Raw genomic sequence first — 230,686 nt, 5'->3', positions numbered from 1 at the left:
TCGAGCGCCTCGTGCGCGGGGTGAAGGTCCATCGCCCCGAGAGCGCTCGCGAAGCGCTGCGCGAAGCAGGCGTGAGCGAGGCGCGGGTGGACGGCGATTGGTGCGACGACCCCGTCGTTCGTGACCTGCCCGAGCCGGACCGAGAACGGGCGCGCGCCCTGCGGGACGACGTCGCCAAACCGCTTCAAGCGCGTTTTCCGCAGTTGGGCATCGGTTACGATCTCACGCGGCTGCAGGGGCTGAACTATTACCGCGGTCCATTTCTTCAAATTTACTTTCGCCATGAAAACGGAATGGACCTTCCCATGGGCGATGGCGGAGCCGTTTCGTGGATGCAGGAATTGCTCTCCGATTGGCGCCAGCGTTTCACGATTTCGGGCATTGGCTCCGAGCTGCTCGTCAAATTGTTCTCCTCGAAGGAAAAGAGATGATCCTCCGACTCCCCCAATCAACGCTTCGCCCGTGGTCGGCCGCCGACGTGGATGCGGTGGCGCGTCACGCCAACGATCGCGATATTTGGCTCAACCTGCGCGACCGATTTCCACATCCCTATACGCGCGCCGATGCCGAAATGTGGATTGCCCATGCTTCGAAAAACGAGGCATCGTGTTTCGCCATCGAGGTGGATGGCGAGGCCGCCGGTGGCCTATCGTTCCAGCCGATGGGCGACGTCGAACGCCACACCGCCGAAATCGGCTATTGGCTGGGCAAGCCCTATTGGGGACGAGGCATCGCGACGATTGCGGTGGTCGCCGCCACGGCGTACGCGTTCGAGCACCTCGGGCTCGAGCGCATCGAGGCAGGTGTCTACGAGTGGAACGCGGCGTCCACGCGCGTCTTGGTCAAAGCGGGCTACAGCTTCGAGGGGCGCCTCCGCCGGCGGATCGTAAAGGATCAACGCATCGGTGACGTCTTGATGTATGCGCGGCTCCGCGGCGACGTGAGCTGAACGCCGTCGATGCGTCAGCCCCGCGCGAGGTACGCTCGGTTCGCGCCAGGCGGAAAGCGGCGGTCGGCGAAGATCGTGACCAGGCCGTCGGCGGTCGTCACGTCCTTGATGCTGCCGGTGCTCTTGCGCCAGCGGAATTTGATCGGCGAGCGCACCAGAAGGATGGGTTCATCCTTCATGTTCAGTGCTCGTTTCCAGCGTTCGCCATCCTCGCGTGTCGCGAAGACGTACTCGTTGACCGGCATGGGGCGGCTTCGCCATACAACGTAGCCGACGTCCCAGTCCGAGTCGTCACCCTCCAACCCGTCGCAAAAATCGCAGACGAGGGAGATGAAAAGCGGTCTCATGGGTCGTGCGCAACGGGGGCAATTCATGGCTGACGGTGTCTTGGATGATGTGCGCACCAAAAACTTTCTCGGTCGGCGAAACCTCGTGCTCAATCGAGTCGTATGCGAGAGGAATCCTCTTTCCAAAGGAAACCTCGCCATGTCCCAGATCGAAAAAGTACTGTACACCGGCAAAACCAACACGACCGGCGGCCGCGACGGCAAGACCCGCAGCGAAGATGGCCGGCTCGACGTTCAGCTCTCGTCGCCGGGTTCTGCCGGCCCCGGCACGAACCCCGAACAGTTGTTCGCGGCGGGATGGTCGGCTTGTTTCATCGGAGCCATGGGGTTGGCGGCGAAGAAGTTGAAGGTGGAGCTTCCCGCCGGCGTAGCGGTAGACGCCGAGGTGGATCTCGGCACGGGTGGCGGCGCGTATTTTCTGCAGGCCCGCCTCAACGTTCACCTGCCGGGCTTGGAGCGCCAAGTGGCCGAGGCGCTGGCGGAAGCGGCACACCAGACTTGCCCCTACTCGAAGGCCACCCGGGGCAACATCGATGTGGAGATCAAAGTCGTCTAGCGGACCTATTGACGCCGTTCGCGAGATGCGCGAAACGGGCGGGGCATGCTTTCCACGGATCACGTGTCCCCTGAACTCGCCGAGATGCGGAGCCCTGCCGAGCTCGCAGAGATCGCCGACCCCGCGGCCCTTCGCACCGCCGTCTCGGATTACATCCGCGCGAAGCATTGGGCCCACGGCTACGAGTTGCTCACGCCGTTCGAGCACACGTTGAGGCTCGCATTCGAATGTGCGCGCCACGAGAGCCGCGGGACGCTCTTGGAAGAAGCCCTTCGTGGGCGCGAGCGCTGTTGGGAGCTGGTTGCCGCCCTCGAAGCCATCGGGGCGCGCAGCTCGGCAAACGCGCTGCGCCGCGCCCACGAGCTTTGCGCCGCGGTGCCCGCCGAAGATGCAGCCAAGGCCCGCTCCACCGACGATTGGTGCATCCTTCTCGGTCAGGAGCAATTCGCGGAGCTCGAAGCGGCACTCATCGAGAACGAAGTCGCCGATCGCCTCGCCGCCTTCGTGAGCGACAACAAGCACCGGCTGCAGCCCGACTAAGGACAGCCGGCAGCCGGCCGCGACTTCAACCTTCTGTATCCGAGATTAACGAAGCCTAAACAATTGGGCCCCATGTTGACATGTGTCATGAATCGGAAACCGTCCAGCGCCCCGACCGCCCAACCGCCGCTCGCCCCCGAAACGGAGCCCGCGCGGTTCGGCCTCGAACCGCGCGCGCGGAAAAGCCGCGATCGCGGTGAAGCGATGCCCGTGCCTCTGTTCCTGGCGGCGGCGGCGTCGACCCAAGGGCTCGAGTGGCGTTACGGGTGAACGAGGCCTCTGGCGAAGAAATAGGTCACGGTCGATAGAAAGATCACCGCGAGCATGACGAGAGCCTTGAGCCACCACGGCCCCGGGTTGAGTGCAATCTGACGATTGATCACGAGGGTGAAGGCGCCGAATGGAACGCCGAACATTCCCTGCCGCAGGAAGAAGACGAACGGGACTAGGATGAGGATCGCGTAGCCCCAGCCGTCCCATGCCCCACCCTTTCCGTACTTGCGACCGTTCACGCTGACGCGCGGGATGCGACGGGTCAAACTGAATACGAGCCGGAGTTTGGCCTTGCTGCCATCGCGCATGGGCAATTCGAAGCCACCCCCATTGGATGGACGCGCGGGTTGTCCATCGAGGAACAGTCGCGGACTGCTCCACCAACCGGGCGCCAACATGAACGACACGCGCGCGGCCGCGTCATCGATGGGAACGAGGTATTCCGTTTCTCCCTCGCCAACAGGTGCACGAGGCGGCTGATAAGGATTGTTCATCGACCTTGCCGCTCATCGCACGCCGGTCGAGGACGTTCAATGGGATTTTGCGAAGAAGGCTATCCCTCGCCATGCGATCCGGGCAAGCGGCTTCTTTTCCGTGAGTTCCCTTTCGCTCTGCCGGCGAAGCGAACCACGTCGACCCGTGAAGTCGCGACGTCGCGACTCCGCCAAGACTAACCGACGATTCGGAAAGGGAGTCTTTCTCCTCGGGGGCCTTTTCTCGCTTGCCGACGCACGCTAAGTGAATGTCGATGCTGGACATTCAAGCGCGGGCGCGTGTCACGCTGGTCGGCTTTCTTTGCAGCATGGCGCTCGGCGCCTGCGTTTCGCCGTCACCGGCGGCGGCTCGCCCACCGGTGGCCGTGGCGCCCAAGGCCGTGGCGGTGGATGGCGAGCAGAGAATCGCCGAGCTTGGAAAGTGCACCCTCGACAGCGGTGAGACCCTTGCGCCTTGTCGCATCGGGTATCGCACGTTCGGCAAGCTCGATGCGGGGAAGTCGAATGCGGTGCTCTTTCCGACGTGGTTCACGGGTACGTCGGGAAAGCTCGTCGACGTGGTGCCGGACAAGCTCGTCGACACGAAACGGTTTTACCTGATCCTCGTCGATGCCATCGGGAACGGCGTTTCGTCGTCGCCGTCGAATAGCCCTACCCAGGCGCACCTCCGTTTTCCGAAGTTCACCATTCGCGACATGGTCGCGTCGCAGGAGAGGTTGCTTCGCGAAGTGTTGCACATCGAGCGATTGCACACCGTGATGGGGATGTCGATGGGCGGTATGCAGGCACTCGAATGGGCGGTGAGCCGCCCCGGCATGGCGGCGCACGTCGTGTCCATCGTGGGGACGCCGCAGCTCACTGCGCAAGACTTGCTCCTCTGGAATGCGGAAATGCATGCCCTCGAAGCCGATACGGCCTATGCGCATGGCGAATACCAGGGGCATCCCAAGATTCGCGCGGTCCAGGATATTCACAATATGATGCTCATGACCGCAGGGCATCGAGCGGCCAATATCCCGCGCAATGAATTTCCCGCATGGCTCGAGAAGATTGAATCGGACACCAGCTTCGATTGGAACGATTGGCACCGCCAACTCGAAGCGATGATCGCCCACGATGTTGCCGCGCCCTGGGGCGGCAATCTGGAAGAGGCTGCGCGCCGGCTTCGAGCGAAGGTGCTCTTCGTCGTCGCCGAGCATGATCAAATGGTGAATCCGGGACCGTCCAAGGTCCTAGCCAAAGCCGCCCACGCGCGTCTGGAGGTGCTCGACGGACCGTGCGGCCACCTCGCCCCCGGGTGCGAACAGCCTGCGCTTGCGCGGTACGTCCGCGCCTTCATGGAGGAGTGAGCGTCATTGCCGCTCGGTGGGGAATGTCGTTCGCGCGTCGTACGAGCGCACGGGGACATGCACGCGAACACTGAATTGATGGGACGAGAGCCACCCGGGTCGGCCCCCGCCATCGATGGGGAATTGGTACGAATAGCCGAGGTCCACGAAAAGGGCGCTCCAAAAGACGCCAAGCGCCGCAGAGGGCCTCGTTTCTCCATGCGCGGTGCCGGCGCCGAGCGCCGCTTCGAACGCGATGCCACCCGCGTCACCCATCGTCGAAAGACGGCCGGTGGCGTACGTGAGTATGCCGTCGACACGGTCGTGGCTCATGGTGAGCAGGCGAACGTCGGCGCCGTAGCCAAGCCACATGGTCATGCCAAGGCCTCCCTTGGATTGGGTGGACTCGTGCACGTGAAGATAGCCGAGTCCATAGTCCGTGCCTCGCGCACCGGTATCGACGCGGAGACCGAGAACGTGGCGCTTCTGTTCGTCCTCGCGCGCTCCTTCTTGGCGTGGAGGCTCCCTTGGAGCCTCGGCCGCCATCGCCCGGAGAGGGACCATCGAAAGAAGGAGAGCCATAAGCAAAGACCGAGCATGCATTTCGAGGCAACGCCCCGGGCTGGCGAACCTTACAGCTCAGCGATCGGCTGCGAGCCGCAGGTCCGGCGGTGCCTGAATGTCGTCGGGCGTTCCGTGCTTGCGATCGGGCCCCGCGCTGGAGACGCGAATTTCACCGGCTTCCTCACAGACGATGAGGAAGGACTGGTCCCACGCATCCGTGGTCTTCGACGCGGCATCGATAATCGAGAACTGCCGCAACGTTTCGACCGAGGGACACGCATCGGGACCCGTAAGTCGATATGCGACGACAAGGTTCCGCAGAGCTTTTGCATTTTGCTCGGTCGCGACAATCTGGGCTCGTATGTATTCGTTCAACACGTGAAAGCCGACGATCCCCGATATGAGCGAAAGAATGGCAAGAACAACGAGAATCTCGATGAGCGTGACACCTCGCGCTCCACGGCGAATCGAATGAACACGGCAACGAGACGAGATGATTCGATGCATGGTGCTCCCCTCTCGAATGCCGTGCAGAGCAAGCCATGCGCCAACCCGAGATAACTCCGTTTTCAGCCTTCCTTCGCGTGACCGATGTCCGCCCCGGGAACGAATGGCAGTCTCCCCGTCGATCCCTCGCCAATCTGGCACCCGCCAGTTGACCCCACGGCGGATCGTCCATCGGGAGGCCGCTCCGATGGCCGAAGTCGGTCGCTCGCCTCCCTCGTCCCGGGCGACCGGCGCCCTTCGGCCAGCGCCTGCCTCGCCGCGACAAACTAGCTCCCAGCCCGACGTTTCCGGCGCCCCCACCTTTGCCCCTTCGCATCGGGCACAGCTTGCGCTAAAGGTAGACGACAAGTGAGCGCGCATAGCTCAGCTGGATAGAGCGCCGGCCTTCGAAGCCGGATGTCGTAGGTTCGAATCCTTCTGCGCGCGCCATGGTCGACGGTGGTGGGAGAAAGTTCGGGCGCTTGTAAGCGCCCGTCTTTTCTAGGGTTTCCGCCTCACTGGGGGAAGGGTTCGCGGGGAACGATTCGAATTTCGTTCTCCCTCACCTCGATCCGGGCGATCAGGTGCTGCACGTAGTTGCGGCTGACTGTACCGCCGCCGGTCACGAGAGCGCGCCAGGCTTCTTGGAGCGTCTGCGGGTCGAGATGCTGGCTGGAAGCGGAGTCTGCGGGTGGCGCGGTGGGTTCGAGAAGACGCAAGAGGTGTCGCACTTGAGTCTGTAGCTCGCGGATCGACTTCTCGCCCAGCGCACGATGGCGATCGTCGCGTTCAACCACCGTGGTCCAGCGAGTCATGTGGTCGCGAACGTCTTCGAGATCACCTTGCAGTTGGGCAACCTTTCTCGCTCGCCGCTCCTCACGTGCGCTGTTGCTCGTTAAGTGAACGAGCAGGTTCTCGCATCGCGGGCGAGTGCAAATGGAATCCGCGATGAAGTCGAGTACCGCCTCGTCGAGGCGGGCGCACGGAATGCGAGCGCCAATGCAGCCCTCCTTGCCGACGCGACAAGCTGTACGACAATTGTAATAGCGGTACGTGTACAGGCCTCGTCGTCGGCTTCGCTTTGTGGACGTTTCCAATTGATAGTTCGCGTCACACTTCGGACATCGAACGAGCTTTGCGAGAAGATTCACTGTTTCTACCTGATGTCCCGGAGCCCGTTCGAGGTCACGGTCTTTTCGGAGTTGGTCGACAAGGTCACAAAGAGCAGGTTCGACAATCGCCTTGACGGGGAGCTCGAGCCATTCCGCCGGATCGTTCCGCTTGCACCTACGCGCGCTTACTTTGCCCCAAACATAGGTGCCACGCACTGCAGATTCCTGGAGCACATCGAGCACGCGGTCCCGGCTCCAAGGTGCTCCCTGCCGATAGAAGAGTCGACGTTGATTCAGCGTGCGAGCAACGGCTTTCGCGCCGCTGCTGGCAATGTAGAGTTGAAAAATAAGCCGAACGAGCTCCGCTTCGTGCTCATCGTGAATCAACACCGACCTCGCAACGCCTGGTCTGACTTCCACCTTCATGCACCGAAACCCGTAGGGTGGCCGCGGTGCGGGATAGTATCCCTGCCGAATGGCCTCACGCATAGCGGCCGAAACGCGCAACCCATTTACTTCAGACTCGTATTGGTCGATGCATTCGTAGATGCCCTGAATGAGTTCCCCCATAGGGTCATTCGGTGTTTCCTGACAGATCGAGATAACGCGAACGCCAAGTTTTCGAAGTTTTTCCTTAACTACACGCGCCTCCGTCGCGTTCCGCGTGAACCGCGACGTGTGGTAGACGACGATCGTTCCGATATCGCTACCCGGCATGAAGACATCGGCAAGCATCTCACGAAATACCTTCCGGTTTGCGTTCATCCCGGAGGCGCCGGCCTCGATGTAATGCTTCGCGATAGTCTGCCCGTGTTTAGCAGCATATTCATCGGCCGCCCTTTGCTGGGCAAAGATCGAGAGCTCTCGCTCTGCCTGCTCAGTGGTGCTCACTCGCAAGTAGCTGACCCACTCAGCCCGAATGCTAGTTGGGCGCATGGTCATCCTCGCTGGTGGCAAGGAGGCTCGCGTCCCCATCGACGGATGCCGCGAGATGCGAGAGCGCTTCTTGAACGAGCTCAAGCTCCCATGCGGGAATGGCCGTCGGAACCCGAAGGACTCCCGCGACAATGTACGGGCCGCGTTTCCGACGGACGTTTGTGTTCACGCGTTTCTTCTTCGGGACCATGGTCTTTCCTCGCTTTTGCCGTTCGCCCGAAGGGTTCGGGCTACGTGGACAGGCAAAGCGTCCCGAAGTTCAACAATGGGGACAAGAGAGAGCGTGGACGGACGAGGCCCCACATACAGCGAGCTGATTCTCTGAAGCTCTATCCTTACAGTGGCGTCTAGCAACATTGAGCTCAGCCGCTCGCGCGGCTGAGTGCCATCGACGGCGGCTGCCGCGAGATCTTCGTCTACCACCTCGGACGTCGTGATTAAATCGTTGCCGACGCGGAGGTGCCGCAATACTGGCACTCGCGTGGGGCTCCGGTCTCGTTCCGGGCGCCCATTCGGGAAGACGCAGATCGAGCGGATGATGCACGGAGTTATGGGATTGACGCGCGACTCAACGTCCCGGTAGGAACTCAAAGAGGATTACCCTACCGGCAAACCGTTACTCCCTCTGATCTCACGTATAACCGCTGACTGCTCGTCTTCATCACCTTCAATATCGGGAGGAATTTGCTCGTTCTCGTAGCGCTCGTACTCTCGCCATCGCCGAAGAACACGCGGATCCGTGATTTTATATTGAGCGAGCACCTCACGCACCTTGCCCGCATCGGCAACCGAGAATCGCTCTTGACCACGAATGAAGGAGCCCTTCTCGTCCAACCCCTTAAGTGCGTTTGTTTGCTTTTGGAATTCCTGAGACCAGCCAGCAAACTCACCGGCAAGCTGGATAATCCGATTCACCAAGTCGAAGCGGCAGGTTCTATCAAGTAGAATTGCGGCCTTGTCAATCTCTTCCTGGCCACACCCCGCGCTGGCAAGCGTGCTCGCAACATCGTTGCGAATGCTCATTTGATCGGAGATTGACAGACTCGCAAGCCGACCGGCCATTGCTACCGAATCCAGTGCCAGTCGGCCCAACGTTGAAGCGACGGTACGAAGCTGGTCTGCGCTTGCCAACGCATGTGCAACAGCAGTTTCAGCCTCCTCCTTCGCTTTCACCACTTGCTCGAATTCCAGGCCGAACGCCTTAAGCTTTGAGATTCCCGGGAATCGTACGAGCACTAGCATGGCCATGCCGAAGGTGAGGACCTCGGCGAGAATGACTGCGTCCTTCGCTATGGCACCGAAATAAACGATCGCCCCTATGCACCCGAAGATAGACAGCCTTTGGGGGCCGAAAATCGCTTTTGCCCAGCGTACCAGAGTGCAGGACTTCGGCGGCCCATGCGATTCAGGTATCTTTTCGGTAGACGTGGTCTCCATGGCTCCTCGGACGTCCGTCTAAAGGGCGTTGTTGAGGTCGACAGAGGCGAAGACCGACTTCAGCTCCCTCGCGAGCTGCAGCCTCCAATCGCCTTCGATGGCAACATACACAACGCCCGAGAAGTCAGATGGTATCTCGGTGCCGACCTTGTACAAGGCACAAACGTGCTTTCGCCCCAGCGCCCCGACGAAGTATCCAAGCTCGAAGATGACATTCTGCCTTGCGCGCAGGTTCTGTTGCTCGAAGGTTGCGGACACGGGCCCACCGCGATCATCGGGAGTCATTAGGACGACCGCATATGGGGCTCGTCCAGCGTGTTCCTCGAACTTCTCGATGACGGTCTGCCCGCGACTCGCCTGCTCGCTGAGGACGATCGGAGTAAGCCCCACAAGCTGTAAGAATCGCGCTGTCTCGTGAAGCGCGGAGGTATCATGCCCATGGACCAGAAAGACGTGATCCGGATCCTTCGTGCTGAGCGCGGGCTTCACCGCAGCCGATGGTTGCGCGTCCGCGATGGATTCCAAATGCGAGATATACGCGTTCAGTGTAGAAATCTTCGCAAGCAGTTCCTCGAGACGCGCCGCTGCAAGCTCTCGAGCGGATGCTTTTCGAAAAAGGTCCAGATATTCCCCCGCATTCGCGAAATAACTAACTTCGTCGGAGTTCGCTCCGAACGCAGCTTGGACCATCATTCTCGCCTTGGTCACCCACCCGTCCAGAGACGTCTCACTTACCTCGGACATTGATGCAAGGGTGTTGCCTTCCTCCGAAAGCTTGTGAAGCCTCTCAATAGCCTGCGTTGCACTGATCGTTGGCGCGCCCACTTCTGGAGCCCGGGGAGTCGACTTTCGGCCTGCCATGAACTTCTAATTCTCCTCGCGCTGCCGAACAAAGGGAAGCCGCAACGACCAACGTTCATAAGGCCCCACGCTACCGGAGCCGTTGCCGGCGCTGCGGCTTGCTGCGTCGACGCCACTGCTTGCGGCGGCTCGCTAGGCGCGCGAGCCTGATTTGTATGGAGCTACTGCTTGTCATACTCGCGGGCGGTGTCGTATGGTTTTTGGTCTCAGCGAGCCGGGGGCGAGCTAAGGTTGTCGAGCAGATGCAGGTGAACGAGCGGGACCGGCTCGCCCATCTTCTTCTGGCCGAGATGAAACGTTGGGAAGCCGGGGACCCTGAGCACGTCGGCGTTCCGCAGTGCCTCGACTGGGGAACCCGCTGGGTCCTCGAGCGTGCCGTCGGGGTTGCCCCACTTCTCGCGAATATGATCGCGAAATCCGCCTACCGACAGCTCCTGCGAGATAAGATCGAGCAGAAGCTCGGTCTCTTCGAGCTAGGGCATTTTCTGAAGACCATGTCCGACGACGCCCGCCGGTTGGACAAGCAGATGGGGATGAAAGAAGGGCTCGACAAGTGGTGGGACGACGTCGACTACGAGTACGAAAAGCTCTTCAAGAAGGCTTGGGACAGCGGGGCCCTGGACATTGATGTCGCCCTGAAGTTGTATCAGCGGAAACCGAAGCCAAAGTCGAAAGCGAAGGCTACTCCGCTCACGGAAGCACCGCCCACGCCAGATGCCACCACATCTGAGGCTCCGTCAGCTGAAGCCATATTTCGCCCGCCGGTTCCCGCGTGTCCCGGCTGCTCAATGCCGAATGACCCCGATGCCGTCTTCTGCAAGCGATGTCGTTATCGGCTGGATGGCAGACGCTCCTGCCATGGTTGCGAAACGATCAACGACTCCGACGCTTCCTTCTGCAAGAAATGCGGCGCCGACCTGACATCCGCATAGTGACCTCGCCTGGTTGCATCGCTCGCACGCGTGCACGAGCTCATCGGGCACGCCGACGACAACGCAGGGTCTTCTCGAAGGCCCGGTTGCCGGGCTACTCGAAGGCTTCTTGGCGCGAAACTGGCGGTCAGCATGCACGTGACAAAGATCTGAACCAGCAAAATTGCGCGAGCTCAGATCCGCACCGATCGTCCCGCCGAGGCGGAAAAAGGGTTTACCTCGCGCGTCGCACGCGAGGGTTGAGCAGGACGATGGCAGCGATGTCGCGGTTCGTGCGGATGCCTCGCCCATTTCTTGCTTGAGGAGCAGGATCGCCTTGGGATGACGCAGCTCGAGAACCACTTCGGGTTCTTCGCTCGCAGCCGCAGTGTGACCGGGTCGTCCGCGGTCCGCGGAGCCAAATGGAAGTTTGTCAATCACGAGGCCGGCGAGCCAGGGACCTGAAAAATCGAGTCCCCTCCAAAAGCTGCCAGTGCCGAAGAGCACGGACCCGCTCCGGCCGTGCACGTCCGAACTCTTGACACCCCTCCCACGACCCACACTCACGCGCGCAGCGTTTATCCGGCCCAATAGCTTGGCGCTGATGGGCGTCGAGCGTGCGGTACGTGAAAGCATCTCTGCGACCCCTCAGAGATGGGCGCCTTCCCGTTCTCCATCTCGACGCCGATCACGAACCTGCGATTTTCTCGGTGTTCTCCATGTTTTTCTTAAGAATTTTCTCCATATTTTTGGTTCCCATCAACATGGAGAATGGAGAAAAAGCCGTAGTAATTCTCCCCTCTCTGCAGGCGCCCAATGCTACTGAAGTGAGAACTCTGTCGATACCGGCTTCGGTCGACAGAGTTTCTCGTTGCATCGGGAAAATTCGGCTCGTTCGCGATTTCTGGCTCTCCCGATGGAGCATGCGAATGTGTGCGTTACGCACGCAAATCAGCGGGCGCGGCCATGCTCCATGGGGGTCTGGAACATGGAGCAAGATGGAGCATATTTCACACGACTTCGGTGTTTGGACTCCGGCTTCGGTCGCATGTCACACGGCTTCGGTGAAATTTCACACGGCTTCGGTCGCGCAGGCTCCCCGCGCCTGCACACGGCTTCGGGCGCGGGCTTACATGGCAATGGCAGAGCTAGCTCTGTTGCCGGCCCCGAGGCACTCGTCGAATGCTCTCCATTCAGTGGCACGATCGTCCGTTGGGCCGTGTTGAGCCGCTCGCATCGCTGCATCGGGGTCCGAACGTCATCACGCGTGCGTTGCGTAAGGATCGCCAGCCCGCTCGGTGATCCGTAAGCGATGGGTGGTGCTCGAGGTACCGCTTCCGAGGCTACCTGCGACGAGGCGCAGCATTCAGGCCGGTCTGGCTAGAAACGCAACAGTCCCTCCGGACTTCCCCAAGCTTTCAGGGCGCGCGTCGCGTCACGCGCGCAAGCGCCTCCAGGGTCACTCCGTCCCCGTCTTCTCCGAACTCCACACAACGCAGGCTTCCACAGTGAGCCGCCCAGACCGAGCGAGCCAACTCGCCGTGCACTTCGCCGGGCAACCACACCCGGCACGACGACCAGCGCGTGCCCGTGAGGATGGCCGGGGATCGTCTTGCGGTTTGGTCGGCCGCGCGCCGGTTGACGGCGAACCATCTCTACCGACGCGGCCACCGGCGGCGGTATCGTCGTCACCGTGAGACGCGCCGTCATCGCGGTGGAGCTGTTGCAGGACGACTTCGACCCGACGTGCGACGTCTACGGGCGGACCTGCGATGTGTTCTTCGACAATGTGATCTTCCGCGCGGAGTAGCGCCTTCACTCGAACTTCAGCGGACGATTCGAGCGCGGCGGCGGGTGCGGATTCGGGACGAGTGTGCTCGCGAGCGCAGCGATCACCTTGGCAACATAGGTATCGAGGGCACGGGGAGAAGTCGCGCCGCTCGACGCCCAGGCCTCGGCGGCTCCATAGATCGCCGCGCTTGCCATCGCGGCGGCCAGCTCGGGTTTGCCGACTGCAACGACCAGCTTCTCGGACAGACCGTACTCGATCACCCGGAGAAGCAGCGTGCGCACGCGAGCCTCGGCAATCGGCCGGAGTAGGCGATCCTCTTGCCGGCCGAGCGAACCGACCCACTGCAGGCACTGACAGGCCGCACGGATCACGGCGGCGAGCTTCGTCGCCCCCGCCCACTCGCCTCCCGACGTGGCGGCGAAGAGGCGTGTCTGCAGCTCGTCGGAAACGAGCGCATCGAGGAGCGCGAATTTGTCGGGATGATGCTTGTAGATGGTGGCGCGATTGAGTCCCGACGCTTTTGCGATGTCGTTGAGCGTCAGCTCCTCGAAGCTGCGATCTCGGAGCAAGGTCTCGAGTCCTTCACGCAGCGCTGTGCGCGTTCGGACGATGCGGGGGTCGATACGAGCCGGCTTCATCGGAGTGGGCGGCCGTGGCCGCGACAAAGCGAAGAATCGCACGTTCGAGGGACTCCTGCCAGCCATCGTTGACATCTGCAACTTAAACGACCAATGTCGTTTAGTAGACAAATGTTGTTGTGACCAAGGAGCTGCCATGAGAGCCATCGTGACCGATCCCACCTCGACGCCTCGCCTCGCCCTTCGCGAGGCACCCGTGCCGACCGCCGCGCCCAACGAAGCGTTGGTGAAGGTGAACGCCATCTCGCTCAACGCAGGCGAAACCAGGACGGCCCTCGAGGCGACCACCCGCTACGTGCCAGGGTGGGACTTTGCCGGTGTCGTCGAGAAGGCGGCGACTGACGGCAGCTCACCCGTTGCGGGTACCCGCGTGTTCGGCGTCGTCCCGCAAGGATCGTGGGCGGAGCGCGTCGCGGTGCGGGCGGGACTCATCGCCGAGATACCTCCCGGCATCACGGACGCGCAGGCCGCGTCGATCCCCGTGGCTGGCGCGACGGCGCTCCTCTGTCTCGAGCGCGCAGGCGCGCTGCTCGGGCGCAGGGTTTTGATCACTGGAGCTGCAGGAGGTGTTGGTCGCTTCGCGTGCCAGCTCGCACGCCTGGCGGGTGCTCACGTCTTCGCAGTAAGTCGTCGTGCCGAGCTGTCCCAACAGTTGAGTGCCGACGGCGTATCGCCTGCCACCGTCTTCCGGACCATGGCCGATGCCAAGGCGGCGGGCTCGTATGACGTGATCGTCGACTCGGTGGGAGGGGAGACGCTCGCCCTCGCGCTCACGGCGCTCAGCATCGACGGCATCTGCGTCGCCTGCGGCAACTCCAGTGGGGCGCTCACGAGTTTCGACGTTCGCGATCTCTACCGGCGCGCTGCACCGCCCCGCCTTCACGTCCTTTGGCTCGGCACCGCGCTGACGGCCAACTGCACGCCCATCTTGGCTCGACTCGCCGCGCTCGTGGCGCACGGACAGCTGAAGACGCCCATCGACGCCGAGCTGCCATGGACCGAGGTAGCTACGGCTGCCGAACGGCTCGTAGCGCAGAACGTGCACGGGAAGATCGTGCTGAATGTTTCCTGAACCGAGTCGCGCTCAGTCGACACAAAGACTGTGCGGTACCTCGCTCTGCCTGACGACGCCCATGCCACCTGGCGTAAAGCCGATGCGCGGGTGGCGGCCGAAGGTGGTCTCGAGCCGCGAGCACTTTCCGTCGAGCCGTACGTTTCCGTTCTCTAAATGCCGCGGTGATGGCATACGCACGAGAGTTCGGCGTTGGATACGTGTTCCGGTTTGACGTGAAGACGGGTCCAGGTCCGATTGCGCTCGACGCGCTGCACATCGACTCGCTTTCTCGCGATCGCGCCCTCGCGTCGGCCATTATGGAGGAGACCCAGTATCGAGGCCGCATGGACGACGACGAGATCGCACGCGCAGAGGCCGCGATGGGGCGCCGCTTCCCTGCGGTATGACGCGCGTACATTCAGAGACAGTCGTGGTTCCCCGGCATCGAGAGCATCAAGCTCTTGCCAGAACCATCCAGTACCATCCGGCGATGCCTTGATGAACGCCACGAGATAATCTTCGTGCGGCGAATCGACCCACGCGATCGCCTTTGGTACTTTGGTAAGAGTGGCACGACCAGGTCGAGCGAGCCTTTCGCGAGCGTCGCCCGTACGCGCCGCGCACGCGCCCGCACGTTTGCAGCCGATCGAGACGAGCGAGGATGTGACGACGCCCCCACTCGTGGTTCGTTATTTTGGGCGCGGCCTTTTGCACCGGCGTGCTCTTTTGAGTCGGCATCAAAACTCGCCATCGAGCTCGGCGCAAGCCAGCGTATCTTTGAGATCGCAAGCTCTTTTCAAGTACTGGCGGGCGCGTACCGGATCCTTCGGAAGTACCCTGTGTTCAGGAATCGGCCGAGAGCGGCGCACGCCAATGTATTGCCGCCATCGCATGAGCGTTGCAGAAGACGTTCGCCGCCCGATTTGTCCATGGGAATGAGATCGCCGAGGATCATCTGCTCGCCTAACGTGCCGCACGCGGTCATATCGCGTCGCTCGCACGCATCCTTCTGCTTTGCGGCTGCCTGAGCGGCCCGGGCAATGTCGCGTCTTTGCTGTTCGGCTCGCGGCACATCCTCCGGCCAAACCTTCCTGCGAATTTTGCACGCCGCCGCGACCCCTTTCTCGCAGGCGAGCGTATACAGATCCATGGCTGTCACGTCGTCTTGTACAAAACCGTCCGAGCCATCGGCATATCGTTCTCCCAGTTTGATGCATGTAATGCCCATGCCGAATTCGCAGGCGGCCCGAAAGAACCCGACAGCCTTCGCGGAGTCTTTGGCGACGCCGTTTCCCTCCCAGTAGCGCGCACCAAGTTCCTGACAGGCATCGGCCGATTCTCGTTCACAAGCGAGAGCCAAGAGTTTCATCGCCCGCGTAGGGTCACGGGCTACCACCGTCCCGCCTTCGTACTGGAGGTCCCCCGTTTCAGTGGACAGTCCCGTTAACTCGAAGTAACGCGAGGAGTGTCCCATGGCGAAACGGAAACGACGGGTGTTTACGCCCGAGTTCAAGGCAGATGCAGTTCGGCTTTGCAAGAGCGGAGATCGAACCATCGCGCAGGTCGCGAACGACCTCGATCTAACGGAAACGGCGCTGCGAGCTTGGGTCAAGCGCGCCGACGCGCAAGCGCCGAAGAGTGCCATATCGAACGAGCTGACGACGCCGGAGCGTGAGGAACTCGCGGAGCTTCGCCGAAAGGTGAAACGCCTCGAGATGGAGCGCGAGATCTTAAAAAAAGCAGCAACATTCTTCGCGAAGGAGAACACGTGAAGTTCGCGTTCATCGACGTGGAGAAGACGTTCTGGCCCATTCAGGTTCTCTGCTTCGTACTCGGCGTCTCGCGAAGCGGCTACTACGCCTGGAAAGCACGGCCGAAGTCGAAAGCCAGGACGAGTGACGAGAAGCTCGCGACGCAGATTGAAGCGTCGCACAAGCGCAGTCGTGGCACCTACGGAAGCCCGCGTGTGCATCGGGAACTGCGGGCTCGGGGCATCCGCGTGGCTCGGAAACGCGTCGAACGCTTGATGCGCCAGCACGGGATTGCCGCGAAACGAAAACGACGCTTTCGTCGCACCACGGACTCGAAGCATGCGCACCCCGTTGCCGCGAATCTGCTCGAGCGACGGTTCGACGTCGATCTTCCGAATACGGCATGGGTGACCGACGTGACGTACGTCTGGACCCTTGAAGGCTGGCTTTACCTCGCCGCGATCCTTGATCTCTATTCGCGACGAGTCGTCGGCTGGGCGACCAGCGAAACCAACGACCGGGAGCTCGCGTTGCAGGCCCTTCGCAGCGCCGTGAACAGCCGAAAACCGCCAACGGGGCTGCTTCATCACTCGGACCGCGGCAGCCCGTACGCGAGCGCCGACTACCGTGCCGGACTCGAACGACATGGCTTCGTGGCTAGTATGAGCCGCAAGGGCGACTGCTGGGACAACGCCGTCGCCGAGAGCTTCTTCGCCACAATCAAGGGCGAGTTGATCGATCATGAAAACTACGTGACGAGGGCTTGCGCGATCGCGTCGATCGCCGACTACATCGACAATTTCTACAACCCCGTTAGACGGCATTCGTCGATTGGCTACGTTAGCCCAATTGAGTTTGAATTAATTTTGTTGCAATCAAACAAGCTGTCCGCATAGTGACGGTGTCCACTGCAGCGGGGGAGGATCATACTGCAGTGCCAACCCGTAGCAAGCGTTGCCCGAACCGCGATCACATGCCGATTGATAGAGGCCGTGCGCGCGCTTGGGATCGGCGGAAACGTGCTCCCCATGCTCGATCATGTATGCGACGGAGGTGCAGCCTTCGACGTTCCCAAGATCGCAGGCGCGGGAATGCAGCTGCCACGAGAGTCCCAGATCGGGCGTTTCACGGTTCGCGGCATCCGCCCCCAATTTCTGACACGAGAAGGAGTCCCCCTTCGGCGCCCAGCAGGCTCGCATGCGCAGCGCGATAACCTGGGTGGGATCGGCGCTCAATCCACCGCGTTCGCCCTCGATGAGGACCGCGAGTCGACCGCAACCTGGCCCGCTCCCTGCTCGACAGGCCCGTTCAAGCAAGCGAGCAGCGTCTGCGTCCTCGCGGCGCTTGGCAAAAGCCAGCCCGGCATCGGCGCATGCAGTAGCGTCCCCGCGCTCGCAGCTTCGCAACTGTTCTCGACCGGGAGGGGCAGCTAGCCGTTCACAGCTCGCTTTATTGCCGCGATTGCATTCTCGCAGCCATTGCCGATTTACGACTTCGGGGGAAGTGCTCTTTTCGGTCGCGCCGGCATCCGTGGAGACGGCCGTTGAGATAGGCGCCTCTGCCTTCCGGCCGGGGTTCGCACACGACACAAGCGCGAGTAGGCAGATTTGAGCAAACACTGATAGTTTGGGCGTCAATACCTTCAGAGTATCGTCCTTCCCACTTGTCGCCTCAATCCCCTTTTCTTCTCGCCAGCTTCTCAGGTATTCGCTCTTCTTTTGCACCACAGGCTCCTTGGTCGCGCGTTGGGGTGACGCGCCCGTCTGCCGGCCGTAGCGAGCCACGTGCCATCACTAGGGACGAGATTAGGCGCGGCTTCCCCCGGTCTCAGCCCCCGGACAGCAGGAACGCAGGATCCAGGATGATCTCGCGCCGCATCCCACGACGATCCCTACGCGCATTCTGCAAGAGCCTCCACGTCATTGCCCTGCCCGGCGTGATCCCGATCGGCATTACGGTGCACGCGAGCCACTCACGGTCGACGCCCGCGATCCCAAATCTGTCCCCGACGGTCCATCGAGTCCTCACGGCATCGCTCGGTGCGCGTCGTCCCGAAAGCGCCCCCTCGCGGAACCTCGTCGAGCGCGTCTGCTGAAGCAGGTCCCCATGCCCGAAGGAGCAAATCGAGGTTTCGGAGCTTGCCGAGAAATCCACGGGCGGGCGTGGCCGCAACAGCAGAAACGATACGATTATGCCGTAGGTGCCGGGTGGACCCTCGGTTCCGAGGAGGGCCGTCAAGTAGCCTAGCGTTTGTGCCATAAGGGCGAGGTCGTGCTCATCTCGCAACTCGGTAGCGGATGTGGGTGGCGTCAGCCGTACCGATGACTCGCGCGATCGACAGTTCGATGCGCTTTGGAAGGATCTCGAAGAGCTTCCGGCCGTCGCCGAGGAGCACGGGGATCTGATGAATTTGCAGCTCGTCGAGGACCCCTGCTTCGAGCGCCCGTTGCGCGGTGTACGCACCGAGCACCAGAACGTTGCGGTCTCCGGCAGCGGCTCTGGCTTGCGTCATGGCGCTCGCGATGCCGTCGGAGACATAGGTCACGAGCGGATAGTTGGCGACCGAAGGTCCAGGCTTTCGGTGACTCGGCACAAAGATCCGCGCCCCCTGGTTGTCGCCACCCCAGTGGTCGACCTGCTCGACCGTGCGGCGGCCGGCCAAAATCGCACCCGGAGAATTCCATTCGTCCCAAAGCTCGCCCATCTCCCCCGGCGGCCGCGAGAAATCGCCATACCACTCGTGGAGACGGCCGAATCCATCGCCGCCCGGGTTTCCGACCTCGTCGTTGGGACCGGCAATGTAGCCATCGAGAGACATTGACATGAAGAGAATCGAGGTGGGCATGGGAGCCTCCTGAAGGAACAGACGTAAGCGAGCCACTTTCGCTCGCCTTCAACCCCTGTACGAACCGCAGGCCGTGGGATCGACAGGCCACTCGAGAAAATCGTCGGCCCTCATAAAACACAGAGGCAGGTGTCGGAATTTTACCGGCCTATCGATGACGCCTCCGCCACGGAGCACACCCTGGCTGAAGGCCCCGTGGAGGTCCCCCGTTTCAGTGGACAGTCCCGTTAACTCGAAGTAACGCGAGGAGTGTCCCATGGCGAAACGGAAACGACGGGTGTTTACGCCCGAGTTCAAGGCAGATGCAGTTCGGCTTTGCAAGAGCGGAGATCGAACCATCGCGCAGGTCGCGAACGACCTCGATCTAACGGAAACGGCGCTGCGAGCTTGGGTCAAGCGCGCCGACGCGCAAGCGCCGAAGAGTGCCATATCGAACGAGCTGACGACGCCGGAGCGTGAGGAACTCGCGGAGCTTCGCCGAAAGGTGAAACGCCTCGAGATGGAGCGCGAGATCTTAAAAAAAGCAGCAACATTCTTCGCGAAGGAGAACACGTGAAGTTCGCGTTCATCGACGTGGAGAAGACGTTCTGGCCCATTCAGGTTCTCTGCTTCGTACTCGGCGTCTCGCGAAGCGGCTACTACGCCTGGAAAGCACGGCCGAAGTCGAAAGCCAGGACGAGTGACGAGAAGCTCGCGACGCAGATTGAAGCGTCGCACAAGCGCAGTCGTGGCACCTACGGAAGCCCGCGTGTGCATCGGGAACTGCGGGCTCGGGGCATCCGCGTGGCTCGGAAACGCGTCGAACGCTTGATGCGCCAGCACGGGATTGCCGCGAAACGAAAACGACGCTTTCGTCGCACCACGGACTCGAAGCATGCGCACCCCGTTGCCGCGAATCTGCTCGAGCGACGGTTCGACGTCGATCTTCCGAATACGGCATGGGTGACCGACGTGACGTACGTCTGGACCCTTGAAGGCTGGCTTTACCTCGCCGCGATCCTTGATCTCTATTCGCGACGAGTCGTCGGCTGGGCGACCAGCGAAACCAACGACCGGGAGCTCGCGTTGCAGGCCCTTCGCAGCGCCGTGAACAGCCGAAAACCGCCAACGGGGCTGCTTCATCACTCGGACCGCGGCAGCCCGTACGCGAGCGCCGACTACCGTGCCGGACTCGAACGACATGGCTTCGTGGCTAGTATGAGCCGCAAGGGCGACTGCTGGGACAACGCCGTCGCCGAGAGCTTCTTCGCCACAATCAAGGGCGAGTTGATCGATCATGAAAACTACGTGACGAGGGCTTGCGCGATCGCGTCGATCGCCGACTACATCGACAATTTCTACAACCCCGTTAGACGGCATTCGTCGATTGGCTACGTTAGCCCAATTGAGTTTGAATTAATTTTGTTGCAATCAAACAAGCTGTCCGCATAGTGACGGTGTCCACTGCAGCGGGGGAGGATCACCGGTCTGGTCCGAGACACCTTACCATCGCGGGTGGCTTCTAGATACGCAGCGTCGAATCCGGTGGCCCGCCCTGGTTCGGTGAGTACACGCCACGACTCGGCTGGACCGCCCAGCCGCGCTGTGTGGCGATGTGGCAGCGCCCACGACGGCCGTCACATCGAAGAGCGTCCGCGCCTTGGCGGCTAGACGACATCATCGTCGTCCGTTCCCCGCATCGAGCACACTACCCGTTGAATTCGAGCATGCACGCGGGCGTCCCATCTGTCTGCCTCCTTCTCCTCACCTAGACAATTCGCCGCACGAAGGTTATCTGCTGGCGTTGATCGAGCGGCCCCTTCGCGAGCGGCCGGCCGTATGCGCCACGCAGCTCGTAGGTGCGTGGGTTCGACTTCACCGTCAGGATGTACGGCAAACGGCCATAGGGGTATTCGCCTTTTCGACTTAGCCGAAGGTTGCTCGGGCGTCTCGGCGTACCGTCACCTTTCGCAGACTGAAATACAAGTAACTGTTCACTCGTCGCGCGCCACGGTCTTTCGCGACGTCGCGACGTTTACAGCGAAACCGCGCCTCCCCTGCGCGGCTCCGTGGTCGTCGACTCGATCGTTCAGACACGACGTTGTACTTTAGTCGGATGAGGCTCCGCTTGCTTATCCAGATTAACGTTGCCTATGTGCTGGCGGTTGGGATCTACGGCATCGTAATCGACGAGCCATACTGGAGGGACGTCGGACACGGGCCGGAAGTCTATGACGGCCTCTTTTGGCTCGGCCTATTGCTGAATGGCCCATCGGGTCTCTTGGCTGACTGGCTCTCGTGGTTGTTCGTGGGCAGAAGCGAGGCCCACTTCGTTTTCCAATACCTCTTTTGGAGTGTGCTCGTCTGGGTTCAATGGCGGCTCTATTTTCTCGCAGCGAGCTGGAGCTCGAACCGAGCCGGACGCCCGCAGCTTTTGAACCTCTTCGCCGTGGCACTCGCGATGCTCGGCGCAGTGGCGGCCCGTAAGGCTTGGCTATTCGGACATCGACCATCCGGCGATTTCTTCATCGACCGCTATTTCTGGTTCGTGCGGGTGGTCGGAGTGGCTTGCAGCGGTCTCGTGCTCGTCGCTTGCCGATACCTCACCTCTGCGGCCCCCGATTGTCAAAGCCACAAAAGAAGAATTACGTAAGGAACTCTCATCGCGTGCCAGTTTGCAAGGTCATGGGGCCACCAAACCGGTGATTTTTGCAGGGTCATGGGGCCACCCGATTTGCAGCATCATGGGGCCACCCGCGTAGAGAGCATGATGAGTTTTTTGCAGCGACATGGCGCCACTCCTGACCATTTTTGCAGGGAGGGGTAGCGCAGCGCGAGCAAGCGCGCCCGCTGCCCGACATCACCAACGAGCGGGCGGAGGTTGCACAATACAAGGAGCGCATCGAGACGTGGCTATCGCAGAAGCGTCCGCTGCGCCCTGAGTAAGATTCACGTGCTGCTCGCGCGCGAAGGGCTCTCGGCAAGCTACGCGACGCTGCGTCGCTTCGCAATCGAGGAGCTGTCGTGGAGCAAGAAGCCGCCCACCATCCGTCTCGTGGATCCGCCGGCGCGGACAAGAAGCCCAAATTGATTTCGGCAAGATGGGGATGATCGTCGATGTCGAGACGGACCAGCGCCGCGCGCTCTGGGCGCTCATCATCACGCTATCGTTCAGCAGATTCGCCTTCGTGTGGTCGACATTCGTCCAAACGACAGCGGCCGTCTGCGAGGGGCTCGATCGTGCCTGGAAGTTCTTTGGCGCGATGGCCAAGACGCTCGTGCCCGACACAGTGCAGACCGCGAGCTCCGCTGCGACCGAACGTTGGCGTAGTACCTGAAGCCTCTCTGCGCGCGTTTAGAGATGAGAACAGGTACTTTGCCGACCGGTGGCCTATTCGCACCGATAGACGAGCTTGCCAAGAAGTAGTGCCGAGCGAGAGACGTTACCAGTCGGAGACGGCCAAGATGCGGCGCCCCGGCGTTACATGGAATTCGAGCGTCACTCGCCTTCCTTCTCGGACCTTCAGCTCAGCCTTACCTGACGAACGTACACGTCGACGTCTCGGCGAAAATGTTGTGTGGGCGTTTATTTTTGTCGCCTTCGGCCCGGGAGCCGTTGGTAAGAGCGGCGAACGTGGGGCGACTTCGGCTTCGACGAGCTTTCGAGCCCCGGTCTCGATCTCCGTCCGAGCATAGGCCCCAGGTTAAGCCCTCGTTTGATCTCCTGAAGGACGAAACATGCCGTACGCCCACAAGAAATGCTCTCAACGAGTCCCCGCACCAACGCAACGCGTCTCGCAGGTTCAGATCGTCGCGTTGCAGCATCACTCCTGCGCGATCCATACCGACAGCGTAATAGCTTTTAGTTTTCAACTCGAGGCATTTAGCGAATATTTCGCAGTAATTCCTCACCAACTACGAACCCCAAGTACGCCCAAAAACGGAACGCGCCGAGCTAAAGTCGGCAACAGGCATCGAGCGAAGAAATCGCGCCCGAGGACGACAAAATGAGCTTTCGACTGACGTTTTCCCGTCCTCTGTTGGAGGCTATGCGCGAAGCGGGTCTTACGGATGTCGAGGAGCTCGCTCGTTCGGTGGGGATTGATCCATCGATGCCCGAGCACGCGAACGAGGAACAAATCGACGCATTGTTCTCGCTTGCGATCGAAAGGTCACCGCCATGGTACGGCTTGCTCGTAGCGACTCACATTCGTTCGGCGTTATTCGACATTGTCGGTCATGCCGCGAACAGCGCCACGCTTGGAGAAGCCCTGCACAAACTTGCTCATTACAAATACGAAGAGACCGGTGACTGGGTCGTCGTCGAGCGTGGACCGCAACAGACCACGATACGTTTCAACTTGGACGGAAAGAAGCACGCCAGGCAAAGGTTGGAATTCGAGCAGGCGTTCTTCGTAATTTTTGCCCGAGAGCTCGTCGGAGATAACCTGTCGCCCGTCCTCGTGGTCAACGAATTCAGTGAGCCCGAGGGAGAGTGTCACAGATATATTTCACTATTCAAATGCCCAATAATTTTCAGTGGCCGTGAGAACGAGCTCGTTTTCACCAACGTAGATTGGGCGCGACCACTGTCGTCCGCCAGTCGTAATTTTTCACCAAGCATCATGGAGCAAGGAGGTCGACTTGACAAGAATTGGAAGAAGCTGGACATCTCGAGCCACGTCCAGGAACTACTTCGATTCAAGCCGTCGCTGACCATGGTACATGTTGCCGATCGACTCAAAGTAATTCCAAGGGATTTGCAGCGAAAGCTCAGGATCAAAAAGACCTCATTCAAATTTTTGTCCGAGGAAAACAAGATCCAATACGCCTGCCGATATTTACGAAAAGGTGGACATGACCCACGAAAACTGCAACGAGATCTCGGATTTGCGACGATAAAAGATTTTGCCCGAGCCCTCGAGCAGTGGTCCAAAACGGAGCAGTGGTCTGATGCTGCGCCCGAGCTTCGTGCGATCCGTATTCAGGTCGAGGACTACTTGCGAAAGGGCTGAACTAGCCGTTTCTATATCGGGCGTCGCATGGATCGCGACGCCCGATGAGACGGACCGGCGATGCCGCCGCCCTCATTTGCTTCGTGGACGCCGAGGCGGGGGCATCGTCATGTGCAGATAGATGCCGAGCTCGGGGCGCGCGTCGAGGGTCGGAACGACGTTCTCGGATGCCTGACGTGTCCTTGATGAACTGGGGATTCGTCGGCTTGGCGATACTAATGTAGGTTAGGAGCGCTCTCGAGGTTATCGATCCGGAACAGTTATCGATATTTCCGATTCGGTCGTGGAGGCCTGGGTGAACGTTTGGGGGGCGGTCCCGTATTCGTTTTCGCGAATGCGTGAGCGGGAGGGACCGGTCATGTCGTCGACGGAGACGAAAGGCCGACGCGTGATGAGCGACAGCTTCATGACGGAGCTGACGTACGGCATGCGGACGCCCAGATCGCTCAAGCGGGAAAGGCTCACGCGGTTCGAGTTGCTGTCGATGACCGAATCCCAGGTTCTCGGGCGCAGCCGATAGAGCGCCGGCCCACCCTCCGTGGACCACGTCAGCACACCGGCGGCAACGCTCACGGGTTCACCGGGAGCCGGAGATTGGATGTGTTCTCCGCGCTCGAAGGGAATCGGTGATGCGCTCGCATCGAGTGAAACGGAGTCGATCACGCCTCGGATCTCTCGATCTTTCGGCCCGTCGTCGTTGGCCGTGTTCGAGAGGTGGGTGCTCGCCCCCATCGTTGCACCGACGAGATTCGGCACCTCCACGGTGAGCGGCAAGGGCGTTCTCTCGGGCGACCCGAGATAAACCGAGCCCTCGCCGTTGGGAAGATTCAGCCATGCGATAACTCGCTCTTGCCTCCATCCCTGGGGAACGTCCATCCCGGACGGGAGCGAGACGGTCCATGCGCCTGCACGCGGCACCATCGTGACCTCGGGCCACACGAACGTGGTGCGACCTTCATCGTCGAGGATCATCGTCCCCGCGGAATGATAAAATGGCCCACCCCTGTCGGGTTGAACCAAGAGATGGGCCTTGACGGTGAGTCGTTTCGCGGACGTCGTCCAAAGATAACGCACCGAAAGCCTCGCTCCGGGTTGTACGTACTCGTAATAGTCGTGATGGTGCACCTCCCCCTCGGGGGAGGACATGCCCACCTGAATCACGCAGTATTTGGGACTCGAAGGGTCATTCGGGCACCCCGGAATCGGAGGGATCTCGTACGAGACATCCGCGTAACGCGACAAGGGATAAGACCGCCCCGTTTTGGTACTAAATAGATCGACCTGCGGATCCGTTCGCGTCAATCCAAGGTGGGCGTGCACGGTGCCGGATTCCGTCACGGAAAGGTCATAGGGCAGCGCGATGCCCGATATGGAAAAGATGCCGTCTTTGCCCGCCGATGCCTCCTGCTTCTTCCCCACGGCATCGACGACGATCGCACGCGCCTCGGGTACACCCTCGCCGACTTGGTTCACCGCTTTCCCGGTGACCGTCACCGTCGGGTAGGTTGCACCATCGCCAGCATCCGTTTCGGGCGTGCGCGCGTCGGGCATGCCGGCATCGCCGATAGGGATGGCTCCGTCGCTGCCACTGCAGGCCCATACGGCACCAAACGAGAGAAGAAAAGGAAACGCGCAAATGGCGCCGCGCAGATGGCGTGAAAAGATCGTCGGCGAGGTCATTCTTGGGCATCCCGAAGCAGCAAGGTATGTGCCGAAACCTTACTTCCTTCAAACTATGGTGACTCTCGATTTCGCGTGCCCGGACGGCGCTCCGGTGTCATCGCGCGATCGCGTGGCAGCATCGGCACACAGACCTGCCGGATTCCAACAACCGCGCCAGGCCGCTCAATCTGCGCTCCAACGCAGGGCGCCTATCAGAGCGCGTAGGGCCGGGGTGATCTGCCGGTTGGGATAGTAGAGATGGCAGCCGGGAAAGCGTGGACTCCATTCGTCGAGCACCTGGACCAGCCGTCCATCGGCGATCTCCTCCGCGACATCGTGCTCCATCAGATAGCCGAGTGCCGCTCCGGCTCGTATCGCGGCTGCTGCGAGCGTCCCATCGTTGACGATCAGTTGTCCTGAGGCGCGGATGGTCACCTGAGCGTCCTCGCGCTGAAACGTCCACGGTAGAAGCCCTCCGCCGCCCACCAGGCGAAAGTTCACGCAGACGTGTGCCTCGACATCTCGAGGCGTCTCGGGTTTGCCATGGCGCTCGAAATACTCCGGCGTGGCGACCACGACGCCGCGCAATTCCGGGCCCACGCGGACCGCCACCATGTCGGCATGAATCGCTTCTCCCAGACGTATGCCGGCATCGAACCCGCTCGCGACGAGATCCACGGGCCGGTCGTCCACGATCACTTCGACGGATACGTCGGGATGCTCCAGCAGGAAACGTGGCAGCCGTGGCGCGAGGATCGTACGCGCAGCGTAGGCAAAGGTCGTCAACCGCACGATGCCGGAGGGGCTACCGCGCCAGTCTGCCAATGCCGCCAGCCCGTCCGCGACTTCTGCGAGAGCGGGTTCGAGCGAACGAAGAAGCCGTTCGCCGGCGGCTGTCGGCGCGACCGAGCGCGTGGTGCGGGCCAGCAGCTGCACGCCCAGCCGCTCCTCGAGGCTCCGTATCACGTGGCTGAGTGCGGATGGGGACAGGCCGAGCTCCGCCGCCGCCCTGGTGAAGCTGCGGGCCTTCGCCACCGTGGCAAAAGCTGCAAGGTCGTCGAGATCACCTCGTTTCATTGTTGTAATCCATTCACAAGCCCGTTCGACAAAGGCGCTCTAATCCTCGGGGTCACCGTTGATTATCTTCTGCCTCATTGTTCCAGGAGATACAGCAATGAACCTTGCCAGTTATCGCACGCTTGGCCGCTCGGGGCTCGTCGTTAGCCCACTCGCGCTCGGCACCATGACGTTTGGGGCCGGCCGCTGGGGCACGGACGAGGCGGGATCGCGAGCGATCTTCGACGCCTACGTCGCGGCCGGCGGCAATTTCGTAGATACCGCAGACGTCTACTCCGCGGGTGAGAGCGAAAAGATGTTGGGCCGCTTTCTCGCCTCGAACGGCCATCGCGAGCGGATGGTGATCGCGACCAAGTCCGGCTTTCCGCGGCGCCAGGACACGCCGCTGGCGGGAGGCAACTCCGCGCGGAATATTCGAGACGGTATTCACGGATCGCTAAAGCGGCTCGGCACCGACCATATCGACCTCTATTGGACGCACGTCTGGGACCAGACAACGCCGCCCGAGGAGGTGCTGCGGGCCCTCACCGATGCTGTGCGTCGCGGAGACATCCTGTACTACGGCTTCTCCAACGCACCCGCGTGGTACACCGCGCAGATCGCCACTCTCGCTCGCGTTCATGGTCTCCCGCAACCTGTCGGCCTGCAGTTCTCCTACTCGCTCATCGATCGAGGCGTGGAGCTGGATATCGTGCCTGCTGGGCAAGCACTGGGCATGGGGCTCGTCGCCTGGAGCCCCCTCGGCGCAGGCCTGCTCACCGGAAAATACGGAAGGGAGAAGATGGCCAAGGCTGGCCCCCAAGGGAGCCTGCCCAACCGCGCAGGAGCGTCCCGCGATGGCGGCAGCGACGGGCGGCTCCATGGCGACAATCCCGTCGGGGGAATGCTCTTTACGGAGGAGAACTTTCGCATCGTCGATGAACTCCGCGCCGTCGCGCTGGAGATCGGACGACCGATGGCCCAGGTCGCATTGGCGTGGCTGGTGAACCGGGCGGGCGTGTCGTCGGTGCTGATCGGCGCGAGTCGGGCGGAGCAACTTCTGCAGAACATCGCCTCACTCGACGTCGAATTTTCGCCCGAACAGCAAATGCGGCTCGATGCGGCGGGGAAGCCGCCCGTGCTGAATCCCTACTTCATCTTTGGCCTGCCGCGCGAGCGCATCTTCGGCGGGCATGCGGTCGAGGCATGGCCAGGCGTACAAATGCCCACGTCTTTGTGCGCCATCCCGCGCGGGGTGGCGTCTACTCGACGATGAAGCGAACGCCGAGGCCGACCAGAAGAGACGTGCTGCGGTTTGCATGGCTGACCGCAGGGGCCGCTGTTCTTGACGTAGGCTGCGCGGCAAGCACGGCGCAGGGGCATTCTTCCGAGAAACGACGCGATACACTGATTCTCGGCGCCGGGATGGCGGGGCTTGCGGCCGCCTACGAGCTACGACGCGCGGGATTCGACGTGACCCTTCTGGAGGCACGTTCGCGCATCGGTGGGCGTCTTTGGACCGATCACTCGTGGGGCGGTATCCCGATCGATTTGGGGGGTTCGTGGATTCACGGAACCGAGGGAAACCCACTTACCGACTTATGCAAGCAATTTGGCATTCAAACCATGGCGTTCGATCCGTCGGCGCCGGCCATCTATTCTGGCTCGCGTCGTCTAAACCCTGCCGAGCGCGAGCAAGTGGAGCACGATCTGCGTCGGCTCGAGGCACGCGTCAGTGACCTGGGGGCCGAGGCCGATCCCAAGATGTCCGCGGAACAAGGCATCGACCTCGCCCTTCGCGAGCTAAACATGAGCGGGACACGCGCGCGCCATGCGAAGGAGGCCATGCGCGCCGACATCCTGCAGGACGTTGCGGGCGACCCTCACGAGGTCGTGCTCGGGTCGCTGGAGCAGGCGCCCGACGGCGGCGGCGAGGAAGCCGTCTTCCCCGGCGGCTACAATCAGCTCACGGATCGCCTGGCCGAAGGTCTCGACATCCATCTCGGCTGTGTGGTCACTCGAGTCGAGCATTCCGACTCGGGCGTTCGCGTGGTCACCAATCGAGGAATTTTCACGGCCAACCGCGCGCTGGTCACGTTTCCGCTTGGCGTGCTCCAGCGCGGCAGCATCACCTTTGCGCCCGAGCTGCCCGTTCGCAAGCAGCAAGCGATCGCGCGGCTCGGCATGGGCGTGCTCGACAAAGTCTACCTGCGATTCGATCGCGCATTCTGGGACAATGCCGATAGCATTCGCCAAATAGAGGCTATCGATGAGGCTTGGTCGGACTGGGCCGACATGCGTCCCGTGACCAAGGCTCCCGTGCTACTCGCCTTCATCGGTGGCGCCGTCGCCCGACGGATCGAGACCATGACGGATGCTGCCGTCGTCGCCGGGGCCATGGCCTCTCTGCGCACGATGTACGGCTCGCGCGTGCCCGAGCCCACCGCAAACCGGATCACGCGGTGGGCGAGCGATCCCTTCGCATGCGGATCGTACTCGTTCGAGAAGGTCGGCTCGAGCGCGGATGATTTCCACGCGCTCGCCGAGCCGGTGGGACGTCGCCTCCTGTTTGCCGGTGAGGCGACCGAGGCCGAGAATTATCAAACCGTTCATGGTGCGCTCATGTCGGGTCGTCGCGAAGCGCAGCGCATTTTGGCGGAGTTGACCTAGCCAGAGAGGACGCGGTCCTCGTGACGCGTGAAGCCGCGATTCCCTAGCGCGCAACCGGGGAAGATTCGCCAATATTGCGGCACGTCGGTCAGGACATTGGACGATGCGGCCGCGCAGATGCAAGCCTTGCGCGAATTTCACACGCTGCTGCAAGCCTCGAGTCCCGGGCGGCAGCAGCACCTCCTGACCGCGGGGTATTTCCCCAGCCATTGGCAGGTGCTCGTCGAAGCGGGCCTGCAGTGCATGCCGCTTCTCAAAGACGGTGAAGCGGATGACGTGGCGCTCGCTGCCTCGCATCGCCTCGATGCCATTGCCGGCCGCCTGCGACTGCACTCCAGCGAACCGGCGGCCGCTCGCGCGGTGGCGGATTTCGATGCGCGCAACCATCGATTTCGGCGGGCCGAGCGCAATCTGTTGGTGATCTCACTCGCCGTATTGGCGGCCGTGGTGGGACTGGTGGCATGGGGGATCCTCGCATATCTGAAACGTGGCTAGGGAGAATCGAACCCTACGACTCGAGACATCAAGGAGCGTTCGATGTGGATCGGTCTTGGAATCGTCGCGGCATTGGTCATTGGCTTTTTCGTGCTTCGAAGTGTGATGTCGAGCAAGATGGACTCGGACTACGAAAAGAACAAGTACGTACCATTGCGGCGTTGGGCGTGGGAAATGCAATTGTCCGACGCGGAAGAAGCCGCGCTGATGCAAGGCCTCCAGGCTTACGAGGGCGCGGGCAACTCGCTCTACATCAACCACGAGGACGCGTTGCTCAAGACGTACGAGCGGCCGATGGTCGTATCGCTCTTTCTGCTCGGCGCCCGGTTTCGTGCTCTTGGCCCGAATGCCCTGGCCAATCCCGCAGAGGCCGTGAAGCACCTTCTCGAGGGCTTTCGAGCTCGAGAGGAGTCCGGCGTCGTCCACTTGCAGAGCCCCTGGTTTTCCGAGGAGGTCGACGGCATGAACAACGACCAATTCACGACCGAGGCGCGCAAGGTGCTCGAATCGGGCCAGATGGCGGGCCTGGACGGCTTCGACGGCTGGTCTTCCGACGAGATTACCGGCGAGATTCGCATGCGTGTTCTCGCTCACGCCCCTCCGGCCGTGAACGCAGTCCAAGGCGCGACTCCATATGACCAGGAACAATATGCAAAAAGCTACGCCATCAATACGCTGGTGCTCGATCTTGGTCGCTTGCTCGTTCAATACCGTGCACTGCGTGCAAGTCGGCACGACCTAGCGCCTCCCGCGGCGCTTCGCATCGTGTTGGTCGAAACGCTATCGCGCTCGGCCCCCGGCATCGGATGGTCGCAAGTGACGGCGAGCCCGTTGCAACAGGCCATCGTCCTCGCCTCGGTCGAGGGCCGCGCCACGTTGCAGGGATAGTCTCGCGGTCCAGCAAGCTTCATCTTCTACAGCCGAGCGAAGAAGCAAAAGACGCCACCGCCGGGAAGCCCAGGGAAGGATCTGGCGCGCCCTGCGTAGATATGAGATGGACCGGTGCCATGCGGGCGCGCCCGCGGGAAAGGCTCTCGTACGTATGTCTTCCTTCGTCCACCATCGACTCTTTGCGCTCGGGGCTTTCGGCCTTTTGGGCATCGCCCTTGGAAGCGGAGCCTGCTCCTCCGACCCGGACGGCAACGGCGACAAGGATTTTTCGGGCCGAAATGTCTCGAGCGGCGGGTACCAAGCGAACGACCAATGCCCGGTGAACCCCCCGTCGGCGTTACCGGGAACGAGGTCCGCCAGCAGTTCGTGCACCTCGTACATGGATTGCGCCCCGTCATGCTGTGCCTGCGCGAGCAGCAGCGCATCCTATTTGGCCGCCGCATGCATCGATGGTGTGTGCGCCGACAAGGCCGACACGTGCTACGTCGGTAAGAAACCGACCTACTGCCCCGCCGATTCGGATCCCGGGCCGTCTCCGAAGGACGGCGGCACCTCGGGGAAAGACGTGAACCCTCCCCCGAGCGGCGGTACGCTTTGCGTCGACGGCACCTCGGGCTCCTGCATCGGTACGGGCTTCGATTGGACGGGCAGCCAATGCTGCGTCAAGAACGTCAGTCAGTGCGTCGACGGCACCTCGGGCTCCTGCGTCGGCACGGGTTACAAATGGACGGGCAAACAATGTTGCATCGAGAAGGATGCCGTCTGCACCGCCGGCACCTCGGGCTCTTGCATCGGCACGGGCTACATGTGGACAGGCAGCCAATGCTGCGTCCAGAACGTCAGCCAGTGCGTCGACGGCACCTCGGGTTCTTGCATTGGCACGGGTTACAAGTGGACGGGCAGCCAATGCTGCATCGAGAAGGATGCCATCTGCACCTCCGGTACCTCGGGTTCCTGCATCGGCACGAACTTCATGTGGACGGGCAGCCAATGCTGCGTCCAGAACGTCAGCCAGTGCGTCGACGGCACCTCGGGCTCTTGCACCGGGACTGGCAAATATTGGACGGGCACCAAATGCTGCATCTAAGCCTGCCCGGCCGCTAATTAGCCCTTGCGCACGGCGTAGCGCAGATGCGTGACGCGCGGCGACGGGATCGCTTCGATGATCTCGAGCGACAGCTTGCGATCGATCTCCTCGAACAAGCGCCTGCCGCCGCCGAACATCACGGGCGACACGGCGACGTTGATCTCGTCGACGAGGCCGGCGTTCACGTACTGCTGGATCGCATGCGCGCCGCCCGCAATGCGAATGTCCTTGCCGCCGGCCGCGGCGCGCGCCTGGTGCAACGCGCTCTCGATGCCGTCGTTGACGAAGTAGAACGTCGTCCCGCCGGGGCGCACCCACGACGCGCGCACGGTCTTGGTGAGCACGTAGACCGGCGAGTGGAACGGAGCCTCCTCGGGCCACATCCGCTCGCCAAGGTCGAACATGCGCTTGCCCATGATGCTGACGCCGGTGCGCCGAAACGTCCCCTCGGCGACCTCGTTGTCCCTGCCGGTCTCGCCGCCTTCGCCGAGCTTGAGCATCTCCCGGAAGAACTTTTGCGGCAGGATCCAGCTCTGGAGCTTTCCCCACTGCGCGCCCCAGTCGAGGTAGCTCGGATCGCCGGCATGGGCCATATCCATGCCCACAGGAACGAGGTACCCGTCGAGGGACATGCTGACGTTGAAGAACACCTTGCTCATTTGTATTCGCCTTTCGCGGTGTAGTCTGGCGATGAAACGACAGCCGCCCGCGGCACTCATCGGTCATGAGCGAAGAAAAAATCGACACGCTGCTCGCCGCTGCCCGAGGCGGTGACGAAGCTGCTTTTCGTGGCCTGGTCGAGCCCCTCGGCCGCGAGCTGCACGCGTATGCCTACCGCATGCTCGGCGGCTTCCACGATGCCGATGACGCCCTGCAGGAGGCGCGGCTCAAGGCGTGGCGCGGGCTCGGCGGCTATGAGCCACGCGCGAGCTTTCGCGCGTGGATGTACCGCATCGTGACGAACACGTGCCTCGATATGCTGAAGGCGCGGACGCGCCGCGTGCTGCCGCAAGACGTCGGACCGCCCGTCGAGCCTGGACCACCGTTGGACGACGCGCGCACCGACATCCTGTGGCTCGAGCCGTATCCCGACGCGTATCTGCCGCTCGCGCGCAGCCCCCAGGACGCCGTCCGACTGCGCCAGAGTATCCGCCTCGCGCTCGTACGCATCGTCCAGGGACTGCCCGCGCGCCAACGCGCCGCGCTGATCCTGCACGACGTCCTCGACTGGAACGTGGCAGAGGTCGCCGCGATCCTCGAGACCACCGAGGCCGCGGTCAACAGCGCCCTACAGCGGGCGCGCTCGACGATCGCGAGGCCGCACAGCCGCGAGCCGAGCCCCGACCTGGCGCGGCGCCAAGCCGAGGTCGTCGATCGCTACGTGCGCGCGTGGGAGACCGGCAACTTCGACGGCTTCGTCGCGATGCTGACGGAGGATGCGATCATGAACATGCCACCGTGGCCATACTGGCTCGACGGCCGGGATGCGGTGATCGCGGTGCATCACTCGCCGGGCACCTGGGACGGGCCACCGCGCCCGGGCCGCTACCGCTTCGTGCGCAGCACGATGAATGGCCAGCCCGCCGCGATGGCCTACGTGCGCGCATCCGATGGCCGCTACATCGCGATGTGCCTCACGGTGCTTACCCTCGACGACGACGCGCGCATCTCCGAGTTCACGGTGTTCGTGCTGCCCGAGCTGTTCGCGCAGTGGGGTTTCCCCGCGGTGCTCGAGGCCAGTTGACCCTGGCCGAATGAGCGTCGCCGCGGAGAGGCCGGAAAAGGACCCCCTCCTCGAAGTTGGGCCTCCGGACCTTCGTATAGATGCGTAGTAGCAAAAGAAGCGGGTCAGCTCATCACCGTGCCAAAGCACGAAGCATGATCGCTTAATTCCAATCATCGAATTGACGGGAGAATCAATGAAACTCAAGGCATTCGGCAGTCTGGTCGGAGCGGTAGGACTTTCTGTCGTTTTGGCGGGATGTGCGACGGAAACGACGAACGACGACGGGACGTCGTCCAAAGCCCAGACCATCCAGGCAAGCCTGCAATCGGATGGTGTAACCCGTGAGGTACTCGCCGACGGGACGGAGCAGAGCTCGTCGGAGGTCGACGTTCAAGTGGTGGATTGGCCCTCCTTCTGGAGCACGTGCCCCGACGGGAAGTCCTGGAAGAAGGACAGCACCGGCCGGGCGTTCATCCGTGCCGCCGCCGAGCATTGCCGCCGTCGAGACGGCAGCCTGGGCGGCCAGCAGGAATGGTCCGGGTGGTGCGAGTCCGACATTGTGAATTGCGACGGCTCATTGAGGTGTGGAACGGGCTGCTAACGAGACAGGCAGGGGCGGTCAACACATACCGCCCCTAGCTTTGTTCACGTGACGAACCCTTGCTTGCGCTCGCAGAGCCCCGGCGAATCGAGTTCGACCAGGCGCGGACCTATTCCACCGACTCTAGATTGCCCCTGATGACCCCATTTTGGAGATCCGCCGTATAGGTTTTCCCAAGGATGGTCGTCACCAGCCCCTCGCAGTGGAACGAAATATCGATACGGTCACCGACTTTCGGTACCGCCGGGGCATTGGTGGTGCTGGCGGCACACCTTCCAATCATTTTGTCGCCGCCCTCCGCCCAAAAGACGACGGAGCCCGAGGGATTGCCGACGATGAAACGGGCGTCGGAATGGTCTTTGTCAACGACGAACTCGCGAAGCTCGCCGAAACGTTCGAAGTCGAACCCCGGCGACAGGCCACCTTGCTGGGAGCCGGGCGGATCGCGCATGCAAAGTACGGATAGTGTGAGCTCGCCCAGAGGTGAGCGTTTGACGGCGAGGTGGGCGTTCAGGTCGACGGTGCCGGTCGTGTCGCCCGAGATGGTGTAGGAGCATGGGTTCGTGCTTCCGGGCCCGGGCTCGGCGTTTCTGCCTGCGGAGGATTCCGAGCCGCATGAAATCGACATGGCACCAAGAAGGACCACCCCGAGACACCGTAGGGCGTCGCGCGCCAGAACGTCGTCATTGATCCACATGCTATCCCTCTTATACGAACCACCCCGTCGAGATCCATTGAAGCCATTCGGATCGTGAACGTCCAACCCGAGATATACTCGCCCAAACGCGGCCGGGACTCACGGAGATCGTGGATGGAATCCTTTGGAAGGTATCTGGCTCGAGCAGCCCTCGCGGGCGGGTTGGTCGTGCTGTTCGTTCGGTGTGGAGGTAGCGACGGGGTGGGAGGCGGAGGTCCTTCCGGGGACGCAGGAGAGGACGGGGGCCCGTTGGACGGGGGATCGCTGCAGCCGGCGGTAGGATTCGACGTGCTCGACGTGAATCCGCGCAAGGCCACGTCCGTCCATTTGTCGGCGCGCAGTCTTCCATGGGGGGCCACGCTGCAGGGCAAGGTCTATTTCGCCGGTTCCAATCATGACCATGGCGTCGAGCTGTGGGTGACGGACGGAACTCCGGCGGGCACCAAGCTGGCCGTCGATCTCGCGTCGGGAACCCAAAGCTCTTGGCCCAGTGCGCTCTTTGCGCACGGGAACGCGCTCTACTTTGCGGCCTACGACGGGACGACATGGGCCTTCTACCGTAGCGATGGCACGCCGGCAGGCACTCGCTCACTCGGCGCGCTTCCCACGGGCAATCCGAATATCACGAGCTATGTCGATATCGCGCAGACCTTCGACGCGGGAGATCGAGTTTGCGTCTGGGCCAACGCATCCCCCTCCCTGTGGTGCACCGATACGGCCCAGAGCTCGATCGCCCCGGTGTCGATGGCCGGCTCGACGCCGCTCGACGCCGACGTCGTCTCGACAGGCAACTACGCGTTGCTTCGAACCCAGAGCCAGACGGTGCGGACCGACGGAACGAACGCGGGCACGACGACCTTGCCTCTGTCCGGCGCGGGTGTGCGGGGCGCGGTCGCCGTGGGGAATCGCATTCTATTGACGGCGCATCCCGATAGTGACGGTCGGACGGTGTGGGTGACCGACGGAACGACCGAGGGCACCCGAAAGGTGGATGCCATTCCCAAGCAACTCGACAACAGCCCCAATCCGGCAGGCGGCCAGGTGCGGCTCGGAAACTCCGTCATCGTTCACTTCGACGGAAAATTGTATACCGTCGATCCAGCGACCCTCGCGGTGACGTCGATCGCGGGGGCTCCAACGCCACATTCGAGCACGGAGCTCGTACCCGTCACCGAATCGCGTGTCCTTCTTCTTCAAGAGAAGGACGTGTGGGTCATCGAGGGCACGCCAGCGACGGCGACCAAGATTGCAACCGTCGACAATGGCCCATACGACCAACTTCAAGGGTGGGCCACGGGGGCAGGTGCCGCGTTTTTCTGGGATGGGGAACGCAACAAGGGACGAATTTGGCGAAGTGACGGTACGCCGGCGGGTACGCGTGCACTCGGGACGATGCAGACGCTCGGCCCGGCCGTCTATCCTCCGGAAAGCTTCTCCACTCCGCCGCGGCGGGTCATTGCCGCGGATTGGCTCTTTTTCAGCTGCGAGGACGAGGGCTCTTGGCCCACGGCGTGCGCCATGAAGTTCGCCGATGGCAAATTGAGCGTCATTCCGGTCGAAGATCGCACGGCGTCTTCGAATCCCGGTGGCTTCTATCCTTTGGAAGGAGGCGGTGCCGTCTTTGCGGCCAACGGTTCGTACTCGTCCCGGTATCCACAAACATGGTTCACCGATGGGACGCAAGGTGGAACGCGCCGCGTTTCGGAAACCACATTGGTGGGCCCGCCCGTCAAACTGGGAGATCGGTATTTCATCCTGCGGCAATCGAAGGAGCGCTCGGGGTGCGAGCTCGCGGCGTGGCGCGACGACCCCGCGAGCATGGCCACCGTGCAATACCTCGAGGACTTCGCCTGCGATCCGAGCGGCGGAACCTTCGATTTGCCCATGGTCGCCGTCGGGAATCGCATCTTCTTCGCCGATGCCAACGAGTCGGTCCTGGCGACGGATGGTACGGCCACGGGCGCATCCAAGCAGGGAAATCTCCCGCGCGTCACCGAAGGCGCGCGATGGTTGGTGCGCGACGGCGCCCTCTACCTGCCGACGTCGAATGGGCTTCAGAAAGCCGATGCGACCGGGCAAGTCCTCGCGACACTTGGAAGTGGAAAGGTGCGGGCGGCCGGTGAAGCGGGCGGCTCTTTCGTTTTTGGCGGCGAGCGCCTCTTCGTCAGCGACGGCACGCCGGCGGGCACCACGCAGGTTCCTTCCGTGAGCGACGTCACCTACGTGCACGTGGCAGCGCCCCATCGTGCCTTCGTTCTTGCCCGCAAGATTGTCTACCGCGTCGAGGGTGAATCCGCGGTGCAAATCGCATCGGACGTCGAGGCCATCGTGCCCTTTCGCGACGGTGTCGCCATCGACACGTTCAACGCGGGACTCCAGGTGGTATTCGGTAATTCGAATTCCCCCACCCGCGTGGCCAACCGCGCCGAAGCGCTCTATGTCCATGGCGATCGGTTGTATTTTGCACCGGATAGCACCTTCATTCAGCCCGGGGACAAGATCTCCGGCGAACCATGGGTGAGCGACGGTACACCGGCCGGCACCCGAGCCCTCGGGGAGTTGCTTCCCGAGGGCTCACCGCGGCTGCGATGGCTCGGCACCATGGGAGATGCGGCCTTTCTTGCGGCGGACACCGAACGCCACGGGCGAGAGCTTCTCCGTTTCAAATGAAAATATCGGGTGACACGCAGGAATTCCGCCGCACAGTCGCCGACTTGTGCGCGCGGTTCGCGGGCCGGCTATCGGACGACATGCTCGATTCGGTGCGCCGCTCATCGACTCCGTACCGCCCCTGACATACCGTTTCAGCGCAAACAGCCTGATGGCCCCGGCCCCGCTCTGCGCGGACCGCGTGCTTTCCGCGGAGGCCCAACGTCATGGCGGCCGTCGGCTGTGCCGAGCGTGGAGGGAGCCCCTGGACGGGGCCCGCGACGGAGCGACATGGCTATACGTACTGCAACCGACCGATGCCAAGGACGAACTACCGATTTACTCGGGCCTGAGCTCGCGGCTGTGGGTGACCCTGCATGAGAAGTGGCCGCTGGAGGTCATCGTCGAAGACCGCCCGCTCTTGCCCTACCAGGCCGCCGCCGCCGCCGTCGCTCGACAAGTCTGGCCGTAGAGCAACGGGCTCTCCGTCTCTCTCAGAAGTTTGCTGACGGCTTCATCGACCAAGTATGTCACACGGCTGCGAGCGCGCGTCACAGCATCGAAATGGTCGAACGCGCTACCCTCGACCAGCCCACGCCTCCTCGCCCGGTCGATTCGAATCGTTCATGCGCGAATTCACATTATCGATCTCTGGCATTTCCCTCGCTCGCGGTACTTGTGAATGGTGTGGTGCGTCGGATGCACCTGCGAACGTCGAACGGGGACACCTGATCATCGCGGTGGGCTGGTGTCCGAGAGACAGCGCGCCATTCGAGACCACAACCGGTTTCGGAAGCTCGAAAGCGTGAGCGCGGCTTCATCTGAATGCAGAATAGGGGGAAATCGAATGAAGCATACATTTCGACATCAGCTCATCCTGTGGGTTAGGTGTGCCACTGTAGCTCCAGTCCTTCTAAGCTTCGCAGGATGCGCATCCGAAGCGTCGGACACCGACGATTCAGTTGCTATGGCAACCGATGACCTCGTTGCCGATTCGAGTCAGGTGTCGGTCAAATTGACGACGAGCAAGTCGTTCTTCGCGAAGCAAGATGGGTTGTCGCTCACCGTCACGTTGACCAATGGCGCAAACCATGCCGTGCGCCTTCTCAGGTGGGAGACCCCCGTGGATGGCATCGACGCCCCGCTGTTCGTCGTAACCCGCAACGGCATGCCGGTGGATTACATCGGCCGAATCTACAAGCGCGCGGCTCCGCGCGCTGAAGACTATGTCGTGCTCGCGCCCGGCGAAAGCCTCGAGCGCAGGGTCGACTTGGCCGAGGCGTACGATGTTCGAGAAACGGGCAACTACGTCGTGCAGTATGCATCCGGCGTGGATTCCCTCGTGTCGAACGAAGTCCACCTCTCCATCGAAGGGCGCCTCTCTCAGCGCGAGGCCCCGGCCCCTGGGGCGAATTTCGTGGGGTGCAGCGCATCGCAGCAGAGCGACATCAATAGGGCCGCGCAGAATGCCCACGCGCTCGCGCACAATGCGCTCGCCTATTTGAACTCGCACACGGCGGGATCACCGCGCTACACCACGTGGTTCGGTGCCTTTCAAACGACGCGGCACACCACGGCACGGGATCATTTCAACAAGATCAACGGCAACAGCCTAAGCAGGTTTGCCTACGATTGCACCACCTGTACACAAGATAACGTCTACGCGTACGTATACCCAGATAGATTCGGCCAGATATACTTGTGCCCTGCATTCTGGAAGGCACCGATGAACGGAACCGACTCGAAGAGCGGGACGATCGTCCATGAGGCGAGCCACTTCAACGCCAATGGCGGGACCCGGGACCAGGCCTACGGCCAAACCGCTTGCAGGAACCTCGCCCAGAACCATCCCAATCAGACGACCAACAACGCGGACAGCCACGAGTACTTCGCCGAGAACAACCCTTGGCTAAACTAAGCCGCCAAAGGGGCCCTGCTCGATAGCGTGTCGAGCGGGGCGCCCCGCGCAAGGTCCTCGTTTCATACCGCAAGATCGATCACGGGTGGGGCCCGTGGGATAGAAGCCATTCGATGAGCTCGCGCGCAAAGGCTTCGTGCTGGAATCGCTCGGGATCGAGGGTGTTCGTTCCAAGGATGACGCGCGTATTGGCTTCGGGGCAATCCCATACGATGCCGCCAAGACCGTAGTCGCCTCCCCCGCCGGCACCGTAAACTACCTTGCCTTGGTAATCGTAGGCGCCCGTCGAGAGGTACTGCGTCCGATAGGCGTCGAATGCGGCGGGAGAAAGGACGCCCCCGCCCCAGGTGGCCGTGAGCCAGCGTTCGAGATCGGTGACGGTGGTCACGAGCCCGCCGTTGCCGACGAGGGCCCAGCTGTAGGGCCATTCGGCGGGATCATTGCCTCCGAAGGTCTCCGCGCCGTATCCAATGGCGGTGGCGATGCTTTTCCACAAGGGATCGCCGTAAAAGCCGCTCTGTTGCATATGGGCCGGCTCGAGGAGCTGCTCGCGGATGCCATCCGAATACGCTCGCCCCGATACCGTCTCGATGATATCGGCGAGCAGCGTGTATCCGGAGTTGGAATATGCCTTTTGCGTGCCCGGTTCGAATTTCAGAGGCTGTGCAAGGATCCGCCGGCGGGCCTCGAGCCGGGTGATGGGTTCGAAGTCACCCTCCGTATCGTGGTATTCGTCGAATCCGGCACGATGCAGGACGACCTGCAGAACGGTAATCTTTGCTTTGTCCGCCGACACGTTCGGGAAGAACGTCGCGAGCGAATCGGTCACTGCCAGCTTCCCCTCCCCTGCAAGCTTGAAAATGGCGGCCGCGGTCAACTCCTTCAGCACCGAGCCGAAGTCGTACGCCGTATCGACCGCGTTGGGGACATTTTTCGCCCGATCGGCCAAGCCATAGCCCTTGGCAAGAATCCGATTCCCGAAGGCGGTGATCAACACCGTTCCCGAGAACCCTTTCGCAACCGCCGCGCTCATGCGGCCCTCGAGCTCCTCGCGGAAGGAGTCTGCCGATGCGTCATGAACGGCGGCATCGGGCGGGTGATGTTGAGCACTCGGCTGCGACGAGCAGGCCATGCCAAAGCAGGTACCGACGAGCAAAATGAGATAAGCGCGCATATTGCGGGTATGGGGGGCCACGGCGGAAAATCGGGTGGAAGCAAATTCAATCCCCGGGAGACATCGTCAACGCTCCGCCATGGACTCGAGCCGCTTGCGAAGGGACGATGTGAGAGAACCGTCGGGAAACCGCCGGAGGAATGCTTCGATCGCTGCGCGCTCGTCCGCCGTACGCCCGAGCGCGCGCAAGGCTCGGATGCGTCCGAAGCTCGCCTCTTGCTCGAGCGGCCCGCCCCGCACCAAGTAGCGATCGAAGGCAGAAAGGGCCTCGCGCGGATCGGAGAGCGGCGAAAGCTGCAGCTCACCCCACGGCACGAGCGCGGTGTGGGCTTCCGCGCTGCCGCCATGTCGATCGAACAGCTCGCGATAGGCGCCCATCGCGGCAGGCAGATCACCGCGGTCCCTTCGCACCCTTGCCGCGGCGAGCAGTTCGGCGGCACTCTTGGCGTTCGCCGCATGCTCGACGTGCACCGCGGCATCCGAGAATGGGGCGGGAGCTGGCGCGAGCGCGAAGCGTCGAAGGACCGGCTCGGTCCCAACGTGCAACGTCTCGCGCATCGTGCCGTGAGAAGGTGTTGCGATGGCCACCGAATGCTCGCCTCGGGTGAGAAGCAGCTCGATCGGCGCGACGCCGACGACGCGCTCGTCGATGCGGACGGTCGCCTCGGGCACGTCGCTGTCGACGTGCACGCGTTCCATGTCCCCGCCGTACCGCGGAGCGACGAGCAGCGCCCGATCGAGCTCTTCGTCGAGAGGAGGCAGGGCCGAAGGCGTGGCATCCCGCATCGAGGTCTTTTCGTGCGCCGCGACACGTTGCTCGGCACCGTTCGATGCGCGGACCAGGACCTGCCCCTGAAGGACGCGCGTGATCACCGGAGCATCGTCGGGAGGCATCTCGACCGAGAACGCAGTCCCCACGGCAATCGCCGAACCCGCCCGCGTCGAGATGCCGAAACTGCGGCCCGCCGGCAAAGGATCGAGCTCGACGGCCACCTTTCCGCCGAGCAGCTCGAGGCGGGCGTGCGCTCCTAGATCGGCCAGGCGAAGCACCGTGCCCCGAACCACGCAGGCGCGCACCGTCGGCGGAACGACGATGCACGCGGAACCTTCGCGGGCGACCATCACGGCCCCGCGTTCGAGCTTTTGCCCAACGGCACCGGGCTGGCCATCGATCTCGACGGCACCACCACCCGCAACCACCACGATCGCCGTGGCATCCTTCGGCACCGCCGCCACGACAGGTGCGCCCTGCTCATCGTGGGCGCGCCAGGCTACGAAACAAGCCGCGATGGCCGCCGCCGCGACGGACAACCCCAGAGTGCGTGCCCCGGTGAGCCAGGGCCGGCGCGCACGGCGATGCGCCGCAACGGGCTCGTCGAGGAGCGACGGCATCTTCTCCCAGACCTCGGCCTCGGCACGGCATTCGAGGCAGGACGCGACATGTTCGCGCACGAAGGCCTTCTCGTCGGCACTCAGCGGATCGCCCACGGCTTCTCGGTCGGAGAGCTCGATCCAGCGCACGCACGCGTCGGCGTTCATGGCGCCCTCCGGAACGTCGCGAGATCGCGGCGCACCATTCGCCGCACCTGTTCGCGCGCCGCGAGCAACCGATCCTTCACGGTATTCACGGACACGGCCGTCACCTCCGCGATCTCCTGTACGGTGCAACCCATCACATGATGAAGCACGAGCACGGTGCGACGCGCCTCGGGCAGCTCGTCGAGGTACGCCAAGATCGACCGCGGGATGCCGTCGGCCCCCTTGTTCGACGGCCCCGGTGCCGTGAGATCGTCAGGCTCGATCGCGCCCTGGGATCGCACGGAAGCAAGCCGCCTTTGGCGCGCAACGCGGATGGCGGTGCGGACCGCGATCCGATCGGCCCAGGCTTCGAGGGTGCACTCTCCGCGAAACCCGGGTGCCGATTGCACGATGTCGAGCAATGCCAGCTGCGCGGCATCGTCGGAATCGTCCGCGTTCGGAATGAGCGACCTGCAAAGCCTGCGAACGCGCGCACCGAGCCGACGCGCGATGGCGTCGCGCGCCGTCGCATCGGTTGCCGCTTGGCGAGCAAGCCGCGCGTCTGCCTCCTCATCGGCCATGGCGCGATCCATCTACGGATCTCGGGCGAATCTCTCCATGAGGCGTACGTGGATCCCAAGGCCCGATTCGGGCGGAAGAAAATGGAGGCGCTTCAAAACAAATCGAATGTGACCCCCACGTCCAATCGAAAGCGCGCCACCGCCGGGACGCTGCGCGTGGCGGTATCTTTGCTCTCGACGAAGAGAGCCTCCTGCCCCAGCGCGAGCTCGATCGTGGGAGCAACGTCGATGGCCGCGCCACGCCCGTATGGAAGGCGCCACCGGCCGTGCAGCCGCATCGCAAAAAGCGGAACGATCCGGGCCCCGCCCCCCTTCAATACGCTCGACGCGCGCGTGACGTGTTCGATCCCCGCCGAGGCATCCGCGCCAAACGCCCCTACGAGCCCGTTGCTCTCGACGCCCGCGAAGACGGCCCCCGCACTTCGGGTGACCCGCACCGATGCTGCCTCGGTCGGCATCTCGACGTTGGGATGATAGGCATACGTCACTCCGCCATACCAACCTGGAACGAAGGAGTATGAACCTTCGAGTCGCGCTCCACTGTGCCAAGGGAGCTCCGCTGCGTACGTCGCGCCCGTGTAGAAGGCCGCGAGCCTCCCGCGCCACGGATGGCGCGACCGGGCGGGCGCGCCTGCTCGTTCGGCACGCGGTGCTCGGTCCGTGAACTCGGAGGCGCACGCCGGCGGTGGAGCGAAAGGTGGCGCGTCCGATGGCTCTGGGTGCGGCGTAGGTGCGAGCGCGCCGGGAGCCGGATTCTCCGCTTCGTTCTCCTTCTCCACCGCCGCAGTCACGAACGCGCGAACCATCGCCGCCCCTTCGCTTGCGCCTATCTCACCACCTCGCGTGACCAGGCGTGGCGCACCGGCATCGCCGCCCATACCGTCGATGAAGCGAAGGACGATGCCCGACTCGGTGCGGTCGACGTCGACGATACACGCCAGCGATAATGCCCCCGGATCGAGTTCGATCGCGGCCATTCCGCGGAGTTGCGCGCGGATGGCCGAGACGAGCCGCGCCGCATCGGACCGTGCGACCTGCGGCGTGAAACGTACGAGCACGCGAGGCTCCCCGGCATGGGCATCCCTCGATCCGAACGCGAGAATGACCGCGGCAAGTACCCAGCGGCGTACCATCCCACCATGGTAGCGCAATGGTCTCCCGGGGCCGCCCATGTGTTCTAGTCGGGCCGTAGCCTATCGCGATGGTGATTGATGTACGCGCGGAGGCATCCATCCACCTCGTCGTCGACGAGGGTCGCGCGGACGGCTTCGAGCTTGCTCTCGCCCGCAAGCTCGATCCAATCCCCCTGCGTGCACGCTGTCGCGGCTTGCTCAGGTGGGATGGCGGCGTAAAGAGCAAACGTTTGGCGGAGGGCCTCCGCCGCATGGTGTGCGCCGATCTCGTCAAGAACGGCGACGAGATCGGTGCACCGCTCTTCTCCGTCCAGCGCCTCCTCGAGCAGCATCCACTGAGCTTCCCGAAAGGCACAATCGCTTCCGTGCCAAACGAGACGCTCGAACGCGGTCAGAGCTTCCCAGCCGTACCTCTGATATTTTATGTGCACATTGCAGATGACGGCGCCTGCGAATTGCCAAGGCTCCTCAATCGCGAGAAGCTCGGCAGGAGTCTTCACGGCATCGATGGGCGTTTCATCTCCCGGCGGCTGCGAGATCATCCCGCCCATTTTCGAGCACCGTCACCGGCGTCGGTCAAGTGGTATCGCCGTCAAGGCGTTTCCTCGCACTCCCGTCCAGTCCGACATGCGGCCGTTTCAGCTCCGCGCGCATCAATCTCGAAAGCGCGGTGAGCGGATGGACGGCAACGAAAGATCGTCCACCGACGCGTCGAAGGCCGCGCTGCCCCAATCCGCCGCGCAGTGCGTGTTCCTTGGCGGTGTGACGAGTGTGGTCAAATATTGCTCTACGTGCTCGGTGACGCAGGGGCGACCGTACTGGCGGTGGCCGATGCCATCGTGGTGGAGCAGTACGGAGGTCTCGAGCTGCCGATGCGCCGTAATGTTCCAATCGTAGGGTGTAGCGATGTCGTGGCGTGCGGTGAGCATCAGAATGGGCGGTGCATCCGGGGCCGAGAGGCGACGCTGCGGATTATTGGCCTTCACCGGAAACCCGTAGCAGCCAGGGATGTCGCCCCAGAGGAGCGTCATCTGCGCGTGGGGGTACATGACCTCGAGCGCATGACGATAGGCATCGAGCTCACGGAAGCTGCGTGTGGGAAACTTCCAATCCTGGCAAAGGATGGTTTGGTACGCGTAGGGGGTAACCGCCTCCTCTTCAGGCGGTAGCGGCGGTGGGGACGGTAGCGTACCCGGCGTGCCGGTATCGAGGCTCCAGAGACGCTCGGCCGCCTTGAGCAATCGGCCGCCAAGATTGTACATGCCGTTGTGCAGGACCCCCCGCAGTCCTTCTACGCTGACGAGCTCTCCGGTCGTCGGGTTGATCAATGTGCCCGCAAGGGCCTTTTGGTACAAACTGTCCCATACCGAAACGACATCCCTTCCGTAGAGTTTGCACGCGGGCGCGCGTTCGCACCAATCCGCGAATGCACGGAAAGAGGTTTCCAAATCGTTCGTGTTCGTCTGCAGATACCGGAAGTCCGACGTGATGCTGTGGTCGATATTCGAATCGAGAACCATCGCGCGGATACGCTCGGGAAACTCCTCGGCGTACTGCTGGCCAATTTGCGTTCCATACGATACGCCGTAGTAGGAGAGCTGCTCCTCCCCCAACCCCGCGCGAATGGCATCCATGTCGCGGACGGTGCTCAAGGTGTCGACATGGTCGAACACGGGGCCGCTGCGTGCGCGACAATCCTCTCCGAGCTTGCGGTTGAGTGCGACCAATTCGTCATACTCGGCTTGCGTCCTCGGATAGGACCACGGAACCTGCTTTACCAATTCCGTACTGCATACGATGGCCTGGCTGCGACCCACGCCGCGTGGATCCCAGCTCACGAGGTCGAATCGCTTTCGCAAGGCGCTGTTCGCAAAAATCTTGTTATTTAGAATGAAGCTGTCGATTCCCGATCCACCGGGGCCGCCCGGGTTGAGAAACAGCGTACCAATACGGTTCTCGGGGTCGAGGGCAAGCAAGCGGCCGATCGCGAGTTCGAACGTCTCACCCTGGGGGTGCGCCCAATCCACCGGGACCCGAATCGTCGCGCACTCTCCCCCGATCGTGCCGCACGGCGTCCACGCAATGTCCGATGCCGGGCGTAGCGCCGAACGAACATCCCCGCGGACGGCAAGCCGTGCTTCGTCGCCACCTGCGGCGCCACCGTCCGCGGCCACGCATGCCGACAGCAAGACCATCGTGGCCAACGATGCCAAAGACAATATGGGAGTGTTGGTTTTCAAGGCAAAGCTCCTTGCGGCCATGCCGCCATCGAGAGATGCCAAAGAGCTTTGCAGTGGGCATGCCGACGAAACGGGAAACATTCAACACAACGAGCGCGTTCCATCACACGCGAAGCAGATTTGCGCAGCGTGAAGCCGGTCCGCCGGCGATCCACCATGACCTCGCCCCGCATACCATGATGCGCGATGAAAGCGTTCTTCGTCCGCTGCGAGGATGCCGGCTCATGGAATCGACGGCGGGAGCTGGCTCACGACGGAGCCCGCGGCATCCAAGAACTGGATGACCGGAGAGCCGTCGGCGTTCACCTAGATGACCATGCGATCCCGTCCTTGCATATCCTTGAGAACGAGCGACGCCGATGGGATCCCCTATGACCAACCCGAGCGTCTTGCGTCGCTCGTGCGAGCCTTCTTGAGTGCGTTGCGCGATAGGGACCACCCCAATAGGTGAAAGAAACACTCGTCGACATTGATTGATGACGCTTACCCGCCCCCACTTCGGTGCGGATTGTCTCCGCGGTCATGTCGACTCATGCGCAGCTTCGATCGCCAATGGTGACGTGCCTGAAGCTCACGACAATGGGCAAACCACGGTCGCGTCCATGATTTGTCTTTGCGCCATTGACACCGGTGTCAATTGGAACCATTTAATTCGGCAAGACTCTTTCCAAACTCACCCATCGGCGTCGCTAGACATTCGAGGAGTCAAAAACATGTACATTCGACGTTTTCGTTCCATCATTTCGTTCGGACTCGTAGGCGTCCTTTCCGCGATCACGGGAGTGGCCGAATCCGGGAGCGCACCGGCGGCGAGAATCATTGACGTCAGTACGGCGAGTCAGCTCACCGCGGCATTGCAGAATGCGATGCCGGGTGACGAAATTCGGATGGCCAATGGTACCTATGCAGGCCATTTCACCATCACTCGAAGCGGAACGGAGAGTGCCCCCATCGTGCTCTCCGGCTCCCGCGCCGCGGTGATCGATGGGCAAGGGACATCCAACGGCCGGGCCGTGCAGCTTCAAGCCGACTACTGGAAGTTGGTCGGCTTCACGGTGACCAATGGTCAGAAGGGGATCATGGCTCTCGGCGCCCACCACACGATCGTCGATGGGGTGCGGGTACATCAGATAGGCGACGAAGCCATCCATTTTCGAGACAACAGCAGCGACAATGTCGTTCAGAATTCGGAAATCAGCGATACGGGATTGCGCGAACCCGGCTTCGGCGAGGGAATTTACTTCGGACAGGCCGTCAGCAACTGGCCCGACGGGCAGCCCGACCGCAGCGACCGTAACAAGGCGATCGGGAACCGGCTCGGTCCCAACGTTCGAGCCGAATGCCTCGATCTCAAGGAGGGCACCACGGGCGGCGAGGTCCGCGACAATGTCTTCAACGGGACCGGTATGAGCGGGGAAAACTTCGCCGACAGTTGGATCGACGCCAAGGGCAACGGCTACCGCATCACGGGCAACCGAGGCACGAGTGCATTGCTGGACGGATTTCAGACCCACATCCAGGTCGCCGGGTGGGGTCGCGACAATGTTTTCAGCGGCAATACAGCCAACGTCGGTGCCGCTGGATTTGGCTTCAAGATCGCGAAAGATGGCAATACCAGCGCCGGCAACGTAGTCTGTACGGACAACGTCGTCACCAATGCCACGTCGGGCGTCGCCAACATTCCGCTCACCGATTGCGGAGGAGGAGGGGGCGGCGGGGGTGATGCCGGCGGGGGTGGCGGAGGCGATGGCGGCGGAGGGGGCGGCGGTCGCGTCGAGGTCACGCCCGCGGCCTCCGGCGTAAGCGCGAGCGCCGACGACGGCAATGCACCCGCGAACACCGTCGACAACGATGTGGCCACACGATGGTCGGCGAGCGGCGACGGCCAATGGATCGCGTACGATCTCGGTACGACCTTCGTCGTCCGCGAGGTAGCCATCGCCGTGTACAAAGGCGACAGCCGCCGCGCGGCCTTCGATCTTCAGGCCTCGAGCGATGGTACCAACTGGCAAACGATTTGGAGTGGCCGGAGCAGCGGCGCCTCCACGGCGCAAGAGAACTACGACTTCCCCGACGTCAACGCGCGATTCATTCGCTATGTCGGTCACGGCAACGACGTGAACGCGTGGAACAGTCTCACCGAGGTCGATATCTTCGCTGCACAGCCATAACGAATGTCCTATTTCGTGAAGAGCATCGCGGCGAGACACACTACCGCGATGCCTCCAACGATGGGCACTACCACACTGCGGCCAAGCTTCGATCCGAAATGGGGCGACTCAGGAAGGGGTCCTCCGGCCACCCGCGGGGCTTTTTTCATGGGAGTTCCGGAATCCAATCTTGAGCGGGCGCGCGGGTGGATGGCAGCAAGAGAGCGTCTCCGGGCGTGTCGAGCGGTGCGCTCGGCCAGTCCGCGGCGCAGTGCGTGTTCTTTGGCGGCATGACGAGTGTGGTCAAATACCGATCGACATACTCGGTGACGCAGGGGCGACCATACTGGATGTGGCCGATTCCATCTTGCTGGAGCAGCACGGAGGTCTCGAGCTGCCGATGCACCGCGAGATTCCCATCGTGGGGTGCGGAACTGTCATGGCGTGCGGTGAGCATCAGAATGGGCGGAGCGTCCGGAGCCGATAGGCGGTGCTGCGGATTGTTGACCTTCACCGGAAAACCGTAGCAGCCAGGGCCGTCGCCCCAGAGGAACGTCAGCCCGGAGTGGGGGTACATGGCCTCGAGGACACGACGATAAGCATCGAGCTCACGGAAGCTGTGTGTGGGAAACTTCCAATCCTGGCAAACGACGGTTTGGTACCCGTAAGCGGTAACCTCGCCTTCTTCGGGCGGCGGGGGAGGAGGCATCCCCGGCGTACCGGCATCGAGACGCCAGAGACGGTCGGCAAACAGGAGCGATCGGCCCCTGAGATTGTACATGCCGGCGTACATGTTCCCCCGCAGCCCGACCACGCCGACGCGCCTTCCGGTCGTCGGATCGATCAATGTCCCCGCAAGGGCCTTTTGGTACAAACGGTCCCATACCGCGACGACGTCCCTTCCGTAGAGTTTGCACACGGGCGCGTGCTCGCACCACTCGGCGAATGCAAGGAACGACTTTTCGAAAGCCTCCGTATGCCTCCGTAGATGCTCGAAGTACGACGTCAGGCTGTGATCGACATTGGAATCGAGGACCATCGCGCGGATCCGCTTGGGGAACTCCTCGGCGTATTGTTGGCCAATCTGCGTTCCATAAGATCCGCCATAGTAGGAGAGCTTCTCCTCCCCCAGGGACGCGCGGATGGCATCCATATCGCGGACCGTGCTCAAGGTGTCGACGTGATCGAACACGGGGCCGCTGCGTGCACGGCAGTCTTCTCCGAGCTTGCGGTTGTATGCGACCAATTCGTCATACTCGGCCTGCGTCTTCGGATAGGACCACGGAAACTCGTTCATCACTTCCGTGCTGCACACGACGGCCTGACTGCGTTTTACGCCACGTGGATCCCAGCTCACCAGATCGAATCGCTTCCGCAAGGCGCCGTCCGAAAGACGGTCGTCCCTTAGAATGAAAGCGTCGATTCCCGAGTCACCGGGGCCGCCCGGATTGAGAAACAGCGTGCCAATGCGATTCTCGGGTTCGAGGGCGGGCAAGCGGCCGATCGCGAGTTCGAACGTCTCGCCCTCGAGGTGCGCCCAATCCACCGGGACCCGAATCGTCGCGCACTCTCCCCCGATTGTACCGCATGGTGCCCACGCGATGTCCGATGCGGGACGAGATGCGCCCGAACGAACGGTGACCGGATGCTCGTCCATTTGGATATCACGGTCCGCAGCAACACATCCCGACAGCAGGGCTGTCGTGGCCAAAGACGTCAAAGCGAATATGCGAGTATGGGTTTTCAAGGAAAAGCTCCTTGCGGCCATGCCGCCCTCGAGAGAAACGCAAGGACCTTTGCAGCGGACATGCCCTCCCCGCCAAGAGGAAGCATTCAACGCAAGGGCGTTGAAATCCCGCGCAAAGCGGATTTTTGCTCCATGAAGCGGGTGCTCCGGCGATCCACCATGACCTCGCCCCGCATACCACGATGCGCGGCGAAAGCAGGGCGTGGCGCGCCATCCTGCGGTACGAAAGGAAGGCCTATTTCCCATTGAGCAATATCCGCCCATCCACCTCACCCTGGTTGGGCAGAACTCGCTCAACACCCGAAGGCCGAACCGAAACGCAATATGGGAGCTTCGTGGGGGAAGAAAGGATTCGGCGGTTGCGTAGAATGCCTGGCTCGGTTCTCAGCCTCGATTTACTGCAGAATAAGAGCGCTCGACTCCGCAAACAGCGACGTTTTCGACACAGCCGGAGCGTCGATTTCGAGTCCACTCATATCGAAATTAATCATTTCGGAGAACGCGATCCCATGAACGATCTTTTCGAACGCGCGCTCGCATTGGCTTTCGACCACCTCGCGTCCGGGGAAGAGATGCTTCCGTTCGTGCTCATCGTCGGGCAGCGAGGCGCGACAGAATGCATCGCCATCGTCACCGACCGCGGCGACAAGGCGGCCTACCTTGGTCGTCGCCTCGTGCGCGAGAGGGCCGAGGGCGCCCTCGGATATGCCATCGTGACGGATGCCTACGTGCGTCGCGGTCGTCAGCGCCTCGACGCCATCGTCGTCGAGGCGAGTAAGCGCGGAAAAGACTCGGCCTCTGTCCTCGCCCAACCGTATGAGATCATCGGTGGCGCCGCTCAGCGCCTGGGCGAATCGCTGCATTTTGGTTCCCGCCCATCCGAGCTCGACGCCTGGGATCCTCACTCCCTCGATTGGGGCCCCATCACGCCCGATATGTACGTGAAGGAGCAGGCGCTCGCCGTTCACGCGGTGAATCATAACCTTGAGTCGGACGAGAATTTCGAACGTACCCTTCGCTTTCTTCGTGCACGTATTAGGCACCATGCACCGCACCTGCCGCACGGTAGCTCACAGCTCGTTTACTACAATGACCACGGTCAGTTGCTCACGGTCGACAAGCGTCTTGCGCTGAGGGCACGGCTTGGTGAAAACGTACAGGTTCGATTCACGAGTGAAGGAACACGAGGATGTCCTACAACCTGATGGCCGAGGGTGACCTCGACTTGTTCGAGCTGGCGGAAGCCGCCACGCAATACAATCCTCTGGAGCTCTTTCCCATTCCTGCGGGCGCCTCCTCGTCGGAGGTCGGAGCGAACCATCGTGTCAAATTCGAGCTCGACGGGTTGGGTATCGCCATTCCATCGAGCCGAATCGGCCCCGAAGCGGTCGCCGCTCTCCATGCTCTCGTCAAGTTGATGTGGAGCAAGGATGCGTCGGTCTTCGACCTGCAGACTGGTAAGCCAATCGCCACCCTCAAAGAATTGGCCCAAGTCGAAGAGTACCTCGAGCGCTAAAGGCGCTCGAAGGCCGTTTCCGTCAGCGCCGCAGATAGACGTCGAAATCTTCGATCGTCCGGTCGAGGGCATAATGCTCGCTCAAGAATCGAGAGAGCTCGGTGAAATTTGCCAACTCGGCCGCGGAGTCGACCTTCGTTCCCGACACCAACGGGAACACATCGGTGTGCTCCACCAGCAAGGCGCAGGGCTCGTTGTGCTCCAATTCCTGCATCATCACGGCGCGCAATGCGTCCCGCGTGCGAGGAATTCGTTGGCCCAAATTGTAGATGTACCGGGAGGCCGGCTGTCGTTGGGCAAGGTCGTAAATCACCGGCTCGAACCCCCATACGAACATCGAGCACGTTGCAGGCGTGTGCTCTCTCACGTACTGGGCCACCGCCCGGTTGGCCAGCGCGTTCACGTCGACCACCGACGAGAGCCGGTCGGCGTTCTCGGTATCGCGGAAGCCGTTGAATATCCACTCCATGCGCTTCGCGGTGCGCGCGAAGAAGGTGGTGCGCGTGTCCACCGTGGCCGACGAGATGGACGTGATCGCGCAGAAGGCACCGAAGTACGCGGCCATCACCAGGGGTTTCCGAGTCGGGATCGAATCCCATAGCTTGACGTAGCCAATGGCGGCCAAGAGCGCGACCAAGGGGAACGTTGCGCCATAATGATAGGGGAAGAACTTGGCCTGCAACGCAATCCCCAAGACGTGAAAGCCAATCAAGCCGAGCACCATGAATAGGCCACGGTAGGCGCGCGAAGAAGGCACGGCCAGGAGCAAGACGATGCCCACGGCGAATGAACTCGAGTAGCCGACGAACGCGTCCAGCACGGCCTTGTAGACCATGTCCATCGGGGGTTGTCCGCGCCAGCCGAGGGCCGTGTAGTGCGGCGTGAACAGGAAAAGAACCTCCCACAGATCGCTCAATGCGCCTCGCACGAAGAACCACGCGGCGCACACGACGAGCGGAACGACAGTTCCCACCCATACGAGGATGACGGGCTTCATCGCGCGCCGTGCGATTTGAAATGGAGGATCCGACCGATGAACCGACCATGCATCGTACGAGAGCGCCAGGGAGAACACGGCGCTCCCTGCGATCAGCGGTGGTTTCAAGAGCCCTGCAAATCCAAACATCGCGCCGCCCACGAAGATCGCGAGGTAGCGCTCGCGAAGCGATCGGCGCTCGGCCCTTGCCCACAACCACAGCGCCCCAATGGTGAGCATGCCGCCGAAGGATTCGGGCTGCGCGGTATGCCAGAAATCGAGCTGCGCGTGGACCATCATGGTCAAAGCCGCGGCGACATACCCAATGCGCACATCGTTCCACCAATGGTGCGCGAGCTTTACCATCCAATAGGCAGATACGCCGAGCCCCACGACCTCCACGGCGCGAATTCCAATCGGATTGGAGCCGAACACGAGCCGGGCCAGGGTGAAAAACAGAAAGATGCCCGGTGGTTTGAAATCCCAGGCGTCACGGTAGGGCATGCGACCGTGCAGGATCGCGTCGGCCACCATGACGAAAATACCTTGGTCTCGGCCGTATCGAAACGTCAGAACCTGCGCAATGAAGAAGACGATGGCCACGAGGGAAACGGCGACGAGTACTTTGTCACGTTGGTGCACCCCACTCGGCCCGGAACCATACTTCGTATTCTCGTCGGGTATCATCGGGTGTCGCAGGTATACCCGCTCGATTGTCCATTCCGATGACTTTTTGCAAGTACACGCATCATTGGAGAATCGGTTCGGCTTCGTCGTCGTCGTTTCGTCATCACCAACGAGACGACATGGCGCCCGGCATCCAATGGGGGATTGTTTCACCGTCGTTTCGTGGGTTCTCGAGTATTCCAGTGAAGGGAATACCCTTACGAACCGCTCGATGCGTGGTCGATGGTGGTATTTAGCCGACGAACAAGCTCCTCACTTCGTTCTCGTCCCCCAGGGCGGGTTCGAGCGACGCCGAGCCATATGCCAGCGCGGCCTCCCGTTCGGCGATGACTTCCTGCAGATGCTGTGCTCCCAACGAGATGCTCGTGAATACGCGATCGAATCCTCGAAGGAACAGCCACGCTGGGCTATACCAGCGGTCGACGCCGCGTCGGATCATGGCCTCCATCATCGTGACGAGCGAGCGTCGCATCGTGAGCGCAAAGCCGCCGGTCGCATCGTCCGTCTTGAAACGCCCGAACTCGCGGGCCAACAGCACCTTGAACGTGCGAACCGTCATGCCCTCCAGGACCGCGGTCCCGAGAACCAGGCAACGTTGGCCCCCGTGTCCGAACCATCCCGTACCTCGATCGAGAATCGCCAATGTCGTCCCGTCCGTGAGAAATACGCGTTCTACGGGACGGGCCCCCATTCGATGGGCCACCTCTTCGAGGAGTGCATACAACTTCGGCTCGGTGGCGAAGTCCAATCCCTCCCCCGGATCTTCTGCACGTGGCGGAAAGGCCATGACCAACATGGCTCTCCCCATCGCCAGCAACGTAAAGAACATGACCGAACCAATGGTCAGCAGCAGCTCCCAGGAGTCGGCGCCGATCAGGACGTAGACGAGTACACCCGCCGATCCGCAGATGCCCAAAAGGATGGGCAAGGACACGTAGAAGTATACGCTCGAAAGCCAAATCACCGCGTGATACCCCCGAAGCAAAGACGAAGGCATCTTGGTGGCGACGCGCAAGATGACCTGGCTCGAGATCCATCCCACCAGGAAGAGCGCCGCAAAGCCGGCGAGCCATCCGCCGACGAGGCACGCGAAGCGCACGAGCCACGGCCAAGCCGGAGATGCTCCTTCGATGGCCCGACGAATCGACGATACTTCGATATCAGGGAGTCCATCTTCCTTGGCCTGCTCGAGGGCCTCCGAGGCACCCGAGGTATCGCCATCCAGCACGCGAACACGGGCAAGCAGACCGTGGGTCTGCGGATCGTGGGGCGCAACCTCTTCGAGATGGCCAACGTAGGCCTTCGCGCGTTCGACGTCTTTGCGCGCCAGCTGCACGCGAACCATGGCGTTGAGCGCGTGCGGATCCTCGGGCTTGGCCGCGAGCGCCTGGGTCGCGTGCTCGAGGGCCTCTTGGAGGCCCTCCGGCGGCGGATTTTCGGGCGCCACGAGCGCACGGGCGAGCATCAGGTGATTCTCGGGCGCATCGCGCAGCGCCAGCGCGCGCCGGCAATCGGGGACGGCCTCGGCATACCAAAATTGGAACACGAGCTCGAGCCGGCAAAGGCGGCGGTAGGCGTGGTCGCTCTTGGGGGCGAGCTCGGTGACGCGCCGAAAGAGGGCGCGCGCCCCGTCGGTATCCGCGTGGTCGAGCGCCGCAACCGCCTGCTGGTAGACGGCCGCGGCGTCCGCATTTTCCGCGCGAAGGTCGTCGAGGACCTTTCTCTCGATGGTCTCACTGGCCTGGGCCGACGGGAGCGCGATCAGTGAGAACGAAACGATCACGAGCCAAACTAAGACGCATCGCGTGACGATCACGTCCGCAGTACGCCATACGCGCCACCAATCTTCCTAGGTATTTCTAATCCGCGGACCTCGCACCGCGACGCCGCACCAGAAGAAATCCCAGCAGCATCACGCTGGCGCACACGGCGAAGGTGGCCGAGCGTTCATCCGTTGGCGACAGCTGGCACCCGTCGCTCGATCCACGACTTCCCTTGTCGGCAAGTGCCGCGAGCGCGTCGACCTTCCCACGCCCCCACAACGTATTCGGCACACTCGTGACGCCGTCGGGTTTCACCGCCGTGCGATCGAAAACGGCGCGAACGTCGTCGACGGTGACGGAGCGATTCTTCTGCAGCATGAGCGCAACGACGCCGGTCACCATCGGAGACGCCATGCTGGTCCCCTCGGCCATCAAGAAACCATTGGGGCCGCTCTTGGCGACACGTTCCGCCGCCGGGCTCGCGCCCGAGTTCAACGCGGAGGCGAGGATTTCACCAGGGGCCGCGATATCCGGCTTCATGGCCGCATTGGGGTTGCGCGATGGGCCATGGCTGGAAAACGAACTGAGCGCCCCAATCGTGACCGGCGGCGATTCCGGTCCGGCCGTTCTTTGCACTTGCTCGGAGCCGTCGGCCGCCTTCCAGCTATTGCGCGATACGAAGGATGCCACCGCGAGGACTTTCGACGCGATAGCGGGAAATCCAATGGTCATATTGCTATCCGTCGTTACCCCTGCAGCTTGGTCGGTCGCGAGAAAGCCGCCCCCGCTCGTGGTGTCGATGAAGGCATCGAAGCGGCCATTTCCGGTAACTTCGAGAAACCACGACTGATGATCTTCCAAACCGTCCTTGTTGCTATCCTGGACGGCGATTTGGATCCCACGCGCACCCGACGGGATCGAACCACCGGCTCCGATCACATTGCCCACGGACACGGAGCCGTTGGAGAGGGTGCTCGGCGCGAGGGGACGCTCTACGGTAATGGGCGCCGAGTACGTCGGCGTGCCCACCGATGGGGATGCGAAGCCAACGCGAACGGAAAGCGCGACGTTGCTGTCGCTCCAGAGGTACAGTTCGCCCTTGGTGGTCCCATCTTCCCCCTTGCCTGGAAGCCATTTGAGCACGACGGGTTGCTCGGAAGCCGTTGCCGTCGCATGCACCACCACCGGGAGCTCCTGGGTCGCGTGAACGGAGCCTTTGCCCTCGTTGCCCGCGGCAGCGACGAGGATCTTGCCGGGGCCGGTCAAGTTGTCGAGGCACTTGTCGCCGAGCGCGGTCCCATCGTGAGGGCCCGAGTGCTCACCGATGCTCATGTTGATGACCGCCGGCATGTTCGCCGCCGCAGCCAGCTTGAAGATGTAGGACGCCGCATCGCAAACGGCCGTGGATAGAGCTTCGTCGGACGTGTCGGCCGGGTTGCCGAGGTTCACGAAGACGATATCGGCCTCCGGCGCCACTCCGACGTACGGCGCGCCGGTAACGGGTGAACCGGCGGCAATCCCCGTTACGTGCGTTCCGTGATCCTGGGTGGAGCGATGCGCGCAGGTGTCGCCGTCGATTTGCGCGGCGGTGCACTCCGAGCCATAGCTGAATCCAGCGGGAGGCGTGCCAGTGGCCCCTTGGTCCCACAATGCGCGAACGCGCGTCTTGCCATCCGGCTTCTTGAACGCCGCATGCTGAAAATCGAGCCCGATGTCGAGCACCCCGACCACGACGCCTGCCCCCTTGTAAGGAGCGGAAAGCGGCGACGTCCCCGCATGAACCTTGTCGACCTTGATGGCGGCCGCGGCCTTGTCGAGCTTCGAGCGCACGATCCTTGCGCCTTCGAGGCGAACCACGGAAGGGGCGCTGGCAACGGTATTCACGGCATTGCGCGGGACGCGTGCGGTCAAAATGTCACCGGCCACGGTGCCGACATACCCTCCGGCCGCCTCAATGAGTTTGCGCGTGCTTTCCGGATTGCTCGATTGCACGAACATGGAGACCGTCTGCACGTTCGGTACGGCGAGAGAGCGCGTCCGCAATGACGAATCGAGCTTGGTCCACGCCCCCGCGCTCATCGCGGATTGCGCAAACGTGGACTTCTCCTCCCCGAGCCCGCCACCTGGCGAGGCCATGGCGGAATCGCCATAGGCAACGAGCCCCGCGGCGGTCATGCTGACAAACGCGCAAAAACGGGAAACGGATGTATTCAAGATAGACTCCTTCGAACAAGGGGTGCCAATTCAGCAACGGGCAAGCAAGGGAAGGCAACGCTTCACAATCCGCATCGACGAAAACCGAAGTGTCCGTAACCGTCACTCGACGAGAGGACACAAGGACGTAAATGCCGATGCAGTTTCCTTTGCGAGCGTAGTGCCCTCGTTTTGAGACTCCGTTCAATATTTCGCTGGATACCGCGATACTTCGACCTGTCAGTTGGTTTGGCGAGTGCGAATGGCCCATGCCAACATGCATTGGCGCGTTCTGCCGGGTAGCACCGACCTCGGCCGGGTGCCTGGTATGGGAAAGCCTGGATCGAGTCAACGACCGGTTGACACGCCGCCGCCACGGCACGTGCGCTTTTTTCGTGGGGATCGCTCGGCTTGCTCCTTGCAAATCCCAGGTCCAAGGACGTCCCGCAACGTCGCTTGAATCAACTCAAGACAATAGCGCGTAAGAGGAAATCATGAACGAATGTATTTCGTCGTATGCTTCGCGATCGCTGAAGACCGCATTGGCCTTGTTGGTTACTGTGGTGTCGGGCTGCGCGGCCAGTCCAGAGGATTCGCCGACCGCCGATCCAATCCATGCAAACCTGGAGCAAACGGAGTCCGAGGTTGCTACCGATGACACGGAGGCCAGCGCTTCCGACGTGGAGGTGGAGTCCGATGAATCCTCCGCCATGGCGGAGGATTCATCCGATATCGAGACGCAGTCCGAGGAAAATCTCGCCGCGACGCAGGAGGAAGCATCCGATATCGAGGCGCAGGCCGACGACGGTTCGGTCGACGCATTGGCGGTCACCCCAGCAAGCGCCATCGCGAGGGGCAAGAAGTGGCTACATGCTTATCATGGTGGACCGGTTCCCTATAGTCAGGGCAGCTATTTCGAAGGCTGGCGGCAAGATTGTTCCGGATATGTGTCGATGGCCTGGAACGTGCGCGATCGCAAGAACCGACGGGTCAACCACAACACCGACAGCATGCTGAACGGCGGCTATGGGACGCCCGGCAAGATCGTGCACCCAATTCGATGGCAGAACCTGCGGAAGGGCGACGTCATCGGTTTCTTGGGTACGGGCAGCCTCGGCGACGCCGGGCATGTCATGATTTTCGAGAAGTGGGCGAACAAGAAGCACACGGCCTATTGGGTGTACGAGCAAGCAGGCGGCGGCGGCACGAAGCACCGCACGCACCCCAAGTCGTATGGCGGAAGCCACTACAAGCCTTATCGATACGACAAAATCACGTGTCGTCCGAACGGAGCGACCACGGGGGGCGGAGACGAATGCTGCAGCGGTCGCGCGCACTACAGCGGAAGCAGCCTCGTCTGCTACTGATCCATCGGCGAGTCATACGGGCACGGTCGCTTTGGCGATCGCGCTGGCGTCGGGTAGCTTCTCGAGATTCCAGCAAAGATCGATCAGGGCGCGGATTTGATTCGGAGGGAGAATCTCTTTGGCGAGATCGATGAATTTGGCTTCGATATCCGAATCCGTCATGGGCGACTCCAAGCTGCCCTTGGCGTGCTGAATGGACTTCTCCAGCTTCCGGCCGTCCTTGAGAAGCATCGTCATCTCCACCTGCGATGGCTTGACGGTCGTGTCGACGACCGGCACGACGCAGCTGCGCAGATGGACGATGGTTGGATCTTGGACGGCCCGGTCGCTGAACTGTCTTTCGCCGGCAGCGCCTTCGACGATGGCGACGGCAACCGCATGGTAGATGCTAAATTTGCCTTCCAAACCCGTCGTTGGCGCCTTTTTTCCGGTTAGCTCCAAGACCAACGGGTTTACGCGGAGATGGATGCTTTCGATTCGAGTCGCGTCGAGGTGATACTGCTCGCGCAATTGAATGGCCGCGTCGATCGCCGGGTGCATCACGATGCCGCAAGCAAAAGGCTTGTAGGTATTCAAAGCCGACTCATAGCGGCTCCCCAGACCATCGACGATCTCTTTGTAATCCTGCTTGGTGGAAATGGTGTTGGCCCAGCCGCGTTTGGCTTCGATCATTTGGTCCGAGCTGGTGAAGTTTTTGGAAGCGAGGAATGCAGCGAACAATCCGTTGCTGGCTGCTCGCCCGGGATTGAAGCTCTTGTTCATCGAGCCAAACGATTCTCTGAAGCCGACAGGTTGTGACGCGGCCAACCCAAGAGCCCAAATCATTCGTTGCTCGGACAATCCCAGGAGCTTACCGGCGCTGGCCGCAGCTCCGAAGACACCTGCGGTCCCCGTGATGTGCCAACCTCGGTCGTAATGATCGGGATAAACCGCGTTGCCGATTCGGCATTCGGTTTCCACTCCGACCACCAGAGCATTCAAAAAATTCCGACCATCGATCGGTCGGAATTCGGCCAATGCCAAGATAGCCGCCACCACCGGCCCGGCCGGGTGGATGATGGTCTTCAGGTGCGTGTCGTCGTAGTCGAAGATATGCGACGATACGCCGTTGATGAACGCGGCATTCATGACATCGAACCGTTCTCGGCGGCCGAGAATCGAGGCTTGCGGCGGCCCAGAGAATGGGGCGAGCGCCTCGGCGGCAATGCTCACCGTTTCGTGACGAGATCCTCCCACGGCCACCCCGATCCAATTCAGCAACGTTCGCAGTCCTTCCTTGCGCACAGTTGCCGACAGATCCTCGTACCGGGCCGAGACGATGTAGCGGGCAAGTATTTTCGTCACTTCCGGTGTGGCCTGGACCGGTGTCGTCATGAGTCCTTTGTCGCTATCCACGGAGTCCACAGCCAAGTCCGGTGTCACGGCCCCCGCAGCAACCGCCGTGGTGGCGACGCGCAGAAATGACCGTCGATCGATGCTTGCCATGGGGATGCTCCTCCTGATCGTGATCTAGGGCGCCAGGGGCCCCAGGACAGCGAGCTTGGCGTGGGTGAGCCTGTCATGGCGAGTCGTTCTCGCGGGCGAGTAGCCTCGCGACCAGCTTTCGGGCGTACGCTTACGAGCATTTGAAATGCGAAAAGACGCTCATGGAGTTCACCGAAGCCACCGGCGGTCAGGCGCATTGCCATACGGGTTCGGCACGATTTGCATTGGGCCGAATCCTCGATTGGCTGACCGCAACCTTGGCGCGCCCTTGACGGCAAAGACCTCAAGCATTCGCTTCATTGAATCGCGCGCCCGCTCGGGCCCGTTGCGAAGCGTCCCGATGCAACGTGTCACGATTAAGGAACTTGACGGTTCCTTGGAAGCTTGTATTTAGACACCGGCTGGTTCCCAAAGGGGCGTGACAATTCCGGACCGGCCCAGGCAGTATCTAAAATAAGTGGGATAGCTGTTGGTCGTCGTTGCAGTTCTCCTCGATGCGCCACGAACCCCGGTGTCGTGTCGATGAACCATCACGGAGGTAGACGCTATGCATGTACTCAAAGCTGTCGTTGCGACCTCGCTGCTGGCACTGAGCATCACTGGCTGCGCCGATACGGATTCCGCGGACGTGGATCCCGCGAACGTCGAGCCGGCAGGCCTGGAGCCCGCCGCCATCGATGCCACCTTTCGTTTGACCCCCGCTTCGACGAATTTCACGGCTTCCGGCTCGATGACCCTGAAAAAAGGGCTCGTTACCCTCAATTGCACGGCCACGTTCACGGGGGCGACCGACGCGGCCGGCGCAGGCAAAGTGACGGCGGCGACCTTTAGCGGCGGTTCGCTCTGCAGTGGCCTGAAGAGCGCGGGCTTCCCCTGGGCGGTCGTGCCATCGTCCACCACGCAAGCGACGGTTCAGAATGTCACGGTGAATACGTCGCTCGGTGCCTGTGGGCCCAGCAACCTCGCCGCGGCGTACAACAATACCAACGGGTCATTGACCTTTACCAACGCCGCACTCTCGGGGGGATGTTCGGTGTCGGGGACGCTGACCACGTCACCACGTATTACCGTCGTCGCACAGTGACGCATCGTACGGATATTTGAAGCAAGCGGAGGCGCGCCCGTGCGCAAACGTGTACGGGCGTTCTCCGTTGCAAACGATGTCGAATTACTCGAGAAATCCCGTTGCAAATGTGAGCGAGTCGCCTTTGGACGCGAAGATGGCGCCAGTTCGCGTCACACCATGGTCGGTCACCGGGTAGGTCGCCATCGAGCACCCCGCACGCGCCACGGTGAGAGCCAACGGCTGCGCCGTTGCGACGTTGTACACGAGCGCGGAGGTCTCCTCGCCCGCCTGCACGTCGGTGGAGCCACGTGCCGGGAGCCCATTGCGGAAGTACGCGATCTTCGACGAGCCCGCAGGGCTGACGCTCACGGTGGCGCCGGCTTCGGTGGGGCACGAGCCACGCGGGAGCACGCGCACGGCCACGGCCCCGAGGCTCGGATCGTAGTCACCGAGGAAGCTCCTCAGCTGCGCCTGAATGGAGAGGGACAGCATCGGCAGCGTTCCGAGATCTGCATCCCCCGTCGCGGAGACCGTTTCGAAGAGGCGCTGCGCGTACCCCACGCGCGTGATCGAGGGGCGGGCGGCAATTCCCGTGGGAACGACGAACGAGAAGCGCCCCGCCGAATCGGTCTGCGCGGTGATGCCCTCCACCATCACGGTGGCGCCGACCACCGCCGTCCGCTGAATGGCGTCGACCACCTTGCCCGTGACCGTCGCCGCCGCGTTCCTAGGCGCGCCACCGCCCTGGAGCGGAGCCGCCATGTCTTTTTCGTCCGCACCGACATCGGCGCCTGTGCACGCGGCGAGGGGAAAGACGAGAGCCAGCAGCGAGAAAATGGACCACCGCATTCTTGGATGACCGACGCGAAGCAAGGACATGAAAGTGCCTCCTGGAAACCAGAAAAACGACGACGACCCGCGCGCGGATCGCTACGCGCCGGCCGAGGAACGCAGATGGATATCAGCCCGTCCCCACTGCAACGGGTTGGCGCACGGCGCACACATATGTCACGCGCCGTCGCCTCTTGCTGTCTATTTGGGGCCCGGCTCCGCTTTCCGTCACTGCGCCGGACGCCAAGTGATGGTCTCGACAACCGCCCAGCAGGTGTCGGCGTGATCATCCGCTTTTGACGTCATCGTCTTCTTGCGCCGCTGAAGCTCATTCCTTGTCTTTTTTGCAATAGAGCTCCGAGAGAGTCGAGTGTTCGGTGACCTCGAGTGTGCCGGAGAGCGGCTTGCCCGCGACCGGGGTAATGGTCATCGTCATCTCGAGATCGCCGCCGCATTCGGAAGGCGTGAATGTCTCGTCGCACTTGATCTTCAGTCGTCGAACTTCGAGAGCCCCGTCCAACGAGTCGCACTTGGCGAGCGGATCATGCGGGGAGACGGTTCCCCGATAGCCGGGATCCACCGCCGAGCAGCCGCCGGAGGTGGGGTAAGGCCGCTCGTTGGGACAGTAGCAATACGTGACGCTCGTCAACGGAAAGGTGCCCTCGCCGGGAAGCTCGGGAAAGAAGATCACCGTGCCATCCATGCCGGTGAAGCTCGGATCCTGGGCGCGGAACGAGATCTCCAGCGACTTGGAGCCTTGCGTGGGGTGGTAGCCCCACCCCGTGCTGAGCGGCCCGCTCTGTTCGAATTTCATCTCGGGATCGATGGTGCGGTTCGAATTGAATTCGCCCGTACGGCCCGCACCGTTGCTGGCGGTGAACGTCACCTTGCCGGCCACACGGTGCTCCTTCTCCGTTTCCACGTAGCGACAGAGGAAGCACTCGTCCGACGGACCGTTGCAGGTGGAAGACTCGGACTCGGAGCAGGCTCCCTGCGCGAGGGCCATCGGGACAAGAACGAAAAGAAAAGACCATGTCGGGCGCGTGTTCATTTCAAGGTTTCATCTAGAGCGACGCCTCGAGGTCGACAAATGACAGATGATGACACCGTCCGAACGATCGAGACGAGTCGCCGGTTTGCGGAACCAACGCTCCGTGCTAGGGTGGCGATTGGGTGCTGCAGGGGCGCCCTCCCCGCCGGAAAGAAGATTTCACCCTGCAGGTGACGGATCGTCTTCGCGAAGTGCGCATTCATTGCAGTGTCCTCGGGCCGAAGGAGCGGGTAGCGGCCAAAACCGGAGGAGACCTACGATGAGCGAACGCAGCCAGCAGAAGACCCCCGCCGAAGTGGCTATTTCCGAACTTTACGACCTCGTGTGGAGTCGGGGTGACTACGACGCCATCGATGCGCTCGTTGCGCCTCGTTACACCATTCATTCGGACCCCGGCGATCCGTGGGAGCGGAAGTCCCTCGATCGTGAGGCGTACCGTGCGCGTGTCCAGTATTCACGAACAGCGTTTCCCGATCTCGCATTCGTCATCCACGACATCGTCGCGGCCGGGAATCGTGTCGCCGTGCGCTGGAGTGCCGAGGGAACGCATGCCGGTGACCTTCGCGACCTTCCAGCGACGGGCAAACGACTGAGTTTCACGGGGCAGACGTTCTACGAAATTCAAGGTGACCGCGCCGCAGGCCACTGGCAGATCATCGATCGACTCGACTTCGTGCAGCAGCTCCCGCGCAACGGGCATCGGCCCAACGGGGAGGTCCCGTGATGCGCAGGGACGCCCTGGCGGGGGTCCACGCGATGGACCCGATTCACGAGCTCAAGGTCCGCGCGGACATTCTGCACGCCCGCCTCGAGTCGAACGACGGAGGTGCGCTTGCGCGCTTGCGCGTACTCCCCGAGCTGCACCGCGCCGACGATGCGACCCTAAGGACCAAGGCGGCCGACGTTCGTCGAAAGCATTGTCTCAGCGTCGTCGCGCGCGAGTGCGGATTCGCGAGCTGGGAGCATGCACGTCATGTCCTCGGCGGGCATACCGACGTGGACGACTTCGGGACGCTGCTCCACGCGAAGAACGCCGGCGGCATCCTGAATCAATGGTTCGCATCCTACGCGGAGGCCTTCGCCGCCCAGAGGAGCCTCCCGGATCGTCCCCGGCATTACCTACTGGCCTACAAGCGCCACTTGCTGATCACGGGCCCGTCGTTCGTGGAAGCGCTCGGCATGGATCCGGATGATCCGGATTGGGAGGCCATTGGCTGGGACTGGGTGCATCCGATCGATGCGGCCGCTCGAAGTCGGCTCTACTACAAGCGACTCGTTGCGATGCGTCGTTAAATCGCCTGCCCCACCTCGAGGCGGGCGATGCGACCGGCCGGTGAAATGCGGAAGTAAAAATAGGTTCGGGAGCAGCCCCAAAGCTCGGAATAAATCTCGCCCACGACATCGAGCCCGTCGTTCTTGACGTGGGCGATGGACAGCAGTCGCTCGTATCCGACCGCATGGTTCGTGAATTCTTCGAGGTTCCAGGGGCTGCTGGCGTCGAAAACTTCGGCGTGCGGCTCGAAGAGCGCATACCAGGCCGCGCGATCACCATTTCCGAGCGCCTCCATGGCCGCCCGGACGATTGGATTCGTTAGCTTGCACTTGCTCATCGGAGTCTCCACATAGGTGACGCTTCCAATATGGGCTTGGTGCACGTTCATCGGCGCAAAATCCCCTCGCTTCACAACGTTTCACACTCCTTAACGCGCGTACGACCGAGAAACGGTCAATCATTTACGCATCTCGAGGGCATCCGTCGTCGAATCCGAAAAAGGAATCTGCCCCATGCCTCCCAAAGGCCCACAGGAACGCGAGCTGCCGCAGCCCGTCGCAGCCTTCATCCGCGCGGTGAATGCGGGCGATCTCGGCGCGCTGGTCGACACCTTCGCCGAGCACGCCTTGGTCAACGACCAGCTTCACGAGTATTGGGACAAACCCGCCATCGCGGCGTGGGCAGACCGCGACGTCATCACGCAGCACCTCGTCATGAACGTGGCAAAGGTCGTCCGCAACCACGACCACACGGTCGTTGCGGCCAATGTCGACGGAAGTTTCGACAAGCGCGGGCTGCCCGATCCCTTGGTCGTCACGTTCTATTTTTCATGTCAAGGCGACCGGCTCGCCCAGCTGCTCATCCTGCGCAACGAGCCCGATGAATGAGTCACAGCTCCGAAAGAAGCGCCTTTGCCGCGAGGAGATCGGCGGTTTGAAACCCCTGCGAGAATCGCCCGTACACGGATCCGAGGAGCTCTCGGGCTTCGGTCACACGCCCGCGAGCCGCCCAAAAGCGCGCCAGCGTCATCGCCGTCCGGAGCTCCCAACCAAGCGCCTTTTGGCGCCTCGCCGACTGCAGCGCTTCGAGCAGATAGCGCTCGCCTTCGGCGTCGTCCGGCGTGGGCTTCGACACGAGCAAGTGGCCCTTCACCCGCAGGATCTCCGGCAGATCGTACGATGCGCGACCATTTCGATCGGTCATCGCGAGCGCCAGGTCGATCGTCGTCAGCGCATTTTCGAACTGGCCGACACCCGCGAGGCCTTCGGCGAGCGCCGTGGAAAACACCGTTTGCAAAAGCTCGTGGCGTTCCGCGCGGAGGCGGCCCATCTCGCGCTGCAGCTCCTCCACGACGGTGAAGTCGCCGCGTTTGATCGCGAGCTCCGCGCGCAGGGCCAATGCCGTCGGGCGATACGGGCCCAGGGAGTGCTTCTCGGCATACGTGGCGAGCCGCTCCAGGACGTCCGCCGCCACGTCGAAGTCGCCTCGCCACACGAATACGGACGACATCCAGATCAAGGCAATGGCCATCGTCGTGGGCTGCCCGAGCTCCTCCGCCTCGCGGATCGTGCGGGTCGCCACGTGCAGGGCATCGTCGGGATAGCCCAGCAGCCAACGCGTGCGCGCGATGACCACGAGGGTCCGGATGCGATGGTCGAATCCGAAATGAAACACCGACGCGCTTCTCGAGCTGGCGGAGGGATCGACCGTCGACCGGCAATACCGGTCCGCGTCTTCGTGCGCGCCGAGAAGGTGCAAGGTCGTTCCCATCATCCAACTGGACACGATGGTCGCCGCGGGGGTCGTCAGCCGCTTCGAGACCTCGATGGTCCGCTCTGCCACGACCAGCGCTTCACGCAGTTCCGCCGTCCGCGTGCAAAGGATGTGGAGCGCGCCAAGCAAGCGCAGTTGCTCGTGCGCATCGTCCACGGCCTCGGCCAGCTCGAGGGCACGGGTCAACCCCGCGCGAACCTCGGGGCTGTTGCCGTGCGAGAACATCGCCGCGACGGCCAGCGCCGCCCGCAGGTTCATCTCGCGGCGCGTTCCGCGGTCGGCCTCGTGCAGCGCATTCAATGCGATTTCGCCCCACTGACGGCATTCGGTCAGAAGAGACAACTCCATGAACATCGTCGTCGCCGCCGCCGCGAGCCTCGTCCCCGTGTCGGCGCAGCCGGTCTCCGAGAAACTCCAATTCAGCGCCACGCGCACGTTGCCCACGTATTGCGCGAGCGTATTCGCGCGACCACCGAACATGGCACGCGTTTCACGCTCCAAGGTCGTGCACATGTAGATGGCGTGGACCTTTGCCGCCGCATCGTATTCGTTCGCTTCGTGAAGTTTGGCGAGCGCATAATCTCGAACGGTATCGAGGAGCCGGTAGCGCGCACCATCCTCGCCCCCGGCATCCGTGGAGACGAGGGACTTTTCCACGAGGCTGCTCAAGATGTGAACCGCCTGCTCGCCGTCGGCGTCTTCCGCGAGGGCGGCAACGCCATCGAGCGAGAAGTACCCCACGAACACCGAGAGCCGCCGCAGCACGCGTCGCTCGGAGTCGGTCAGAAGGTCGTAGCTCCAATCGAGGAGGGAGCGCAGCGTGCGATGCCGCGGAAGCGCCGTTCGCCGTCCATGCCAAAGAAGCTTGAACCGATTCTCGAGTAGCGAGGCCGTTCCGCGGATGCCAAAGGCAGCAACACGCCCTGCCGCAAATTCGATGGCGAGCGCAATGCCGTCCAGCCGCCGGCAGATGTCTGCCACCACCGGCGCATCGTCATCGGAAAGCGAAATGCGCACACCGCCCGCGATCGCACGCTCGACGAAAAGCTGCACGGCGGGGAATTGCAGCGCCTCCGCCGCGGTGACGCCGCCCGGACCATCGCCCTCGGGGCGCTCGGGCGGTGTCTCCAGTGCCGTGAGCCGGTGAACGTGTTCCCCCTCCACGCGGAGTGCCTCGCGGCTGGTGGCCAAAATATGAATACCGGCAGCGTCACCACCGAGTCGTTCCGCGAGGGGCGCAATGGCGTCCATCACGTGCTCGCAGCTGTCGAGAACGAGCAGCGCGCGGCGGTCGCCGAGGAACACGACGAGGCGTGCGGCGACATCGTCGCCTTGAACCGTGAGCCCGAGGGCCGATGCGACCCCGAGCAGGACGTGACGAGGATCGGAAAGCGACCCCAGGTCGACGAAGCACACGTCACCGTCGAACTCGGGCACCATTTCGTGCGCGACCGCGACGGCGACGGTGGTCTTTCCCATGCCGCCGGGCCCGACGATGCTGACGAATCGCTGTGAAATGAGCTGCTCGGAGATCTCGCGGATGGCGGCGTCTCTACCGACGATCCGGTCGAACCGTGCAGGGAGACCCGGTCGGGTCACCACGCGCGGAGCGGCATTCACGGGCGGCGCGGACGTGGTGGCGGTGTCGGCGATGGCGGGCGCTTCGATGCGGGAGATCGGCGCGATGAAGGTGTATCCGCGTCCGGGAATATTGGCCACGTACCGGGCGCCCATTTGCCCATCGGCGAGCACCTTGCGAAGCCCGGCGACGTGCACGCGCAGTCCGCTTTCTTCGACGGCGACGTCCGGCCAGACGTAGGCGATGAGCTCGTCCCGCGTGAGGACATCGCCTGCCCGCGCGGTCAGCGCAATGAGGATATCGAGCGCGCGGCTGCCGATTCGGACGACCTGACCATCGCGTTCGAGGCGACGTTCTCGCGCATACAGTCGGAAGGGACCAAACGAGAGCACGCCCGCCCCGAGTTCGCTCTCCATGGACAGGAATGTATTGCGGACGCCAACACGGTTGGGCAACCCGTGATCGAGTCCCGCGGAGTTTTCCTGGACGTCAGGGCGACCAGCCGTCGCCCCTTTCCTTCACGCGCATTACGGAACTCGACGCGTTGGAGGGGGTTCGACCGGCACCGTCGAACCGGCAACCGGAACGTCACCTTCCAGTAAAGCGGCTATCGTTGGCTCCGGTAAGGGGATATTCGGGCAGTTCTTTCGAAATGCCGCCACCGCTTCCCGGCGCGCCTCGTAGGGCATCGTTTGGAGCGACGCCAAGAGAAGTCCCACCGAGCCACCATATTCTGCCGGAGGTGATCGTGTTGGCTCCTTTCGCCGGAAGAAGCTGCCAACGATGCCCTTTATCATGACGATTCCTCCATCTAGGGGCTTGGCCCAAGCAACGCGCGTACGAGCACCGGCCCCCTGCCCGGCGCGCCAAATAGCCTTCACGGCGGCAACGAGACCGCTGCAGTCACGCCACGCGCGTGGCGGCAGGCCTCGGCCTTTCGTTCTACCTATTCACATTCATCGTTGCTGGGCCGACACCTTCGTCAACCAGGATTGTACGACCGCACCGTGTCGAGCCTGGGCGCGGCCAGCGTGCTGGTAGTTGTCGGCAGCTTCGTTGGCCAAGCGTCGGGCGCGCTCACGGTCACCCCCCGTTCGCCATAGAACGCGTGCGAGGGCGAAGTGGATGGGCGCGCGAAACTCCAACCGCGGCGGAGTCGCTTCGACCTCGAGAAGCCTCTCGGCTCGTTCCAGTGCTGCAAGCGCCTCGGGGAGCTGGCCGAGCTGCTCGTATCCCTCGCCGACACACGAGAGGACCAAGGCGATGAAGACACCATGTGGACCGAGCTTGCGCTCGCCGGCGTCGAGAAGCTGCGTGCAGAGCTGCAATGCCTCCCGCTCACGATGCAGCGTGCGCAGCAGGTGTGCCAGCCAGACGCCTGATAGGAGCGTTTGCGGATGCCCAGGCCCCACCAATCGCCTATTGGCGGATACGGCCTCCTCGAAGGTGGTGCGCGCGATCTCCAGATGCCCGAGCGCCTCTTCGGCGCGAGCGCTCATTGCGAGCGAAACGGCCGCATTCGTGGGAGACGTGCCCGAAATGCCGTACGCGCGACGAAACAGAGGTAACGCGGCCGCCGGTTGGGCATCCCGCAAATAGGCCATCCCCAATTGATGGAGTGCATTCGACAGATTGGGAACATCCGAAGCCGACACCTGTTCGACGATATGCAAAGCGCGAGGAGCTACTGTTTCCGTGCCGGCAGCGTCGCCTTGGTCGCTCAGCATGTGAGCCAGGAGCGCCAGCGTAAATACGAGTTTAGGGTGGTCGAGACCGAACAGTGCTTCGGTCTCGCGCAGGGCAGATTGCGTGTGCACTATCCCCTTGTCGAGCTGATTGAAAAGCCTCTCCGTGTTGGCGAGGTGCAGGTAGATCCGGACACGGCGTGCGTCATTCTCACCGAATACGCGTTGCGCCACGTCCAGGGCCGCGCTGAAGCGCTCGATCGCTCGATCGTAGCGACCGCGCCCATGCTCGAGGAGACCAAGGACGACGAGAAATTCATAGTGAGCCGGCCCTCGAGGATCGAAACGCTTCACCATCGCTTCGGTGAACGGAACGAGATGTTCGACCTCGTTCGGGTGCCCTCTTTCATGGCCCACCACCATGAGCAATTGGGTCCAAACGAGCGGCAACAGCCGCTCGTGGCCACTCGATTCCGCATCGGCGACGGCCTGAACGACGTTCGTTTCCGACTCGTCCAATTTTCCCGTGCCAACTTGCGCGATGCTGAGTCGATAGAGCGCTTCCGCCGCGAGGCCTCGATCGTTCTGCTTGCGTGCCAGCTCGAGCGCTTGCTGCGCGGCTTCCTCACTTGGCGCGTCCTTGCCTGCGTCGTTGAGCGCACGACTCCGTGCAAGAAGCTCGCGAATACGCTCGACGGCGATGGATGTCGCGCTATCGTAAGCCGGTAGCGGGGAATGCGCGAGCGCCGCCGTGTTCGTGCACGTCGATAGCGAATCGAGTTGTATGAGCATATCGGGCGCGCGTAGGCTCACATCCCGATCGCCGGCCCCGAGCACGTCGGTCACTGCGCGCAATGCGCGGCGGCGATCATCGAGGCAAAAGGATAATCGCTTTTGCATCGCGTCACCTTCGCCATGCCACCACTCCGTGCTTCGGCAGAGTTCTACGCTCGTGCGCGTCCATTGCTCCGCGTAGCCATCGAGCGCAGCCGAGACTCGAACCCAGACGTCATGACCGAAGGCGTTGCCATCGCCGGCGAGCACCTTCTCGACCTTGGCGCGTCTCGGCCCGTCCCAGATACCGTCAAGTGCTTGCGATGCTGCCATGTCGCAGCGTTGCGCGCGATATTTCTGAATGGCCGGCACTCCAATGAATCCCGTCGCCGCACACACGACCGCAGCTATCGCGAGGGCGCGCCGTCGCCTTCGTCGTGGAACGTGGACCAATTCATCGAGCAGGTGCTCGAGCGACGGATACCGATCCGCAGGGTCGGGCGAGAGGCCACGACCGAGCACGCGTAGGTAGCCGGAATCCAACCTCCGGCTAGGCACTTCGATTTTCCCCGCGCAGAGAGCCGCCATGGAGATGATGCCATGTTCGTTCAAGAAGGGGTGCCGCCCAAACAGAGCTTCGTACGCCACGATGGAAAAGCTGAATTGATCGCTGCGCGCGTCCGTGTTCCGCCCCATGTACTGTTCGGGCGCCATGTAGGCTGGCGTCCCGACGAATGCGCCTTCGGCCTCGTGCGCATCCACGGCCCGCGCCAGTCCGAAGTCGACCACCTTGACGCGCTGTTTGCCGTCGATCAGTACGTTTTCGGGCTTGAAGTCGCGATGGACGAGCCCCGCACCGTGCGCGGCCGCGAGCCCGCGACCCGCCTGATCGAGCAAGTGCAGCAACGTGCGATGGTCGGAATCCGCGCGGCGGAACAGGTCGCGCATGGTACTGCCCTCGATGAGCTCCATCGCAAAAAATACCCGCTCACGAAACTCGCCGACGTCGAATACGCCGACGACGTGCGGGTGATGCATTTGTGCGAGCGCCTGCGCCTCCCGCAAGAGCCGTGGGCGCGACGACGTTTCACCGGCCGTGTGGCTCTCGACTCGAATGAGTTTGACCGCAACATCGCGATTGAGCTTTGGATCGTAGGCACGATAGACGCTGCCCATTCCTCCCGTGCCGATCAAGTCGAGCACGAGGTAGCGGCCGACATAGGTCCCCGGCTGAACGACGACCGCGGGGAAGCGGCCATCCTTCGCCGCACGATCCGCCCGAGCTCGGGCGTGCGACGTGAGCGTTTGGCTGGCAATGCTTTCCTTGGCCACGTGGATCCGCCTCTCCTCCATCAACTCTTACAATATTGTACCCTCACCGGTGCGTGCGTAGCGCCCCGGAGGCTGATCGTCGTCATGAATACTTCACCGCCACTTTCACCGATTGCGTGGGGGGCGCGGCGGCGAACGGGCGGCAACCGCCCTGGGCTGCGTCGACCCAGTCCGCGAGATGATCGACCACGGACTCCACGTCATATCCGAGTACGTGCTCCGCCATATCTTGGGTCAATGGGTTCGTGTTCGTCGTGACGACGGCCTGATACCCTTTCTCTTTCGCGATTTCCAGGAGTGCTCGCTCCAAGAAGAGCATCATCGCCACGCGCTGCGACGGATTCGTCACGTGGCTTCGATCCACCGCCACGGCAAACCCGTGGAGAATCGTTCGGATCCCGCGCGCGCGCAGCCGCGCCATGGCCGGCCCCTCGGCCTCGGCCAGAAAGTTCACGATCATGCCGACGAGCCGTAGCTCGGGCATCTCCGCCGGCAGATGCTCGTCGTCGAGGTTGAGGCAGAGTCCGACCAATTGGCCATTTCGTTCAATTCCGAACGATAGACTCTCGTGCATCGCGTACGGCCAAATGTCGGTGAACAGCCTTTCCGTATCGAGCCAGCAAATCGCTTTGCGCTCCGGATCGCCGCCGTGCAGCAACACCATCAGCGACTCCTCCTCGACGAAGCTGGTCGTCAGAAGATGGACCGCCGATTTCATGTCCAAGTCGTGCCCCGCAACCATCGACAGGCCTTCGCTGCGGGGTTGGCTCGGCTCGCGCAACATCGTGGAGGCCGTGCCGCGCGGGCGCATGGCGGCGACCACGTCCTCCAGCTTCGTAGCCCGCAAGAACGAATCGACGGAGACGTCGAAGGAGTGGCGCCGCAACTTGCTAATCGTCGAAATGACGTTGAGCGAGGTCCCGCCAAGGGAGAAGAAATCGCTGTGCAATGCGCCGTCGATCGAGCCGATGTCGATCCCCGCCTCGACCAGGGCCTCCATCAGGGCATGGATCTCGAGCAGGCGTCGTCGGTCCGCCTTTCCGGAGCCGGCCAACCGTGGCAGCATTCCGAGCCGAACCACGCGCGGAATGGCGTGCGAAGGAAGCCACCTCGCCAGGCTGTCGGGATCGAGATGAGGCTCGTCGTCGGCCAGAAACGCCACGACCTTCTCTCCGTCGAATAGAACCACTGGGTCCTTGCATGCACAACGGTTTCTCAAGACGGCTTCCACCTCGCCCAGCTCGAGGCGGCTGCCGGCAATCTTGACCTGCCCGTCCGCGCGGCCCCAATACACCAGAACCCCTTTGCCAACGACCTTGGCTCGGTCGCCGGTTCGGAAAGACTCGCCGGATGCGACGCTCGGTCCGGAAAAGGTCATTTCTCCGATGCCATGCTCGTCGATGTTTTCGAGAATCAGGGTCGTGTTGTCGATGGGCCGCCCGATGGCGACGCGCTCACCGTCGCCGTATCGATCGACGTCACTCATGCTGCGAAAGGATTGGGTGACGACGTCCCCCATGACCTCGCTGGTGCCGTAATAATTGCTCAGGATGCAACCACCGTCACCGAAGACGCGGAAAAAGTCGTGGCATAGATCACGCGGCAAAACTTCGCCGCTGGCGACGACATGCCTCAAGGTCGTCGGCCTTTCGCCCGATACGGCGATATGGTCGATCAAGCGACGAAGCAACGACGGAATCAACACCGCGGTCGTCATTCGGAATCGATTCAGCGCTTCCACCATCCTTCCGGGGTCCAGCAGGATGTGTTTCGGAATGGCGACCAACGGAACCCCCTTCAACAAGGGTGCCCACAGCTCGGCGATGGAGTCGACGAAGCCGAGCGAGGTTTTCAGGCTGCCGACGTCGGCGCGCGGATGCAGGGGAAAGTCCGCCCACTGCCAGTGAAGCCGATTCAACACCGCACGGTGCGGAATCGGCACGCTCTTCGGCGTTCCCGAGCTACCCGACGTGTACAAGATGCAGAATACATCTTCCTCGCGAACGTCGTTTCGCCCCTCCCATGGTGCGTCGGGCGCGTGGGCGATCGCCGCGAACGATCGAAAAGGTACGGCTCCGTCCGGGAAGGTCGTGCGGCCGTCCCCAATGACCACGTCGACACCGCTATCGCGAACGATGTGCGCGAGGCGCTCCGGCGGGAGATTCGGATCCAGGGCAACGTACGGAATGCCGCGTCGCACGACCCCGACGAGCGTAACCATCAACTCGATCGATGGATGCATGCAGATGCCAACCCGCGTGTTTTCGCGAAGATGGGAGGCCATCGTGGCGCTCGTGCGCTTCAACTCACCAAAGGTGAGTCGAATGGCGGAATCGGCATCGATGGCGCAATCTCGATGTTCGAGCTCCACGTCGGCGAAGAGCGCGTCGAGAAGATCGCGAACGCTTCGAATTCCCGGCGGCAACGAGCGCGAGGGACCTTTGAGGATAAGCACCGGCGCATATTAAGCCTGCGCTTCCCGCTCGGCAAAGTGCATCCGCAGGACGACGCATGCACAGGCAAACGCTAGGCCTGCGATGGTCAGCCCGAAGGCACGGACATCGATGCCCAACTTGGTCACGAGGTAGCCGGAGAGCGAGCCCGCCGTCATCTCGAGAAACCCGAGCGTGGCCGCCGCCGTGCCTGCGATCTCGGGGACCGGCCCCATCGCGAGGGCGGTCGCACTCGGTCCCACGAGGCCGATTCCCAGAAAGCAGACGAGCATCGGACCGAGGAGCGCGAAGACACCAAACCGGGGCACATGCACCAGAATGGCGACGAGCACGCCACCGGCGAGGAGCACGGCCGCCCCGAGGCGGACCACCCGCTGCGGGGAAAGCCCGCGCGCAAGAAGTCGCTCTCCGGAAACGGAGCCAAACATGAGCGCCATCGCGGTGGCGCCGAAATAGAAGCCAAAATGGGAGGGCTCGATCCCGTAGCCCTCGAGGAGGAGGAACGGCGAGGCCGAAATGAACGCGAATTGAGACGCGAACGACAGGGCGACGACCGAGGCGGGCAACCGTGTGCCCGTCGTTCGAAAGAACCGCGCGAAGGCCGCGACCATCGCTCCAGGCGACGATGGCTGGCGTTTCGCAAGCGTCTCCCCCAATGTCAGTGCCGTCATCGCCACGAGCACCACACCGCAAACACCAAGTGTGGCGAAGATGGCCCGCCATCCGACGTGGACCAAGAGCCATGCGCCGATGAGCGGCGCCACCATGGGTGCCAGCGCCAAAACGGCGATGAGGGTCGCAAACACGCGCGCGGACTCGGCCTCCGAATACGCATCGCGAACCATGGCTTGCGCCACCACGGTGCCGGAAGCCGCCCCCACGCCCTGCACGAAGCGCAACCCCGTCAAGACGCTCAGCCCCGTCGACACGGCGCACGCGAACCCGGCGCATGCGAAGAGGCCCATGCCCACCAACAGAACCACGCGCCGTCCGCAGGCATCGGCAAGGTAGCCCACCAGGAGCTGCCCAACGGCATAGCCAAACAGAAACGCGCTGAGGGTGAGCTGCGCGCGATCGGCGGCGACACCGAAATCGCGCACGAGGGCCGGCTGCGCAGGAAGGCTCATGTCGACGGCCAACGCCGTAATGGCGATGAGCGCCGACATGGACACCATCCAGCGCCGCGAGCCCACCGGCGAAGGAAAACGTGGCACGAACGACGACTATAGCGAAATCAGCGACAACAGAACAGGTCCGCCGATCTCCTGGACGCCCGTCGGCGTCGAACACGCAAGTGGATTCAGGGTCGTCAGCGCGCCGGGCGATGCCACGAGGGAACCCGCGAATTTACCTTCGGTCACCGTGCCCGTGACGACCGCCACCGCCTCACCGGCGGGTTGCACGATGACGCCGAACGAGTATTCGACGGTGCTCTTCTCGCCGGTGTTCCACGTGATCTTCTCGACCGTGGAGCCATCCGAGGTGAGGCAATTCAGTTTCCCCCTGCCCACAATCGTGGAACGACCCGAGGTGATGTGCGGATCGGTCGCCACGCACCCAGTGTAAAGCCCTTGGCCCGTGATTCGCGTGTCCTGCACGGCATAGGTAAGCCCCGGGTCGAATTGCACCACATTGGTGCCCAGCGCGCAGGTGATCGTGCCCAGCGCGGCCGCGGCATGGGGCGCGGCAAGGATGGTCCCGCTCAGAACGACGCCCAACGCAACCAAGGCGGAGACGGCGGGTGCTCGCGTTTTCATGAGGTGGTCCTTTCGTCGAATGAGCCATCGCTCGGTTCACGGCATCAACGGCACGCGACGACGAAGCTTCGCGCATTCGCGTTCACGAGCACACGAAATCGTCCTTCTATTTGCTTTATTCTCGAGACGAAACGTCCAAACGTTTGGTGCCCAACGGGCGATATCGGATCTCGCAATGGCCAAAACGCGCCATCTGTTTCCAAAAGGGATATCGTCTCGACATCGAGCTATTGGCACGCCGAGCAGCATGGCGGCATAAAGCGCCGCGCAGAGCGCGCCAGTTGCTAACGACCGGAAGAATCCGGTATTTGCCACCGGTCAGACCGGTTGGAAAACATCGACGAACATTCCCCTCGATCTGGAATCCCATTCTTGGCGATGCGCGAACTTCTGCTACAGCATCGCCTGACGCTGTGACATAAGCCGGACGCGTTGCGCGCGAGCCCCGGACGCATTCGTGTTCTGGACATCGAGGACAGGACGTAAACGATATATGGGAAATCTTTGCTTGGAGAGGGACGAACGCTCGTACGGTTCACGAGTCGTCGTCGCAAAATCGACCTGTCGGCAGGTGGGCGCCACGTATTTCGATGCGCGTATTTGCTTTACGCCCGCGCTCGCTCGACGCGTGGAACGCGCATGATTCGTTTCCTTCGCGACAATCCTGCGTTCGCGCGCCTTTGGGCAGGCCAGTTGCTCTGCCAATCGTCGACGCGCATGTTCCAAATCGCCATCATGTGGTGGGTCGTCGGGCACGCAGGATCGCGGCCTGGGCTCACGGGTGGTCTGCTCTTGCTCGCGGGCGTCGTTCCGTCGATCGTACTCGTCAATCGAATCGGGCGCACGGTCGAGAAGGCGCCGTTTCGATCTCTCTTGCTCCGATGCGATTTCTTCGCGGTCGCCGTCTCGGGGGTATTTGGAGTCCTCGCGCTCATCGGGCAGGCGAACATCCCGCTGCTCTTCGTCGTTGCCCTGCTACTGGCGACCTTCCAGGCATTTTACGATCCGGCGCTCAACCGCGCCACGCCCTTGTTGGTCGACGCGCGGTCGCTCGAGCAGGCGGTGGCGTTTCGAGCAAGCACCCAATCCGTGGCGAATTTCACGGGCGCGGTGGTGGGCGCGATCGTCATCGGAGAACTCGGCCTGGGCGGCATGGCGCTCCTCAACGCGGCGGGCTACGCGGCGTCGTTTGCGTTCAATCGCATGCTGCCCCGCGCAGAGCCCGAGCAACCCGCGGCGGGCGAACCACCTGCCGAGGGCGGGCAACCCGTGGTGGCGACGGACGCTCCGAAAGAAGAAGGCGCCTGGCGGAGCCTCCGGCACTTTCCCGACATTCGGCAGCTTTTGTTCGCGTTTGCGGTTCTCAATTTCTTTGGAATGCCCACGCTCATCGTACTTCCGACCTACGTAAAGTGGACCCTCGGTGGAACGGCGAACACCCTGGCCATGGTGGAAGCGTGCCTTTGGCTTGGGTTGATCGCGGGCACTTTTGGGGCCAACAAGATTCCGGTCGCGGGCAAAAAGGCCGTGGGCCTCTCGGCGCTGTGCATGGCGCTCATGGGGGTGTCGATCCTCGTCGCCGGAATCGCGATCAACACGGTCATTTATTGCGCGGTACTGATTGTGTATTCCGCCGCGCTCGGCATCAGCAACGTCAAGATGGTGGCGTGGTTCCAAACCAACGTACCGGACTCGCACAAAGGCCGGTTTTTCGCGGCCATGCAGGCCGTCTGCACCGCCGCCGCCCCGCTGGCGTATGCCGTCTTCGGCCAGGGCCTCGATACCATCGGCCCGCCGCGCGCCTGCATCGTGCAAGCCATTGGCATTCTCCTCGTTAGCATCTGGATTTACTCGATCTCGCGACGCGCCAGCCTACGGCCGACCGAGACGCAGCTCGCCTAAAACTCAATCATCCCGGTATGCCGCTTTCGACCTTCCAGTCGTCGCGGTGATTCTTAGTGGAGACTCATCATGTCGACGAATGGACGAAGCCTTTCCTATTGGCTGGAATCGCTGACCAAGCGGCCCCCGGCTCTCGAGCTTCCGTGCGACCAGCCGCGCCCGCTGATCCGCAATCCATCGTACGCACGAATCCTCAACCCCGTCTCCTCCGAGCTGGCGCAGTGTTTGGCCGCCCACGCACGGGCGAGCTCGACGTCGCCCTTCACCGTGTACTTGGCGGCGTTCTCGATTTTCCTTGGCAAGGTTGCCGGCACGAAAGACTTCCTGCTCGGGGTCGGGTTGAACGGCGACGTTGCACCGCTCGCGATCCATCTCGACGCGAACGAGAGCTTCCTCGCGCTGGTGACCCGCCTCGATGCACTCGTGCAGCAGGGCGCGGGGCATCGACCCGTTGCCATGAGCGAGTTGCTCGGCGCCCTCGATCTTCAGCTCGATCCCGCGCGCGCGCCCCTGTTCGATGTCAGCTTTGGCGAGGGGGACCCGCGCGGAGATCTCCATGTCCGCTCCTCGGATGCGGGGTTCGAGCTGACGTACGACACGACGCTCTTTTCCGCGCCAATGGCAGAGCGAATGGCGCGCACGTTCCATCAAGTCCTGCGCGCCGTGGCGGGGAATGGCGGGATCGAAGTGGCACGCGTCCCGCTGCTCAGCGAGAGCGACGCGGCCTCGCTCCTCGCCGAATATTCGTTGCCCGCGTTCAACTGGCCAAAGCATCTTCTCATCCACCAGCTCTTCGAAGCAAAAGCCGATCAGACGCCCGACGCCATTGCCCTCGCGTTCGCGGGCAAGACCATGTCGTATGCGGAGCTCGAAGCGCGCTCCAATACCGTGGCGCAGCGGTTGATTGCGAGCGGTGTCGGCCCCGACGCCGTCGTGATGCTGGTGCACGAGCCGTCCTTCGAGATGATCGTGGCCACTCTCGCGGTGCTCAAGGCCGGGGGCGCGTGTTTGCCCGTGGACCCCGAGGTCCCCGCGGAACGCGTTCAGTACGTGCGGAACGACAGCGGGGCCCGAGTCGTGCTCACCGTGTCGCGCCTCAAGCCGCGTCTCGAACGAAGCGCGCACGGGTGTGAGATCCTCTGCGTCGACGAGATTCTCGAGAGGCCGCGCCAAGAGCCCGCCCGCAGACCCGTGGGCCGCACGGAGCCCGACGGACTCGCGTACGTCGTTTATACGTCGGGGTCCACGAGGGCGCAGCAGGGCGTTCTGATCGAGCATCGCAACGTCGTTCACGTCCTGATTGCGTTGAAGGAAGACTTTGGTGTGCGCAGCAGCGATGCGCTCATCTTGCTTTTGTCGTACACGTTCGACGCGTCCATTCAGTCGATCTGGCTCGCGTTGATGAGCGGTGCGAAGCTCGTGCTCGTCGATCGAAAAACCGTGCTCGATGCCGGCGGTTTGACCCGCGTGCTCCAAAACGAGCGCGTCACGCACCTCGATGCGACACCCTCGGTCCTTGCGGGGCTTTCCGCCACGGTTCTTCCGGCGCTCAAACGCGTAGTGGTCGGCGGCGAAACGTGCCCCGTCGCCACCGCCCGCGAGTGGAGCCAATACGTACGCTTCTACAACGAGTACGGCCCCACCGAAGCCACCGTTGGCGCGCTCCGTCATCTCGTGAATCCCGTCGAGCGGCGAGACAACAGCACCGCGCGACTCAGCACGACGAATCTCAGCTCTCCAAGCCTAAGCACGCCCCGTCTCAGTTCTACGAATCTCAGCTCTCCAAATATCAGCTCCCCGAGCCTCAGTTCCCCCAGCCTCGGTCGGGTCAGTAGCTCACGGGTTAGCACCGCCTCGCTCGTCGATCTCGACGAAGCCGGCGCGTTCGAGATGACGGACCGCGTCCCCATCGGGCGGCCCATCGGCATGACGCGTGTGTACGTCCTCGATTGGGGAGGGTGTCCGGTCCCCATCGGCGTCCGTGGCGAATTGTATCTCGGAGGTCCCGGTCTTGCCCGCGGATATCTGCATAACGAGAACCTCACGCGCGAGAGGTTCATCCCCGATCCGCATACGGCCGATGCCGAGAATATGTATCGGACGAGCGAATTCGTGCCGGGGCGCCCCAGCCTCGCGGACGTCGATTCGACCGAGCAGCGGATGTACCGAACGGGTGACATCGTCGCCTGGCTTCCCGATGGAAGCATCGAGTTTTTCGGCTCCGCCGAGAGTCAGGTCACGATTCGCGGTTTTCGCATCGAGTTGGGTGAAGTCGAAGCCGCGCTGTTGGCCCATCCGAGTGTGATCGAAGTCGCCGCGAGCGTGCGGAACGATGCCGGCACGCAGCGTCTCTATGGCCATTTGGCGGCGAGCCGTTCGCTCGCGCCCGAGGAGCTCCAAGCCTTCCTCGCGGAGACGCTGCCGGTTCATATGATTCCGGACGTCTTCGTGCAGCTTCCTGCGCTCCCGCGGGGCGTCGCCGGAAAAATCGAGCGCCGCGCCCTTCCCGCTCCCAGCTTCGAAGTCGGCGTCGTCGATCCGCCGGCCAATCGCATCGAGCTCGAACTGCGCGCCCTATGGGCCGAGATCTTCGGCATCGCGCCCAACAAAATCAGCGTCACGCAAAGCTTCTTCGAGCTCGGCGGCGATTCCAAGCTCCAAACGGACTTGGTCGCGCGCGTGCAGAAGAAGCTTGGCATCGTCCTGCGCTTCACGAACCTTGCGACTGCGCCGACGATCCGCAGCATCGCCGCCGAAATCGCAGCGGCCGCACCGGACCAGGGTGCGCTCGGACCGCGCACCGACGCCGCACTCGCCATGCCCGCCACCTCCGTGCAGCGGCGCATGTACGTCATTCAGCAAGGCAACCCGCGGAGTACCTCGTACAACATTCCGCAACTCTGGGAGATCCACGGCGAAAGTGCGGAGCTCTCGGAGCCGCGCATCGCCGATGCGTGCAGGACCCTGGTCGAACGCCACGAGTCGCTCCGCACGGCGTTCTTCTTTCAAGAGGGGCAGATCCTGGCGAAGGTCGCGACCAATCCGCGGGTCGAGCTCGAACGCTACGAGCTCGGTGAAGGAGGCGTCGAGGCGGCGTCCGCCGCGTTCGTGCGGCCGTTCCGACTCGAAAACCCGCCGCTCTTCCGCGCGGCGGTGTTCGTGGAGGGGGCGCGGCTGCGATTCATCGCGGTGGACGTGCACCACATCGTGACCGACCTGACGTCCGTGCAAGTGATCATGGACGAGCTCGTGGACTTGCTCCAAGGGCGCACCCTGCCGGACCTCGAGCTGCGCTATTTCGATTATGCGGCATGGCTCACGAGCGATGCGGGGCGCGAGCGCCTTGCCCAGTCGCGCGCGCATTGGGCGACCTTGCTGCACGACGAGCCTCCCGTTCTCGATCTGCCTCAGGACTTCCGCCGTCCGTTGTCGCGCCAGCAGACCGCGGACGAATTGGAGATTTTCCTGCCGCGGGACGTGTCCGATGACATCGTAGCCTTTGCGAGGCAGAACGAGTCGACGCCGTTTGCGTTTTTCTCCTCGGCGTACTCCATCTTCCTCTCGTGCATGACGGGAAGCCCGGACGTGGTGTTTGGATACCCCACGGCGGGGCGTCGCCCGCATCCAGGCTTCGAGCGCGTCATCGGCATGTTCGTGAACACCCTGGTATTTCGCGCGCGCATCGAGCGTGACCAGAGCTTCGCCCAGCTTCTCCGTTCGAGCATGAAGCTGATTCGCGAATCTCTCCGCAATGGCGAGTACCCGTTCGAAGACTTGGTCGAGGATTTGCGCCTTTCTCCGGCACCCGGGCGCAATCCCATCTTCGACACGATGATCGCGTACGAGAAGTGGGCACTCGACGAGTACACCGTCGGAACCTCCACGCTGCGTGAGCGGTACATCCGTGAGCAGGTGGTGCCCATGGATCTCTTGCTCGTCGTCCGCGATACGCCGAGCGGCTACGCCTTGCGCTTCGAGTACTCGGCCGATTTGTTCAAACGCGCCTCGATCGAGCGATTCGCCGAGTCCCTGACCAGCATCATTTCCCACGTTCTCCGAGACGGAAATGTCGGACTGGGCGAGCTTCACACGCTCAGCGCGCAGGAACGAGAGCGGCTGCTCTACGGGTTCAATGACACCGAGCACGCCCTCCCCCCCGTGCGCGCGGTGCACGAGCTCTTCGAGCAGCAGGTGCGGGAGCGTCCGAACGCGCCCGCCGTCGTCATGAACGACGTGTCCTGGAGCTATGCGGAGGTCGACGCGAAGGCCAACGCGCTTGCGAACCTTCTCCGTGAGCACGGGGTGGGGCGCGACACGATCGTGGGTATTTTGCTCGAGCCCTGCCCGGAAATGTTGGTCAGTTTGCTCGGCGTTCTCAAGGCCGGCGGGGCCTTCATGCCCATCGATCCGGACTATCCCGCGGCGCGCCAACAGTACATGATCAAGGACAGCCAAGCGCGTGTCCTCGTAACCAGTACAAATCGTGCCGACGGTCTGCGTGAGGTCTACTCGGGGCCGATCCTCGACATTGCCGACTTGGGTGCGGCACGCGAGCTTCGATCGCAAGGAAATAGCGAGCCGGGCGACCTGGCGTACGTCATTTACACGTCGGGCTCGACGGGCCAGCCCAAGGGCGTTCTCGTCGAACACGGCAATCTGCTCAATTTCTCGTCCTGGCAAGTCGGCTACTTCACGATGACGCCGGACGACATCGTCGCAAAGTATGCCGCTTTCGGATTCGACGCGTCGATTTGCGAGATGGTGCCGGCGATGATCTCCGGCGCCTGCCTGGCAATCGTCCCCGGCTCGATTCGACTCTCGCTCGACGAGCTGGACGACTATTTGGCGCGCTGCCGGGCAACGATTGCCTTTTTCCCCACGGCCTTCGGGGAAATGTTCCTCAAGCAGGCGACGAAACACGTGCTGCGGGCGGCGATACTCGGCGGCGAAAAGCTTCGCAACATTCCGCTCGACCGCTGCACGATCCTCAACATCTATGGCCCGACGGAATGCACCGTTTGCGCGACGACCTTCGAGCTCGATCGGCCGTATGACAACATTCCCATAGGAAAGCCACTATGGAATACCTCCATCTTCATCTTGGACAAACTTGGTCGCGTTTGTCCGGTTGGGGTTCCCGGAGAGATCCATATTTCCGGCAAGAACGTTGCGCGCGGCTACCTCAACCAGCCGCACTTGACCAGCGAGAAGTTCGTCGCCGACCCCTACGTCCCCGGCCGTCGCATGTATCGAACCGGCGATTTGGCACGCTGGTTGGAAGACGGGAATATCGAATTCGTCGGGCGCATCGATACCCAAGTCAAGGTGCGCGGGTTCCGCATCGAACTCGGTGAGATCGAGCAAGCGCTCATGACGCTTCCGGGTATTCGAGAGGCCACGGTCATCGCGCGCGCGAATCCGGACGTCTCCGGTGACGTGACCTTGGTGGCGTTCGTCACGGGGCCCTCGGGCGAGGCGGAAGACGCTTGGAAAACGGCCCTCCGGCAAACGTTGCCGACGTACATGGTTCCAAATCGGATCGTGCGCCTCGACGAGATCCCTCTGACCGCGAATGGGAAAGTCGACAAGCGACGTTTGCCCGCGATCGAGCTCGATGTCGCCGCAGTCGTCGCGCCCCGCAACGAAACGGAATCCGATGTGCGTCGCATTTACGCGGACGTGCTGGGGCTCCCCGAAGCATCGATCAGCGTCGACGCAAGCTTTCTGGACCTCGGCGGGCACTCGCTGAAGGCGGCCGGTCTCCTTTCGGTCATCTATCGGGAGAAGGGGCTGCAATTGCGCTTTGCGCAGTTCCTGCAAGCCTCGTCGGTCGCCGATGTCGCGCGGCAGGTGGAGGCCGATGCTCCGGAATCGCGGCGTACGGAGGCGGCTTGGGAACGCGCCCCGGAGGGCACCCCGCTGCCCTTGACGTCGTCGCAGGGTCGCATCTTCGCGGTGCACCAATTGGCCACGTGGAGTACCACGTACAACATTCCGTCGGCATGGACGCTCGATCCGAAGGTCGATCTCGATCGGCTCGAGCGCGCGCTGGGCGAATTGGTATCCCGTCACCACGCCCTGCGTGCGTCGTTTTCGACCGTCGATGGAATGCCGATGCAGCATTTCGCATCCGAGGCGCGGCTGGCCGTCGAGCGACGGGATGTCGATGATGCCAACCTCGGCGTCACACTCGAGAGCTTCGTTTCGCCGTTCGATTTGTCGCGCGCCCCCCTGATGCGCGCCCTGCTGCTGCGCACCGAAACGCAGAACGTATTGGCCATCGATATCCATCATATCGTGGCGGACGGACTCTCGATTCGGCTGCTCATCGAGGATCTCGAAGCGCTCTACCACGGTCGCGCCACGGCCGCGCCGGCGCCGACGTTCGCCGATTACGTCTGGTGGGAGCGGAGCGCGGCAGGTCAAAGCCTGCGCGAAGAGCAGAAAGCGTGGTGGCTCGGCCGCTTCGCGGATCGGCCGGAGCCGCTGGAGCTCCCCTACGACTTCTCGCGCCCGCCGCGTTTCTCGTTCGAGGGGGACGAGGTCGCGATGGCCCTGCCGGCGGAGACCAGCGCACCGCTGCTCGAGCGTGCCAAGGCGCGGGCGCTTACCCCGCTCGGAGTCTTTCTCGGAGCCTGGGCGCTCGTCCTGTCGCGGCTGGGCAACACGCCCGACGTGGTCATCGGTGTTCCGGCCTCGGGGCGGCACTCCTTCGAGATGGAGAAGCTCGTCGGAATGTTCGTCAACACCGTCCCCGTGCGGCTTCAACTGCAGGCGGACGAGGAGTTCTTCGACTTTTGCGTCCGAGTAGGCACCGAGGCGCTGGAGGCCTTCGAGCGGCAGTCGTACCAACTCAATGACCTGGTCGCCGACTTGGCCGTGAGGCGCGACCCCGCGCGCAATCCGATCTTCGACGTCGTCTTTGCGTGGGACGACGAGGGAATCGTCGACGTGACCGCGTCGAGCCTCGTGCGCGAGGAAATCCCCGCAACGGCGCTCACGGCCAAATTCGATCTATCGATACGCGTTCAAAATACGAAGAAGGGCCAAAAGGTCTCTCTTCAATTCGCGAAGAAGCTCTTCAAGCGCGCCACGGCGGAGCGATTCCTCGCACACCTCCGAAGCATTCTCGAACAAGCGGCCCGCGAGCCTCAAGCCAAGATCCGTGACTTTCGCATGTTGCCCGCGTGGGAGCGCGAGATGCTCCTCGAGGAGCTCAATCGCACGGCGAAGCCATTCCCCACGGACAAGACCCTCGTCGACTTCTTCTTGACCCATGTTCGCGAGCGACCGAACGCCATTGCCGTGGCCGACCGCGAAGAGGAGTGGAGCTATCAGGAGGTCGACCGGCGCGCGTCCATACTTGCCGCCAGGCTGGCTTCGACGGGCGTTCGCACAGGCGATGTCGTCGCCCTGTCGATGCCGCGTTCGCGGCACATGATGATCGGCATTCTCGGGATCATGAAGGCGGGCGCCGGATATCTGCCCATCGATCCCGAAGCGCCTCGAGAACGCGTCGCGCTCATGGTGGCCGACAGCAACGCGCGCTTCTTGGTCGCGGAGAGCGAGACCTTCGGGCTCGAGCCGGAGCTCGTGATTCGCTGGGACTCCATCGATTGGACGGCGTCCGTTGCCTTCGAATCGCGTGCGGAGCCCACGAGCATCGCGTACGTCATCTATACGTCGGGTTCGACGGGTCGGCCGAAGGGCGTCGTCCTCGAGCATCGAGGCCTCGTCAACGTGCTTCTGTCCACGAAGGAGGCGTTCGGGCTCACCCACGAAGACCGATGCCTTCTGTTCTCGTCGTACACCTTCGACTATTCGGTGGACCAGTACGGCGTCGGACTCATCTCGGGTGGACGCGTGGTCATCGCCACGAAAGAGACGCTCCTCGACCACGATGCGCTCGAACGCTTCGTCGTGGCGATGGGCGTGACGTACTTCGCGACCGTTCCGCTCTTTCTCTTCGGCTGGCATCCAAAGGGGCCATTGCCCATCAAGTCCATCTCCGTCGGCGGCGACATTCTCCCCGTGGCGGTGGCGGAACGGTGGTCTCGAGGGAGGACTCTTTACAATATTTACGGCCCCACGGAGACCACGATTCATTCGATCCGCCATCGGGTCACCAGCGACGATTACGGGCGGCAACGATTGCCTATCGGGCGCCCCATTGCCAATACGCGAATCTACATCGGCGATTGGACGAAGAACCTCGCCCCGCTCGGCGTCCCTGGCGAGGTGTACATCGGTGGCGCGGGCGTGGCGCGGGGCTATTTGAACAATCCGGAGCTCACCGCCGAACGCTTCGGCGCGAATCCATTCGTCGAGGGCGATCGCCTCTACAAGACGGGCGATATCGCCCGATGGACCCCCGAAGGGACCATCGATTTCCTGGGGCGCATCGACCATCAAGTCAAAATTCGCGGCTTCCGGATCGAGCTCGGGGAGATCGAGGCCACGCTCCTCAAGCACCCCGCGGTCGTCGAGTCGGCCGTCACCGCGCTGGCATACGGTGAAGACAAGCGTCTATGTGCCTACGTCGTCATCCGAGAAGGACGCGATCACTCGGATATTCGCAACTTCGTCGCGCGCTCACTCCCGTCGTACATGGTGCCCGACGCCGTCGTCGTTCTGCCAGAATTGCCGCTTACGGTTTCGGGCAAGGTCGATCGAAAGCGACTTCCGGAGCCGGTCTTCGAGGCGATGGGCGACGAAGATGTGCCGCAATCCGATGCCGAAGAGAAACTCGTCCAGATCTGGGCGGCGTTGCTCAAGCTCGAACCGGCGCACACCCCGCTCACGCGAAGCTTCTTCGAGCTGGGCGGCCATTCACTTTTGCTGATGCCGCTCATCATCCGAATGCACGAAGCATTCGGTGTGCGGCTAAACCCCGTGGACGTCTTCGAGCACACCACGATACGGGACCTGGCGTCCCTCGTCGGCAGTCGCAAGCAAGAGGGCATCGTTCCCATTCCTCGCGTGGCCGCGCGGGCTCACTATCCCATGTCGTCCGTTCAGCGGCGGCTCTTTGCGATCCAACAGGCCAATCCCGAGAGCATTTTCTACAACGTCCCCACGGTCTTCTCGGTCGAAGGCCGGGTCACCCGCGAGCGCTTGGAGGAAGTCGTCCGAGCGCTCTTCCAGCGGCACGCAGCGTTTCGCACGGAGTTCGCGATCGAGTCGGGCGAGCCCGTGCAGCGTGTCGTGCCAAGCGTTCCCTTTTCGCTTCAAGTCATCGAGAGCGACGAACACGTCAACGATCTGGCGGCTCGCCTCATGCAGCGCTTCGATCTGGCCGTAGCGCCTTTGGCACGCATGTGGCTGGTGCAGCGTACGAACGGCGACGAGCTGCTCGTGATCGACATGCACCACATCATCGTCGATGGGTACTCGAACTCGATTCTCTGGCGTGAAGTCGCCGATATCATTCGCGCCGCGCCTCTCGCACCGCTGCGGATCAACTACACCGACTTCGCGGTATGGCAGCAGACTCCGGAACACCGCCAAAGGCTCTTGGAGCAACGGCAATTCTGGATGGATCAGTACGCAACGTTGCCGCCACTCCTCGAGCTTCCCTGCGATTTCCGACGGCCCGCCGTGCGCAACAACGAGGGCGACGTGGTCGTCGTTCGCCTCTCGAAAGAGGAGCACAGCGCGCTCTCGCGCGTCGCGAGCAGCCAGGATGCGACGCTCTTCGTGACCCTGCTCTCGTGCTATTTCGTCTTTCTGTCGCGCATCAGTGGGTCCGACGACATGGTCGTGGGCGTGCCGTCTTCGGGCCGCGTTCACCCCGACATTCAGAACTTGGTGGGAATGTTCGTGAACACGATCCCCTGGCGCGCGCGCGTTCCGCACCAGGGTACGTTCGTCGACTTTCTTTCCGAGGTGAAGAAGACGTCGATCGACTTCCTGTCGCGTGAGGAGTACCAGCTCGAGGATTTGATCAACGACCTGGGAGCCCACGCCCCCGCCGGGCGCAATCCGCTCTTCGACGTGATGTTCGCCTTTGCAACGCGCGATACGGGGGTCATCGACGCGGGGAACGTGAAGCTTCACGTTCTCAATTTCGCGCATCGAACGGCGAAGATGGACTTGACGCTGACCGCTACGGAGTTGGGCGCCGGGGTCGAGTTCATGTTCGAGTATCCGACGGAGCTCTTCGAACGGGCCACCGTGGAACGCCTGGCCAGGCATTTTGCGACGCTGGTTCGTAGTGTACTGCGCGATCCAGCGCAGCCCCTTGCATCGCTGGATATCTTGACGGCCGACGAGAAGAAGCAGCTTCTCGTCGACTTCAACGCCACCGAGCATGCGTTGCCCGAGTTCGCGACGGCGCATCAGATGTTCGAGTCTTGGGTGGATCGGACGCCAAATGCGACGGCCGTCATCTTCGGCGAGCTTCGCTGGAGCTATGCCGAGCTAAATCACCGCGCCAACGCCGTTGCCTCGTGGTTGCTCGGACTCGGCATCGGAAAGGGCGATATCGTCGCCATTGTGCTCGATGCGTGTGCGGAGCAGGCCGCCGCCATCCTCGGCGTGCTCAAGAGCGGCGCGGCATTCCTTCCCATCGACGCAGATCTTCCTCCCGCGCGAAAAAGCTACATGCTCGCCGACAGCCAAGCGCGGGCACTGCTGACTCGAAACAACCTGGCTGAGGACATCGAATTCTCAGGAGAGCGCCTCAAGCTCGAGCGGCTCTCCGCGTGCTCGGATGCTGCTCGCCCCCCCGTCGTGCCGCCCGCGGCCGAAGATGCCGCCTACGTCATTTACACCTCCGGATCGAGTGGGAAGCCGAAAGGCGTGGTGATTGAACACCGCAGCCTTCAGAATCTCTCACATTGGTATGTCGATTACTTCGAAATGGCGGCGACTGACGGCATTTCACGATATGCAGGTTTCAGCTTCGACGCGTCGATCTCCGAGTTGTTCCCAACATTCGTGGCCGGGGCGACGCTCGTGGTCGTGCCCGCCGAACTACGTCTGTCTCCGAAAGGGTTGAGCGCGTATTTCGAGAACAACAATGTTCGAGTGGCGTTTTTGCCCACTCAATTCGGTGAGCACTTCATCCGCATGACGGACAACCGCTCACTGCGGGTCTTGACGCTCGGAGGTGAAAAACTTCGCAGCTATCGGCCTACCCCCTGGAGAATCGTCAACGCGTACGGTCCCACGGAGTACACGGTCTATACGGCAGCGTTCGAGGTCACTCGGCCTTACGAGAATATTCCGATCGGTAAGCCCGTTTGGAACACACAGATCCTGGTGCTCGACAAACACGACCGACTCTGCCCGATTGGCGTCACCGGTGAGCTTTGTGTCGCCGGAAAAAACATGGCTAGGGGCTATCTTCATCGTCCCGAGCTGACGAGCGAAAAGTTCGTATCGCACCCCTTCCAGCCTGGCGAGCGGATGTATCGCACGGGAGACAATGCGCGCTGGCTACCCGACGGGAATCTCGAGTACCTAGGAAGGAGCGATACGCAGATCAAGGTACGTGGATTCCGAATCGAATTGGGTGAGATCGAGCAAGCGCTCCTCGCAATCGAGGGAATCAAGGACGTCGTCGTGATCGGTGCCACGGACGAAGTGGGGACGACGTACCTCGTGGCGTACGTGGTTTCTGCAACCATGATGGACGAGCCCCTCGTCCGTGACGAGCTCGAAAAAAGCCTCCCGAGCTACATGGTCCCAGCGCATTTCTGTCAGCTGGATGCTCTTCCGGTCAATGCGAACGGCAAAGTCGACCGAAAGGCGTTGCCCGCGGTCGAGCAAAGCGGATCGCAGGAGATCGTGGCCGCCACGACCGGGGCCGAGCACAAGTTGGTATCCATCTGGTCGAACGTGCTCGGGGTAGGCGCGGAGAAAATAGGCGTCACCGCGAATTTCTTCGATTTAGGCGGTCATTCACTGCGGGCCATTGCACTGGCCGGCGAAGTCTACCGCGAATTCCAAATGGACCTCCGAGTGAGCGACATCTTCCGACATCCAACCATTCGCGCCATGGCAAAGCGAATCACGGGGGGAGAAAAGGAGCTTTCGCTCGGCGTGATCGCAAGGCGGTCGCCGGCCGAATCGTATCCGGCGTCGTCGGTGCAAAAGCGGATGTTCCTTCTCCAGCAGATGGACCGCGAAAGCATTGCGTACAACGTTCCGACGCTCTTTTCGGTTTCACCGACCGTGGGAAAGGAGAATGTGGCCCTTGCGTTGGCCCATCTGGCCAACCGCCACGATGCATTCCGCTGCTCGTTCTTCCTCGATGGCGCCGAGGTTCGCGTTCGCGTCGCGCCGTCTGCCACGCTTCACTTCGACGAACGGAAGACGACGGAGGCGTTGCGCGATGAAATGCTGCTCGCGCTCGTGAAGCCTTTCGACTTGTCGGCACCGGCGGTCCGCGTGGCGTGGATCGAGACGGAGCGCTCATCGTATCTATTCTTCGATATGCACCACATCGTGACGGATGGCGCGTCGCTGGGCATTCTACTCCAAGAGCTGACCACACTTCTTCGTGGCGGCGCGCTCGGTGAACTGACGTGCGATCTCATCGACTGCGCACTCTGGGAGAGAAACGAAGCCGCCGTATCTCGCCTTTCGGAGCAGCAAGAGTACTGGCATCGCGCCTTCGTCGAAGGTGTGCCCGCGCTCGATCTGTTGACGGACTATCCACGCCCGAGCGTCCTCACCTCAGAGGGCGAGGCGCTGGAGGTTGATCTTTCGCCCCAGATACTGCGCGAATTGCGCGTGCTTGCCCAAGAGCACGGTTTTTCGCTCTACTCGCTGCTTCTGGCGGCGTTCAACGTGCTCTTGTCGCGACTTACCCGGCAGGAGGAGATTGCCGTTGGGACGCCCGTCTCGGGGCGCTGGCACCCCGACATGCACGGCGTGCTGGGCATGTTCGTCAATACCCTGGTGTTCTCGAATCGGCCATTTGCACAACGCTCGTTCATTGAATTCGCGCTGGAAGTGTCGGAGCGGACAATCGAAGGATTGGACCATCAGGCCTTTCCCTTTGCCGATCTGGTGGAGCTCGTCTGTAACGGCCGGCGCGCAGGGCACGACCCGCTATACGACGTCTTCTTCGCGCTGCAGAGTACCGATTCGCGGCGAGACGGCTCTGAGGAGCTTCTGTCGCCCTGCTCGATGCCACACCGTATTGCCAAGAGCGATCTATCTTTGATCGCCGACGAGAGCCCCGACGGGTTGCGACTCGTGATGGAGTATCGGACGTGCCTTTTCCGCCGCTCGACGGTCGAACGATTCTTGCGCTGCTTCACGACTTTGCTCGAGAACATCGTGGTAAACCCCAAGAGTCCCCTGCACGCTCTGTCGATTCTGACGGCAGATGATCGCCAGTTGGTGCAAATCGACTTCAATCGAACAGAGGTCGACTTTCCTTGCGAGGACGCGGTTCACCACATGTTCGAGAGAATGGCTGCGCGCTTTCCGGACCATCGCGTGCTGGTGCATGGCAACGAATCGTATACGTATGCAGAGGCCGACGCGCTCGCGAACGCATTGGCGCAACGTCTCACGAATCTGGGGGTGCAGCGCGAATCGATCGTGGCCATCCTGACGCCCCCGTCGCGCGAGTTGATCCTCGCCGAGCTGGCCGTGTTGAAGGCCGGCGCGGCATTTCTTCCGCTGGATCATCGTTATCCACGCGAACGCCTCGAGTACATGTTGCGCGATAGCGGGGCGCTGGTTCTGCTCACCGTGCGCGGCCTTGATGCCGATTTGGACTGGCCGGGCGCACGCCTCGTCCTCGGACGCAATTTGTTCGACGGTCCGGTAAGTGGCCCGCCCACTCTCAACGTCAAACCGAGCGATCTCGCCTATGTCATCTACACGTCGGGCTCCACGGGACGTCCGAAGGGAGTCTGCATCGAGCATGGGTCCCTGCTCAACACCATCCACTACGCGATCACCGAGTACGGCCTTAGTGAAACGGACCGCCTCTCGAAGTACATGGGCGTCGGTTTCGATGCGTCTATCATCGAGACATTTCCGGCACTGTGCTCGGGTGCGGAGCTTCACATCGTGCCGGAGGAGATTCGGCTCTCGCCTCCCGGGCTCGCGCGATGGATCCAACAATCCGGCGTGACCGGCGCGGTTCTCCCGACACCGATCGGTGAAGAGTTCATACGCGTCTTCGAGCGCGACGACGCATCGAGCAGCGAGACGACCTTGCGCCGGCTCGTCCTAGGAGGCGACCGGTTGCGCCGGGTTTCGAAGACACCGTTTCGCGTCATAAACGAATACGGCCCCACCGAGTTCACCGTGTCTGCGACGAACTTCACCGTCGATGCTCACTACGATAACATTCCCATCGGCAAGCCCAACGCGAATGTCAAGGTATTCATTCTGGATGCCTTCGGACAGCTCTGTCCACCCAGTGTCCCCGGCGAAATATGTCTCGCGGGTAAGGGTGTCGCACGCGGGTATCTCGGAAATCCGGAGATGACCGCAAAGAAGTTCGTCTCGAGCTTGCTTGCAAGCGGCGATCGGCTCTATCACACGGGCGATCTTGGACGTTGGTTGGACGACGGAAACATCGAATTTCTTGGACGCATCGATGGTCAGGTCAAGATCCGCGGATATCGGATCGAGCTTGGAGAGATCGAGCAGGCGATCCTAGAAGTTCCAGGCGTACGAGGGTGCGTCGTGGTGGACCGAGAGGACGCGGCTGGAGATAAGATACTGTGCGGGTATTACGTCGCATCCGAGGACGTGACCGACGGAGTAATTTGCGAAGCCATTGGGCGCAAGCTGCCGGATTATATGATTCCATCCGCGATCATTCAGCTCCAAGAGCTGCCGTTCACGACAAGTGGCAAAGTGGATAAGCGACGCCTTCCCGAACCGGAGGTGCAGCCACGAGAACGCGTCGTGGTGCCGCCCGGGAACGCAGCCGAGGCCCTACTGGTCGCGGCCTTCGCGCAATCTCTCGGAAGCTCGGACCTCGGCATCGACGACGACTTCTTCGCCTTTGGTGGAAACTCGATGAAGGCCGTGGCCGTGGTCGCCGCGCTCGCGAGCGACTTCCGAATCACGGCAAACGATCTCTTTCGCCTCCGAACGGCACGTGCGCTCGCGCGTGAGCTCCCGATGCAGCGGGGCGATTTGCAACGGCGACTAACAGCCCGCATCGAATCGACTCGCAATGGAGATGAGGGAGTACCTTTCGACGGTCCGGAGCTGGAGGCGGATCTATCGCGTTACCGCGAACGTTCGCGACTCTACGAAACGGTGGCGCTCGGAAGCGAGGAATCCTATCGAAATATTCTCCTCACGGGAGCGACGGGCTTCCTCGGCTGCTATCTTCTGCGCGATCTGTTGCTCAACACCGATGCGAAGATCCACCTCACGGTGCGCGCTAAGCACCTTCAGGAGGCGTGGGACCGAATAACGTCCCGCGGCGCGCACTACTTTGGGCCGGGAACGTTCGAAGCGTTCCAGCGCCGAATCATCCTCTTGCTCTCCGACTTGTCGCAACCGATGCTCGGACTCGATCGCGGGACGTTCGAAGCGCGCGGACGAACCATCGATTGCGTACTCCACTGCGCAGCGCTGACGAAGCACTACGGAGACCCATCGACTTTTTATGCTGCCAATGTGGAGGCGACGAAGAACGTCATCGCGCTGGCTCGCCGAGCATCCGCCCACTTCAGCATGGTCTCGACGACCTCCGTGGGCGCTGGTGAAATCCCGAACAGGACCCATGCTCTTTTCACCGAGTTCGATTGCGACATCGGACAGGTGACGCCGCACCACTACGTTCGTACGAAGCTCGAAGCGGAAAAGGCTGTGATTGAACTAAGGCAGCACGGCCTCGTAAGCAACATCTTCCGCGTCGGCTTTCTCGCTCCCGATTCGCAGTCGCACAAGTTCCAGGAGAACGCGGACGACAGCGGGTTCGTGCAGAGATTGAGGAGTTATTCGGCGCTGGGCCGCATTCGAAGCGGAGCGTTGAATCAATCATTCTGTCCAGTCGACGAAGTGAGCAAGGCGATCTTGTCGCTGCTGCCTTTGAGCTCACTCTCCAATGAAACGCACCACATCGACCGGTCCATCGAGCCTCGTGAGGTGGAGCGTATTTCGCGGGCCAACGCTCAATGCGAATTGATGGATGACGCATCGTTCTATCAGTGGCTCGCGGACCACCTCGGTGAGGCGGGGGTCGCTCAGGCCGCGACGTCCGTGCTTCTCCACGAGGGGTTGCTCGATGAGGGCAGCAAAACCCACGTCGTCACGGTCAATGAAAAGACCGAGCGACTCCTTGCCCGCGTCGGATTCTCCTGGGGCAACATTTCACCCGCGCAGGTGTGGAGCCTGGTCAAAGGGTAAAGCCATGCCTCGGTGTCGATGAAATCGGAACTACGGTGTCTTGCAGCCGAGGGCGCGACTGCGCCGCTTCGCTTCCTCGGCGCTGACCGAGCGTGGCTTCGCGTTACCCCAGCGCTGAAGAACGACGCCGTAGGCATCGCACGCTGCTTGTTTGTCTGCCGTCCCCTCTTTGGCCTCGCCGAGCCAGAGAAACGCACGCGTGCTGACGAAGGGCTGCTCGAGGTTGTCGCAACTTTTGGTTGCACTCTCGAGCGCCGCGCTTGCTTGCGCGTACTCGCCGGCGACGACGGCGATCCGTCCCTCGAATGCTTTGGCCAAGGCAGGAATCAACGTCGTCTGCTCGATGACCCCAGCCGAACCGGCCGTAGAGGCATCGGTAGGGCGTTGAGTCCAGGCGTCGATGGCCAGATTTCGGGTGGCGCCAGCGGGGCCCCAACGAAATGCCCACGCCTGACGACGGGTCAATACCGAAAGGGCAGCATGCTCCCATTGCGTGCTCGACGCATCCCATTGCTCGCGCGAAGTCGCCCCCTCGTGGAGAAGCACGCCGAGCAGGATGGGCTCGTAGTCCAATGGGACTGCCCAGCCCTCCGTCCATGCCCCCCTCTGGTGAAAGAATTGCTCGGCAGACTTGGCGGCACGGTCTCCCCTTCCGATTTCATTTAGTAACTCGACGGAGAGCGCCAGAGCGCGTGCATGACCGACGATCGCACTCGCTTCTTTCAACTGTTCCAGTGTTCGTTGAATACGTTTTCCAGCTTCTTCGAAGTCACCATTCAGCACTGAGAGTGACGCCTGGTAGTATAAATATGTCGACTCACGGTCCTCCGATGGGTCGTTATTTCGTGCTTGTCTGAGCGCCACATCGACGGTTCCTGCGAAAGAGCCGTCGGCGGCGAGGGAACTTGCCAACTCGAAATATGCGCGCTTGCTTGCCGGTGCGTTGGCGACCCAACGGCGTGCATCCGTCGCAGCGGCGGAGCATTGCCCGAGCAAACGATGAATGTGAATACGGTCGTATAGACAATCCGTGGAGCCACGTGCGATTTCCAAGCACGTATCGAGCGCCACCATTGCCTCGTCATATCGCTCGAGCGACATGAGCGCTTTGGCTTTCACTTCCCACGCATTCGCGTCCTGCGGATCGATATCGATAGCCTGTCGGGTGAGAGCAAGGCAGTACTCGACGGCGCGAGGGTCGGGTGTGATGACCAATCGCGCTAACCCTGCCAAGAAGAGAATTTCGACGTCGCGCGGAAAACGACTGGCTGCTACCTCGAAGCGCCTTGCTGCTTCCTCGTAATCCGCTGGTTCCGAGGCCACGACAGGGGCATACGCGTCGAGCAGGGCGCGATCCCTCTCGCTCATGGCATCACGCAGAGAGAGGGCGTGGTGAAATTCTTCGCGCCATTGGCTCACTGAAAGAACAGGCGTGCCGGTCATCATGCGCTGCAACTGCACCTCAGGACACATGGGATCGGCCGCAGCTGCTTTCTCGAAGGCCGCATGTGCGAGCTCCCATGTTGCCTGTCGAATGGCGATGAGCCCTTGGCGGAAATGAATCTGCGCCTCCTTGCTGCACGTTGGCGAAATGGGAAGCGCGAGCACGGGCGTACCAACCGGTTCTGCCGCATCTGCCTGCGAAGTAGGTTTCGGCGCACGATGGTATCTAGCGGCAAGCACCGCGCCCGCCAAGACGACGACTCCGACTCCAGCGAGCAGGGCGTCCCGCGTGCGGCCCCTCTTTCGTACGGTATCCTTCGGCGTTCCGGAGGCGATCATCGCTTTCGACGCGTCGCCGGTGTCCCAAGAACGATGGCGCTCTGCAGGCTGCGTCGCCTCGGTCGCGATGTCCTCACGGTTCTGGGTTAGACCCGCCACAATCTCTGCACGAACCCGGGCCGCCCCTTGAGTCACCGATTCGCCGACGACCTCTTCGAAAATCGCGAGCAACGCGTCGTGCATTTCCCGCGCGGAGCGCCATCGCTTCTCCGGGTCGAATTCGAGTGCCTTATCTACGAATTGCACGAAGGACGGCGGTACGTCCGGCGCCACTTCCGCGAGCGAGCGCGCTTTTCTCGTTGCAGAAGCAATAATTTGTAGCCCCATGGCGCCGCCCGCGGGATGGACATGTTGCCCACTGAGCGCCGTAAAAAACGTCGCCCCGACGGCCCAGCAGTCGCTATGTGGGCCGATGGCCTCCCGCTCGCCACGCGCTTGCTCGGGCGGCATGAAGGCCGGCGTTCCAAAGATGGGCACGGTCGACGTCGCACTCGCGCCGTGCTCCAATTTTCGCGCAATTCCGAAATCGAGCACGCGGACGTTCCCGGCGTCGGTGACGAACAGATTGTCCGGCTTGATATCGCGGTGCACGATGCCCTTGGCGTGCGCGCTGGCCAGGACGTCGAGCACGTCGAGCACCAGCACGCACACCTCTGCAAGGGGAAGGCGCCCCTTCGCACGCGCGCAGCGCACTCGCAGGGTCTCCCCCTCGAGCAGCGGCATGATCAGAAAAGGGCACCCCTCCTCATCCACGTCGTCGTCGAGCACCGGAACCGCCCCCGCGTGGCCCACCTCGTTGGCCACGTACGCCTCACGGCTGAAGAGCCGGGCAACATCCGGTTCGTGGACCAGGTGGTCGAGCAAGTACTTGATGGCAACCCGATGCCCATTGCGATGCGTGGCGGCATAAACCACCGCCATGCCGCCCGTCCCCAGGAGCCGTTTGATCCGGTACTTCTGCTGAACCAGCGTCCCGATACGCGCCAGCGCCCGCATTTGATGCGATGGATGCGTAGACGAAGGCATTTTCCGCGACTTCCCAGTAGGGGCGGCGATCATGCGTTCCCGCTTCCCTCCGTGTCAAGGACGGGCGCGGAGCATGCCAGTCGAAGCCGAGTTATGGGCTATGGCATTTGAAGCCATCCCGTTCCGTCTGCTTCATAGCGTCCTCGACCATGTTGAACGCCACTGCTGCGTACCGCTCGGCTTCGCCCATCCCCTTCCGCTTCGAGCCCGTGGCGGACAATCTACGAAAAAGCGAGGGGGGTGCTCCTATGAGCGCGAGACAACGCCCCGAAGCGCCACCCTGGCGGACTCTCGTTGAAGTCGAGCTCACGCGCACGAATCCGTGGATTTGTCATGCACGACCTCGCATTTGAGCCCCTTTGGCGATCGCCGACTACCGGGGATCAGCCTGAGTCATTGTCTGGCTTTGTTGGCGAGGGGCGCCGTCGACCGGTTGCGTGCCTGGACTAGCGCCTCACCATCGCCCAGCCACCTATCGGGCGCCCCTTGGGAAAGCGTCCTGAGATTCCCAAAGAGCCGGGCACACTGTCATTCGTAGACACGCGCTGCAGCAAGCATCTCGCCGAGCGTCTTCCACGTTGGTCTCTGCGGAACTTCCCGCCCCTGATTCCGGTAGTAGCCGTCCATATCCTCCGTCCAACTCGCCAGCGCACCGAGAAAAGACTCCAGTGTCAGGTTCTCCCAGTGCTTCGAGTTCGTCTTGAGGTCAGCGCGGAGGGCCTCGATGAACGCAACGAGGTCGGCCCTGGTCTCGATCTCCGCGACGTGTTCGTGCAATTCTTTCATGGTTTCACCCTAATAAACCATCCGCCTGCCTGCTCTGGTGTTGCCGTGAATTTCCAACCTTGCGCCGCCACTTCTGCTGGCGTCGCCGAAATGACGGGCACCTGCCGCCCGGCGGCCGCGAAGGCCAGCAATCGACGATTGTCCAGCGTGAAGAGCTGCCCGTTCTGCGGGAACACGCGGATTGGCGGTATCTGGCTAGCAATGGCATCGCCTTCCGCCCCGCTCAATGCATCGATGGTCGACTGCAACGTGCGGCCATCAGAAAAGGTCCCCTTCACGCTGCTCTGTGTGAAGCGAATCGCCGATGTATCCATGAGCGTTGCTTCGGTCTCCGCACTCGCAGCCGCGGCTCTTCCTGCTACTGCCGCGCCCCCCCCTGTTTCGAGCGCCGCCATCGTGAGACCGGTGCCAGCAAGCTCAAGCTGCGCCAGCTGTACCGTGGCGTAGATAACTTCAGCCGTACCGTATGAGGCAATAATTACCCCGCCGATGTATGCGGCCTTCTCGAGAAATTCACCCGTGGACAGCAAGTGGTCAGCGAGTTCGTCGAGCGCCCGCTTTGAGAGCCTGGGATCATTCGAGTCCATCGCCCAGATCAAAAACGTATCCAGTTTTCCGCGTGATACGATAGCCGGCTCCCCTGCGCATGACATATTTGTCGACGCGCATGATTCAGTCTTCCCGGCGTTACTCATTGTCGTGGGTTTGAAGATTCCCCCGAACGGAATGCTAATAACGGGAGGCAATCCAAGTTGACCCAGCAAACGTGCGCGTGCTGCGTCCACGGCCGTGGTCGGGTTCATTAAGCTACGCGCCCCTGCAGGCAATCCGTACCCGGTGGGCCCCCCAGGACCCATGCCTTCGAGGAATGCCGCAAAGCCGTTGCCCGCCCCACCCGACACTTGGCATTCGTTGCAGACGTAGTCGTCCTCTTTGAGCCCATTCGGGTCCACGCGCAACTGTGGAGAACCCGAGACGAAGGCGTAGGGGTTCAAGTCGGCGCCCAAGTTATGGACCGTAAGCGGGTCTGCACTCGCCCACTGCCCCAGCGCTGCAACGTAATACCTCGCCCCGAAGTACGTCAGGCCGACTCCAACGTCGTCTTCCTTTCCGGTAAATCGATGATCCTCTCGAAAGGATTTCCATTGTACCGGGCGATAGTCGCTGTCAGCTTGTCCGAATGCCAAATACGTAACCCGCTCGACCAGTTCGCTGGTGGCATGGTCCACCACCACACTTGTCGAGCCGAGTGGGTCGGTAATCGTCAAGAAGACGTGGAGCGCACTCTCATTTTCTCCCTTTGGAAGCTCTGGGTCGTACACGACGCGCGCAAAGGATCTCCCGTTGGAGTTGAGGTACACGGCCTCCGTTTCGTCGTTGCGCTCGTAGTCACCGTTTTCGAACTTCGCGTGGTTCAAGCGCAGAGAAGAAAAGATCTCCGCCGTATATGTCCGATTCGGGCTGCGACGACTCATCCCCGACTTTACGATACGTTGACCGCCGTACTGATAGGTATAGCGCAGATCGACGCCGTCGCTCACGGAGCTGAGGTCTACGTGGAGAGCATCCTCCCCCAATGCGTCGAGGTTTGGCATATCCGCGCTCGACAGCCTCCGAGCTCGAACCAAATTGCCAATCTCGTCCCATTCGTACACGAAAAGGAGGTTGATATTGTCGCCCGCAGGACCCTTTTTGGTGACCAACATCCGCGCCAGGTTTCCAGCGGCGTCGTAGCTCGCATCGAGCTTGCCCTCGCCAAGCTTTGCGGAACTTACGCGATTCGGCCCGTTGCTGGCCGTACCGTGCATCGCGGACCCCATCGACCGATCGAAGAACGCGTGGGCATCGTCGTCCGAATTGACCAGATTACCTTGCCAATCGTAGTTGAAGGTTTGCTGCTTCACCCGATTTTCAAGTTTCTGCTCTGGGACCGGGGTGTGGTCTCCCGACGCTATCTCCGGTTCGAAGGGAGAGACCTGCTTGTCGTTCCCGCTCGATGTCGCGAATGCGTAATCGACCTTTCGAAGCTGATTCAGATCGTCATACGTGAGGCTCCGCGAGACTGGCTTGGCTCCTTCAGGCCATTCGGCCGGATCGCGCCAATCGCCAATCAAGGTAGGATTATTGACAGCATCGTAGCCATCGAAGCGAGTGTCTTGCAGCATGAACGGGCGCACGCGGGTACGTGCAACACGAACGCGACGCAACAAAGCTCTCTCATTGTACTCATATGTGGCAGTGGTTCCGTGAGTGTCACCGTAGAAACGCAGGGTCTCTCGACCATCAGCCTCGGCGCGCACATCTCGCACGAGAGGCCCGTAGCTGCTAGTCACAACATTCGCGATACCTCGTGGGCTGTAGTACGTCGTTATGGCACTGCGACTGCTTAGCGTTCCTCGATTGATCTGGATGCCGAGGAGCTTTTCCACATCCGCGCCGGTTGTATCTATGAACACACGGTTCGCGGCGTCGTACAACGCTTCACGTTCGAACCAGTGTGGCGCGTAAGCCGTCACAACGTCGTGTTCGTCGTTTGGGGCCGCAATTTGCCTCCGGACTTTGCGTTCATGGCCACGTGCATCATACACATATTGAGTATGCTGGGCGCGATCGTAGACGGCGGCCACGCGTCCGATGAAGGCTTGCGCGCCCGGTCCGTTATCCTGCCCCTGCTCCGGCGCGTCATAGACGATCTTCGTCGTAGGAGCGTCAGTAAGAACAGGCTGAGAATTCAAACAAGGAGAATAGACTTCCTCGAGCAGCCGGCCTGCGCTGTCGTATCGCGAATTTTTACCGCATCCACGCGCATCACTGGTTCCAACCAGATCTCCCGCATCGTTGTAGGCGTACCGCCATCCCTTCGCGTTCGATGTGCCGAAGGCCGTGGAGGTATTGGGCTCCAGGTTCTCGACCAAGCGCCCGAACGAATCGTACTTCATGACGCGTGTATAGGAATCGCTGCCTGAGCTATGCGAACGCTTCACGCTCGCGACCTCGCCCGTGCGCAGATAAGTCATTCGTGTCGAAATCGTGTCAGCTACCCCCGCGGAGTTGGTCACCCGCTCCGTGAGCACCGTGCGACCGTGACCATCGTGAACCGTGCGTGTCGGGTGCGGCGTCGCGCCTTCGGCCAAATCCGCCGCGTCGTAGGTCTTCGTAACGAGCGCCGTCGGTTCAAGCTTGCTCACGAGACGTCCGTCTCGCGCGTAGGAGAGGACCGTTGCTTGGCCCACGAACCTGGTCACGTATACGGCGGTGGTCGCGGGCGCGCTCGGCAGGGGAACCGGTGGCTTCAGCGCGTTTGGGTCAAACGCCGCGAATCGCGGCTCGTAATTCTTGACGACCCGACCCAACTCATCGCGCTCGACCTCTCCGCTTACGATGAAGGGCGCTCCGTCCCCGGGATCCGCTTGGCGAACGGAGGCGATGGGTTGCCCGTACGGATCGACGTACCCCCATGTCGAACGGTAGTGTGCAGCGCCTAGATTGTTGTCGTCTCGGGTCTCGGTGCGAACAATCGCGGCGGATTGCGGAGGGAACGTCAGCCAAGGATCCCAGTACGTCATTTTTGCGGAAGGCTCGATCTCGGTCTGTCCTAGCACCGTCGGGCTCGGAGCGAATATCTTCGTCGGCCTTCCATATGCATCGTATTCAGTCCTTGTGACCTCCCCGCTCGGTGACGTGGTTTTGGTCGTAACTTCCAAACCACGGTCGAATTCGGCTTTCGTAGTGAGAGCTGTCCCCGAGCAGCCGTTCGTGTAAGCCGTGACGGCGATGGGAAACTGATGAAAGGCATCGTCGTAGGTGCTCGTGCTGCAGCGAGCCGATGGGCCGCGCGCGATCACGACGTTGCCGAATTGATCGTATTCGGCCTGCGAGAGAAGCATGCTCAGGTTATCTTGCGACGCATCGTTCGGCGGAAGCGCAACGTCCTTCGAGGGATCCTCGTGAAAGCGCGTTAACGGCAGGGTGTCGTGCAACCATGCGTACGTCTTTGTCACATGGCCCGCGGCGTCGTATACAAAGTGCGAGTGCCGATCGGTGACGTTCGGACCACCAGTATTCGTGTCCCGGGGGTGCCAGTTCCACCGAGACGCGTCGCCCGGTGGTAGCTGCCAGTCATTGAACCTTTGTGAGATCGGCTCGTCCTGCGGGTTCTCCGAGCCTGCTTCGACCATACCGTAATCGGTCTTGGACAGCAGGTTCCCGAAACCATCGAACACCGCTTCGGCAGCCAGGTGGACACGCTGCCCCGTTGGGCTTTGACGAACCCCAATCGTGCGCGCTGGCGCCGGAGAGGTCAGATCGCTGGAGACGATGTCCGAGACCAGAACCTGCCTAGCTGCCGAGCCGATCCCACCCTCGTCGTCATACCATCTGTCGGTTCGTTCGACATAAGCGGTGCGAACCGTTCGATGGTCCAATCCTTTGTAGAGTTGTGTCAGGTGATAGCGGTGGTGAATCACGGACGGCAAACCCGGCGTGGGTTCGGACGCCTCGACAACGACCGGGCGGCCGTTTAGGGCTTCGATCGGATTGTCCGCCAGCTGTGACGCGGGAGGATCGCACCATCTGGATGTGTTGTTCTCACCGCAATCGCCGAGAAGGAAGGTCGACCATGTTTGAGCAAGGTTCGGCTCGGATTGGACGGCGCGTACCTCTCGAAAGCCGAGGAATCGACGTTCGTCGTTCCTATACACGGGTTTGGAGTACTGGTAATCCGTAGCATATGGGCCTCCCGTGGCCTTCACGTCAGCGCTGCTGCTTGTCGTGACGCGGCTCACCACGTGAAGCGGCTGCGGCAGGCGATACTCGCTATTGCGCAGAATACTCTCGACCGTCCTGTATTGAAAGGACGTCGTTGCTCCCGCGCCATTCGAGATGCTCTTGAGCAACCCAGGCCGTGGTTTCTGGATGACCGGCGGACCACCCACGGGCGGGTACCATGTACCAGTGAGCGAAATCGCGTGAACGCCGCCTCCGACGACGATGATCGAGTCCACTCCCGACCCGTTGAGATCCGCGAATTGGAGCGCCGCAGAGGTGTCGACGTTGGGAATTGCGGTCGATAACTCGATCTGTCTCGTTTCGCCTGGCCCATCGACGTCGCCAAACGTAATGTCGAGAAAATGCTTCACGTCGGTGCCCGGAGTGCGCGTAATTCTCAAGGTATCCGGGATTTGATCACCATTGACATCGTGAACGTAAGTCTTCGGCAGCGGGCCGCCCTGGCCACCATCGACAAAGGTCCCGTCTCCGAGTCCGATCCACTTGTACAAGAACCGCCTGCCGCCCGGATCTATCTCGAAGATCTGGATGATATCCGCGATGGAATCTCCATTGACATCATCAACGACCGTATCTGCCGGTGCGTAACCAGATGGTACGAATGTCTCATATATTTCTCGAAAGGGAGAGCCGTCCGGATTCGTGGCTCTCTTGTAGACATCGAACGGCAACACCTTGCGCGTGTCGTTGTCGACCCTCGTCAGGTAAATTGCGCGGGTATTTCCATATTTTCCTGATCCACTGGGGCCACGAATGTTCGCCAACGAAACGCGGTCTAGGTAGCCATCACCGTCGAGATCAACAAATGAGCCTGCGGGAGGATCGCCATGAAACCCAGAACAGTCCCAGCCGTCCATCCAATTGTAAAGCCGTTGGTCCAGAGGATCGCCGCTATGCCATCTCCATACCCCACTGGACAGCTCCGCATAGTACCGGCGAAAGAGAGGGTCGCCGCAGTGCGCGACGTTGTCGTATTTCAAGCTAAGGGCGTTAACCGAGCCCGTTGATTTCCAGCCCCCCAGCATTGCACTGTTGAATATGAGTTCGGACGGGGAAATATCGCTGGGGTAGATCTGCATGGGCAGCGGGGGCGGAGCGCCCGCGCGATCCCCCATGCGCCGTCCCACGACGAGTGAACCGTCTGGCTTGTAGGCAAGCTCCTCTGCAAGCGAGTCACCGTCGATGTCCAAGAAGATGGTTGGTTTGTTGACGTAGTCCTGACCAATGTAAAGGTTGCCGATCTCCGGCTTTTCAGGCACATTCTCGCCCCAGTAGTCGAAGTACGCGACGGGTTGCGCCAAGCCGGGATTACACGCGGTTGGATAGTCCTTCGGAACTTCGCCGCCCGGCTGCTCCTGCAGCGCAGGGCAGGCACCATACATAAGAACCCCTCCAAGCAACCAGCGATGAAAATCGGTTAATCGTTGATCGTAGTAGGGTCCATATCGCCGAACCAAGCTTCGAGGCGCGGTGCCCAGAAAATCAGTACTCATCACATCAACGCGATCGAGCAGGAAGCGCAGTGGTCGACGCCAAATAACCTGTCCGGTGAAGGGGTGGCCATCGCGGCGAGCTCTGGTCGACCGATAACTCAGGTGCGTATGGTGCGCGAAGCTATCTCGCGAAGGGTTTGCGCCTCCAACGCGCGGCGTATCGTAAATATCCGTAAGATAGGCCAGTCCATCAGTGACCCAGCCTTCGGGATCCGCGAACTTCTTCCAATCATACACAATGACGTTGGCGTCGCCATTGGAGTCACGTTGCTGAGTAATGTTCCACCGAAATATCGGCGGATTCGACGGGTTCGCGATCGTATCGAAGTCCAGAGAATCGGTGGTGCCACCGAGCACCAATTCGAAACCCTTCCCCTGGACCAGCCACATGTCGCGCGCGGGGGACCAGAAGAAGCGGAGAAAGTCGTCGACTTGCTGTCGATAATAGAGCCAGCCCAGCACCCTGTTGGGGAACTGCTCCCCGGGCTGAAGCACGGCATTGCTACCGCCCGCATCACAGGTATTCTGACCTGTGACACGGCAAATGGGTACCAGCGGACGGCCCGCGAATTCGAATCTGTCCGAGTCGATATTGGGTAGATTCGCGCCGCTCGGATCGTTGTACTTTGGGCCTCCGGATAAATTCCGGCGCACGATGCTCGGTATCGACATCGACCAACCAAGGCCGCCGATCCCGGCGCCACCAGTGGAAGAGTAGTAAAGCCCCAGTTGAGGCTGCACCTCTCCACGAGCCTTGGGGAGTAGGAACGGGACGCTGGCATGCGCAACGCCCGTGGAGGACTCCACCCCCGCGCGTCCAACGTTGCCGATGCCGCTCCCTTCCCCGGTATCTAGCGTTGCCGATGCCGCGCTGCCACTTCCAATGGAGCCACTGGGTTCGGCAGCGGCAGCCGCTGCCGATGCTTGCGCGCCGGGGGGATCCGAGGTTGGTGCGTTCGCCGCGGGCGGAGCGTTGCCGCTCGAGGATGCCGGCGCTTCGGAGGCGGGGGACGCTGTAGCTCCGGAGGCCTCTTGGGCGGATGCGATGATCGGCGCCAATGGAATTAGCAAAAGGACCAAGTAAATGGTCAATGCTCCACTCAAACGGCGTGGGCGGAAGAACGAGACCATGGACGCTGCAAGCCTGCGACCCTTATTCATGCTCAATCCTGGGTTATGCGGACAGACGTAAAACTAAACGCACCGCGCCGTCATGAAGACGGCACAAACGAACGAATGACTTGACCGCGACTCGCTATTCACACTGTTCCGCGCGGCGGCCGCCAATAGGCAACGAACTTCGACCAATGACTCGATGCTCCGAGAATCGGCGCCATGGCGACAACGTCCACCGGTTCGCCCTCGCTCTGGAATCGCGGCATTCGGCTCCTATCGGTCATCGCTCCGGTCCTTGCCCAGGGAGTCGGCCGCAGGACGAAGCTCGTTGCGCCATTTCCTCATCTTGCGAGAGCGGGCCTTCTTCGGCCGCAGCGAACCATTCCGCCGGCGCCACAAGTCCGGCCAAAAGCCACCCCGTTGTCGTTCTCGGGCCCGGAGTTCCACTACCATGGGCGGGCACCATGCAGAGGGCGTCCGCCGCAAGACGGATCTCACTGCGCCACTTCGCGAACTTCATCGCCTCGTCGAATTCGCCTGCCATGTAGGCGTGATTCTCGTGCTCCAGCAGACGGAACGCGGCCTCTTCGAGCGAAAGCGCGAGCTGGTCGAGAGAATGCTCGGCGCTCTGTCGGCATCGAAGACGGGAACCGCTCGCGCGTGGAGAGCGAACAATGTCGGTGATGACGTCCATGAAGAACCCCCGCGAGCTCGAAGAATCCGGGTGCAACAGCCTGCGGCCCCAGAGGCAATGCCTTGAATCCAAGAAGATCGAGCGGCCCCCCTTGGTGGTGGAAGAGGGCATCGGGTCATGCGGGGGGACGCTCGGCGGCGCACCTGAGCAAAGGTTGGGCCAGTCGCCCACGTCGCGAACTGTCCGAGAAATTACGACGCACCGTTGACGGCGCCCGATGGAGTGTCGCCGTTATGGACAGCTCGCCCCGCCAGCCTCTGTCCAAAACGGCGACACCCTCACGAAATAGCGGCCGTTTCCCCGGTGTCCGAAACGGAGACACCCGAGGAACTCGCCCTATTTCTCGTCATTTCTTGTAGAGGGTCGTCCTTCGAATACCGAGAAGCGCTGCGGCGCGGCTCTTGTTCCCGCCGCTGACTTGGAGGGCTGCCTCGCGATTCTTGACGTGCAGCAGCTCCTCGTTCATCGGCAGCACGACGTGGACGCCATGCTCCGAATCCGGAACGGTGTCCGCGCGTTCGAGGACGCTCCGTATTGCTGCTGGGAAGTCACTCACCTCGAGAACTGGACCATCGCCCATGACGAGCGCGTGCTCGATGACGTTGCGCAGCTCGCGTACGTTGCCGGGCCATGGATACCGGCGAATGGCCTCGCGCGCTTCTGGCGAGAAGTCGTGGATCCTACGCCCGCAGCTCGATGACAGATCGGCCAGTATTTTCTGCGCGAGCACCAAAACGTCGTCGCCGCGATCACGCAGCGGAGGGACGACCGTTTTGATGACGGAGATGCGGAAGAATAGGTCGCTCCGAAAGGCGCCTGCGGCGGCCATTTCATCGAGGTCGCGGTTCGTTGCAACCAGAATCCGAGCGCGAAGTGGAATCGAGCGTGTCGAACCGAGTCGTTCGAATTGCTTGTCCTCCAATACTCGCAGCAGCTTCGCCTGACTCGCGAGCGGTAGTTCGCCGATTTCGTCGAGGAGTACTGTGCCTTCACCGGCTGCCTCGAACACGCCGGCCTGCTCCGTGGCCCCCGTAAATGCGCCTCGCGTATGCCCGAACAGCTCGCTCTCAATCAGGTTCTCGGGAATGGCGGCGCAGTTGATCACGCGAAAAGGCTTGTCCTTGCGTGGACCGGCTTCATGGACCAAACGAGCAACGTAGGTCTTGCCTACCCCGGTCTCTCCGATAAAGAGGGCCGTGCTTTGGGACACCGCGAGCCGCGGAATGATCTTCAGCAGTTCTTCCGCGCCCGGCGAAGTTCCGAGAAAGGCTTGAGCACTGCCAATCGCGAGCTGCCGAAGCGCGTCGCGATCGTCCCTGACAACCTGCAGCGTCGAAACGTCTGCCAGCTTGGCCCCCGCGAGGGCTGCGGCGAGAATGAGAAGTCGACGCGTGGAATCCGTGATGCGCTGAGGCGGCAAGGTGGTCGTAAAGGCCAACCAACCCGTTGGCGCACCGAGAGCTGGCGCAAGGATTCGCGTGCCACCACTTGGTGTCGCCGTCTCCAAGATAGGCATCTCGCGGGCCGCTGCGCCAGGCTCGCCTCCCCCAGCATGAAGTTCGACTTGCTCGCAGCTCGCGTGCTGCTTGGCCCACGCCACCAGCGCCGCCTCCACATCCTCGATAGTGGCAGTTGCGGTCAGCGCCTGGTTGAGCGCGAACATCGCAGCGAGACCAACGACGTCTGCCCCAGCGCCAGTCAGCAGGGAGCCGACGGTTGCCGTTGCATCATCGTGGGCGCTCGATGAACGCGACGTCTCATCGACGGACACGAGAAGCACGGTCCTCCCAACGACGAGGGACTCTCCGACACCTACCTCTCCCGAGAGAATCTTCCGCTCACCCTGCGCCAGCGGCGCCGCCTCGTCACACACTTGAACGTAAACACCGGTTCGTGTGGCGTGAACGTGAAAGTGGTGCCGAGACACGCTCCGATCGCTGAGCGCGAGATGCGCGCCCAAGGCGCGGCCCACGAGCTTGATGCTGCTGTCGACCTTGAGCTGAGCGCCGGCGTCCGGTCCCGACGTCACGACCAGACGAAACTTGGTGTGCTCTTCCACGGAGCGGAAAAATAGCACGCCGTCGTGACGTCTCTATCGCAACGCAGCGAAAATCCCCCGCGGCCAAAGCGAGCCTTGCCAGCGCGCCAATCACGCTAGTGCGCGTTCAGAAAATGTAGCACGGCCGTCTTGTACTCGGTGTGGAACGGGGCGTTCTCGATGAGGGGGATGTGCCCGGCGCCGGCGATCCAGACCAGCTTGGCGGTTCCGCCGCCGCAGGCTCCGTAGGCGGCGCGGAGATCCTCGGGGTCCTCCGCGGCGGGGATGGTGTCCAGGGTGCCTTGGACGATGAGGCCGGGCACCTTGGCGCGGGTGGGGTCGAACCAGGGGAGGCCATAGGCGGGTGTGAGCACGGACATCACGGCGTAGGGGCCCGGTTGGGTGGCGAGGATCTCGTTGGCGACGGGGGCGGGCGAGCGGGTGACGATGTTGAGGGAATAGAAAGGAGGTGTCGCCGCGAGGTAGCCATTAGGCTGGCTTTCGAGAAATGCGATGAAGGCCGGGTCGAGGAATACCTGGTTGAAGAATGCGCTGCCCGTTCGGTACAGCATCGAGGACATGACGCAGGTGCGCGCTCGGGTGGCGTCGGCGCATAGTTCGCTGGCTACGGCGCCGCCGATGGATTGGCCGTGCACGTCGACGCGCGACACGCCACGAAGAAGGCGCACGGTGTCGAGCACCTTGCGGGCCTCGTCAACCAGGAACGCGTGTGTCACCGAGCGGCCATCGGCGGGGTACGTGCTTTCGCCGGTGCCCTCGTAGTCGATGGCGAAGGCGAAGAATCCCGCGCGAGCCAGATCGCTCTGAAATGCGTAGCCGTCGGTGTGCAGATCGTAAAAGCTCGCTTTCACGATGGGGCCCGGGAGCATCAGGATGGCGCGCCGCGGATGCCGGAGCCAACTCCGCAAGGTGAACTTCTCCGTCATATGTACCTTGCGCCCGGGCCCCACTGGGACAAAATGCTCGAGCGTATACACCTTGTCGAGGTCTGCCGCTGTTTCGGCGGCTGCAGGGTGAGCATCCGCGACAACCACTAAAAAAGCCCAGAGGAGGATCAAACAGATGCGCGATCGAAACATGGGAAAGTCCCTTTCTCGTCGGGTCGTTCGGGATAAGGGCCTAGGGCCACATTCCCAATTCGCATGATCAAGGCGCTTGCCGTGGAGGTGCTGCCCACCGAGTACAGGCCGACCAGATTGCCCGGGTGGATGCGCCCCTCGTGGAGGGCGTGGTAGAGCGTCGCGGGCATGAGCGCGGCACCGATGTTTGCATATCGAGGGTAGACGCTGTGGTAGCGGCCTTGCTCGACGCCGAGCACGCGGGCGCAAAAGTCGGCGTACCAGGCGTTGGGCGTGTTGAATACCCAGAAATCGACGTCGCGCACCGATGCGGAAGCCATCGACAGGGCGCCGTCGACGCATGCGCGCAAATAGGGCTCGGCCGTGTTGCGCGCCATGGCACCCGCGTTCTCGTTGGCGCTCGTGCAGAGCCGTGTGCGGCGGGCGCGTTCGGGGACGGAATGGATCACGAACATGTCGTTCGTTTCAATCGAGTTGATGGTCTTCCAGCCGAGAACGCCGAAGCCTTCCGCGCTCGAGCGTTCCACGAGCAGTGCGCCCGCGCCGTCACCCACGAACCACCCGAGCGAGTCGTCGTCGACAACCTGCACCGAGTTCGACGTGGAAACCACGACGAGCACGCGGCCATAGGCGCCGCTGGCGATGAGGCTCGCCGCCAATTGGAGGCCTACGACGGAGCTCGAGCACGCCGTCTCGAAGTTGATCGCGGGCGCGCGAAGTTGCAATTCCTTGGCAAGGTACGCCGCGTTGCCCACGCCGAACCGGTCACCGACGAAGGAGCTCACCAGGGTGAGGTCCACGTCCTTCGCCGTGATGCCCGCCGCATCGAGCGCACCGCGCGCGGCCCGGAGCTCCATCGCGAGCGCAGGTTCGCCCGGTGCACGGAGGCGCCGCTCGGCCGCACCTCGGAAGGGATCGGCGAGGTACGGTGCCATCGTCAAGTCGAAGGCTGTCGGGGCCGCGGCCGCCGCTTCTCCTTTTCCCCATACCTTGGCCAAGGAGAACTGTTCGGCGTGCGCCACCATGTCAGGGTGCGCACTCCGGAAATGGTCGTTCGTTCGCAAAATGCTGGGAAACGCAATGGCGAGCGAGCGGAGCCCTGCACCAAACTTTGAATGCAACATGACATCTTCCTCTTCCGGTCACTTCACTGCGAAGTTGCTTATCTCTTTGACCCGCGCATTCATAGGAAACGCCGAATTCGGGTCGATGCGAACGTCGATGACCGTCGGCACGTCGGGGCGGATGCGCCGCAGCGCGGAGCGGAGCTGGCGAACATCGGCCGCCACGAAACCCTGGGCCCCGTGCGCACGCGCGAGGTCGGCGAAGTTGACGTGGGGCCCATCCATGGGAAGGCCGCGGCCGTAGATCCGATCGATTCCGGCCTCGACCATGCGCATTCGGTCGTCGTTCATCACGAGAAAGACGACGCCGAGGTGCTCGTGCACGCACATGTTGAGGTCCATGCCGTACATCTGAAATCCGTAATCGCCGCAAATGGCGACCACGGTGCGTTCGGGCGCGGCGAGCTTTGCGCCGATCGCTGCGCAGATGCCCGAGCCCATCGACCCGAGTCCATATGACGCGATGAATTGATCCGGCTCGGATAGACGAAGGTAATGCAGCGCAAACAAGAGATGCTCACCGATGTCCGCGGTGTAGATCGTGTCGGCGGGTACCTGCTCCTGCAGGACGCGGAGGACCCGTGCCGGCCCGAGCGGCGTGCGATCGCTCTCGAGTGCCTGCGGGTCGAGGTAGCGTATCGCCTCGTGCGGAACGTCCCATGCCGGCGCATCGGCGAGAAGCGTGGCGAGCCTTCCGACAATGGCGGTCACGTCCGCCTCCAGCGCCAGATCCGCGCGGTAGTTGCGCCCGAATTGGCTCGCGTCGATGTCCACCTGGATCATGGTGCGCGACGCCTGAAGCAACGGAGACCAGCTGTTGGTGCTCGGCTCCGTGAGGCCGCAGCCGAGGGCCAATACGACGTCCGCCGGCTGCCGCTCGAGGTACTCGATGGTGGAGGGATGCCCTCCGTAGCCGAAGACACCGAGGCAATACGGCGCGGTCTCGGGCACGATGCCCTTGGCCTTGGGGGAGGTGACCACCGGGATCTGCAGCTTCTCCGCGAGCGCCCGGATCTCGCGTGCGGCGCCGCGGGCGCCGGAACCGAGAAGGAGGAGGGGGCGATCCGCACTGCGAAGGATGCCGGCGATCTCCTCGAGCGCTGTGTCGGGCGGTGCGGGCCTTCGCGGTGTCGCAGCTGCAAATTGGGCGGGCGCCACGTCGGCGAGTGCGACGTCCAACGGGAGCGATAGAAAGACCGGGCCGCGCTCGGTACGCGCGCGGTGGATCGCGGCGGTAAGCTGGTAGGTCGCGTGCTCCGGAATGGTGATGCAGGCCGCCGAGCGCGTGACGGTTCGCACGATGTTCACCACATCGATGGTCTCGGCGCTCCCCTCCTGAAGCGCGCGATGACCGAACTTGGTCCGTGGGACCTCGCCACCGATCACGATGACGGCTACGCCCTCGCTCAAGACGGCGGCAAGGCCGGTGACGGCATTGGTGACGCCCGGTCCCGACGTGACGAGGACGCACGGGAGCGCGTCGGGCCGAACCCGCGTGTGCCCAATCGCCATGAAGACCGCACTCGTCTCGTGGCGTGCGTGCACCACTCTGATACCGGGGTGATCGATCAATGCATCGTAGATCGGGCTGATGGTGCCTCCGGGGACACCATAGATCGTGTCCACGCCCGCCCGCTCGAGCACCTCGACGAGGCGATCCGCGCACCGTGTTCGGGTGCGGGAATCCAAGGCCTGGACCTGGTGTTCGCCGCTTTCGCGGGACGTGAAAGAACGATCCGAGCTTGGGGCTGCCCGGCGTCGAGCTAGGGGTGACATGGTTGAACCAACTCCTGGCAACGTTCTGCAACGTCGCAACAACCTTCGCGCTCACGATCCAGGCAACACGACGACTGCCTCGGCTGCCGCCGCAAAGCCCATGGAAGCTAAGTAAGCTTTCGGACTTTGGCAATGAGGCTCAAAGAATTAAATCGTGCCGCATTCTCGATTGGCACGATATCGACCGTCGCGCCAAATCGATTGCCAACGAATTGCAGGTATTTGCTCAGCCAAGAAGTTGAACGCCTGGGCTAAATCGCGCTCATCCAAGATATGCACACGTCCCGCTGTCGCACGTTGCACGGTGCAACATCCACTTGCAACGAGAGGAGGGTCCGCCTTGAGTCGCGAACCCTTCCAAGAATGGCGGCCGTGGAAAAGAGTCGGCCCGCGCGAAGAATAGTTGCCATCCTTCGCAGCTGAACAATGCGCGAATAGGAAGTACCCAATAAACCGATCTTACGGATCGGTGCTGACGGTTGTCTCGGAGAAGGTGCTTGCCGCGACGCGCGAACCTACGGCGTAGACGCGCCACCCGACGGGCACCGTGGTCGAGCTGCAGTTTGTCCCTGACTGGATGAAAAGCTGGCCGATCTCTGCGCCGACGGAATAGATCGTCACGCCGCAGGTCCCTGCGCCGGCTTGCGCGTACTTGGGTGCAGCCGTGATGCAGCCGACGGCAATGGCGGCGTGCCGGGAGCAACTGGCGTCGACGTAATAGTCATTATAGTAATAGGCGCCATACGGGATGCAGCGCATTTTGCCATCGTCCACGGTCGCGTAGGAGCAATCCGTCTGCAATTGGGCGTCGTACAGGCCCATGGGCATGCGTGAGCCGTCGGCCCCGTGGCTCCATTTCTGCTTGATGCGCGAGCCATCCTGGAAGCCGGACGACGCCGGTCCCACGGGACCTTGCGGGCCGGCGGGGCCTTGCGGACCGGCGATGCCCGAGGGACCGACGGGGCCTTGGGGACCGGTTGGCCCCTCCGGCCCGACGAACCCTTGGACTCCGGCGGGACCTTGGGGACCTGGCGGGCCGTTGGGCGGGCCAGGTTCGCCCTGGGGGCCCGGTTCGCCTTTGGGGCCGGCGGGACCTTTTTCGCCCGCGTTGCACGCGGTGAGGGCAAACAACGCAATGCACAGGACGAACGACGAACGGTGGGACATGTGGGGCTTTCCTTGGCGCGGAGCTATCCGCTGGCCTAGGTACGGACGCTGGAGCCAAAACCTTCGCGGCCAAGGCAACGAATTTTGCGCCATTCCCAGCCGGCCGCCATTTTCCAACGCGGGAGCGGCGCGGGGCTCACTCGAGAATGCCCCATTCGACGAACGACCGCAGCCGGCTCCGTCGAAACCGGGTGACCTCGGCGAGCACGAGCCGCACGCCCTCATCGGCCCCTTCCACCGCGCGGCCGCCCACCACGATCCGATAGGCGTGCTGCACGAAGAGATCGCGAATCCATTCTTGCCATTTCGAAGGCGGAACTTCGGCGAGCAATCGAATGGCTAGAACCTCGAGCGGCGAAATGGAAACCCCCGTGCCGGTGATGGGCGAAGCCAATACCAGCGGGATCTCGGGGCGTGGCCCCTGACGCAGGATCATTCGATTGTAATCCAGCCCCACGCGCCAAGACTCTTTCTCGGAAAAGGGCCGAGACGCGGATGGCATTGGGGCCGCGCGCTCGGTCAACAATGCCCGCAAAAGCGCTGCACGGACGTTTTCCGCGCCGAACGCCTCGAGCTTCGGGTGTGCCACCAATGTGCTTTCCGTGGCGGCGCCGCCCTCGGCGAGGGTCGCGAAGAGAGCCTCGAACAAAGGCCCCTCGAAGGTCAGCGTGCCATGGGGCAGCCGAAACTCCGGGACCGGAAATGAATGCAGCAATCCAAAGGACGTCGAATCGAAATAGGCCCGCACGGCCTCCGGAGAGCGGCCGGTGCGTCCTTTGATGAATACGTCGCGCCGGAAGAACTCGTTCAAGGCGAAGTCTTTGAACGACTCGTACATACCGCGATCGCTGATGCCTTCGAAAAGCTTCGCGAGGACCGGCGGGACGGCCAAATCGCGATAATTGGCATACAATGTCGACTGCCCCACGAAATACAAGTCGGCCTCGGACAGTTCCCGCGCCATCTGGGAAAAGTACATCGGAGTCCAATTCGCATTGAGATACTCATGGGCAATGTACGGAAGCCCGAGTTCCTCCATCCGTTTGAGCATCGCGGTGGCCGACGGGTTGGCCGTAAAGTACATGGCCCCGGCGTCGTGCATGTGTTTGGCCAGCGCAAACCCCAGGCGGGCACGCTCCATCGTGTCGTCCTTGGCGCCCGCTCCCCCGGTGAGAAGCAACTGGCGCAGGGGCTCGACCGCGGACCACCCGGGCAAGGCATTGTAGCCTACGTAGAGAAGTCCCCCGGGCTTCAGCTTTCGTGAGGCAAAGTCGACGAGGGCCTTGCGCTTGGCTGGCCCGATCCAGCTCAAAACGCCGTGTGCGGCGATGAAGTCGAGATCGGGAATGGGTTCGTGGTCGAGCTCCTCGAAGTCACGCTCGACGAAGCGCAGATTGTCGAGCTTTCCTTCCCGGGCCAAGCGGTGGGAGCTGGCGATGTGCGCCGCATTCACGTCGACCCCGATGAAGCGCGCCCTCGGGTTGGACGCGGCCAACACCGAAACGGTATCGCCGTGCGCGGAACCGAGCTCGCAATAGTCGAAGTCCTCCCCGGGCGGCATCGGGAAACCATTGATGGCCGCTACGAGGCGAAGCTTCGCAGGGCTGAGATCGCCCACGAAGCTTCGATAGCAGGTGACGTCGGTAACGTAGTCGGTGCTCACCGCACCATGTGTAGCATGGCGCGTTCGACGAGGGCGTCGGACCGACCAGCCTCGATTACAAGCCGATTCTCGTATTTTTCGCGAACGCGGTGCCTGTTTGCCACTGCTGCCAGGCACTGCGGATGGCGTCGGCCGAGTTGGAGCCGATGTTGGGCGTGGTCTTCCAGGACGTCGGGCCGTACCATCCCCAACTCGTGGGGTTCAGGGCATTCGTCGATTTGTAGGACCACATGGTCCAACTCAGCCCGGAGTTGTTGTACGCATTCTTCGTATAGGTCCACGCGGCGGGGTATTCGAAACAGTTGAACTCCCCGATGTAGCCGGGCACGTTCCAGGATGCGTGGTTGTTGAAGTCGGCCACTTGCCGATCCGTACCTGCCCGCACCTGCGCTTCGGTGCCGTTGAACTGATATTCGTGCATCTCGTAGACCACGTTGGTCCAGCCATACTGCGAGGGCGGCGGGAGCATGCTCCAATTCCAATTGCCGAACGTGCCCTCGATGAAAATCATATGGTCGGGATCCACCGAGCGGATCGTGGAATAGAGGCTCCGGTAGGCATCCCAGACGGCCTGCGTGCTCGGGCCGCCGGTGGGTTCGTTGAGCAAATCGTAGCCGGCGACCGTGCCATTTCCCTTGAAGTGGTTGGCAATTTGCCACCACATCCAAGATGTATTTCCCTTGTTGTTGTCGTTCGCCCAATACTGATTCTGGTTCGAGCGACCGGTGTGGTCGGCCGTGCTTTGCCCGCCGACGGCACCATGCATGTCGATGATGACATAGAGACCGCGCGAGCCCGCGTTGTTCACCACCCAATCGAGCATCTCGAAGGCGTCGGAGCGCCAACCGCCGTTGGAGATGTTGTTGAGCGGATAGAAATTGCCATACCAGACCGGCACGCGCACGGTGTTGTAGCCAGCGTTCCGAATGTTGTCGAGATCCGACGTGGTGAGCCAGGCCTGCTGATAGGATTTGATGAGGCTTTGCTCGGTGGCCACGCCAAAGCGGTTATCGAGTTGTTGGAGAACGCCATAGCTGTCGCCGAGGCTTCCGCTATCCATCGGCGTCATCCACTTCTCGAACACCAGCCACCCGCCAAGGTTGAATCCCCGCAAGGGCACGACCGTGCCGCTGGCATTGACGATGTTGCGATTCTGCGTGTGGAGCATGCTCAGTGCGAGCGGGGAGGACTGACTGCCCGTCGCCCCGGTGTCCAAAGCTGGTTCTTCGCGCGGACTCGAACCGTCGACGGCGCAAGCTGCGAGTGCCATCACGAATCCACCCAGCAAGAACCGCGTGCCGCCCAAAACGAGATGGCGTGTTCGCTCGAATGTCATCGGAGTCGTACCTCCAGTGGCAAGGCCTTAGCTCCATCGGCGGGAACGCGCAATGATGTTAATCGTCCGCATTACAACGTGAAGCGCGGGACGCAGGTGCACCGACTCCAAGGGATGTGTCGCATGCGTGAACCACGAATGACATGATCGAATCGATCATGCCGCTGCGTTTCTCGACAACGCCGCGCTTCAGAGAGCCCTGATCACCCGCCCTCCGGCGTCGAGCATTTCGATCTTCGGGTTGCCCGCATCGTCGACGGAAAGCCGGATGCGAGGATGACCGTCCCGGTCCGCAATCACCAGCTCGGCCACTCCGTCGGCGTGACGTCCGAGGAACAGGCGCTCCTCGCCCCATTGCATGCGCACCTCGTCGATTTTCGCGTCACGGGTGGGGCCGGGCGGCAGGGCCTTCGCGGCATCGAGGAGCCTGTGATACTCGTAGCCACTCAGTTTGTGCTCCCAGACGCGAAAGGCCGCTTCGAGCTTCCCGTTCTCCTCGTCGTACGACATTCCGATGATTTGGTCGCCGCGGTGCTGGTCGAACTTCAATCCGGCGGCTGCCACGTACTTGCCGTCCGATTCGGTTTTGCTATCGAAGTAGAAGCCGCCGTTCTCGTCGCCCCGATCGTTGAAAAAGATCATGCTGTTCGCGGGTACCGCGTGGCGTTCGATTTCCTTTCCGTCCACGACAGGGTTGGGCACGCGCGTGCGATTGGCGAGCACGTATCCCACCTTGCCGTCCGGTTCGACGATGTCCAAGCGCTCCACCTCGAGTCGCGTCATGTGCTCCTTCTCGCGAGGACGCAAAATCGCGAACGCCAGAAACACGATCATCGCCGTGGACAAGAGCGCGTAGATCTTGAGGAGGCGGATATCGCGTGCCAGCGAATGCTCGGTCGCCGGGATCGGGGTCGACATGCTCATCCGTGCTACTTCGACCTGGGGCGACGCAAAATTTCATCGCCGCGAGGAAGAACGTCGCCCCGAGGAAATTACTGGCAGCAGCAGCTTGCCGGCTCGTTCCCGAGGTAATCACCGAGGGTGTACGTGCTGAAGTTGTAACTCCATGTCGTAGTCACCACCTCGTCGCACCCGAGCAACGAGCGACCTTGATTGAACCGGGTACCGCCGCTCTGGCGGTAGTAGCAGGCCGATCCCGCGTAGGGCGGATCCTTTTGATCGTGCGCGCCGCAGCTCCGTGCGACCGTGCACGAAGGGGTGCACGTCTTGCCGATCGCGAGGCAGGCTTCCGCGCACGACTTGTCCGCGATACCCGAATAGTACTTGGCGGTGGGACCCGAGTCGGCCGTCGCATCGCGGGTGGCGTCGGTGCCTGCGTCTTTTTCACCATCGCCCGGAGCGCCATCTCCCCCTTCGAATCCCCCATCGCTCGATGGCGGCGGGTCGGAAGAAGAGGACGACGAGGAACACGCAAAAAGCGCCAACGGGACGACAACGGCAAGCGCGAATAGGCCATGGAAAGATCGCATGGTCAGTGGACGGGCTCGCCGTCGGTCCATTCACGGCCCCGACGTGGATTCTCGATCGAGGCGTATCGCGCCAGAAAAATATCGCCATGACGTCCATGGCGCGATTCGGTAGTAGAATCGTCGAAGCCGATGCTCTACCTGTCCCACGTACCGTCGCCGCCGCTGTGCGAGTTCGTGGCCAACCTCTGGCTTCTCAGCGACGCGCCGCCCCATCAGAGAGAGCGCATCGTTCCCAGCGGCACCCTCGAGCTCGTGATCAATCTGCAGGACGACGAGATTCGAATTTATGATCGCGTCCCGGGAAACCCGTGCGCCCGCTACTCCGGGATGCTCGTATCGGGTGCTTACGGCCGCTTCTTCGTCATCGACACGGCCGAGCATGCATTGATGATGGGCGTGCACTTCCGCCCGGGTGGAGCATTCCCATTCTTGGGCATGCCCGCGAAGGAGCTTGCCGATGCGCACGTCGAGGGCGGGGATCTATGGGGATCATGGGCCTCGGAATTGCGTGAACGGCTTTGCAGCGCCACGACGCACGCCCAACGTTTCCGGCTTCTCGAGGGTGCGCTGCGCGCCCGCGCACTGGATTCACGGCCCCGTCGTCCCGAAGTACGCTTTGGCGTGGAGACCTTTCAGCGGCCCCGTGCCCGAGTCCGCGACGTCGCTGCGCACGTCGGGTTGAGCCATCGCCACTTCAACGAGCTCTTTGCCAACGAAGTCGGCACGACGCCAAAGCTCTTCTATCGCATTCAACGTTTCCAACGCACGATCGAGGAAGCACGACGGAACGTGGCGCCGGACTGGGCGCGGCTGGCGCGCGAATGTGGCTATTTCGATCAGTCGCACATGATCGCGGATTTTCTGGCGTTCTCTGGCCTGTCCCCGGTCGACTACGTGCTCCGCCAAACGGCGCAGGTAAAGGAAAACCACGTCGCGCTTGCCTAAGGTCAAGTTTTTCCAATACGGCCCGCGTTGGAGTCGCAAGATTGCCCAGCATCATGCCAACCATTGAACCCCACCAACACACGCACCCGGCTGTGGTCCGGTACCAAGTGACGGACATCGATCGGGCAGCCACATTTTACCTCCAGCATCTCGGCTTCGAGCTCGAGCACAAGGCGGGATCCGCCTTTGCCAGCGTCGTACGAGGAAACCTGAGACTCCTCCTAAGCGGCCCAGGCAGCTCGGGCTCGCGTCCCATGCCGGATGGCCGCCAACAGGAACCCGGCGGCTGGAATCGAATCGTCATCATGGTCGACGATTTGACCGCGTGCATCGGCACCCTCGAGACCGCGGGGGTCCGCTTCACGAATCGGGTCGAAACAGGCCCGGGCGGCAAGCAGATTCAAATCCAAGATCCCGACGGCAATGCCATCGAGCTCCACGAGCCGGTAAAAAAAGACGCGTAGCCCCCGGGACGACCCCGCGCCGAAGCGCGGGGCATCCCCACTTGGCTACTGCTCGATGAGGCGCTTCATCACAGGATCCGTCTCGCGCGTGGCCTCGACGGCGTCGGAGCGCACCTGCACCGGATCGAAGTGGCGCACCACCCAACCCGGGCGGTCGCACATGGAGGGATCGACCGTCGGCGGGGCATCGTAGCGACCGAAGACGAAACGATGGAATGCGCGCACGATCTCGGGCTTGTCGAAGGTGCAATAGAGATACTTCTCGAGCTCCTCGGTCGTGATGACGCTCCGTGCGTGGAGCCGTGCGAATTCCTTCATCGCATCTCGGAGCGCGGGCAATCCCACGGTGTCGGCGAGGCCGGCGAAGAACTTCTCCCCCGAAGAATAGGAGGCACCGGGGGTGAGCCGACGCCAGGGGCTCTCGTGGGCGAGTTTGACCGGTGTGGCGCGGAAGTCGAATGCTTTGACCTCGAAGGCGAGCTCCGAGTCGGTGTTGTACACGGTCCACGCTTCATCGAACCAGCCATCCCTCCCCAGGGCCGGCTTCACGCCGCGCGCAAACCAACTATGATAAAGCTCGTGCTTCAGCGAGTGGAGGTTGCTCGTGGTGGCGCCGTCGAACTCCATGGATCGGCCCGGGTTGTCCCAGATGTACACGGTGAGTCGATCCCCGTGCTGGTACGGCCCCGAGGACGCCACGAACTCGTTGAGGTTCGACTCGATGCCCTTTGCGATGGCCGGAAGGTCGCCCGATACGGTCTTTTCTTTGACCAGCTCGAGTTGGACTTTCGTCCCGTCCTGGAGCGTGAGCTCGGTGTTCGGATGCCGATCGAGGGTGTCCTCCGGAACGAACTTCAACATCGGAGAGAGGGCGGTGAATCGCTCGGGAAAGGCAATTTGCCAGTGTGTATCGCCTGGCTTGGTGACCGTTCCATTGGTGACCGGAACGTGCACTTTGTCGACGTTCTGCAGATCGATGTCGAGGTTGAAGGCAAACTTGTCGTAAATGAGGTTCGCCGGGAACCACTGTTCCAAGTATCGCCCGGAAATCAGATCGCCGAGCCAAAAGTCCCAACTGACGGTCTTCGCGCTGGTGCCCCAGGTGATGGCGACCGCGGAACCCGACGCGGGCTTTCCGAGCTTGTAGGTCAGCTGGATGGTGTTCTCGCTGCATGCGGCGAGGTTCGTCTCCGCGATGACGCGAAGGTCGGCCCCGTCGCCGCCGCCGAAGTCGTGAAGGACCATGCTCTGCGGATTCAGCTCGGTGCCGTTCACTTTGGCGGTTAGGATGGTCTGGCGAAGGTCGAAAATGGGATATCCCGATTTCGGCCCCATCTTGAATCGCATCGTCACGTCCACGGTGCCGGCTTTCGCAGCCGCGTCGAGGACGACCTTTGCATCGACGTCGCGCATGTCGATGGGAACGGCCGGCAAGCCGTCGACGTTCACGGCGGGAGGGGCGTGCTCCAAGTCGTCGCCCGGCGTGCAGCTCCGGGCGGGGCCCGCGTCGGTGCCGGCGTCTCCGGCGGCATCGTTGCCCGCGTCCAAACCGGAGTCCGCGTTCGCGTCGGCGCCCCCGTCGTCGGAGCCCGTTCTCGGGATCCCGCCGTCGACCCCCGCCTCGTTCGAGCCAGGCGGTGAACCGGGATGGTCATCACTCGAGTCGCAGGCCGCTCCGAGAACGGCCATGCACGCCGAAAGGAGTACCGGCGGTAGTAGGTAAGATCGCGCCATGGTGTCGTCTCCAAACTTGGAAGAAATGCACAGGGGACGTAAACCCCAAATGCCGCGACATTATGAAGGATGCGCGCATTGTTCAACCGTCGCGAGGCATGCGGCATGGATGTCCACACGACCCACCCCCGCCACGCCGCGCTGCGCAGGTACGCTGCGCGCGATCCTCATGGGACGCTGCTCGAGATCGTATTGGATCGCCCGTGCATGGGCTGCATGACGAGCCAACGCGCGTGCGCTGCGATTTCATCGGGGCGCAACGATGTGCAGCCGAGGGCCTTTCTCTTGCCTAGGCGCCGCTTGCGAGGCGCGCTTTCGCCGCCTCCTAGGAGGTTAACCATGAAACGTTCAGCTGTCTTAATGGCCTTTCTCTCTCTGGGGCTCGTGGCATCGCTGTTTGGCACGGGATGCAGTGCCGAAGCGGAGAGCACCGACGAGACGACACAGACTGCGGCCGATCAAGTCACGCCCGATGTCTCTTCGTCGAACGACGTCTCTCCGGAGTCGGCAACGGCGAGCTGCCCTGCCAAGCATTCGTGGACGTGTTGCCCGTGCGGTGGGTGCGGCTGCCGACCGTGGACCATGAGCCCACGAAACTGGTGCCAATGCTTTTGACCGAAACGGCAACGTAATCGCTATTTGCCAATGATGTCAGCGCGGCGTGTTCCGGGTACCTCGCCGTAGGGGAAAGAACTGGAACACGCCGCCTTGGCGTCCTTGGCGGTTCGATCAGGCAGCGCGAACTGGTCGATGATGACGAGGGTTATGGGCATTCGCGATTCGCGATTCGCGATTCGCGAATTGCGAATCCATGCGCTCCCCCTTCGGCCTCGTCCGGATCGGGCAGCAGCGCGAAATGAGGACATGGAGAGCACCGGAGAGCGCTGCCGGGTGGGGCAGCTTCTCTTCTTCCAGCGACAGCCCTACGGCGTTGGGCGGGCTGGGCAGGTTTTGCGGCTGTTGTCGGAGATGGTCGAGATGAGCCACCGGCCGTCGCGTCGAACGAGGGTTGCAATGTCGGTCCCGCAGTGATCGACTTTGCCGTCGATGAGAAAGTCGTACGCGGCCCAGATGACGGCGATGTCGTCATCGATGCGAACCAAGGGATCGTAAATGCGCTCTTCGATGCGGGAAGTGCCAGTGGAGGGCAGCTTCTCGACGAAGGCATCGAAGGTATGTTGAACGACCTGCCCATTCCGGATGAACGTGGTCGTCCCCCCGGGCAAAAGCTGCGCGCGCACCAAAGCTTTGTCGCGCTTGCCGATGCCGTCGAGCACCGCGCGAAAAGGGGCCAACACCGCCTGCTCGGCGGGCGTCGCTGCATGCGCGGGTGCCATGACCGACGACGTCGCCCAAACTGCCGCGGCAGCCACCGAGGTACGAAGAATGTCCATGCTAGGCACCATACCATGGCGCGAGGAACCCCATGCTCTCCGCATGGCACATCGTGGCCCATGAACGGGATCCGATGCTTCACCCTTGCGACGCGCGCGTCACACGCGGTACGCGATGGCTCGAGAAACGATGTCGCCGAGCCACCGGGTACGTAGATTGCCCTCCCGCGGCGTTGCTTGGCGAAAGTCCAATGGAGGTCGTTGATGGCAATTCATTCGTTGCGTAGGGCAAAGCACATCTCACTTGTCATGCTTGCGCTGCTGGGGCTCCTTACCACCATCCAGGTAGGGTGCTCGTTGGCTGGCTCTGACGATACGGGCGTCACCGAGGACGGCCTTGGCGGTCGGTGCGGCTACGGCTACAGCAGCTATTGCTACGGGCACAAGGGCAAGTAGGTGCTCGTGGCTCCGGCCACCCGCACTTGGAACGCGTGGTGCACCGCATTTTGGTGCACCACGCTCGTCACGGTGGCGCCGCTCTTCGCGGGCAAGTTTCTCCCGTTCGTCGATCTTCCCGAGCATGTCGCGTCGATTGCGACCATGCACGATCTGGCTGCTCCGCATTCCGTCGCGTCGCAATATTACGATCTCGCCATCGCACGCAGCCCATACGTTCTCTACCATGCCGTCGGCGCGCTGCTCACGTCGGTCGCAGGCAGTGCCGAACACGCGAATCTCGTGTTGCTGGCGTTGGCCGGCATTGCACTTCCCCTATCGTTTCGGAGCTTGCTGCGCGCGCTGGGGCGTGATGAACGACTCGCCATCTTCGCGCCCATGCTGTTTTGGAATCGGGCGTTGCTCATCGGGTTCCTGCCCTTCATCGCCTCGATTCCACTGGCATTTTTCGCGCTCGGGATGGTCGCACGCCAAGCGCAGGAACCACGGCGATCGCGCGCCATCGTGCTCGCGGTCCTGGCCGTGGTGCTCTTTTACGTGCACCTGAGTTCTTATATCTTCTTTTCGGTCACGGCGTTCTTTTGGAGCCTTCTTCCGAGTCTGCGACGTGAAGCGGGGCGCCGTCTGCCGGATGCCATCCGCCGCGTCGTGTGGATGGTCCCGAGCGGGGTGACCGCGATGGTGTGGTTCGTCCTCGGCAAGATGACCGTTCATGGCGATTCGCTCACGGACGCGGATGAAATCGGGTCGATGGGCCTCGTGCGGGCGCTGCACGCGCTTCCGCTCTGGACCTTCGACATCTGGTTGTCGCACGTCGACGAGGTCTGTGCGGGCGTCTGGTGGGGCGCATTCTTCGTGATCGCCGTGACCACCTTACGCCGCGACATGCGGCGCGAGGCGTCCCCCGCGCCGTGGGTTCAACTTTACATTCCCCTCGCATGCGCAATGCTCGCGTATCTCTTGATACCGTTTCGCGTGGGCGCCGGGACGATGCTCAACGTGCGACTGGCACCGCTGATTGCCTTGAGCGCCCTTTTGCCGCTCGAACTCGATGCGTCCCGGCTCAACGTGCGACTCTTGCCCTTCGTGGCGGCGGCGAGCCTTGTCACCAGCGCATGGGCCGGGTACGAAGTGTGGACCTATTCGCATGTCGACATGGCCGGCTTCGATGCGCTGCTCGCGAAAATGAAGCCTGGGACGAGCGTGATGACCTTGAACTTCGATGCGTCGTCGCCGCGGCGACACTGGCTCGGCCTTTTTTCGGGCTCCTACCATCGCGCGCGCGGCGGCGGTGTGGCTTCGTATTCGTTTGCCGAACTTCATCACTGGCCCATCCACTACGTGGAGTCGGTGAGGCCGCCGCGCAAACCGGTTCCGTTCTTCATCCTGGCGCCGTGCGTTTACCGCAATCGCATCGACGGGGCTTATTTCGATTACATTCTCGTTCAGGGAAAGGACGTCGATCCTTTCGCGGACGGGCCGCCAGGACCGGTGTTCCGCAAAGTCGACGAAACGTCACGGTTCGTGCTCTTCGAAAAAGTAAAGGGAGAGAATTTTCCCGACTGGAGCACCGACGACGAGGGGCCGTGCGTACCGCATGCCCGCGTATCGAAGGCTGATGCGCCGGAATGAGCACGCTCTCGCAACACATCCGGATAAAAGCATTGCTCAGCTAACGGATCGTCACACACGAGGTGAGCTCGGCGCGCTAGTTCCATGTGCGATGAAGATCCGGGATGCGGCTCTGGGGATTTACACGCACATGGAGTTCGGCGCCTGCGTGACGGCTTTCTTGCCGATCATCGCGGCTTCGCACTTTCGCCATCGCCACGATCCGACGCTGCGGATGCCCGCACGCTGGGCCCAGCGCGTTGGACGAGCGTCGAGTGCGCTGACGCCGTTATGGGACTTCACCATCGAAGGAAATGGGCCTCCGGATATTTCGAACAAGCCGTACGTGGTGGTGGCCAATCACGAGTCGCAGGCCGATCCGTTTCTGCTGTCCTGCCTCCCTTGGGACATGCGCTGGGTGGTCAAAGAAGAGTTGTTCAAGATCCCGGTGGTGGGTTGGGCGATGAGCTTGGGCGGGGAGATTCCGCTGCGTCGTGGCGACGGCCATAGCGTGCGCACCATGCTCGCGGAGTGCGAGCGTGCCATCGAGGCGGGGATATCGGTCATGATCTTTCCCGAGGGGACGCTGACCAAAAGCCGAGATACCCTCGCCTTTCGCGACGGCGCGTTCGATTTGGCCATCCGCACGAAGGCCCCCGTGCTGCCCGTCGTCGTCGCCGGTACCGATTCCATGCTCCCGCGGCACTCGTTCTGGATCGGCCGTGGCCGCGCCGCGGCGCGCATTCTTCCGCCCATTCCCACCGCCCATATGACGGCCGGTGACATCGGCACGCTGCGTGACGGTACGCGCGATGCCATGATGGCCGCGCTCGCGGATTTACGACCGCGGTACGCGGTACCGCGGGATCACGCGTCGGCGCGCCCCGCGAGGACCTCGGCGGCGGCGCGTTCGCCCGATTCGACGGCGCCCTCCATGAAGCCCTGAAAGTCGGTGCTGGTGTGTTCGCCAGCCACGTGGATATTTCCGAACCGGAGTTTCTCCGCGCCGGAGATCCGGGTCCAATCGCCGGGGGCATAGCACGCGTAGCTTCCCTCGAAATGGCGCGCCGTGCCCCAGGCCATGCGCACGGATTTTCCGTCGTAGGCCGCCGCGGATCCGGGAAAGATGCGATCGAGCTGCGCGAGAGACCGTGCAGCCTGGTCTCGAATGCGACCTTCGCCAAGGGCCAGCCCCAACTTGCCGCCCGAGAAGCAGGTCATGGCCGCACCCTCCGTGGGATAGCCGCGCGACGAATCCCAACTCTGCTGATACGCGACGTCGGTCGTCGAGGCGCCGGACGCGCCGTCCGCCACCCAAGGGCGGGAGGACATCCCGAGCATCAATTTGCCATTCGTCCCGTAATTCAATATATCAATGGCGCGCCGTTGCGCGCTGGTCACTGCCACGCCGGCGATTTCGCATTTGCGGAGTTGCGTGAAGGGAATGGCCACCACGACGTGGTCCGCCGTCTCGAGCACGCGGCGCCCTCGTTCCTCGAGGACGACCTCGACCCGACCGTCGCTCTTGCTGCGAAGGGCGACGAGGCGATGCTCGAGGGTGACCGGCTCGGGCAGGCGCGCGGCCAGGGATGTCGCGATGGCGTCGTTCCCCTCTCTTACGGTGAAGCGCTCGTCGCTGTCGCCGAACAACTCCAGCGGGGGCGCCTCCGAGGAAATGAGGTAGAGCAAGTTGAGATAGCTCTGCTCGCAGGTTTCGCGGCCATATTCGCCGATGTACGCAAGTTCGATGATGGCGCGCGCCGGCCCATGAAAGCGGTGTCGATCGAACCATTCCTCGATGCTCGTGCGATCGAGCCGCCGTTGAACTTCGTTGTTCGAGTCATAGGATGCGATGTTCGGACCTTGCGCCGCGTAGTCCTCGTCCAGCTGCCGCGCGATCGGGCGGAACCATTCGACGATTTGCGCCTCGGTGTAGCGCTCACCGCGCAGAAAATAGCGTTCGCGCTCGAGGGAGGACGTGGCCTCCGTCAAGTCCACGAGGTGCAATCCGAGTTCGCCGGCAAGGCGCTGGATGGCCACGTGGCCCGTATCGATGAATTCGCCGCCCATTTCCACTTTGGTGTCGAATTCGTTGCGCAGGGTGAAGGTGCGTCCTCCGACGCGGTTGTTCGCATCGAACACGCGAACGCGGCGTCCGCGTTGCGCCAGGCGGTAGGCGGCGGTGAGGCCGGCGAGGCCTGCACCAACGACGACCACTGGCTCCGATGCGGAGACGGCCGACGGCTGCGATCCTGGTTCGGAGGCGCCATCTTCGTGCCCGTCCCCCGTTGCGCACGCAGGTAGGGCGGCGCCGAGGGTCGCGACCCCCGCGGCGAGGCCGAAGGTCTGCAGAAGCTGCCGGCGGCCCATCTCGAGCTGGCCGGCTTCGCGGCGAACGCCACGCCGTTCGAGCCATATGGCCGTGCGCATTGCACGCGCCACCCTGCCAAAAAGATCCGTTCGTGCCATGAGGCGCACCGCCCTCCTTCGTGGGAAAGCTTAATGACGCGCGCAGCGGAAGCCAATGTCGATTCGGGGCGGCGTGACATCCAATGCGCGCACCCCTCGGTGCGAGGCGCGCAAATACACTGCCAAATCAGAGGAAAAGCTTCCGCCTCGCACCATGCTCGATCGCGGCGGGAGTTCAGGATCCGCGCTCGGTTGGGTACACACCGGATTGATGTACACGTTGCTGTTGGGAGCGGACCAGCAACGGTCGTCTTCGACGCTGGCAACGTCCAATGCCATTTCAGAGAGATTGCCGACGAGATCGTACACATGGCCGCCCGTGGGCACTGTGAGATCGTCGCGACCAACCCGCTCCGGAGTATTGGCCCACGGGAATGGTCCGGTGCTCGAAGGCGCCCCGCAGCCCGTCCCACGATCCCACACCGCCCATTCGCAATCCGGCGACTCGCTCCCCCATACGTACGGCAGCGCCGTGAGGGCGCTCATCGCATATTCGAACTCCGCCTCGCTGGGAAGGGTGCCTCCTCGCGACCGACAGTATTCGAGTGCGGCATCTTTGCTGATGCAGTTGATCGGCAGTTCCTCGTTCGGTTGCTGGAACGTGCAAAAGGGGCTCGTCGCACTCCAAGTCACCAATACATCTTTGGATTCGCGATGGGTGCGGGTGAGCCAATCGGCGATCGCGCGTTGAGTCACCTCGCGGCTATCGAGATAGAAGGGCGACAGCACGACAAGCCGTTGACGCAACGGGTAAGGGTCCAACTTGACGTCCGGCCGGTCTTTGCTGCCCATGAAATACGCGCCGCCCGGAATGCACACCTCCCCCTCTCGCGGCGCCTCTTTGCACGGCGTGCGGCGCGCCTGCCCCCAGGTTCCGACGCGCGAGCGGCTGGGCGCTCCCAAGGTGACGGGGGCAGGGGCATCCAACTTCCCAACGGGATTCCCCACGCTCTCCGTCCCCAGCTCGATGCTCGCGTGCACGGCGCCCTCCGCCGGGGGCCGAGGCAGGCGGACCACCATCTCGAGGGTTGTGTCGAGCGAGATGTCGTCGTTTTGGCGGTCGACAGAGCGGAAGAGACGAACGCGGGCGCGATCGACGTTGCCACGAACGGTCATGGTCGCGCCGCGCGCAAAAAGGTCCTCGTCGACGCTGCGTTCATACGTGCACGTGCCGCACGGCGTGTCGCTGAGGGGCGAATAGAGCTGGATGACGAGCTTGTCGAACAAGCCCGGTGTTCGCATCGGGTCGAACGAGGCATCGGGCGGAGGGTTCAGCGGCGCGTCCGTATCGATGTGGAAAACCACGTGCCCCTCGGGCTCCCGATCCCCGCACCCGGTCGCGATTAGGGCGGCCGCGAGAAGTATGCACCCTACACACTTCACGGAACGACGGCGCCCCAGCCGATGGTTCCCCCACCCACCTCGGGTCGGTCACCCCGCGTGAGGGCGTAGGTGGCGACGGCAGCACCGGTCACCACGACGGCAGCACCGGTCCAGAACCACCACCGCTGGAAGATGGTCGGACTGCGCTCCACCAAGGTGGCATGAAGGTCGGCCTCTTGACCGGCCCTCACGTTGATCCGTGCCTCGTACCGCTCGAACCCATCGCGTTCGACGGTCACCAAATAGCTGCCGGCGGGGCGGCGCACGTCGACCGGCGTGGGCCCCACATCCCTTCCGCCCACGCGCACGATGGCACCGGGCCGGTTCGACGAAACGTGAATCTGCGCAGGCATCTCGGTCAGCTCGATGCGCTGCGAAAGGCTTTGGCCGGCGGCCAGGGTGCGGTGGACCAATGCATCTTCGAACCCGGGTCGCGAAAACACCAGCAGGTGCACCCCCGGATCGAGCAACACGACGAACGCCCCGTGCGGGCTCTCATCGCCCAAGCCGGGCGGACGAACGCCGGCCATGTACTCGTCGGCCTCGACGCGCACGCGATCGAGCGGGCGGCCGTCGACGGTGACGCGGGAGCCGGACGGCGTGACGTCCAACCGGAGACGCACCAGCAGCCGATCCATCTCGGCGAGGAAGGCCTTGGTCTCGAGGAGCCGATCCGGGCGAAGCGCAGTGCCACCCGCGGCATCGTTCTGAGCAAGCGCGCGCGCAAAGGCACGATGGGCGCGCGTGTAGTGCCCCATGGCGCGCTCGCACGCCCCGATGTTGTGCGTCGTGACCGCATGCGGTTGCAGCTCGTTCGCGCGTTCGAACGCCACGAGCGCTTCGGCCCAATGGGCACTTCGAACCAGCGCCATGCCTTGGGCAAAGGCTTCATCCGCCTCGGGCACGCGCGGCGTGGGCTCCTCCGCGTGCGCCGTGGATATGCCAACGAGCACCGCGAAGAGCACCGCGCTACCGATACGGAGATTCATCGAAGACTCCTCCGGGCGGCCGCGCCGTGGGCTCGGGTTTGTGGCTCGACGCGGATGCCGGCGGGGGTGCTTCCGTCACGACACGCTTGGCGCGGGACGGGGCGCGCGGACTCGGAGGCACGCCGCCATCGGCCACGGCGGGCGGCGCGGAGGATGCGGCATCGGGGACTTCGACTTCCGCGGGCACCACCGCCACGGGGGCGACGGACTCGGAGGGGCGCGGCGGCTCGGGGCCGGTCTTTTCGCTCGAAACGAACATGCGGACTCCGAAAAACATCGTGCCCAATGCGACGATTCCCGCCGCCGCGGCGATGATTCTCGGGGCCTTCGATGCGTGCCTCGGCGCGACCTCGCCGGCCGCAAAGGGGGCGAGGATCGAGGCCACCTCGCGAAGGCTGTTGGGCCGTGCATCCTTATCGCGCGAAAGCATGCGGTGCACCATGGCGGCGAGCGCGTCCGGCACGTCCTCGCGCACGCGGGACAAGGGCTCGATTTCGCCCATGGTGATGCCTTTGAGCACTTGCCCCAGATTGGGGCCATCGATCGGACGGCGCCCGGCAAGGCACTCGTAGAGGATCACGCCCAGGGCCCAGATGTCCACGCGATGATCCATGCCCTTTTCGCCGAAGACCTGCTCGGGGGCCATGTAGTGCGGCGTTCCCAAGAGTGCACCGGTGGTCGTGAGGCCCGAGGTCAGCAAGGCCTCGCCTTCCGGCGGAACGAGCTTGGCGATTCCAAAGTCGAGCACGCGCACGTCGCTTCTCGATTCGCCCACGAGAAAGATGTTCTCCGGCTTCAGATCGCGGTGCACCACACCATGCTGGTGCGCGGCCGCAACCCCTTCGACCACCTGCAGCACGATGGCCGAGGCCTCGCGCACACCGAGGGTGCGCTGGCGCGCGAGGCGGCTTGCCAACGATTCGCCGACGAGGTGATCCATCACCATGATCGGGCTGCCGTCGTCGAGCGTCATCACGTCGTGGATGTGCACGATGTTCGGATGCGCCAGGCCCGAGACGATCCGCGCCTCGCGCAGGAAGCGCTTCACGCAGTCGTCGTCCTTGCGCTTGAGAAACTTGAGCGCGACCGGCCTCTGGATGATCGCGTGGCGCGCGGACCAAACCGTGCCCATCCCACCCTCACCGAGAAGCCCCTCGAGCACGAACCGACCATCGACGACGGTGCCGGCGGCAAGCGCGTTCACGAGGGCGGATTCAACGGGGGACGGAGGCACGGCGACCGCCGGCATCGTAGCCCAGCTATTATTTTCCACCATCCGGCGACGCAAAGGGTGCGAGCGCACGCGCGATCTCTTCGAGCGAAGGGCGCTTGGACCGCTCGGTCGACAGCATGCGCGACACCAAATCCGTCACCGCCGAAGGCAGGCCGGCGACGTGCGTATCGAGCCGCGGAAGATCGCCTTTCGCGATGGCCTGCAGGAGCGGGCCCATCGAGCGGCTTTCGATGGGCTTGCGCCCCGCAAGGCACTCGAAGGCCATGACCCCGAGCGACCAGACGTCGGCCCGTGCATCCACGGTGGCCTCGGCGAAGATCTGCTCCGGCGCCATGTAGCTCGGCGTCCCCACGGCCTGCCCGGTGCGCGTGAGGCGATCGGTGGCAGCGAATCCGCCCTCCATCGCGGTAAGCTTGGCGAACCCGAAATCGAGCACCTTCACCGATGCGCCGGTGAGAAAGACATTGTCGGGCTTCAGATCGCGATGCACCACGCCGCGGGCATGCGCGGCCCGAAGCGCCTCGGCAATCGCCAACAGCATCGCGGCAGTCACACCGAGAGGCAGCGCTCCCTCGCGCCGCAAGCGCGCGCCCAGCGATTCGCCATCGAGCAAATCCATGACGATGGCCGGTGGAAATCCCGGCGCCTCGAACACTTCGTGGACGCGAACGATGTTCGGATGCGAAAGCGCCGCGGTGACCCGGCCTTCGCGCAAAAGCCGCCTCGCGAGATCGGGCTCGCATGGCTTCAAGAATTTCAGCGCGAAGGCCTCGTGACCTTGGGCGTCCGATGCCGCCCACACGAAGCCAAGGCCGCCTTCTCCGATGAATCGCTCGAGGCGGTAGCGCCCCACCAAACTGCCACGCCAACGCGGGCGGCCGTCGAAGGCAGGTGCGAGCTCATCGACCACGGGGATCGAATCGTCCGCGGCGCTGCGAGCAAACTCGGCCACCAGGAGGCGACACTCGGCACATACATCGAGGTGAGCGTGGCGCTTTGCATCGGGGCGGCCTTTGGCGGCGGCGTCGAAAAAGGCCAGTAGCTCATTTTCGTCGAGGCATTCGGAGCGACCCACGGCCTTGAACATGGCATAGGATACTTCGAAGATGCAGTCCCGACTCGTGGAGTGTCTATTTCGTCATACGAGCGCCGAGCTCGCCGGGTCGCTCCGAGGCACCGCGAACCTCGAGTCGACGTTGGACGCCTTGGTCGGGCGGGCCCGGCGCGCGTGGCCGGACATCGAGGTGGACGACGAGGCATTCCTCGCGCACGTGGCCCGGCACCTCGAAACGGTAGCGCGCGAGGAAGCCGCTCCGGCGTTGGAACAGCTCTTCGCCGAAGATTTGTTTCTCGCATTGGCGTGCGCGCAAGGGCAGCCCAAGGCGCTCGCGCACTTCGATCGCACGCACCTCCGGGCCGCCGCGGTTCACGTGCGCTGCTCCAAGATGAGCCACGTGGACACGTCCGAGGTCGAACAGCGCCTGCGTGAAAAGCTCTTCATGGCCGATCCCGGCGCCGTGCCGAAGATTGCCATGTACGCCGGACGTGGCCCGCTCGGGGCGTGGGTGCGTGTGGCGGCCACGCGCATTGCACTCAGCATGCAGCGCAGTGCCGCGGCCAAGCGCGTGACGACGGACGCCGAAGCCCTGTTGGATTTCGCGGCCGCCGACGATCCCGAGCTCGAACACCTTCGCGCAACCTACGCCGACGCGTTCCGCGCGGCCTTTCAAGACGCGCTTTTGGCGTTGGCCCCGGAAGACCGCACCCTGCTCCGGCTCTCGGTGGTCGATCGCCTCACCGGCGATGCCATTGCCCGCGTGTTCGGCATTCACCGCGCGACGGTCGTGCGAAAGCTAACCGCCGCGCGCGACGCGCTCTTTCACGGTATGCGCCGCCTGCTCGGCGAACGGTTGCGGCTCGATGAGTCGGAATTCGAGAGCCTGGTGGGCAATCTCATGAGCCAATTCGACATGAGCATCCAGCGGGTGCTCGCCGAAACGGCGAGCACCGACTCGCACTGAGGCTCGGCTACTCGGTCTCCTCGACTTCGTAGCAGTCGACGATTTGCTCTTGAAGGTCCTCGGCGCACACCTTGTTGACCCACTGCGAGCAATCGAGGCGGTGGACGCCCTGGTCATCGCAATACATGACGTGGCGATCGTCTTCGCACCACGCTTGCACTTCGCCCTCGGGGCACGCGCCGTCGACACCGCGCGCGAGCCTCTTGCTATCGAGGGCAAGCGAACCAACGCGCGTTCCGCTGGTACCACCATCGGGCCTCGGCCCTGCGTCGGGTTTCGGCCCTGCGTCAGCTTTCGGCCCTGCGTCAGCTTTCGGTCCTGCGTCCGGTTTCACACCGGAGCCGGGCTTGGCTCCGGGGCCGGGCTTGCTGATGCCGCCCCGGGCTTTCTTGGAAGAAGAGCACCCCGTCGTGAGTACGGCTGGGATCGCAAGCGACACGGCGCAAAGCATGGCAACGGCCTTGAAGTAAGGTTTCATATTCTTTTGCGTCTCCTGCCGAAGGGACGCCGGGCCTCTCCGAGCTGGCGCAAAGAAATCGTTCGACCCGAGCGAGGTCGACCATGGGGCCGCTACTTCGGAGGTGCAGCCCCCGTTTCCAGCATGTATTCCGCAATTTGACGCAGCTTGGGGTCGCCCAAGGACGCAAAGGCCGGCATCTGCGGTGCGTCGGGCCGCTTTTTGCCCGGCGCGCGCGCCCAGGTGACGATACCGTCCGGGTTGCCCGCGTAAATGTGGGCGATCTCGGTGAGGGGCGGCCCCACGATGCGGCGGTCCACGCCGTGGCATGCGCTGCAGGTGCTCTGAAAGAGCGCTTGTCCCGGAGCGATGCCCTGGGCGGCGCGTTCTTGGCCAAGGGACTTCTCATAGGCAGCCTGCGCCGAGTCCTCGGCCCAGCGCTCGGTGGCCACGCGCATGTCGCGTTTGTGCTCGGCGAGCGCCACACCGCGGTACATGTGGCGACCGCTGGCCATGCAGAGCACCGTCAGCGCGAGCAGCCCGGCGATGATCGGGAGACGCTTTCCGTCGGGCGCCTCCATGGATAACTCTTTCCAGATCATCCACACGGCGGGTACCGCGAGGATGACGCCCGTGAAAATCGCCAACAAGACCGGGGCGGCGAGCCCTTTGGACGGAAGGGTAAAGAGCACCAGCGGCCCCGCGATGAACTGCGCCAGCGAAACGACAAAGGCAATGGCGTAGAACGCGCGGCGCAATCGAGGACGGGTGAGCGATTGGAACGTTCGTTCGACGGGAAATCCAGCCCGCCCGAAATAGCCAACGCCGAAGAGGCTCGTGAGGATGAGCGAGGCGCAAAGGAAATGCAGATACCGCGGAAGCACGCTGGGCAGCGCCAGGGCGCTCAGGAGGCCATGGACCTGGGTCCATCGCTCCGGGAACATCATGAGGTTCACGTTGGCGAGAAAGACCAACGGGATCGCGAGGAAGAGGGCGACGGCGATGCCCTGAATCGAGATATGGGTCAACTTGAGATTCGAGAATCGATCCCACGTGTACTTGTGCAGATAAAGGAGGAGAAACGCCACGGCAATGGTCGGAACGAGGAGGATCCACGCCATCCCCGTGAGCGCGTTCGCCGTGTAGAAATGGATGGTATAGAGCAGATTGATGAGCAGGAGCGGGGCAACGCCCAGCACCACCGCGAGGCTCTTGTTGACGGTGAGGGTGGTGGCCAGCGCGCGGGCAAGGCGGTCGTAGTCGGGATCTTTCAAGCCGCGGATTTCGAAGGCGAGAACGAGGATCGAGCCGCCGACCATCAAATTGACGAACAGGATGTGCGCGATGAAGGCCACCACGAGCAAAAGCTCGAGCAAATGAGGATTGGCCGGCAGGGGAAGAGGGATGTCGCGCGGAACGGGCATGGGCTCCATGTTCAGGGCTCGCTGACCACGCCGGTGGCTTGGGCGCCTTCGAGGGATTCGCGGTGGGTCTGCAGGAACGCCAGATACGCCGCAAGGGCACTTTTCTCACGCGCATTGCCGGGGAAGGGGCGAAGGTCATGCATGGCACCGACGTAGCTGGCGATGGCCTCACGGTCCCAAGGTCGTTCGTCGCCGTACATTGCCGCGAGCACGGAGCGGATGCCATTGACCCCATCGACGGTGTGGCAGCGCGTGCAGGCCAGCAAGAAGACCTCGCGGCCGGCGTCGATTTCGTTGGCCTCGGTGATGCGCCTCACGCGCGTGTACGTTGCACGGGCGAGAAGCCCGTCGCGCTGGAGCAGCGGGTAATCGTCTTTCCGTATGCCATTCGAATACAGGTATCCCGCGATGGCGAGATGAAAGACTGGGAGATCCATGCCGGCGGGAAGTAGTGCCCGCACGGTCCCCCGTCAGCGTGGTCGAATGTCGCGTGACGTTTGGCCGCAGGTCTCGCCCCTTACACCTCGAGCGACACCCCCGCACCTCGCACCGCTTCGAAGGATGCGTCGCGCGATGCGACCTCCTCGAATTTTTTCCGCAGCATCACCGTGTAAATCGCGTCGAACACGAAGATCGCGATGCCCAAGACGAGAAGGAGCGGGCTGCCCGTCTGGAGGTAAATCGAGACGGTTACCGCGGCAGTGCCGATCCACTTGGAGATGGCGATGGTCATCGACTGGCCTTCTACGCCGTTGCGGCGCACGAGCATGCCGATGAACGTCACCGCGATCACCAGGTTCGTGAGGTAGGCGCAATACGTCTGGACGACGCGCGCATCTTCCATGGTGGCTCCGACGACCGCGTGGGGAAATTCCAAGACGGCGCCATATTGGAGCGAGAACCCACCGAGCAGCGCGACCACGATCCAGGGAACGAACCATTTGGGGTCCACCCATTTGGGGAACTCTTTACGACCGTATTTGAAGTAGGTGTAAAGGATCGCCAAATCGAGAAAGAACCAGATGACGTTGATCGCCACTTGAGGAGCAAACGTGCCCGGGGCGAGAAACGAAAAGACGAATTCCCAAGCTATGTTCAACGCGAGCGCCGGCAGCGGCATGCCGTAGGTCTTGTCTTTCAGCCCGCGGTAGACGATGGCGACGTACACGACCATCCAGGCGATGCCGCCAACGAGGGCGAGGAACGCGAACAGCATGCTCGTTTTGGTAACTCCTCCCCCAGCGAAATCCACAACAAATCTCGCGTAGTCGCGCGACGGGCGAGCGCGCCGCCACAATGAACCAATCGCGCCAATCCTTCGCCGACGGCGCTCATGACGTGCTGGTACGCGTACCTCGTCGACGTACCGGCTCGGTACAGGCGATACATCAAAAGGACATCGAGCAGCGCGACGCTATTTGGCTCCAACGATGTAACCCGGCTGGACACGTTGATGTCCAGACGTCGCATTCGCCACCCTCAATTTTCGCCAGCGTCGAGGGATGAGGCCCCCCGACTACGTATAGTACCCCGACACGTTAGTAACGTAACCAGGACACCGCCCGCCCTGGCAACCAAAACCATGGAACGGGACATGCTAATCGCCTATCCGAGCACGAACATGACATCGAGCGCCGGCCCCTTGCCTCGAGGAAGCGCCGCTCTTACAAACGCCCGTTGCATCTGACATCCGAAAAACGCGGCCCTTCGTGGAGGGCAACGTGACGACACCATGCTTGCGAATGTGTGTCGTTTCGAAGGACGCGACGGGCCGGCCCAATATGGCTTCACGGACGTCCAGGCAGTGTATCTCGAATATTCTTATTTGAATCAAGCAAGCACTTGGTACCCGGGGAATCATCGCGCACCGGCATGGGTTTCGGAGTGCAGAAAATGTGCGGCGCCATGACTTCGTTATTCCGATGAAAGGACTCGAGCAATGATTCTGGTGACCGGGGCAACCGGTAATATGGGACGGCATTTGGTGCGCCACCTCCGCGAAGCAGGGGCGGCGGTGCGTGCCGTCACCCGGAATGCGGGCAAGGCCGAGGGTATGGCATCGGAGCGGGTCGAAATCGCCGTGGGCGACCTCACCGAGCCGGCGTTTCTCGAGCAGGTGTTCACCGGCGTCGACGCGCTGTTCACGTTGCTCGAAGTGGGCGATGCCAAGGCGGTATTGGCTGCCGCAAAGCGCGCCGGTGTCAAACGTGTCGTCCTCGTCACGTCGCTGCTGGCGGAGACGCTTCCGAATGGGTTCGTCGGCCAGCTCTCCCTCGACTGCGAACGGATGATGCGCGACAGTGGCCTCGTCGGCACCGTACTGCGCCCGTGGGAATTCGCCACGAATACGTTAGCTTGGGCCGACGAGATCCGCGGCGGAGGCGTCGTGCGCAAGCCGAGTGCGGGCCTGCCGTCGCCGGTGATCGACCCGGCCGATGTTGCGGCCATCGCCGCCAAAGCGCTGCTCGAGCCGGGCCACGAAGGGCGCATCTACGCGCTGACCGGCCCCGCCGAAATGCTCCCGCAGGACAAGATCCGCGTGTTGAGCAACGTGCTCGGGCGCACACTTCACTTCGAGGAGAACGGGGACCCGGAGAAGCTGGAACAGATCCGCCTCACCCCCGACCAGGTCTCCGAGGGCTTCGGTGTCTGTTTCATGGCCAGCCCCGGTGTGCTGCCCACGGTGGAAACCATCCTCGGCCGACCACCGCACACGTACCTGCAGTGGGCGGCGTCGAACACCAACGCGTTTCGTTGATCCCATCTCAATCCGTACACCCTGCGAGGAGACCCCTGTGATCGAGAGTATCAGTTTCGAGAACGTCCGTTTGGTTCCGGCGAATGTGGACCAGGCCGTCACACTCATCAACGCCTTCACCGTTCCGGTGGAAGAGTCGGAGCAGTTCCTATTTCGCTGGAGGGACAACGCGCGCGTCATGGCCGCCCAGCCGGGGTTCATCCGCGCGGTGATGTACCAGTCGCTCGACAGCGCCGCCGAACTTCGCTTCATCCAGATGACCGCGTGGGAGAGCGGCACGGCATTGGACAACGCCCGGGTGAACCCGGAGTGGCGCGATGCCGTACAGCGTATGCTCGACGACGAGAAACTCCATATCAAGGCGCGGCCGGTCGTTTACACCGTCGCGTTGGACGTCTTTCCGAACGATTTGCTGTGAGTCGAATCGCCAAAGGGTGGAGAAACGCATGTCCCAAGTGAAGCAAGTCGCGCTGGTCAGTGGTTCCAGCCGAGGAATCGGGGCGGCCACGGCACGCGTTCTCGGTGAACGCGGCTACCACGTCATCGTCAATTATCTGAGCAACGCCGCCGCGGCGAAGAAGGTCGTCTCCGCCATCACGTCCGCCGGCGGTTCGGCCCAGGCCATCCAGGCCGATGTGCGAAACGGAGATCAGGTCCGCGACCTCGTCGACCAGATCGTCCGGGAGCACGGCCGGATCGACGTGCTGATCTGCAACGCCAACACCGCGCCCCCGACGTTCGAACCCTTCGAGGAAGTGGCGTGGGGCTCGTTCATCGCGAAGTTCGATGGCGAGCTGGCCGGAGCCTTCCACCTCACCCAGCGGGTGCTCCCCATCCTGCGCGAGCGGCGCGCCGGGCGGATCGTGTACATCTCGAGCATCAGCGGCGACGTCAGCGCCGGTCAGGTGGCCCATTCGACGGCGAAGTCGGCCCTCAATCGATTCAGCCGGCACGTCGCCGCATTCGCAGGTCAATTCGGTATTTCGGTCAACACGGTCGCCCCGGGATCGGTCGCAACCGATTCCAGCGCCACCGTCAATTCGCCCGAGATCCTCCAATATTTGGCCGAGCGATCCGTGTTCGCCAGGCAGATGGTCCCCGACGACGTCGCCAACGTCATCGCCTCGATCGTCGACGTCCGATTCGCCGCGGTGACGGGGCAGATTATCACCGTCGATGCGGGCATGGATGTACTGGGGCAGCAACACACCTTCGTATCCAAACGTAAACCCCTCGAGCGCGACTGATTTGGGTCTCGCAAAAGTCCCGAAATTTTCGGTACGGTCGAACCGCGGCAGCGAGACAATCCCGGCGGGGCCGGCGCGATGTTCGGTTCTGTGGACGAGGATCGCAATAGCGTTCGGCGTCCCTCGTGTCGGGCAGCGGCCAAGGGCGCCGGCCTCGCCGGGATTGTCCCGCTGCCGCTGCTCACCTTTCGCGAGGATTTCGATTCGGAACGTAATCCCAGACAGTAAAGCTCGGCACCCTTCGAAAGGACACGACGTTGATCATTCGAGAGCTTGACATGCTTGGCATCACCGATCCGGCCGTCCGCCAATCGTACCTCGTGGCCAGCAAGTTGGTGCGGGGCAAGGTCAAGGCCAGGCAGATCCCGTCGGTGATCCGTTACATGGTTCCCGCGAAGAAGCGCCTCCACATCGAGGCGTTCTTCATGTTCATCATGCACGTGGACGATATCGTCGACCACAAGGTGCACAGCATCCCGGTGCGGGAGCATCGCATGGATGAATGGGAGGCGATGTTCGCACGCGCCGTCGCGAACGAGCTCCCGGTTGCGGGAACGACGTCGTCCGAGGACGAGGAGACCCACGCGCACGTCGCACGCGCCTTCGTGCACACCATGCGCACCTTCGGCCAGCCGCTCAAGGATGTTCCGCCCTACGTGGCCGGGCAGCGCAGGACGCTGTTCGTCACCGAGTACGAGACGGAGGAGAAGCTCGAGGAGTTCATCCAAACGGTGACCCTCCTGCCTTCGAGCTGGGCCAACGCGATCCTCGAGCCGATCACGCCCGACTCCAATGTATTGTGCCGGCGCGCGGCCACGGCGTTTCAACTCATCGACTTCATTCTGGACGTGAAGCAGGACCTCGACGAAGGGCGGATTTACTTCCCGCTGGACCGGATGGCCAAATACGGTTTGGACCGCGCAGCGTTGAAGCGCCAATTGGACCGGGGCGATATTAGCGAGGGCCTGCGCGAGCTGATGGTGGACGAAATCAAACGGGCCAAAGAAATGTACGATTCGGGCCGGGATTGGCCGAAGTCGGTGCACCCCGCGTCGCGTGCATTCGCCGAGTGGGATTATCACACCAATGGACTGAAACTGGATGCGCTGATCAAGGCGGATGGCGAGCATCTGACCCCCGGTTTTCGCATGCCTCCTTCTATCAAACTCAAGGCGGTTGCCAACATGTACTTCGATATTGCCAAGGGCGTTCGAGACGATCTGTCCGTTCGATACGGCAGGCGCGCGGTGGAGGTATGACGGCGATGGTTCGTACATCCGTTCTCGTGGTGGGTGCCGGTCCGGTGGGCTTGATGCTCGCCGGCGAGTTGCGGTTGGGTGGCGTCGACGTGATCTTGGTCGAAACGCGCAGCGAGCCAAGCGGCGAATCGCGCGGGCTCGGCTTCACGGCGCGGGCGACCGAGATCTTCCAGCAGCGCGGGCTCTTGAGGCGCTTCGGCGACGTGGAGCTCAATCGGCAAGGCCATTTCGGAGGCATTCCGATGGACTTCGGGGTGCTAGAAGGGTCGCATTTCGGCGCCCGCGGCGTTCCGCAGTACAAGGTCGAGGAGATGCTGGAGGCGTGGGCCAAGGAGCTGGGCGCGTCGGTGCGACGTGAGCACAAGCTCATCACGCTCCAGAACAATGCCGACGGCGTCGTCGCGGTCGTCGACGGCCCCGAGGGGCCCTTCGAGATTGCCGCCGACTACCTCGTCGGCTGCGACGGCGGCCGGGGCACCGTGCGACGTCTCGGTGGGTTCGACTTCGCCGGCACCGACGCCACCCGCGAGATGTACCTGGCCGACATTTTGGGCCGCAACATCCGCCCCAGGTTCATCGGCGAGCGGGTGCCCGAAGGCATGGTCATGTCGGCCCGGTTCGCGGAAGGCGTGGACCGCATCATCGTGTGCCCGCGCGGCGTGCCGCGAAAGGAACGCACCGAGCCCATCACCTTCGACGAGGTTGCCGATGCATGGCAGCGGCTCACGGGCGAAAGCCTGCACGGCGCGGAAATACGTTGGGTGAGCGTCTTCACCGATGCCACCCGTCAGGCCACCGAGTACCGGCGGGGTCGGGTGCTGCTCGCCGGCGATGCCGCGCACGTCCACTTGCCGGCCGGCGGACAGGGACTGAGCCTCGGCATCACGGACGCGGCGAACCTCGGGTGGAAGCTGGCCGCCACCGTCAAAGGTTGGGCGCCTGCCGATCTGCTCGACACCTATCACTCCGAACAACACGCCGTCGGCGCACGGGTCCTGCGCAATACGCTGGCGCAGGGATTGATCTACTTGAGTGGCAGCGAGGTCGACCCGCTCCGTGGGCTGCTGGCGGAGCTCGTGGCGATCCCCGAGGTCGGTCGGTACCTGTCGGGAATGGTCAGCGGACTCGCCATTCAACACGACGTGGGCTCGCGCGAGCATCCTCTGCTCGGCAGGCGCATGCCCCACGTCCAGCTCACCGACGGCCGCTCGACGGCCGACTTGCTCCACCCGGCGCGCGGCGTACTTCTCGTCGCAGACGGGGACTTTGGCCCCGTGGCCAAGGGCTGGATCGATCGCGTGGACTTCGTCCGCGCCTCCCCGGCCGCACGGAGCGACGCGGGCTGGCCGGCCGACGTCCAAGCGGTGCTGATCCGCCCCGACGGCTACGTGGCCTGGGTCGCGCCGAGCACGATCGCGCTTTCCGAGGCATTGAGCCGCTGGTTCGGTACGCCGGTCGCGCCGGTCGCGGAATAGGCCGCCCCTTCAAGTTCTCTCGGGCAGGGGCGCTGCATACCGCTAGTATCCGGCGAGCATGAGGCTCCCCTTCCCGCTCGTCCTCTTGGCCGCCATCGGCGCCGTGTCCTGCCACGCACCGCCCCCCGTGCAAACCAGCGCGCCGGCGGCGCCTTCGCAACCTTCGCAGCCGTTCGACGTTGCGGCGGTGGACGCGTACATCACCAGCCAGATGGCGGCGCAGGGATTCGTCGGCTTGTCGGTCGCCATCGTGAAGGACGGAGCCATCGTCCTCGACAAGGGCTACGGTCACGGCCAGCTCGCGCCCGAGGTACCGGTCACGCCGGACATGGCCTTCGCCATCGCGTCGCTCAGCAAGCAATTCGTGGCTTCCCTCGTTCTCGTCTTGGCCGATGAGAAGAAGTTGTCGCTCGAGGACAAAGTCGCCAAATACTTTCCCGATCTCACGCGCGCCGGCGACATCACGCTTTACGACCTGATGACGCACGTGTCCGGATACCACGACAGTTATCCGCTCGATTACGTCGATCAGGAGATGAAGCAACCCGTCGCACCCGACGAGGCCATCGCACGTTACGCCAAGCGGCCGCTCGATTTCGAACCACGAACGCAGTGGTCGTACAGCAATACAGGCTACGCCATCCTCGGACGCGTCATCGAGAAGGTGACCGGCCAACCGCTGGGCGTGGTGCTGAACGAGCGCATCTTTCGCCCGGTCGGAATGACGCACTCGTCGTATATGCCCACGGAAGGGGCGCCGGGGCTTGCCCGCGGGTACACGTCATTCGCGCTCAGCCCTCCGGAGCCGGCCGCGCCGGAAGCGCGCGGCTGGAGCTTCGGCCAAGGCGGCATTTACGCCCCCGCCGGCGATATCGCCAAATGGGATATCGCGCTCATGGGCGGAAAGGTGCTCGGCCCCGAGGCCTTCAAGATTTTCACGACCGCGCGCCGTCTCGCCGACGGCCGGCCGACGACCTATGGCGGCGGCATTGGGGTCGCCGTCAACAACAAGGGCGAGACGCTCTTACGGCATCGCGGCAGCTACGCGGGTTTCGTGTCGTACAGCGTCCTGGTGCCGCGGACGCGATCCGCCGTGGTGGCCATCTCCAACCGTGACGACAAATTTCCCGGCGGCCTGGTCAACGAGATCGTCACGCGGCTCGCCAAGTCGCACAGCCCGCCCGATTTGACGATTGCCGGACCATCGGCCCGCGACGTCGCCCGGGACATTTTTGCCCAGATCCAGTCGGGCAAGGTCGATCGTCGCCGCTTCGGGGAGGATTTCAACGCGTTCCTCTCCGACGCCAAACTTGAAGCGGCGAGCCTCCGCCTTCGCCCGCTCGGCATGCCCGCGGACATTGTCGTCGAGGAGACCTACGAGCGCGGCGCGATGGAGGTGGCCACAGTGCTCCTCACGTTCGGGGACACGAAGCTCGAGGCCATCATGTTCCGAACGATGGACGGCAAGGTGCAGCAATTCTTGATCAACAAGCGATGAGGGCGCACGGCGATTAACCTCGCAGTGCGCCCCTTTGGCGTTCGTCAGGGTGATCCGTAAAGCGCGACGGCGCCCTGGCGATCCTTGCTGGTCAGGACGAGATCGCCGGTGTTCGAGCCGTTGCACTGCGGATAGTGCATGACCGACGCGGAGTCGTACGAGGTGAGCTCACGCCACTGATCGTCCTCGAAGCACGTGCCGGATTCGGGCCGGGTGTGCTCGTGGCGGAAGCCGAGGGTGTGCCCGAGCTCGTGCCGCAGAATGCCGGCCAAGGTGTACACGCCGGTGTCGCCGAAGGCGCTGGTGCTGATGAGGACGTTGCGGCTGGCGCGGCTGTCATCGGGGAAGAAGGCGCGGGCCAAATACGACGTATCCGACGTCTGGCGAACGTCGAATACGACGTTGTCGTTGCTGGCAGTGCAGCTGCCATCTTGGCCGCTCTCGTGGACGAATTTGACGTTGGCGGCGCCGGCCCACGTGTTGGTGGCGCTGCTCATGGCGCTGACCACCGCGTCGTAGCGGCTTCCGAAGGAGGATTTGCTCACACAGTAGGTAATATTGAGCTTCTGCGTGTCGTCCCACTTCGCATCCGTGCCGCCCGGGGCGTGAACGATCAGGGCGCCGTTCTGCACGTATTTCTCGTAGAACGAGCGAAGTTCGCTCCGCTCCGTCATGACCTCGTCTCCATTGACGATCCAGTATCCGGTGTCGGCCTCGCGATGCACGGTCTTCTCCCAGGCGTCGAAAGACATGGCCGCCGTGGTCCCCGTGACTTCGGGCTCGGAAGATTTGGATTCCGAATCGGCGGCGCAGCCCGCGGTAACGCTTACGAAAAGCGATACACCTACGAGTAGAGCGGTCGAGCGAGCGATGGAGCAGGACAGGGTCGTGGTGCGCATGGATTGCCTCTTTGCAGTGAGGGTGCGGGTGGAGCCTTCCCGCCGCGCCAATCGAAAATGAAATCGATTCCACGAGGGGAGGCCGTTTGATGCTGCATCCAGCGAGAGGCCGAAACGGCCACCCCGCCCCACGCGACGCCCACAACCGCTCTACGGTCGGGCACGTGAGTCACGAAGCACTGGAACTCCCGGGTCTAACACCGGATGAACGGATTCTCAATCGCAGAAATGATTAATAGCCGAATTTCAAGTACGCATTTATCGCACTAGGTGCCGAGGGAATCCGTTCTCGATGAATGCCTGCACACGCAACTGACAACGCACCATGGCAGGACGATCGTTCAAAAACGAAGTGTGGCATTTTTGCGCGCTTCGTTTCGCAACATGGGCTCGTCATCGTTCGATCGATGGATCGCGTAGGTTTGCTAGCTTCGATCGGCCCCGGACCAGAGAAATACGCGAATTGAAGGACTCACACTCATCCCGAAGATGTTGCCAACGTGGAAGCCGCCGATGGCGGTGTGCCGAGGCTGCCAAGGGCTGAGTTGGCAGCCTCGATAATACCTTACATTGATGTAACCAAGGTCGCGACGCCGGGCGACGCTCTCACCGCTCCGGGGTGATTCGGATGGCGCGAATGCGCTGGCTTCCCTCATTCCGCACGAAGGCAAGAAAGGCCTGCCCGTCCCGATGGCTCGTCACGGCAGGGTAGCTCGCCCCCCACGACGGTACGCTCGGATCCACCGGGCATGCGTCCGTGACGTAGGGCGCCCCCGTGGGCGGCGTAACGCTTCCGTCGGCGCCGAGGACCGCCCCGTAGATACCGCATTGACCATTTCGCGATTCATGCCAGGTAAGGAAATAGGTATTTCCGCTCAGCGCGGTCAAACTCGCGCCGGCGCCATGGCTCTGGATCGGAATGCCCGTGGGATCGAGCACATTTCCGGTGGCCGTGACCCGCACGACACTTCTTCCGGTACTCGCGCCGACGAGAAAATCCGTGCCATTGGATGCCACCGGCAGCGCGTTGTCGGTGAGCTGTAAGGAGAGCGGGGGTTGGATCGAGGACATTTCCGGTGGCACCGTCGACACGGGCCGCCAGGTTCTGCCAACCCACGAGGTAGATGCCGGCATCGTTTCGAGCCACCGAAACATCACCGAAGCCCGCTCCAATGACGAAGGACGAAGGGCCGATGGTGGCGCCTTGCGCGTCGATGCGCCGCCCGACGATCGCGCTTTCGCGCGCACCGCCATCGGGGGTCGGAAGCGTGGTGTACCACGTCACGAGGCACTCGCTGGGGCCGCAAGCAATGCCAGGCAGGTAGCGCGACGACCCGTTGGAGGGCGTGAGCGGAGAGTCGACGAGCTCCCCCGTGGCCGCGTCGATTCGAAGGATGCGCAGCGGGTCGTCGGGCGTGTAGTTCGAGGGCGGCACCGCAATGACGTAATGGGTGCTCGTCGCCGAAACGCTGAACGCGTAGGCCCGGTCCGCCACGTGGATCGCCTGCGCGTCGAGCACGCGGCCGTCTGCACCCACGCGAACCGCGTAAAGCGGGTCGTTTGAAGTTCGGTTATCTTTCCAAATCGCGAGATATCCGCGATTGGGCCCCGCCACGACACGAGGAACCGTCTCGTTGTTGCGCGGCGTTTGCGCCAGCGGGATGCGTGGCCCGACGCCACCGGTGCCGGAGGCCAAGCGCGCGGCCGCCAATCCGTCTTTGTCCGCGAACCCGACGGTGCACGTCCCGCCCGGACACGTCACAGCGAATCCATCGAATACCCCGGAGGCAATGGGCAATGGCACGGGATCCACGAGCGTCTTGTCCGGCGTGAGGCGTTGCTCGAGCAACATCTTTGGCGATGAATCCGTGGCCCACACGACGTGGTACGAGGTGCCATCGAATCCCGCCGCAACGGAAGTTCCCTTCCCACCCAGCGCGACGCCGTCGGCAACGACCGTGTTGTCCGAGTAGCGCAACCACGCGAGGAGATCACCCTCCTGGGACAGGGCCGGCCAGGTCGCATCGCTCGTCGCTCCAGTGACGGGACCGGGATTGCCGCACCAACCGACTCCGTTGACGGGGCGACCTCCGTTGGAGAAGCCGTTGAATGCGCACATGGAGTACTTCCCAGGTGCGCCTGTTGGATGAGACATCCTAATATTGAATTGCGGCGGACCCCCTTGTCCGTAGACGATAAGCGGCCCCACGGTTCCATCGCGGAACACGGTGGCCGACTGGAACATCACTCCCGACGGTTCGTAAGAAATCCAAGAGGTGAGAACTCCATCACCCTCCCGAGTCGCCACGAGGTCCATGGGCCGACCCTCCGATCGATGGCAGGACCACGCGGCCCTCCCACGGTGATTGGGGGGTCCTCCGCGTTTCCGTCACCCAAATCGCGTGTATCGGTAGGCGAGCCGGTGCGTTCCGGTCAACGAGTCGACGCGGGGCAACGCAATGCTACATGGCGCGTTCGCGCAGTCCGGGCCGAGACGCTCCGCGGCTCCTTACCCCAACGCGATAGGACGACGTCGTACGCAGCACATGCCCCCGGCAAATCGCCCATTTGCTCGAGCGCCGCGCCGAGTTGGAGATGGGCCCACGTGTTCTCGAAGGGGAATTCGAATAGGTTGCAGGAGGCGGCACCGCGACGGAGATAGGGAATCGCTTTCTCCGCATCGCCCGAGATGAGGTACGTGCGACCGATCGCTTGATCGACCTGAGCGTCGCGTGCGAACGGGGGACTGATGGGCAAATACTCCGGCAGCGCGCGCAGAGCGTCGTCGGCATCCTCACGCGTTCTCACGGCGAGTGCATGGGAGATGATCCACATGAAATGTTTGTCACGCAGGAATTGCATGTATGGCGGCACGCGCGTGAGCCAAAGCCTGCGCCCCTGCTCGAAATCGTCGCGCGAGAGCCCTCCGGCCATGTACCGCATGCGAAACGCCAGAATCTCGCCTTGAGCCTCGGACGATGTGAGCCACGCCTCGCGCTTCGCCTGGTAGGCCGACGCAAGACGAGCCGCTCGGGCACGGTCCCCGAGCTCCATGGCCAAGGAAAACTGCAGTTGAGCGAAATATTCGTGCCTGCCCTCGAATGCGTCCTTGGTAAGCTCCGGTTCCCGCGCATCGAGCTCGCGCCTGGCCGCGTCGAAGTCGCCCGCCAATACGTAGAATGCGGCCTTCTTTTCGATATAGGAATTGCTTACGCGGTCCAGAACCTCCCGCGCACTCTCCATCGGCCCTCCGCGCGCCACGATGGCGCCCGCAAGTCGTGTCCCCCACATGCTCTTGACCCCTGGGAGGGTGAGGAGTGCACGCGCATGCTTCTCGGATTCGACGCATGATCCTTCGTTCTGTTCGAGCATGAGGAGCGCCTGGAGACACCCGTCTGCGTATGGTGAAATGCGCATGCATTCCTTCCACGCGTCGCGTGCTTTCACAGTTTGGTCCGAGAACGCCAATGCGAATCCTTTGATGGCCCATGCGAGCGCCAGGGATGGTTCGCGAGCGATAACTGAATCCAAGACTTCGAAGCTCTTCGCGTATTCGTTCTTTTCCAAGTAGGTATATGCGAGCACGAGCAGCACCATCCAATCCGATGGAAAGCGCTCTCGGGCTTCGAGCAGACGCTTCGCGCGCCTGTCCAGGTGAGTCGCCATGTCGTCCGCGGGCGCCAACGCTTCGAGCAAGGCAAGGTCACGGGCGCCCAATCGGTCACGTTGCAACGACGCGGCCTGGTGAGCCGGATGCGTCTCCTGGACGGCCTCCGCACGGAGGAGCGACAGATAAAGACGCGCCTGGACCAACCCCGGATCGAGTGCGAGCGCTTGTTCGAATCGTTGGCCCGCGGCCGCACGGGACGCATCGCGCCAGCTCTGGAGGCCCGCCTCGAGATGAACGAGTGCCTCGGGGTTCTTCGAAGCAGGTTCCGCGACGCTAGGCTGTGACGACAACGACCCTCGCGAAACGAGTCGCGGCCCGACGAACACCCCGCCGATGGCCAAAACCACCGCCCCAAGGGCCATCGCCCATGCGCGGCGGTTTCTAGGTTTGACGGCACCTTTCCCGCGGGCGCTCGGCACGACCGGCGGCGACGGCTCGATGGCGACAGTGTCCAGCGGCTTACCCAAAGCGCCCTCGAACACCTCGCGCAACGCAGCCCGCATCTCCGATGCCGACGGCCAGCGCGCCTGCGGATCGAAGGCGAGCGCCTTGTCGACGAATCGAACGATCGACGCCGGCACCTCGGGCACCACGTCGCCCAGCGAGCGGGCAGGCTGGGTCGCCGCGGCCACGAGCTGCGCCCCCACGTTCGAGGCCACATGAACGTGTTCCCCGGAAAGAAGCGCAAAGATGGTCGCCCCCACCGCCCAGCAGTCGCTCGGCGGGCCAATGGCATCGCTGTTTCCCACGGCTTGCTCGGGCGGCATGAACGCGGGCGTACCAATCATGGGGCCCGTCAAGGTCGCCGCCCCATCTCCATCGGTATGGCGCGCGATTCCGAAGTCGAGAACGCGAATCTCACCGCCCACCGTGATGAAGATATTCTCCGGCTTGATATCGCGGTGGACGATGCCCTTCGCGTGCGCGCTGGCCAGGACGTCGAGCACCTCCGACAGGATCCGTCCCACCTCCGCGATGGGCAGGCGGCCTTCGGCCCGACGGCACCGTTCGCGGAGCGTTTCCCCCTCGAGCAGTGGCATCACCAGAAATGCGGCCCCATGCTCGTCCACGTCGTCGTCGATCACGGGAACGGCGCCGGGATGTCCTACCCCGTTGGCGAGATACGCCTCGCGTGCAAAGTGCCGGCGCGCCGTCGAATCGTCCCCGAAGCGCTCGTGCAGGAACTTGATGGCCACCCGATGGCCATTGCGATGCTTGGCCGCGTAAACGGCCGCCATTCCACCCCACCCGAGCAGTCGTTCAATGGTGTATTTCTTCTGAACGACGGCCCCGATCCGCGACGTCTCGAGCTCGGAAGCTTGATGCAAAGGTGATGCAGGCATGCCCTCGGCCACGTACATGGTGCGCGGGCATTTCTTCGTGTGTCAAGGTCCGTTCGACGGCACCATTCGGCGCGACGGCGCTCACGACTGCGGAAGGTCGATCTCGGAGCGGGTCGAAAATGGAATCGCCATCGATATGGCTTCGCTCTCGGCCTCGGCCTCGGCTTTGAGGGCGTGCGACTTTCGACGGGTGAAGCGGTCCATGTACAGGTAAATCACGGGAACGGTGAACAACGTCAACGCTTGGGAAATGAGGAGGCCGCCGACGATGGCAATGCCCAATGGACGCCGCAGTTCCGAACCCATGCCGTGGCCCAAGGCAAGGGGCAAGGCGCCCAGCAAGGCGGCCATGGTCGTCATCATGATGGGACGAAAACGAAGCACGCTCGCCTTGTAGATGGCCTCGCGCGCGGAAAGGTTCTCGTCGCGTTCCACCTCGATGGCGAAGTCGATCATCATGATGGCATTCTTCTTCACGATACCGACGAGAAGAATAATCCCGATGATCGAAATCACCCCCAGTTCCGTCTTGAACGCCAACAGTGCGAGCAGCGCGCCGACGCCGGCGGACGGCAGGGTGGAAAGGATGGTGATCGGGTGAACGAGGCTTTCGTAGAGCACCCCCAGGACGATGTACACGATGAAGATCGCGGCCATGATCAAAACCGGCTGGCTCGAAAGCGAGGATTCGTAGGCCTGCGCCGTCCCTTGGAAATCGGCATGGACGCTCGGGGGCAGGCCAATGGCTAATTCGGCGCGGTGAACGGCATCCACGGCTTGGCCGAGGGCCACGCCCGGCGCCAGCGCGAACGAAACGGTCGTCGCGGGGAACTGGCCTTGGTGCGGAATGGCCAGCGACGTGGGCCGCACCTTCTGCGTGACCAAGCTGGCCAGCGGAACTTGGCTGCCATCGGCGGCGCGCACGTAAATCGATTGGAGACCGTCCGTATTCTTCAGATATTCGGGCTTCATCTCCATCACCACGCGGTACTGATTCACCTGGGTGTAGGTGATGGCGACCTGACGCTGCCCATAGGCGTCATAAAGCGCGTCGTCGATGTCCCTGGGTGAAACGCCCAGGCGCGCCGCCGTATCGCGATCGATGGCAAATGCCATCTCGAGGCCGGCGATCTGCTGATCGCTCGCCACGTCGCGCACCTCGGGCAGCTTCTTCAAGGCCTCCACCACCTTCGGCGTCCACTCGCGCAGCTCCTCGAGGTTCGTATCCTGCAGCGTGTATTGATATTGCGTCCGCGAAAATCGTCCTCCCACGCGAACGTCTTGATTCGCTTGCAGGTAAACCGCGACGCCGGGAATCCGCTCGAACTTCGGGCGCAGCCGCGCGATCACCTCGTCGGCCGACGATTGTCGCTCGGCGAGCGGTTTGAGCGCCACGTACGCCGACCCCGTGTTGACCGGTCCCCCGCCGCCCACGAAGGATACGCTCTGCGCAACGTCGGGATCGGCCCGCAAAATGGCGTCGACCTGAGCCTGGCGCTCCTGCATGACGGCAAAAGACGTATCTTGTGCAGCCTCGACGAATCCGGAAATGAAGCCCGTATCCTGCTGCGGGAAGAAGCCTTTCGGGACGATGACGTAGAGCGCGACGGTCAAGCCGAGGGTCGCCAAGGTGATGAACAGCGTCAGCCGGTGGTGCCCGAGCACCCAACGCAGCCCGCGCGCGTAGCCGTTCAGCATCCGCTCGAAAAAGCGTTCGGAAGCTTCATAGAGAGGGCCGTGCGTCTCTTCGTGCTTCGGCCGCAGAAGGCGCGCGCACATCACCGGCGTCAAGGTCAGCGACACCACCGCGGAGACCGCAACGGCAATGCTCAAGGTCACGGCGAATTCGCGAAAGAGGCGACCGATGATGCCGCCCATGAGCAAAATCGGGATGAATACCGCGATGAGCGACACCGTGATCGAGACGACGGTGAAGCCAACTTGGCGTGCGCCTTTCAGCGCGGCTTGCATCGGTGAGTCGCCAAGCTCGATGTAACGGGTGACGTTTTCGGTCACCACGATGGCATCGTCGACGACGAAACCAGTGGAGATGGTGAGCGCCATCAGGGACAGATTGTCCAAGCTGTAATGGAGCAGGTACATCACCCCGAACGTCGCCACGATGGAGAGCGGTACGGCCACGGTGGGGATCACGGTCATGCGCCAATTGCGCAGGAACGCGAAGACGACCAGCACCACCAGGCCCACGCTCAAGAACCAGGTTTGCTCCACGTCCCGCACGGACGCGCGAATGGTCTGACTGCGGTCTGCGACCACGCTGACGTCGATGGCCGGCGAAAGCGAATCCGTGAGACGTGGCAACATGGCCCGCACCCGCGCGATGACGTCGATGATGTTCGCCCCCGGCTGCCGCCGCACGAAAATGAGCACGGCCGGCTTACCATTCGCCCACCCCGCGACCCGGCTGTCCTCCACGTCGTCGATCACCCGCGCAACGTCTTTGAGGCGCACCGTCGCCCCATCTCGATGCGCCAGGACCAGCGGCTCGAATTGCTTGGCACCAAAGAGTTGATCGTTGGCCGACAGCGCGTGCGCTTGCTGGGCATCGCCGAGCGCGCCCTTGGGTTGATCGACCGTCGCTTGCTCGAGCGCCTGGCGAACGTCCACCATGCCGAGCCCCATTCCCGCGAGGGCGACGGGATCGACCTGCACGCGCACGGCAGGCTGCACGTCGCCCCCGGTGAAGACCTGCCCGACACCGGGCACCTGCGAAATCTTGTGGGCCAGAACGGCATCGGCCGCATCGGCGACCTGCGGCAATGGCAGCGTATCGCTCTTCACCGCGAGGACGAGGATGGCCGGATCCGATGGATTCACCTTCCAGTAGCCCGGCCGCCACGGCATGTTGGCCGGCAATTCGCCGGCCGCCGCGTTGATCGCCGCCTGCACATCGCGCGCAGCACGATCCACGTCGCGCCCCAGCTCGAACTGCATCTGAATCGACGTGCTACCGAGGCTGCTCGACGAGGTGATCTCGGTGATGCCGGCAATCCGAGCGAAGCGCCGTTCGAGCGGCGTGGCCACGGCGGACGCCATGGTCTCCGGGCTCGCGCCGGGCAAATTCGCCCACACGTTGATGGTTGGGTAGTCGATGCGGGGAAGCGACGCGACCGGCAAAAAGAGGAACGCGACGATTCCCGCCAGGAGCACCGCCGCCGCCATGAGGGAAGTGGCAATGGGACGCTGGATGAACGGGGCCGAGATATTCATCCGAAACCGCCCATACTTCGCCGTGGGCGGCCCCCAAATTTCGCGATGCCGAGAAAAAGGTCAAGGAACGGCGTGCCAGCGCCTCAACGGTCGCGCACGCTATGCGCGGAATGTTCTATTTTCGCCCCACGCTGGTCAGCAGGAGCGGCGAAAGGCGGACGAAGTCGGGGTGCAGCAGGAGGGCGCGCACCTGTTCGAGCTGGCCGTGGCTCATACCGGCGCGACGAAGCTGGCCCTCGAGCTGAAAGGAGTTGGCCCGATCGAGCAAGCACCCGGACTGGCCGCCGGCCCACGACTGGACGTCGATCTCGGTGTACACCTCGGCGAGGCCCGCGGCGCGCATGGTCGCGTGGATGCGCCGCGCCCACGTCAGATCGGCACCGTTGCGGACCGCGATATCGGCCAGCGTGCGATTGAAAAGGTCGAAGAGCGCCTCATCGCCCGAATTGGGAGCATGCAGAACGAGATCGGAGGCGGTCGACCAATGAAAGTCGGAAATGACCAAGTACCCGCCGGGCGCGAGGGCCTGGGCGAGCCGGTGCAAAACGCGTTCACGCTCCGGGAGGTGCATGAGCACCAACCGCGCGTGGATCACGTCGAAGGCGTGCGCCGGGACCTCGTCGGTGCGCACGTCGAAGCGACGCACCTCGATCCCATGGTGCGCAGGGACATGGTGCGGCTTGAGATCGCCGGCGACGACATACCCATCCGCGCCAACTCGCCCGGCGAGCCAGGTGGCGATGGTCCCCGCGCCGGAGCCGATGTCGAAACATCGCCAACCGGGTCCCACACCGGTGTTGGCCAACACGCGCTGGCTGTGCGGATCCAACAGCTCCGCAAGGTGATCGAGCTGCTCCGCCGCAGCGGGAATATCGTTGTCGAACGTGTATCGTCCCGTCGTCTCGGCCGTGGGCATGGCCACTGACTAATGGAGTCCGCACCATTTGAAAACGAAATAGGTATGGCCATTTCGGCTAGTGCCTATTGCGACGTCCGGCGGCGTACGAATTATTCGACGGGCGCGTACCCCGATGTTCATCGGGCTGCAGCGAGGTGGCGGGCGCCGAACTTCCGCGCCCGCCGCTCGGGACTTCCCATTCAAGTAAGCGCGATACTAGCTACTGATTGCACTGCAGATTGCCATTGTTGTTGGAGAGGTCCCCTGCGCAGCCCGCGGAACCGGGAGGGGCGCTCCAGGATCTCCGCCCGGTGGTCGAGCCATCGATCCGCTTGCACGACGCGGCATCGGCGTAGAGGATCGGGCGGCCGTCCCACGGCTCGTAGAATGTTCCAATGCATGACCGCGTGAACGAGGCACTCGACAGTATCGCCTCGTGTCCGCCTGCTGCTTCATCTTTTTGGACCAATTCATTGCTGGTGGACTCGACGTCTTCGACCTTCGAGTCTGCGCCGCATCCCGGCAGAGCCCCAAAGATTCCCACGGCCGCGAGCATTGCACGAAATATCGTCACATTGTTCATTGCACGCTCCCTAATCTAGGACCAAGAGCCTCGACGTATGGCTCGCATAGGCGAAACTGCATTGCCGACAAGGCCGGCAATTCAACTGAGCCGCACGATCGCCGACTGACTCGGCGATGTTCGTTGCCATAACAAGTGTCGTGCCGTCGAAATCTCATTCGTCGATTGCAAAAATGCGCTCGAATTCAACCAATGAGTTACGGACGAATGTACCGTGTCGGACGGTACGATGTACCGCCGTCGGTACAGCGCTCTACCTGATCGGCGCCCGAAGCGGTAAGCTCCCCGCATGCGCGAACGCCAAGAGACCAAGGGGCAATTCACCATTTTCGGCAAGGACGACGACGACTTCAGCGACATCGTCGCGGCGGTGGTCGTCAAGGACGGAAAGGGCGGCATCGCTGGAGAGGCGCGGCTCACCGTTCCGATGCTGGCCATCCTCCGGCAACGGCACCAGCTTCCCACCGCAGGCGTGCTCGGCGGGGAGTTCGATATCGACAAGAACATCTTCACACGAGGGACCGAGCGAGGCTCGCTCGAGGCCCTTCGCGATCTCCTCAAGGCCGAGGGCTCGGCGCCCATCGTCTTCTACACCCACGCGCTGCTCAAGGGGCTCGCGTACGAACTCACTGACGATCAGCGCTGGGAACTGTGACCGGCTCCGGGGGGGGGCGCCTGGCCACGAATGAAATCCGATTAAGCTTTCTTGAAATATCCAATTTGCGCGCAAGGCACCCCCGGTGAGAATCGGCCGGTCGTGAGACGTGCGCCTGTCCCGCGACGGCCATCGCGCCCCTGAACGAGGTCGCGGGCGGACAAAATGAAGTCCACGCAAGCGCCATGAGTTCGGTGCATCCGGCGAATCATGGATTCATCGTCATGGTCGCAAATTGGATTAAAGGCACTCGACCAAAATGGCAAATTGTGATGAAAGCAGATCGCGAAAGCGGTGAGTTCCACCCCCGCGAGGCACGAAGTCATGAATCGTTCAAATGAGCCCGAACGACCGGGTACTTGCGAGAGCACTATGGAATCAGGGGCAATCCCGAGAATCATTTATTCATCGCATCGGGCGGATGACGATGTTCGAGAAGCACCGGAGCGGCCGCGGGATGGCCGCGGAGACGCCCCCGCGGCGCAGTGGTATGTCACCGCGTTCCAGGTGCCGCGCCGTCCATCGGCCAATGCGGATCAAGTGACCGAAATACGGGCTCTTCGCGCCAAGGTTCTCTTCGATCGAGGGCGCCGACCCGCCTTTCAGCACCGGGACGGAACGCATATCGACGACCAAGACCTCGACTATGGCGCGTGGCACTTCATCGCCCGGCGCGAAGCCGAGGGGCCCCCGCTTGGATACATTCGCCTGTCGACGCCGGCAACGGGAGATCTGTTCCAATCGCGCGCGTTTCTCGGCAGCGAACGCTATGAGGAATTCCTGCGTTCCGAGGGATTCGCTCTCGAGGAGACCTTCGAACATAGCCGCCTGGTGGTCGAACACCGGGCTCGCAAATTGGGGCTGGGTGTCTATTTGAATGCTCTGGCCATCGCCGCCGCGCAGTCTCTCGGGGCCAAGGCGATGATCGGGACGTCGGGTACCAAAGACGGCCAGGACCACTTCCACGAGCGATTTGCCTTCCGAAGCGTGCCCGGTACGCGCCGCTACGTCGAGCACTACACCGAGGACGTGGTTCTCATGTTTTACCGCACCGCCGACGGCGCCGGTCGATACACGGAGCTCGTCGCGCGATTGCGTGAAGAATTTCCCGCGCTCGCCGCCGCCGGCCGCGCGGGACCGCGCCCTCCCTCGAAGCGTGAAATTCCGGTCCACGCGGCCAGTTGGCGCCCCGTCCTCTTTGCGCCCGCACAGCAAGACCAACGGCACGCGTTGAATGCGCTGCGGGAATCCGGCGAGGTGCGCGAACTGCATGACACCATCGATGCCCAACTCACCGAGTTGATTCGCAGCCGGGAACCCGGCGAACGGTTCGATGCCGAGGCCCTGGAGCGGAAGAAGGCCGAGCAGCTCGCGGGTGTCGATGCGTCGGATTACGGAACTTGGGTGTGGTACCCGTGGTCGGGGCGGCTGGTGCATCTGCTCCCGTGCGAGGAATTTCGCCTGGTGCGCACCGATCGCAATCGCGGAAAACTCGAGCGTCCCGAGCAGCGCCACCTCCTTGGCTTTCGCATCGGCATCGTCGGGCTGTCGGTCGGAAACGCGTCCGCGCTCACCTTCGTTCTCGAGGGGATCGGCGGCGCGTACAAGCTCGCCGACTTCGACGACTTCAGCCTGTCGAACCTCAATCGGCTGCGCGCCGGGGTGCACGACTTGGGCGTGAACAAGTCGGTCATCTGCGCCCGGCAGATGTTCGAAATCGATCCCTACATCGATATCGAGATTTACCCCCAGGGCCTCACCGAGGCCAACATGACCGACTTCTTCTGCGGGGGCCGTGGCCCCATCGACCTGCTCGTCGAAGAATGCGACACGCCGTTCGTGAAAATCGCGGCCCGCGAATACGCCCGCGATTTGCGTATCCCCGTGGTCATGGATTGCAACGACCGAGGCATGCTCGACATCGAGCGCTTCGACCTCGAACCCGGCCGGCCGCTGCTCCATGGCTTCGTGGGCAACATTTCGTCGCGCGACCTTTCGAGTCTGAGCCACGAGCAAAAGGTCGCCCTCATTTTGCGAATGGTCGACGCCAAACGAATCAGCCCCGAGCTCGCGGCATCGTTTGGTCAGCTCGGGCGAACGTTGAGCAGCTGGCCGCAACTCGCATCCGGGGTGGCCCTCGGTGGTGCGCTGACCGCGGATGCAGCCCGCCGCATTTTGCTCGACCAGCCGTGCGCATCCGGTCGCTATTACGTCGACTTCAACGAGCTGATCACGCCCGAGCGCGACACGACACGGGAGTCCTTCGAATGAGCGCGCGGCAATACGGACTACCGGTATCCATCACGGTATCCGGAACGGGGGTGCATCTGCCGGATACGGTGGTGACCAATCGGATGCTCGAAGAAACGTTGGAGACGTCGGACGAGTGGATCGTACGCCGCACCGGCATTCGCGAGCGGCGCTGGCTCGCCCCGGAACGGGCCACCTCCGACATGGGAATTGCCGCCGCTCGAAGCGCCCTGCAAGCGGCAGGCATGCCGGCGAGTGACGTCGACGCCATCGTGGTGTCGACGTACACCTACGATCAACCGCTTCCATCGACGGCGCTCATCATCAAGGATGCCCTCGGTGCGCCGCGTGCCCTTCCCTTCGACGTAACACAGGCGGCGTGCGCGGGCGGCGTGCAGGCCATGCTCCTCGCCGCCCATTTGCTGCAGAGTCCCGCCATGGAGACTGTGCTGGTCATTGCCGCCGACTGCGCGTCGCGGGTGACCGATCCCCGGGACCGTGTCACGCGGATCTTTTTTGGCGATGCCGCGGCCGCCGCCGTGGTCACCCGCGCAGCCTCGGGCTCGGGTGCGGGGTTGCTCTCGTGGGATTATGGCTCCCAATTGTCCTACGACGTGGAGATCCAGGCCGGCGGCTCCCGCGTTCCGCCCAGCGCTGCCACCATCGCCGACCGACGCCATTATCTGCGCATGGACGGGCGCGCCGTTTGGAACACGGCGACGGCGAACCTGCCCGAGAGCATCGCCAACGCCGCGCGCCGCGCCCAATTGCCCATCGGCGAGATTACGCACTTCTTTCTGCATCAAGCCAACTTGAACATTCTCACCGAAACGATGACCCACCTCGGGGTTCCGATGGACCGAGCCCCGGTGACGCTCGACAAGCTCGGCAACACCGGCGCCGCCGGCATGTTCACCGCGTTGCACCAGACCTTCGCCCAGGGCCGGTTGAAGCCCGGCGACACGTACATCTTGTCGGCCATCGGCGCCGGATTTCAGTGGGGCACCTTGTGCTTCCGTCACGCGTGAGCGCGCTTCACGGCCATCGGGTGCGCGGAGCCGCCATAACCAAATAGGCCCAACGCGAGCGCAGGCGTCGCGTACGGATGGGATCGGCGAGATCTCTAGGAGCGCAGCCCGGTGGCGTGTACATTTCGCCGGGGACCTCGCTCTACGATGACCGACTCCATCCTGTTTGCGGCCGAAGGGCCGGCGTCCGATCTTCTCACCCTCGTGCAAGAAGACGGAATCCACGAGCTTCTCGACATGTACCCCGCGTGCGAGCTTCCGAGCGATGCCGCCATGGATACGCTGGCCGCGCTGCTCGGGTGCGCGGACGCCGAGGACGAGACGGCGCCGGACGAAGAGGCGAACGATGACGATGGGCCGTGGGTGTTGCCGGCCCCCGAACGATTCCGCGCGATCGTCCGCGCCTTGGACGGAAAAGACCTCGAGGCCCTCGCCGCACGATGGCGCGAGACGCACTTGGCGAAGGTGCCATCGTCCGAGCGCGGTGACTGGAAAGATCCTTCGATGGCCCATCAGCTCCGGGCGACGCTCGACGAACTCGCGCAGGTCGGAGGGGCCATGGCCTTGGGACGCTCGCTCTTCGTGGCCATCGAGCGCTAGTCCTGCCCCTCGCCCGAATTCGCGCGGCTGCGTGGTGTATGGGGCACACCCTCCAGCGAGCGCAGCCTGTACACACGGCACGAGCTCCACACGCCGACGTGCACAGGCTCGTTGCGCAGCCATGATGTATCCTGGCAGGGAAGGATGAAGGGCGACGGTTTGATCGAAACGGATATCACGGCGGTCTCGGAAGAGCGCCTCGAGATCGCGTTGCGCCCGGGTGCCGTCTTCGGAACGCGCTATGCCCTCGAGGAGCGCATCGCCTCGGGACGCACCGGGGAACTCTTTCGCGCCCTCGATCTGCGATTGCAACGGCGCGTCGCGCTCAAGGTCCTTCGCCACGACGTCGGCAGCATCGCGCAGGCACGCATCGCGGCCGCGCTGGAGCATCCCAACGTGGTGGCCATCCACGATGTGGGCGTGCGTGAGGGAATGCCATTCATCGCCATGGAGTACGTGGACGGGCGACCTCTGCGTACCTTCGTGGGAAGTGCGATATCGGTCGAGACGAAGCTCGCGTGGATGATCGAGGTCGCACGGGCCCTGGCGGCGGCGCACGAGAAGGGGCTCGTGCACGGCGACATCAAGCCGGACAACATCCTGATCTGCGACGACAACGGCATCGTCAAGGTGCTCGACTTCGGCGGCGCGCACGTGGGAACGCCGGGCTACATGCCCCCCGAGCAGGTCCGCGGTGAGGCGGTGGATGCGCCGGTCGACCAGTTTGCGTGGGGCGTGGTGGCCTACGAGCTGTTCGCCGGCAAGCTTCCCACGCCGACGTCTCCACACCTCACGAACGTGCCCTTCGAGGTGGCACAGGTCATCGCACGCGCCCTCTCCATGCGCCCCGAGTCGCGCTACGCTTCCATGGAGGAGGTGGTGGCCGCCCTGGCAGATCCACGTCTGCTCGGGATCCACGGCATGGTCCGCGCTACGAAACCGCAGCGGCTGGCAAGGTGGCGATCGCCACGCATGTGGCTCCCCGTGCTGGGGGCCATCGCCGTGGCGGCGGGCACCTTGCAGCTATGTGGGCGCAACCGCGACACGCCGTCTTCCGAGATCGCGGCCTCGGGGGCGATCGACATGCCGGTGACCGCCATTCCCCTGTCCCCCACGTGCAACAAGACGGCGGAGATCCATTACCGCCGCGGGCTCGTGTCGCAGCGTGAGGCCACGTGGGAGCTCGCGCGTCCCGCGTTCGAGCAAGCGGTGGGGGCCGATCCGGAGTGCAAAGAGGCGCAACTGCAACTGCTCATCACCGCGTACTTCCGCTACTCGGTGACCAAAGAGCGCGAGCAGTTCCGCCGGGTCATCTCCATGCGCGATGCCCTTTCGGAGCGCGATCGCGCGCTGCTCGATGCGTGGACGCCGCTCGTGGCCTCCGAGCCGGCCAACCGCGAGGAGGCGGCGCGTAGGTTCGATGCCGCGGTGGAACGCTACCCGCGCGACGCGCAAATTTTGGCGCTGGCCGCGATGATCCACGGGTTTCTCGCGCTCGACACCACGCAGCTCGAACGGTGCGTGGCGCTCGCGCGCAGGGCCATCGTGGTGGATCCGAAGTACGGCGAGGCCATGCAAATCATGGCCAGCGCGCTCTCGCGGCTCGGGCGACACGACGAGGCGATGCAGGCGATCGATCAATGCATGAACGTGGCACCGGGCTCGGGGGAGTGCCTGCTCGAGCGCATTCGCATCCAGAGCCTGCGCGGGCAATGCAGCGAGGCGGTCACCTCGGCGCGGAAGTGGATCAGCAACGTACCCACGAGCTCCGGTGCGTACCGGCACTTGGCCAACACGCTCGCCTCGGAGGGCGCCTCCATCGAGGCCGTGGAGACGGCGCTTCAACAATGGCACAACAACCACCCCGACGAAGGCCAGCGCGCGACGTACATTTACCATCGGGCATCGCTCGCCGCGTTCTATGGGAACTTCGTGTCCATGGAGGAGCTCACCAAGGAGCTGATCGCGGGCGTCGAGGAATCGGCCACGCTGTTCGATCACGCGCGGGCGGCGTCGATGCAGGTCGAGCTCTTGACGGAGACCGGTAGAAGCGCGGAGGCGGCGGCGGTCGCCGAGCAATTCCTACGGCGCAGGGATGCCTGGACGGAGGGCTTCAGCATCACCACACCGTACGAGCCGGCGATGTTCGGGGTGCTGCTGCGCGAAGGCAAAATTTCCCGCGAGCGGTGGGTGGAGCTGTCGGAGACGTGGGAGAAAAATGCGCTCTCCACCTTGAGCCGGCAGCAGGCGTGGGGTCTTCGCTGGGGTGCCGCGCTCAATCCGTTCTACTGGCAGGACCAATCCGATGCGCGCGAGCTTGCCGCCACGGCGTGGCGCATGCGCCCGCCGCCGTTGCCGCAAGGCCGTTCGCACGAGCAGCCGCTCTCGCTGGGTCTTCTCGCCGATGCGTTTCAAGGGCGCATTGCACTGACGACCGGCGCCGACGACGCCGAGGCCGCGCAGCTCTTCGAACCGATGGCGCAAAACTGCCACGTACTGGAGCAACCCTTCGCCAGCGTGCGCACGCATCAATGGATGGGCGAGGCCAAGGAGCGGCTGGGCGACAAAGACGCCGCATGCCGAGAATACGGCATCGTGCTGGAGCGATGGGGGGAGGCCAAACCTCGCTCCACGACGGCAACGGCCGCGCGCAAACGGAGCGAGGCTCTCGGTTGCAAATAGTCGCGTAGTCCCTGGATTCAGTTCGCCGCCCTTCGACGAACAATGGTGCCATGGGTGCCGCCGGCGAAGACGTCGCCGGTGCCCGTGCCCCAGAGGCTCTTCAGGTCGTGCGTGGTCCCGCTTTCGTGTTGGGTCCACTTGGCGCCGTCGTAGTGCAGAATCTGCCCGCCGTCGCCCACGGTCCAAATGTCATTGGGGCCCGTTCCCCAGGTCTTGCGCACGTTCGCTTGCGCAGGCATGGGGGACGACGTCCAGGCCTTGCCGTCCCAGCGCTGGAGGACGTTCGCATTGACGATCCATACCGCCGAGGCGCTGGTTCCCCAGATGCGTCCGCCCTCCACCGAGGCCTGCGTCCAGCGTGCGCCGTCGTAGTGGAAGACCTTTCGAACCTTCGCCGTGTATGGCGAATCGTCCGCCGTGGCCCAGATATCCGATTTGGACGAACCCCATAGGTCGATGAAGTACATATCTTTGATCGGCGCCACATTGGTCCACGTCGTGCCGTTCCAATGGGTAAGCATATCGAGTCCGCCAATCCAAATGTCGTCGGCCGCGGCCACGTAAAGGGAGTCCACCCCCCATGGGACGGGGGCGTGGAAGAGTTCCACGGACTTCCATTTGGAGCCGCCGTCCTGCCGCGTTCCGTCGTACTGCAGGAGCCGCCCGCGGTCGTTGATGACGTTCGTGTACCCCGCCATCCACGCATGCTGCGGGTCGATGGCCCAAAAGGACGTGATGGCGTTGTAGCTTGCTTGCGAATCCGCCAAAAAGCGACACAACATGCAAATATATTTCGCATCATTGCACACAAATGCCGGTGGCCGTATCGCAGGTTCGCTGCGACGAATAATTGGAGCAATCGTTGCTACTGAAACATGCCCCCATGCGTCTGACGTAAATCGTATATCCCGGGGCGAACCAGTCACCGTTGAGCACGAGATGGACGGTGCCGGCTTTGGAGACGCCGAATTTCGGATTGATGAATCCCGCGCGCACTTCGCACGCGAGCTCGGTGCTCGCATTGGCCTGGCAGGCGGTCCGCACGTCCACCGTCGCATCGGGCTGCGAAGGGCCGCTGGGCGGGCTGTCCGACGCCCAAAGGATTTGATAATTGCCGGGCTTCGCCGTGAATGTCAGGTGACTCTTGCGGCGCCCCTTGTCGGTGCAGGTGCTCGGGTCGTCGGCAGCGCCGGTGGCCTTTCCCGTGAATCCCTTGTTGGCGTCGACCTGTGCGGTGATATCGATCGCCTCGGCGCAGGTTTCCCCGGACGGGCCAGGCTTTGCGTCCGACGTGGACGACGCGTCCGACGCGTCGCCATTCGAACTTGCGTCGCCCGGCGCGGCATCGTTGGCCGCGTCGTTCAGCCCCGTGTCGAGGGCGGCGTCCGGGCCGCCATCGGAGCCCCCACCTCCTCCCGAGGGGCTTTCATCCGAGGAACAGGCCGCGATGGCGGCACTCGTCGCGAGAGCGACACCGAGCAAGGAAAGAAAGCGTTGGACCATGTGCACGTCTCACCTCCGTGGAAGCGAGACGCGCGTCGTTCGACGTTATTCAGTGATGGCGTCGTTGGCGGCACGATGATCATGCCCCAATCGCTGAACGAGGGCGTAGCTGCCGTTCGTTCGCCAGTCGGGGTTCGCGGCGGCGGCGCGGGTCGCCACGTCGCTTGGTACGCCGACCAGCGTTTCCGATTTGAGAACGCGGAGCGCAAACGCGACGAACGGCACGGTGCGGGAAGCCATGGATTCCGGGGTTTCCGCAGGCCATGCGCGGTCGCCCAAGAAGCGGCGGTAGTTCAAATCGCCTTTGGCGATGACCACACGCGCAGTTTGCAACGCGTCGACGAGGCCTGCGTCCAGCGCGTCGAAGTGGCGGGGTTCGCCCCACGCCACGTGGTTCTCCACGCGAAGCCGGTTCGTGGCCCGTGCTTCGTGGAGCCGAAGGCCCAACGCGCGGAGATCGCTCGAGGTGTGCGCACGAAGCGCATCGATGGAGCCGTCGACGTCCTCGGGAAGGGCATCGGAGACGAACATCGGCCATGGCTTGCAATGCAGGACGATGTGCGACTTCTCGCTGGATGCAAGCAAGGTGTCGCAAAGGACGAGATCCGCCAGCAACTCGGCACCGGCGTTGTCCGCGATGAGATGGATGGGCGCCGTCACGCGGACCGGATTGGCGAGGGCCGCAAGCAATTCCGGGCGAGCATCCACCACCATGCGCTCCGCCCAGGTCGACGCGTCACCACGTCCCGTGACCAACTGGCTATAGTCGGCTTCATTGGCCAATAAGGCGAGCCACACCGCCTGCGCGATTCCCGCCTTCATATCGAACGAAGCGCGGGCCAATGCTTCGAGTGCGACCTCGCGTGCCTCGCGGCGCACGATCCGAAAGACGTCGGTCCCCTCGTCGAAGTGGCCGGCGAGCGAATTCATCGCATGATAGAAAAGAAACTCGATATCGAAAAACGGCAATTCCGCCCACGTCGCCTGCGCGAGACCATCCAGGTAGCGCGACCAGAACGGCGTCGGCCGCGCCATGACCGAGGTATCCACGCGCTCGCCCGCGATGATCTGCGCCACGAGCGTTTCGATCGCGCACTGCACCTTCGGATCGCCCTGAAGGGACGCGACGGCGGTGGCGGCGATTTTCGGGAAACGCCGGATCACTGTGAAATCGGCAAACCCCACGCCGGCCTGACGTTGGATGGGTGCAGCGAGCTGATCGGATTCGTTCATGTCCAGAAAGGAGGCTGCCAGCTTCCTCCTGAGCTTTCAAGCCCGCGCGGTTCGCGCCATACCGTACCAACACGCATCATTCGTAGACACAATCGGTCATCACCCTACGACAAATCAGCAAGAACGCGGCCGCTTTGGCGTTTGACACGAGAACGGCGAGCGACAATAAAGGAGCGATGCGTGCACGGGTGCTCGAAATGGATCCGGAGCGGGGCTTTGGAAAGGCTCTCCTCGAAAGCGGTGAGACGCTACCTTTCGATGTCTCTGTTTCGGTCTTGGGGATCCCAATCGCCGGTGCCGAACTCGAAGTGGAGCTCGGGCCGTCTCGCGCGGGCGGAGTGAGAATCAAGCGGGCCGTGATCATTCCCACATGGGAGGCCGCGAATCGCCCTTGCCTATGCCTGCGTCGGCACGAGGACGAGGGCGCGGAACTGATCTACCTCGATGGTCGTCACGCATTCCGAATCCATCAACCGATTCCGCACGACGCGCTCGTCACCCCAGGAATCACCGGCCAACTCATGTTGGAACGAAAGTGTGGGGCCACCAACTTTTCCGAGACGCGTGTTGCCGGTTGGTGCGTTGCACCCATTGACGAAGATATCAAACTTCGACTGCTGTCAGCGTATCGCAAAATGGTGGTCGAAGCTTGGGAGACGTGGGAAGACGTCGATGGCCGCCACACGGCTCATGAGCTCGAACGACTCAGCGACGACCTCTTTACCGCTCTCGACCTTGGTCTCGATGTCGATGCGCTGCTCACCATCACGGACTATCCGATCGAATCGGATAGTCCGTACTTCGTTCACGATACGCGCGCATTGAATCCGGTACCCGAGGCGGTATCGAAGAAAAGGCGTCTCACTCGCTCGCGTTGAGCGACCGCGCGCAACTAGCGCGAACACTCCGCGACGCCGGCGCCGTCGTGAATCTTGACGGCGCTGGCGGCGAAGGTAGCCGTGAGCCAGGAGCTGTCGCGGCAACCACCCGGCTGCTTGGTGGTCGAGCAGAAGTCGCCCTTCTGCGCGTCGGTCAGCTTCAACTGGCCGTTGGCGTCGCGCGGGCACTTGCCCCCGACGGGCTGCGTCCCGGTAAGAACGTTGCAAAGGGACTCGGCCAAGTCCACGATGGGAACCTGGTCGGCCTCTTCGAGGGTGATGAACCCTCCAATGGCTGCATTCGTCCGCCACTTGGCGCATTCGCTCGGGTCCTCGGTGCACTGGTTGTCGAGGGCGGCGGGGTTGAACTTCCCGATGCAGTTGTTCCCATCGGACAATGTCGCCTCATGGATGACGGCATCCGTCAGCGGAAGGACGACGGCGTTGGTGACGTCTCCGCGGAGGAAGATCGGAATCGCGAGCTTGGCGATGGGCGCGCTCGTGAAGGTGTTCCCGGAGAAGGTGACGTTCGCCTGACCCGGATCCACTTCGATGCCCTGCACAGTCCTGTGGCGGTAGAAGCAGAAGCCTTTGCCGAATGGATCGACCGATGGCGGCGCCCCACCCGTGAGCACGGTGCCCTTGGTGCGATCCACGCGAAGAAGCCAATTGAACGAGCCGGTCCCTTTTTCACCGCACTGCGCCGCATCGAGATTGATGTTCGGGTCGATGACCGTCGACCGAATGATCGCGTCGGCCAACGACGGCGGCGAGACGATGTCGAGCTTTCGAATGCGCAGATCGAGGGTGCTCTTTCCAGCATTGTCCGCCATCGGAAGGCAGGTGGACGGCGACCCGCACGAAGCGGCGATGGTGCAGCCCGTTCCCGTGCACCTTCCTGCCGAGTCGTCGCAGTTGGGTACGGGGAAGGTTCCCGGGATCGCCGTGCACCGGACGGGGTTGCCCGATGCATCGGAACCGCCGTCGGATGCATCTTGGCCGGACGCGTCTTGACTTGACGCATCGCCCCCGCCATCGGGATGGCCCTGCGACGCGTCGAGACCGGAGTCTTGCGAAGGCATTCCACCATCCGGCGTGCGATTGTCGTTCGAGGCGCTGTCGCTGCACGCCAGGAGCGTAATGACGATTCCCGCGCCACCCGCGCTCATAAGCCATTTCATTTTCATGGAGGGGCCCTTAGCACGGAAAGGGCGGACGCGCGGTCACGCGATGCGACGCCCGATGGACGGATAGTCGAGCACCAGGCCGTCGCTGTCGAAAACGATGTCCTCGGTGAAACCGGGGCTCGCATAGTTGATGATCGCGTTCGCGCCTTCGCGGCGTACGAACGTGTACGTCTGCCGGGATGCATGCACCGTCAGAGCAGGCACCGAGACCCACGCCATGAGATGCTCGAGCGGGCCTCCCCCGTTCACCATGCGGGAACGCAGTACCGGCATGGTGTTCGTGAGCGGCGACAATCCGAGATCGCAATCCACCGCCCCCTGAAACTCCGCGGCATCTCCGCCCGGTGGGGGCAACGGAGCGGTGCCCGTGCCATGCGTTTCGACGGTCCACTGCCCGTCGAGGGCGTGGACGAGCGTCAAGCTTCGCGACCACGGACCCTGGTTCACGTCGTGCCCCGCGACCCGCACCTGCAACCGCGACGTCACATAGTCCGCAACCGTTAGCAGTTCGTACTCCAAACGGTACGGCACGGGATCGGAGCCGATGGCCATCCCCCGCGCCGTCAGCCGATCCTCGAGCAACTCGACCTCGGCCAACTCCGCCCCGCCCGGTTTCATCCACACCAGCGATCGTGCCATGCCGCTCGGTATACCCGATTTCCTGTCATGCGGCCTCGTCCGTTGAAGTCGAATCTGAGCAAATTTCACAATTTCGTTTGTGCGCGTGGAACTTGCCGGCCTTCCGTAAGCAATGCCAACGCGAGCTGACGGCTTCTGGGCGAGCTCCTAGATTCGTGAGCAATCGTTGAAGTTCACGAATATCGAGGAGCTCGAACATGAAATATCTCGTTACCGGTGCAACGGGCGCCGTGGGGTCGCTCGTCGTCGAGCGGCTGCTGGCGCGCGGAGAGCGGCCGCGCGTGTTCGTCCGCAGTGCAGAAAAGGCGCGATCCCTCTTTGGCGACCAGGTCGACGTTGCGACCGGCGATCTCGCGGATGGAGCGTCCCTCGCGGCGGCGCTTCGGGGGATCGATCGCGCCTTTCTGGTCAATTCCGGGCCCGACCTCGCAGCCCGGGACGGCATGGCAGCCCAGGCCGCACGAACCGCGGGGCTCGGGCACCTGGTCAAGCTGTCGACGATGGATGTGGAACAAGGCGTCGGAACGGGCCCGCGGCATGCGCGCGGGGAAGCCGCCATTCGCGCGCACGGCGTTGGCTTCACGTTCGTGCGGCCGTCTGGCTTCATGGTCAATGCCCTGGCATGGGCGCCGGCCATCCAGGCCGGTGGCGTCGTCCTTGGCGCGACGGGTACTGGAAAAATTGCCTTCATTCACGCGCACGACATCGCCGACGTGGCCACCGCCGCGCTCACGTCGACTCGCTACGATGGAGAATCCCTCGCGATCAGCGGACCGGAGGCGCTGTGTTACGGCGAGATGGTCGCAAAAATCGGCGCAGCCATCGGCCGCAGTCTGGCGTTCGAATCCATCTCCGAGGAGGAAGAGCGTCGCCGCTGGCAATCATGGGGAGAATCGGAGGAATCCATCGACTACCATATGTCGATTTTTGGCGCGATTCGTGACGGCAGCCTGGCGTGCGTCACAGACACCGTCGAGCGCGTGACGGGACGGCCCGCGAGGACCTTCGATCAATGGGCACGCGAGAACGCGACCGCGTTTCATTGACGACGGGCGTGGCGCGCTGTCTCCTATGGCGACGTGATTTTGCCTGCGGAAGTTCATCGTCGCGCGAGCCTCGATGGACTAAACTCGTTTGGATATCATGAAAGGCTATTTGCACGCGGGATTGGGCGCCGTCATCCGGACCGTGGTGAAGGCCCACGAGAGCGTCGTTCAGGCGGCGGGGGCGGTGTTGCCCCCGCAATTCGTACTGGCGCAGCACGCTGCGGGAATCAGCCGCACCCTTCTCTTGGGCGCCGCGGCCAACCTCCGATTGGCCGATCACCTGGCCGACGGGCCGCTCACCGCCGCCGAATTGGCCACGCGCTCCCAGGCCGACGAAGGCGCCGTGCACCGAACGATGCGCGCCTTGGTCGCCATCGGCATTTTCGAGTTGGGGAGCGACGGGCGCTTCCGCAACAACCGTATCTCGAAGGCGCTCTGCACCGACGCCCAAGGTTCCGCGCTGAACGCCGCGCTTTACTGGGCGTCGGGCTCGAACGTCGCCGCGTGGGGCGATTACCTTCGCACCGTTCGCACCGGCGAAACCGCGTTCGATCGCGTGCATGGCATGTCGATCTGGTCGTGGCTGCGAAAGAATCCGCAGGAAGCGGCCGACTTCAATCGCTACATGCAGGAGGTCACGGAGGTGGCGGCACCGGCCATAGCCATGGGCTACCCGTTCGCGGAGATCCAGTCGCTCTGCGACGTGGGCGGGGGCCGCGGCACCTTGCTCGCCGGCATCCTCGGCTCGAATCCGAACTTGCGCGGCATCCTGGCCGATGCACCGACCGTCCTCGAAGATGCCCGCGCGTTCCTCGCCGAACGCGGCATGTCCGAGCGGGTCGAGCTGGTCCCGACGGACTTTTTCGAGCGCGTGCCCGAGGGCGTGGATGCCTACCTGCTCAAAGACATTCTCCACGATTGGGACGACGCGCGATCCATTCACATCCTGAAGGCCGTTCGCCGCGCGGCCAAGCCGGATGGCCGCGTCCTCATCGTCGAAATCATGGTCGAACCCCACGATACGGAATTCTTGGGCACGCTGCTCGACGTGCACATGATGGCCGTGTGCGGCGGCCGCCAACGCAGTCGGGACGACTTTCGCAACCTTTTCGAGGCGTCGGGCTTCCGATTGTCGCGCGTGGTCAAGATTGCCCATTTGATGAGCGTCATCGAGGGCGTCGCGATCTAACTTCGAACGAGGGTCTGATGCCTGCGCTTCCGCCTGGACCGAGTGATCACCCGGCCGTCCAAATGCTCCGCTACTTGCGCGAGCCTTTTGCCTTCCTCGAGGCATGCACGGCGCAATATGGCGATGTCTTCACGGTGCGCTATTTGGGTATGCCGCCCATCGTCTATTTTCATGATCCGGAAGCGATTCGCGAGGTATTCAGCTCTCCGTCGGAGATGACCCGCGCGGGCGAGGCCAATTCGCACCTCAAGTTCCTGCTCGGGCCGGGAAGCCTTTTGCTCCTCGACAGCAAGCGTCACGAGCGCGAGCGGCGGCTGCTCATGTCGTCGTTCAGCGGCGATCGCATTGCCTCGTACCTGGACAGCATGGTCACGGCCACGCATCGCTTCCTCGACCGCACGAAGCCGGGGGAGGCGTTTTCGCTCCGCGACGCGATGCAGACCATCACCTTGGACGTCATTCTGTCGTGCATCTTCGGCGCGGACGATGAACGCCGGAGCGAAGCCCTCGGAAAGCCGTTGAAGCGGCTCATGGCCCTCGCCGCGAATCCCGCCGCCATGGCCTGCGGCACGCTCTTCGACGGGGCGAAGTTTCGCCAACGGCTCATCGCGAACGTCGCCCCCGTGGCCGATCGCATGGCCTCCGTCGGATTGGGGCGCACCGTGCCCTTCGGGGAGCTCGCCCGGTGCATGCGCGACGTGCAGGAGGCCTTGCGCGAGCACATTCGAGAGCATCGTGCCTCGCGAACGGAGGATCGCCCCGACGTACTCTCGATGCTCATCGGAGCGCGCGACGAGGAGGGCCACGGGCTCTCCGACGACGACTTACGCGACGAGATGCTCACCATGCTCGTTGGCGGCCACGAATCAACGGCAACGACCCTCACCTTCGCGCTGCACGAGCTCTCTGCGCGGCCGGACCTGATGGAGACCGCTACCGCCGAACTCGAACGCGTCACCCGCGGTGGGCCGCTCACACCGAAGGCCGTGCGGGAGCTTCGCTACATCGAGGCGATCATCCGAGAGACGCTGCGTCTCTACGGGGCCACCAATGGATTCGGGCGCAAGCTCGCCGCACCGCTGCGTGTCGGCGACTTCGATCTGCCCGAGGGCGTGCTGATCACCGCCTCCTCGTACGTGCTTCACCGCAACCCGCGCCTCTGGCCCGAGCCGCACCGTTTCGAGCCGGAGCGCTTCCTCGACAAGCGCCCGCGCTTGGGTGAGTACATTCCATTCGGCGGCGGCTCGCGCACGTGCCTCGGCATGAATATGGCGCTTTTCGAAGCCAAGGTGGTCGTCGCCACCTTGCTCCGGCGCGCCAAGCTGCACATGCAGCCGGCGCCGCCGTTGCGCCTCGTTCAGAGTGGCATCTTCCTCGGGCCGTCCTCGAGCGTGCCTTGCGTGCTCGAGAGGCAGCCGTCGACGTAACCGGCGATCGAGCCGAGATTCGGGTGCTGGAGCAACAGCTCCATCGGCAGGTCCAATCCCGTTTCGGCGTTGAGCGCATTCACCAGGTCGAGCGCCAGAAGCGAGTCCATTCCGAGCTCGTCGAGGCGGCGCTCGGGATCGAGCGGCACCGCCTCGTCGAGCAGCAGGATGGTTCGCACGATTTTTCCGATGTAGCCAATCAGGAACGGCCCCCGCTCCGCCCGCGCGATCGGGCCGATGGCCACGACCAACGGCGGTCCCCCCGTGGGCGCGGCCTCGGGCTCGGGCGCGATCGCGTCGATCCAATGGCGCTCGCGCTCGAAGGGATACGTGGGAATCAGCACGCGACGCCCTGGCGATTCGCGGTGAACGGCGGCCCAATCGACTTTCGCCCCGGTGATGAAGGCCTGCGCGAGGGTCTCGAGCGCGCCGGGCAGCGTCGCATCGCCGGCCGGACGCGCACCTGGTGCAAGCACCGCCGCATGCAGACCGGCGGCCGGGCGATCCTCGACGAACGCGCGAAGCTGCGCGGCCGCCTGCGCGCCATCGCTCGCCACGAGCGCGAGGCGGCAGGCAAAGCGGGCGCGCCCGGTGTTGGCCGAATACGCGACGTCGGCCAACGAGGGTGCCCCCGGCGCGGTGAGCAAGGCGGCGTAACGCTCGGCCAGCGCCTTCAGCGCGCGCGGTGACTTCGCGCTTAGGGTCAAAACATGCGAACCGGCGGCGGGATGCCTCGGGCGCCGTGCCCTCACCGGGGCCTCCTCCATCACCACGTGCGCATTGGTCCCGGAGAGCCCGAAGGAGCTCACCCCCGCGAGGCGCGGTGCCTTTCCGCGAGGCCACGGCTCGAGGCGGGTCGGGATCGCGAACGGCGAGCCCTCGAACGAGATCCGCGGGTTGAGCGAGGTGAAGTGCAGGTGCGGCGGGATCGCCTCGTTCTTCATCGCCAGGGCTACTTTGAGCACGCTGGCCACGCCGGCCGCCGCCTCGAGATGGCCGACGTTCGTCTTGACCGATCCGAGGCTGCAGCGCGAACCATCCGCGCGCGCCCGGAACGTGTGCTTCAACGAATCGATCTCGATGGGATCCCCCAGCGGCGTACCGGTGCCGTGCGCCTCGAGGTAGCCGATGCTCTCGGGCGAGACACCCGCGCTTTCGAGTGCCCGCGCAACCACCGCGCGCTGCGCGATGCCGTTCGGCGCGGCGAGGCCTGCGCTCCTTCCGTCGTGGTTCACGGCCGACCCCCGGATGACGGCGAGAATATCGTCGTCGGCCGCCATGGCGTCGGAGAGCCGCTTCAACACGAGAACGCCGCATCCTTCTCCGCGGGCAAAACCGTTGGCCCGGACGTCGAACGTCTTGCAGCGCCCATCGGGCGCGAGCGCCCCGAGACGCGAGAGCATCACCATGCCCTCGGGCGCGAGAATGAGGTTCACCCCCGCCGCGAGCGCGAGCTCGCACTCGCCGTTGCGTAGGCTCTGGCATGCCAAGTGGAGCGCGACCAGCGACGACGAGCACGCCGTGTCGAGCGCAATCGCCGGCCCGTGCAACCCGAGGACGTGCGAGATGCGTCCCGCGAGCACGCTCGAGAGACCACCGGTCACCGTGTGCGCGTCGAACTCGTTGGCGCCCGCCCGCTGCACGAGGATCTCGTAGTCACGCAAGCAGCTACCCACGAAGACGCCGACGGATCGCCCGCTGAGGTCATCGGCCGCGAGGCCCGCGCGCTCCAGCGCTTCCCAGCACACCTCGAGCAAGAGCCGCTGCTGCGGGTCCATCGACCGGGCTTCGCGCGGCGAAATCTCGAAGAACGGCGCATCGAATCGGTCCACACCGTCGAGGAAGCCGCCGTAGCGCGTGTACGACTTTCCGGGCGCCTGCGGATCGGGATCGTAGTACGCGTCGACGTCCCATCGTTCACGAGGCACCTCGCGAATGCCATCGCGGCCATCGCGCAAGAGCTCCCAGAAGCGTTCTTCGTCGTCGGCGCCTCCGGGAAAGCGGCAGCCCGTTCCGACGATGGCAATCGGGCCGGGCGCTTGCCCGAGAAGCGACGCCAAGGCCGCGCGGTCTTCGGGGGAGAGGTCGGCAAGGATTTGGGAAATGGCTTCGATGGCTTCGTTCATTGCGGTTCGCTTTCGGGGAGCTTGGCGCCGCTCGTCCGGGTGGCGAGCTTCTTCAGCGCCTGGAGAATGTGTTGCGCGCCTTGCGCAGACACTTCGGCGACCGGCGGCGGGGCCGGCGGCGCGGGCTCGATCGGTGGCGCCTCGTCCATGCGGCCGGCCAGGTGCGTAGCCAGCGCCTCGATGCTGGGATGCTGCCAGATCAATGCGGCACTGAGGCTCGCACCGAGTGCGGTCTCGAGCCGATTGCGAAACTCGATGGCCATCAGCGAATCCACGCCGAGCGACTTGAAGGGCGCAGCGGCATCGATGGCATCGGGCGCGCGTCGCAACACGTGGCCAAGCTGCTGCTGGAGCTCGCGCACGATCGCCGTGGGGCGCTCCGCGGGGGCCATGCTCCGCACGCGATCGCGAAAGGCCTGGGCCGAGGCACCGACGGGCGCACGCTCGTGGCGCGCGAGCTCCGACAGCAGCGGCGAACGCGCCGCGGACAGGTACGACTCGGTCCATTGGCGCACGTGGAAGCGCATCGCAGCCACCTGCGCCGACGACGATGCGAGCAGCCGGAGAAAGACGTCCGCGCCCTCGGCCGGGTCGAAGCTTTCGATCCCGCGAAGGGCGATGCGCTCTCCGCGGTCCGAGCTCGCGGCGGCGAGGCCGATTTCGGCCCAGGGGCCGAAGTTGATGCTCGACGCCGGGCGCCCCTGCGCGCGCCGGTGATGCGCCAGGGCATCGAGGAAGGCATTCGCCGCGCTGTAATTTCCCTGACCGGGCGAGCCGAGGACCGAGGCCACCGACGAGCAAAGCACGAAGAAGTCGAGCGGCTGGCCCGCGGTCGACGCATGCAGGTTCCACGCACCGAGGATCTTCGGCGCGGCCACGCTTCGGCAGCTCTCCGCCGTCGTTCGAAGGAGCGTGGCATCCGCGAGCACCGCCGCGGCGTGCACGATCCCGCGCAACGGGGGCAGGTCGGCGCCCATCCGCGACACCAGCGCCTCGACCTGCGCGGCATCGGCCACGTCGAGTTTCACCGCCTCGACGGCAACCCCTGCCGCGCGAAGCGCATCGAGCTTTGCCACGGCCTCGGGGCTTGGCGCACGGCGTCCTGCGAGAACCAGATGCCGCGCCCCTCGCGAAGCGAGCGCCCCCGCGAGCTCGAGCCCCACGCCACCGAGCCCGCCCGTCACCAGGTACGTGCCGTCGGGACGGATCCGCACCTCGCCGGAGATCATCGCCGGGGCATCGGCCTTCGCGCCGAAGGAGAGCACGAGCTTTCCCGTGTGCGCGCCCTGGGCCATGAAGCGAAATGCCTCGACGGCCTGCGCGGCAGGGTACGTACGAAGCGGCGGGACGCGGAGCGCGCCCGATTCGAAGCGGGCCACCACCTCGCGGAAAAGGCGCTGCACGAGCTGGGGGCGCTCGCGCGTCATCCCGCGAAGGTCGACCAGCGAGAAGGTCAGCTTCTTGAGGAAGGGGCGCAGGCCGAGCGGCTGATCGTCGAAGTAATCGCGCTTGCCGATTTCGACGAAGCGGCCGTAATTCCGAAGCACGCCGAGGCTCTTGGCGATGAAGGGGCCGCCCAGCGAATTGAGGACGACGTCCACGCCCTCGCCGTTCGTTCGCGCGAGGACCTCGTCGGCGAAGGCGAGGCTGCGCGAGTCCATGACGTGCGCCACGCCGAGGGAGCGCAGAAGCGCGCGCTTGTCCTCGCTCCCAGCCGTCGCGAAGATCTCCGCCCCGAGGCTCTGCGCGATCTGCACGGCGGCCAGACCTACGCCGCCTGCCGCCGCGTGGATGAGGACACGCTCGCCGGGGCGCAAGCGCGCCACGTCTTCGAGCGCGTAGACCGCGGTCATGAAGGCCACGGGAATCGCCGCCGCCTCCTCGGGGCGCATCGCCTCGGGCTTGGGCACCACGAGGCTCGCCGAGGTCACGGCATGCGAGGCGAAAGCCCCCGGCGCGATGGCCAGGACCTCCTGCCCCGGGTACAGTCCGGAGACACCAGGGCCCACCCGCGCGATGCGGCCTGCGCACTCGAAGCCGAGCGCCACGTCGCCGGAGCCATCGAGATCGCCGATCGCCCCCAGCGCGGTGAGAACGTCGAGGAAGTTGAGCCCCGCCGCGGAAACCTCGAGCTCGACGTCGCCCTCCGCGAGCGCATCCTGCCGCGGCACCGCCGCGTAGCCGATGTCGTCGAACACGCCCGCCTTGGGCATCCGCATGCGGTACGGGTGCTCGGCGCGGGGAACGAGCTCCGAGGGCGCATGGCGCGTCAATCGCGCGACGAAACGCAGCGATCCGCGAAGGCCGATTTGGTCCTCGCGCCCCTCCTCGTTCCGCAGCTCGTTCGCCAGCGCATCGAGTTCCTGCGCATCGGGCGAAACGGAGAGGTCCACGCAGGCGCATCGCAGCTCCGGCATTTCGTGCGCCATGGTGCGACCGAGGCCCCACACGGGCGCCGACGCCGGCGTTCCATCCCGTTGCCCAGGCAACACATGCTGTGCACCGCCCGTCACGAGCCATAGGCGGGGCGCATCGCGAAGGCCCATGCGCGCCACCGCCTGCGCCACGGCGAGCACGCTTTCATAGCCGCAGCGTTGGGCCTCTTGCAGCGCGGTCGACGTCCGAGGCTCTGGGCCCCACAGGTTGCCCATGTGGACGATGCCGCGGCACGGCGCATCGGCCGCCGCCAGCGCGTCGCGGAGCGTCCGCTCGAGGGCCAAGGTCTCGCCGAGCTCGAACGACTCGGGCGAAATCCGAACGACGCGGTGGCCGATGGCTTCGAGCTTGGCGCCGAGGGTCTCCCCCTCGTGGGCCACGAGGACCCAGCTCGCGCGGCCCTCCGCGGGCGCAGGAGCGAGAGGCTGCGTGATCCACTCCACGCCGTAGAACGGCTCGTTGCGCGGGCGCTCGAGGAAGCGCACCTCGAACGAGCCCACCTCGAGCACGCGGTTTCCGGAGCCGTCGTAGACCTCGATCCGGACCGACGACGGCGATGTGCGAACGGCGTGGCACCAGAGCTCTCCGCGCAGGGCTCCGAGAATCCGCACGGAACGCGCGGCCACGGGAAGGGCGCGTCGCTCCTCCTTTCCTTCGGCGGACATGAGACCGCCGGCAAGTTGCAAGCAGGCGTCGAAGAGCGCGGGGTGCAGTCCATAGGCGGCCACGTCGGCCTCCAACGCCTCGGGGATCCGCACCCGCCCGAGGGCCTCGCCGGCACCGCGATGGACCTCGCGCACGCCCTGGAAGGCGGGCCCGTAGTCCAAGCCGAGCCTCCGCAGGCCTTGGTAGTGCGCGTCGGACGTGACCGTCTCCGGGCAGCGCGCGCGGAGCGCGTCGAGCGACACGTTGGCCTCGGGCGCCGCGCTCTCGGCCTTCAACGTGCCGCGCGCGTGCAGGGTCCACGCGGTCTCCGTTCGGCTGAAGATCTCGAAGGCCAGGCGCTCGGCATCGATCGCGAGCTGCAAGGTGATCGGCGTTTCGCCGAGGATGAGCATCTCCTCGAAATGTGCCTCGTCGATCCGGTGGGGCCCGCCGAAGATGCGATGGGCGCCGGCCAGCGCCATTTCCACGTAACCCGCGCCTGGAAAGAGCACGGCGCCCCCGGCGCGGTGGTCTGCCAAATAGGCCGGCCGTGCGGCGCCGATCTCGGTGCTGAAGTAGTGCTTTCCGCGCGAAGCCTCGAGGTGCGCCCCGAGCAACGGGTGCCCTTCCTCGGTGCGCCGGACCGCGCTCTCCTCGATCCAGAAGCGCTCGCGCTGCCACGGGTAACGCGGCAGTCCCCGAACCGGCGCCGCCTCGTTCCCTCGGGCGAACGGCACCGGCTGCCCCGAGGTGTACAGCGCGCCCAGGGTGGCGAGCATCGAGGAAGGCTCGTCCTCGTCGCGGCGAAGCGTGGAGAATGCGGCGGCGGCTCGCCCCATGCTGGCGAAGCCGTCCTCGAGCGAGGGAACCAGCACGGGGTGCGCACTCACCTCGAGGAAGATGCGGTGGCCCTCGTGCTCCAGGCGCTGCACGGCATCCCAAAAGCGAACCGGCTCGCGCAGGTTGCGAATCCAGTACTCGGTGCCGAGCTCACGGCCCTGCACCCACTCGCCCGTCACGGTGGAGAGCATCGGCACCTTGGCCGCCACCGGTGCGAGCTTGGCGAGCCGCGTCCGAAGCCCCGCCGCCAAGGCGTCCATCTGCGGGCTGTGCGATGCGTAGGTCACCTTCACGCGGCGGCAAAAGATGCCCTCGCGTTCGAGCTGCGCGAGGAGCGTCTCCAGATCGGCGAGGGTGCCCGAGAGCAAGCAGGTGCGCGGGCCGTTGTGCGCGGCCACCGCGAGCCGATCCTCCAAGCCGCGAAGGCGGCGCTCGGCCTCGTCACGGGGAAGCTCGACGAGGGCCATCCCTCCCTGCCCCTGCATCGTGGCCACCGCCGCGCTGCGCACACCGAGGATGGCGGCCGCGTCCTCGAGAGAAAGCACGCGCGCAACGTGGGCCGCCGCGACCTCGCCCATGCTGTGGCCCACCACGGCGTCGGGCTCGATGCCCCACGCGCGCCACTGCGCCGCCAGGGCGACCTGCATCGCGAAGAGCATCGGCTGCACGTAGTCGACGCGCTCGAGGAGCGCGGGCATCTCCGGCGAGGCGAGCGCCTCGAGCAAGCCCCAGCCCACCCACGGACGCAGCGCCGCATCGCACGCTTCGAGCGCGGCACGGAAGACCGGCTCGCGCTCGAGCAAGCCGCGACCCATGCCCACCCACTGGCTACCTTGGCCGGGGAAGACGAACACGCGCCGCCCCTCGACACGGCGGCCCCCGAGGCTGCAATGCGGACGCGATTCCCCACGCGCGAGCGCGGTGAGACGCTCGGCCATGTCGGCCGGCGAGCGTGCAACCACCGCCAGCCGATGGGCATGGTGGCTGCGCCGCGTCGCCGCCGTGTCGCAAATGTCCTTCAAGGTCTGCGGCCCCTCGACGTGCACGGCATACGCGCGGGCAAGCTCGGAAAGCGCCGCGGGGCTCTTCGCCGAGAGAGGCAGAAGGAAGGCCGCCGGTGCGTCGGCCGGCCCCGCGGGGACCATGGCGGGCGCCTCCTCCACGAGAACGTGCGCATTCATGCCGCTCAATCCGAACGAGCTGATTCCGGCCACGCGCGGGAGCTCGCCCGTCTTCTTCCAGGGGCGCGCCTCGGTGGGGATGACGAACGGCGTGCCCTCGAGGGACATGCGCGGGTTGAGCGTCTCGAAATGCAGATGCCGTGGAACGAGCTCGTGCTCGAGCGAGAGAACGGCCTTGATCAACCCCGCCATTCCCGCGGCGGCCTCCAGGTGGCCGAGGTTCGTCTTCACCGAACCGAGCGCGCACACCATGCCATTCGCGCGCGGAGCGCCCAGTACGGTCTTGAGCGCCTCGAACTCGATGGGGTCCCCGAGCGAGGTGCCCGTGCCATGCGCTTCGACGTACCCCACCTCGTGCCCTTCGAGGCCGGCGCTGCGCAGCGCCTCGGTGAGGAGCTCCTGTTGCGAGAGCACGTTCGGCGCCGTCAGGCCGGTGGAGCGCCCGTCCTGGTTCGTGGCCGACCCGCGGATGACCGCCCAGATGCGGTGGCCCGCGGCCTTCGCGTCCGAAAGGCGCTCCAGCATGAGCACGCCGCCGCCCTCGCCGCGGACGAATCCGTTCGCGCGGGCGTCGAAGGCACGGCACCGGCCGTCGGGCGACAGCGCCTGGGTGCGCGCCACCACCTCCATCGAAAGCGGAGAAAGAATCAGGTTCACGCCCGCGGCCAGGGCGAGACGGCTCTCGCCCTGGCGCAGGCTCTGGCAAGCCAGGTGCACGGCGACGAGCGACGAGGAGCACGCCGTGTCCACGGCGAGGCAAGGCCCCTGGAGACCAAAGACGTAAGAGATGCGTCCGGCAGCGAAGGAGCTCCCGTTGCCGGTGCTGGAATAGACATCGAGCTCCGAGGACGGGCGCGCGAGGGTGCGAAGGTTGTAGTCGTGGCCCATCACGCCCACGAACACGCCGGTCTTGCTGCCCACGAGCTGCTCGGGGACGACGTGCGCGTCCTCCAAAGCCTCCCAGGTGAGCTCCAAGAGGAGCCGATGCTGCGGATCGATGCCCACCGCCTCACGCGGCGAGATGCCGAAAAAGTCGGCATCGAAGCCATCGACGGAATCGAGAAGGGCGGCCCATTTCGTGCCCGCCGCGCCGGGTGCCGGACGTGAGCCCGAAGGCCAACGCGCATCGGGGATCTCCGTGACCGCGTCCACGCCCTCGACGAGGAGGCGCCAGAACGACGCCGGATCGTCGGCGCCGCCCGGAAAGCGGCACGCCATGCCCACGATGGCGATCGGCTCCGCGGCGTCCGGGCGCGCGACGTCTTCGCGCACGGCGGGCGATGCCCCCTGGATCGATGCGGTCAGGTACCCGGTGAGCGCGGCGAGACTCGGGTAGGTCCAGATCAGGGTCGCGGGCAGGCGGAGCCCCAGCCCGGCCTCGAGGCGGTTTCGCAACTCGAGGCCCATGAGCGAATCCAGGCCCAGCGCCGTCAGGGGCACGTCGGCCGCGATCGCCGAGGCGTCCAGTCGCGTGACGATGGCCACCTGCTCGCGGACGAAGACCTCGACGTTGGCCGGTCGCTCGGCGGCCGGAAGCGCCTTGCGCGAGTTCGGCGCGGGCTGGGCTTTCAACAGCGGAGAAAGGCGCGGAGAGTGCGCCATCTGCGGATAGAACTCGACCCATTGGCGGCCATCGATATCCATCCACGCGATCTGCGGCGACGGCTGCGCGAGGGCTGCCTCCAAGAGCGCGATGCCCTCCTCGGGCGAGAAGCTGCGGATGCCTCGCGCGGAAAGGCGCGCGCCGCGGTTTTCATGTGCGGCGGCGAGCCCCTCGTCGGCGAAGGCCCCCCAGTCGATGCTCAGCGCCGACTCCCCTTCCGCGCGCCGCTGCCGGGCGAGCGCATCGAGGAAGGCGTTCGCGGCGGCGTAGTTGGCCTGCCCGGGTGAGCCGAGCACGGACGCGACGGAGGAGTACAGGACGAAGAAGTCGAGGCCCTTTCCGCGGGTCAGACGATCCAGGTGATGGGCCCCCCACACCTTCGGCCGCGCCACCGTGCGGTACCGATCCAGGTTCTGCCCGGCGAGGAGTGCATCGTCCAAGAGCCCCGCCGCATGCACCACACCGCGCAGGGGCGGAAGCTCGGCGTCGAGGTTGCGCAGCAGCCGCTCCACCTGGAGAGCGTCGCCGATGTCGGCCTGCACGAGCACCACGCGTGCGCCCTGTGCCTCGAGGTGCGCGATCGACTCCATCTGTTCGGGCGTGTGGGCACCGTTCCGGCCCACGAGCACGAGGCTCCGGGCTCCGCGGGCCACGAGCCACGCGGCCGCCCTTCGACCGAGCGCGCCCAAGCCGCCCGTCACGAGGTACGTCGCGTCCGCGCGCACGGCGACGTCGTGCGCGGGCGCTTTCGAGGCGCCCCGAGGCGCGAGACGCCCCACGTATCGGCCCGATGGGCGCAACGCGATCTCGTCTTCACGCGAGCCGGACAGGAGCTCGCCGACCAAGTCGCCGGCTTCGTCCTCGCCGGCATCGGAGAGATCCACGAGGGTGCACGCGAGCTCGGGGTGCTCGTAGCGCACCGTGCGACCCATGCCCCAGAGGATCGCGAGCGCGGGTTGCACCGGCTCGCCGGAGGCCACCTGCTGCGTCCCCCGGGTGACGACGTACAAGCGGGGCACGTTGCGCGAGACGGCGCCCGAAAGGGCCTTCACCCACCCTAGAACCTTTTCATAGGCTTGCTCTTGCGGTGCACCGATCCCCTGCTCCGGGCATAGGAGCACGATGCCTCGGGCGCGTTGCCAGCCGGCTTCCTCGGTCACCTCGGCGCCCTTCGCCGAAAGCGCCGCGGCCACGGCGGGGCCTAGAGGGTCCTCGACCCCCACGATCACCCAGGCTCCAGGTGCGGCGTGCGTCGCACCGCGCGGCTGCTTCGTCCAGGCGACTTCGTAGCCCCAGCGGGCGTGCGCGGTTTCCCGCCCGAGCATCGCTTCTTTCGACGCGCGCTTCAAATGGAGGCCTTCCAGCTCGGCCACCATGCGGCCCGCCTCGTCGAGCACGCGCAGATCGCCCACGCAGCCGTCGTCGTTCGCCGTCCGCAACCGCGCATGGCACCACGTGGGGCCGTGGCCGCGGCCGTAGAAGGCCAGGCGCTCCAGCGCAAACGGTACGAAGGGCCCGCCGCCCGCGCCCGATGCCGCGGCCAGCGTTTGGAGGCACGCATCCAACTCGGTGGGGTGCAGCGGCCCATGCGGATCCGGCTCCACGCGGAGCTTGGCCAGCACCTCGCCCTCGGAACGCGCCAGCGATTCGATGCGCTGAAACGACGCGCCGAGCAGGATCTCGCTCGCGCGAAGCTCGTCGTAGAGGGATGCCGGATCGACCGGACCGCGGCAACGCGCACGCTCCTCGGAGAGATCGGCATCCGGCACCGCGGGGCACTCGAGCCGCAGGATGCCCCGCGCATGCGCGTGCCAGCCCGCGCCCTCCGGATCCGGCGTCGAGCTCGAGAAGGAGTGCGCGTCGGCGCTGGGCCCTGGCGAAAGGACCATATGCAGCCACGCCGTTTCGCCGGCCGCCAACGGCAGAGGGCGCGGCCACTCCACCCGCTCCAGGGCGAGGCTCGTGGACGCGAACGCCTCCTCGGCCGCGGAGATCAGCGCCGCCAGATGAAACGCGCCGGGGGCGACGACCTGGTCGAACACGCGATGCTCGGCGAGGTAGCCCTGCCGCTCGAGATCGACGGGCGCGAGGAACAGGACCTCCGCGCCGGGACTGGGCAGGCGCTCACCGTACAGAGGGTGCAACGGGTGCCCCTCGCCACGGGGCTTCGCAAGCACGGGCGCAGGCTCGAGCCAGAATCGCTGGCGCTGGAAGGCATACGTCGGCAGGCGCACCCGGCGCGCCCGCGGCAGGACGCGCGCCCAATCGACGCGCAGCCCCCGAGTGTGGAGCTCCGCCAGCGCGCGAAGGATTTGCTCCATGCCCCCCGCCTCCCGCCGCAACGAACCGACGACACCGGAGGACGCGAGCTCACCCAACGCCAGGGTGAGCACCGGGTGGGGACTCACCTCGACGAAGAAGCGGTGCCCATCGGCCACGAGCCTCGAAGTCGCATCGGCGAAGCGCACCGTTTGCCGGAGGTTGAGGTACCAGTATTCCGCCCCCAGCTCGGCGCCATCGATGGGTGCGCCGGTCACCGTGGAATACAGCGGCCGCGCGCACGAACGCGGCGAGAGATCGCGCAACGGGGCCAGAATGGCGTCGCGCACGGACTCCATCTGGGACGAGTGCGAGGCGTAATCGACACGGATCTTTCGCGCGAAGATCTCCGCCGCCGCGAGCCGCTCGAGCAATGCGTCGATGCGCTCGGCGTCCCCCGAGACCAAGGTGGCGCGCGCGCTGTTCGTGGCGGCGATGGATAGCCCGTCGCCGAACGGTGCGAGGTAGCTCTCGAGCTCGCGGACACCGAGCTCGATGGCCGCCATCGCACCACCGCCGGCCACCGTGGCGAGGGCGCGGCTGCGCAAGGCCACGACCTTCGCGGCCTCGTCCAAGGAAAGCGCGCCCGCGACGTAGGCCGCCGCGATCTCCCCCTGGCTATGGCCGATGACGGCGTCCGGCTCGACGCCCATCGAACGCCAGAGCGCGGCCAGGGAGACCATCACCGCGAACAAGGCCGGTTGCACCACATCGACACGGTCCAAGGAGGCGGCACCTTCGTCACCGCGAAGCACGGCGAGAAGATCCACGTCATCGAGGTGGGGCGCGAGGGCCTGCACGCACGCGAGAAGCTGCTCGCGAAACACGGGCGACGACGCGAGCAGCGCACGCGCCATGCCCTGCCATTGCGAACCTTGCCCGGGGAAGACGAAGACAACCTTGCCCGGACGCGCGCTTCGTCCGAGGACTACGTTGGGCGCGGGCCGCCCCTCGGCCAGCGACGCGAGCCCCTCGGCGAGCTCCGCCCGATCGCGCGCCACGACGGCCGCCCGATGCTCGAAGTGTGCGCGCGCCGTCGCGAGCGAGTGCGCGAGGTCGGGCAGCTCCACATCGACGCGCTCGGCGAGGTGCTCTGCCAAGCGCGCGGCCTGGGCGGCGAGGGCCGCCTCGCCCTTGCCCGAAACCGGGAACACCAAGGGCACCGGCGATGTCCGCGCCGGGTCGGCGTGACGATCCCACGGCGCGAGTGCATCCCATGCGACGGCAACGCCGCGCGCATGAAGCGCACCGAGCGTGTCGAGCATCACCTGATGCTCGTCTTCGTCGCGGCGCATCGACGCGAGGGTTACACCGTGACGGCCCGCATGGCGCAGATTGGACTCGACCGCGGGCAACACCAGTGGGTGCGGGCTCGTTTCGACGAAAAGCTCGTACCCCTCGTCGATGAGCCGATGCACCGCGGTCGAGAAAAGCGCAGGATCGCCGAAGTTTCGCACCCAGTGCTCGGCGTCGAAGCGCTCGCCGTCGAGCCGCGTGCCCGTCACCTCGGACACGATGGGGATGTGCCCCGCGCGAGGCCGCACGTTGCGGAGCGACTCCATCAGCTCCGCCCGGAAGCCGTCGACCAGCGGGCAGTGCGGCGCAACATCCATCGCCACGCGACGGCAGAACACCTTGCGCCGCTCGAGCCCCTCGAACAGCGCATCGAGCGCCTCGGGCTCGCCGGCGAGCACGGTCGAATCGGCGCTGTGCTGGATGGCGCGAAACAGGCGGCCGGGATGCCCCGCGAGCTCCGCGCCCGCGTCGTCCCACGAGAGCCCCACGACGCCCATCGCCCCCTGCCCGCGCTGCCGTGCGATGACCCGGCCGTACGCACAGATGGTGCGCATTGCATCCTCGAGGTCGAGCACCCCGGCCACATGGGCCGCGGCGATCTCGCCGGTGCTCTGCCCCACCACGACGGAGGGCTCGATGCCCCACGCGCGCCACTGCGCCGCGACGGCAATCTCGGTGGCGATGATCGCCGGCAGGCTAACCTCGATGCGATCGAGCCGCGAGCGACCGCGGTCCGCGGACAACTCGTCGAGGAGCGAGCATCCGAGCTCGCGCTCGATCCAATGGCTGCACGCCTCGAGGGTCGCGCGGAAAACAGGCTCACGCTGCAGCAGCCCGCGGCCCATTCCCCACCATTGCGCGCCCTGGCCCGCAAACACGAACGCCACGCGGGGCGGCAGACTCGCAGCCCTTCCCACCGACACGCCCGCGCCGCGGCCTCCCTCGAGGAAGGCTTGCAGCCGATGCGTGCGATCGGCGTCGGAACGCGCGGTCACCGCAAGGCGATGCTCCCCCGTCCGCGTCGCAGTCGGGCGAGCCTCGGCCTGCCATCGCTCGGCCTCGTGGCGCAAGGCCTCGGGACTCTCCGCGGACAGCGCCAAGATCTGCGGCGCCGGCGGCAACCACTGGGACAACACCACGTGCGCGTTGGTGCCTCCCAGCCCGAACGAACTCACCCCCGCCACGAGCGGCCGCCCCGAATCGGGCCACGGTTCGAGCGTGCGCTGCACCTTCAGGTGGAGCTCGTCCATCGGGATGAGCGGGTTCGCGCTCTCGAAGTGAAGGCTCGGTGGAAGCTGCCCATGCTGCAGCGAGAGCACCACCTTGAGGAGCCCCACCACACCGGCCGCGCCCTCCAAGTGGCCCACGTTCGTCTTGGCCGAACCCACACGCAGCGGTCGTTCGGCCGGCCTCGGCTTGCCCAGCACCGCCCCGAGCGCCGTCGCTTCGATGGGATCGCCCAGCGCGGTCCCCGTTCCATGAAGCTCCACGTAGTCGACGTGCTCGGGCTCGATGCCCGCCCGCGCGTAGGCCTGCCGGAGCAACGCTTCTTGCGCTTCGGGGCTCGGCGCGGTCAATCCGTTGCCCGCGCCGTTGTTGTTCACGGCCCCGCCGCGGACGACGCAGTAGATCGCGTCGCCGTCGCGAAGGGCATCCGAGACGCGCTTGAGCACCACCACGCCGCCGCCCTCGCCGCGCACGTATCCATTGGCCCGTGCATCGAAGGTGAAGCAACGCCCGTCCGGCGAGAGCGCCCCCATCTCGGCGACGGCAAAGGCGCTCTGGGGAACGAGGTTCAAGTTCACGCCGCCGGCCAACGCCAGGCTGGTCTCGCCCCGGCGCAAGCTCTCGCACGCCAATTGAACGGTGACCAGCGCCGACGAGCACGCGGAGTCCACCGTCATGCTCGGACCGTGCAGATCGAAGGTGTACGAGACGCGATTGGCCAAAATGCTGCGGTGATGGCCGGTCACCGTGTGCGCCGTCAGCGTCCGCTGGTACGCGAGCATCGCGTAGTCGTCCCAGATCGACCCGACGAAGACGCCGGTCGCACTGCCCCTCAAGGTTGCGGGAACGATGCCCGCGTCCTCCAGAGCCTCCCAACTTAGCTCCAACATGAGCCGCTGCTGCGGATCCATGGTGGAGACCTCGCGCGGGACGATGCCGAAGAAGCCCGGGTCGAAGCCATCGACCTCGTCGAGGAACCCGCCGCGGGGCCCTTCGACGCCCCAACGTTCGCGCGGGGCTTCGGTGACCGCGTCGCCTCCGTCGCGAAGCAGCGTCCAAAAGCTTCGAGGGTCGGACGCACCCGGAAATCGACACGCGATGCCCACGATGGCAATGGGCGCATCGGCCAAAGGCGTCTCGGCCGATGGCGCCGGCGCGGACGCCTTCTTGGACGACACCAGTGCGCGCGCCAATTCCTCGGGCGTGGGGTGCTGCCAGATCAGAACGGGCGAAAGGCGCCGGCCCAGCAGGTCCGACAGCTCCGCCACGAGTCCGACGGCACCGATCGAGTCCAGACCGTAGCGGGTGAAGCGCTCGCAGGGATCGATGTCACGCGCCTCGATGCCGAGCCGCTTGGCCAAGCTCGACGCGATCCATCCTCGAAGGTCGTCTTCCGTCCGATTCATTTCCGTCCCTGCACCACGCTTGCGCGCGACGCCACACTTGAGTGAATCTGCTCCACGGGATGTCCATCTCCGCGAAAGCTTGGTTCCTGTACGCCGGCGACGGCACGAACACCGGCAGCCCCGCCGAACTCGCGCTCGAAGACTTCGAGCTGCCCTCGCTCCGTCCCGGCGAGGTGCTGGTCGAGCCGCTCTACGGCTGTTGGGAAGGCAACATGGGGCATTGCCTCGAGCGCGATCCCATCGATGTCTGCCGGTTCCGCGGCGAGAAGCGCGTGGTCATCGGCAATGCCGGCGTCGTGCGCGTTCTCCAGCGCGGGGACGGGGTCGAAGGCCATCCACCGGGGGAGTGCGCCATCGTCTACCCCGGCACGGTGCTCGACCCGTGGGGCTATCCGGTCAAGGCGTTTGCCTACGACGCACCGGGCACCATCGGCTTTCTCTCGACGCGGATGATCATCACCGCCGAGAACCTGCTGCCCCTTCCCTCGCCCAGCCGCTTCTCGACCATGCAATGGGCCGCGTTCTCGGCGCGCTACACGACGGCGTGGTCGAATTGGAGGCTCGCCTACGGCACGTACCGGTTGATGGTGCCCCACGAGCAACTGCCCGCGCCCAACGTGTGGGGCTGGGGCGGAGGGACCACGCTCGCACAACTCGATCTCGCGCGACGCCACGGTTGCAACGCCGTCATGCTCTCGGCGAGCGACGAGCGGTTGAAGCTCATCGAACGCACCGGCGTCACCGCGCTCGACCGGCGCCGTTTCGGCAATCTCTACTACGACGAAATGCGCGCAGGCACCGATGCCGCCTTCCGCCGCGCCTACCAACAGGCGGAGCTGGCCTTCGCGCGGGACGTCGAGGAGCGCACGCACGGGCAGAAGGTGCAAATCTTCGTGGACTACATCGGAACGCCGTTCTTCCGTGCCACGCGCAAGGCCCTCTCGCGCGACGCGGTGGTGACGAGCGCCGGCTGGAAAGAGGGCATGTCGACCTCGTTCATGCGCGCCACCGAGTGCATCGATCGGCATCAGTACGTTCACACGCACATGGCCAGCCGCCAAGAAGCGCGCGATGCCATCGCCTACGGCGAGGAGCACGGGTGGATGCCCACGCCCGACGAGCGCATCTTCTCCTTCGAGGAGGTCCCCGAGCTGTCGCGCAAGTTCCTCGCCGGCGACGTGGGCTTCTTTCCGCTGTTCGCGGTGAACCCGGAGACCTGACGCCCCCGTCACGAGGCCTCCCGCGCGGAGGCCGCGTCGAGCGTGTCCAGATCCTCCGCGAGCTCGCGCCCCACGATGCGGAGCAACGCCGCGCGCTCCGTTCGGACGAACAGGTGTTCGCCCTCGAGGGTGCGCAATGAGAAGTCGCCGCGCGTGTGGTCGGCCCAACCTGCGACGTCCTCGCGGGACATCAGCGGATCGCGCGTACCGTACAGCGCGGTGATGGGGCAATCGAGCGCTTCGTCCCCGGCGTACCGGTAGCCGGACATCATGCGCAGGTCCGCGTAGAGCGGCGGGATCACCACCGCGAGCGCATCGGGGCTGGCGAGCAGCGCCTCCGGGACGATCGCGTAGCGACGCAAGAGTGCTGCGTCGGCGCCGGTCGCCATCACGCTGCGCATCATTTCGCCGAGCGCCGGAGAGGGCCCGCGACCCGGAACGTACGACGATGCCGTGAACAACCGCGTGGGGCTCAGGCGGTGGCGCGCCCGAAGCCGGCGCGCGAGCTCGAACGCGATCACTCCGCCCATGCTCGTGCCGAAAAAGGCAAAGGGTAGATCGAGCAGCGGAAGGAGCTCGTGTTCCAGGGCCTCGAGCGCCACGTCGAACTGATCGACCAGCGCCTCGCCAAAGCGACTCTCGCGACCGGGCAACCGAATCGCGCAAACCTCCACGCCGCGCGGCAGCCCCCGGGTCCATCCGCGGTACGACGACGCACCGCCGCCCGCGAAGGGAAAGCAAAACAGGCGCAACCGCGCTTCACCGATGGGCAGTCGTTCCCACCGAACGACCCACTCGCCGGTGCGCACGGGCGGCGCGGCTGGCGGGGCGAGGCGCGCGGACAACTCGGCCGCTATCGAGCGCGCGCTGGCGGCGCCGGAGAGAAGCTCCGCGGGAAGGTCCAGCGCGAGGTCCTTGCGGATCTCGCCCCGAAGTTCGATGAAGTGAATCGAGTCGAACCCCAGGGCATCGAGCTCCGTCTCGGCCTCCACGTCGTCGGCCGGAGCACCGGCAAGGGTGGCGATCTGCCGTCGCAGGTACCCTTCGAGCAGGGGGCGGCGCTCGGCCGGTGGGGCGTGAAGCACCTGGGCGCGGTCGATGCCGCTCGCACGTGGAGCGGCGGGCAGGCCGCGTGCCGTCGTCAGGCGCCGGAGCACCTCGGGCTGAATCGGTGCATAGCGCAATCCTTCGTAGGCGGTGACGAGCCGGCCCGATTCGTCGAGGATGCGCACGTCCGCCACCAGGAACGTCTCGCCCGATGCCGGAGGCCGGAGCTGGGCGTGGCCAAAGCGCTTTCCTGGCGCTGCGGTGAGCGCCCCACGCGAGCGCTCCATGCCCACGCCGAGGTACGCCGCGGAATCCTCGTGCAAAACCTTCATCGCTTGCGCGCAGGCCTCCGCGGCACATGCCTCGGCGAACACCCGCCCGGCGAGGCCCGTCTCGAGGTGCGCATCGAGGCCCGTCTCGGTGGGGTGGATCTCCGCGAGGAGCTCGCCCTCACGCCACCAAACGCGCTGAAGGCCTTTGAAGCTCGGGCCGAACCATTGCTCGGTGCTCGCCCAACGCGTTCGGTAAAACTCGTCCGCCGAAAGCTCGGCGGTGCAACGCGCCCGGATTTCGTCGAGGGAGGACGATTCGCCCGAGGATGCGACCGGCGCGTTGGAGAGACGCAGCCGTCCGGCGGAGTGCCGGCGAAAGGAACCGCCCGCCGCCGTGAGCAGCTCGAAACCGGAAACGTGAGCCCCGCCGCCCTCTTTGGTGAGCACCAGGCGCATGCGCACGGAGGCACCGCCCTCGAGGATGAAGGGCTCGAAAAAGGTCAGGTCCGAGAGCTGCACCTCGGCGCCGCCGCCTTGGACCTCGGCCGCCGCCAAAATGGCCAGCGAGACATGCACCACGCCGCTGACGACGGTGGTTCCGAAGACGCGAAAATCGCGCAGCACCGCGAGGTCGGACGCGCAGATGTCCGTCTCGAACGTGATCGCGTCCGGCGTCTCGGTGCGCGTGCCCAGCAGCGGGTGTCCTTGCCGAAGGCGCGCGCCTTCGATCCAATGGCGCTGCCGCTGGAAGGGGTAGGTCGGCAGCACCAACCGGCGGCGAGGTTCGGGATCGAGGGCCTCCCACGTCACGTCGGCCCCCGCAACGTAAAGGCGGGCAAGGCTCCCGAGCACGATCTCGTCGTCGTCCTTGCCTGCACACAAGGAAGGGAGCCACATGCCCTCGGGCCGCGTGGCGTGATCGAGCGGCATGGGCCCGAGCTCGATGAACGCGTCGATGCCGGTCTCGGCGAGCGCCTTCAGGCCATCTGCGAAGAGGACGTCCCCGCTGGAAACGGCGGTTTCGGCGGGCCTGTCGCGCACGGCCTCGACCGCGTCTTCCAGCGAGAGAGCACCGGACACGCAGGCCGCCGCAATCTCGCCGACGCCATGCCCCAGCACCGCCGCGGGCTGCACACCGAGCGAGCGCCAAAACTCGGCCAACGCGTACCCGAGCGCGAACCGCGCGGGCTGATCGAACGCCGCCGCCTCGCCAAAGAGCTCGGCGCATCGATCGAACGCGCGGCGAAACACCGGCTGGCTGCGATGGAGCCCGCGCCCCATGTCGGGATACGGCGAGCCTTGGCCGGTGAACAGAAACGCGATCCGCGGGCGCGCGTCACCGCGCACCACCCCCGAAACCGCGCCCGGTAGCTCACGCCCCTGCCCCGCCGCCTCCAGGGCAAGGCGAAGCTCGGACGTGCTCCGCGCCGTCACCGCCAGGCGATGCTCGGCGTGGGTGCGACCGGTGTTGGCCGTGAAGCAAAGATCCGCCAAGGCCAGCGTGCCGTCTTCGGCCAGCCGAGCCTCGTAGCGAAGCGCGAGTGCCTTCAGTGCCTCCTCGCGCTTGGCCGACAAGGTGAAAAGGTGCACGCCCGCGGTCGCGTCGGTACGCGGGGCGGGCGCCGGCGCCTCCTCGAGCACCATGTGCACGTTGGTGCCGCTACCGCCGAACGAGCTCACCGCACCGAGCCGAGCGCCCGCATCGCGTTCCCACGCACGGAGCACGCCGTCGATGTGCACCGGGAGCTGGTGCCACGGGATGTCCGGGTTGGGCCGCACGAAGTGTAGGTGCGGCGGGATCTGCCGGTGTTGCAACGCAAGTGCCATCTTGATCAGCCCCGCCATGCCGGCGGCCGACTCCAAGTGCCCCAGGTTCGTCTTCACCGAGCCGACCGACAGCAGCCGATCCATCGAGCGTCCCTCGGCGTACACCTCGCCGAGCGCGTGCATCTCGATAGGATCGCCGAGCGCGGTCCCCGTTCCGTGGGCCTCGACGTAGTCCACGTCAGCCGGGCGCACCCCCGCTTGGGCAAGCGCCGCACGGATCAAGGTCGCCTGCGACGCCGGGTTGGGCACGGTCAATCCGCTGCGCGCTCCATCCTGATTGACCGCGGAGCCGCGAATCACGGCCAGAATGGGATCGCGGCGCGCAATGGCATCCGAGAAGCGCGCGAGAACGACTACGCCGCCACCTTCGCCACGGCCATAGCCATCGGCGGAGGCGTCGAAGGCCTTGCACCGTCCATCGGGCGAGAGCGCGCGCGCCTTGCAGAGAAGCAGCGAGCCGCTCGGAGCAAGAATCAGGTTCACACCGCCGGCGAGGGCGAGATCCGTTTCCCGAGCGCGCAAACTCTGGCAAGCAAGGTGCACGGCCACCAGCGACGAGGAACACGCCGTGTCGAGCGCCACGGCGGGGCCGCACAGGCCCAACATGTACGCGAGGCGGCCGGCGATGAAGCTGAAGGCGTTGCCTCCGATCATCATGGGGTCGGCGTGCGTCGGATCGATTCCGCCGGGTGGGTATTCCCGGTTGGTGATGCCCACGAAGATGCCCGTGGCGCTGCCCGAAAGCCCGCGCGGGGCACGCCCCGAGCGCTCGAGCGCTTCCCAACAGAGCTCCCAGAACATGCGGTGCTGCGGATCGATCGCGGCCGCCTCGCGCGCCGTGATGTGGAAGAGCCCTGCGTCGAAGCGATCCACCTCCCCGAGAAAGGCGCCGCGCCGCACGTACAGCTTTCCGGGCGCCTCGGGATCGGCATCGTAGAGCGCGTCCGCGTCCCAGCGATCGCTCGGCACGGGCCCCGTGGCGTCGACGCCGTCCCGCAGGAGGCGCCAGAAGGCCTCGGGCGAATCGGCGCCCCCAGGAAAGCGGCACGCCATGCCCACGATGGCAATCGGCTCGCGGCGGTCACGCTTGTCGCGCTCGGCCGCTTCGGTGCGCGCCCGCAGTTGCTTGATCTCGGCCAGCGCGCGCGCGAGGACCTCTTGACGATTGGGCTCAGGCTTGGGACTCATCGAGGTTCACTCCCAATTCAGCGAGTTCGTTCGCCAGCTGCAGAACCAACTCGTCCTCGGAGAGTTGGCCATCCGCAGGTGCCGGGTCGGCCGGCGGCGGGGCCGTCGGGGTGGTGGACGGCATGGTGCCCAGAGTGCCCAGGAGGAAGCCGGCCAAGGCCTTCACCGTGGGGTGCTCGAACACCATGGTCGGAGGGAGCGGCTGCATCAGATCCGTCTGCAGGCGCATGCGCAACTGGACGCTCATGATCGAGTCCATCCCCAGCTGGAAGAAGCCCTGCTCCGACTGCAAGGTGGTTGCATCCTCGTAGCCCATGGCCTCGGCCACACGCGCGCGCACGTGACCTCGGAGCAGCGCGAATCGCTCGTCGGCATCGGAGACGGCCGCCAACTTCGTCCGCAGCTCGCCGGCGGCGGGCCCAGACCATTCGGCGCCCTCGATCGCGATCTCGTCGAGAAGCGGCCTTCGCCGCTTGGTCTCGAAGATCGGTTTGAACCGTGACCAGTCCAAGTTGGTGAGCACACGCTGCGTCGCCGATGTGCCGGTGAAGCGCCCCAGGATCTCCAAGGTCGGCGCCGGGGACATCACCGAGTAGCCCATCTGCGAGAAGAGCTTCTTCAGCTTGGGATTCTCCGCGAGCGCGACGCCCATGCCTCCGCCCGCCCAGGTGCCCAGCCCGATGCTGGTCGCCGCGCGCCCCTGCGCACGCCGGTGGTGCGCCAGGGCATCGAGAAAATGGTTCGCCGCCGAGTAGGGGCCGAGCGACGCTGCACCCCAGGTGCCGGCCACCGAGGAGAGCAACGCCATGAAATCGAGCGGCAGTGCGGCGGTGAGCTGCTCGAGGAGCCACCCACCGCGCACCTTGGCGGCGAGCACGGATTCGAGCAACGGTGCATCGACCTCGGCGAGCGGCGCCGCGCGATTGATGCCCGCGGCATGGATGACGCCCTTCAGCGCCGGACCACTGGAGGCGACCTCCGCGAAGAGAGCCTGCATTTGCGCGGCATCGCCCACGTCCACGGCGCGCACCCGCACCGAGGCGCCCGCGCGCTCGAGGGCGGAGACAGCGGGCTCCGAATCACCTGGCGAGCGCCCGGTGAGGACCAGGTGGCGTGCGCCGCGTTCGACCATCCAGCCCGCGAGGTCGAGGCCGAGGCCCCGCACACCGCCCACGACGAGGTACGTGGCGTCGTCGCGGAAGGTCACGGCGGCCGGGAGCTCCTCGCCCGAGGTGCGTACGAGGCGGGCCACGCGGCGCGTGCCATCCCGGTAGGCCACTTGGTCTTCACCGTCCGAGTGCAGGATCTCCGCAAGAAGCACGTCGGCCTCGTGGGGCGATGGCCTCGGGTCGAGATCCACCAGGCCGCCCCACCATTCCGGGTGCTCGAGCGCCACCACGCGCGCCATGCCCCAGAGCGGTGCCTGGACCACGTTCAGCGACGCCGAGGGCGAGGCGGGCTGGGTGCCACGGGTCACGAACCAGATCTTCGCGCCGGTGTCGTGCGTGGAGAGCGCGCGAACGAGCGGGGGAATCACGCTGCAACCGACGCGCTGCGCGGCCGCGAGTTCTTCGAGCGCGAGCCCTTCCATCGCCGGCGCGTCGAGCCCCCAAAGGTGCACCACGCCGCGAAGGGCACTGCCCGCGCGCTGAAGAAGCCAATGCCAATCTTCGTGGCTCTGGGGATCGACGGCGACGGCGTGCGGTCCAAGCTCCGCGCGAGCACCCGGCACCGCGGTGATTACCTCGTGCCCTCGGGCCGCGAGCGCACGAACGAGCGGCTCCCCCACGCCCGCTGCGTCTGTGAGCACCAGGTACGTCCCACGGGACGGACTCCCCGGCGCCGGGGCGAGCGGCGGTGCGGGCTGCCAGGCGACATCGTAGAGCCACTCGCCCGAGGCGCGATCCGCCGCCGCCTCGACCAGCGCGCGCGGCCCCGGTGCGAGATGGACCGAGGAAGCCTCCATGGCGACCCGCCCTGCATCGTCGAGCAGGCTCACGCGAAGGGCGCCCGAGGCCAGATGCCGCGTATGAAGCCAGCAGTGGCGACCGGTGATCCGGCGGTGAAAGCGCACGCCTTCGAAGCGCACGGGCATGCGCGGGTCTTCGCCGGAGAGCACCCCCGCGGTGAGCCGGAGGGCCATTTCGATGGCCGGCGGGTGCACGCGGAATGCGTTCGCGTCGGTGCCCTCGGGCAGGCGAAAGAGGCCCAGTGCCTCGCCGTCGCCGCGCCAGATGCGCTCGAGCCCTGCGAAGCTTTCACCGTAGGCGAGGCCGCACTCCTCCAGCCGCTCCAGGTGCTGCGCACCCGTGAGCTCGCGCGTGCAGCGGGCGCGCACCTCGGACAATGCGATCGCGACGGGCGCACCATCCTCCGCGGCGGTGCGAAGCTCGCCGGACGCGTGGAGGCTCTGGGAGGCATCGTAGAGCTCGAACCGCATCCGAGCCCCGTCGCCCGGAACGAGCACCAGCTGGCCCGACACGGAACCGTCGTCGCCGAGCAACGCAGGCTCGTGCACCGTCCAGGATTCGAGGACGCTGGAGCCACGCTTCGAGGCCTCGACAGCCGCAGCGAGCACGGCTTCCAGGAGCAGCGTCGAAGGCAGCATGCTCACGCCATGCGCGCGATGGTCTCGCCAGAGGGCGGCGTCCGAGGCGATGTCGAAGAAGTGCTCCTTCGATGCCCGCGCGGAGACGAGGTGCACGCCAAGCAGCGGGTGCACCCGCGAGGGCGCCGTCTGCTTGGCCTCGGGCGATGCCGCCGACGGCGCCGTCCAATGACGTTTGCGCTGCCATGGGTACTTCGGCAGATCGACGACGCGGGCATGGGCCGAGCCGATGCGCCGGAAATCGACGGGCGCACCCGCGGCAAAAAGGCTGGCCGCGGTCTGCAGCATGACCGTGCGATCGTCCTCCGGCCGCCGCAGCGAGGAGAGCACCACACCTTTGGCCCCCACCTGGTGCAGGCCCTGCTCGATGGGGTTGATCAGCGAGGGGTGCACGCCGAGTTCGAGGAAGCCGTCGTAGCCCTCGTTCAGCAGGCGCTCCACGGCGGGCCAGAGGTGCACCGGCCGAATGAGGTTCGCCGCCCAGTACGCCGCGTCGAACGCGGGCTCGGGTCCTTGCCCCGGCACGGAGGAGAAGAAAGGGATCTCGGGACGGCGCGGCCTCAAGCTGGCCAGCTCGCGAAGCAGGTCGCCCTCGAGGGCCTGCAACGCCGGACTGTGCCCCGCGACGTTGGTCGCCAGGCGCTGGCAGAACACGTTGCGCGCTTTGAGCGCCGAGAGGACGCCCTCCAGCGCGCGCGGCTCGCCCGAGAGCACGGTGATGCGCGGCGCGTTGGCCCCGGCGATGAACACGCTGCCGGAAACGCCGAGCTCCTCGAGCAGCGCCGGCGCCTCTTGGTACGGCACCTCGATGACCATCGCACCGCCGCGCGCGCCCGACGCCTGCACGCGGCGAATGAGCTGGCTCCGCACGGTGATCGCATGCGCCGCATCGTCCAGCGAGAGCGCCCCGGCGACGTGGGCTGCCGCCACCTCGCCCATGCTGTGCCCCACCACCGCCTCGGGCTCGATGCCCCACGCGCGCCACAACGCCGCCAGGGACACTTGCACGGCAAACAGCGCCGGTTGCACCAAGTCGAAGGAGTCCGCGCGCACTTGGCCCTCGGCAATCAGATCCCGCACGGAGAACGGCGCATGCTTGGCAATCGCCTCCGAGCACGCGGTCAGCGCATCGCGAAAGATCGGTTCGTCGCGCAGCAGACCGGCCGCCATGCCCGGCCACGGCGTGGTCAGGCCGGAAAAGACGAACACCCACTTGCGCCGGCCCAACGGTACGACCGCTGGCTCGAAGACGCCCTTCAAGGCCGCGATCCACTCCTCGCGCGTGCGCCCCACCACCGCCACGCGATGGGCATGGTGCCCGCGCCGCGCGCCGGCGGTGAAGCTCACGTCTTCGCAGTGCGCGTCCGCGAGCGAGCCCTCGTTCAGCTCGGCGACGTAACGTTGCACGATGGCGCGCAACGCCTCGGGGCTTCGCGCCGAGAGCGGCAAGCAGTGGGCGCGCGGCGACGCGGCGGGGCCCTCCGCGGGCCGGGGGGCCTGCTCGAGAACGAGGTGCGCATTGGTGCCGCTCATGCCGAACGAGCTGACGCCGACCACCTCGTGGCGAAACGGCGTACGCTCGACGGGGACGTTCACGCCGAGACGCTCCCAGGGGATGAGCGGGGTGGGCTCGCGCAGATGAAGGTGCGGGGGAACCTCGCCGTGCTCCAGAATGAGCACGCCTTTGATGAGCCCCGCGATGCCCGCACTGGCCTCGAGGTGGCCGATGTTCGTCTTCGCGGATCCGACCAAGAGGGGATTTTCCGCACCGCGCCCTTCGCCCAAGGCCGCGGCGAGCGCTTGCATCTCGATGGGATCGCCGAGCGGCGTTCCCGCCGCGTGGGCCTCGACATAGCCCACCCGCGCCGGCTCCATCCCGGCGTTGGCGAAGGCTTGCCGGATCACCGCCTCTTGGGCCGGCCCATTGGGAACGGACAGCGCGCTGGTGCGACCGTCGTGGTTGACCGCCGAGCCGCGAACCACGGCGCGGAGTCGATCGCCGTGCCGCTGCGCATCGGAGAGCCGCTTGAGCACGACCGCGCCGCAACCTTCCCCGCGCGCGTAGCCGTCGCCCGAGGCGTCGAAGGTCTTGCACCGGCCATCGGCCGCAAGGGCCCCGGCCTGCGAGAAGAAGACGAACGGCTCGGGCGCGAGCATCATGTTCACGCCGGCCACGAGGGCGAGATCCGCTTCCCCGCTGACCAACGACTGGCACGCCAGGTGCGCCGCCACGAGCGACGAGGAGCAGGCCGTGTCGATGGAAAGGCAAGGCCCCTGCAGCCCCAAGGTGAAGGAGAGCCGGCCCGCCGCGCAGCTATGCGCGGTGCCCGTGACCATGTACGGCTCGAGACGGCTTGCGGGGCCCGCGTTTTGAAGGGCCAGGTAGTCCGAGCTGGCGATGCCCACCATCACCGCCGTGCGGCTGGCGGCAAGGTGCTCGGGCACGCACCCGGCGTCTTCCAATGCTTCCCAGCCGACCTCGAGCAGCAGCCGCTGCTGCGGATCCATGGCGCTCGCCTCGCGCGGAGCCATACCGAAGAACTCCGCGTCGAAGCCGTCGAAAGGGACACCCCGCAAGAAGCCGCCGCGCCGCGTGGACATCTTCCCGGGCGCGCCCTTTTCTGGGCTGTAAAACGCATCGACGTCCCAGCGCTCCGGCGGCATGTCGCTGGTGCCATCCACGCCGTCGCGCAGCAAGGTCCAGTAGGCCTCGACGTCGTTCGCCCCGCCCGGGAAGCGGCAGGCCATGCCGATGATGGCGATGGGCTCGTGGGCGGCGCGCGTCGCGGTAACGACGGGCGCGATGGCGGCTCCCTCGAGGTAGGGCAACGCGCGCAGCAAATGGTCGACCATCGACCGCACCGAGGGATGGTCGAAGGTCACCGTCGCCGAAAGCGCGTGGTCCAGCCCGACCTCGAGCCGCTTGCGCAACTCAGCGGACATGAGCGAATCCACGCCCAGGTTGAAAAAGCCCGCCTCGAGATCGAGCGGCTCGTCGGGCCCGAGCGCAAGCACGGTGCGAACGGCCGCCGCGACGTGCGCGGTCAGCAGGTCGCGACGCCGCCGGGCAGGCGCCTCCTGCAGGGTGCGCGCAAGCTCGCCGCGCGCGGACGAGGCCTGCGGCAAAGGCGCCTCGGACGCCGCCTCGGTGGTGATCCAGTAGCGCTGCCGCTGAAACGGGTACGCGGGCAAAGTGCAGAGGCGATGCCCACCACCGCGATGAACATCGGCCCAGTCGATGCGATCACCCTTGATGTAGAGGGCCGCCAGGTCCGCGAGCGCGGGATCCTGCGCCGTGTGCGGCGCTTCGGGCGCCGTCCCCTCCGCGAGCGCGACGAGCTTCTCGCGCAGCTCGCCGGCCGACGTCCCCAGCACCGCCGCCCGATGCTCGAAGTGCACGCGTCCGGTACTCGCGGTGAAGCAGATGTCCTCGAGCGACGCATCCTCGAGGGCACCCGCGTAGCGTTGTGCGACCATGCGCAGCGCCTCGGGGCTCTTGGCCGAGAGCGGCAGCAGGTGCACCGCGTGCGACGGTGAGCGCGCCGCGGAAGGCGCCTCCTCCACCGCACCAACGAGCATGTGCGCATTGGTGCCGCTCATGCCGAAGGCGCTCACCCCCGCCACGCGACGCCGGTCCGCCGGCCACGGTGTCGAGGCATCCGCAACGCGAACCGGAAGGCGCTCCCACGCAATGTGCGGGTTCGGCTCGCGCACGTGCAAGTGCGGAAACAGCTCGCCGCCCTGCACCGCCAGCACCGCCTTGAGCAGGCCCGCGATCCCGGCGGCCGACTCCAGATGCCCGAGGTTCGTCTTGACCGAGCCCACGGCGAGCGGCGTCGCCGCATCACGGCCTTCACCGTAGACGGCAGCCAGCGCGTCCACCTCGATGGGATCGCCGAGGATCGTGCCCGTGCCATGGGCCTCGACGTACCCCACGTCGGCCGGCGCGAGGCGTGCGGCAGTGAGCGCCTCGCGCATCACCGCTTGCTGCGCGCGCCCGTTGGGTACGGTGAAGCTGCTCGAGGCCCCGTCGTGCTGGACCCCGCCGCCAAGAAGGGTCGCAAGCACCCGATCGCCGTCCCGTCGGGCGTCGGAGAGGCGCTTGAGGACGACCATTCCGCAGCCTTCGCCCCGGGCGATGCCATTGGCCGCGGCGTCGAACGTCTTGCAGCGCCCATCCGGCGACAGCGCGCGCAACCGCGAGAGCATCACGAACGAGAGCGGCGAGAGCAGGAGCATCACACCGCCCGCCAACGCCGTGGTGCACTCGCCGGCGCGCAGGCTCTGGCAGGCCAAGTGCACCGAAACGAGCGACGACGAGCACGCGGTGTCCACGGCCATGCTCGGACCTTGGAGACCGAGGACGTAGGAGATGCGCCCGGCCGAGAACGCAAAGCCCCAGCCCGTGGCCGTGTACGGATCGATCGCCGAGGGCACCGTCCCGCTCAGGAACGAGTAATCGCTGACGCTGATCCCCACGAACACGCCGGTGCGGCTGCCCGCGAGCCGCGTGGGGGGCAGGCCCGCGTGCTCGAGCGCCTCCCAGCCCACCTCGAGGAGCATCCGCTGCTGCGGGTCCATGGCATTGGCTTCGCGCCGGGTGATGCCGAAGAAGCGGGCATCGAAGTCGGCCACGCTGCTTCCCTGGAGAAAGCCACCCGCGCGCGTGTACATCTTGCCGTTCGCGTCGGGATCCGGATCGTACCAGCGGTCGATGTCCCAGCGGTCTTTCGGGACCTCGACGATCGCATCACCGCCCTCGCGAAGGAGCTGCCGATAGGACGCGAGATCGGTCACGCCGCCGGGAAAGCGGCACCCCGCACCGATGATGGCAATCGGCTCATTTCGGGCGTGCTCGAGGGCGTCGACCTTGGCCTGAAGCTTCTTCAGGGCCAGCAAGGTTCGTTTTTGAACGGCGAGGTCCGCGGACGAATCGCTCACTCGCCGAGCTCCTCGTCGGACAGCACCGCGTGGGTCATCTCGAGCAAGGCCGACGCGACCTCTTCGGCCGAGAGCTCTTCGACTTCGTCGGCGATCGTGTCGGCCTGCGCCGCGCGGATGGAAGCCGGGGGCGCATCGCCGAAGATGCGCCCTTTGAGGTAGCGCGAGAGGGCGTCGACGTTGGGGTAGTCGAATACCACCGACGTGGCCAGCGGCAGATCCAACGCCGCCTCGGTGCGCCGCTTGAATTGGAGCGCGGACAGCGAGTCCATGCCCAGCTCGAAGAATCCGCGCCAGGGCTCGGGCGGTCGCGACGGCGGATGGCCCAAGAGCTCACCCAGCTGCCCGCGCAGGTGCTCCACGAGCAGATCGTCCGCCTCGTGCAGCGACACCGCGCGCAGGCGGTCGATGAGACGGGGGCCGCTCTTCGGCGGCGCACCCGATGCAACCTCGGAGAAGAAGGGAGGCAGTGTGCGGAAGTCCGCAAGGAGGCCTTCCCAATCGATGGAGGCCACCGCGACCTGCGTCACCGAAGCGCCGAGCACCTGCCCGAGCGCGCGCAGGGCATCGTCGGCGCTCATGGGGCGCAGCCGGTGCGCATCCCAACGGGCCTGCTGGACCGTGGCGGCTTGCCCGGCCCCGGCCCACGGTCCGAAGTCCACCGCGGTCGCCTCGAGGCCGAGCTGACGCCGGTGATGCGCGAGCGCGCCGAGGAATGCGTTGCCCGCGGCGTAGTTGGCTTGCCCTGGCGCGCCCAAGATGGCGCCCACCGACGAGAAGAGCACGAAGAGGTCGAGCTCACGGCCTCGCGTGAGCTCGTGGAGGTTCCACGCGCCATCGATCTTCGGCGCCATGGCTGCGCGCAGCCGTTCGGGCGTGAGATGCGCGAGCATGCCCTCGTCGAGGACGCCCGCCGCATGCACCACGCCACGCAACGGGGGCAGCCGCCGCTCGATGTCGTCGAGTGCCCCCGCAAGCGCTTCACCATCGGCCACATCGCACGGCGCCACATGCACCACCACGCCGCGCTCCCGCAGGCGCGCGAGCGCCTCGCAGTGGGCGGCGACGGTCGGCGGCCGGCGCGCGAGCAAGGCCAGGTGGCGTGCGCCCTGCCCGACCAGCCAATCCGCGACCACGAGGCCCAGCGCACCGAGGCCGCCGGTCACCAGGTACGTGGCATCGCCGCGCACATGCAGCGGCGTGACGGCACCGATCGCAGCCCGCTCGAGCCGCGCGACGAATCGACGCTCGCCGCGCAGCGCCACTTGGGGCTCGCCTTCCCCGCCGAGCTCGCGCAGCAGCTGCGCGGCCGTCCGGGCGTGGCTGTCCGAACCGAGATCGATCGCGGTGCAGGAGAGCTCGGGCAACTCGTGCATCACCGAGCGCGCGAGGCCCCATAGCGGAGCTTGCGCGAACGCGAGGGTGCCGGGATGCTCGGCCACGGCTTGGCTTTCGCGGGTCACGAGCCACAGACGGCTCGCGCCGACGAGGTGATGGCGCTGCAACGCCTGCACGAGGCACACCGCACTGCCCACGCCCCCACGCTGCGCCGCGCGCAACGCTTCGAGGCTCGTACCGGCCGCGTCCAAGCTCGCCAGATGCACGATGCGCAGGACATCGCCCCATGCGCGGACCTGCTCGAGCGACGCCTCGAACGGGCGCTCGGCATCGAGCTCGCGCCGCACGTCCGCCGCGCCGAGCGCGAGGCAACGTTCACCGCGCGCCACGAGCCGCTGGCTCAATTCGGCGCCGACGCCACCTTCGTCGCACAGCACGAGCCATCCGCCCGCCGTGCTGCCAACCTGAGGGCCTGCGGGTACCTCGGCACGCCGCCAGGCCAGCGCGTACAGGTCGTCGCTCACCGGCGCCGGCGAAGGCACCACCCGCACCGCCTCGGAACGCGGATCGTCGACCCAGAAGCGCTCGCGTTGCCAGCGGTAGCCGGGAAGCTCGACGCACGAGCCGGCCGGCGCATGAACGGCTTTCCAGTCGAGCGCAACGCCGCACACGTAAAGCTGCGCGGCACTTTGCAACAGGGTGAGCCACGCATCCTGCGCCGCACGCAGCGACGGAAGGCACACGGACTCGGAAGGCAGCATGGGCGTGGCCAGCCCCAAGAGAGCCGGCTGCGGCCCGATCTCGAGGAACACGCGATGGCCACGTTCGAGCAGCGCCTCGATCCCTTGCGTGAACCGAACCGGCTCGCGAATCTGCCGCTCCCAGTACCGGGCGTCGACGGATGCCGCGGCCTGCCCCGTGAGGTTGGTCACCCACGTGCATCGCGGCGCACCATAGGGAAGCGCCGCCGCGTGACGGGCGAACGCCGCCATCATCGGCTCCATCAGCCCCGAATGGAACGCGTGCGAAACGTTCAGCGCCCGCGACCGGACCCCCTGCGACGAAAGCGCGTCCACGACCGACTCCACGTCGGCCTTGGGGCCGGAAAGCACCACACTTCGAGGCCCATTGAAGGCCGCCATGGATACGTTGGGCGCCGTCGCGAGCAGCGGGCGCACGTCCTCCTCGGACGCCTGCACCGACACCATGGCACCGCCCGCGGGCAGCGCTTGCATCAGGCGCCCGCGCTCGGCGACCAGCGCGAGCCCGTCCTCCACCTCGAACACGCCGGCCGCGCAGGCCGCAGGGAACTCACCCGCGCTGTGACCCAGAACCGCATCGGGCACCACGCCCCACGCACGCCACAGTTCGCACAACGCGTACTCCAGCGCGAACAAGGCGGCCTGCGTGTACTGCGTCTGCTCCAGCGGCGCACGGTCGCCGAAAAGCACCTCGGTGAGGGCGTGCGGAAGCTTGCCCTGGAGCGCCCGTGCGCATCGATCGATGGCCGCGCGGAAGACGGGCTGGGACTCGTACAGTGCCCGCCCCATCCCCGCGTACTGCGAGCCCTGCCCCGTGAAGAGAAACGCCACCCGCGGCGCCTCCTCGGTGGCGAGCCGCCCCGTGACGACGCGCCCGTGGGGCTTGCCATGAGCGTACGCCTCGAGGGCCTCGGCCATGTCGACATGGCCATTTCCCACGACCCCGAGACGAAAGGCATGGTGCGCCCGCCGAGCGCCCGCCGTGAAGCAAATGTCGGCGAGGGAAGGCGTGCGTCCCCCGTCGGAGCGCAAAAACGCGGCATACGCCAGGGCCTGCGCACGCAACGCCGCCTCGCTGCGCGCCGACACGGCGAGCAGGTGCCACGGCCGCGAATCCGTCTCCATCGATGCCGTACGCGCGGGCGCCTCCTCGAGCACCACGTGCGCATTGGTCCCGCCGATGCCAAAGGAGCTCACGCCCGCACGCCGCGGATGCTCCCCCTGCGGCCACGGCTGCGGCCGGGTGGGGACGAAGAACGGTGTCGCCCCAAAATCGCACCCCGGGTTCGGCGCCTCGAAGTGCGCGAGCGGCGGCAGCTCGCGATGCTCCAGAACGAGGACCGCCTTGATCAACCCCGCCACGCCCGACGCCGACTCGAGGTGGCCGAGGTTGGCCTTCACCGATCCCACGGCGCAGGCCCCCTGGGGCACCCCCGCGAACACGTCGGCCAAAGCCTGAATTTCCAGCGGATCGCCCACGCGCGTGGCCGTACCGTGGCACTCGAGGTACCCCACGGTGCTCGGCTCCACGCCCCCGACGCTCAGCGCCTCCGAGATGACGCGAACCTGGCCCTCGTGGCTGGGCGCCATGTACCCGACCTTGGAGGCGCCGTCGTTGTTGATGGCCGAGCCCTTGATCACGGCGCGAATCGGATCGCCGTCTCGCAGCGCGTCCGCGAGGCGCTTGATGAGCACCACCCCCACGCCGCTTCCCTGAATCGTTCCCGCCCCGCGCGCGTCGAAGGTGCGGCAGCGGCCATCGGGGGAAAGAATGCCGCCCTCCTGGTGAACGTAGCCAATGCGCTGGGGCACGCGCAGGCACACGCCGCCGGCGAGCGCCATGTCCGACTCGCCATCGAGCACGCTCTGGCAGGCCATGTGCACCGCCACGAGCGACGTGGAGCACGAGGTCTGGACGCAGACACTCGGCCCGCGAAGGTCGAGTTTGTACGAGACGCGGCTGGCCAGGTAATCCTTGTCGTTGGCCACCTGGAGCTGCAGATGCTCGATCACCGGCATCGAGCCCGCCTCGCGAAGGAACTTGCGAAGCAGGTACGTGGAGTAGCTCGTTCCGGCGAAGACACCGATGGCCCCGCCGTAGCCCGCGGGATCGCAGCCCGCGTTTTCGAAAGCCTCCCAGGCGCATTCGAGGAAGAGGCGATGCTGCGGATCGATGAGCTCGGCCTCCTTGGGGCTGAACCCGAAGAAGTCGGCATCGAACGTCTCGATGTCCTCCAAGAACGATGCGGCGCGGACGTACTTGGGGTGGCGCATCGCATCGCCCGCGCCCGCGGCATGCAGCTCCGCGTCCGTGAGGTCGCGAACGCAATCGACCCCACCGCGAATGTTCTCCCAGAAGCGCTCGAGCGTGCTCGCGCCCGGGAAGCGCCCCGCCATCCCGACGATGGCCAAATCCGAATCGCTCATGCGGCGGTTCCTCGTCGGCGACCGCGCATCTCACGCCGGGCCGCCCCGCGATCGGTCCCCGCCTGCGCCGCCGCATTCGCCGCGCTCCCCTTTTCGGAGAGAAAGGCCGCGAGCGCACGCACCGTGGGGAAGCGGAACGGATCGGTCGCGCGCACGTCGATATTCAAGGCCGCGCGCAAGGCGGCGGTGATGCGAACGATGGCATTGGAGTCCGCGCCCAGCTCGAAGAATTGACCATCGGCGCTGATCTCGGGCAGGGCCAACGCCTCCTGAACGACGCGGCCGATGGTTCGTTCGAGCTCGCTCGCCGGGGGCACGAACACCGCCTTCGGCTGCGCGCGTTGCAAGGCCACGGCCGCCAGCGCCTTTCGGTCCACCTTGCCGTTCGCACTCAACGGGAGCGCTTCGGTGAGGACGAGCGTGGGGATCATGTGGGAAGGCAACCGCGCACGCAAAAAGTCGAGGATGGACACCTCGAGGTTCTCGTCGGCCGCGGCCCGGTCATGCTCGAGCACGGCGAAGGCCACCAGGCGCTTTCGTCCGCCCTCCGCCGCCACCACCGTGGCCACGCCCGCGCGCACGGCGGGATGCTGCGCCAAGGTCGATTCGATCTCGCCGAGCTCGATGCGCTGTCCCTGGATCTTGACCTGCAGGTCCTCGCGCCCGAGAAACTCGATGTTCCCGTCCGGAAGCAGGCGCCCGAGATCGCCGCTGCGATAGAGGCGTTCGCCGGTGCGAGGGTGCTCGATGAACTTCTGGCGCGTCTTCTCGGCATCGCCCCAGTACCCAAGGCCGACGCCCGCGCCCGCGATGTGGAGCTGCCCCGGCACCCACGTCGGCCGCGGCTCGAGGTTCTCGTCCATCACGTAGTAGCGGGCATTGGCCATCGGGCGCCCGTAGGGAATGCTCGGCCACGAAGGGTCGACTTCGGCCACCGGGTAGCAAATGTCCCAGACCGCCGTTTCGGTGGGGCCACCTGCGGCGATCACCTGGGCCTCGGGCGCCAGCGCGCGGATGCGATCGGGCAAGCCCACGGGGATCCAATCTCCGGCGAGCAGCACCCGGCGCAACGCCGAAGGACGCGGCTGCGCAGGCTCGCGCTTCAACGTTTCGACGAGCATCTCCATGAAGGCCGGCACGCTGTTCCATACGGAGACGCGCTCGCCATTCATTCGATCGAGCCAGTGCAAGGGATCTTTGAGCCGGGCCGCGTCGGGTAGGACGACGCCACCGCCAGCACCGAGCACGCCAAAAAGGTCGTACACGGAGAGGTCGTGGTTGAGCGCCGTGAGCGCCAAGCAGCGGTCGTCCGGACCGATGCCGAAGCGCGCGTTCACATCGAGCATGCGATTGACCGCGTTGCGGTGGGAGAGCATCGCCCCCTTGGGCAGGCCCGTCGAACCGGAGGTGTAAAGGACGTAGGCCAGATCGTCGGGCTCGGGCCTCTCGGGCGGGGCGTCGGCCTCGGGACCGAGCGCCTCATCCTCCTCCACGACGAGCACGAGCTCCACGCCTTCGGGCCATGCCACCTTGGTCGCGACATGGCCCTGCGTGACCACCAGGCGAACCTGCTGCAGCAGGTAGCGCAGTCGCTCGGGCGGAAGCTCGGGGTCGATCGGCAAATACGCCGCCGCAACGCCATGAATGCCGAGAACAGCGACGACCTGCTCCCAGCCCTTTTCCATGGCCACGGCCACCAGGCTGCCGCGGGCGCAACCGAGCTTTTTCAACCGATGCGCGAGCTGGTTCGAACGGCGAAAGAGCTCGCCATAGCCGAGCGTGCGCCCGGATGTGACCACCGCGGGCGCATCGCCGCGAACCTTCACCTGGTTCCAGAAGAGCGACGGGAGCGTCTCCGCGGGGAGCGGAACCTCGGTGGCGTTGAGCGCTTCGTAAAGGCGTGCGGTATCCGCGGGCAGTTGGAAGCGCGGGAGCTCCGTCCACGCGGTCTCGTCGTCGGCGAGCCGCACGAGGAGGCTGCGGTACGCGTCGAACATGGCATCGAGCATGCCCTCGGGGAACAGCTCCTCCACCACGTCCCACGATGCGGCCAGCTCGCCATTTTCCTGCTGGACCTGATTGTCCATCCAGATTTGGGGCGTTTGCGTGAGCGTGAAGACCGGCTCGGCGATTTGCTTCCAGGCGGAGGCCCAATCCGAGAAGCCCTCCGAGCGAAGGCTGAGAAGGCTTGCAAAGACGATGGGCAGCGAGGCGTTGGTGCTCTTGTTCACACGCGCGAGCTCACGCAGCGCGTGCACGCCGCTGATGTGCTGCGAATGCTCCATGTCGGTCCACAATTGCGCCTGCGCGCGCTTCGCACGCACCTCGAAGCTCTCGGGAACGGACAAATCGAGCCCCAAGAGAACCATCGACGTGAAGTCCCCGAGCAGCTCGGAGACCTGCGGGTGCAACGGCAACCGGCTGAAGAGCGGGATGTTCAACGTGAAACGCGGACTCTTGCTCCAGCGGGCGAGGATCTCCGCGTACACGGAGATGAGCACGATCGACAGGGTCAGCCCGCGCGCCTTCGCGCGCGCCTGCAACTGCTCCCAGCGCGCCGCATCGAGCCGGGTCACCCGGCGATGAAAGCGGCTTTTCGCCAGCGCCGAAGGGGCACGGGCCAGCGGGAGCTCGGGCGGGGGCGGCAGATCGCGCACGCGCTGGCGCCAGTACGCAAGCGAACGCCGCGCCGTTTCGGTGTCGCGCAAGGTGGCCTCGGCGAGGACGTAGTCGCGAAACGAGACGTCGAGCGACGGAAGATCCGCGTCGGGCTGCGCATAGGCCCGCGCGACGTCGCGCGCCAGAAGGGCGAGGCTGCCCCCGTCGATCTGCACGAGATCGACGCTCTGGTGGAGCCGCGCCCGCCCCCCGGGCAGCAAGGTGGCGCGGACCTCGACCTGCGGCCACACATCAAGCGCAAAGACCTGGTGCGAGAGTTCGTCGCGCACCCGGCAGAGGCCCGCCTCGAGCTCGTCGGGCGACGCCTGGCTCAAATCGAGCACGGTGATGCGCAGCGGCGGTACCTCGCGGAGAATCTGTTGGCGGCCATCGGGGAGAATGACCGCGCGCAGCATGTCGTGGCGTAAAATGACTTTTTGCCAGGCATGCTCCATGCGCGGCACATCGAGCGATGGGAACTCGTGTTCCCAGTAGACGTGAATGGATACGTCCCCCATCTCCGCAGCGCCACCCCGCCCGAGCCAATAGGCCTGCTGGATGTCCGTGAGCGGAAACGGCTCGTGACGATGGGCGAGATCGGGCGTGAGGCTCGGCAGATCGTCGTGGTCAGGAGCCGCCGCCGTGCGCGTCCGCAGGTACTGCAGCAATTGCCGTTTGTGCTGCGTAATCCGTTGGCGCAGTTCCTCCGAAAGCGCACCTTTGGGCGCGCTCACCGAGAGCTGATCGTCCCTCATGCCGAGGGATACTTGAATGCCTTTCCGCGCGAGCTCGGCGACGAGTTCGTTCACATTCATAGCTCGATGACTTCCAGCTCTCCGGGATCGTTCGCTGCAAGGTGCTGCACCAAGTCCTGTACGAGATCCGCGACGGCCGCCCCTTCGATGAGGCGCTCGAATTTGAGCGGGAAGCCAAACTCGGCCCGGAGCCGGCGCCGCAACTCGACGGCCATGAGCGAGTCGATTCCGAGGAGAATCAGCGGCGTGGCAGCGTGCACCTCCTTGGAAGCGACGCCCATGATGGCCGCCAGCTGCGTGGTGAGATGCCGTTGCAACAACACATGGCGTTCGGACGCGGGCGCCTCGAGAACGTGCGAGCCGATCGCCGGGGCGGGCGCCTGGCGCGGGTTGCTGCCGTCCGTCGGGCGATGCAGCCAGAATCGCTGGTGCTGCCAGGCGTAGTTGGGAAACGCAACACGGCGGTGCCCGTAGGGTCGTTCGAGGCTGCGCCAATCGATGTCCTCACCACCCTCGTAGCGCTCCGCCAAGTTCCGCGCGCTCGCGAACGCCTCGTCGGACGGCCCCCCCGTCGCATTCGGACCGCGCAGTTGCGTGGCGAGCTCCGTGGTGGTCTTTCCAACGACCGCCAGGCGATGGTCGAAATGCGCGCGACCGACGTTGGCGCTGAAGCACACGTCGCCCGGGGACAGTTCGGGGTGTGCTTCGAGGTAGTCCGCCACCCGCGCGGCCTGCGCACGCAGCGCGTCCGGCGTTCGGGCCGAAAGCGCCAGCACGTGAACGGAGCGCGTCGCACGCGGTGTCTCCGGTGCCTTCCGAGGGGGCTCCTCCAACAGGACATGGGCCAGCGCGCCGCTCAAGCCAAACGCACTCACGCCTGCGATGCGCGGCCGATCTCCGCGCCGCCAAGGATGGCTCTGCGTCGGAATGACCAGCGGCGTCCCCTCGAGCGGCACCCGGGGATGGGGCGTCGTGTAGTTCAAGTTCCGAGGAATCGTCTCGTGCTCGAAGGCGAGGATGGCCTTCATGACACCGGCCACGCCGCCTGCGTATTCGAGCTGGCCGATGTTCGTCTTCACCGCGCCGAGCACGCAGCTCGAACCGTCGGCCCTCGGTTCACCGAACACCGCCTTCAAGGCCGTGAGCTCGATGGCATCGCCGGCCCAGGTCCCCGTGCCGTGCGTCTCGATGTAGTCGACGTCCGCCGGCGCGAGCCTGCCGCTTTCGAGTGCGGCACGCAGCACCCGGCGCTCGGCGAGTGCATTGGGAATGGCCACGCCCTTGCCCGCGCCCGTGCTCTGAACGGCCGACCCCCGCACCAGCGCCAGCACCGGGTTCCCATCGGCGATTGCCTGCGAATGCCGTTTGAGCACGACGAGCCCGCAGCCCTCGCCCCGCACCATGCCGTCGGCGTTCGCATCGAAGGCCTTGCAGCATCCGTCACGGGACAGGAGGCCGAGCTTCGAGAAGTAGACTTGAAGCTCGGGCTGCAGAAGAAGGGTGACCCCGCCGGCGATGGCCAGCTCCGACTCGCCGCGCCGCAGACTCTCGGCTGCAAGATGAATCGCCACGAGCGACGAAGCGCACGCGGCCTCGATGGTCATCGTCGGGCCGTGAAAGCCAAACGCGTGCGAGAGCCGCCCACTGGCCACACTCGCCAGTGTGTCCGTCGCGGTGAAGGCATCGAGATCACGCGGATCGAGAACGCGGTTGTAGCCCTGGTTGGCTAGCCCAACGAAGACACCGGTGCGGCTGCCCTGCAGCTCCGTTGGGGCCTCCCCGGCGTTCTCGAGCGCCTCCCAACAGACCTCGAGGAGAAGCCGCTGCTGAGGATCCATCAAAGCGGCTTCCTCGGCCGAAATGCCGAAGGCCTCCGCATCGAATCGATCGGCGCCTTCCAGGAAGCCTCCTCGCCGGCTGTAGATTTTGCCGGGTGCGTCCGGATCGGGATCGTAGAGGGCGTCGATGTCCCAGCGGTCCTTGGGCACCTCCGTGATCCCGTCCTTCCCTTGTTGAAGGAGGCTCCAGAACGATGCCGGATCGTGGACGTTGCCCGGAAAGCGGCAGCCCATGCCGATCACGGCGATGGGATCGTCCAGTTCACGCAGGTGGCCGCGGAGGACATCGAGCTCCGCCGCACTCAAGCCCGCGATTAGATTCAATAATGCTGCCGTAGTTCTCTCGCCCATTCTCCCACCCAAGCGTTCGGTACTTTACATTTGTTTCCTCGGAACGCACGGCGGAAGTGGTGTCCGATCGGTCGGGGCGCGATTGGACGGCCGCGCAGGAAGGGTTGTTGCGCGGGCTCCGTAGAAGGGATCGCGCGCCTTGAAAGCATCTCGTGGACGTCGATTCGTCGTGGCGTGTTTGGCCGCGGGCACTGCGGTTTGGACGATCCACGCCAAGGCCGATGCCCCGCGAACGGTGCGCTTCGAGGTGGAGCGGCAACGGGGCGCGGAGGATTGCCCGGATGCCGTGGACCTGCAGAAGGCCATCGTTGCGCAACTCGGGTACGATCCTTTTCGCACCGAGGCCGCCGAGCGCATCTCCGTCGTGTTTGCGCGAACCCGGGACGGCTTCAAGTCGACCGTCGTGCGCGCCGGGCACGGTGCTCCTCTGCGGCGCGAGCAGACGTCGCGCGCGGACCAATGCAGCGAGCTCGCGAACTCGACGCGGCTGGCGCTCGCCATTGCCATCGATCCGCAGGCGTACCTGCGCCCCGCGCCGCCGCCTCCTGCGCCAGCGCCGGAGCCATCCCCGCCAGCCGTTGCGCCGGCAACCGTTGCGCCGGCAACCGATCGCGGGCCGGCCGTGCGGGTGGAGCCGCCGGCGACGGCTTCCCCGCCTTCTGCGCCTTCCAGCCCGACGCGATGGTGGCTCGGCGTCGGCGCGCTGTCCGCACTTGGTGCAGCGCCCACGGCCACGGGCGGACTCGTGGTACATGCGAGTGTGCGCAAAGGCACCTTTTCGCTAGGCACCGAGGGTCGCTTCGATTGGCCGATCGCCCGCGACTATGGGGTCGGGACGCTCGAATCGAATTTCATCGTGGCCTCGCTGCTGCCATGTGCGCACCTCGGGGTGGGCGCGGCGTGCCTCGTCGGCTCGGCGGGCGCTCTGCGGGCGAAGAGCACGGGCTTCGAAGGCTCGACGTCGCGCACCGGATTCTTGGCGCTGGTCGGCGCACGCGCTGCTGTGACGTGGGCCCTCGGGGAGAAGACGGCGCTGGTCGCGTTCGCGGATCTGCAGCTGGCCCCCACGCGCAACGTGCTCACCATCGACGATCGGCCCGCGTGGGAGACCCCGCGGGTGACGGGAAGCCTGGGCCTTCAGTTCCGGGTGGCGCCGTAAACGATGTTCTTCATGGCCCTTTCCGACGAGTCGCTCTCCGCCCCGCTCTCGGTGCGGGCGCGCGAGGTTCGCCGGGCGAGTGTGGCGGAGTTCGAGCAGATCTACCGCGCGGAGTTTCGCGCGGTGTGGGCGTTCCTCTACCGACTCGGGGCACGCAACGCGACGATCGACGATTTGACCCACGACGTCTTCGTGACGGCGTACGCGCGGTTTTCCACCTTCGATCGAACGCGGCCGGCGAAGGCGTGGTTGCGCGGGATCGCGTGGCGGCTCTTTGCCGATTATCGGCGGCTGCACTACCACCGGCACGAGGTCGACGCGGAGCGCGGAGAGCACGTGCCCGTCTCGGAGCCATCGCCCGACGAACGGATCGCCGCGCGCCAGGCGCGTGAGATGATCGACGAGGCCCTCGGCGCGCTCGACGACGACAAGCGCGCGGTGTTCGTCATGCACGAGTTCGACGGGCTGTCCGTCCCGGAGATCGCGGCGGCCATGGAGGCACCGGCACCGACGACCTCGTCGCGTCTGCGTCTGGCGCGGGAGGCGTTCACCGCGGCGCTCGAGCGCGTTCGCCGGCGGCGAGGTCTCTCATGAGCGAGCTGCCGCCGCTTCCCGAGGATGTCCGCGATCTGCTCGCGCGCGCGGAGGCGCCCGAGCCACCGTCGGGCCTGGAAGATCGCATTTGGTCGCAGGTGAGCACGGGGTTCGGGGTTCCCGACGGTGGCGCGCCGAATTCGCCTCCGCCCCCCCCAAGTGCCCTTCACGCGGCACTCGGCAAGTGGGGTGTGCTCTCGACCATCGCGGCACTCGCGGTGGGTGGGGCGGGAGGGGCCATCGTGCGCGGGGCCATCGATGCGCCTGCCGCGCCCGCAAACGTCGCCTCCGCCGTCGTCGTGCCGGAGCCGCCCGTCACCTCGGCGCCGACGGCCGCGAGCCCCGTGAGCGAGTCGCCTGCCGCACCGACGAACCGCGAGGATGCGGGGCCCCCGCCCATCGTGGCCAAGCCGGCCAGCGGCCCCAAGCCGGCGCGGCGCGATGTCGATCTCGCCGAGGAACAGAGCCTGCTCGAGACGGCGCGTTCGGCCATCCTCCGGCGCGATCCGGTTCTGGCCCTCGCGCCGCTCCGCGAGCATGCGCAGCGCTTTCCGCGGGGCCATTTGATCGAGGAGCGCGATGGCCTCTGGGTTCAAGCGCTGGCCAACGCGGGCGAGACCGCGGCCGCCCGGACGAAGGCCGCCGAGTTTCGTCGCAGGTACCCGCAGAGCCTCCTGCTTCCCGCCGTCGAGGCGGCCGTGGAGCACACCGAATGACCTTGCGCCACCGCCGCGTGCTCTTCGCCGTGTCCTTCGCGAGCGCGCTCGGCGCGTGCGACATCGTGCTCCCTCTCGGAAACACGCCGTGCCCCGGCGAGTGCCTCGAGGCCGATGCCACCGCGGACGGCAAAGCCGGGGACGCGAATGGAAACCCCTCGCAAGATGGCGGCGTCGACCCCGGTCCGGGCGCGCTCGACCCCGACGCGGGCCCCCCGGTGTGCGACGGCAGCGTGTGCGAATGCGTGGGCACCTTCAAGAAAGGCCAAGGCTGCGTGCGCGCCAGCACGCTCGTGACCACCTACGACGCCCTGTGCGCCATCGCCGACGGCACCGTCTATTGCTCGGGGCAGGATTTCATTCAGGCGGCAAGCCACAACGGACCGCCCGCGATCGTGCCGGGGCTCGAGCAAGGCATCGCGCAGATCGTCATCGACAGCGACCATGGCTGCGCCGTCACCACGGCCGGCGGCGCAAAGTGCTGGGGCTACAATTCTTCGGGGCAACTCGGTTACGGACGGCAGGACGAGCGTCCGCCCAAGGCGGTCGACGTCGTCGATCTCGCCACGGGCGTGCGCGACGTCCACATCGCCCATGACAAGACGACCTGCGCCGTGACCACGGGCGGCGCCGCCAAGTGCTGGGGCTACAACGGCAACGGAGCCCTCGGCGCGGGCCAACCCGATGGCGGACCTTCGAGCTCCTCACGCCCCATCGACGTCGCCGGCGTTTCCGCGCACGTGCTCGACATGGGCACCGGCTCGACGTCCGCGTGCGCGGTGCTCGACGACGGGCGCGCGATGTGTTGGGGCAACGGCAACAGCACCCCAGGCTTCTACGGACCGGACCGAGACGGCCCGAACTACGTCCCCTTCGCCATCGAAGGCCTCGCGCCCAGCACGTACGTGGGCTTCTCGAACTCCTCGATCTGCGCACTCTCGCGTGCCGGCAACGTCTCCTGCCTGGGTCACAATGGGAGCGGATTGTTCGGCCGCCAGCCCCACACGTCGAAGCCCATCGAAATTGGCGTGTTGCCGCCAGGATCGGTGGCCCAGCTGCGCGTCGCCCCCTCGTACGCGTGCGTGGTGACGACCGGCGGAGGTGTCAAATGCTGGGGCGAGCGAACCCCCGGCGGCACGATCGAGCCGACCCCCCAATCGAGCCTCGACGTCCCCACGCTGGGCTCGGGGGTGGCCAAAATTGGGCTCGCTCCCGAGATTGCATGCGCGGTGATGGTGGACGGCGGCGTCCGATGCTGGGGCGACGACAACGACGGGCAGCTTGGCAATGGCCTGCCCAACGCCCATAGCGACGATCCCGTCGCGGTGGTCGGCCTGCCGGAGCCCGTCTTCGACGTCGCCGTGAACCAGTCGCACGTCTGCGCCCTCACGCGAAGCGGCAGCGTGTGGTGCTGGGGTTCCAACACGAGCGGTATCTTTGCGAATTTGGACATCCGCGCCACCCCGGTGCCCGTCCCGCTCCGTTCGAAGTAGCCGCGTCGATTTTTTGATCGAACCGCCGCCGCCATCCCAATGACGTCTTGCAGCCGCGTATCGGACTTCGAGTCCGCACGTCGTCGGCATTTCGTTTGTGAGGGACCATGGACATTTTGGGTTGGTTTTTGGCCTTCTTGGGCCTAGGTGGCCTTTTGTTCGGCGTCTTGCAGATGCTGAAAATGAAAAAGATGAACCGGGTGCCGCACCGGCGGCCCTCGGAGATTGCGCAGCTCGGGCCTCGCGCCGCCGACGCGAATGGGCTGCTCTCCACGGAGGGCGCGGCGCAGCCGGGGCAGCAGCAGCTGGTTGCCCCCATGAGCGGACAGCCGTGCCTAGCTTATGAAATTACCATCGAAGCAAAGTGGGAAAAGCATTCCGAAACCGAGGAGGGGACGAAAAAGACGAGTGGCTCCAAAAATGTGCACACGGACGCGCAGGGGTGCCAATTTCTCATTGCCGACGGCGTGGGGAGCATCGTGGTGGACAGCACGGGCGCGCTCGATGCATCGATGGAAAAGAGCCATTCCAGCGAGGTGGGCGTGGGAGGTCTGCTCTGGCCATCGACACTTCGTTTTGGACAGATGGAAACGAATACGCCCATCGTTTCGCGTGACGAAGGGCGCATCATCGGATTCGTGGGCACGGAAAAGATCGTTCGGCCGTCGGCGACGATTTATGCGCTAGGCCAACTCGATGCGGGCCCCCACGGTGCGGTGTTGCGCACGCCCAAAGGAATTGGCACGGGCAAGCTGATTCTCTCCCCCAAAGGGCGCGCCAGCCTGCTCGCGTCGACGAAGCGAAACATGATTCTCGGTTATGCCATCGGCGGCGTACTCGCCGTCGGCGGCACCGGCGCCGGGCTCTTCGGGCCAAAGTCGGAATCGTTCGCCAGCACGGAGACGTGCCCGCGCGAGATTTCGGGCAACACCATCAATTGCGAAGACCGCATCGATTCCAAAGTTGGAAAGACGTATACGTGGACGGTTAGCCAGGCGGGGCACTACATCGTCAAGGTCAAGGCCCCCGAGGTGAAGAATCCCATCGATGCCTTGGTGACGATCAAGGCGCAAGATGGGCGCCGAGTCGCCGAAGAGTATGCCGGTGGCACCGCACAAACCATCGTCGGCGAAGAACTCGAGCCGGGAAGTTACTTGCTGAGCGTCACCGACATCTTCTCGCGCAATCTCAAAGGCGGCTTGGGCTTCCATCTCTCCATCGAGCGGGATACCTCGAAGGACGAGGGCGGTAAGGACGCCGCGCCGGTCGAAGCCGTGGCATCGGCCGAACCGGCGCCTAGCGCGGCGGTCAGCAGCAAGGTGCTGTCCGTGGCGGCACCTGCGCATGCGCCGCATGTCTCGAAGCCGAAAGCCAAGGCGTCGGCCCATGCGAGCGCGCCACCTCCGCCCGCGCCACCTCCGGCCGCAGCGCCCCCGCCCCCCGCAAAGGTGGAGGCCGCACCGCCGCCGCCGCCTCCACCGCCGGCGAAGGCGGCCCCCCCGCCGCCCAAGCCGGCACCGCCCGAGAAGAAGGGGGTCTCCTTGGAGGTGCACTTTCCCTGAGGAAGAACCGCTATTCGACTTCGAACGTGGCAACGACCTCGACGGAGATGTTGCCGGGCAGCGAGCCCGAGCCCACCGCGAAGCGCGAATGGCGCCCCGCTTCGCCGAAGATCTCGACGAAGAGGTCGGAGGCGCCGTTGATCACCTGCGGGTGCTCGGCAAACTCCGGAATGCCATTGACGAAGCCCTGCACCTGGACGACGCGAACGACGCGGTCCAAATCGCCGAGCGCGGCCCGTGCCTGCGCCAGCACGTTCAACGCGCACAGGCGCGCGCTCTCTTTAGCCACGGCCACCGTCACATCGGCACCGACCTTGCCGAGGTAACGCAATTCGCCGTTGAACCAGGGCCCCTGCCCCGACACGAAGAGGAGATTTCCCGTTCGAACGGCGGGAACGTAGTTGGCCACCGGGGCGGGCGCGTCCGGCAGTTCGATCTTCAACTCGGCGAGTCGCGCTTCGATTCGTCCACTCATCGCAAGTTCCTCTCTTTCGTCTCCACCATAATCGCGCCCACTTGCTGCGTCGCACAAATCTCCATGTGCGATGAAGCTGCGACCGTACGGCCGGAAATCACGGCCTCGTCCGGGCCGGCACGCGAGCAACGAATCGCGCCGTACGGACCCCGCCATTGCGCCTCCGATGCGATTTCGAGCTCATCATGGAAATAACGTCGCAGCCCGCTTCGTATGGATCGCCGAACGCTCGAGTCGAAGCGGTTGCAACGAGGCCCCTCGTCGCTTCGACCGAATCCATTCCACATTTGGAGGACACGATGAACGTTGGGAAGACGAACAAGTCTTGGCGGAGACTCTCCTTTGCCCTAGGCGGTGCGTTGACGATGGCCGCTCTCTCCACGAGTGCGCACGCCGTCGCAGGGGAAGAGCAGAATCAGGGCACCTCCGACACGGAGGTCGTAACGCTCGCCAACTGGGCAAAGGAAGGCGTTTACGAGAGCAAAAAGCATTGCACCGACAAAGGCGACATGGGCGAGGATCAAGGACTCTGGTGGAGCTATTACTGTGAGCCCGCCGGAGGCGTTTCGTACGCGCTTTACGTGCACTACAAGTGAGCCAGGCGTCGCGGCCTTTTTTCCATTCCGAACTACGCTGATCCGGAATCCGTCCGGTGTGCGAGCAGCATCCACGCGTATTTCCTCGATTCCGGATGCCGATCGATGGGCGGCGGAAAGCGAGCTCGAGTAGCCGCAGAATATTTTTACGATTTCGGTGCACGGTGCGCGCGGGCGCGGCGTCTCTTCAGCGAGAACGCGCCCGCGTCGACGTACGCCGTGGCGTGATGGCTATTTGACTCGAGGAAAAAGGCATATGAAACAGGGATTCGTCGTAGCACTCCCGCTCGCGCTCGTTGCCGTTTCGGCGTGCAGCGTGCAGACATCCGATGGTACGAGCCAAGAACGAACTGGCTCCGCAGAGCAACCCGAAGTGTGGTCGGCGAACGACGACCCGGCGTTGTTCGGCGTGCGCCTCGAACGCGCGGCGGCGACGCTGCCGCGGAAGGGCGAGGCGGCGCAGACGCCGTGGGCGGGAAGCTATTGGCCGGCCTACAACGACAGCATCAACTATCGGTGGGAAGGCGCCAACTCGCTTTCGCCGTCCGAGAAATACGAAGTAGCCTTCGGTGTCTCCGGCGTCCAAGATCAAGTGGCCGTGTCGAACGGGGTGGAATCGCGCAGCGCCGGTGAGGCCTGCACGAGCAACGCCGATTGCACCGACGGCAGCCGGTGCGGAAAGCGGAACGGAGCGTCCAACGGAAGGTGCGTGCTCACGTGGGCAGGCATCTGCCACGGGTGGACCCCGGCGGCCATTCTCGTGCCGGAGCCGAAACACGATGTGATCGAGAACGGCGTGACCTTCAAGGTGCAGGACATCAAGGCGCTCCTCTCGATGCTCTACACGGAAGCCGATACCCAGATGGTCTCCCTGCGTTGCTACCAGGACAGCTCCGAGCTGAGTCGCGACAAGTACGGGCGCCCGCCATCACGATGCCGCGACACGAACCCGGGCACCCTGCACCTTCTCTTGACGAACTACCTCGGTCTTCGCAAGCAATCGTTTGCCGAGGATCGGACGTTCGACAGTCAAGTTTGGAATCAACCCATTCGTGGATACGAAATCAAGGAGCAGAAGCCGGTAACCGCCGAGGAAGCCAATCGGCTGGTGATGGGCGCCTCGTCGTCCCCGATTCCGACGGCCTACGCTTTCAACTCCGGCGCGGCATCGTTGCTCCACGTGAAAACGCGCGTCACGTACATCGGTGAGTCCGATCCGAACGAAGGAAATCTCTCCTCGAGCATCGACCAATATACCTTCTCCGACAATTACGACTACGTGCTCGAGCTCGACGCGCGCGGAGCCATCATCGGTGGCGAATGGGTTGGCCACAGCAAGAAGGCACACCCCGACTTCCTATGGCTCCCCAAGGCAGCCCCCACGGTAAGCGTCTCCGGCATCTCGCCCGAGCACGTGAAGAAGCTCGCCGACGCGTCCATCGCAAATCCGTAACGAGCCCCCTGTAGCAGGTGCCAACCATCCTTGAACCGAGCACGGCGCGCCATCGCGCGAAAGCGATCTCCACTTTCAAATTTTTACGATTTGTGTGCGCCGGCCCAACGCGTTCCTGCGTCCCTCCAACGAGAAGAGCACCGCGGCTGCATGAACCGCGGTGCCATCCCCTATTGGAGAGGAAAAAGGCAGTATGAAGTTGGCACTTTTGGCAGCGCTTCCGGTCTCGCTCGCCACCATTTCCGCGTGCAGCGGGCAGACCCCCGACGGCACGATGGAGGAACGACCGAGTTCCCCCGAGCCGCAGAAGGATGCATCGGCGGGAACCGGACCGAAGGCGGACGACGCTCCGAAGACCGACGACGCCGCGGCAAAGGTCGACGCTCCGAAGACCGACGAGGCTCCGGCGTTGTTCGGCGGCTCGATCGAACGCGTGATGGCGAAGCTACCGACGAAGGGCCAGGCCGCCCAGACACCATGGTCGGGAAGCACCTGGCCCGCGAGCACCGACAGCATCAATCATCGTTGGGACGACCGCAGCTCGCCGGCGGCAACGGAGAAGTATGAGACCGCGTTCAGAGCCTCGGACGTCCAACATCACGTGTCCGCATCGCACGGCCTCGAAGGCGGCGGAGCATCCTGCCTGTGGAACAGCATGTGCGGAGAAGACATCTGCGGAAGGCGGAACGATTCCACACTCGGGCGCTGCGTGTCCCGTCGAGCCAACATCGAGCCCGGGTGGGCGTCGGCTGCCATCCTGGTGCCGGAGCCCCAGCACGAGGTCGTCGAGAACGGCGTGACCTTCAAAGAAACGGACATCAAGGCGCTCGCCTCCATGCTCTACACGAAGTCCGAACGGGAGACGGTCTCGTTGCATTGCAATGAAGACGAGAGCGCATTGAACCGTGACAAGCACACACGCTCCGCCGCGAAATGCCGCCATACCAATCCTGGCACTCTGCATCTTCTCTTGGCGAACTACCTGGGCATTCGAAAGCAGGCTTTCGTCGAGAATCGGCCATTCTATGATCGGGTTTCCAATCGGCCTGTTCGCGGCTACCAGATCCAGGAGCAGAGAGTGGTGAGCGACGAAGAGGCAAATCGACTCGTGCTCGGCGATGCGTCGTCCCCCATCCCGACGTCATACGCCTTCAACTCCGGCGCCAAATCGTTTCTGTACGTGAAGACACGCGTGGCGTACGTCCGTGAATCCAACGCGGGGGAGGTATTCTACTCCGCCGACGCCTATACGACCCACGACGAGTTTACGTACATCCTCGAGCTCGATGGCAAGGGCGCGATCATCGGTGGTGAATGGGTTGGCGCGAGCAAAAACGTGCACGCCGATTCTCTGTGGCTACCCAAACCGGTCACCTCCGGTCATGTCGCGGGCATTTCGTACAACCAGGTCAAGAAGCTCGTCGACGCATCCATCGCGAATCCGTAACGAGCCCTGTAGAAGGCACCCGTTGCGCACAGCAACACACCAGTGCGCGATCGGTGCCTTTGTCATGGCAATTCGGAAAAGCCGCACGCGCACCTAAAGACATCTCTCGTCGCTACGAATGGGCAATGTTGGACGGACGTACGGCCTCGAGCCGGCACGGACGTTCGGAACAGACCATTGCCTATTCCGGAGAGAGACATGCAAAACAAAAAAATGGGGTCGTGGACGACCTGCTGCGCGCTTTTGATTTCCATCGCGGCGGCAGGATGCAGCGGCGCAGACCCACAGGCCTCCACCGCGGAGAGCACGGATCAGATCCTCGAAGGCACGGCACAAACGTCCAGCTGCGGTGCCAGCGCGGATCCGACGGCGGAGAGCACCCCCGCCGTCGCGGCAGACGGCACGGTCCTCAACGCCGGCGTGCTCGCATGCAAATGCTGCTCGGACCATCGGGCCGAGGCCTCGCGTGCGTGCGCGGCAGCGGGGCTGAGGCTGGTCCGCTTCACGTGCATCGAGGCGTGTGGGCTCTGCGGCCGGGACAGCGCATACAATCGCTACGACGCGAGCTGCGGGTAATCTCCGCTAGCGCGACGTTCGCTTCATGACGACGCGACGGCCCATCGCGTCGAGTCCGAGCGAACGCTCTTTGGCGCGCAGGTTCTCCAGGCCCGGCGTCAGGGCGTGCAATTCACGGAATCCATGTCGCGCGTAGAAAGGCGCGTTCCACGGAATGTCCGCGAACGTCACCAAGGTCATTTCGGCATACCCGAGACGCTGGGCCTCGCCAAATGCGCCTGCGAGCAGCGCGGCTCCGAATCCGCGCCCTTGCTGTTCCGGATGCACTGAGAGCTGTTCCAAGTGCGCGAGACCGTCGACCACCTCGACGCGGGCGAACCCCACCGGAGGATCGCCCGCAACGAGAACGAATAGCGACGCCGCGAGGCTCTCGCAGGTGCCCGGCGGCGGCAATGGCGGAAATCCCATGGCGGCAAACCGCTCGTCGGCGGCCGCTTCCACCGCCGGAAGGAGCGGCAAGTCCGTCGCCGTCGCCCGGCGCACGCCGCCCCCGTCCATGGAACCAACCTTCGAATCACTCGCCGTGCTCATCGCGCACGACGATAGCCGTGGCTACGGCGCGCCGTAAAGGCTCGCAGCGCCCTGCGCATCCCGCGAGGTGATCGTGAGGTCGCCGTCGTTCGACCCGTTGCACTGCGGATAGTGCATCACGGAGTTCGAATCGTACGTCGTCAACGCGCGCCAGTTGTCGTCCTCGAAGCACGTGCCCGATTCGGGCCGTGTGTGCTCGTGACGAAAGCCCAGGCTGTGGCCGAGCTCGTGGGTCAAAATGCCCACCAGCGAATACGGATCCGTGTACCCGAACGACGAGGAGTCGATGAGCACATTGCGCGTGGAGCGGCTCTGATTCGGGAAAAACGCGCGCGCCAAGTATTGACCGCTGCGCACTTGGCGGACGTCGAAGACGACGTTTTTGTTGCGCGCATTGCAGCTGCCGTCCTGGCTTGCAACGTGCACGAACCGGATGTTCGCCACCGAGGCCCAATTGCCACCGGCTTCGCTCATGGCCTGAACCACCGCATCGTATCGGCTACCGAACGACGAGCGGCTGACGCAGTAGGTAATATTCAGTTTTTGCGTACTATTCCACTTGGAGTCGACCCCATCGTTGTTGTCCACGATGAGCGCGCCCTGCTGGACGTACCGCTCGTAGAACGACTGCAGCTTCTCGATGCTGTCCACCGGCGTATCGCCATTGACGATCCAGATGCCGCTCTCGGCCTCCTGGTAGACCGTTTTTCGCCATTCATCGAACGACGTGGCCGTGGTGCCGGTCGCTTCGGAACGGTTCCCTTCCTCCGGGTTCGCCGCACAGCCCGTCGACGAGACGGTGAGCACGCCAAATGCGAGAACGCTGGATGCCACCCCCAGGCAGCGGACGAGAAAACCGGCCGACATCTTGATTCGCATGGTGAAACTCCTTGGCAGTAGGGCACACCTCCCCCCATCGGCGATCGGACCCGATCCCCTCGGCAGAGGCGCAGAAAAGCAGATCTACCTACACTCGGTAGCGATATCCCCCATCACGATGGCTCGTACCCCTACCCCCGCCCCCTCAAAGAGACAGCGCGGGAGTCCTAAGGACCAAGCACGCACGGTGAGTGCGCAACAGTTTCGTAGTCTATCAAACAAAGTTGTCGTTCGGGCATCTCAAGGCCCAAATGGTAGGACAACCTACTACGATGAGCGTGCACGCTCCGCTGACGGCTGCGTTTCCCGAAGGGGCCTACGGGACAGCGTCATGAATCGATGGGCGGCGAGAAGTGCGACGGCTCGCCGCTTGCCGTTATCGCATTATCGATTCGACAAGCGCGTTAGCGCGCGGCGATGTCGGCGTCCTGCAGATACGCCGATGCAGCGACGATGCTCACGGAGGTCCAACCATAGTTGGATCCGGAGCCATCGGCCGCGCAATCGCCATCGGTGTGAACGCCAACCAAGTAACCGTCGCGGGTGAGCACGCCGGCGCCCGAGCCACCCACCAGGGTGTCGAGATCCGTATAGTAAATCAGCCCATTGCAGACCCCCGCCAGCTTCCCCTCGGCGATGGACTTGGGCCCTCCGCGCGGATGCTGGATGATCGCGAGCCGATCGCTCTCTTTGGTCGTCAGCGGCGTGGGCGTGACCACCGGCAGCTTGTCGGGCTTGATGAGCGCATAATCCGGCGCGTCGGCTTGCTCGACCACGGCTCCTTCGGTCACCAGCGTATCGCCGTCGGCGTTGGCCTCGACGTTGAAGGCCAACATCACGCGATCGCCAACGTGCCCGCAATGGCCCGCCGTCAGGATGATGGGGCCCGCTTGCGCGGCGATCAACGTCCCGGTGCACGCGCCGTTGATCAGAACGACCGCGTCTTCGCGCTCCTGGATGGACGGAATGTCGCCGTGGTAGTCGTTGATCGGCGTGAAATCGAGGGTCGGCCCGCACTGCGACTGCGTGCGCAAACTCGGATCGACGATGCGCAGCCCGGCGCATGCCGTTCTCGTACTGTTCTCCTCCCCTTCCGAGGAGGAACTTCCGCAGGCCGCGGCGCCCAGGGAAAGGGACGCCACGGCCGCGAAAAGGAAAAGCCTCGTGAGCATGGGCTCATTCAATGGCTTTTTCGAGAGAAGGTCTAGTAGAGCGTGGTCAACGCGGTGCGGTCCGAGCTCGTGAAGTTGCCGGTTTCGCTGCTCCGGAAGCACGAGTTCATGAGCGAACCACCAACCGTCGCGCCCGTCGGCGTACCCGAGATATGGATGGCCCCAACCCCCGCGCTGCCTTCATTGCCGCCGGAGCCGCAGCTAATGCTGCGATTGAAGTAGTCGGAGTGGCGCAAGCCAATGGTGTGCCCGATCTCGTGGGTGATCACGTGCTTGACCACGTTGGTGCCGTACTGCGATGTCGAGGAGGCGACGTTGATCGTGTTGTAGGGCAGACCGCCCGACGGGAAGCCCGAGCTACCACCGGCCGAGCCCGAGGTGAGTCTCGCGGTGATGGTCGCATTGCAGCCGCTGGTGCTACCACTGGTGCGGCGCAAGCTGAAGTTGAGGCCCAGGTTGTTGTAGTTGGCAATCGCTCCATCGAGCGCAGTGCTGAACGTACCGGTGTACGCCGATCCATTGACGCAGATCACGCGCACCCCGCTGCCGACCACATTGGTCGTGCGATATTGCTCTTTGGAGCCGTCGGCCTGCAGCATCTCGCGGGATGCTTCGAGGCTCACCTCTGCATCGTTGCCGACGTATACGAGACCGTCGACTTCCTGGATGTCGCTCGCGGGAAATCCAGCCTGAATGAGATTCTTGACAATCTCTTGATTGGTACCGCCGACGGATTCCGTTGCGTCAGAATCCGACGCAGCGCAGCCCGTGCCAATCGCAATCATCGCCGCCAACCCAATGAAATAATTCGCTTTGATGAGGTTCATGATTACGCCCTTTCCATCTTGACGCGATAGGTGCGGCGACATCCAACGAGGGCATACGCTTCCCGCGCGCCCCTCGGACTCCACCGACAGGTTGTTATTGCGAGCCATCCCTCAGTCGACATCCCCCGCAGCTCGCGCCCCGGCTGCTGTTCGCAGTCCGCACGCTGTGCTCACACCGCGGTCAAGCCCCCATGGTAGAAGGCGTCAATGTGACTATTGCACAACCCTTCAAGGATCAACAACGATTCGCTACCAACCTTAAATTTGTGTGGGCACTCACATATCGGCATGAGTGTGTGCGCCTTGCGCTCGCGCAAGGCGTTTCGCATCACGAGAATTTGACGCGATACGCCGGCGGCCCCTCGAAGTCCTTCTTTCCGAGTTCCACCCCGGCTGAGCGCAATAGGGCATAGACCATGCCCATATGGAAGTACGCGTTGGGCAGAACGCATTCGAGCACGAACGCACGCGTCTCGAAGACGCGCTCCTCGCCTAGCTTGCGAACCGTGATGGATGTCGAGGCGGCGTTGATCTCGTCCGGCGAGAAGGTTCTCAAATAGGCAACACCCTCTTGCACCAAGGCCCGGAGTGGCTCGAAGGATGTCCACCCCTCGCCGAACGAGGACGCGTCACCGCGATTGAAGACGGCAAACTCTGGAGCTTCCGTATTGGGGTCCACGCGACCTCCCAACCGGCCCACCGCACCTTTGACACCGCAAACGAGAATTTCCACCTGACGTGAAAGCGGGAACATGTCGAGGCGGAGGCGTCGTTCCAGTAACGATTCCGCGCTCACTCCGCGCTGCGTCGTAAAGGCAGAAGCCTTTTCGAGAATGAGGCCCAAGTTCTCCAAGATGCGAAGGAGCGCCGGCACACTAACGTCGTAGAGGGATAAGTGCATGGTTGCCCTCCGTATTCTACGCGGGGGGCGGCTCGGCGAGGAGGAGGCGGTTCTTCTCCGTGATGGCCTCCGGGATTTGCTCGGTGCGGACGGTATATCCGTGGAGGCGCAGGCGGGTGACGCGTTCGACGTCGATGGCCAAGGGGGCATCGAGCCAGCCGCCGAAGCTTCCTTGGTCACCAATCTTCGCGTCCTGGCAGCAAGGCAGCACCGCCACGCGCGTGCCTACCGCGAGGGCGCGTTGGAGCACGTCATCGGTCAGCGCCCCGCACGCATGCACCGAGACGACCAGATCGCCCGCGCGCACGTCGACGGCGGCCATGGGGAGCGCCTGAAGATCGACGCGTCCGGCGAGGCGGGGCCATGCGCGGATCATCGCCGCGGTGACCTTGGCCGCACTTTCGGGGATGCGCACGTCGGCGGCCACGGCCGTGGGTGACGTGTCGTCGAGCACGAGGAGAAGGTGCGCGAGAAGACCGTGCCCGCACGCGAGATCCACCACGCGCCCCCCGCGAAATCGACGGCGAATGCGGCGCGCGACCTCCCATGCTTCGAAGAGCTCCTTCCGCGGAAGGCATTCCGCTTCGCAAATCGCGCGCCCCACGGCATGAAAAAGCGACGGCCCTTCGAAGCGCGGAAGATCGCGGTGCGTCAGCTTCGATCGGCTCGAGGGGTCGAATGCGTGGACCATACGCATTCATACCGGTCACGAAGAGAAGAATAAACCGCCAGGACGCCAAAAAAGAGCGCCAGGATCGCCAGGTGAACCGACCATAAACTCTTCTTTTGGTTTATGGTCGTTTCCGTTGGCGATCCTGGCGGCTTTGGCGTCCTGGCGGTTACCTTCTTCTCTTTGTAAAACGCTCTTGCCGAGTGATTTAGCGATCATGTTTGGCAAACAGAGTATTCAGCTCGCGTTGCGATATTTGCTTTTCGGCAAAGTGCAAGGTGCCACGTTCGAACAGTTCGCGCGCGCCCTCGCGGAGGAAGCCCAAGGCGGCGCGGGCGAAGGAGCCACCGAGGCTCACGCGGGCCACGCCTGCGGCGCGAAGATCGGCGATGGTCAGGGCCGTGGTGGTGAGGCCCGCGACCACGTTCACGGGGCCGTCGATCTCGCGCACCATGGTGGCGATGTCGCCGAGGTCCTTCACACCGGGGACGAAGAGGCAGTCCGCGCCGGCGAGCCGATAGCGATTCGCGCGGCGGATGGCGTCGGAGAGCGAGCTCGGAGCATCGAGGAGCAGCCCGTCGGTTCGTGCGGTGAGAACGAACGAGGTACCGCTCTTGGCGATGACTTCACGCGCCGCAGCGATGCGCTCGGCGCCAAGCGATTCGTCGTACAAGGCGCCGTGCTCGTAGTCCTCGATGTTGCCGCCGGCGAGCCCGGCATCGATCGCGAGGCGAATGGTCTCGGCCACGGCCTCGGGGCGCGCGCCGTAGCCGTTTTCCAGATCGCCGTTCACCGGCACCTCGACCGCCGCCGTGATCTGGCGGATGCGCTCGAACATCTCCTCCTTCGAGACGGCGGTGGCACCTTGCGGAACGGAGTGATCGGCGCGGCCGAGTGAAAAGGCGACGCCGGCACTGGTGGTGGCGATGGCCGAAAACCCCGCCTCCGCGAGCACGATGGCGCTCCCGGCATCCCACGCATTCGGCATCACGAAGCCGGTGCGCGCGTCGTGCAGTCCTCGAAATGCGTGGGTGGCGGCGATGTTCTGGGGCATGCCCCGGTTGTATCAGACGATTCGGCTCAGGGCAGTCCCCGCGCGGCCTCGGCGATGGCCGAAGCGTAAGCGCTGACCTCCGTGTAGACCCCCGGCTTCTTGGCGAGCGCGCAGCCGATGCCCCAGCTCACGATGCCAACTTGAATCCATGCGCCCGCGTCGTCCTTGCGGAACATGGGCCCGCCCGAGTCATTCTGGCAGGTATCGACGCCGCCCTGGTCCCAGTTGCCGGCGCAGATTTCCGCGTCGGCCTTTAGGTTCGAGTACGCGGTTTTGCATTTCGCGTCGTCGATGAAAGGCACCTCGGCTTTGAGCAGGTACCTCGAGTTGTTTCCCCCGTCCGTCGTATTGCCCCAACCGGCCACGCCAAAGGTTCCCTGGTTGTATGTCGCGCTCGTCGCAATCGGAAGGGTCACCGCATTGGGGACGGGCTTGGCCAATTTCACCAGGGCCCAATCCCCGCCTTTGCCCGCGGCATACGTGGGTGACGTGTGTACGTACGTCGATTTGATTTTCACTGCCGCGCGATCCCGCACATCGATCGCGTTCGCGAGCACCGTGATGCTCGCATCCGGCCCCGTGTCACCGACGCAGTGGGCGGCGGTCAGCACGATTTGCGACGTGTACAGCGCGCCGCCGCACGCGGGGGGCGCCGTCTGATCCGGCGTATCCCCCAGGCGCACCATCCACGGGAATTCCCCTTTGCTTGCACGGGTTCCGCCGACCACGGGCTGCTGCGTGGTGCCCGTCTCCAACGACGACGTTTCCTCGCTTTGCATGGCACATGCGGCATTCGCCAATCCGAAACACGAGAGGGCCAGGGCAACCTTCACGAAAGACGCTCGGTTCATGAATATCCTCCATTGTGGGGCAATGAACGGGTTCGCAAGCGCTCTCGCAGACACACTGGGCCTCATGGGGCCGCTGCAAGAACGACTCAATCCGAACGCTCTTGTCTTTATGACCCTAGGCCTTCGCATTTATGAATCAAATGTCATAAACGACCGCACCCACCGAACGATGTGCGAATTACACGCACGAGGACGCGGGATCCCGAAGGATGGCGCGCACCGACGGATGGATCTCGGCGTTCGCGACGCTTTCCACGAACGCGCGCCAAGCGGTGTCCTCTTGGGCGGTCAATCGGTAGGCCGTGCATGCCGCGTCGCGATGGTTTTGCGGCACGCCACGCATATGGAGGACGGCGGCGAGGGCGCGGAGACCCGCAGCGTTTTCGACGGCACTCGCACCTGCGACATTTCCGAGTGTAGGAATGAGCGACTCCAGCACGAAGGGCACCTGGCCCGCGGCCACGAGCTGCGCCATTCGCTCACGCCACACCGGGCGCTCCGCCTCGGAGATGGCGTTGGGATTCGAGGAGAACTCGTGCAACACGAAGGCCGCCTCGAAACGCGTGCGCGTCGAATAGCCCTTTTGGACCACGGCCGACCATACACGGAGCATCTCTTCGGGCGGCGCGGTGAATTTCTCGAGGTACGCGACCTGGGCCTCGTCGAGCACCGGCGACGTCAGCCCCTCGCCCAGAGAGCTCCAGGCGCGCGGAAAGAGTTGGCTCGGAGGGAAAAGCCGGCTGCATGCTTCGTAAAAGAAGGGCGAGCGCCGCAGGCCGCCGGGGAACGGTTGCTCACGCAACACACGTTCGAGAACGGGCACCCAACCGCTGCCCGTGTCGGATGGCGCGAAGGCGCATGCGCGGGCCACCGCCGTGGCTCGGGCGGCATCCGAATCGAGCCCTCGCAGAAACTCGGGGAATTCCGAGGAACGCATCGTTGGCAGTGTTCCTTCCAGCAATGCGGTCAATTGGTGCGTGCCTCCCACATTGGAAAAGCGCTCACGGGCGCGCCCGCCGAAGGGAATTCGCAAAGGGGCAATCGCCTCGGAAAATGCCTTTTGGCTCGCGCCATCGCTGGCAAAAAGCGACCATGCCGGGTGCACGTCGCGCGGATCGAGCACGAGCAAGTCTTCCGGCGCGTTTCGCACGATGTCGGTGGGAACGCCCGGGACGAGCTCGAACGTCTGCACCGCACCACCTGCGCGATGCCATGCAAACCGCATGGGCACGAGGAGCGTGCCCTCGGGATCGTGCAAGGTCACCCTGCCGCCACCCGCCACCGGCTCGATGGCGAGGGTCGGAAGTGCCTTTGCACCGATTGCGCGGCGAATGGCCACGAGGGCTGCGTCTCCGAGCACCGGGCGAAACGCTTCGAGAAACGAATCCGTGCTCACCGCCCCAAAACGATGGCGCGTGAGCACCTGGCGCACGGTGGCCCAGAAGGCCCGCTCGCCCGCGAGCGTGCGCATTTGCGTGAGCACCCAGGCCCCGCGATCATAGGGCCCCGAATCGTACTTCGCCGATGGCTCGATGGATGGGTCGCGCACCGCCTCCCCAGCGGACACGGCGCGCATGTCGCCATCGCGCGGGTCCGAGCCATCGCGATCCAAAAAGGAACGGGTGCCTTCCCACTGGAGTACCGTCGCCATGCCCTCCTTGATCCAGAGATCATCCCACCCCTCGACGGTCACGAGATCGCCAAACCATTGGTGCGCGAGTTCGTGCGTGGTCAGGCGCGCGTCGCGTTCGAGGTCGGCCCGCGAGGTTAATATCTCACCCTGGAAGGTAATGCTTGCGTGCTCCTCCCCACCGGGAAAATCCGGTAAGAGCACGAGTGAGTATTTCTCGAAGGGATACGCCACACCGAGCAAGCCTTCGAAGCGCCGGACCATCCGATCGAGCAAGCCCAAGAGCGGCTGGTACGCGCCCGGCAGGCCCGGGCGGTGCCACACCGAGATGGGCAGCCCGTGCGGACCGCGGGTTCGTTCCACCCCGAATTCGCCCAGTGCAAACGCCATCAGGTACGTCGGAATGGTGTAGGCCGTTCGATACTTCGTGCGACCGTTGGCAGCCTCCACCAAATCTCCATTGGCCACGAGCTGCTCGCCGTCGTCAACGCGCATATCGATGGAAAAGTACGCACGATCCTCGGGCGCGTCGTGACTTGGCATCCAGAAGCGAGCATTCTCCGGTTCGGAATGCGTATAAAGCACACGCGACCCAATCGCATCCCCCGGGCGCGACTCGATGGCCGTCAAGGGCGACGTCGCATTTTGGCCCGAGCCGATGGGCGGTGACGCTTCGTAATCGATGATGAAGTGAACGCCGGGTGCGGCGTGGGTCCCCAAGTCGATGGCCAGCGTTCCCGGTTGCTCCGAAAAGGACAATGCCTCCCCCGTATCGAGCCGCACGCCCGTGACCGCCACGCGGCTATCCAGCACGACAAGCGCGGGCGGCGTCTTCGTCGCGTCCAGGGTGACCTTCACGGAAGCGACGAGCCGCCGATTCTCCCAATCGTACTCCGCCGCCAGATCGTAGCGCTCCACATCGAGCGCCGCCTGTTCCTCGTTCAACGATACTTGCGTGGAGGTACCCGCATCATCGTGCGCCGCATTGCATCCCACGGCGCCACATCCCACGAGCGCCGCGGCCCACCAGATTCGTCCTGTTTGCATACTGTCACCGTTCCTTCCGCAAATGGTTCGAAAGGAGGCGGAACGATATTTCGCAATTTCTAACAAATAAACATAAGACGAACTTATGCGTGAGGGCGAAAAACTTGGTTGTCGATGCCCTCACGCTGGAGCAGAAACATAATTAGATTTACTGTCGGAGGTTTCCTAGATTCAGCGTTTACGAATGGGGAAAAACACTTTGCCACTTCGCGAAGAGAGGAATCGATCCTTCTTCGATCCGGTGACCTTCAAGGTCGTTCGAACCTTCTGCGCGACCTTTCCGCAACCCGATTCTTGGATGATCGTGGCGAGGCCTTTGGCCTTGTTGGACCATCCGGCGAAAAGGAAAATGTGGGAGCTGTTGTTCAGCGCATCACCGGGGGCGAGTTTGCTCGGCTTGATCACGTAGCTCTTTTTGCCGGCGTACGGGGCAAAGCCGCTCGTGGTGAGTCCCGGCGCCTTGAGTCCCCATGACCATGAGACGAGGCCCGAGCAATCGGATCGGTATTTGTCCCATTTGTTGTGCGGCCGACGGCACGTGCCTCCGCAGATGTAATCGTGCCCGCCGTTGGTGCCGCCGCAGTATGGGATTTTGGCCTTGACCCACTCCTGCGCGCGCTTGACGGCATTGGTTCCACCGGCGGCCATCGTGGACACGGAATCCACCTCCGAGAGATCGAACGTGCCGTCGGCGTCCTGCTCCTCGGGTCCAATCTCCTCGGGCGCGGAGCCGGCGTTGTGCTTCGACAGGAACATGCCGGAGCCCCACCCCGTCTTGTCTCCGAATTTGATCTGGTACCAGCCACCCGAGGGGGCCGCCGCTTCGACGGTCACGTCGGCGTCTTCCGGGACCACCTCGAGAATGGAATCCGTGGCGGAAGGACCACTGCGCAGATTGAGGTCCGAAGTCGCCGCCAACTTTTCACCCACGATCACGGCTTCGTCGAGCGCAGATTCGTCGCTGGTGAACGCATCCAAGTCGTCCGGCGTTTCGCCCTCCGGGCCGAGATCGTCCTTTCCGTCGTCGATGGTGACGTCGTCGTCGAGCGTGGCCAGGTCTTCGGGTTGGTCCTGGCTATCCGCGGCGCATCCCGCGAAGAGCGGCGCCATGACGAAGAGGGTACCTGCCGTTGCAAAAATGGATTTGGAGAGGAGGGATTTCATCATGGTGACCTGTCATCGCAATGACAATGCCACCGGGCGCAGGCGCGTTTTGGCCGAAATTCCCCGCATTTCAACGCGACCGCCCTTGTCAACGCGGGGTTGACTCGGACCAGGCGTCGTATGTCCTACATGGCTATCGGTCGCGCTCACGACGCAACGCGCGGTCCAGGAAGAACGTGCCAAAGGGCACGAGGCTGGACGCGAATGCGAGCAGTCCCTTGGACAACGCCCACCGTCGCTCCAGTGCGACTTGAAAGAGCATCGCCACGAACATCAGAAAGAGCAGACCGTGGGCGCTTCCCACGATGCGGACGATCCAGGCCATGCCGGCGAGGTACTTCAACGGCATCGCCACGAACAAGAGCGCCAACAGCGAGAGCCCCTCGAGGAATGCCACGGCGCGAAACCATGCGAGCGTGTTCATGGGGCCCCCAGCATCGACCATGTCGGCCGGAACACCATGAGCGCGAGCACGGTGAGCAATGGAAGCGCCACGACCGAGAACGCGGCGGGGGTACGGCGATCGCGGGACACGCTGTAGATGAGGCCCAGGAGCGAAAAGAACGACAGCAGCAGGCCGCCCAGAATCCACAACTCCGTCATGCGGACCCCCAATTGGCTGGCCATGATGCTGCCGGCAACCCACGTCAGGACCAAGCCGGGCGACGCAATGGCATGAACCGCGCGCTTGCGCGCAGGCATCTCGCTCGCGAGAAATGCGCCGGCCAATCCACCCGCGTACGCGAGCACGCCCGCGAACTTCAAAAAGAGGAACACGCGATAGAGACTCACCATGGCTCCCCCGACTATGCGCGAGGCACCGGTCTCGGCCAGTGGCCAGAATGCCAAACATCGCTCGTTTCGTGCCAAACTGCAGAACGCATGCATACCATCGCCATCCTCGCCTTCGACGGCGTCGTGCCCAGCGATCTCGCGCTCCCGTGCGATCTCTTCGCGCGCGTTCGGCTGCGCGATGGACGAGCCCCCTACGACGTGCGCGTGTGCGCCGCCACCAAGGACGTTCGCACCGGTGCCTTCGACCTGCGCGCACGGTGGGGACTTCGCGCCGTGAACACGGCGGACACGATTTTCGTGCCGGGAGTGGCCGATCCGCGGCACGCTACCCCCCCCGCGATCCTTCGCACGCTGCAGCGTGCGGCCCGCCGTGGAGCGCGCGTGGCCTCGATCTGCTCGGGGGCGTTCATCCTGGCCGAGGCCGGACTGCTCGACGGACTGCGGGCCACGACGCATTGGTTGGGCGCACCCGAGCTCGCGCGACGTTATCCGAAGATCGCGGTCGACCCGAATGTGCTCTTCGTGGACAACGGCCGCATCCTCACCTCCGCGGGCGCCGCCGCCGGCCTCGATCTCTGCCTGCACATGGTGCGGTGCGATCATGGCTCGGCGGTGGCCGCCGATGCCGCGCGCATGGCGGTGATGCCGCTCGAACGCACCGGCGGGCAAGCGCAATTCATTGCCCACGAGCCCCCCACGCCCGACGCCCATGGCGCCTCCCTCGAGCCCGTGTTGCGCTGGCTCGAACGCAACGACGATGCATCGCTCACGCTGGAGGATATTTCACGCCGCGCGCGGATGAGCGTCCGCACCCTGTGCCGGCGCTTTCGGGAACAGACGGGAACGACGCCGTTGCAATACCTACTTCGCGCGCGCGTCCGCCGGGGCCAATGTTTGCTCGAGACGACGGACGAGTCCATCGAACGCATCGCCTACGACGTGGGCTTCGGCTCGCCAACGACGTTCCGAACCGCCTTTCAGCGGATCGTGAGCACGAGCCCCAAAGCCTATCGCAACGCATTTCGCGCCTTGACACCCCCGGGGCGGTGAACGACCCTTTTGGGCAGGGGACGTGCACCATGCGAATCGGACTTGCCGGTGTTGGGCTCATTGGTTCCTTTCACGCCAAGACGCTTCGGCAGCTCTCGGCCATCGATACACTGGTCATCGCCGACGCCAACGCCGAGCGCGCGCGTCAGATTGCGGGTGAGGTCGGTGCTCGCGCAGCCGATCGCGTCGACGATCTGTTCCGCGAAAAGCTCGACGGCCTGGTCATCGCAGCCGCGACGGATGCGCACCCGGGGCTCATCGTGCAGGCCGTGGAGGCGGGTATTCCGGTCTTCTGCGAGAAACCGGTGGCGCCAACCTTGGGGGAGACGCTCACCGTGCTCGAGCACGTCGAAAAAACACGCGTGCCGGTGCAAATTGGATTTCAACGCCGCTTCGACGCCGGATACATCGCCGCACGCGAGGCCATTCAAAGCGGACGCCTGGGCTGGATTCACACTTTGCGGGCGTGCACCTTGGACGAAGCGCCACCGCCGCCATCGTACGTGCCGACCTCGGGGGGCATCTTCCGCGATTGCAGCATTCACGATTTCGACGTTCTTCGCTGGGTCACCGGCCGTGACGTCGTAAGCGTGTACGCCACGGGGGCCAACCGCGGAGACGACTACATCCGTGACGCGGGCGACTTCGACACGGCCGCCGTCCTGCTCACCTTCGACGACGGTACCCTCGCCGCGGTCTCGGCCAGCATGTACAACACCATGGGTTACGACGTCCGGCTGGAAGCCTTGGGCTCCAAGCAGAGCATCGCGGTTGGGCTCGACGAGCGCACGCCCCTCCGTTCCGTCGAACCCGAGGCGCGCTTTCCGGCGGGCAGCCCGTACCCGGGATTCATCGAGCGATTTCGCAAAGCCTACGAGCGCGAGCTCGCCGTGTTCCTCGACGTCGCGGCGCGACGGATCGAGACACCGTGTTCGGCGGCCGACGGCTTGGCCGCGTTCCTCGTGGCCGAAGCGTGCGAGCGCTCGCGC

154 protein-coding genes, 1 tRNA gene and 2 pseudogenes (2 of these 157 running past the window's edge) are annotated in these 230,686 nt (G+C 64.2%); 68 read left to right on the top strand and 89 right to left on the bottom strand.

All coding sequences use genetic code 11. From position 1 onward, the window contains the following. Both LVJ94_51795 and LVJ94_51790 read left to right on the top strand, forming a co-directional pair. Positions 1-431, top strand: partial view of a hypothetical protein gene (locus LVJ94_51795; protein ID WXB05369.1) — the final stretch only. It extends 778 nt beyond the left edge of the window; the window shows 431 of its 1,209 coding nt (coding positions 779-1,209); the start codon falls outside the window, past its left edge; its stop codon occupies positions 429-431. Then, positions 428-949, top strand: a complete 522-nt coding sequence (locus LVJ94_51790; protein ID WXB05368.1) for a GNAT family N-acetyltransferase — start codon at positions 428-430, stop codon at positions 947-949. The genes LVJ94_51795 and LVJ94_51790 overlap by 4 nt, the downstream gene beginning before the upstream one ends. Positions 950-963: 14 nt before the next feature. On the opposite strand, the gene LVJ94_51785 is transcribed toward LVJ94_51790, so the two are convergent. Then, entirely contained in the window at positions 964-1,296 is a 333-nt protein-coding gene (locus tag LVJ94_51785) for a hypothetical protein (GenBank protein ID WXB05367.1), read from the bottom strand. 139 nt (positions 1,297-1,435) lie between these two features. Between LVJ94_51785 and LVJ94_51780 the strand changes: the two genes are divergently transcribed. From LVJ94_51780 to LVJ94_51770, 3 genes are all read left to right on the top strand, one after another. Beyond that, on the top strand, positions 1,436-1,852 hold the full coding sequence (locus LVJ94_51780; protein ID WXB05366.1) for an organic hydroperoxide resistance protein: 417 nt from the start codon (positions 1,436-1,438) through the stop codon (positions 1,850-1,852). 45 nt (positions 1,853-1,897) lie between these two features. Next, positions 1,898-2,392, top strand: a complete 495-nt coding sequence (locus tag LVJ94_51775; protein ID WXB05365.1) for a hypothetical protein — start codon at positions 1,898-1,900, stop codon at positions 2,390-2,392. Positions 2,393-2,479: 87 nt separating this feature from the next. Next, positions 2,480-2,662, top strand: coding sequence for a hypothetical protein (locus LVJ94_51770; protein WXB05364.1), 183 nt, complete (start codon positions 2,480-2,482; stop codon positions 2,660-2,662). Here LVJ94_51770 and LVJ94_51765 read toward each other — a convergent pair. After that, positions 2,653-3,159: a hypothetical protein gene (locus LVJ94_51765; GenBank protein ID WXB05363.1), complete on the bottom strand. Its 507-nt coding sequence runs from the start codon at positions 3,157-3,159 to the stop codon at positions 2,653-2,655. The genes LVJ94_51770 and LVJ94_51765 overlap by 10 nt on opposite strands. A gap of 254 nt (positions 3,160-3,413) precedes the next feature. Here LVJ94_51765 and LVJ94_51760 point away from each other — a divergent pair, with 254 nt between their 5' ends. Beyond that, entirely contained in the window at positions 3,414-4,508 is a 1,095-nt protein-coding gene (locus tag LVJ94_51760; protein ID WXB05362.1) for an alpha/beta fold hydrolase, read from the top strand. A gap of 3 nt (positions 4,509-4,511) precedes the next feature. On the opposite strand, the gene LVJ94_51755 is transcribed toward LVJ94_51760, so the two are convergent. Beyond that, the gene (locus tag LVJ94_51755) at positions 4,512-5,069 is read right to left on the bottom strand and encodes a hypothetical protein (protein ID WXB05361.1); all 558 of its coding nucleotides are present in this window, start codon (positions 5,067-5,069) and stop codon (positions 4,512-4,514) included. Positions 5,070-5,126: 57 nt separating this feature from the next. Further along, entirely contained in the window at positions 5,127-5,558 is a 432-nt protein-coding gene (locus LVJ94_51750; protein WXB05360.1) for a type II secretion system GspH family protein, read from the bottom strand. Positions 5,559-5,910: 352 nt separating this feature from the next. Here LVJ94_51750 and LVJ94_51745 point away from each other — a divergent pair. Then, positions 5,911-5,987 (top strand) — tRNA-Arg (locus tag LVJ94_51745). A gap of 65 nt (positions 5,988-6,052) precedes the next feature. On the opposite strand, the gene LVJ94_51740 is transcribed toward LVJ94_51745, so the two are convergent. The 4 genes from LVJ94_51740 to LVJ94_51725 form a co-directional block, all read right to left on the bottom strand. Continuing rightward, entirely contained in the window at positions 6,053-7,540 is a 1,488-nt protein-coding gene (locus LVJ94_51740) for a recombinase family protein (GenBank protein ID WXB05359.1), read from the bottom strand. Between the two features lie 31 nt (positions 7,541-7,571). Next, the gene (locus LVJ94_51735; GenBank protein ID WXB05358.1) at positions 7,572-7,754 is read right to left on the bottom strand and encodes a hypothetical protein; all 183 of its coding nucleotides are present in this window, start codon (positions 7,752-7,754) and stop codon (positions 7,572-7,574) included. Positions 7,755-8,182: 428 nt separating this feature from the next. Continuing rightward, a complete protein-coding gene (locus LVJ94_51730) occupies positions 8,183-9,022 on the bottom strand; it encodes a hypothetical protein (GenBank protein ID WXB05357.1) in 840 nt (279 codons plus the stop codon). An 18-nt stretch (positions 9,023-9,040) separates the two neighbouring features. Continuing rightward, positions 9,041-9,883: a nucleotide-binding protein gene (locus LVJ94_51725; protein WXB05356.1), complete on the bottom strand. Its 843-nt coding sequence runs from the start codon at positions 9,881-9,883 to the stop codon at positions 9,041-9,043. Between the two features lie 242 nt (positions 9,884-10,125). Here LVJ94_51725 and LVJ94_51720 point away from each other — a divergent pair, with 242 nt between their 5' ends. Continuing rightward, complete coding sequence (locus LVJ94_51720; protein ID WXB05355.1) at positions 10,126-10,815, top strand: zinc ribbon domain-containing protein; 690 nt, start codon at positions 10,126-10,128, stop codon at positions 10,813-10,815. Positions 10,816-12,609: 1,794 nt separating this feature from the next. Here the strand turns inward: LVJ94_51720 and LVJ94_51715 are convergent. Next, entirely contained in the window at positions 12,610-13,224 is a 615-nt protein-coding gene (locus tag LVJ94_51715; protein WXB05354.1) for a TetR/AcrR family transcriptional regulator, read from the bottom strand. A 136-nt stretch (positions 13,225-13,360) separates the two neighbouring features. Here LVJ94_51715 and LVJ94_51710 point away from each other — a divergent pair, with 136 nt between their 5' ends. Then, positions 13,361-14,296 carry a zinc-binding dehydrogenase gene (locus LVJ94_51710; GenBank protein ID WXB05353.1) on the top strand — a complete coding sequence of 312 codons (936 nt, stop codon included), beginning with the start codon at positions 13,361-13,363 and terminating at the stop codon, positions 14,294-14,296. Between the two features lie 167 nt (positions 14,297-14,463). Then, complete coding sequence (locus LVJ94_51705) at positions 14,464-14,685, top strand: hypothetical protein (GenBank protein ID WXB05352.1); 222 nt, start codon at positions 14,464-14,466, stop codon at positions 14,683-14,685. Between the two features lie 389 nt (positions 14,686-15,074). Here the strand turns inward: LVJ94_51705 and LVJ94_51700 are convergent, their stop codons facing one another. Next, the gene (locus LVJ94_51700) at positions 15,075-15,647 is read right to left on the bottom strand and encodes a sel1 repeat family protein (protein ID WXB05351.1); all 573 of its coding nucleotides are present in this window, start codon (positions 15,645-15,647) and stop codon (positions 15,075-15,077) included. Between the two features lie 103 nt (positions 15,648-15,750). Between LVJ94_51700 and LVJ94_51695 the strand changes: the two genes are divergently transcribed. Next, a protein-coding gene (locus LVJ94_51695) for an IS3 family transposase (GenBank protein ID WXB05350.1) occupies positions 15,751-16,925 on the top strand; the annotation gives its coding sequence in 2 pieces (ribosomal slippage) (positions 15,751-16,006 and positions 16,006-16,925; 1,176 coding nt in all). Positions 16,926-18,304: 1,379 nt separating this feature from the next. Here LVJ94_51695 and LVJ94_51690 read toward each other — a convergent pair. Then, positions 18,305-18,874, bottom strand: coding sequence for a dihydrofolate reductase family protein (locus LVJ94_51690; GenBank protein ID WXB05349.1), 570 nt, complete (start codon positions 18,872-18,874; stop codon positions 18,305-18,307). A 256-nt stretch (positions 18,875-19,130) separates the two neighbouring features. Here LVJ94_51690 and LVJ94_51685 point away from each other — a divergent pair. The 4 genes from LVJ94_51685 to LVJ94_51670 all read left to right on the top strand — a co-directional run bounded on the left by LVJ94_51685 (position 19,131) and on the right by LVJ94_51670 (position 23,868). Beyond that, positions 19,131-20,305 (top strand): IS3 family transposase gene (locus tag LVJ94_51685; protein WXB05348.1). Its coding sequence is split into 2 segments (ribosomal slippage): positions 19,131-19,386 and positions 19,386-20,305, totalling 1,176 coding nucleotides; the frame shifts between segments, so codons are not numbered across the junction. A gap of 664 nt (positions 20,306-20,969) precedes the next feature. Continuing rightward, complete coding sequence (locus LVJ94_51680; protein ID WXB05347.1) at positions 20,970-21,506, top strand: hypothetical protein; 537 nt, start codon at positions 20,970-20,972, stop codon at positions 21,504-21,506. A 454-nt stretch (positions 21,507-21,960) separates the two neighbouring features. Beyond that, complete coding sequence (locus tag LVJ94_51675) at positions 21,961-22,191, top strand: hypothetical protein (GenBank protein ID WXB05346.1); 231 nt, start codon at positions 21,961-21,963, stop codon at positions 22,189-22,191. 669 nt (positions 22,192-22,860) lie between these two features. Next, entirely contained in the window at positions 22,861-23,868 is a 1,008-nt protein-coding gene (locus LVJ94_51670; protein ID WXB05345.1) for an AraC family transcriptional regulator, read from the top strand. A gap of 243 nt (positions 23,869-24,111) precedes the next feature. Here the strand turns inward: LVJ94_51670 and LVJ94_51665 are convergent, their stop codons facing one another. Next, positions 24,112-25,548, bottom strand: coding sequence for a hypothetical protein (locus tag LVJ94_51665; protein WXB05344.1), 1,437 nt, complete (start codon positions 25,546-25,548; stop codon positions 24,112-24,114). A gap of 165 nt (positions 25,549-25,713) precedes the next feature. Further along, positions 25,714-26,565: a LysR family transcriptional regulator gene (locus LVJ94_51660; protein WXB05343.1), complete on the bottom strand. Its 852-nt coding sequence runs from the start codon at positions 26,563-26,565 to the stop codon at positions 25,714-25,716. 139 nt (positions 26,566-26,704) lie between these two features. On the opposite strand from LVJ94_51660, the gene LVJ94_51655 reads away from it, so the two are divergent. The 5 genes and pseudogenes from LVJ94_51655 to LVJ94_51635 all read left to right on the top strand — a co-directional run bounded on the left by LVJ94_51655 (position 26,705) and on the right by LVJ94_51635 (position 31,729). Next, entirely contained in the window at positions 26,705-27,862 is a 1,158-nt protein-coding gene (locus LVJ94_51655; GenBank protein WXB05342.1) for an aldo/keto reductase, read from the top strand. Positions 27,863-27,996: 134 nt separating this feature from the next. Continuing rightward, a pseudogene (locus LVJ94_51650) lies at positions 27,997-29,256 on the top strand (FAD-dependent oxidoreductase). A gap of 27 nt (positions 29,257-29,283) precedes the next feature. Further along, on the top strand, positions 29,284-29,751 hold the full coding sequence (locus LVJ94_51645; GenBank protein WXB05341.1) for a hypothetical protein: 468 nt from the start codon (positions 29,284-29,286) through the stop codon (positions 29,749-29,751). A 42-nt stretch (positions 29,752-29,793) separates the two neighbouring features. Continuing rightward, positions 29,794-30,639 (top strand): hypothetical protein, encoded by an 846-nt coding sequence (locus tag LVJ94_51640; GenBank protein ID WXB05340.1) that lies wholly within the window; start codon positions 29,794-29,796, stop codon positions 30,637-30,639. Between the two features lie 154 nt (positions 30,640-30,793). Continuing rightward, complete coding sequence (locus tag LVJ94_51635) at positions 30,794-31,729, top strand: hypothetical protein (protein WXB05339.1); 936 nt, start codon at positions 30,794-30,796, stop codon at positions 31,727-31,729. Between the two features lie 17 nt (positions 31,730-31,746). On the opposite strand, the gene LVJ94_51630 is transcribed toward LVJ94_51635, so the two are convergent. Continuing rightward, complete coding sequence (locus tag LVJ94_51630; protein WXB05338.1) at positions 31,747-32,388, bottom strand: dihydrofolate reductase family protein; 642 nt, start codon at positions 32,386-32,388, stop codon at positions 31,747-31,749. A 65-nt stretch (positions 32,389-32,453) separates the two neighbouring features. Between LVJ94_51630 and LVJ94_51625 the strand changes: the two genes are divergently transcribed. Beyond that, the gene (locus tag LVJ94_51625; protein ID WXB05337.1) at positions 32,454-33,473 is read left to right on the top strand and encodes an RNA polymerase subunit sigma-70; all 1,020 of its coding nucleotides are present in this window, start codon (positions 32,454-32,456) and stop codon (positions 33,471-33,473) included. Positions 33,474-33,648: 175 nt separating this feature from the next. Continuing rightward, positions 33,649-34,056: a hypothetical protein gene (locus tag LVJ94_51620; protein WXB05336.1), complete on the top strand. Its 408-nt coding sequence runs from the start codon at positions 33,649-33,651 to the stop codon at positions 34,054-34,056. Between the two features lie 109 nt (positions 34,057-34,165). Here LVJ94_51620 and LVJ94_51615 read toward each other — a convergent pair whose 3' ends face one another. Then, complete coding sequence (locus tag LVJ94_51615) at positions 34,166-34,753, bottom strand: hypothetical protein (GenBank protein ID WXB05335.1); 588 nt, start codon at positions 34,751-34,753, stop codon at positions 34,166-34,168. A gap of 249 nt (positions 34,754-35,002) precedes the next feature. Between LVJ94_51615 and LVJ94_51610 the strand changes: the two genes are divergently transcribed. The 3 genes from LVJ94_51610 (at position 35,003) to LVJ94_51600 (ending at position 39,320) form a co-directional block, all read left to right on the top strand. Next, positions 35,003-37,423, top strand: a complete 2,421-nt coding sequence (locus LVJ94_51610) for a hypothetical protein (GenBank protein WXB05334.1) — start codon at positions 35,003-35,005, stop codon at positions 37,421-37,423. A 151-nt stretch (positions 37,424-37,574) separates the two neighbouring features. Next, entirely contained in the window at positions 37,575-37,874 is a 300-nt protein-coding gene (locus LVJ94_51605) for a hypothetical protein (GenBank protein ID WXB05333.1), read from the top strand. 495 nt (positions 37,875-38,369) lie between these two features. Beyond that, positions 38,370-39,320, top strand: coding sequence for a M35 family metallo-endopeptidase (locus LVJ94_51600; protein WXB05332.1), 951 nt, complete (start codon positions 38,370-38,372; stop codon positions 39,318-39,320). 79 nt (positions 39,321-39,399) lie between these two features. On the opposite strand, the gene LVJ94_51595 is transcribed toward LVJ94_51600, so the two are convergent. The 6 genes from LVJ94_51595 to LVJ94_51570 form a co-directional block, all read right to left on the bottom strand. After that, positions 39,400-40,494 (bottom strand): beta-lactamase family protein, encoded by a 1,095-nt coding sequence (locus LVJ94_51595; GenBank protein ID WXB05331.1) that lies wholly within the window; start codon positions 40,492-40,494, stop codon positions 39,400-39,402. Positions 40,495-40,560: 66 nt separating this feature from the next. After that, on the bottom strand, positions 40,561-42,033 hold the full coding sequence (locus LVJ94_51590; GenBank protein ID WXB05330.1) for a tetratricopeptide repeat protein: 1,473 nt from the start codon (positions 42,031-42,033) through the stop codon (positions 40,561-40,563). Then, positions 42,030-42,593, bottom strand: a complete 564-nt coding sequence (locus tag LVJ94_51585) for a sigma-70 family RNA polymerase sigma factor (protein WXB05329.1) — start codon at positions 42,591-42,593, stop codon at positions 42,030-42,032. Before LVJ94_51585 ends, LVJ94_51590 begins: the two co-directional genes overlap by 4 nt. Positions 42,594-42,685: 92 nt before the next feature. After that, on the bottom strand, positions 42,686-43,651 hold the full coding sequence (locus LVJ94_51580) for a hypothetical protein (GenBank protein ID WXB05328.1): 966 nt from the start codon (positions 43,649-43,651) through the stop codon (positions 42,686-42,688). Positions 43,652-43,770: 119 nt separating this feature from the next. Further along, positions 43,771-44,268, bottom strand: coding sequence for a hypothetical protein (locus LVJ94_51575; protein ID WXB05327.1), 498 nt, complete (start codon positions 44,266-44,268; stop codon positions 43,771-43,773). A 111-nt stretch (positions 44,269-44,379) separates the two neighbouring features. Beyond that, positions 44,380-45,966 carry an alpha/beta hydrolase gene (locus LVJ94_51570; protein WXB05326.1) on the bottom strand — a complete coding sequence of 529 codons (1,587 nt, stop codon included), beginning with the start codon at positions 45,964-45,966 and terminating at the stop codon, positions 44,380-44,382. 713 nt (positions 45,967-46,679) lie between these two features. Between LVJ94_51570 and LVJ94_51565 the strand changes: the two genes are divergently transcribed. Beyond that, entirely contained in the window at positions 46,680-48,137 is a 1,458-nt protein-coding gene (locus LVJ94_51565) for a discoidin domain-containing protein (GenBank protein WXB05325.1), read from the top strand. Between the two features lie 145 nt (positions 48,138-48,282). Here LVJ94_51565 and LVJ94_51560 read toward each other — a convergent pair whose 3' ends face one another. Further along, complete coding sequence (locus LVJ94_51560) at positions 48,283-49,773, bottom strand: alpha/beta hydrolase (GenBank protein WXB05324.1); 1,491 nt, start codon at positions 49,771-49,773, stop codon at positions 48,283-48,285. A gap of 272 nt (positions 49,774-50,045) precedes the next feature. Between LVJ94_51560 and LVJ94_51555 the strand changes: the two genes are divergently transcribed. Together LVJ94_51555 and LVJ94_51550 are read left to right on the top strand one after the other, a co-directional pair. After that, positions 50,046-51,068: a hypothetical protein gene (locus tag LVJ94_51555; GenBank protein WXB05323.1), complete on the top strand. Its 1,023-nt coding sequence runs from the start codon at positions 50,046-50,048 to the stop codon at positions 51,066-51,068. Next, complete coding sequence (locus tag LVJ94_51550) at positions 51,053-51,379, top strand: hypothetical protein (protein ID WXB05322.1); 327 nt, start codon at positions 51,053-51,055, stop codon at positions 51,377-51,379. Before LVJ94_51555 ends, LVJ94_51550 begins: the two co-directional genes overlap by 16 nt. A gap of 22 nt (positions 51,380-51,401) precedes the next feature. On the opposite strand, the gene LVJ94_51545 is transcribed toward LVJ94_51550, so the two are convergent. The 3 genes from LVJ94_51545 to LVJ94_51535 all read right to left on the bottom strand — a co-directional run bounded on the left by LVJ94_51545 (position 51,402) and on the right by LVJ94_51535 (position 57,019). Beyond that, on the bottom strand, positions 51,402-53,042 hold the full coding sequence (locus LVJ94_51545) for a hypothetical protein (protein ID WXB05321.1): 1,641 nt from the start codon (positions 53,040-53,042) through the stop codon (positions 51,402-51,404). Between the two features lie 232 nt (positions 53,043-53,274). Beyond that, positions 53,275-54,825 (bottom strand): tetratricopeptide repeat protein, encoded by a 1,551-nt coding sequence (locus LVJ94_51540; GenBank protein WXB05320.1) that lies wholly within the window; start codon positions 54,823-54,825, stop codon positions 53,275-53,277. Between the two features lie 76 nt (positions 54,826-54,901). Then, positions 54,902-57,019, bottom strand: coding sequence for a S8 family serine peptidase (locus LVJ94_51535; protein ID WXB05319.1), 2,118 nt, complete (start codon positions 57,017-57,019; stop codon positions 54,902-54,904). A 473-nt stretch (positions 57,020-57,492) separates the two neighbouring features. On the opposite strand from LVJ94_51535, the gene LVJ94_51530 reads away from it, so the two are divergent. After that, positions 57,493-58,365, top strand: a complete 873-nt coding sequence (locus LVJ94_51530; protein ID WXB05318.1) for a C40 family peptidase — start codon at positions 57,493-57,495, stop codon at positions 58,363-58,365. Positions 58,366-58,377: 12 nt separating this feature from the next. On the opposite strand, the gene LVJ94_51525 is transcribed toward LVJ94_51530, so the two are convergent. Next, complete coding sequence (locus tag LVJ94_51525; protein WXB05317.1) at positions 58,378-59,850, bottom strand: MmgE/PrpD family protein; 1,473 nt, start codon at positions 59,848-59,850, stop codon at positions 58,378-58,380. 547 nt (positions 59,851-60,397) lie between these two features. Between LVJ94_51525 and LVJ94_51520 the strand changes: the two genes are divergently transcribed. Next, on the top strand, positions 60,398-60,934 hold the full coding sequence (locus LVJ94_51520; GenBank protein ID WXB05316.1) for a hypothetical protein: 537 nt from the start codon (positions 60,398-60,400) through the stop codon (positions 60,932-60,934). 84 nt (positions 60,935-61,018) lie between these two features. Here the strand turns inward: LVJ94_51520 and LVJ94_51515 are convergent, their stop codons facing one another. After that, positions 61,019-61,795 (bottom strand): carboxypeptidase-like regulatory domain-containing protein, encoded by a 777-nt coding sequence (locus tag LVJ94_51515; GenBank protein ID WXB05315.1) that lies wholly within the window; start codon positions 61,793-61,795, stop codon positions 61,019-61,021. 280 nt (positions 61,796-62,075) lie between these two features. Next, complete coding sequence (locus tag LVJ94_51510; GenBank protein ID WXB05314.1) at positions 62,076-62,753, bottom strand: hypothetical protein; 678 nt, start codon at positions 62,751-62,753, stop codon at positions 62,076-62,078. Between the two features lie 304 nt (positions 62,754-63,057). Between LVJ94_51510 and LVJ94_51505 the strand changes: the two genes are divergently transcribed. Beyond that, on the top strand, positions 63,058-63,522 hold the full coding sequence (locus LVJ94_51505; protein WXB05313.1) for an ester cyclase: 465 nt from the start codon (positions 63,058-63,060) through the stop codon (positions 63,520-63,522). Beyond that, positions 63,522-64,091 (top strand): hypothetical protein, encoded by a 570-nt coding sequence (locus LVJ94_51500; GenBank protein ID WXB05312.1) that lies wholly within the window; start codon positions 63,522-63,524, stop codon positions 64,089-64,091. Before LVJ94_51505 ends, LVJ94_51500 begins: the two co-directional genes overlap by 1 nt. On the opposite strand, the gene LVJ94_51495 is transcribed toward LVJ94_51500, so the two are convergent. Then, positions 64,088-64,408 carry a hypothetical protein gene (locus LVJ94_51495; GenBank protein WXB05311.1) on the bottom strand — a complete coding sequence of 107 codons (321 nt, stop codon included), beginning with the start codon at positions 64,406-64,408 and terminating at the stop codon, positions 64,088-64,090. The two genes, LVJ94_51500 and LVJ94_51495, sit on opposite strands and share 4 nt — an antisense overlap. A gap of 175 nt (positions 64,409-64,583) precedes the next feature. On the opposite strand from LVJ94_51495, the gene LVJ94_51490 reads away from it, so the two are divergent. Next, positions 64,584-64,958, top strand: a complete 375-nt coding sequence (locus LVJ94_51490; GenBank protein WXB05310.1) for a nuclear transport factor 2 family protein — start codon at positions 64,584-64,586, stop codon at positions 64,956-64,958. Position 64,959: 1 nt separating this feature from the next. Here the strand turns inward: LVJ94_51490 and LVJ94_51485 are convergent, their stop codons facing one another. The 5 genes from LVJ94_51485 to LVJ94_51465 all read right to left on the bottom strand — a co-directional run bounded on the left by LVJ94_51485 (position 64,960) and on the right by LVJ94_51465 (position 75,424). Continuing rightward, the gene (locus LVJ94_51485; protein WXB05309.1) at positions 64,960-67,839 is read right to left on the bottom strand and encodes a helix-turn-helix transcriptional regulator; all 2,880 of its coding nucleotides are present in this window, start codon (positions 67,837-67,839) and stop codon (positions 64,960-64,962) included. A 540-nt stretch (positions 67,840-68,379) separates the two neighbouring features. Next, the gene (locus tag LVJ94_51480; GenBank protein ID WXB05308.1) at positions 68,380-71,214 is read right to left on the bottom strand and encodes a tetratricopeptide repeat protein; all 2,835 of its coding nucleotides are present in this window, start codon (positions 71,212-71,214) and stop codon (positions 68,380-68,382) included. Positions 71,215-71,296: 82 nt separating this feature from the next. Next, positions 71,297-73,669 (bottom strand): non-ribosomal peptide synthetase, encoded by a 2,373-nt coding sequence (locus LVJ94_51475; protein WXB05307.1) that lies wholly within the window; start codon positions 73,667-73,669, stop codon positions 71,297-71,299. A gap of 9 nt (positions 73,670-73,678) precedes the next feature. Beyond that, the gene (locus tag LVJ94_51470) at positions 73,679-74,833 is read right to left on the bottom strand and encodes a multidrug effflux MFS transporter (GenBank protein ID WXB05306.1); all 1,155 of its coding nucleotides are present in this window, start codon (positions 74,831-74,833) and stop codon (positions 73,679-73,681) included. A gap of 57 nt (positions 74,834-74,890) precedes the next feature. Beyond that, positions 74,891-75,424, bottom strand: coding sequence for a hypothetical protein (locus LVJ94_51465; protein WXB05305.1), 534 nt, complete (start codon positions 75,422-75,424; stop codon positions 74,891-74,893). Between the two features lie 639 nt (positions 75,425-76,063). On the opposite strand from LVJ94_51465, the gene LVJ94_51460 reads away from it, so the two are divergent. Next, complete coding sequence (locus LVJ94_51460; GenBank protein WXB05304.1) at positions 76,064-77,326, top strand: MFS transporter; 1,263 nt, start codon at positions 76,064-76,066, stop codon at positions 77,324-77,326. A 69-nt stretch (positions 77,327-77,395) separates the two neighbouring features. After that, positions 77,396-93,667, top strand: coding sequence for an amino acid adenylation domain-containing protein (locus LVJ94_51455; protein WXB05303.1), 16,272 nt, complete (start codon positions 77,396-77,398; stop codon positions 93,665-93,667). 30 nt (positions 93,668-93,697) lie between these two features. On the opposite strand, the gene LVJ94_51450 is transcribed toward LVJ94_51455, so the two are convergent. The 12 genes from LVJ94_51450 to LVJ94_51395 form a co-directional block, all read right to left on the bottom strand. Beyond that, positions 93,698-96,475, bottom strand: a complete 2,778-nt coding sequence (locus LVJ94_51450; protein ID WXB05302.1) for a protein kinase — start codon at positions 96,473-96,475, stop codon at positions 93,698-93,700. Positions 96,476-97,003: 528 nt separating this feature from the next. Beyond that, a complete protein-coding gene (locus LVJ94_51445) occupies positions 97,004-97,261 on the bottom strand; it encodes a hypothetical protein (GenBank protein ID WXB05301.1) in 258 nt (85 codons plus the stop codon). Then, on the bottom strand, positions 97,258-104,673 hold the full coding sequence (locus LVJ94_51440; GenBank protein ID WXB05300.1) for a hypothetical protein: 7,416 nt from the start codon (positions 104,671-104,673) through the stop codon (positions 97,258-97,260). Before LVJ94_51440 ends, LVJ94_51445 begins: the two co-directional genes overlap by 4 nt. A gap of 1,025 nt (positions 104,674-105,698) precedes the next feature. After that, positions 105,699-107,411: a sigma 54-interacting transcriptional regulator gene (locus tag LVJ94_51435; GenBank protein WXB05299.1), complete on the bottom strand. Its 1,713-nt coding sequence runs from the start codon at positions 107,409-107,411 to the stop codon at positions 105,699-105,701. Positions 107,412-107,506: 95 nt separating this feature from the next. After that, complete coding sequence (locus tag LVJ94_51430) at positions 107,507-108,337, bottom strand: alpha/beta fold hydrolase (protein WXB05298.1); 831 nt, start codon at positions 108,335-108,337, stop codon at positions 107,507-107,509. Positions 108,338-108,465: 128 nt separating this feature from the next. Further along, positions 108,466-109,614: a hypothetical protein gene (locus tag LVJ94_51425; GenBank protein WXB05297.1), complete on the bottom strand. Its 1,149-nt coding sequence runs from the start codon at positions 109,612-109,614 to the stop codon at positions 108,466-108,468. A gap of 18 nt (positions 109,615-109,632) precedes the next feature. Beyond that, a complete protein-coding gene (locus LVJ94_51420) occupies positions 109,633-111,303 on the bottom strand; it encodes a thiamine pyrophosphate-binding protein (protein ID WXB05296.1) in 1,671 nt (556 codons plus the stop codon). Positions 111,304-111,849: 546 nt separating this feature from the next. Next, positions 111,850-112,557 carry a collagen-like protein gene (locus LVJ94_51415; GenBank protein WXB10843.1) on the bottom strand — a complete coding sequence of 236 codons (708 nt, stop codon included), beginning with the start codon at positions 112,555-112,557 and terminating at the stop codon, positions 111,850-111,852. 136 nt (positions 112,558-112,693) lie between these two features. Then, positions 112,694-114,220, bottom strand: a complete 1,527-nt coding sequence (locus LVJ94_51410; GenBank protein ID WXB05295.1) for a class I SAM-dependent methyltransferase — start codon at positions 114,218-114,220, stop codon at positions 112,694-112,696. A gap of 55 nt (positions 114,221-114,275) precedes the next feature. Continuing rightward, entirely contained in the window at positions 114,276-115,556 is a 1,281-nt protein-coding gene (locus tag LVJ94_51405; protein WXB05294.1) for a glycoside hydrolase family 5 protein, read from the bottom strand. 189 nt (positions 115,557-115,745) lie between these two features. Next, on the bottom strand, positions 115,746-116,480 hold the full coding sequence (locus LVJ94_51400) for a hypothetical protein (protein ID WXB05293.1): 735 nt from the start codon (positions 116,478-116,480) through the stop codon (positions 115,746-115,748). A 68-nt stretch (positions 116,481-116,548) separates the two neighbouring features. Then, positions 116,549-117,046 (bottom strand): hypothetical protein, encoded by a 498-nt coding sequence (locus tag LVJ94_51395; GenBank protein ID WXB05292.1) that lies wholly within the window; start codon positions 117,044-117,046, stop codon positions 116,549-116,551. A gap of 129 nt (positions 117,047-117,175) precedes the next feature. Between LVJ94_51395 and LVJ94_51390 the strand changes: the two genes are divergently transcribed. Further along, positions 117,176-117,991: a helix-turn-helix domain-containing protein gene (locus LVJ94_51390; protein ID WXB05291.1), complete on the top strand. Its 816-nt coding sequence runs from the start codon at positions 117,176-117,178 to the stop codon at positions 117,989-117,991. Between the two features lie 53 nt (positions 117,992-118,044). Next, complete coding sequence (locus LVJ94_51385; protein WXB05290.1) at positions 118,045-118,455, top strand: VOC family protein; 411 nt, start codon at positions 118,045-118,047, stop codon at positions 118,453-118,455. A gap of 45 nt (positions 118,456-118,500) precedes the next feature. Here the strand turns inward: LVJ94_51385 and LVJ94_51380 are convergent, their stop codons facing one another. Next, positions 118,501-120,189: a hypothetical protein gene (locus LVJ94_51380; protein WXB05289.1), complete on the bottom strand. Its 1,689-nt coding sequence runs from the start codon at positions 120,187-120,189 to the stop codon at positions 118,501-118,503. Positions 120,190-120,528: 339 nt separating this feature from the next. Here LVJ94_51380 and LVJ94_51375 point away from each other — a divergent pair, with 339 nt between their 5' ends. Beyond that, on the top strand, positions 120,529-120,804 hold the full coding sequence (locus LVJ94_51375) for a hypothetical protein (protein ID WXB05288.1): 276 nt from the start codon (positions 120,529-120,531) through the stop codon (positions 120,802-120,804). Between the two features lie 308 nt (positions 120,805-121,112). On the opposite strand, the gene LVJ94_51370 is transcribed toward LVJ94_51375, so the two are convergent. Continuing rightward, positions 121,113-121,583: a nuclear transport factor 2 family protein gene (locus tag LVJ94_51370; protein ID WXB05287.1), complete on the bottom strand. Its 471-nt coding sequence runs from the start codon at positions 121,581-121,583 to the stop codon at positions 121,113-121,115. Positions 121,584-121,985: 402 nt separating this feature from the next. Here LVJ94_51370 and LVJ94_51365 point away from each other — a divergent pair, with 402 nt between their 5' ends. Both LVJ94_51365 and LVJ94_51360 read left to right on the top strand, forming a co-directional pair. After that, the gene (locus LVJ94_51365; GenBank protein WXB05286.1) at positions 121,986-123,611 is read left to right on the top strand and encodes a hypothetical protein; all 1,626 of its coding nucleotides are present in this window, start codon (positions 121,986-121,988) and stop codon (positions 123,609-123,611) included. Between the two features lie 91 nt (positions 123,612-123,702). Further along, positions 123,703-124,536, top strand: a complete 834-nt coding sequence (locus LVJ94_51360; protein WXB05285.1) for a 1-acyl-sn-glycerol-3-phosphate acyltransferase — start codon at positions 123,703-123,705, stop codon at positions 124,534-124,536. On the opposite strand, the gene LVJ94_51355 is transcribed toward LVJ94_51360, so the two are convergent. The 5 genes from LVJ94_51355 to LVJ94_51335 all read right to left on the bottom strand — a co-directional run bounded on the left by LVJ94_51355 (position 124,458) and on the right by LVJ94_51335 (position 130,752). Continuing rightward, a complete protein-coding gene (locus LVJ94_51355) occupies positions 124,458-126,059 on the bottom strand; it encodes an FAD-dependent oxidoreductase (protein WXB05284.1) in 1,602 nt (533 codons plus the stop codon). The two genes, LVJ94_51360 and LVJ94_51355, sit on opposite strands and share 79 nt — an antisense overlap. Before the next feature lie 30 nt (positions 126,060-126,089). After that, positions 126,090-127,364 (bottom strand): formylglycine-generating enzyme family protein, encoded by a 1,275-nt coding sequence (locus LVJ94_51350; protein WXB05283.1) that lies wholly within the window; start codon positions 127,362-127,364, stop codon positions 126,090-126,092. Positions 127,365-127,438: 74 nt separating this feature from the next. Then, positions 127,439-128,431, bottom strand: a complete 993-nt coding sequence (locus LVJ94_51345) for a PEGA domain-containing protein (protein ID WXB05282.1) — start codon at positions 128,429-128,431, stop codon at positions 127,439-127,441. After that, the gene (locus LVJ94_51340; GenBank protein WXB05281.1) at positions 128,412-129,635 is read right to left on the bottom strand and encodes a serine/threonine protein kinase; all 1,224 of its coding nucleotides are present in this window, start codon (positions 129,633-129,635) and stop codon (positions 128,412-128,414) included. Before LVJ94_51340 ends, LVJ94_51345 begins: the two co-directional genes overlap by 20 nt. A gap of 58 nt (positions 129,636-129,693) precedes the next feature. Continuing rightward, entirely contained in the window at positions 129,694-130,752 is a 1,059-nt protein-coding gene (locus LVJ94_51335; GenBank protein WXB05280.1) for a serine/threonine protein kinase, read from the bottom strand. 19 nt (positions 130,753-130,771) lie between these two features. Here LVJ94_51335 and LVJ94_51330 point away from each other — a divergent pair, with 19 nt between their 5' ends. Next, positions 130,772-131,686 carry an RNA polymerase subunit sigma-70 gene (locus tag LVJ94_51330; protein WXB05279.1) on the top strand — a complete coding sequence of 305 codons (915 nt, stop codon included), beginning with the start codon at positions 130,772-130,774 and terminating at the stop codon, positions 131,684-131,686. Between the two features lie 7 nt (positions 131,687-131,693). On the opposite strand, the gene LVJ94_51325 is transcribed toward LVJ94_51330, so the two are convergent. The 4 genes from LVJ94_51325 to LVJ94_51310 all read right to left on the bottom strand — a co-directional run bounded on the left by LVJ94_51325 (position 131,694) and on the right by LVJ94_51310 (position 134,783). Then, positions 131,694-132,164 carry a hypothetical protein gene (locus LVJ94_51325; protein WXB05278.1) on the bottom strand — a complete coding sequence of 157 codons (471 nt, stop codon included), beginning with the start codon at positions 132,162-132,164 and terminating at the stop codon, positions 131,694-131,696. Positions 132,165-132,256: 92 nt separating this feature from the next. Then, positions 132,257-133,567, bottom strand: a complete 1,311-nt coding sequence (locus tag LVJ94_51320; protein WXB05277.1) for a c-type cytochrome — start codon at positions 133,565-133,567, stop codon at positions 132,257-132,259. Positions 133,568-133,578: 11 nt separating this feature from the next. Then, positions 133,579-134,004: a hypothetical protein gene (locus tag LVJ94_51315; GenBank protein WXB05276.1), complete on the bottom strand. Its 426-nt coding sequence runs from the start codon at positions 134,002-134,004 to the stop codon at positions 133,579-133,581. An 80-nt stretch (positions 134,005-134,084) separates the two neighbouring features. Beyond that, positions 134,085-134,783, bottom strand: a complete 699-nt coding sequence (locus LVJ94_51310; protein ID WXB05275.1) for a hypothetical protein — start codon at positions 134,781-134,783, stop codon at positions 134,085-134,087. Between the two features lie 723 nt (positions 134,784-135,506). On the opposite strand from LVJ94_51310, the gene LVJ94_51305 reads away from it, so the two are divergent. The 6 genes from LVJ94_51305 to LVJ94_51280 all read left to right on the top strand — a co-directional run bounded on the left by LVJ94_51305 (position 135,507) and on the right by LVJ94_51280 (position 141,804). Further along, complete coding sequence (locus tag LVJ94_51305) at positions 135,507-136,325, top strand: NAD(P)H-binding protein (protein WXB05274.1); 819 nt, start codon at positions 135,507-135,509, stop codon at positions 136,323-136,325. 37 nt (positions 136,326-136,362) lie between these two features. Beyond that, a complete protein-coding gene (locus LVJ94_51300) occupies positions 136,363-136,743 on the top strand; it encodes an antibiotic biosynthesis monooxygenase (GenBank protein WXB05273.1) in 381 nt (126 codons plus the stop codon). Positions 136,744-136,771: 28 nt separating this feature from the next. Next, positions 136,772-137,572 carry an SDR family oxidoreductase gene (locus LVJ94_51295; protein ID WXB05272.1) on the top strand — a complete coding sequence of 267 codons (801 nt, stop codon included), beginning with the start codon at positions 136,772-136,774 and terminating at the stop codon, positions 137,570-137,572. 278 nt (positions 137,573-137,850) lie between these two features. Beyond that, positions 137,851-138,831, top strand: coding sequence for a squalene/phytoene synthase family protein (locus tag LVJ94_51290; protein WXB05271.1), 981 nt, complete (start codon positions 137,851-137,853; stop codon positions 138,829-138,831). A 5-nt stretch (positions 138,832-138,836) separates the two neighbouring features. Continuing rightward, positions 138,837-140,306: an FAD-dependent monooxygenase gene (locus LVJ94_51285; GenBank protein WXB05270.1), complete on the top strand. Its 1,470-nt coding sequence runs from the start codon at positions 138,837-138,839 to the stop codon at positions 140,304-140,306. Positions 140,307-140,364: 58 nt separating this feature from the next. After that, positions 140,365-141,804, top strand: coding sequence for a beta-lactamase family protein (locus LVJ94_51280; GenBank protein WXB05269.1), 1,440 nt, complete (start codon positions 140,365-140,367; stop codon positions 141,802-141,804). 44 nt (positions 141,805-141,848) lie between these two features. Here LVJ94_51280 and LVJ94_51275 read toward each other — a convergent pair whose 3' ends face one another. The 6 genes from LVJ94_51275 to LVJ94_51250 all read right to left on the bottom strand — a co-directional run bounded on the left by LVJ94_51275 (position 141,849) and on the right by LVJ94_51250 (position 152,428). After that, complete coding sequence (locus LVJ94_51275) at positions 141,849-142,703, bottom strand: M57 family metalloprotease (GenBank protein ID WXB05268.1); 855 nt, start codon at positions 142,701-142,703, stop codon at positions 141,849-141,851. A gap of 844 nt (positions 142,704-143,547) precedes the next feature. Next, the gene (locus tag LVJ94_51270; GenBank protein WXB05267.1) at positions 143,548-144,822 is read right to left on the bottom strand and encodes a hypothetical protein; all 1,275 of its coding nucleotides are present in this window, start codon (positions 144,820-144,822) and stop codon (positions 143,548-143,550) included. A gap of 314 nt (positions 144,823-145,136) precedes the next feature. Continuing rightward, positions 145,137-147,716 (bottom strand): protein kinase, encoded by a 2,580-nt coding sequence (locus tag LVJ94_51265; GenBank protein WXB05266.1) that lies wholly within the window; start codon positions 147,714-147,716, stop codon positions 145,137-145,139. Positions 147,717-147,797: 81 nt separating this feature from the next. Further along, entirely contained in the window at positions 147,798-150,947 is a 3,150-nt protein-coding gene (locus LVJ94_51260) for a multidrug efflux RND transporter permease subunit (GenBank protein WXB05265.1), read from the bottom strand. 115 nt (positions 150,948-151,062) lie between these two features. Next, positions 151,063-151,863 carry a methyltransferase domain-containing protein gene (locus LVJ94_51255; protein ID WXB05264.1) on the bottom strand — a complete coding sequence of 267 codons (801 nt, stop codon included), beginning with the start codon at positions 151,861-151,863 and terminating at the stop codon, positions 151,063-151,065. A gap of 202 nt (positions 151,864-152,065) precedes the next feature. Continuing rightward, the gene (locus tag LVJ94_51250; protein ID WXB05263.1) at positions 152,066-152,428 is read right to left on the bottom strand and encodes a hypothetical protein; all 363 of its coding nucleotides are present in this window, start codon (positions 152,426-152,428) and stop codon (positions 152,066-152,068) included. A 289-nt stretch (positions 152,429-152,717) separates the two neighbouring features. Here LVJ94_51250 and LVJ94_51245 point away from each other — a divergent pair, with 289 nt between their 5' ends. From LVJ94_51245 to LVJ94_51225, 5 genes are all read left to right on the top strand, one after another. Next, positions 152,718-153,083, top strand: a complete 366-nt coding sequence (locus LVJ94_51245) for a hypothetical protein (GenBank protein WXB05262.1) — start codon at positions 152,718-152,720, stop codon at positions 153,081-153,083. Positions 153,084-153,455: 372 nt separating this feature from the next. Beyond that, positions 153,456-155,354: a ThiF family adenylyltransferase gene (locus tag LVJ94_51240; GenBank protein ID WXB05261.1), complete on the top strand. Its 1,899-nt coding sequence runs from the start codon at positions 153,456-153,458 to the stop codon at positions 155,352-155,354. Then, positions 155,351-156,361, top strand: a complete 1,011-nt coding sequence (locus LVJ94_51235) for a ketoacyl-ACP synthase III (protein ID WXB05260.1) — start codon at positions 155,351-155,353, stop codon at positions 156,359-156,361. Before LVJ94_51240 ends, LVJ94_51235 begins: the two co-directional genes overlap by 4 nt. 147 nt (positions 156,362-156,508) lie before the next feature. Continuing rightward, positions 156,509-156,961, top strand: a complete 453-nt coding sequence (locus tag LVJ94_51230) for a hypothetical protein (protein ID WXB05259.1) — start codon at positions 156,509-156,511, stop codon at positions 156,959-156,961. Positions 156,962-157,105: 144 nt separating this feature from the next. Next, positions 157,106-159,643, top strand: coding sequence for a protein kinase (locus LVJ94_51225; GenBank protein ID WXB05258.1), 2,538 nt, complete (start codon positions 157,106-157,108; stop codon positions 159,641-159,643). A gap of 17 nt (positions 159,644-159,660) precedes the next feature. Here LVJ94_51225 and LVJ94_51220 read toward each other — a convergent pair whose 3' ends face one another. The 3 genes from LVJ94_51220 to LVJ94_51210 are packed head-to-tail and all read right to left on the bottom strand — an operon-like array spanning position 159,661 to position 162,379. Further along, complete coding sequence (locus tag LVJ94_51220; GenBank protein ID WXB05257.1) at positions 159,661-160,425, bottom strand: hypothetical protein; 765 nt, start codon at positions 160,423-160,425, stop codon at positions 159,661-159,663. Between the two features lie 16 nt (positions 160,426-160,441). Next, positions 160,442-161,152: a hypothetical protein gene (locus tag LVJ94_51215; GenBank protein ID WXB05256.1), complete on the bottom strand. Its 711-nt coding sequence runs from the start codon at positions 161,150-161,152 to the stop codon at positions 160,442-160,444. A 39-nt stretch (positions 161,153-161,191) separates the two neighbouring features. Then, on the bottom strand, positions 161,192-162,379 hold the full coding sequence (locus LVJ94_51210; GenBank protein WXB05255.1) for a protein-glutamate O-methyltransferase family protein: 1,188 nt from the start codon (positions 162,377-162,379) through the stop codon (positions 161,192-161,194). A gap of 635 nt (positions 162,380-163,014) precedes the next feature. Here LVJ94_51210 and LVJ94_51205 point away from each other — a divergent pair. Further along, entirely contained in the window at positions 163,015-163,257 is a 243-nt protein-coding gene (locus tag LVJ94_51205) for a hypothetical protein (GenBank protein ID WXB05254.1), read from the top strand. Positions 163,258-163,271: 14 nt separating this feature from the next. On the opposite strand, the gene LVJ94_51200 is transcribed toward LVJ94_51205, so the two are convergent. Together LVJ94_51200 and LVJ94_51195 are read right to left on the bottom strand one after the other, a co-directional pair. Further along, positions 163,272-164,444 carry a hypothetical protein gene (locus LVJ94_51200; protein ID WXB05253.1) on the bottom strand — a complete coding sequence of 391 codons (1,173 nt, stop codon included), beginning with the start codon at positions 164,442-164,444 and terminating at the stop codon, positions 163,272-163,274. 36 nt (positions 164,445-164,480) lie between these two features. Next, positions 164,481-165,083: a putative glycolipid-binding domain-containing protein gene (locus LVJ94_51195; GenBank protein WXB05252.1), complete on the bottom strand. Its 603-nt coding sequence runs from the start codon at positions 165,081-165,083 to the stop codon at positions 164,481-164,483. Between the two features lie 197 nt (positions 165,084-165,280). On the opposite strand from LVJ94_51195, the gene LVJ94_51190 reads away from it, so the two are divergent. The 3 genes from LVJ94_51190 to LVJ94_51180 all read left to right on the top strand — a co-directional run bounded on the left by LVJ94_51190 (position 165,281) and on the right by LVJ94_51180 (position 168,745). Then, positions 165,281-166,129, top strand: coding sequence for an NAD(P)H-binding protein (locus LVJ94_51190; GenBank protein WXB05251.1), 849 nt, complete (start codon positions 165,281-165,283; stop codon positions 166,127-166,129). Positions 166,130-166,226: 97 nt separating this feature from the next. Continuing rightward, the gene (locus tag LVJ94_51185; GenBank protein WXB05250.1) at positions 166,227-167,318 is read left to right on the top strand and encodes an acetylserotonin O-methyltransferase; all 1,092 of its coding nucleotides are present in this window, start codon (positions 166,227-166,229) and stop codon (positions 167,316-167,318) included. 17 nt (positions 167,319-167,335) lie between these two features. Continuing rightward, positions 167,336-168,745: a cytochrome P450 gene (locus LVJ94_51180; protein ID WXB05249.1), complete on the top strand. Its 1,410-nt coding sequence runs from the start codon at positions 167,336-167,338 to the stop codon at positions 168,743-168,745. Here LVJ94_51180 and LVJ94_51175 read toward each other — a convergent pair. Then, positions 168,676-170,871, bottom strand: coding sequence for a phosphopantetheine-binding protein (locus LVJ94_51175; GenBank protein WXB05248.1), 2,196 nt, complete (start codon positions 170,869-170,871; stop codon positions 168,676-168,678). The two genes, LVJ94_51180 and LVJ94_51175, sit on opposite strands and share 70 nt — an antisense overlap. Next, positions 170,868-183,824, bottom strand: a complete 12,957-nt coding sequence (locus LVJ94_51170; protein WXB05247.1) for an SDR family NAD(P)-dependent oxidoreductase — start codon at positions 183,822-183,824, stop codon at positions 170,868-170,870. The genes LVJ94_51175 and LVJ94_51170 overlap by 4 nt, the downstream gene beginning before the upstream one ends. A gap of 59 nt (positions 183,825-183,883) precedes the next feature. Between LVJ94_51170 and LVJ94_51165 the strand changes: the two genes are divergently transcribed. Beyond that, positions 183,884-185,044 carry a hypothetical protein gene (locus LVJ94_51165; protein ID WXB05246.1) on the top strand — a complete coding sequence of 387 codons (1,161 nt, stop codon included), beginning with the start codon at positions 183,884-183,886 and terminating at the stop codon, positions 185,042-185,044. Positions 185,045-185,052: 8 nt separating this feature from the next. Here LVJ94_51165 and LVJ94_51160 read toward each other — a convergent pair whose 3' ends face one another. Genes LVJ94_51160 through LVJ94_51140 form a run of 5 tightly spaced genes read right to left on the bottom strand, consistent with a single transcriptional unit; the run spans position 185,053 to position 207,028 of the window. Continuing rightward, positions 185,053-189,378: a polyketide synthase dehydratase domain-containing protein gene (locus LVJ94_51160; protein WXB05245.1), complete on the bottom strand. Its 4,326-nt coding sequence runs from the start codon at positions 189,376-189,378 to the stop codon at positions 185,053-185,055. Further along, positions 189,362-196,927, bottom strand: coding sequence for an SDR family NAD(P)-dependent oxidoreductase (locus LVJ94_51155; protein ID WXB05244.1), 7,566 nt, complete (start codon positions 196,925-196,927; stop codon positions 189,362-189,364). The genes LVJ94_51160 and LVJ94_51155 overlap by 17 nt, the downstream gene beginning before the upstream one ends. Next, positions 196,924-201,453 carry a type I polyketide synthase gene (locus LVJ94_51150; protein WXB05243.1) on the bottom strand — a complete coding sequence of 1,510 codons (4,530 nt, stop codon included), beginning with the start codon at positions 201,451-201,453 and terminating at the stop codon, positions 196,924-196,926. Before LVJ94_51150 ends, LVJ94_51155 begins: the two co-directional genes overlap by 4 nt. Beyond that, a complete protein-coding gene (locus LVJ94_51145) occupies positions 201,450-204,920 on the bottom strand; it encodes an amino acid adenylation domain-containing protein (GenBank protein ID WXB05242.1) in 3,471 nt (1,156 codons plus the stop codon). The genes LVJ94_51150 and LVJ94_51145 overlap by 4 nt, the downstream gene beginning before the upstream one ends. A 2-nt stretch (positions 204,921-204,922) precedes the next feature. After that, entirely contained in the window at positions 204,923-207,028 is a 2,106-nt protein-coding gene (locus LVJ94_51140) for a phosphopantetheine-binding protein (GenBank protein WXB05241.1), read from the bottom strand. Between the two features lie 166 nt (positions 207,029-207,194). On the opposite strand from LVJ94_51140, the gene LVJ94_51135 reads away from it, so the two are divergent. The 5 genes from LVJ94_51135 to LVJ94_51115 all read left to right on the top strand — a co-directional run bounded on the left by LVJ94_51135 (position 207,195) and on the right by LVJ94_51115 (position 212,579). Further along, positions 207,195-208,214, top strand: a complete 1,020-nt coding sequence (locus tag LVJ94_51135; protein WXB05240.1) for a hypothetical protein — start codon at positions 207,195-207,197, stop codon at positions 208,212-208,214. Positions 208,215-208,226: 12 nt separating this feature from the next. After that, complete coding sequence (locus LVJ94_51130; GenBank protein WXB05239.1) at positions 208,227-208,808, top strand: RNA polymerase sigma factor; 582 nt, start codon at positions 208,227-208,229, stop codon at positions 208,806-208,808. After that, complete coding sequence (locus LVJ94_51125) at positions 208,805-209,524, top strand: hypothetical protein (GenBank protein WXB05238.1); 720 nt, start codon at positions 208,805-208,807, stop codon at positions 209,522-209,524. The genes LVJ94_51130 and LVJ94_51125 overlap by 4 nt, the downstream gene beginning before the upstream one ends. After that, a complete protein-coding gene (locus tag LVJ94_51120; protein WXB05237.1) occupies positions 209,521-211,017 on the top strand; it encodes a hypothetical protein in 1,497 nt (498 codons plus the stop codon). Before LVJ94_51125 ends, LVJ94_51120 begins: the two co-directional genes overlap by 4 nt. Positions 211,018-211,124: 107 nt before the next feature. Next, positions 211,125-212,579 carry an E3 ubiquitin ligase family protein gene (locus LVJ94_51115; protein WXB05236.1) on the top strand — a complete coding sequence of 485 codons (1,455 nt, stop codon included), beginning with the start codon at positions 211,125-211,127 and terminating at the stop codon, positions 212,577-212,579. 10 nt (positions 212,580-212,589) lie between these two features. On the opposite strand, the gene LVJ94_51110 is transcribed toward LVJ94_51115, so the two are convergent. Then, entirely contained in the window at positions 212,590-213,054 is a 465-nt protein-coding gene (locus LVJ94_51110) for a RidA family protein (protein WXB05235.1), read from the bottom strand. 299 nt (positions 213,055-213,353) lie between these two features. Here LVJ94_51110 and LVJ94_51105 point away from each other — a divergent pair, with 299 nt between their 5' ends. From LVJ94_51105 to LVJ94_51090, 4 genes are all read left to right on the top strand, one after another. Continuing rightward, positions 213,354-213,650: a hypothetical protein gene (locus LVJ94_51105; GenBank protein ID WXB05234.1), complete on the top strand. Its 297-nt coding sequence runs from the start codon at positions 213,354-213,356 to the stop codon at positions 213,648-213,650. 256 nt (positions 213,651-213,906) lie between these two features. Beyond that, positions 213,907-215,103: a hypothetical protein gene (locus LVJ94_51100; GenBank protein ID WXB05233.1), complete on the top strand. Its 1,197-nt coding sequence runs from the start codon at positions 213,907-213,909 to the stop codon at positions 215,101-215,103. 193 nt (positions 215,104-215,296) lie between these two features. Beyond that, positions 215,297-216,550 (top strand): hypothetical protein, encoded by a 1,254-nt coding sequence (locus LVJ94_51095; GenBank protein ID WXB05232.1) that lies wholly within the window; start codon positions 215,297-215,299, stop codon positions 216,548-216,550. A 198-nt stretch (positions 216,551-216,748) separates the two neighbouring features. Next, positions 216,749-217,126: a hypothetical protein gene (locus LVJ94_51090; protein WXB05231.1), complete on the top strand. Its 378-nt coding sequence runs from the start codon at positions 216,749-216,751 to the stop codon at positions 217,124-217,126. A 6-nt stretch (positions 217,127-217,132) separates the two neighbouring features. On the opposite strand, the gene LVJ94_51085 is transcribed toward LVJ94_51090, so the two are convergent. The 13 genes and pseudogenes from LVJ94_51085 to LVJ94_51025 form a co-directional block, all read right to left on the bottom strand. After that, positions 217,133-217,657, bottom strand: a complete 525-nt coding sequence (locus LVJ94_51085; GenBank protein ID WXB05230.1) for a GNAT family N-acetyltransferase — start codon at positions 217,655-217,657, stop codon at positions 217,133-217,135. Between the two features lie 21 nt (positions 217,658-217,678). After that, entirely contained in the window at positions 217,679-218,536 is an 858-nt protein-coding gene (locus LVJ94_51080) for a M57 family metalloprotease (GenBank protein WXB05229.1), read from the bottom strand. A gap of 404 nt (positions 218,537-218,940) precedes the next feature. After that, the gene (locus LVJ94_51075; GenBank protein WXB05228.1) at positions 218,941-219,708 is read right to left on the bottom strand and encodes a serine protease; all 768 of its coding nucleotides are present in this window, start codon (positions 219,706-219,708) and stop codon (positions 218,941-218,943) included. A 32-nt stretch (positions 219,709-219,740) separates the two neighbouring features. Continuing rightward, positions 219,741-220,421, bottom strand: a pseudogene (locus LVJ94_51070) (zinc-dependent metalloprotease). A gap of 442 nt (positions 220,422-220,863) precedes the next feature. Next, positions 220,864-221,436 carry a DUF1993 domain-containing protein gene (locus tag LVJ94_51065; GenBank protein WXB05227.1) on the bottom strand — a complete coding sequence of 191 codons (573 nt, stop codon included), beginning with the start codon at positions 221,434-221,436 and terminating at the stop codon, positions 220,864-220,866. A gap of 16 nt (positions 221,437-221,452) precedes the next feature. Beyond that, positions 221,453-222,127: an SAM-dependent methyltransferase gene (locus tag LVJ94_51060; GenBank protein WXB05226.1), complete on the bottom strand. Its 675-nt coding sequence runs from the start codon at positions 222,125-222,127 to the stop codon at positions 221,453-221,455. Between the two features lie 15 nt (positions 222,128-222,142). Next, positions 222,143-222,325, bottom strand: a complete 183-nt coding sequence (locus LVJ94_51055) for a hypothetical protein (protein WXB05225.1) — start codon at positions 222,323-222,325, stop codon at positions 222,143-222,145. Further along, positions 222,315-223,160: an isocitrate lyase/phosphoenolpyruvate mutase family protein gene (locus LVJ94_51050; protein WXB05224.1), complete on the bottom strand. Its 846-nt coding sequence runs from the start codon at positions 223,158-223,160 to the stop codon at positions 222,315-222,317. Before LVJ94_51050 ends, LVJ94_51055 begins: the two co-directional genes overlap by 11 nt. Positions 223,161-223,186: 26 nt before the next feature. Continuing rightward, positions 223,187-224,011: a serine protease gene (locus LVJ94_51045; protein ID WXB05223.1), complete on the bottom strand. Its 825-nt coding sequence runs from the start codon at positions 224,009-224,011 to the stop codon at positions 223,187-223,189. A gap of 178 nt (positions 224,012-224,189) precedes the next feature. After that, entirely contained in the window at positions 224,190-226,688 is a 2,499-nt protein-coding gene (locus tag LVJ94_51040) for an aminopeptidase (protein WXB05222.1), read from the bottom strand. Between the two features lie 171 nt (positions 226,689-226,859). Continuing rightward, on the bottom strand, positions 226,860-227,855 hold the full coding sequence (locus tag LVJ94_51035) for an SH3 domain-containing protein (GenBank protein WXB05221.1): 996 nt from the start codon (positions 227,853-227,855) through the stop codon (positions 226,860-226,862). 130 nt (positions 227,856-227,985) lie between these two features. After that, the gene (locus tag LVJ94_51030) at positions 227,986-228,276 is read right to left on the bottom strand and encodes a DUF3817 domain-containing protein (protein WXB05220.1); all 291 of its coding nucleotides are present in this window, start codon (positions 228,274-228,276) and stop codon (positions 227,986-227,988) included. Beyond that, positions 228,273-228,647 carry a hypothetical protein gene (locus LVJ94_51025; GenBank protein ID WXB05219.1) on the bottom strand — a complete coding sequence of 125 codons (375 nt, stop codon included), beginning with the start codon at positions 228,645-228,647 and terminating at the stop codon, positions 228,273-228,275. The genes LVJ94_51030 and LVJ94_51025 overlap by 4 nt, the downstream gene beginning before the upstream one ends. Positions 228,648-228,734: 87 nt before the next feature. Between LVJ94_51025 and LVJ94_51020 the strand changes: the two genes are divergently transcribed. Both LVJ94_51020 and LVJ94_51015 read left to right on the top strand, forming a co-directional pair. Next, entirely contained in the window at positions 228,735-229,697 is a 963-nt protein-coding gene (locus tag LVJ94_51020) for a helix-turn-helix domain-containing protein (GenBank protein ID WXB05218.1), read from the top strand. 29 nt (positions 229,698-229,726) lie between these two features. Next, a protein-coding gene (locus LVJ94_51015; GenBank protein ID WXB05217.1) for a Gfo/Idh/MocA family oxidoreductase crosses the window boundary here: on the top strand, positions 229,727-230,686 show its 5' portion. The gene runs 42 nt beyond the window's last position; the window shows 960 of its 1,002 coding nt (coding positions 1-960); the start codon lies at positions 229,727-229,729; its stop codon lies beyond the right edge, outside the window.

The sequence above is a fragment of the Sorangiineae bacterium MSr11367 genome (assembly GCA_037157805.1).
GTDB classification, from domain to species: Bacteria; Myxococcota_A; Polyangia; order Polyangiales; family Polyangiaceae; genus Pendulispora; species Pendulispora rubella.
Note: the sequence above shows the minus strand (reverse complement) of the source record. Positions and strands in the feature narration are given on the sequence as shown.

Coding starts and splice junctions, on each gene's coding strand:
- LVJ94_51195 (WXB05252.1), bottom strand. CDS start 165,083: ATGGCACGATCGCTGGTGTGGATGAAACCGGGCGGGGCGGAGTTGGCC.
- LVJ94_51765 (WXB05363.1), bottom strand. CDS start 3,159: ATGAACAATCCTTATCAGCCGCCTCGTGCACCTGTTGGCGAGGGAGAA.
- LVJ94_51030 (WXB05220.1), bottom strand. CDS start 228,276: ATGAACACGCTCGCATGGTTTCGCGCCGTGGCATTCCTCGAGGGGCTC.
- LVJ94_51245 (WXB05262.1), top strand. CDS start 152,718: ATGCGCGAACGCCAAGAGACCAAGGGGCAATTCACCATTTTCGGCAAG.
- LVJ94_51725 (WXB05356.1), bottom strand. CDS start 9,883: ATGGCAGGCCGAAAGTCGACTCCCCGGGCTCCAGAAGTGGGCGCGCCA.
- LVJ94_51705 (WXB05352.1), top strand. CDS start 14,464: ATGGCATACGCACGAGAGTTCGGCGTTGGATACGTGTTCCGGTTTGAC.
- LVJ94_51060 (WXB05226.1), bottom strand. CDS start 222,127: ATGGTCCACGCATTCGACCCCTCGAGCCGATCGAAGCTGACGCACCGC.
- LVJ94_51065 (WXB05227.1), bottom strand. CDS start 221,436: ATGCACTTATCCCTCTACGACGTTAGTGTGCCGGCGCTCCTTCGCATC.
- LVJ94_51250 (WXB05263.1), bottom strand. CDS start 152,428: ATGAACAATGTGACGATATTTCGTGCAATGCTCGCGGCCGTGGGAATC.
- LVJ94_51210 (WXB05255.1), bottom strand. CDS start 162,379: ATGAACGAATCCGATCAGCTCGCTGCACCCATCCAACGTCAGGCCGGC.
- LVJ94_51095 (WXB05232.1), top strand. CDS start 215,297: ATGAAGTTGGCACTTTTGGCAGCGCTTCCGGTCTCGCTCGCCACCATT.
- LVJ94_51770 (WXB05364.1), top strand. CDS start 2,480: ATGAATCGGAAACCGTCCAGCGCCCCGACCGCCCAACCGCCGCTCGCC.
- LVJ94_51020 (WXB05218.1), top strand. CDS start 228,735: ATGCATACCATCGCCATCCTCGCCTTCGACGGCGTCGTGCCCAGCGAT.
- LVJ94_51680 (WXB05347.1), top strand. CDS start 20,970: ATGAGGCTCCGCTTGCTTATCCAGATTAACGTTGCCTATGTGCTGGCG.
- LVJ94_51630 (WXB05338.1), bottom strand. CDS start 32,388: ATGAGCAAGGTGTTCTTCAACGTCAGCATGTCCCTCGACGGGTACCTC.
- LVJ94_51295 (WXB05272.1), top strand. CDS start 136,772: ATGTCCCAAGTGAAGCAAGTCGCGCTGGTCAGTGGTTCCAGCCGAGGA.
- LVJ94_51640 (WXB05340.1), top strand. CDS start 29,794: ATGTGGATCGGTCTTGGAATCGTCGCGGCATTGGTCATTGGCTTTTTC.
- LVJ94_51780 (WXB05366.1), top strand. CDS start 1,436: ATGTCCCAGATCGAAAAAGTACTGTACACCGGCAAAACCAACACGACC.
- LVJ94_51375 (WXB05288.1), top strand. CDS start 120,529: ATGAAACGTTCAGCTGTCTTAATGGCCTTTCTCTCTCTGGGGCTCGTG.
- LVJ94_51505 (WXB05313.1), top strand. CDS start 63,058: ATGAGCGAACGCAGCCAGCAGAAGACCCCCGCCGAAGTGGCTATTTCC.
- LVJ94_51380 (WXB05289.1), bottom strand. CDS start 120,189: ATGGCGCGATCTTACCTACTACCGCCGGTACTCCTTTCGGCGTGCATG.
- LVJ94_51525 (WXB05317.1), bottom strand. CDS start 59,850: ATGGCAAGCATCGATCGACGGTCATTTCTGCGCGTCGCCACCACGGCG.
- LVJ94_51360 (WXB05285.1), top strand. CDS start 123,703: ATGAAGATCCGGGATGCGGCTCTGGGGATTTACACGCACATGGAGTTC.
- LVJ94_51270 (WXB05267.1), bottom strand. CDS start 144,822: ATGTGCGCATTCAACGGCTTCTCCAACGGAGGTCGCCCCGTCAACGGA.
- LVJ94_51315 (WXB05276.1), bottom strand. CDS start 134,004: ATGGATCTCCCAGTCTTTCATCTCGCCATCGCGGGATACCTGTATTCG.
- LVJ94_51715 (WXB05354.1), bottom strand. CDS start 13,224: ATGAAGCCGGCTCGTATCGACCCCCGCATCGTCCGAACGCGCACAGCG.
- LVJ94_51160 (WXB05245.1), bottom strand. CDS start 189,378: ATGAGTCCCAAGCCTGAGCCCAATCGTCAAGAGGTCCTCGCGCGCGCG.
- LVJ94_51390 (WXB05291.1), top strand. CDS start 117,176: ATGCTCTACCTGTCCCACGTACCGTCGCCGCCGCTGTGCGAGTTCGTG.
- LVJ94_51325 (WXB05278.1), bottom strand. CDS start 132,164: ATGAAACCTTACTTCAAGGCCGTTGCCATGCTTTGCGCCGTGTCGCTT.
- LVJ94_51510 (WXB05314.1), bottom strand. CDS start 62,753: ATGGCCCTCGCGCAGGGAGCCTGCTCCGAGTCCGAGTCTTCCACCTGC.
- LVJ94_51690 (WXB05349.1), bottom strand. CDS start 18,874: ATGCCCACCTCGATTCTCTTCATGTCAATGTCTCTCGATGGCTACATT.
- LVJ94_51545 (WXB05321.1), bottom strand. CDS start 53,042: ATGATACCCGACGAGAATACGAAGTATGGTTCCGGGCCGAGTGGGGTG.
- LVJ94_51275 (WXB05268.1), bottom strand. CDS start 142,703: ATGCGCACCACGACCCTGTCCTGCTCCATCGCTCGCTCGACCGCTCTA.
- LVJ94_51600 (WXB05332.1), top strand. CDS start 38,370: ATGGCAACCGATGACCTCGTTGCCGATTCGAGTCAGGTGTCGGTCAAA.
- LVJ94_51405 (WXB05294.1), bottom strand. CDS start 115,556: ATGACATTCGAGCGAACACGCCATCTCGTTTTGGGCGGCACGCGGTTC.
- LVJ94_51310 (WXB05275.1), bottom strand. CDS start 134,783: ATGCTGTTCGCGTTCCTCGCCCTCGTTGGCGGCATCGCCTGGATGGTC.
- LVJ94_51620 (WXB05336.1), top strand. CDS start 33,649: ATGAAACTCAAGGCATTCGGCAGTCTGGTCGGAGCGGTAGGACTTTCT.
- LVJ94_51035 (WXB05221.1), bottom strand. CDS start 227,855: ATGATGAAATCCCTCCTCTCCAAATCCATTTTTGCAACGGCAGGTACC.
- LVJ94_51775 (WXB05365.1), top strand. CDS start 1,898: ATGCTTTCCACGGATCACGTGTCCCCTGAACTCGCCGAGATGCGGAGC.
- LVJ94_51125 (WXB05238.1), top strand. CDS start 208,805: ATGAGCGAGCTGCCGCCGCTTCCCGAGGATGTCCGCGATCTGCTCGCG.
- LVJ94_51055 (WXB05225.1), bottom strand. CDS start 222,325: ATGATCGCTAAATCACTCGGCAAGAGCGTTTTACAAAGAGAAGAAGGT.
- LVJ94_51400 (WXB05293.1), bottom strand. CDS start 116,480: ATGAGCATGTCGACCCCGATCCCGGCGACCGAGCATTCGCTGGCACGC.
- LVJ94_51230 (WXB05259.1), top strand. CDS start 156,509: ATGACCGACTCCATCCTGTTTGCGGCCGAAGGGCCGGCGTCCGATCTT.
- LVJ94_51415 (WXB10843.1), bottom strand. CDS start 112,557: ATGTCCCACCGTTCGTCGTTCGTCCTGTGCATTGCGTTGTTTGCCCTC.
- LVJ94_51080 (WXB05229.1), bottom strand. CDS start 218,536: ATGCGAATCAAGATGTCGGCCGGTTTTCTCGTCCGCTGCCTGGGGGTG.
- LVJ94_51555 (WXB05323.1), top strand. CDS start 50,046: ATGCGCGGCGAAAGCAGGGCGTGGCGCGCCATCCTGCGGTACGAAAGG.
- LVJ94_51220 (WXB05257.1), bottom strand. CDS start 160,425: ATGTTGTGTCGCTTTTTGGCGGATTCGCAAGCAAGCTACAACGCCATC.
- LVJ94_51265 (WXB05266.1), bottom strand. CDS start 147,716: ATGCCTGCATCACCTTTGCATCAAGCTTCCGAGCTCGAGACGTCGCGG.
- LVJ94_51785 (WXB05367.1), bottom strand. CDS start 1,296: ATGAGACCGCTTTTCATCTCCCTCGTCTGCGATTTTTGCGACGGGTTG.
- LVJ94_51655 (WXB05342.1), top strand. CDS start 26,705: ATGAACCTTGCCAGTTATCGCACGCTTGGCCGCTCGGGGCTCGTCGTT.
- LVJ94_51700 (WXB05351.1), bottom strand. CDS start 15,647: ATGAAACTCTTGGCTCTCGCTTGTGAACGAGAATCGGCCGATGCCTGT.
- LVJ94_51085 (WXB05230.1), bottom strand. CDS start 217,657: ATGAGCACGGCGAGTGATTCGAAGGTTGGTTCCATGGACGGGGGCGGC.
- LVJ94_51635 (WXB05339.1), top strand. CDS start 30,794: ATGTCTTCCTTCGTCCACCATCGACTCTTTGCGCTCGGGGCTTTCGGC.
- LVJ94_51425 (WXB05297.1), bottom strand. CDS start 109,614: ATGTTGCATTCAAAGTTTGGTGCAGGGCTCCGCTCGCTCGCCATTGCG.
- LVJ94_51550 (WXB05322.1), top strand. CDS start 51,053: ATGTCCTACAACCTGATGGCCGAGGGTGACCTCGACTTGTTCGAGCTG.
- LVJ94_51530 (WXB05318.1), top strand. CDS start 57,493: ATGAACGAATGTATTTCGTCGTATGCTTCGCGATCGCTGAAGACCGCA.
- LVJ94_51335 (WXB05280.1), bottom strand. CDS start 130,752: ATGTTCAAGGCCGTGGGTCGCTCCGAATGCCTCGACGAAAATGAGCTA.
- LVJ94_51025 (WXB05219.1), bottom strand. CDS start 228,647: ATGGTGAGTCTCTATCGCGTGTTCCTCTTTTTGAAGTTCGCGGGCGTG.
- LVJ94_51450 (WXB05302.1), bottom strand. CDS start 96,475: ATGCCTTCGTCTACGCATCCATCGCATCAAATGCGGGCGCTGGCGCGT.
- LVJ94_51440 (WXB05300.1), bottom strand. CDS start 104,673: ATGGTCTCGTTCTTCCGCCCACGCCGTTTGAGTGGAGCATTGACCATT.
- LVJ94_51075 (WXB05228.1), bottom strand. CDS start 219,708: ATGCTCACGAGGCTTTTCCTTTTCGCGGCCGTGGCGTCCCTTTCCCTG.
- LVJ94_51185 (WXB05250.1), top strand. CDS start 166,227: ATGAAAGGCTATTTGCACGCGGGATTGGGCGCCGTCATCCGGACCGTG.
- LVJ94_51370 (WXB05287.1), bottom strand. CDS start 121,583: ATGGACATTCTTCGTACCTCGGTGGCTGCCGCGGCAGTTTGGGCGACG.
- LVJ94_51165 (WXB05246.1), top strand. CDS start 183,884: ATGTCCATCTCCGCGAAAGCTTGGTTCCTGTACGCCGGCGACGGCACG.
- LVJ94_51050 (WXB05224.1), bottom strand. CDS start 223,160: ATGCCCCAGAACATCGCCGCCACCCACGCATTTCGAGGACTGCACGAC.
- LVJ94_51045 (WXB05223.1), bottom strand. CDS start 224,011: ATGAACCGAGCGTCTTTCGTGAAGGTTGCCCTGGCCCTCTCGTGTTTC.
- LVJ94_51560 (WXB05324.1), bottom strand. CDS start 49,773: ATGGACGAGCATCCGGTCACCGTTCGTTCGGGCGCATCTCGTCCCGCA.
- LVJ94_51490 (WXB05310.1), top strand. CDS start 64,584: ATGCCTCCCAAAGGCCCACAGGAACGCGAGCTGCCGCAGCCCGTCGCA.
- LVJ94_51260 (WXB05265.1), bottom strand. CDS start 150,947: ATGAATATCTCGGCCCCGTTCATCCAGCGTCCCATTGCCACTTCCCTC.
- LVJ94_51200 (WXB05253.1), bottom strand. CDS start 164,444: ATGAAAATGAAATGGCTTATGAGCGCGGGTGGCGCGGGAATCGTCATT.
- LVJ94_51330 (WXB05279.1), top strand. CDS start 130,772: ATGCAGTCCCGACTCGTGGAGTGTCTATTTCGTCATACGAGCGCCGAG.
- LVJ94_51090 (WXB05231.1), top strand. CDS start 216,749: ATGCAAAACAAAAAAATGGGGTCGTGGACGACCTGCTGCGCGCTTTTG.
- LVJ94_51750 (WXB05360.1), bottom strand. CDS start 5,558: ATGCATCGAATCATCTCGTCTCGTTGCCGTGTTCATTCGATTCGCCGT.
- LVJ94_51190 (WXB05251.1), top strand. CDS start 165,281: ATGAAATATCTCGTTACCGGTGCAACGGGCGCCGTGGGGTCGCTCGTC.
- LVJ94_51730 (WXB05357.1), bottom strand. CDS start 9,022: ATGGAGACCACGTCTACCGAAAAGATACCTGAATCGCATGGGCCGCCG.
- LVJ94_51205 (WXB05254.1), top strand. CDS start 163,015: ATGGTGGTCGAAGCTTGGGAGACGTGGGAAGACGTCGATGGCCGCCAC.
- LVJ94_51445 (WXB05301.1), bottom strand. CDS start 97,261: ATGAAAGAATTGCACGAACACGTCGCGGAGATCGAGACCAGGGCCGAC.
- LVJ94_51755 (WXB05361.1), bottom strand. CDS start 5,069: ATGGCTCTCCTTCTTTCGATGGTCCCTCTCCGGGCGATGGCGGCCGAG.
- LVJ94_51790 (WXB05368.1), top strand. CDS start 428: ATGATCCTCCGACTCCCCCAATCAACGCTTCGCCCGTGGTCGGCCGCC.
- LVJ94_51305 (WXB05274.1), top strand. CDS start 135,507: ATGATTCTGGTGACCGGGGCAACCGGTAATATGGGACGGCATTTGGTG.
- LVJ94_51320 (WXB05277.1), bottom strand. CDS start 133,567: ATGCCCGTTCCGCGCGACATCCCTCTTCCCCTGCCGGCCAATCCTCAT.
- LVJ94_51040 (WXB05222.1), bottom strand. CDS start 226,688: ATGCAAACAGGACGAATCTGGTGGGCCGCGGCGCTCGTGGGATGTGGC.
- LVJ94_51150 (WXB05243.1), bottom strand. CDS start 201,453: ATGAGCGATTCGGATTTGGCCATCGTCGGGATGGCGGGGCGCTTCCCG.
- LVJ94_51290 (WXB05271.1), top strand. CDS start 137,851: ATGCTTGGCATCACCGATCCGGCCGTCCGCCAATCGTACCTCGTGGCC.
- LVJ94_51455 (WXB05303.1), top strand. CDS start 77,396: ATGTCGACGAATGGACGAAGCCTTTCCTATTGGCTGGAATCGCTGACC.
- LVJ94_51465 (WXB05305.1), bottom strand. CDS start 75,424: ATGAAAACGCGAGCACCCGCCGTCTCCGCCTTGGTTGCGTTGGGCGTC.
- LVJ94_51120 (WXB05237.1), top strand. CDS start 209,521: ATGACCTTGCGCCACCGCCGCGTGCTCTTCGCCGTGTCCTTCGCGAGC.
- LVJ94_51485 (WXB05309.1), bottom strand. CDS start 67,839: ATGGAGAGCGAACTCGGGGCGGGCGTGCTCTCGTTTGGTCCCTTCCGA.
- LVJ94_51285 (WXB05270.1), top strand. CDS start 138,837: ATGGTTCGTACATCCGTTCTCGTGGTGGGTGCCGGTCCGGTGGGCTTG.
- LVJ94_51595 (WXB05331.1), bottom strand. CDS start 40,494: ATGCGCGCTTATCTCATTTTGCTCGTCGGTACCTGCTTTGGCATGGCC.
- LVJ94_51495 (WXB05311.1), bottom strand. CDS start 64,408: ATGAGCAAGTGCAAGCTAACGAATCCAATCGTCCGGGCGGCCATGGAG.
- LVJ94_51100 (WXB05233.1), top strand. CDS start 213,907: ATGAAACAGGGATTCGTCGTAGCACTCCCGCTCGCGCTCGTTGCCGTT.
- LVJ94_51170 (WXB05247.1), bottom strand. CDS start 183,824: ATGAATCGGACGGAAGACGACCTTCGAGGATGGATCGCGTCGAGCTTG.
- LVJ94_51615 (WXB05335.1), bottom strand. CDS start 34,753: ATGTGGATCAATGACGACGTTCTGGCGCGCGACGCCCTACGGTGTCTC.
- LVJ94_51665 (WXB05344.1), bottom strand. CDS start 25,548: ATGACCTCGCCGACGATCTTTTCACGCCATCTGCGCGGCGCCATTTGC.
- LVJ94_51235 (WXB05260.1), top strand. CDS start 155,351: ATGAGCGCGCGGCAATACGGACTACCGGTATCCATCACGGTATCCGGA.
- LVJ94_51130 (WXB05239.1), top strand. CDS start 208,227: ATGGCCCTTTCCGACGAGTCGCTCTCCGCCCCGCTCTCGGTGCGGGCG.
- LVJ94_51470 (WXB05306.1), bottom strand. CDS start 74,833: ATGTCGGCGCTCATCGCCATTACGGCGTTGGCCGTCGACATGAGCCTT.
- LVJ94_51720 (WXB05355.1), top strand. CDS start 10,126: ATGCAGGTGAACGAGCGGGACCGGCTCGCCCATCTTCTTCTGGCCGAG.
- LVJ94_51515 (WXB05315.1), bottom strand. CDS start 61,795: ATGTCCTTGCTTCGCGTCGGTCATCCAAGAATGCGGTGGTCCATTTTC.
- LVJ94_51180 (WXB05249.1), top strand. CDS start 167,336: ATGCCTGCGCTTCCGCCTGGACCGAGTGATCACCCGGCCGTCCAAATG.
- LVJ94_51575 (WXB05327.1), bottom strand. CDS start 44,268: ATGATCTCGCAGCCGCCGGGAGATGAAACGCCCATCGATGCCGTGAAG.
- LVJ94_51110 (WXB05235.1), bottom strand. CDS start 213,054: ATGAGTGGACGAATCGAAGCGCGACTCGCCGAGTTGAAGATCGAACTG.
- LVJ94_51225 (WXB05258.1), top strand. CDS start 157,106: ATGAAGGGCGACGGTTTGATCGAAACGGATATCACGGCGGTCTCGGAA.
- LVJ94_51670 (WXB05345.1), top strand. CDS start 22,861: ATGAGCTTTCGACTGACGTTTTCCCGTCCTCTGTTGGAGGCTATGCGC.
- LVJ94_51115 (WXB05236.1), top strand. CDS start 211,125: ATGGACATTTTGGGTTGGTTTTTGGCCTTCTTGGGCCTAGGTGGCCTT.
- LVJ94_51105 (WXB05234.1), top strand. CDS start 213,354: ATGAACGTTGGGAAGACGAACAAGTCTTGGCGGAGACTCTCCTTTGCC.
- LVJ94_51675 (WXB05346.1), top strand. CDS start 21,961: ATGATCGTCGATGTCGAGACGGACCAGCGCCGCGCGCTCTGGGCGCTC.
- LVJ94_51710 (WXB05353.1), top strand. CDS start 13,361: ATGAGAGCCATCGTGACCGATCCCACCTCGACGCCTCGCCTCGCCCTT.
- LVJ94_51625 (WXB05337.1), top strand. CDS start 32,454: ATGAGCGAAGAAAAAATCGACACGCTGCTCGCCGCTGCCCGAGGCGGT.
- LVJ94_51565 (WXB05325.1), top strand. CDS start 46,680: ATGTACATTCGACGTTTTCGTTCCATCATTTCGTTCGGACTCGTAGGC.
- LVJ94_51605 (WXB05333.1), top strand. CDS start 37,575: ATGGCCCCGGCCCCGCTCTGCGCGGACCGCGTGCTTTCCGCGGAGGCC.
- LVJ94_51280 (WXB05269.1), top strand. CDS start 140,365: ATGAGGCTCCCCTTCCCGCTCGTCCTCTTGGCCGCCATCGGCGCCGTG.
- LVJ94_51520 (WXB05316.1), top strand. CDS start 60,398: ATGCATGTACTCAAAGCTGTCGTTGCGACCTCGCTGCTGGCACTGAGC.
- LVJ94_51460 (WXB05304.1), top strand. CDS start 76,064: ATGATTCGTTTCCTTCGCGACAATCCTGCGTTCGCGCGCCTTTGGGCA.
- LVJ94_51255 (WXB05264.1), bottom strand. CDS start 151,863: ATGCCCACGGCCGAGACGACGGGACGATACACGTTCGACAACGATATT.
- LVJ94_51395 (WXB05292.1), bottom strand. CDS start 117,046: ATGCGATCTTTCCATGGCCTATTCGCGCTTGCCGTTGTCGTCCCGTTG.
- LVJ94_51175 (WXB05248.1), bottom strand. CDS start 170,871: ATGAACGAAGCCATCGAAGCCATTTCCCAAATCCTTGCCGACCTCTCC.
- LVJ94_51760 (WXB05362.1), top strand. CDS start 3,414: ATGCTGGACATTCAAGCGCGGGCGCGTGTCACGCTGGTCGGCTTTCTT.
- LVJ94_51430 (WXB05298.1), bottom strand. CDS start 108,337: ATGACGGAGAAGTTCACCTTGCGGAGTTGGCTCCGGCATCCGCGGCGC.
- LVJ94_51345 (WXB05282.1), bottom strand. CDS start 128,431: ATGAATCTCCGTATCGGTAGCGCGGTGCTCTTCGCGGTGCTCGTTGGC.
- LVJ94_51500 (WXB05312.1), top strand. CDS start 63,522: ATGCGCAGGGACGCCCTGGCGGGGGTCCACGCGATGGACCCGATTCAC.
- LVJ94_51355 (WXB05284.1), bottom strand. CDS start 126,059: ATGGCACGAACGGATCTTTTTGGCAGGGTGGCGCGTGCAATGCGCACG.
- LVJ94_51240 (WXB05261.1), top strand. CDS start 153,456: ATGGAATCAGGGGCAATCCCGAGAATCATTTATTCATCGCATCGGGCG.
- LVJ94_51590 (WXB05330.1), bottom strand. CDS start 42,033: ATGAACGCCGACGCGTGCGTGCGCTGGATCGAGCTCTCCGACCGAGAA.
- LVJ94_51585 (WXB05329.1), bottom strand. CDS start 42,593: ATGGCCGATGAGGAGGCAGACGCGCGGCTTGCTCGCCAAGCGGCAACC.
- LVJ94_51385 (WXB05290.1), top strand. CDS start 118,045: ATGCCAACCATTGAACCCCACCAACACACGCACCCGGCTGTGGTCCGG.